The sequence below is a fragment of the Vibrio sp. TRT 17S01 genome, assembly GCF_050113695.1.
Classification (GTDB): Bacteria; Pseudomonadota; Gammaproteobacteria; order Enterobacterales; family Vibrionaceae; genus Vibrio.
Genome location: NZ_JBNJOG010000003.1, coordinates 230,686 through 461,371, shown reverse-complemented (window position 1 = coordinate 461,371; position 230,686 = coordinate 230,686). Strand labels below are relative to the sequence as shown.

Annotated in this window: 204 protein-coding genes, 1 tRNA gene and 4 pseudogenes (2 of these 209 running past the window's edge); 107 read left to right on the top strand and 102 right to left on the bottom strand. The window is 41.8% G+C overall.

The genetic code is table 11. From position 1 onward, the window contains the following. The 3 genes in view from ACQEXS_RS07650 to ACQEXS_RS07640 are tightly spaced (at most 11 nt apart) and all read right to left on the bottom strand, a layout consistent with a single transcriptional unit that may run on beyond the window. On the bottom strand, positions 1 to 737 hold the 5' end (the start) of the coding sequence (locus tag ACQEXS_RS07650) for an ATP-binding protein (RefSeq protein ID WP_427013377.1). It extends 769 nt beyond the left edge of the window; only the first 737 of its 1,506 coding nucleotides appear in the window; its start codon is at positions 735 to 737; its stop codon lies beyond the left edge, outside the window. A gap of 1 nt (position 738) precedes the next feature. After that, on the bottom strand, positions 739 to 2,439 hold the full coding sequence (locus tag ACQEXS_RS07645) for an ABC transporter substrate-binding protein (protein WP_427009503.1): 1,701 nt from the start codon (positions 2,437 to 2,439) through the stop codon (positions 739 to 741). Between the two features lie 11 nt (positions 2,440 to 2,450). Next, entirely contained in the window at positions 2,451 to 3,965 is a 1,515-nt protein-coding gene (locus ACQEXS_RS07640) for an HD domain-containing phosphohydrolase (protein WP_427013376.1), read from the bottom strand. Positions 3,966 to 4,220: 255 nt separating this feature from the next. Between ACQEXS_RS07640 and ACQEXS_RS07635 the strand changes: the two genes are divergently transcribed. After that, positions 4,221 to 4,838, top strand: coding sequence for a DNA-J related domain-containing protein (locus ACQEXS_RS07635; RefSeq protein ID WP_427013375.1), 618 nt, complete (start codon positions 4,221 to 4,223; stop codon positions 4,836 to 4,838). On the opposite strand, the gene ACQEXS_RS07630 is transcribed toward ACQEXS_RS07635, so the two are convergent. The 5 genes from ACQEXS_RS07630 to tesA form a co-directional block, all read right to left on the bottom strand. After that, positions 4,835 to 5,371, bottom strand: coding sequence for a GNAT family N-acetyltransferase (locus ACQEXS_RS07630; protein ID WP_427013374.1), 537 nt, complete (start codon positions 5,369 to 5,371; stop codon positions 4,835 to 4,837). The two genes, ACQEXS_RS07635 and ACQEXS_RS07630, sit on opposite strands and share 4 nt — an antisense overlap. A 52-nt stretch (positions 5,372 to 5,423) precedes the next feature. Beyond that, a complete protein-coding gene (locus ACQEXS_RS07625) occupies positions 5,424 to 7,079 on the bottom strand; it encodes a P-loop domain-containing protein (protein WP_427013373.1) in 1,656 nt (551 codons plus the stop codon). Between the two features lie 113 nt (positions 7,080 to 7,192). Further along, on the bottom strand, positions 7,193 to 9,106 hold the full coding sequence (locus ACQEXS_RS07620) for a sensor domain-containing phosphodiesterase (RefSeq protein ID WP_427013372.1): 1,914 nt from the start codon (positions 9,104 to 9,106) through the stop codon (positions 7,193 to 7,195). A 224-nt stretch (positions 9,107 to 9,330) separates the two neighbouring features. Then, entirely contained in the window at positions 9,331 to 10,530 is a 1,200-nt protein-coding gene (gene fabV, locus ACQEXS_RS07615) for an enoyl-ACP reductase FabV (RefSeq protein ID WP_427013371.1), read from the bottom strand. Between the two features lie 72 nt (positions 10,531 to 10,602). After that, positions 10,603 to 11,202 carry a multifunctional acyl-CoA thioesterase I/protease I/lysophospholipase L1 gene (gene tesA / locus ACQEXS_RS07610; protein ID WP_367989945.1) on the bottom strand — a complete coding sequence of 200 codons (600 nt, stop codon included), beginning with the start codon at positions 11,200 to 11,202 and terminating at the stop codon, positions 10,603 to 10,605. On the opposite strand from tesA, the gene ACQEXS_RS07605 reads away from it, so the two are divergent. The 3 genes from ACQEXS_RS07605 (at position 11,201) to ACQEXS_RS07595 (ending at position 16,050) form a co-directional block, all read left to right on the top strand. Next, positions 11,201 to 11,875 carry an ABC transporter ATP-binding protein gene (locus ACQEXS_RS07605; RefSeq protein WP_427013370.1) on the top strand — a complete coding sequence of 225 codons (675 nt, stop codon included), beginning with the start codon at positions 11,201 to 11,203 and terminating at the stop codon, positions 11,873 to 11,875. The two genes, tesA and ACQEXS_RS07605, sit on opposite strands and share 2 nt — an antisense overlap. Continuing rightward, positions 11,875 to 14,316, top strand: coding sequence for an ABC transporter permease (locus ACQEXS_RS07600; protein WP_427013369.1), 2,442 nt, complete (start codon positions 11,875 to 11,877; stop codon positions 14,314 to 14,316). Before ACQEXS_RS07605 ends, ACQEXS_RS07600 begins: the two co-directional genes overlap by 1 nt. Before the next feature lie 294 nt (positions 14,317 to 14,610). Then, on the top strand, positions 14,611 to 16,050 hold the full coding sequence (locus tag ACQEXS_RS07595; protein ID WP_427013368.1) for an FAD-dependent oxidoreductase: 1,440 nt from the start codon (positions 14,611 to 14,613) through the stop codon (positions 16,048 to 16,050). Between the two features lie 66 nt (positions 16,051 to 16,116). Here the strand turns inward: ACQEXS_RS07595 and ACQEXS_RS07590 are convergent, their stop codons facing one another. The 4 genes from ACQEXS_RS07590 to ACQEXS_RS07575 all read right to left on the bottom strand — a co-directional run bounded on the left by ACQEXS_RS07590 (position 16,117) and on the right by ACQEXS_RS07575 (position 21,721). Beyond that, on the bottom strand, positions 16,117 to 16,836 hold the full coding sequence (locus ACQEXS_RS07590; RefSeq protein WP_427013367.1) for a 3'-5' exonuclease: 720 nt from the start codon (positions 16,834 to 16,836) through the stop codon (positions 16,117 to 16,119). 7 nt (positions 16,837 to 16,843) lie between these two features. Next, positions 16,844 to 18,733 carry a putative nucleotidyltransferase substrate binding domain-containing protein gene (locus ACQEXS_RS07585; RefSeq protein WP_427013366.1) on the bottom strand — a complete coding sequence of 630 codons (1,890 nt, stop codon included), beginning with the start codon at positions 18,731 to 18,733 and terminating at the stop codon, positions 16,844 to 16,846. 173 nt (positions 18,734 to 18,906) lie between these two features. After that, positions 18,907 to 20,334: a methyl-accepting chemotaxis protein gene (locus tag ACQEXS_RS07580; protein ID WP_427013365.1), complete on the bottom strand. Its 1,428-nt coding sequence runs from the start codon at positions 20,332 to 20,334 to the stop codon at positions 18,907 to 18,909. A 181-nt stretch (positions 20,335 to 20,515) separates the two neighbouring features. Then, complete coding sequence (locus tag ACQEXS_RS07575) at positions 20,516 to 21,721, bottom strand: aromatic amino acid transport family protein (RefSeq protein ID WP_427013364.1); 1,206 nt, start codon at positions 21,719 to 21,721, stop codon at positions 20,516 to 20,518. A 564-nt stretch (positions 21,722 to 22,285) separates the two neighbouring features. Here ACQEXS_RS07575 and ACQEXS_RS07570 point away from each other — a divergent pair. After that, on the top strand, positions 22,286 to 22,867 hold the full coding sequence (locus ACQEXS_RS07570) for an ACP phosphodiesterase (RefSeq protein ID WP_427013363.1): 582 nt from the start codon (positions 22,286 to 22,288) through the stop codon (positions 22,865 to 22,867). A 46-nt stretch (positions 22,868 to 22,913) separates the two neighbouring features. After that, positions 22,914 to 24,173, top strand: coding sequence for a DEAD/DEAH box helicase (locus ACQEXS_RS07565; protein ID WP_427013362.1), 1,260 nt, complete (start codon positions 22,914 to 22,916; stop codon positions 24,171 to 24,173). A gap of 68 nt (positions 24,174 to 24,241) precedes the next feature. Here the strand turns inward: ACQEXS_RS07565 and dcuC are convergent, their stop codons facing one another. From dcuC to ACQEXS_RS07550, 3 genes are all read right to left on the bottom strand, one after another. Further along, on the bottom strand, positions 24,242 to 25,609 hold the full coding sequence (gene dcuC / locus ACQEXS_RS07560; protein WP_427009520.1) for an anaerobic C4-dicarboxylate transporter DcuC: 1,368 nt from the start codon (positions 25,607 to 25,609) through the stop codon (positions 24,242 to 24,244). Between the two features lie 350 nt (positions 25,610 to 25,959). Then, positions 25,960 to 26,229 carry a YgjV family protein gene (locus ACQEXS_RS07555; RefSeq protein ID WP_367990745.1) on the bottom strand — a complete coding sequence of 90 codons (270 nt, stop codon included), beginning with the start codon at positions 26,227 to 26,229 and terminating at the stop codon, positions 25,960 to 25,962. A gap of 277 nt (positions 26,230 to 26,506) precedes the next feature. Further along, a complete protein-coding gene (locus ACQEXS_RS07550; RefSeq protein WP_367989934.1) occupies positions 26,507 to 26,824 on the bottom strand; it encodes a DUF496 family protein in 318 nt (105 codons plus the stop codon). Positions 26,825 to 27,011: 187 nt separating this feature from the next. On the opposite strand from ACQEXS_RS07550, the gene ACQEXS_RS07545 reads away from it, so the two are divergent. The 6 genes from ACQEXS_RS07545 (at position 27,012) to luxQ (ending at position 33,242) form a co-directional block, all read left to right on the top strand. Further along, positions 27,012 to 27,206 (top strand): hypothetical protein, encoded by a 195-nt coding sequence (locus ACQEXS_RS07545; RefSeq protein WP_367989933.1) that lies wholly within the window; start codon positions 27,012 to 27,014, stop codon positions 27,204 to 27,206. Positions 27,207 to 27,222: 16 nt separating this feature from the next. After that, positions 27,223 to 27,876 carry a YceH family protein gene (locus ACQEXS_RS07540; RefSeq protein ID WP_427013361.1) on the top strand — a complete coding sequence of 218 codons (654 nt, stop codon included), beginning with the start codon at positions 27,223 to 27,225 and terminating at the stop codon, positions 27,874 to 27,876. After that, positions 27,876 to 28,181: a GIY-YIG nuclease family protein gene (locus ACQEXS_RS07535; RefSeq protein WP_367989931.1), complete on the top strand. Its 306-nt coding sequence runs from the start codon at positions 27,876 to 27,878 to the stop codon at positions 28,179 to 28,181. Before ACQEXS_RS07540 ends, ACQEXS_RS07535 begins: the two co-directional genes overlap by 1 nt. Before the next feature lie 76 nt (positions 28,182 to 28,257). Then, positions 28,258 to 29,412, top strand: coding sequence for a conjugal transfer protein TraF (locus tag ACQEXS_RS07530; protein ID WP_427013360.1), 1,155 nt, complete (start codon positions 28,258 to 28,260; stop codon positions 29,410 to 29,412). A gap of 168 nt (positions 29,413 to 29,580) precedes the next feature. Beyond that, the gene (locus ACQEXS_RS07525) at positions 29,581 to 30,678 is read left to right on the top strand and encodes an autoinducer 2-binding periplasmic protein LuxP (protein ID WP_427009522.1); all 1,098 of its coding nucleotides are present in this window, start codon (positions 29,581 to 29,583) and stop codon (positions 30,676 to 30,678) included. Beyond that, a complete protein-coding gene (gene luxQ / locus ACQEXS_RS07520; RefSeq protein WP_367989928.1) occupies positions 30,675 to 33,242 on the top strand; it encodes a quorum-sensing autoinducer 2 sensor kinase/phosphatase LuxQ in 2,568 nt (855 codons plus the stop codon). Before ACQEXS_RS07525 ends, luxQ begins: the two co-directional genes overlap by 4 nt. Here luxQ and ACQEXS_RS07515 read toward each other — a convergent pair. The 5 genes from ACQEXS_RS07515 to yccS all read right to left on the bottom strand — a co-directional run bounded on the left by ACQEXS_RS07515 (position 33,232) and on the right by yccS (position 38,185). Further along, the gene (locus ACQEXS_RS07515; RefSeq protein WP_427013359.1) at positions 33,232 to 33,843 is read right to left on the bottom strand and encodes a PilZ domain-containing protein; all 612 of its coding nucleotides are present in this window, start codon (positions 33,841 to 33,843) and stop codon (positions 33,232 to 33,234) included. The two genes, luxQ and ACQEXS_RS07515, sit on opposite strands and share 11 nt — an antisense overlap. Before the next feature lie 154 nt (positions 33,844 to 33,997). Continuing rightward, positions 33,998 to 35,257 carry a hydroxymethylglutaryl-CoA reductase gene (locus ACQEXS_RS07510; RefSeq protein ID WP_427013358.1) on the bottom strand — a complete coding sequence of 420 codons (1,260 nt, stop codon included), beginning with the start codon at positions 35,255 to 35,257 and terminating at the stop codon, positions 33,998 to 34,000. 83 nt (positions 35,258 to 35,340) lie between these two features. Next, positions 35,341 to 35,622: a hypothetical protein gene (locus ACQEXS_RS07505; protein ID WP_427013357.1), complete on the bottom strand. Its 282-nt coding sequence runs from the start codon at positions 35,620 to 35,622 to the stop codon at positions 35,341 to 35,343. Between the two features lie 56 nt (positions 35,623 to 35,678). After that, the gene (locus tag ACQEXS_RS07500; protein WP_427009526.1) at positions 35,679 to 35,840 is read right to left on the bottom strand and encodes a hypothetical protein; all 162 of its coding nucleotides are present in this window, start codon (positions 35,838 to 35,840) and stop codon (positions 35,679 to 35,681) included. 191 nt (positions 35,841 to 36,031) lie between these two features. Further along, positions 36,032 to 38,185 (bottom strand): YccS family putative transporter, encoded by a 2,154-nt coding sequence (gene yccS / locus ACQEXS_RS07495; protein ID WP_427013403.1) that lies wholly within the window; start codon positions 38,183 to 38,185, stop codon positions 36,032 to 36,034. Positions 38,186 to 38,376: 191 nt separating this feature from the next. On the opposite strand from yccS, the gene helD reads away from it, so the two are divergent. Beyond that, entirely contained in the window at positions 38,377 to 40,443 is a 2,067-nt protein-coding gene (gene helD / locus ACQEXS_RS07490) for a DNA helicase IV (RefSeq protein ID WP_427013356.1), read from the top strand. A gap of 37 nt (positions 40,444 to 40,480) precedes the next feature. On the opposite strand, the gene ACQEXS_RS07485 is transcribed toward helD, so the two are convergent. Then, positions 40,481 to 40,936 carry a methylglyoxal synthase gene (locus ACQEXS_RS07485; protein WP_367989921.1) on the bottom strand — a complete coding sequence of 152 codons (456 nt, stop codon included), beginning with the start codon at positions 40,934 to 40,936 and terminating at the stop codon, positions 40,481 to 40,483. 36 nt (positions 40,937 to 40,972) lie between these two features. After that, positions 40,973 to 41,980, bottom strand: coding sequence for a TMAO reductase system periplasmic protein TorT (gene torT / locus ACQEXS_RS07480; protein ID WP_427013355.1), 1,008 nt, complete (start codon positions 41,978 to 41,980; stop codon positions 40,973 to 40,975). Between the two features lie 80 nt (positions 41,981 to 42,060). Here torT and torS point away from each other — a divergent pair, with 80 nt between their 5' ends. Together torS and ACQEXS_RS07470 are read left to right on the top strand one after the other, a co-directional pair. Beyond that, positions 42,061 to 44,958 (top strand): TMAO reductase system sensor histidine kinase/response regulator TorS, encoded by a 2,898-nt coding sequence (gene torS, locus ACQEXS_RS07475; RefSeq protein ID WP_427013354.1) that lies wholly within the window; start codon positions 42,061 to 42,063, stop codon positions 44,956 to 44,958. A 19-nt stretch (positions 44,959 to 44,977) separates the two neighbouring features. Then, positions 44,978 to 45,499, top strand: coding sequence for a GNAT family N-acetyltransferase (locus ACQEXS_RS07470; RefSeq protein WP_427013353.1), 522 nt, complete (start codon positions 44,978 to 44,980; stop codon positions 45,497 to 45,499). On the opposite strand, the gene ACQEXS_RS07465 is transcribed toward ACQEXS_RS07470, so the two are convergent. Further along, positions 45,487 to 46,152 (bottom strand): lysoplasmalogenase, encoded by a 666-nt coding sequence (locus tag ACQEXS_RS07465; RefSeq protein ID WP_367989917.1) that lies wholly within the window; start codon positions 46,150 to 46,152, stop codon positions 45,487 to 45,489. The genes ACQEXS_RS07470 and ACQEXS_RS07465 overlap by 13 nt on opposite strands. Positions 46,153 to 46,637: 485 nt before the next feature. Between ACQEXS_RS07465 and ACQEXS_RS07460 the strand changes: the two genes are divergently transcribed. Continuing rightward, positions 46,638 to 49,778, top strand: coding sequence for a chitinase C-terminal domain-containing protein (locus ACQEXS_RS07460; RefSeq protein WP_427013352.1), 3,141 nt, complete (start codon positions 46,638 to 46,640; stop codon positions 49,776 to 49,778). Between the two features lie 53 nt (positions 49,779 to 49,831). Here ACQEXS_RS07460 and glgC read toward each other — a convergent pair whose 3' ends face one another. From glgC to fruB, 5 genes are all read right to left on the bottom strand, one after another. After that, complete coding sequence (gene glgC / locus ACQEXS_RS07455; protein WP_427013402.1) at positions 49,832 to 51,082, bottom strand: glucose-1-phosphate adenylyltransferase; 1,251 nt, start codon at positions 51,080 to 51,082, stop codon at positions 49,832 to 49,834. A gap of 121 nt (positions 51,083 to 51,203) precedes the next feature. Continuing rightward, positions 51,204 to 53,186, bottom strand: a complete 1,983-nt coding sequence (locus ACQEXS_RS07450; RefSeq protein ID WP_427013401.1) for a sensor domain-containing diguanylate cyclase — start codon at positions 53,184 to 53,186, stop codon at positions 51,204 to 51,206. 39 nt (positions 53,187 to 53,225) lie between these two features. After that, a complete protein-coding gene (gene fruA, locus ACQEXS_RS07445; RefSeq protein ID WP_427013351.1) occupies positions 53,226 to 54,956 on the bottom strand; it encodes a PTS fructose transporter subunit IIBC in 1,731 nt (576 codons plus the stop codon). 31 nt (positions 54,957 to 54,987) lie between these two features. Next, positions 54,988 to 55,926, bottom strand: a complete 939-nt coding sequence (pfkB, locus tag ACQEXS_RS07440; RefSeq protein ID WP_427013350.1) for a 1-phosphofructokinase — start codon at positions 55,924 to 55,926, stop codon at positions 54,988 to 54,990. A 10-nt stretch (positions 55,927 to 55,936) separates the two neighbouring features. Then, positions 55,937 to 57,088: a fused PTS fructose transporter subunit IIA/HPr protein gene (fruB, locus tag ACQEXS_RS07435; protein WP_427013349.1), complete on the bottom strand. Its 1,152-nt coding sequence runs from the start codon at positions 57,086 to 57,088 to the stop codon at positions 55,937 to 55,939. Positions 57,089 to 57,337: 249 nt separating this feature from the next. Between fruB and cra the strand changes: the two genes are divergently transcribed. Further along, the gene (gene cra / locus ACQEXS_RS07430; RefSeq protein ID WP_367989911.1) at positions 57,338 to 58,330 is read left to right on the top strand and encodes a catabolite repressor/activator; all 993 of its coding nucleotides are present in this window, start codon (positions 57,338 to 57,340) and stop codon (positions 58,328 to 58,330) included. 12 nt (positions 58,331 to 58,342) lie between these two features. Here cra and ACQEXS_RS07425 read toward each other — a convergent pair whose 3' ends face one another. Together ACQEXS_RS07425 and ACQEXS_RS07420 are read right to left on the bottom strand one after the other, a co-directional pair. Further along, positions 58,343 to 58,885: a hypothetical protein gene (locus ACQEXS_RS07425; protein WP_367989910.1), complete on the bottom strand. Its 543-nt coding sequence runs from the start codon at positions 58,883 to 58,885 to the stop codon at positions 58,343 to 58,345. A gap of 72 nt (positions 58,886 to 58,957) precedes the next feature. Further along, positions 58,958 to 59,326 (bottom strand): YgiW/YdeI family stress tolerance OB fold protein, encoded by a 369-nt coding sequence (locus ACQEXS_RS07420; RefSeq protein ID WP_427013348.1) that lies wholly within the window; start codon positions 59,324 to 59,326, stop codon positions 58,958 to 58,960. A gap of 161 nt (positions 59,327 to 59,487) precedes the next feature. On the opposite strand from ACQEXS_RS07420, the gene ACQEXS_RS07415 reads away from it, so the two are divergent. Genes ACQEXS_RS07415 through modC form a run of 4 tightly spaced genes read left to right on the top strand, consistent with a single transcriptional unit; the run spans position 59,488 to position 63,503 of the window. Then, the gene (locus ACQEXS_RS07415; RefSeq protein ID WP_427013347.1) at positions 59,488 to 60,957 is read left to right on the top strand and encodes a cobyric acid synthase; all 1,470 of its coding nucleotides are present in this window, start codon (positions 59,488 to 59,490) and stop codon (positions 60,955 to 60,957) included. Continuing rightward, a complete protein-coding gene (modA, locus tag ACQEXS_RS07410) occupies positions 60,947 to 61,696 on the top strand; it encodes a molybdate ABC transporter substrate-binding protein (RefSeq protein ID WP_427013346.1) in 750 nt (249 codons plus the stop codon). The genes ACQEXS_RS07415 and modA overlap by 11 nt, the downstream gene beginning before the upstream one ends. An 8-nt stretch (positions 61,697 to 61,704) precedes the next feature. Continuing rightward, a complete protein-coding gene (gene modB, locus ACQEXS_RS07405) occupies positions 61,705 to 62,394 on the top strand; it encodes a molybdate ABC transporter permease subunit (protein ID WP_427013400.1) in 690 nt (229 codons plus the stop codon). Between the two features lie 2 nt (positions 62,395 to 62,396). After that, positions 62,397 to 63,503: a molybdenum ABC transporter ATP-binding protein ModC gene (gene modC, locus ACQEXS_RS07400; protein WP_427013345.1), complete on the top strand. Its 1,107-nt coding sequence runs from the start codon at positions 62,397 to 62,399 to the stop codon at positions 63,501 to 63,503. A 27-nt stretch (positions 63,504 to 63,530) separates the two neighbouring features. Here the strand turns inward: modC and ACQEXS_RS07395 are convergent, their stop codons facing one another. Continuing rightward, entirely contained in the window at positions 63,531 to 63,968 is a 438-nt protein-coding gene (locus ACQEXS_RS07395) for a DUF3069 domain-containing protein (RefSeq protein ID WP_367989905.1), read from the bottom strand. Positions 63,969 to 64,123: 155 nt separating this feature from the next. Between ACQEXS_RS07395 and ACQEXS_RS07390 the strand changes: the two genes are divergently transcribed. Beyond that, complete coding sequence (locus ACQEXS_RS07390; protein WP_427013344.1) at positions 64,124 to 65,095, top strand: GGDEF domain-containing response regulator; 972 nt, start codon at positions 64,124 to 64,126, stop codon at positions 65,093 to 65,095. Positions 65,096 to 65,180: 85 nt separating this feature from the next. Continuing rightward, positions 65,181 to 66,164, top strand: coding sequence for a Solitary outer membrane autotransporter beta-barrel domain (locus ACQEXS_RS07385; protein ID WP_427013343.1), 984 nt, complete (start codon positions 65,181 to 65,183; stop codon positions 66,162 to 66,164). Here the strand turns inward: ACQEXS_RS07385 and ACQEXS_RS07380 are convergent. After that, positions 66,144 to 67,418, bottom strand: coding sequence for a GGDEF domain-containing protein (locus tag ACQEXS_RS07380; protein WP_427009542.1), 1,275 nt, complete (start codon positions 67,416 to 67,418; stop codon positions 66,144 to 66,146). The genes ACQEXS_RS07385 and ACQEXS_RS07380 overlap by 21 nt on opposite strands. Positions 67,419 to 67,643: 225 nt before the next feature. Between ACQEXS_RS07380 and ACQEXS_RS07375 the strand changes: the two genes are divergently transcribed. The 9 genes from ACQEXS_RS07375 to ACQEXS_RS07335 all read left to right on the top strand — a co-directional run bounded on the left by ACQEXS_RS07375 (position 67,644) and on the right by ACQEXS_RS07335 (position 76,155). Further along, positions 67,644 to 68,021: a late competence development ComFB family protein gene (locus ACQEXS_RS07375; protein ID WP_367989901.1), complete on the top strand. Its 378-nt coding sequence runs from the start codon at positions 67,644 to 67,646 to the stop codon at positions 68,019 to 68,021. Positions 68,022 to 68,024: 3 nt separating this feature from the next. After that, positions 68,025 to 68,303, top strand: coding sequence for an HlyU family transcriptional regulator (locus ACQEXS_RS07370; protein WP_427009543.1), 279 nt, complete (start codon positions 68,025 to 68,027; stop codon positions 68,301 to 68,303). Positions 68,304 to 68,597: 294 nt separating this feature from the next. Then, a complete protein-coding gene (pntA, locus tag ACQEXS_RS07365) occupies positions 68,598 to 70,148 on the top strand; it encodes a Re/Si-specific NAD(P)(+) transhydrogenase subunit alpha (RefSeq protein WP_427013342.1) in 1,551 nt (516 codons plus the stop codon). Between the two features lie 13 nt (positions 70,149 to 70,161). Then, on the top strand, positions 70,162 to 71,556 hold the full coding sequence (gene pntB, locus ACQEXS_RS07360; RefSeq protein ID WP_427009545.1) for a Re/Si-specific NAD(P)(+) transhydrogenase subunit beta: 1,395 nt from the start codon (positions 70,162 to 70,164) through the stop codon (positions 71,554 to 71,556). Between the two features lie 141 nt (positions 71,557 to 71,697). Beyond that, complete coding sequence (vxrA, locus tag ACQEXS_RS07355; protein ID WP_374144858.1) at positions 71,698 to 73,161, top strand: sensor histidine kinase VxrA; 1,464 nt, start codon at positions 71,698 to 71,700, stop codon at positions 73,159 to 73,161. After that, positions 73,136 to 73,795 carry a response regulator transcription factor VxrB gene (vxrB, locus tag ACQEXS_RS07350; protein WP_367989896.1) on the top strand — a complete coding sequence of 220 codons (660 nt, stop codon included), beginning with the start codon at positions 73,136 to 73,138 and terminating at the stop codon, positions 73,793 to 73,795. The genes vxrA and vxrB overlap by 26 nt, the downstream gene beginning before the upstream one ends. Continuing rightward, positions 73,795 to 74,667: a DUF2861 family protein gene (locus ACQEXS_RS07345; protein WP_367989895.1), complete on the top strand. Its 873-nt coding sequence runs from the start codon at positions 73,795 to 73,797 to the stop codon at positions 74,665 to 74,667. The genes vxrB and ACQEXS_RS07345 overlap by 1 nt, the downstream gene beginning before the upstream one ends. Before the next feature lie 60 nt (positions 74,668 to 74,727). Continuing rightward, positions 74,728 to 75,927, top strand: a complete 1,200-nt coding sequence (locus ACQEXS_RS07340; RefSeq protein WP_427009546.1) for a conjugal transfer protein TraF — start codon at positions 74,728 to 74,730, stop codon at positions 75,925 to 75,927. A gap of 72 nt (positions 75,928 to 75,999) precedes the next feature. Next, positions 76,000 to 76,155 (top strand): YoaH family protein, encoded by a 156-nt coding sequence (locus ACQEXS_RS07335; RefSeq protein WP_367989893.1) that lies wholly within the window; start codon positions 76,000 to 76,002, stop codon positions 76,153 to 76,155. Between the two features lie 467 nt (positions 76,156 to 76,622). Here ACQEXS_RS07335 and ACQEXS_RS07330 read toward each other — a convergent pair whose 3' ends face one another. Together ACQEXS_RS07330 and ACQEXS_RS07325 are read right to left on the bottom strand one after the other, a co-directional pair. Continuing rightward, positions 76,623 to 77,420 carry an EAL domain-containing protein gene (locus ACQEXS_RS07330; RefSeq protein ID WP_427013341.1) on the bottom strand — a complete coding sequence of 266 codons (798 nt, stop codon included), beginning with the start codon at positions 77,418 to 77,420 and terminating at the stop codon, positions 76,623 to 76,625. A gap of 506 nt (positions 77,421 to 77,926) precedes the next feature. After that, positions 77,927 to 78,562 carry a hypothetical protein gene (locus tag ACQEXS_RS07325; protein ID WP_427009548.1) on the bottom strand — a complete coding sequence of 212 codons (636 nt, stop codon included), beginning with the start codon at positions 78,560 to 78,562 and terminating at the stop codon, positions 77,927 to 77,929. A gap of 275 nt (positions 78,563 to 78,837) precedes the next feature. On the opposite strand from ACQEXS_RS07325, the gene ACQEXS_RS07320 reads away from it, so the two are divergent. The 3 genes from ACQEXS_RS07320 (at position 78,838) to ACQEXS_RS07310 (ending at position 80,353) form a co-directional block, all read left to right on the top strand. Then, complete coding sequence (locus ACQEXS_RS07320) at positions 78,838 to 79,086, top strand: DUF2164 domain-containing protein (protein ID WP_367989890.1); 249 nt, start codon at positions 78,838 to 78,840, stop codon at positions 79,084 to 79,086. Positions 79,087 to 79,247: 161 nt separating this feature from the next. Continuing rightward, entirely contained in the window at positions 79,248 to 79,787 is a 540-nt protein-coding gene (locus tag ACQEXS_RS07315) for a cytochrome b (RefSeq protein WP_427009550.1), read from the top strand. Further along, a complete protein-coding gene (locus tag ACQEXS_RS07310) occupies positions 79,784 to 80,353 on the top strand; it encodes a YceI family protein (RefSeq protein ID WP_367989888.1) in 570 nt (189 codons plus the stop codon). Before ACQEXS_RS07315 ends, ACQEXS_RS07310 begins: the two co-directional genes overlap by 4 nt. Before the next feature lie 79 nt (positions 80,354 to 80,432). Here the strand turns inward: ACQEXS_RS07310 and focA are convergent, their stop codons facing one another. After that, complete coding sequence (focA, locus tag ACQEXS_RS07305; protein WP_427013340.1) at positions 80,433 to 81,878, bottom strand: formate transporter FocA; 1,446 nt, start codon at positions 81,876 to 81,878, stop codon at positions 80,433 to 80,435. Positions 81,879 to 82,125: 247 nt separating this feature from the next. Between focA and ACQEXS_RS07300 the strand changes: the two genes are divergently transcribed. After that, entirely contained in the window at positions 82,126 to 83,031 is a 906-nt protein-coding gene (locus ACQEXS_RS07300) for a LysR substrate-binding domain-containing protein (RefSeq protein ID WP_367989886.1), read from the top strand. A 171-nt stretch (positions 83,032 to 83,202) separates the two neighbouring features. Beyond that, positions 83,203 to 83,694 carry a DUF1097 domain-containing protein gene (locus ACQEXS_RS07295; protein ID WP_367989885.1) on the top strand — a complete coding sequence of 164 codons (492 nt, stop codon included), beginning with the start codon at positions 83,203 to 83,205 and terminating at the stop codon, positions 83,692 to 83,694. Between the two features lie 110 nt (positions 83,695 to 83,804). Here ACQEXS_RS07295 and ACQEXS_RS07290 read toward each other — a convergent pair whose 3' ends face one another. Continuing rightward, on the bottom strand, positions 83,805 to 85,436 hold the full coding sequence (locus tag ACQEXS_RS07290; RefSeq protein WP_367989884.1) for a DUF2813 domain-containing protein: 1,632 nt from the start codon (positions 85,434 to 85,436) through the stop codon (positions 83,805 to 83,807). 305 nt (positions 85,437 to 85,741) lie between these two features. Between ACQEXS_RS07290 and ACQEXS_RS07285 the strand changes: the two genes are divergently transcribed. The 3 genes from ACQEXS_RS07285 to ACQEXS_RS07275 all read left to right on the top strand — a co-directional run bounded on the left by ACQEXS_RS07285 (position 85,742) and on the right by ACQEXS_RS07275 (position 89,411). After that, positions 85,742 to 87,478 (top strand): bifunctional metallophosphatase/5'-nucleotidase, encoded by a 1,737-nt coding sequence (locus ACQEXS_RS07285; protein ID WP_427013339.1) that lies wholly within the window; start codon positions 85,742 to 85,744, stop codon positions 87,476 to 87,478. A gap of 494 nt (positions 87,479 to 87,972) precedes the next feature. Further along, a complete protein-coding gene (locus ACQEXS_RS07280) occupies positions 87,973 to 88,932 on the top strand; it encodes a TerC/Alx family metal homeostasis membrane protein (RefSeq protein WP_427013338.1) in 960 nt (319 codons plus the stop codon). A gap of 287 nt (positions 88,933 to 89,219) precedes the next feature. Continuing rightward, positions 89,220 to 89,411, top strand: coding sequence for a hypothetical protein (locus ACQEXS_RS07275; protein WP_367989881.1), 192 nt, complete (start codon positions 89,220 to 89,222; stop codon positions 89,409 to 89,411). A 305-nt stretch (positions 89,412 to 89,716) separates the two neighbouring features. Here the strand turns inward: ACQEXS_RS07275 and ACQEXS_RS07270 are convergent, their stop codons facing one another. After that, the gene (locus ACQEXS_RS07270; RefSeq protein WP_367989880.1) at positions 89,717 to 90,274 is read right to left on the bottom strand and encodes a PhnA domain-containing protein; all 558 of its coding nucleotides are present in this window, start codon (positions 90,272 to 90,274) and stop codon (positions 89,717 to 89,719) included. 253 nt (positions 90,275 to 90,527) lie between these two features. Here ACQEXS_RS07270 and ACQEXS_RS07265 point away from each other — a divergent pair, with 253 nt between their 5' ends. The 4 genes from ACQEXS_RS07265 (at position 90,528) to sodC (ending at position 93,544) form a co-directional block, all read left to right on the top strand. Continuing rightward, on the top strand, positions 90,528 to 91,610 hold the full coding sequence (locus ACQEXS_RS07265) for a site-2 protease family protein (RefSeq protein ID WP_427013337.1): 1,083 nt from the start codon (positions 90,528 to 90,530) through the stop codon (positions 91,608 to 91,610). 189 nt (positions 91,611 to 91,799) lie between these two features. Beyond that, entirely contained in the window at positions 91,800 to 92,492 is a 693-nt protein-coding gene (locus ACQEXS_RS07260) for an aspartate/glutamate racemase family protein (RefSeq protein WP_367989876.1), read from the top strand. Further along, the gene (locus ACQEXS_RS07255; RefSeq protein WP_427013336.1) at positions 92,489 to 92,902 is read left to right on the top strand and encodes a GNAT family N-acetyltransferase; all 414 of its coding nucleotides are present in this window, start codon (positions 92,489 to 92,491) and stop codon (positions 92,900 to 92,902) included. The genes ACQEXS_RS07260 and ACQEXS_RS07255 overlap by 4 nt, the downstream gene beginning before the upstream one ends. 129 nt (positions 92,903 to 93,031) lie before the next feature. Continuing rightward, entirely contained in the window at positions 93,032 to 93,544 is a 513-nt protein-coding gene (gene sodC / locus ACQEXS_RS07250) for a superoxide dismutase [Cu-Zn] SodC (protein ID WP_427013335.1), read from the top strand. 58 nt (positions 93,545 to 93,602) lie between these two features. On the opposite strand, the gene ACQEXS_RS07245 is transcribed toward sodC, so the two are convergent. Both ACQEXS_RS07245 and ACQEXS_RS07240 read right to left on the bottom strand, forming a co-directional pair. Beyond that, positions 93,603 to 95,306: an FAD-dependent oxidoreductase gene (locus ACQEXS_RS07245; protein ID WP_427013334.1), complete on the bottom strand. Its 1,704-nt coding sequence runs from the start codon at positions 95,304 to 95,306 to the stop codon at positions 93,603 to 93,605. 12 nt (positions 95,307 to 95,318) lie between these two features. After that, a complete protein-coding gene (locus ACQEXS_RS07240; RefSeq protein ID WP_427009559.1) occupies positions 95,319 to 95,504 on the bottom strand; it encodes a YgaP family membrane protein in 186 nt (61 codons plus the stop codon). Between the two features lie 174 nt (positions 95,505 to 95,678). Between ACQEXS_RS07240 and ACQEXS_RS07235 the strand changes: the two genes are divergently transcribed. The 5 genes from ACQEXS_RS07235 to ACQEXS_RS07215 are packed head-to-tail and all read left to right on the top strand — an operon-like array spanning position 95,679 to position 101,282. Beyond that, positions 95,679 to 95,981, top strand: coding sequence for a metalloregulator ArsR/SmtB family transcription factor (locus tag ACQEXS_RS07235; RefSeq protein ID WP_427009560.1), 303 nt, complete (start codon positions 95,679 to 95,681; stop codon positions 95,979 to 95,981). Positions 95,982 to 95,997: 16 nt separating this feature from the next. After that, entirely contained in the window at positions 95,998 to 96,426 is a 429-nt protein-coding gene (locus ACQEXS_RS07230; protein ID WP_427013333.1) for a YeeE/YedE family protein, read from the top strand. Between the two features lie 17 nt (positions 96,427 to 96,443). Beyond that, positions 96,444 to 96,893, top strand: a complete 450-nt coding sequence (locus ACQEXS_RS07225) for a DUF6691 family protein (RefSeq protein ID WP_427009562.1) — start codon at positions 96,444 to 96,446, stop codon at positions 96,891 to 96,893. Between the two features lie 43 nt (positions 96,894 to 96,936). Continuing rightward, positions 96,937 to 100,239 (top strand): efflux RND transporter permease subunit, encoded by a 3,303-nt coding sequence (locus tag ACQEXS_RS07220; protein ID WP_427013332.1) that lies wholly within the window; start codon positions 96,937 to 96,939, stop codon positions 100,237 to 100,239. Then, positions 100,236 to 101,282, top strand: coding sequence for an efflux RND transporter periplasmic adaptor subunit (locus ACQEXS_RS07215; protein WP_427013331.1), 1,047 nt, complete (start codon positions 100,236 to 100,238; stop codon positions 101,280 to 101,282). The genes ACQEXS_RS07220 and ACQEXS_RS07215 overlap by 4 nt, the downstream gene beginning before the upstream one ends. 2 nt (positions 101,283 to 101,284) lie before the next feature. On the opposite strand, the gene ACQEXS_RS07210 is transcribed toward ACQEXS_RS07215, so the two are convergent. Continuing rightward, positions 101,285 to 102,175, bottom strand: a complete 891-nt coding sequence (locus ACQEXS_RS07210) for an endonuclease/exonuclease/phosphatase family protein (RefSeq protein WP_427013330.1) — start codon at positions 102,173 to 102,175, stop codon at positions 101,285 to 101,287. A gap of 292 nt (positions 102,176 to 102,467) precedes the next feature. Between ACQEXS_RS07210 and nrdD the strand changes: the two genes are divergently transcribed. The 4 genes from nrdD to ACQEXS_RS07190 all read left to right on the top strand — a co-directional run bounded on the left by nrdD (position 102,468) and on the right by ACQEXS_RS07190 (position 107,180). Next, positions 102,468 to 104,588, top strand: a complete 2,121-nt coding sequence (gene nrdD, locus ACQEXS_RS07205) for an anaerobic ribonucleoside-triphosphate reductase (RefSeq protein ID WP_427013329.1) — start codon at positions 102,468 to 102,470, stop codon at positions 104,586 to 104,588. Between the two features lie 73 nt (positions 104,589 to 104,661). Beyond that, positions 104,662 to 105,132, top strand: coding sequence for an anaerobic ribonucleoside-triphosphate reductase-activating protein (gene nrdG / locus ACQEXS_RS07200; RefSeq protein ID WP_427013328.1), 471 nt, complete (start codon positions 104,662 to 104,664; stop codon positions 105,130 to 105,132). Between the two features lie 174 nt (positions 105,133 to 105,306). Continuing rightward, the gene (locus tag ACQEXS_RS07195; RefSeq protein ID WP_427013327.1) at positions 105,307 to 106,488 is read left to right on the top strand and encodes an aromatic amino acid transaminase; all 1,182 of its coding nucleotides are present in this window, start codon (positions 105,307 to 105,309) and stop codon (positions 106,486 to 106,488) included. Positions 106,489 to 106,562: 74 nt separating this feature from the next. Continuing rightward, on the top strand, positions 106,563 to 107,180 hold the full coding sequence (locus tag ACQEXS_RS07190) for an ATP-dependent zinc protease family protein (RefSeq protein ID WP_427013326.1): 618 nt from the start codon (positions 106,563 to 106,565) through the stop codon (positions 107,178 to 107,180). A gap of 37 nt (positions 107,181 to 107,217) precedes the next feature. Here the strand turns inward: ACQEXS_RS07190 and ACQEXS_RS07185 are convergent, their stop codons facing one another. Together ACQEXS_RS07185 and ACQEXS_RS07180 are read right to left on the bottom strand one after the other, a co-directional pair. Then, positions 107,218 to 107,691: an FKBP-type peptidyl-prolyl cis-trans isomerase gene (locus ACQEXS_RS07185; protein ID WP_367989860.1), complete on the bottom strand. Its 474-nt coding sequence runs from the start codon at positions 107,689 to 107,691 to the stop codon at positions 107,218 to 107,220. Positions 107,692 to 107,708: 17 nt separating this feature from the next. Continuing rightward, positions 107,709 to 108,332, bottom strand: a complete 624-nt coding sequence (locus ACQEXS_RS07180; RefSeq protein ID WP_427013325.1) for a thiol:disulfide interchange protein DsbA/DsbL — start codon at positions 108,330 to 108,332, stop codon at positions 107,709 to 107,711. A gap of 236 nt (positions 108,333 to 108,568) precedes the next feature. Here ACQEXS_RS07180 and ACQEXS_RS07175 point away from each other — a divergent pair, with 236 nt between their 5' ends. The 4 genes from ACQEXS_RS07175 (at position 108,569) to ACQEXS_RS07160 (ending at position 110,883) form a co-directional block, all read left to right on the top strand. Then, positions 108,569 to 109,186, top strand: a complete 618-nt coding sequence (locus tag ACQEXS_RS07175; RefSeq protein ID WP_427013324.1) for an OmpA family protein — start codon at positions 108,569 to 108,571, stop codon at positions 109,184 to 109,186. Between the two features lie 353 nt (positions 109,187 to 109,539). After that, positions 109,540 to 109,992 (top strand): hypothetical protein, encoded by a 453-nt coding sequence (locus ACQEXS_RS07170; protein ID WP_427013323.1) that lies wholly within the window; start codon positions 109,540 to 109,542, stop codon positions 109,990 to 109,992. Between the two features lie 3 nt (positions 109,993 to 109,995). Beyond that, a complete protein-coding gene (locus ACQEXS_RS07165; RefSeq protein WP_427013322.1) occupies positions 109,996 to 110,436 on the top strand; it encodes a hypothetical protein in 441 nt (146 codons plus the stop codon). A 3-nt stretch (positions 110,437 to 110,439) separates the two neighbouring features. After that, positions 110,440 to 110,883, top strand: coding sequence for a hypothetical protein (locus tag ACQEXS_RS07160; protein ID WP_427013321.1), 444 nt, complete (start codon positions 110,440 to 110,442; stop codon positions 110,881 to 110,883). A 485-nt stretch (positions 110,884 to 111,368) separates the two neighbouring features. Here the strand turns inward: ACQEXS_RS07160 and ACQEXS_RS07155 are convergent, their stop codons facing one another. Beyond that, positions 111,369 to 111,686, bottom strand: a complete 318-nt coding sequence (locus ACQEXS_RS07155; RefSeq protein WP_427013399.1) for a DUF3289 family protein — start codon at positions 111,684 to 111,686, stop codon at positions 111,369 to 111,371. Between the two features lie 171 nt (positions 111,687 to 111,857). Here ACQEXS_RS07155 and ACQEXS_RS07150 point away from each other — a divergent pair. From ACQEXS_RS07150 to ACQEXS_RS07140, 3 genes and pseudogenes are all read left to right on the top strand, one after another. Further along, a pseudogene (locus ACQEXS_RS07150) lies at positions 111,858 to 112,028 on the top strand (DUF3693 domain-containing protein); the annotation flags it as partial. 744 nt (positions 112,029 to 112,772) lie between these two features. Next, positions 112,773 to 113,201, top strand: coding sequence for a helix-turn-helix domain-containing protein (locus tag ACQEXS_RS07145; protein WP_427013320.1), 429 nt, complete (start codon positions 112,773 to 112,775; stop codon positions 113,199 to 113,201). Between the two features lie 84 nt (positions 113,202 to 113,285). After that, on the top strand, positions 113,286 to 113,603 hold the full coding sequence (locus tag ACQEXS_RS07140) for a hypothetical protein (RefSeq protein ID WP_427013319.1): 318 nt from the start codon (positions 113,286 to 113,288) through the stop codon (positions 113,601 to 113,603). Between the two features lie 482 nt (positions 113,604 to 114,085). Here the strand turns inward: ACQEXS_RS07140 and ACQEXS_RS07135 are convergent. From ACQEXS_RS07135 to ACQEXS_RS07120, 4 genes are all read right to left on the bottom strand, one after another. Continuing rightward, positions 114,086 to 114,160: transfer RNA gene (locus ACQEXS_RS07135), tRNA-Gly, on the bottom strand. An 89-nt stretch (positions 114,161 to 114,249) separates the two neighbouring features. After that, positions 114,250 to 115,653, bottom strand: coding sequence for a transporter substrate-binding domain-containing diguanylate cyclase (locus tag ACQEXS_RS07130; protein WP_427013318.1), 1,404 nt, complete (start codon positions 115,651 to 115,653; stop codon positions 114,250 to 114,252). Between the two features lie 155 nt (positions 115,654 to 115,808). Continuing rightward, a complete protein-coding gene (locus ACQEXS_RS07125) occupies positions 115,809 to 117,809 on the bottom strand; it encodes a HAMP domain-containing methyl-accepting chemotaxis protein (RefSeq protein ID WP_427013317.1) in 2,001 nt (666 codons plus the stop codon). Between the two features lie 175 nt (positions 117,810 to 117,984). Next, positions 117,985 to 118,524 carry a DUF3332 domain-containing protein gene (locus ACQEXS_RS07120; RefSeq protein WP_427013316.1) on the bottom strand — a complete coding sequence of 180 codons (540 nt, stop codon included), beginning with the start codon at positions 118,522 to 118,524 and terminating at the stop codon, positions 117,985 to 117,987. Positions 118,525 to 118,920: 396 nt separating this feature from the next. Here ACQEXS_RS07120 and ACQEXS_RS07115 point away from each other — a divergent pair, with 396 nt between their 5' ends. After that, positions 118,921 to 120,159 carry an L-lactate MFS transporter gene (locus ACQEXS_RS07115; protein ID WP_427013315.1) on the top strand — a complete coding sequence of 413 codons (1,239 nt, stop codon included), beginning with the start codon at positions 118,921 to 118,923 and terminating at the stop codon, positions 120,157 to 120,159. A 226-nt stretch (positions 120,160 to 120,385) separates the two neighbouring features. On the opposite strand, the gene ACQEXS_RS07110 is transcribed toward ACQEXS_RS07115, so the two are convergent. Next, on the bottom strand, positions 120,386 to 121,207 hold the full coding sequence (locus ACQEXS_RS07110; protein WP_427013314.1) for a 5'-nucleotidase, lipoprotein e(P4) family: 822 nt from the start codon (positions 121,205 to 121,207) through the stop codon (positions 120,386 to 120,388). A gap of 301 nt (positions 121,208 to 121,508) precedes the next feature. Here ACQEXS_RS07110 and ACQEXS_RS07105 point away from each other — a divergent pair, with 301 nt between their 5' ends. Both ACQEXS_RS07105 and ACQEXS_RS07100 read left to right on the top strand, forming a co-directional pair. Then, positions 121,509 to 123,860, top strand: coding sequence for a fatty acid cis/trans isomerase (locus ACQEXS_RS07105; protein ID WP_427013313.1), 2,352 nt, complete (start codon positions 121,509 to 121,511; stop codon positions 123,858 to 123,860). A 39-nt stretch (positions 123,861 to 123,899) separates the two neighbouring features. Further along, positions 123,900 to 124,088: a hypothetical protein gene (locus tag ACQEXS_RS07100; RefSeq protein ID WP_427009579.1), complete on the top strand. Its 189-nt coding sequence runs from the start codon at positions 123,900 to 123,902 to the stop codon at positions 124,086 to 124,088. Positions 124,089 to 124,142: 54 nt separating this feature from the next. Here ACQEXS_RS07100 and ACQEXS_RS07095 read toward each other — a convergent pair whose 3' ends face one another. The 3 genes from ACQEXS_RS07095 to ACQEXS_RS07085 are packed head-to-tail and all read right to left on the bottom strand — an operon-like array spanning position 124,143 to position 129,008. Further along, positions 124,143 to 125,411: a sigma-54-dependent transcriptional regulator gene (locus tag ACQEXS_RS07095; RefSeq protein ID WP_427013312.1), complete on the bottom strand. Its 1,269-nt coding sequence runs from the start codon at positions 125,409 to 125,411 to the stop codon at positions 124,143 to 124,145. After that, positions 125,398 to 127,761: an ATP-binding protein gene (locus ACQEXS_RS07090; RefSeq protein WP_427013311.1), complete on the bottom strand. Its 2,364-nt coding sequence runs from the start codon at positions 127,759 to 127,761 to the stop codon at positions 125,398 to 125,400. The genes ACQEXS_RS07095 and ACQEXS_RS07090 overlap by 14 nt, the downstream gene beginning before the upstream one ends. After that, entirely contained in the window at positions 127,758 to 129,008 is a 1,251-nt protein-coding gene (locus ACQEXS_RS07085) for an extracellular solute-binding protein (RefSeq protein WP_427013310.1), read from the bottom strand. Before ACQEXS_RS07085 ends, ACQEXS_RS07090 begins: the two co-directional genes overlap by 4 nt. 343 nt (positions 129,009 to 129,351) lie before the next feature. On the opposite strand from ACQEXS_RS07085, the gene ACQEXS_RS07080 reads away from it, so the two are divergent. From ACQEXS_RS07080 to msrB, 4 genes and pseudogenes are all read left to right on the top strand, one after another. Next, complete coding sequence (locus ACQEXS_RS07080) at positions 129,352 to 130,731, top strand: MFS transporter (protein ID WP_427013309.1); 1,380 nt, start codon at positions 129,352 to 129,354, stop codon at positions 130,729 to 130,731. Positions 130,732 to 130,817: 86 nt separating this feature from the next. After that, positions 130,818 to 132,194 (top strand): annotated as a pseudogene (pyk, locus tag ACQEXS_RS07075) (pyruvate kinase); the annotation flags it as partial. Positions 132,195 to 132,518: 324 nt separating this feature from the next. Then, positions 132,519 to 134,267, top strand: a complete 1,749-nt coding sequence (locus tag ACQEXS_RS07070) for a formate--tetrahydrofolate ligase (protein ID WP_427013308.1) — start codon at positions 132,519 to 132,521, stop codon at positions 134,265 to 134,267. A gap of 132 nt (positions 134,268 to 134,399) precedes the next feature. After that, positions 134,400 to 135,539: a peptide-methionine (R)-S-oxide reductase MsrB gene (gene msrB / locus ACQEXS_RS07065; RefSeq protein WP_427013307.1), complete on the top strand. Its 1,140-nt coding sequence runs from the start codon at positions 134,400 to 134,402 to the stop codon at positions 135,537 to 135,539. A gap of 62 nt (positions 135,540 to 135,601) precedes the next feature. Here msrB and dbpA read toward each other — a convergent pair whose 3' ends face one another. Both dbpA and folE read right to left on the bottom strand, forming a co-directional pair. Beyond that, positions 135,602 to 136,978, bottom strand: coding sequence for an ATP-dependent RNA helicase DbpA (gene dbpA, locus ACQEXS_RS07060; protein ID WP_427013306.1), 1,377 nt, complete (start codon positions 136,976 to 136,978; stop codon positions 135,602 to 135,604). A 103-nt stretch (positions 136,979 to 137,081) separates the two neighbouring features. Then, positions 137,082 to 137,735 (bottom strand): GTP cyclohydrolase I FolE, encoded by a 654-nt coding sequence (folE, locus tag ACQEXS_RS07055; RefSeq protein WP_367989806.1) that lies wholly within the window; start codon positions 137,733 to 137,735, stop codon positions 137,082 to 137,084. A gap of 150 nt (positions 137,736 to 137,885) precedes the next feature. Here folE and moeA point away from each other — a divergent pair, with 150 nt between their 5' ends. From moeA to ACQEXS_RS07025, 6 genes are all read left to right on the top strand, one after another. After that, the gene (gene moeA / locus ACQEXS_RS07050; protein WP_427013305.1) at positions 137,886 to 139,121 is read left to right on the top strand and encodes a molybdopterin molybdotransferase MoeA; all 1,236 of its coding nucleotides are present in this window, start codon (positions 137,886 to 137,888) and stop codon (positions 139,119 to 139,121) included. 8 nt (positions 139,122 to 139,129) lie between these two features. Then, the gene (gene moeB, locus ACQEXS_RS07045; protein WP_427013304.1) at positions 139,130 to 139,879 is read left to right on the top strand and encodes a molybdopterin-synthase adenylyltransferase MoeB; all 750 of its coding nucleotides are present in this window, start codon (positions 139,130 to 139,132) and stop codon (positions 139,877 to 139,879) included. 182 nt (positions 139,880 to 140,061) lie between these two features. Then, on the top strand, positions 140,062 to 142,179 hold the full coding sequence (locus ACQEXS_RS07040) for an LruC domain-containing protein (protein WP_427013303.1): 2,118 nt from the start codon (positions 140,062 to 140,064) through the stop codon (positions 142,177 to 142,179). Beyond that, positions 142,180 to 142,671, top strand: a complete 492-nt coding sequence (locus ACQEXS_RS07035; RefSeq protein WP_427013302.1) for a hypothetical protein — start codon at positions 142,180 to 142,182, stop codon at positions 142,669 to 142,671. A gap of 60 nt (positions 142,672 to 142,731) precedes the next feature. Continuing rightward, a complete protein-coding gene (locus ACQEXS_RS07030) occupies positions 142,732 to 143,037 on the top strand; it encodes a hypothetical protein (RefSeq protein WP_427009591.1) in 306 nt (101 codons plus the stop codon). 69 nt (positions 143,038 to 143,106) lie between these two features. Continuing rightward, on the top strand, positions 143,107 to 143,934 hold the full coding sequence (locus tag ACQEXS_RS07025; protein WP_427013301.1) for a sulfurtransferase: 828 nt from the start codon (positions 143,107 to 143,109) through the stop codon (positions 143,932 to 143,934). A 62-nt stretch (positions 143,935 to 143,996) separates the two neighbouring features. Here the strand turns inward: ACQEXS_RS07025 and ACQEXS_RS07020 are convergent, their stop codons facing one another. Genes ACQEXS_RS07020 through ACQEXS_RS06975 form a run of 10 tightly spaced genes read right to left on the bottom strand, consistent with a single transcriptional unit; the run spans position 143,997 to position 152,804 of the window. Then, on the bottom strand, positions 143,997 to 144,563 hold the full coding sequence (locus ACQEXS_RS07020; protein ID WP_427013300.1) for an OmpA family protein: 567 nt from the start codon (positions 144,561 to 144,563) through the stop codon (positions 143,997 to 143,999). Position 144,564: 1 nt separating this feature from the next. After that, on the bottom strand, positions 144,565 to 145,890 hold the full coding sequence (locus ACQEXS_RS07015) for a TadE/TadG family type IV pilus assembly protein (RefSeq protein ID WP_427013299.1): 1,326 nt from the start codon (positions 145,888 to 145,890) through the stop codon (positions 144,565 to 144,567). 1 nt (position 145,891) lies between these two features. After that, the gene (gene tadF / locus ACQEXS_RS07010; protein ID WP_374144857.1) at positions 145,892 to 146,434 is read right to left on the bottom strand and encodes a tight adherence pilus pseudopilin TadF; all 543 of its coding nucleotides are present in this window, start codon (positions 146,432 to 146,434) and stop codon (positions 145,892 to 145,894) included. Between the two features lie 31 nt (positions 146,435 to 146,465). Beyond that, entirely contained in the window at positions 146,466 to 146,990 is a 525-nt protein-coding gene (locus ACQEXS_RS07005; protein WP_367989798.1) for a TadE/TadG family type IV pilus assembly protein, read from the bottom strand. Continuing rightward, positions 146,987 to 148,117, bottom strand: a complete 1,131-nt coding sequence (locus tag ACQEXS_RS07000) for a tetratricopeptide repeat protein (protein WP_427013298.1) — start codon at positions 148,115 to 148,117, stop codon at positions 146,987 to 146,989. Before ACQEXS_RS07000 ends, ACQEXS_RS07005 begins: the two co-directional genes overlap by 4 nt. Further along, a complete protein-coding gene (locus ACQEXS_RS06995) occupies positions 148,117 to 148,983 on the bottom strand; it encodes a type II secretion system F family protein (protein ID WP_427013297.1) in 867 nt (288 codons plus the stop codon). The genes ACQEXS_RS07000 and ACQEXS_RS06995 overlap by 1 nt, the downstream gene beginning before the upstream one ends. Beyond that, positions 148,983 to 149,897 carry a type II secretion system F family protein gene (locus ACQEXS_RS06990; RefSeq protein ID WP_367989796.1) on the bottom strand — a complete coding sequence of 305 codons (915 nt, stop codon included), beginning with the start codon at positions 149,895 to 149,897 and terminating at the stop codon, positions 148,983 to 148,985. Before ACQEXS_RS06990 ends, ACQEXS_RS06995 begins: the two co-directional genes overlap by 1 nt. Then, entirely contained in the window at positions 149,894 to 151,159 is a 1,266-nt protein-coding gene (locus tag ACQEXS_RS06985) for a CpaF family protein (protein ID WP_427013296.1), read from the bottom strand. Before ACQEXS_RS06985 ends, ACQEXS_RS06990 begins: the two co-directional genes overlap by 4 nt. Next, positions 151,156 to 152,349 carry an AAA family ATPase gene (locus ACQEXS_RS06980; RefSeq protein ID WP_427013295.1) on the bottom strand — a complete coding sequence of 398 codons (1,194 nt, stop codon included), beginning with the start codon at positions 152,347 to 152,349 and terminating at the stop codon, positions 151,156 to 151,158. Before ACQEXS_RS06980 ends, ACQEXS_RS06985 begins: the two co-directional genes overlap by 4 nt. A gap of 2 nt (positions 152,350 to 152,351) precedes the next feature. After that, a complete protein-coding gene (locus tag ACQEXS_RS06975; RefSeq protein WP_427013294.1) occupies positions 152,352 to 152,804 on the bottom strand; it encodes an ATPase in 453 nt (150 codons plus the stop codon). Here ACQEXS_RS06975 and ACQEXS_RS06970 point away from each other — a divergent pair. Beyond that, positions 152,797 to 153,186 (top strand): prepilin peptidase, encoded by a 390-nt coding sequence (locus ACQEXS_RS06970; RefSeq protein WP_427013398.1) that lies wholly within the window; start codon positions 152,797 to 152,799, stop codon positions 153,184 to 153,186. The genes ACQEXS_RS06975 and ACQEXS_RS06970 overlap by 8 nt on opposite strands. A gap of 32 nt (positions 153,187 to 153,218) precedes the next feature. Here the strand turns inward: ACQEXS_RS06970 and ACQEXS_RS06965 are convergent, their stop codons facing one another. After that, entirely contained in the window at positions 153,219 to 154,079 is an 861-nt protein-coding gene (locus tag ACQEXS_RS06965; RefSeq protein WP_427009605.1) for a LysR family transcriptional regulator, read from the bottom strand. Positions 154,080 to 155,038: 959 nt separating this feature from the next. Beyond that, positions 155,039 to 156,055: a sugar-binding transcriptional regulator gene (locus ACQEXS_RS06960; RefSeq protein WP_427013293.1), complete on the bottom strand. Its 1,017-nt coding sequence runs from the start codon at positions 156,053 to 156,055 to the stop codon at positions 155,039 to 155,041. 464 nt (positions 156,056 to 156,519) lie between these two features. On the opposite strand from ACQEXS_RS06960, the gene tal reads away from it, so the two are divergent. Together tal and tkt are read left to right on the top strand one after the other, a co-directional pair. Further along, positions 156,520 to 157,470: a transaldolase gene (gene tal / locus ACQEXS_RS06955; protein ID WP_427009607.1), complete on the top strand. Its 951-nt coding sequence runs from the start codon at positions 156,520 to 156,522 to the stop codon at positions 157,468 to 157,470. 82 nt (positions 157,471 to 157,552) lie between these two features. Next, complete coding sequence (gene tkt / locus ACQEXS_RS06950) at positions 157,553 to 159,544, top strand: transketolase (RefSeq protein ID WP_427013292.1); 1,992 nt, start codon at positions 157,553 to 157,555, stop codon at positions 159,542 to 159,544. A 109-nt stretch (positions 159,545 to 159,653) separates the two neighbouring features. On the opposite strand, the gene yciH is transcribed toward tkt, so the two are convergent. Together yciH and ACQEXS_RS06940 are read right to left on the bottom strand one after the other, a co-directional pair. Beyond that, on the bottom strand, positions 159,654 to 159,965 hold the full coding sequence (gene yciH / locus ACQEXS_RS06945; protein WP_427013291.1) for a stress response translation initiation inhibitor YciH: 312 nt from the start codon (positions 159,963 to 159,965) through the stop codon (positions 159,654 to 159,656). Positions 159,966 to 159,970: 5 nt separating this feature from the next. Further along, positions 159,971 to 160,348 carry a DUF3319 domain-containing protein gene (locus tag ACQEXS_RS06940; protein ID WP_367990727.1) on the bottom strand — a complete coding sequence of 126 codons (378 nt, stop codon included), beginning with the start codon at positions 160,346 to 160,348 and terminating at the stop codon, positions 159,971 to 159,973. A gap of 101 nt (positions 160,349 to 160,449) precedes the next feature. Here ACQEXS_RS06940 and ACQEXS_RS06935 point away from each other — a divergent pair, with 101 nt between their 5' ends. Beyond that, the gene (locus ACQEXS_RS06935) at positions 160,450 to 161,406 is read left to right on the top strand and encodes a tyrosine-type recombinase/integrase (RefSeq protein ID WP_427013290.1); all 957 of its coding nucleotides are present in this window, start codon (positions 160,450 to 160,452) and stop codon (positions 161,404 to 161,406) included. Here ACQEXS_RS06935 and ACQEXS_RS06930 read toward each other — a convergent pair. Continuing rightward, positions 161,403 to 162,395 (bottom strand): D-alanine--D-alanine ligase, encoded by a 993-nt coding sequence (locus tag ACQEXS_RS06930; protein WP_427013289.1) that lies wholly within the window; start codon positions 162,393 to 162,395, stop codon positions 161,403 to 161,405. The genes ACQEXS_RS06935 and ACQEXS_RS06930 overlap by 4 nt on opposite strands. Before the next feature lie 156 nt (positions 162,396 to 162,551). Beyond that, positions 162,552 to 163,127 carry an SPOR domain-containing protein gene (locus ACQEXS_RS06925; protein WP_367989781.1) on the bottom strand — a complete coding sequence of 192 codons (576 nt, stop codon included), beginning with the start codon at positions 163,125 to 163,127 and terminating at the stop codon, positions 162,552 to 162,554. Positions 163,128 to 163,344: 217 nt separating this feature from the next. On the opposite strand from ACQEXS_RS06925, the gene ACQEXS_RS06920 reads away from it, so the two are divergent. Then, positions 163,345 to 166,029: a GNAT family N-acetyltransferase gene (locus ACQEXS_RS06920; RefSeq protein WP_427013288.1), complete on the top strand. Its 2,685-nt coding sequence runs from the start codon at positions 163,345 to 163,347 to the stop codon at positions 166,027 to 166,029. Between the two features lie 45 nt (positions 166,030 to 166,074). Here the strand turns inward: ACQEXS_RS06920 and ACQEXS_RS06915 are convergent, their stop codons facing one another. From ACQEXS_RS06915 to ACQEXS_RS06890, 6 genes are all read right to left on the bottom strand, one after another. Continuing rightward, positions 166,075 to 166,962: a LysR substrate-binding domain-containing protein gene (locus ACQEXS_RS06915; protein ID WP_427013287.1), complete on the bottom strand. Its 888-nt coding sequence runs from the start codon at positions 166,960 to 166,962 to the stop codon at positions 166,075 to 166,077. A gap of 108 nt (positions 166,963 to 167,070) precedes the next feature. After that, positions 167,071 to 169,029 (bottom strand): methyl-accepting chemotaxis protein, encoded by a 1,959-nt coding sequence (locus ACQEXS_RS06910; RefSeq protein ID WP_427013286.1) that lies wholly within the window; start codon positions 169,027 to 169,029, stop codon positions 167,071 to 167,073. A 500-nt stretch (positions 169,030 to 169,529) separates the two neighbouring features. After that, positions 169,530 to 169,781, bottom strand: coding sequence for a hypothetical protein (locus ACQEXS_RS06905; protein ID WP_427013285.1), 252 nt, complete (start codon positions 169,779 to 169,781; stop codon positions 169,530 to 169,532). Then, on the bottom strand, positions 169,774 to 171,480 hold the full coding sequence (locus ACQEXS_RS06900; RefSeq protein ID WP_427013284.1) for an SgrR family transcriptional regulator: 1,707 nt from the start codon (positions 171,478 to 171,480) through the stop codon (positions 169,774 to 169,776). Before ACQEXS_RS06900 ends, ACQEXS_RS06905 begins: the two co-directional genes overlap by 8 nt. Before the next feature lie 69 nt (positions 171,481 to 171,549). Continuing rightward, the gene (locus tag ACQEXS_RS06895; protein WP_427009616.1) at positions 171,550 to 171,786 is read right to left on the bottom strand and encodes a DUF3389 domain-containing protein; all 237 of its coding nucleotides are present in this window, start codon (positions 171,784 to 171,786) and stop codon (positions 171,550 to 171,552) included. A 12-nt stretch (positions 171,787 to 171,798) separates the two neighbouring features. Then, positions 171,799 to 172,242, bottom strand: coding sequence for a hotdog fold thioesterase (locus ACQEXS_RS06890; RefSeq protein ID WP_427013283.1), 444 nt, complete (start codon positions 172,240 to 172,242; stop codon positions 171,799 to 171,801). A 74-nt stretch (positions 172,243 to 172,316) separates the two neighbouring features. On the opposite strand from ACQEXS_RS06890, the gene ACQEXS_RS06885 reads away from it, so the two are divergent. Continuing rightward, the gene (locus ACQEXS_RS06885) at positions 172,317 to 173,105 is read left to right on the top strand and encodes a M48 family metallopeptidase (protein WP_427013282.1); all 789 of its coding nucleotides are present in this window, start codon (positions 172,317 to 172,319) and stop codon (positions 173,103 to 173,105) included. 115 nt (positions 173,106 to 173,220) lie between these two features. Here ACQEXS_RS06885 and phaC read toward each other — a convergent pair whose 3' ends face one another. The 6 genes from phaC to narQ all read right to left on the bottom strand — a co-directional run bounded on the left by phaC (position 173,221) and on the right by narQ (position 180,526). Beyond that, positions 173,221 to 175,020, bottom strand: a complete 1,800-nt coding sequence (gene phaC, locus ACQEXS_RS06880; RefSeq protein ID WP_427013281.1) for a class I poly(R)-hydroxyalkanoic acid synthase — start codon at positions 175,018 to 175,020, stop codon at positions 173,221 to 173,223. A gap of 58 nt (positions 175,021 to 175,078) precedes the next feature. Further along, a complete protein-coding gene (locus tag ACQEXS_RS06875) occupies positions 175,079 to 175,426 on the bottom strand; it encodes a phasin family protein (protein WP_367989768.1) in 348 nt (115 codons plus the stop codon). Between the two features lie 34 nt (positions 175,427 to 175,460). Beyond that, on the bottom strand, positions 175,461 to 176,669 hold the full coding sequence (locus ACQEXS_RS06870) for an acetyl-CoA C-acetyltransferase (protein WP_427013280.1): 1,209 nt from the start codon (positions 176,667 to 176,669) through the stop codon (positions 175,461 to 175,463). Between the two features lie 14 nt (positions 176,670 to 176,683). Then, on the bottom strand, positions 176,684 to 177,424 hold the full coding sequence (locus ACQEXS_RS06865; RefSeq protein ID WP_367989766.1) for an SDR family oxidoreductase: 741 nt from the start codon (positions 177,422 to 177,424) through the stop codon (positions 176,684 to 176,686). Positions 177,425 to 178,181: 757 nt separating this feature from the next. After that, positions 178,182 to 178,814, bottom strand: a complete 633-nt coding sequence (locus tag ACQEXS_RS06860; RefSeq protein ID WP_367989765.1) for a response regulator — start codon at positions 178,812 to 178,814, stop codon at positions 178,182 to 178,184. A gap of 11 nt (positions 178,815 to 178,825) precedes the next feature. Beyond that, positions 178,826 to 180,526 carry a nitrate/nitrite two-component system sensor histidine kinase NarQ gene (gene narQ, locus ACQEXS_RS06855; RefSeq protein ID WP_367989764.1) on the bottom strand — a complete coding sequence of 567 codons (1,701 nt, stop codon included), beginning with the start codon at positions 180,524 to 180,526 and terminating at the stop codon, positions 178,826 to 178,828. Positions 180,527 to 180,771: 245 nt separating this feature from the next. On the opposite strand from narQ, the gene napF reads away from it, so the two are divergent. The 6 genes from napF (at position 180,772) to ACQEXS_RS06825 (ending at position 185,345) form a co-directional block, all read left to right on the top strand. Continuing rightward, positions 180,772 to 181,257, top strand: a complete 486-nt coding sequence (gene napF, locus ACQEXS_RS06850) for a ferredoxin-type protein NapF (RefSeq protein ID WP_427013279.1) — start codon at positions 180,772 to 180,774, stop codon at positions 181,255 to 181,257. An 11-nt stretch (positions 181,258 to 181,268) separates the two neighbouring features. Further along, positions 181,269 to 181,574, top strand: a complete 306-nt coding sequence (locus ACQEXS_RS06845; protein ID WP_427009624.1) for a chaperone NapD — start codon at positions 181,269 to 181,271, stop codon at positions 181,572 to 181,574. Next, a complete protein-coding gene (napA, locus tag ACQEXS_RS06840; RefSeq protein ID WP_427013278.1) occupies positions 181,571 to 184,060 on the top strand; it encodes a periplasmic nitrate reductase subunit alpha in 2,490 nt (829 codons plus the stop codon). Before ACQEXS_RS06845 ends, napA begins: the two co-directional genes overlap by 4 nt. Positions 184,061 to 184,130: 70 nt before the next feature. Continuing rightward, positions 184,131 to 184,589: a nitrate reductase cytochrome c-type subunit gene (locus tag ACQEXS_RS06835; protein ID WP_427013277.1), complete on the top strand. Its 459-nt coding sequence runs from the start codon at positions 184,131 to 184,133 to the stop codon at positions 184,587 to 184,589. A gap of 30 nt (positions 184,590 to 184,619) precedes the next feature. Continuing rightward, a complete protein-coding gene (locus ACQEXS_RS06830) occupies positions 184,620 to 185,198 on the top strand; it encodes a NapC/NirT family cytochrome c (protein WP_427009627.1) in 579 nt (192 codons plus the stop codon). Between the two features lie 12 nt (positions 185,199 to 185,210). Continuing rightward, positions 185,211 to 185,345: a TIGR02808 family protein gene (locus ACQEXS_RS06825; protein WP_367989758.1), complete on the top strand. Its 135-nt coding sequence runs from the start codon at positions 185,211 to 185,213 to the stop codon at positions 185,343 to 185,345. Between the two features lie 142 nt (positions 185,346 to 185,487). Here the strand turns inward: ACQEXS_RS06825 and galE are convergent, their stop codons facing one another. The 4 genes from galE to ACQEXS_RS06805 all read right to left on the bottom strand — a co-directional run bounded on the left by galE (position 185,488) and on the right by ACQEXS_RS06805 (position 191,051). Next, positions 185,488 to 186,504, bottom strand: coding sequence for a UDP-glucose 4-epimerase GalE (gene galE, locus ACQEXS_RS06820; protein ID WP_427013276.1), 1,017 nt, complete (start codon positions 186,502 to 186,504; stop codon positions 185,488 to 185,490). Positions 186,505 to 186,588: 84 nt separating this feature from the next. Next, on the bottom strand, positions 186,589 to 188,553 hold the full coding sequence (locus tag ACQEXS_RS06815) for a diguanylate cyclase domain-containing protein (RefSeq protein ID WP_427013275.1): 1,965 nt from the start codon (positions 188,551 to 188,553) through the stop codon (positions 186,589 to 186,591). Further along, positions 188,540 to 189,043, bottom strand: coding sequence for a YfiR family protein (locus ACQEXS_RS06810; protein WP_427009630.1), 504 nt, complete (start codon positions 189,041 to 189,043; stop codon positions 188,540 to 188,542). The genes ACQEXS_RS06815 and ACQEXS_RS06810 overlap by 14 nt, the downstream gene beginning before the upstream one ends. Continuing rightward, positions 189,033 to 191,051 (bottom strand): TonB-dependent receptor plug domain-containing protein, encoded by a 2,019-nt coding sequence (locus ACQEXS_RS06805; RefSeq protein WP_427013274.1) that lies wholly within the window; start codon positions 191,049 to 191,051, stop codon positions 189,033 to 189,035. Before ACQEXS_RS06805 ends, ACQEXS_RS06810 begins: the two co-directional genes overlap by 11 nt. Positions 191,052 to 191,218: 167 nt before the next feature. Between ACQEXS_RS06805 and ACQEXS_RS06800 the strand changes: the two genes are divergently transcribed. From ACQEXS_RS06800 to ACQEXS_RS06790, 3 genes are read left to right on the top strand one after another with little or no spacing between them, the layout of a single operon-like run. After that, positions 191,219 to 191,959: a 5-oxoprolinase subunit PxpA gene (locus ACQEXS_RS06800; RefSeq protein ID WP_427013273.1), complete on the top strand. Its 741-nt coding sequence runs from the start codon at positions 191,219 to 191,221 to the stop codon at positions 191,957 to 191,959. After that, complete coding sequence (locus tag ACQEXS_RS06795; RefSeq protein ID WP_427013272.1) at positions 191,960 to 192,673, top strand: 5-oxoprolinase subunit B family protein; 714 nt, start codon at positions 191,960 to 191,962, stop codon at positions 192,671 to 192,673. It begins immediately after the preceding gene. After that, positions 192,666 to 193,595, top strand: a complete 930-nt coding sequence (locus tag ACQEXS_RS06790; protein ID WP_427013271.1) for a biotin-dependent carboxyltransferase family protein — start codon at positions 192,666 to 192,668, stop codon at positions 193,593 to 193,595. Before ACQEXS_RS06795 ends, ACQEXS_RS06790 begins: the two co-directional genes overlap by 8 nt. Positions 193,596 to 193,717: 122 nt before the next feature. Here ACQEXS_RS06790 and ACQEXS_RS06785 read toward each other — a convergent pair whose 3' ends face one another. Continuing rightward, positions 193,718 to 195,295 carry a BCCT family transporter gene (locus ACQEXS_RS06785; protein WP_367989749.1) on the bottom strand — a complete coding sequence of 526 codons (1,578 nt, stop codon included), beginning with the start codon at positions 195,293 to 195,295 and terminating at the stop codon, positions 193,718 to 193,720. Between the two features lie 459 nt (positions 195,296 to 195,754). Between ACQEXS_RS06785 and ACQEXS_RS06780 the strand changes: the two genes are divergently transcribed. From ACQEXS_RS06780 to ACQEXS_RS06770, 3 genes are all read left to right on the top strand, one after another. Further along, positions 195,755 to 196,231: a MarR family winged helix-turn-helix transcriptional regulator gene (locus ACQEXS_RS06780; RefSeq protein ID WP_427013270.1), complete on the top strand. Its 477-nt coding sequence runs from the start codon at positions 195,755 to 195,757 to the stop codon at positions 196,229 to 196,231. 411 nt (positions 196,232 to 196,642) lie between these two features. Further along, complete coding sequence (locus tag ACQEXS_RS06775) at positions 196,643 to 197,902, top strand: SGNH/GDSL hydrolase family protein (protein WP_427009635.1); 1,260 nt, start codon at positions 196,643 to 196,645, stop codon at positions 197,900 to 197,902. Positions 197,903 to 198,031: 129 nt separating this feature from the next. Beyond that, entirely contained in the window at positions 198,032 to 199,087 is a 1,056-nt protein-coding gene (locus tag ACQEXS_RS06770) for a GGDEF domain-containing protein (protein WP_427013269.1), read from the top strand. Here the strand turns inward: ACQEXS_RS06770 and ACQEXS_RS06765 are convergent. After that, a complete protein-coding gene (locus tag ACQEXS_RS06765) occupies positions 199,080 to 199,535 on the bottom strand; it encodes an Lrp/AsnC family transcriptional regulator (protein WP_427013268.1) in 456 nt (151 codons plus the stop codon). The genes ACQEXS_RS06770 and ACQEXS_RS06765 overlap by 8 nt on opposite strands. 136 nt (positions 199,536 to 199,671) lie before the next feature. Here ACQEXS_RS06765 and ACQEXS_RS06760 point away from each other — a divergent pair, with 136 nt between their 5' ends. From ACQEXS_RS06760 to emrD, 3 genes are all read left to right on the top strand, one after another. Beyond that, entirely contained in the window at positions 199,672 to 200,595 is a 924-nt protein-coding gene (locus ACQEXS_RS06760) for a DMT family transporter (protein ID WP_427013267.1), read from the top strand. Positions 200,596 to 201,030: 435 nt separating this feature from the next. Beyond that, positions 201,031 to 201,339, top strand: coding sequence for a cysteine-rich CWC family protein (locus tag ACQEXS_RS06755; protein WP_427013266.1), 309 nt, complete (start codon positions 201,031 to 201,033; stop codon positions 201,337 to 201,339). A 191-nt stretch (positions 201,340 to 201,530) separates the two neighbouring features. Beyond that, the gene (emrD, locus tag ACQEXS_RS06750) at positions 201,531 to 202,736 is read left to right on the top strand and encodes a multidrug efflux MFS transporter EmrD (RefSeq protein WP_427009638.1); all 1,206 of its coding nucleotides are present in this window, start codon (positions 201,531 to 201,533) and stop codon (positions 202,734 to 202,736) included. 30 nt (positions 202,737 to 202,766) lie between these two features. Here emrD and ACQEXS_RS06745 read toward each other — a convergent pair whose 3' ends face one another. Then, positions 202,767 to 203,111, bottom strand: coding sequence for a HopJ type III effector protein (locus ACQEXS_RS06745; RefSeq protein WP_427013265.1), 345 nt, complete (start codon positions 203,109 to 203,111; stop codon positions 202,767 to 202,769). 127 nt (positions 203,112 to 203,238) lie between these two features. Here ACQEXS_RS06745 and ACQEXS_RS06740 point away from each other — a divergent pair, with 127 nt between their 5' ends. Next, positions 203,239 to 204,153 carry a GGDEF domain-containing protein gene (locus tag ACQEXS_RS06740; RefSeq protein WP_427013264.1) on the top strand — a complete coding sequence of 305 codons (915 nt, stop codon included), beginning with the start codon at positions 203,239 to 203,241 and terminating at the stop codon, positions 204,151 to 204,153. Positions 204,154 to 204,166: 13 nt separating this feature from the next. On the opposite strand, the gene ACQEXS_RS06735 is transcribed toward ACQEXS_RS06740, so the two are convergent. After that, complete coding sequence (locus tag ACQEXS_RS06735) at positions 204,167 to 205,138, bottom strand: ABC transporter substrate-binding protein (protein ID WP_427013263.1); 972 nt, start codon at positions 205,136 to 205,138, stop codon at positions 204,167 to 204,169. A gap of 99 nt (positions 205,139 to 205,237) precedes the next feature. Between ACQEXS_RS06735 and ACQEXS_RS06730 the strand changes: the two genes are divergently transcribed. Then, entirely contained in the window at positions 205,238 to 207,184 is a 1,947-nt protein-coding gene (locus tag ACQEXS_RS06730; protein ID WP_427013262.1) for an ATP-binding protein, read from the top strand. Between the two features lie 12 nt (positions 207,185 to 207,196). Here the strand turns inward: ACQEXS_RS06730 and ACQEXS_RS06725 are convergent, their stop codons facing one another. Beyond that, a complete protein-coding gene (locus ACQEXS_RS06725; protein WP_427013261.1) occupies positions 207,197 to 208,747 on the bottom strand; it encodes a DUF3369 domain-containing protein in 1,551 nt (516 codons plus the stop codon). A gap of 190 nt (positions 208,748 to 208,937) precedes the next feature. On the opposite strand from ACQEXS_RS06725, the gene ACQEXS_RS06720 reads away from it, so the two are divergent. Then, positions 208,938 to 210,935, top strand: a complete 1,998-nt coding sequence (locus tag ACQEXS_RS06720; RefSeq protein ID WP_427013260.1) for a methyl-accepting chemotaxis protein — start codon at positions 208,938 to 208,940, stop codon at positions 210,933 to 210,935. A gap of 53 nt (positions 210,936 to 210,988) precedes the next feature. Here ACQEXS_RS06720 and viaA read toward each other — a convergent pair whose 3' ends face one another. Both viaA and ACQEXS_RS06710 read right to left on the bottom strand, forming a co-directional pair. Next, entirely contained in the window at positions 210,989 to 212,434 is a 1,446-nt protein-coding gene (gene viaA / locus ACQEXS_RS06715; protein ID WP_427013259.1) for an ATPase RavA stimulator ViaA, read from the bottom strand. A 10-nt stretch (positions 212,435 to 212,444) separates the two neighbouring features. Further along, positions 212,445 to 214,100, bottom strand: coding sequence for an ATPase RavA domain-containing protein (locus ACQEXS_RS06710; RefSeq protein WP_427013258.1), 1,656 nt, complete (start codon positions 214,098 to 214,100; stop codon positions 212,445 to 212,447). A gap of 268 nt (positions 214,101 to 214,368) precedes the next feature. Here ACQEXS_RS06710 and ACQEXS_RS06705 point away from each other — a divergent pair, with 268 nt between their 5' ends. The 4 genes from ACQEXS_RS06705 (at position 214,369) to ACQEXS_RS06690 (ending at position 216,952) form a co-directional block, all read left to right on the top strand. Beyond that, on the top strand, positions 214,369 to 214,899 hold the full coding sequence (locus ACQEXS_RS06705) for an NUDIX hydrolase (RefSeq protein WP_367989731.1): 531 nt from the start codon (positions 214,369 to 214,371) through the stop codon (positions 214,897 to 214,899). Between the two features lie 9 nt (positions 214,900 to 214,908). Then, positions 214,909 to 215,913, top strand: coding sequence for a low-specificity L-threonine aldolase (ltaE, locus tag ACQEXS_RS06700; protein WP_427013257.1), 1,005 nt, complete (start codon positions 214,909 to 214,911; stop codon positions 215,911 to 215,913). Between the two features lie 88 nt (positions 215,914 to 216,001). Then, positions 216,002 to 216,319 carry a c-type cytochrome gene (locus tag ACQEXS_RS06695; RefSeq protein ID WP_427013256.1) on the top strand — a complete coding sequence of 106 codons (318 nt, stop codon included), beginning with the start codon at positions 216,002 to 216,004 and terminating at the stop codon, positions 216,317 to 216,319. 402 nt (positions 216,320 to 216,721) lie between these two features. Continuing rightward, on the top strand, positions 216,722 to 216,952 hold the full coding sequence (locus tag ACQEXS_RS06690) for a hypothetical protein (protein ID WP_427013255.1): 231 nt from the start codon (positions 216,722 to 216,724) through the stop codon (positions 216,950 to 216,952). Positions 216,953 to 217,005: 53 nt separating this feature from the next. Here the strand turns inward: ACQEXS_RS06690 and ACQEXS_RS06685 are convergent, their stop codons facing one another. After that, entirely contained in the window at positions 217,006 to 219,195 is a 2,190-nt protein-coding gene (locus ACQEXS_RS06685) for a hypothetical protein (RefSeq protein WP_427013254.1), read from the bottom strand. After that, positions 219,182 to 219,331: a hypothetical protein gene (locus ACQEXS_RS06680; RefSeq protein WP_427013253.1), complete on the bottom strand. Its 150-nt coding sequence runs from the start codon at positions 219,329 to 219,331 to the stop codon at positions 219,182 to 219,184. The genes ACQEXS_RS06685 and ACQEXS_RS06680 overlap by 14 nt, the downstream gene beginning before the upstream one ends. Positions 219,332 to 219,735: 404 nt before the next feature. Between ACQEXS_RS06680 and ACQEXS_RS06675 the strand changes: the two are divergent. Beyond that, positions 219,736 to 220,217 (top strand): annotated as a pseudogene (locus ACQEXS_RS06675) (phage portal protein); the annotation flags it as partial. Between the two features lie 175 nt (positions 220,218 to 220,392). Beyond that, a complete protein-coding gene (locus ACQEXS_RS06670; protein ID WP_427013252.1) occupies positions 220,393 to 220,935 on the top strand; it encodes a hypothetical protein in 543 nt (180 codons plus the stop codon). A gap of 27 nt (positions 220,936 to 220,962) precedes the next feature. Here the strand turns inward: ACQEXS_RS06670 and ACQEXS_RS06665 are convergent, their stop codons facing one another. Then, positions 220,963 to 221,325: a hypothetical protein gene (locus ACQEXS_RS06665; RefSeq protein ID WP_427013251.1), complete on the bottom strand. Its 363-nt coding sequence runs from the start codon at positions 221,323 to 221,325 to the stop codon at positions 220,963 to 220,965. A 1-nt stretch (position 221,326) separates the two neighbouring features. Beyond that, a complete protein-coding gene (locus tag ACQEXS_RS06660) occupies positions 221,327 to 221,713 on the bottom strand; it encodes a hypothetical protein (protein WP_427013250.1) in 387 nt (128 codons plus the stop codon). Between the two features lie 192 nt (positions 221,714 to 221,905). Between ACQEXS_RS06660 and ACQEXS_RS06655 the strand changes: the two are divergent. Beyond that, positions 221,906 to 222,242, top strand: a pseudogene (locus ACQEXS_RS06655) (site-specific integrase); the annotation flags it as partial. A gap of 84 nt (positions 222,243 to 222,326) precedes the next feature. Here ACQEXS_RS06655 and ACQEXS_RS06650 read toward each other — a convergent pair. From ACQEXS_RS06650 to ACQEXS_RS06630, 5 genes are all read right to left on the bottom strand, one after another. Further along, positions 222,327 to 223,370 (bottom strand): GMP reductase, encoded by a 1,044-nt coding sequence (locus ACQEXS_RS06650; RefSeq protein ID WP_427013249.1) that lies wholly within the window; start codon positions 223,368 to 223,370, stop codon positions 222,327 to 222,329. Between the two features lie 337 nt (positions 223,371 to 223,707). Then, a complete protein-coding gene (locus ACQEXS_RS06645; RefSeq protein WP_427013248.1) occupies positions 223,708 to 225,195 on the bottom strand; it encodes an NAD(P)H-hydrate dehydratase in 1,488 nt (495 codons plus the stop codon). Positions 225,196 to 225,267: 72 nt separating this feature from the next. After that, positions 225,268 to 225,708: a PAS domain-containing protein gene (locus tag ACQEXS_RS06640; RefSeq protein WP_367989721.1), complete on the bottom strand. Its 441-nt coding sequence runs from the start codon at positions 225,706 to 225,708 to the stop codon at positions 225,268 to 225,270. Then, positions 225,708 to 226,712 (bottom strand): response regulator, encoded by a 1,005-nt coding sequence (locus ACQEXS_RS06635; protein ID WP_367989720.1) that lies wholly within the window; start codon positions 226,710 to 226,712, stop codon positions 225,708 to 225,710. Before ACQEXS_RS06635 ends, ACQEXS_RS06640 begins: the two co-directional genes overlap by 1 nt. 176 nt (positions 226,713 to 226,888) lie before the next feature. After that, complete coding sequence (locus tag ACQEXS_RS06630; protein WP_367990721.1) at positions 226,889 to 227,350, bottom strand: TetR/AcrR family transcriptional regulator; 462 nt, start codon at positions 227,348 to 227,350, stop codon at positions 226,889 to 226,891. Between the two features lie 520 nt (positions 227,351 to 227,870). Here ACQEXS_RS06630 and ACQEXS_RS06625 point away from each other — a divergent pair. Next, positions 227,871 to 228,170, top strand: coding sequence for a YfcZ/YiiS family protein (locus tag ACQEXS_RS06625; protein WP_367989719.1), 300 nt, complete (start codon positions 227,871 to 227,873; stop codon positions 228,168 to 228,170). Between the two features lie 140 nt (positions 228,171 to 228,310). Beyond that, positions 228,311 to 228,910 carry a hypothetical protein gene (locus tag ACQEXS_RS06620; RefSeq protein ID WP_427013247.1) on the top strand — a complete coding sequence of 200 codons (600 nt, stop codon included), beginning with the start codon at positions 228,311 to 228,313 and terminating at the stop codon, positions 228,908 to 228,910. A gap of 52 nt (positions 228,911 to 228,962) precedes the next feature. On the opposite strand, the gene ACQEXS_RS06615 is transcribed toward ACQEXS_RS06620, so the two are convergent. Then, a complete protein-coding gene (locus ACQEXS_RS06615; protein ID WP_427013246.1) occupies positions 228,963 to 230,063 on the bottom strand; it encodes a 1-acyl-sn-glycerol-3-phosphate acyltransferase in 1,101 nt (366 codons plus the stop codon). 303 nt (positions 230,064 to 230,366) lie between these two features. Here ACQEXS_RS06615 and ACQEXS_RS06610 point away from each other — a divergent pair, with 303 nt between their 5' ends. Continuing rightward, a protein-coding gene (locus ACQEXS_RS06610) for an AraC family transcriptional regulator (RefSeq protein WP_427013245.1) crosses the window boundary here: on the top strand, positions 230,367 to 230,686 show its 5' portion. It continues 277 nt past the right edge of the window; the window shows 320 of its 597 coding nt (coding positions 1-320); its start codon is at positions 230,367 to 230,369; its stop codon lies off the right edge, out of view.

Sequence of the window (230,686 nt, the reverse complement as noted above, 5' to 3'; positions counted from 1 at the left end):
GTTTGCAATTGATGAATATTGTTTTCCAATTGACTGTTTTTCTCCATCAGCTCCATCGAGTAAGCTTTGCGCTCATCAAGGCGTTTCTTAACGATGCTTAAGACGTAAAATAAGATGAGTTTAAGGATGAGGGCCTCTGTTACGGTGGTGATGATCACCGCCCAAAATGCTACTTTTGAACTTGACTCTGCATGTGCGTAAATCAAATTACTGCGCTCAACGAGATGTTGGTTGAAATGAGCAATCTCTTCCAGCATTTCTTCATAAGACTCTTTCGCATCGGTTGCAACATGCATAAATTCGGCAATACGGATGTTTTTCTCGGAGTAATAAATGGTTTTCAAAACGGTTTCATAATAACTTTCCCACGCATTTTCAATGTTTCTTGCTAGCGTGTTTGCTTTTGTATCCGTGCCTGCTTGAGTCCGGTAGTTTGATAACGTGCGTTCAATTTTTTCAATGTCTATTTGAATGTCTTTTTTGATCGTCTCTTTTGTGTCGGCATCCGGAGCCATCACCAAAAACATCGTGAGTTGCCTAAGCTCTGACACAGGGCCTGTCAACTCAATATTATTCTCATTGACCTGTTCGACAGAATCGTAAACTTTTTTTATTGAATCGTTCACATCGCCAAGGCTGTAAATGTTGTATATACCCTGAAGAATCAAAACGCTGGTCGTAATGATAAAAAGGGTTAAGATTTTTTTTGAGAGACTGTCTTCTGCGAATCGCGACATATTATTGTCCTTGTGATTCAAGAATCTTAATAGGAAGTTTGAGTTGCTCTGGGTAAGGTTGCTCTCCTCTCACTGACCAATGGTAGTCACTGACCTGGATTTCCCATAAAGGATAAATGGCGGAAGTTCGTGGCGTAAAAACTATCTCTTTGTTCAACGCGATAATGTTGTATGGACTGGGTAAGAAGAGTTGGTAGTTTGAGTTATATAAATGCTGTATCAGACGAGTTAATACTTTTTGATAACTGGTTGCTGAATAAGGCGTAGCAATGAAGTTGTTCACAAGAGCATCTAATTCGGCATTAGGAGGCGTCGTGGTCCATGAAGAGGCCGTATCATAAATAAAGAACGATACCCAAGGATTTCTAAACCAGTCGAAATTAGGCCAAAGGACGACATCGAAATCTGTCGTATTTTGATTTACATGTGCGGCAATGGCATTAATGAACATTTCCGACTCTGATTTAGCAATGATGATTTCCACATCAAAATCGTACTTTTCAAGAAAGAACTTAATGTCATTCAGCATATAACGCATACTTTCTTGTGCGTATAGGCGTAGCGTGATTTTTTCTTCTGCTTTGTATCCGTAATTTTGCTTATGGGTCGCAAGAAGAGATTCAATTTGCGCTTTATTAGGCGGTTCTTGGCTTTGCGCGTGTTCGGGAAGAGAGCGGATGGCTTTGTCTACGCCAAGCAATTGTTCAGGGACAGAAATAAAAGTACTTCTTCCTTCGCCATTCATAGATAGTGATACTAAAGCATTTTGATCAATCGCGAGATTGACGGCCTTTCTAATATCTGCCTCTTTATATATTGGGTGGCCATTAAACAGGTTAAAACGAGCGATATAGGTGTTCGTTGATTGAAGCCGACTGAGCTTAGAATAGGGGGCGTATATTGTCTCTAGTTCATCTGAGAATATGAGTGGTGCAATGTCCAGCTTTCCTTCTTCATATAGCGTAAGGTTTTTAGCTTCTTCTTGACTGAGACTCATATAGAGGGTGATTTTTTCGACCTTCGGTGAGTTCTTATCCCAGTAATATGGGTTTGCTTCTAATACGGCTTTATCACTTCTCCGATCACCTTCTATGTAACCTTCTTTTAAAATGTAGGGTCCTAGGCCATATGGACCCGCTTCAGCGAGATTTGGGCAAAAAGGCTTACCGTTCCAACCAAATTTATCTAGATAGGGTTTGGTATAAAAATGAAGCCAGATTGCGTCATACAACAATAACCCATAGTCTTCGGTTAAATGGAAGCGAATGACGTATGGCGATATTTTTTCTACTCGATCCAAAACCTTATATAACTTGGTAAAGGTATAGGGCTCCTTCATAAAGTATTCAATATTCATAAGGACAGAATCAGCATTGAAAGGGGTGCCATCTTGAAATCTAACCCCTTTTCTTAAGGTAAACTCATACAGTCTGGGCGAGATGATTTTGTGGCTTGTTGCAAGGTCATACTCCCAGCCTTGCGTATTATTGGCGGGTCTTAACAATCCGGCATTAATTGAGTGAGAGCTTGCAATGTATGGCAAGTTGGGTAAATAGACTTTTACATGGGAGCCGGAACGAAATTTATCGGTGACGCTATCAGAACTCGAATCCGCCCTAAAAGTTTGTTTAGCAGAAGAAAGGTTAGGGGATAGCAATAAAATAAATGAGGCGAGTAACCATGTGATTTTTAATGAAGACATATCAATTCCCGTTAATCTGGATAGGCATCTCTTAACTCAATGCACTCGTCGAAAATACTCAAAAAGACATCGCACAACTTAGGATCGAAGTGTTGGCCTTTTTGCTCTAAGAAATGCTGCTTGATATCGTCGATTGCCCAAGGCTCTTTGTAGCAACGCTTAGAAGCCAGCGCATCGAAAACATCAATAATTGCTGTAATGCGACCTTCGATGGGTATGTCTTCACCTGTTAGGCCTGAGGGATAGCCGCTTCCATCCCATTTTTCATGGTGGCTTGAAGCAATGATGGCGGCTATCCGCAAGATCTCGAGGTTTGAACCGGCTAATATTTCAGCGCCAACTGCGGCATGAGTTTTCATTATTTCCCACTCTTCAGCGGATAGCTTTCCGGGTTTGTGAAGAATATTGTCTGGGATCGCAATCTTTCCTATATCGTGCAAAGGAGAGGCGAGTTTTATTTTTTCGGCGTAGTCATCACTTAATCCGGCATTTTTGGCTAATAAATGGGATAGCAGAGATAAGCGCTTAACATGGCTACCAGATTCTTTCGACCGGGTTTCTACTACTTCACCTAACCGATAGGCGATCTCTTTTTGTGTTTCAACCACTTCATTAATCAGAAACATTTTGTCGTAGGCAATGGTGGCACTTTTGATAAAAAGCTCAATCAACTCTCTGTGTTGTTCTAAAGTTTCTTCATTGCTTTTCACAACGATGATGCCGTTTGAGTCATGAACAGAGATAGGAAGGACGAAGGTGTTGTTATCTACATGGTGTAGTCGAGGCCGGAAAAAATCGAACTGAGCAGGAGCAACGTCACAATATGAAGAGAGCTCATCACCTAAAGGACATTTATCACCATTTGTTGTAGCAACAATCCGCCATTGCCCGTCCACAGGAGAGGCGCCGTAATGTATGGCATGGAGATCGTCGAGTTTTAACAGAGCGACGATTTGACGCAATATGCCTTGAAGCCAAGTTGCGCTTGTGTTTTCCACTAATATATCTGAGGTGGAATTGATGATAGTTTTTAGCCCTGCGCGGGTTTGCTCAATGGTAATGATGTCGCTGTAAGAACGGATTGCAGCAAACGTTGTGGTAATCAAGCGCGTAGAAGTTAGCTCGGTTTTATTCTTATAGTCATTAATATCGTAAGTAAGAATAACTTGCTCTTCTGGAGCGTCGCCAGGTTGTCCGGTACGTAAGATGATTCTGCTACTTTTGTTATTTTTAGTGTCTCGAATCCACTTTACTAAATCGAGACCAGCTTGGCGGGTTTCCATCACTACATCTAAAAGGATAACGGCGAAATCGTGAGGAGCGTTTTCGATTTGCTCTCTAGCTTCTTTGGCTGAATAAGCGTGTGTGAAATGTAGCTTTCTACCAAGAAACTCACAGTCGCCCAATACAATGTTAGTGACGTCGTGTACGTCTTGCTCATCGTCGACAACTAGGATTTCCCAGAACTTTTCCGTGATTGGTTCTAACGTCGAGCTCTCTTCTGCAAAGCAATAGCTTTCTTCCATATCTTTGTCTCTGGATATAACCGAATTCTTGTTTGACGAGTGAAATACATGTCACTTCGATCTATTAAATGGACTACAACTAAGGTTTAGGAGAAAAATAGGCTTTTTTCAATTTTATCAGTTGCTAGTCATACCCAATGAAGCCATATTGCGATGGATGAGAATCTCATTTTTGAGCCGCTAAGACTTCAATAACTCGACAAATAACGCTGTGTGATTTTCAATTAATAATTATGTACTAGAGATCCACCATATATGACCACCTCAAATGAACTGACAGCTTGCTTTCAAAGCTATATGGAAAATCCGCTACTATGGCCAATTCTTGAAGTATTGAAGAAGACACCATCTGGATGGAAAGTTCATACACTAGCTTCGCATTTAGGAGAGCTAGGGTTTATACCTGCTCTTGATGCTTCGCCTGAAAAGGATCTGTTTAAGCGTAATTTTCTTATCATGAACGCGTTGTATCAGCTTCAGGAAACGCTGTACCCGGATAATTGGCTCCAAGTTGAGGCAATGAACATTGTTTTGATGCCCGCACATCAGGTTGCAGGACACGAAGTGGATCATCATGATCCCCTGCGGGATTACTATATCCAATGGCAGAACTATGAGGCTGAAGAGGGCGAGGTTAAGCGTTTGTTGAATGAATTCTGGACGCGATATCGTGAATTTGTCGGAAGCACAAACGGCAAAGACATGGACAGAGCCAAAGCGTTGAGTTTGTTTAAACTGCCACAAGATGCAACGCCGACGGACATCAGAAAAACATGGCGAAAACTTGCTTTAAAATGGCACCCTGATCGTGACAATGGTGATAGTGAACAATTTAAAGTGCTATGCGAAGCGTGGCATGTTTTACGTCATTAACGGGGAAATTCACTCGAGAGAATGGCCAAAATAGTTGTATTCCACCATTGGTTTTTAAAATAGCGGTTCTGTATCAGCTCCGCTTCCTGCCTCATTCCGATACTCTTACAAAGCTTAACTGCTGCGATATTGTCCGAAATGGTTTCTGCATAGGCTCGGTGAATTTGTAATTGCTGAAAGCCAAATTCTAAAAGGGCTTTCATCGCTTCGTGAGCGACATGTTTATGTTGCTTATTTCGGACTAAACCACACCCCACGGATGCTTGGTTTTCGTTTTCAAGCCTGAGGCCTGCGATGCCTAGGTATTCCCCGGTAACACGATCCGTTATCGCTAAATGGTAAGCGTTTCTCTGTGAAATCTTAGCTTGTGCAATAAACATTTTAACAAGTTCATCGCACTTCTCTATTGAACAATCTTCGTCACTGTAAAAGCGTTGATATTTCTTGTCTTGGCATTGAGCAGTGTAATGCGCAATATCGCTCAATTCGAAATCACGGAGAACGAATCTGGGTGTATGGATTTGAAATGACATAAAAAAAGCGCCTTTTAAAAAGACGCTTTATAACGATTTTGGTGTTTGGCTGCTACTTCGAAGTGCGGAATTGTGATTTACGCATACGGTTTAATGCCGCCATGGTGTCGAGGACGCGTGGTTTAGCTAAATCCCCTTGATTTGGCATGTGTTGATGCCATTCACCTTTGAGCATGTCATTGAACTCTTTAGCTGGGTTATTAGACCAGCCCGGTAATTGCGCCAACTGGAACCAAAGCCATCCAATTGCATTGATTTCAGCACTGGATTCCAATTGCTCAAGTGCTGCTAGGTCGATAAACTCCTTACCAAAGCGTAATGAGTCAATGCCTTTTGCAGATACTCGGAACTTTCCGTCTGCAAGCACGACTTGCAATGCAGCTCGGTTGACTGAACGTGGTCTGAACGTCTCTAACGCTTTTTCACTTTCGTTTTCTCGTTGGGTAGGGTGCTGTTGAATAACCTGACGCGCTTTTTCTGTCACATCAAGTGCTTGATAGTCGTGCATTTGAATGACGGTATCGGCAACATCTAGGTAGTCACCAGAGCCTCCCATTACAACAATGGTAGAAATCTCCAACTCATCACGTAGCTGCCCAATTCGGTCAACCAGTGGTGTGATTGGCTCTTCACCTTTTGCTACCAATGCCTGCATGCGTTCGTCACGGATCATAAAGTTCGTGGCTGACGTATCCTCATCGATCAACATGCATTGTGCACCCGCTTCAATTGATTCTTGTAACCAAGCAGCCTGTGATGTGGAACCTGAAGCATCTTGTGTCGAAAAGTCGCCAGTATCTTTACCCATAGGTAAATGGTTAATGTAGTTGGATAAATTTAGGTTATGAACGCAACGACCATCTTCAGCACGAATCTTCATCGCTTCTTCATTTGTGACAACGAGCTCTCGTCCATCACCCGGTAGATGGTTATAGATAGAGCGCTCAATCGCATTGAGTAAGGTAGATTTACCATGGAAACCACCACCAACAATTACGGTGATACCTTGTGGAATCCCCATGCCCTTCACTGGACCTTGGTTTGGCGTGTTTAACTCCACTGTTAGATTTTCAGGGGACTGGAAAGCAACGGCTTGTTTCATTGGAAGGTCGCAATTACCCGCAATGCGAGGGAGAATGGAACCATTGCCAACAAAGGCGATAAGGCCCTTTTCTTTGAGCTGCTCGCGCATTGCGACTTGGTCTTCAATCGATTCACAGTGATGCTTTAGTGCGGTGAGATCTAATTCTCGTTCGAGTGTTGCTCGGCGTACAAACTTTGGTAGATGGAATGTTAGTGCATTGATAGCGCGCTTCCCTAATACTGAACGACCCTCAGCAGGTAGATCTACTCTGAATCGAATTTCGATGCCTTGTTCAGTAAATAGAACGGCTGTACTGTCCATCACTGTTTGGCCTGTTAAGGCGATGCTGACGGAATTTTCTTGTTTAGCAAATGCCGCAAAGCTGCGAGCGATAAAATCTCTTGCGGCGATTTGGTAAGACGGTGATTTTTCTCTTAACCATTGTAAACCAGTCGGTGCCCACGGGCGAATAACGCGAAAACGTGATGCCGATGCGTAAGGGTCGCCTTGGATATAGTCCGCATATAGTGTGAAATCACCAAAATCATACTGACCTTTAATTTGTTGGTATGCACGATAATTTTGTTTTTCTATTTTTTTAAAAAGGGCAATGAGTTGATCCATGGGAGTCACTTAACTTAGGTAAGAGAAAGGCGGGGATTATAGAAATCCCACGCTTTGGAGTAAAGGTAAAACTTGCTTAGCTTAAAGGCGTTTCGTTTGGAGAGCATGTAGCGTTATTTCGGTAAGCTACTGAAATTTGCTTCACTGGTGTAATTTTGATTAAAGAAAGAGTATTCAAACTCATCACAGGGCATGGGTTTACCATAGTAGTAGCCTTGGCCATATTCACACCCTTCTTCAATAATAAACGCCTCATGCTGCTCTGACTCGATGCCTTCTACTGTGATAGACAGGTTAAGCTTTTTAGCAACATGAATGATGGAACGCACAATTTCTTTGTCTTCATCACACTGATCAATTTGATGGATGAAACTTTTGTCGATTTTAATCGCGTGGAAAGGAAACTTCTTCAGGTAATTAAATGATGCATACCCAGTCCCAAAATCATCCAGAGATAACATGATTCCAAGCTTATTCAGCCCATCAAGGGTCTGGTGCGCAACCACTTCATCGGCGATGAGGCTACTTTCGGTGATCTCAAGCTCTAAAAACTGAGGGGGTAAATTATAGGCATGTAAAAGGTCATGAACTTGGTCCACAAATTGAGGATTTTGTAATTGAATTGCTGAAACGTTAACTGCAATTCGAAACTTCTCAACGTGTTGCATCCATTCAGAGGCTTTTTTAATAGCTGAGCGAAGGACAAAGTTGCCGACTTCGAATATAAGCCCATTTTGTTCGGCTAAGTGGATTAACGTTTGGTTTGATACATCGCCAAGAATAGGGTGGCGCCAACGCAACAAAGCTTCAGCACCTGTCCAACGATGAGACGCAGGGGATACTTTAGGTTGGAAATACAGCAACAAATCATCATTTCTGACGGCTTGAAGAAGGTAGCTTTCTAATTGGCTAATGTGCTTTTGTAAGTCAGCAGTTGCCTGTGAATAAAAGCTAAACTTGTGGCCAGAATCTTTGCAAGATTGCATCGCTTCTGAGGCTTGCTTATACAGGTGCGTCACTTCAGCAGGGTTTTGTGTTGAACTGATGCCAATATAGGTGTGAAGATGAAGCCTTTCATGATTCACCAGAAACTCAGAGTGTCCGATATCTACCAATTGGTTACATAGGGTATTTAAATCTTCTTCAATGTGTCCGGTACGCAAACAAAGCACCAAATCGGTTGCACTGGGTCTTGCAGTAAATGCACTAAAACGTGCTAAATCACCAAGTCGTTTTCGATACTGAACGAGGGTTTTTTCCCACGTATGAAATCCATACTTTGACTGAATACTTGCCCCGTTGGCGAATCCGATATGGATAACGGATATGTAGTCGTTGCCATCAAGCTCAGAGGAATATTGTCGTAGCTGTTTTTGTAAACCCAACTGATTAAGGAACTGAGTTCCACTATCGTGAAACTTCTGATGGTGAAGTTTTTTCTCTACCGCTCTACGTTTATCGATTTCTTGATTTAGAGAGTAGTTAAGGTGCACGAGATCTTGCGTTCGAGTGTCAACTTTCGACTTTAACTCATCATTTAGCAAGCGCAGTTCTTCATTTTGAATAATGGTTGTAAGCTGCGCTTCAATAGAGTCACGAAAACTACATAACAACTGTTTGTATGTTAGGGAAAACTCGTTTTTTTTGTTGTCTAGTACACAAATGGTGCCGAAGGGTTCACCTGATGGCCAGTTGATTGGAACACCCATATAAGCACGCATGCCAAATTTCATATCAGGGTTATTTTTCCATTCAGGATCTTCAGTTGCATCGGGAACAATCAAGGCCGTCTGGTTATTAATGACATATTCGCAATAGAGGCCTTGTCCAAGCCGTTCACAGTCACCAATGGCATATGGATGCTTATTGTTATTATTGCTGGAGAAGACCTCAATGTAATCCTGATGGATGCGCATGACTAATGCTGAAGGAACATTGACAATGTCAGCCAGTAAATTAACGATGGCTTGCCAGCCGTTACATATATCTTCTGGAATGGTGATGGTATTAAGATTAATTTTTGACATACAACATTGCTTTTCAGGCTTGAGATCCTATTTAAGGGCGCGACATACCCATTTGGTTACGTTGTCACCAAGTGGTGTTCGACGTTTTGATTTCGTATCTGTAAACAGAATGCCAAATAGTTAGTTTCAAAAATAAGACTAGTTCGTGACTAAAGTAAAGAAAAGCCCCTAACTAATGTAGGGGCTGTTTTATTGATGAGGTTCTTAATTATAAGAAAAAGAAATCAGTCTGTTGATTGAATGAAGTGGTCGAGATCAATATTTTCAAGATAGTCAACGGTATCTAAGCCAAAGCCATTGAGTTTTAGAAAATCTGCTTTGAAGGCTTGGTAATCACCAAGCTGTTTAAAGTTGTCTGGCCCTAGCTGTGCCATAAGCTGAGCAACTTTTTCTTGGGTATCTGGGTTTAACTCCCAATCATCCATTCTAATGAGGCGCTCCGCATCGAGGGGGATGGTTGTGTTTCCGTATAACTTGTCACTAAACAATCGCTGCATTTGTTCAATACAGCCTTCATGCGTCCCTTTCTCTTTCATCACTTTATAGAGTGCAAGAATATAGGGGCTTAAGCCCGGGATAAATACGCTTGCCTTCGTTACGAGCGCCTTGCAGACAGTAGCGTAGGCGCCGCCATCAAAGTTAGATAGTTTTAAATTGAGCGCATGGCTGGTTTGGTGAAGATCGACCTTTGCTCGTCCAAGTGTGCCATCGAGATAAATAGGGTGGGTCACTTCAGGTCCAATGTAAGAAAATGCGATGGTCTTACAACCTTCCGAAACGGATTCTGAGTTAATGAGCGTATCGATCCAGCTTTCCCAGTCTTCACCGCCCATTACTTTGAGCGTTTCTTCAGTTTCACGCTCACTCGCAGAGGTTAGCGTTGTTTCTATCCAGCTATCGTTCTCTAATATAATGCTAGCGCCAGTGACATCTTGGTCGATGGGCTTTATCGCTGAGCGCCATAGCTCACCAGTGTCAGGGTTCGGTCTGACACCACTGGCGACACTATAGATGATAAGGTCCACTTCACCTTCAAAGTACGTTTCAATCGCTTCTACAACTTCTTGTTTAATCTCTTTTGAAAAGGCATCACCTTGGATATTGACGGCAATACGACCTTCTTGCTCTGCATATTCTTGAAAAAAGTAGTTGTTGTACCAGCCAGCAGAACCGCCACCAAGATTAGATGGCCCACGTTCGAAAGATACGCCAATAGTATCTGCATCGCTGCCGCCAAAAGTAAGCGCAATTCGAGCAGCAAGTCCAAAGCCAGATGAAGCCCCAATAATAAGGACACGTTTTGGTCCATGTTTTATAGGCTTGGCTGATTTTGCATAGTTAATTTGTTCAAGGACAGCTTGCTCACAGCCAAAAGGGTGAGCACTTCTGGCAACCACGCCATCGATAATTGGTTCAATAATCATTTTTGTTTTTCCGGCAACCAAGGTAGCAACAGAATAACCCAATTAATGGTGCGGGTTTTTGAGCTAGCCCAATTAAAGAAAATTAATTAACTCTTGAGCAACAAATTCCGCAATCCAAGGCTGGGCATCTTTCGTTGGATGGAGGCCATCTTTCATCATCCACTCTGGCTTGGCAATAACTCCTTCGAGGAAGAAAGGTAAAAGTGGCACATCGGTTTGCTGTGAGACTTTTGGATAAATGTTAGAAAATGCCTTTGTATAACGCTTTCCGTAATTGGGTAATACGTGGATCTGCATCAATAACGGTTTTGCTTGATGGTCGATTGAAAGTTTTATCAGTGACATCAGGTTATTTTCAATGAGTTTAGGAGGAAAGCCTCGTAAACCATCATTCGCTCCGAGCTCGATTAATACATAATCTGGTGAGTGTTGTTTGAGTAATGCAGGCAAACGGGCAAGGCCATTTCCGGTGGTATCACCTGAAATACTTCCGTTGATAACATCGACAGATTTTCCTTTGGTGGACAATACATTTGGCAATAAATTTGGCCATGCTTTTTCCACTGGCATTTGATAGCCTGCACTTAAGCTGTCACCAAGTATTAACAAAGTGGTACTACTGGCTGGAGCTACGTATAAAACAATAAATAAAAAGGGAAGTAGTCGAAACATGCAATCATCCGTCATTAAAGCGCAATCATTATCGAAAATAGTCTCTACTAAACAAGAACATTTGACAATCCTTCAAGACGTCGATTTGTGTATAGAAAGTGGTGAAAGTGTTGCAATTGTCGGCACGTCCGGGGCTGGAAAATCGACATTGATGACACTGCTTGCCGGTTTAGATGTCCCCACCAGTGGCAGTGTAGAATTACTTGGTAAATCACTGGCGTCATTAACGGATGAGCAACGTGCGGAGATACGTAGCCACTCGGTGGGCTTTGTGTTTCAAAGCTTTCTTTTGATACCAAGTTTGACTGCTTTGGAAAATGTGACTCTACCGTGCTTATTAAAAGGAGAACCCGAAAATATTGAGCGTGCCAAGTCATTATTGACAATGGTTGGTCTTGAACATCGTATGGGTCATAGTCCTGCTCAGTTATCGGGCGGTGAGCAGCAACGGGTCGCGTTAGCGCGCGCATTTATGATTGAGCCTCAAGTACTGTTTGCTGATGAGCCTACGGGTAATCTTGACCAAGCGACAGCTGAAAAAGTCATAGACTTGTTATTTGAATTAAATCGCGAGCACGGCACCACGCTGGTTTTAGTTACGCATGATTCTACGTTAGCCAAGAAATGTGATCGCACGATTCGAATGCAGGCAGGCAGAGTGGAGGAAGTGTAATGGCATCAACACAGACTCTATTAGATACACGATTATTAAGCTGGAGCTGGAAGGAAATACGCCATGGTCAGCTTTGGCCTGTTTCTATTGCATTAACGCTCATCATTGCCAGTATTTTTGCGTTGACCGCGTTGGCGACTCGTATGGAGCAGGTGATCGTTAAGCAAGGTAAAGAAGCATTAACGGCGGACAGTGTTTTTGTTTCTTCAAACCCTTTACCTGAAAAACTAGTGGGCTTGGCTGAGCAACAGAATCTTCAAGTTTCTAAACGCGTTCGGTTTGGCACGATGGCGTTTAGTGATAACGAAATGAAGTTGGTTACGGTAAAAGCTGTCGATACGGCCTTCCCATTGCAAGGGGAGTTTCGGCTTAACCAAAATGGCACCATTTCTAATCATATTCTCCCCTCACAATTATGGTTAGATGAAAGATTATTCGCTCAATTGGACGTAGTGGTTGGTGACACCATTACGTTAGGTGATGCGGATTTTGTTGTTACTGGGAAAGTAGAAGAGGAGCCGGGGTTAAGCTTTAACCCATTTCAGCAAATGCCCTCGGTCTATATTCATATCTCTGATGTACCTAAGACGGGGGCTGTTCAGTTAGGTAGTCGAGTGAGGTATAACCTCTACGTCAATGGCAATGATGACCAAATCAGCCAATTAAAAGATGCAGTTGTATTAACGCCTAGCGATGAATGGCGAGATCAAAATACAGCCAGTCGAACCAATGAAGTATTTAAACGTACAACGCAATACTTGTCGCTATCTGTTGCCATTGTCATCATTATGGCCGCGACAACGCTGGTGTTGACATGCCAACATTACGTTTCCACACGGCAAAGAACCATTGCCATGCTTAAAAGTTTAGGTGGTAGTAAGCGCTGGGTGGTGCGATGGTTGTCAACGCAAGTGCTGTTGCTGTTAGCTATTGCTGCGGTAATAGGTGTGGTAAGCGGTATTGGCTTGGAATTTTTATTGCGTATTCCACTTGCAGAATTGTTACCAAACCCACTTCCTAGCTACGGGATTGAGCCCTACATTCTGGCGCTTAGTACGGCATTATTAATTGCTATTCCTGCTTTAGGGATCCCACTACTGAATCTAGTCAACACAAGTGCAATGAATGTGATGCAGTCACAATGGACAGCAAATCAAGCGAAAACTTATCTATGGTTGATTTTAGTCCCTGTTATTCCAATGTTGTTTGCTTATTACGACAACTTACTTGTTTGGATTGTTCTAGTGGGTGTAGCGGTTCTCTTTTTAGTGTTGGCCGGCTTTAGCCTAATTGTGACGAAAAATGTCGCGAAAATGCCGCTTTCTCCATCTTATAAACTTGCACTCAGTCGGATCAATCGTTCTCCTATTTCGACTGGCATTCAATTCGGAGCTTTGGCTCTGTCTTTAATGCTGCTTGCCGTTATTTGGTTAGTAAGAAGTGATTTACTGACAGATTGGCAGCGAACATTGCCTGCTGATGCGCATAATGCTTTTGCGTTGAATATTGCGCCTTTTGAGCTTGAAAACTACCTACAAGCGCTCGATGAGCAAGCACTAGAACGCTCACCAGCTTATCCAATTATTCGAGGGCGACTTACTGGTGTTAATGGTCAAGAACCAACCGTGGTTGATACCGAAGGGGAAGGTGCCGATGCGTTACGTCGTGAGCTGAACTTTACATGGTCAGATGGTATTCCTTCACACAATGTATTGCTTGATGGGGAGTGGACAAGCACTGGGGGCGTTTCCATTGAAGCCGATATTGCTAATGATTTAGGGCTTAACATTGGTGATACATTGAGCTTTGTCATTAATAGTGTTGAGGTTCAAGCGGTTGTAAACAGCATCAGGCAAGTGGAATGGCGAGATATGAAGCCGAATTTCTACTTCATTTTCTCTCCTGATGTTTTAGAGTCCTTGCCAAGCACATATTTAGTGAGTTTTAGGATCACGAGCGATCAAAATAACCTCATCAACCAATTGTCACGCAGCTATCCTACCGTGAGCCTTATGGATATCCGTGGAATGGCAGCAAAAATTCAACAACTACTAAGTCAGATCATCTGGGCGGTCACGATATTGGCGGGTATTGGCGTGATTGCGGGGATCTTGTTGGTCTTTACCTTATTGCGTTTGAGCTTGTCACAACGTCAGCAGGAGATTCAACTTTATCGTACATTGGGTGCGAGCAATAAAAGGGTGATAAGAACCATTTTCGCTGAATACGGCATTATGGCGGTTGTCGCTGGAACGATTGCGACGGTAGGGGCTGAATTAGTTGTTGCAGGGTTAATGCATTTTGGTTTTGAACTTACGCCAACGTTGCATTTCTCATTATGGATAGCACTGCCTGTGGTGACTTTTTGCACACTAATTTTAGTTGTCGGGAGTTTATTAAAACGTTTGCTAGTCCCTATAAATAAAGACTTTAGCCAGTGAGTAACCGATCAGTTTATTCACTTATCCACAAAAACAGTGGATAAAGTTTGGGATAACTTTGCCTGTAGATAACTTTAATATTCCCTTAGCCCAATAGGGACAATGATTGGGCTAAGTTTGTTATTCACAAATCTGATTTTTTGTATTCTCAACAGAAGCGCGTCAAGTATTTTTTTGTTTTTTTTATTGCGAAAAAAAGGTGTTGTTTTTCATATTATCAATACTTTTTTTGTGATTTTCTTAACAGCAAAATCTGAGTAAAATGCTTTGGAATTTAACGAAATAAAAGAACGAATGGACAATCATCCTTCAACACAATCAGATATTCAGGTCGCAGTGATTGGTGGCGGTGTCGCTGGTGCAACGACCGCATTGCATTTAGCAGAGCTTGGTGTGTCAGTGGCACTTATCGAGAAGAAAGACAGTTTGGTGAGCGGACCACCAATATGCCACCTCCATGCGGGGGGAAATCTTTATCGCGAAATTTCTCTTCAGCAGTGTCAAGAGCTTCTTCAACAGTCCATTGATACGGTAAGACTTTATCCTCATACGCTAAATCGGCGTCCAACCGTTATTGTTGTTCCTAAAACCGATAAAGGTCAGCCTGAAGACTTGTTGCCTCGGCTTGAATCGATTCGTTCCTCTTATAAAGAGTTGGTAAAAAAAGACCCTTCAAATCAGTTGCTAGGGCAACCAGATGACTACTACAAGCTCTATTCACGTGAAGATCTTGAAGTTCTATCCACATGTGAACAACCTGCGTCTCCGGCGTCGGCTGACGATTGGGTTATTCCATTTGCAAAAAACACCGACCTATCAACGTTAAAGTTCCCAGTTGTTGTTGTTCAAGAATTCGGATGGAGTGTTTTCCGTTTGGCGGCGACAGCGACATTGGCATTAGAGAACATTGAAAATGCAGAGTTGTGTTTGAACAGCACGTTAAAGGAATTATCCTTCAATGGTCATCAATGGCTTCTAGCGTACGAAGATGCGAATGGACTGCGTCATGACTTAACCGCTGATTATGTTGTTAATGCTTGTGGCTTTGAGACGGGTAGGGTTGATGATCTTGTACGTAAGCCTCGCCAGCGTCTTGTGGAGTTTAAAGCGGCGTATGTCACCAAATGGGATAGCAATCTTTCGCTTTGGCCTGAAGTAATCTTCCATGGACCTAGAGGCACCGATGAAGGCATGGGACAACTGACCCCTTACGCTGATGGCGTATTCCAGCTTCATGGTATGACAAATAATATTACCTTATTTAATGATGGTTTAGCGAAGTCTGGCGACCACTCAGCTCAGCCTGTTCTTCCACAGAAGTTTTTGAAAAAAATTGCGACTGGTTGGGATGTGAAAGATATTGAAAGTAGAACAGGAAACTCAATACAACACATGAGCCAATGGATTCCAGAGTTTTCAAACGCCAAAGCCTTTGGAAAGCCTCTATTTGGTGCTCAACAAATTCCAGGTGAAGATGAAACACTGCGTTCAGCCGATGTTAGTTTTGAGGAAGAACACTATGCCCGTTTGGAAGTGGTGAAGGGTTCTTCTGCACTTGAAGCCGCAAGCAAAATAGCCAGTACATGGGGTTTCGAACCTAAGATAGGAAAAACAATCGAAGAAACACACCCTGTAACAATGGCGCTAACATATCAAGCGATAGAAGATAAAGCCGTTGAGCTTGCTAAAACAAGGCAATACCCAGAAGCTTTAGCACTAAATTACGGGGAGTAATGAGCACTTCAACTTGATGAGGTGAAAGTTGAAGTGCTGTAAGTTGCTACTACCTATGAATTAGGTTTATAACCATATCGCATTGAGTGGAGTGTCAGGAGTGTAATGGTGTGCGATCTGAGCCTGTAAAAGCTCCGCAGTTGCAATAGCATCAGTAAGAGCATGATGAGGTGTATAGGGCGGTAAACCATAACGTGAACGACTTGCCCCAAGTCTTACTGATTTAGGTTTCTTTCCTTTGAGCATGTTCCAGAGTCCACCTGCTAATTTGTTTTGCACTAAAGACTCATTGAACATGGTGTCCACGACAGGAAACTCAATACCTTCATTAATCCTAGAGCGTAGGGCGCTATCAAAAAACTCTCTTTCGATTCGGTGATAATGAACGACGGTAATGTGCCCGGCCATCTGTCCTATTACATCTTCGTAGATCTCACTTAAGTCAGGTGCATCAAGAATATCATTGTGTGTGATCCCGTGGATGATAATGGATTCTTCAGCAAGCTTCTTTCTTGGTCTCACTGTCCAATGCCTCGCCTTATTTAAGAAAACACGATTTAATGTAAAAGGCACGGTTCCAATCGTGATAATGTCATCTTGTTTCGCATCCAATCCAGTTGTTTCAAAGTCCATCGCAAGGAACACAACATCCGAAATTGGAGTATCACCGCTTGGGATCGGTGTTGAATAAAAAGCCTCTAACGCACTATTTTTTACGCTATTCTTTTTTTGGTCAAACTTATGTAGCCAATCTATAGCTGGTGGGCGAATTGTTTTATTGAACATTGCCTTCTCACTTAAAGTTATTGCTGGCTTGATAACGGAACTTCAAGAAGTTCTGCGCATTACTTAACACTTGGAAGGCGTCTTTCAAGTTTCTGCGTTCAAAGTCAGACAGGTTTTCTGGTTCAATATTGTTATCAGGGTCTGTTCCGTTTTCGACATCCATCGCTTGGTGTCGGATCCTTACCATCGAAATGAACTCTAACGCATCTTTGATATCGCGTGCTTTGCCTTTTGGCAGGATCCCTGCGTCGTGGATATCATCAAGTCTTTCAAAGGAGTTTTGGGAGCGAGAGCCAACAGCGAGTGCATGAACACGGATTAAGTCTGCCAGTGGCGCCGTGCCTCTACGTTTCAAGTTGATCGAGTTATTGTGCTGCCCATCTTTTTCCATCACAAAGTCTTTAAAGAAGCCAAGTGGTGGGGTCCGGTTTAGTGCATTACGAGCAAGGCATGCAAGGAATCGATTGTTCTTCCTTGCTCTGCGAACAATAAAGCCATTGAGCTGTTCTGCCCATTTTAAACGGCCATATACACCATCGAGGTCGAAGAAAATGGATGCGTTTAGCAATGCTTTCGGGTTTGGATCATCAATCCAATCGGTAAAGCATTCTTCCCATTCTTCGCGAGTCATACGCCACATCGGGTTGGTTGACATAATGTCACCTGTACAATATGTGTAACCGCATTTGTTTAAGCCATCGCAGACACGTTTTGCAAGTTGCGCAAAGTATTCATCGTGCTGCTCTTTGACAAAACTGTTGTCGAGAATGATGGCGTTGTCTTGATCGGTCACCAATAATTGTTCATCTCGTCCCATTGATCCAAGCGCTAGGAAGCAATATGGCACCGGAGGAGGGCCGAGTTCCTCTTCTGCAAGTTCGATAATACGTTGCTTAAAGCTGCGGCCAATCACTGACATTGCGGTGCCAACCATATGAGAGTTGGCGTCTTCGTTTACCAGTCGCACAAAACTGTCTTTAACTTGCTCGGAAATGATCACAAGTTCTTCAATCGATTGTTGTTGGAATATGCTACTTACCAGCAATAGTGAGTTCTGAGATTCATATCGGACAATATCTGTCGCTTCTAGAACACCAATTGGATTTTTGTCTTTGAGTACAGGTAGATGGTGAACGTTGTAGCGCAGCATCGTGAGCATAGCTTCATAAACATAAGCATTATGATCGAGCGAAATAACTTCGTTAGTCATGACACTGGCGACTTCATCATCAGGGTCAAGCCCTTGAGCAAGTACTCGTGTACACAAATCACGGTCGGTAATGATACCTACGAGTGGCGTTGTGTCAGTTTCATCGTCTTCTAAAATGTCTGGATCAATGATAAGCAAAGATGAAATGTTTTCTTCGGCCATTTTAATGGCAACGTTCTGAATGCTTTCAGTTTTGTCGACAAAAACTGCATCGCGTGACAACAACGTACGCACTTTAGAAGTGGTTAAATCGTTTTGATCTTTTGTACTTGATACGGCTTGACGAAGGCGAGCATTATCTTCCACTTCGACAAAGTCAGCAAATGAGTCATGGTTTTCGTACAGTTCTTGGAATACCGCTTCAGGAATGCAATAAATCAAACTGTCTTCGATGGCTTTTACAGGGAATCGAACCTTGTTGTTCGTCAATAAACCCATCTGACCAAATAACGCACCTTGATCGAGCCGGTTATAGAGCTCACCTTTTCGGCGATATACTTCAACAACGCCACTTCTCACCATATAGAGATCATGAATAGAGTCTCCAAAGTGGATAATTGGCGTGTCCTGACGAAAGTAACTGATCTCCACGTTTCTTGTTACATAGTCCAATACGTCTTCTTCTAATTCGTCAAAAGGTGGGTATTGTGTCAGGAAGTTCTTGATTTCTAATAATTCGGCTTCCATGAAAATCCTTGATTTGGTCAGCAAGTGTATTTAACTCATGGTACATGATAAAGGCGCTACATGCATGCCAAGCTCTGTTGGTGAGTTGAGAAAGGTAACCAGATTGAGCAGAAAAAAACCGACAGCTTTCGCTATCGGTTTTATGTGTGGGGATAATTTGGGGTACGATGAACTTAAGTTCGATAGCGTTCAAGCACTAATCCAAGATTCTCAGTTGCACTAGAAAGTTGGCCAACACCTTTTGATGATTGCTCTGCGACATTTTTTATAATGTTAGATTGCGAGCGAATACTTGCAAGTTCAGAGGCAATGTCATTGGCAACAGCACTTTGCTCACTGGCTGATGTTGAGATCTGTAAACTCATGTTGTTAATCGCAGAAGCGGAATGAGCTATGGTGCTGATATCGTTACCAATATCTGAAATAAGAGCACTACTTGTTTGTGCTTGAGATACTGTTTGTTGGGTAATATGGGCAATGCTTTGGCTCTCTGATTGTAACTTTTCAATCATTGTTTGGATTTCTACCGTTGCTTCTTGAGTCCGGCTTGCAAGTGTTCTTACCTCGTCGGCCACAACAGCAAAACCGCGCCCTTGCTCACCAGCTCGTGCCGCTTCAATTGCTGCATTTAGGGCTAACAAGTTTGTCTGCTCTGATATTCCATTAATCGTGGTAATAACTTCACTGATCTGGCTGGTATTGTCATTTAACAACGACGCAGATTGGGAAGCTTGGCTGATTAGTGAAGTTAGCGCTTCAATTTCAGTAATCGCACTTTGAACCAATTCTGAGCTTTCAGCTACTTGACGTGTATCTGATTCTGTTTGCTCAGTTGCTTGGTTCGCAACCGATGATACTTCTTGCGCGGACGCCGTCATTTGCTCCATTGCGGTCGCGACAGAATCAAGAGAAGCATATTGATTTGTGATCTCCCGTTCGCTTTGCTTCATATCCTGTTCGAAAGAGGAAGAGGTTTCATTTAAAGTGGAAGCGTTGGTTTTGACAGTGACGACCAGTTCGCTCAATGTGTCCATGGCGTTATCTAGAGCGCAGCCAATAGTACCAAATTCATCTCGTCCGGGATGGAAACCTAAGCGAGAGGTTAAGTCACCCTCAGCAATTTTTTGTGTTGTGGTGTACAGAACCCAGAGCGCTCCCCCAATAAAAGTCGCGACCCAGTAAAGAAAAATCGCAAAGGGGATCGCCCAAAGATAATTCAACGCAAAACTTGTCAGTAGCTTACGCTCAGAGGTGACTATGGTTTGTTCAACATTTTCCTTATATTGGTAGGCCTTACCATTTGAGCCTAGCTGTGTTGCGGTAACGACACCATTGGTAATAACAGAATCTGAAACACTAGATATTTGCTCTAGACCATCAATCTCCAAGCTTTGATAGTCGGAAGTTGTAAGTATTCCGGCAAGCTTATACTCAACTTGATTGATTAAGCTCTGTTCTAATTGCTGTTGTTGTACTCGGTAATGAGAACCAGAAATAAAGGTAATAGCCGTTAAAAATATAATGAAAACAACCCACATTTTGTCGTTTATCGACATCTTAATAAAAAGCTTGTCTATCGTTCTGAAATCAACTTCCTTCATGGCAGATCCATCTGATGGTTAAAGTTGCTTAAAATTTTATAAAAACAAGAAAAATATAAAAATGTGTTATGTCTCATTTGAATGAAATTGGAATGAGATATATTTCAATAAATGAGACATTGATCTTTGGAAGGGCATAAAAAAGGTGGGGATAGGCCCCACCTGTAGTCAATACGTTCGATTAGCCTAAGGCTGGAAGTACACCTGTCGTTACTAATAATTGAGCAGAAACAATCATCAAACCAATTACAGCGGTAGCAAATAGGGTCATGTTTCCACCCATGACTTGATAGTCTGAGGTGTAGTCGCTGCTTTTGCGCAATTTCATCACCATTAATGTAGGTAAAAAGATTGCGAGTATGGCCAGTGCAATAGCGGCATATCCAAGCGCCATAATAAAACCTTGGGGGTAAAACAATGCGAATACCATCGGTGGCGTGAACGTGATTGCTGCGATGAACACACGATCTTTATTAGTGCTTTTCTTTTTAAGACTATCTCCTAAGAACTCAAATAGCCCAAGACTTACACCTAAGAACGAAGTCAGTAATGCGAGATCTGCAAATACGCCAATCACAGTACTTAAGCCGCGTTCATGGACTGTGTGAGACAAGGTGTTGATTAATCCTGTTAGCCCGGCATTTTGCATAATTTCATTTTGACTCACCACGCCAAGAGTGACGGTTTGCCAAAATACATAAATGATCAATGGTATTGCGGAGCCAATGATCACAGCAATTCGAAGAGCACGGGTATTACCATCAAGGTAGTTTACGATTGCTGGAATACTTCCGTGAAACCCAAATGAGGTAAAAATAACAGGGATTGAAGCAATAACGAGCCCTTGCTTTATCGGCATGCTGAGGAGGTAAGACTCTGTCACGTTTGGTGCTAGGAAAAAAAGTACCATTGCCATCGCAATAAGTTTAGTCAAAAACAACACGCGATTAACTTTGTCTACCATAGCCGTACCAATGGCGACGACGGCAGCAACAACCACCGTAAATAGGATTGTTGCTGTAGTGGGTTCAAGTCGGATGTCTAAAAGTTGGTGAACGCGTTCAGAGAACTGAGAGCCGCCCCCAGCAATATATGCCGCGCACAGCGCGTAAAAAAGAAACAACATAGCAAAACTTGCTAACCATTTGCCTCGCTTTCCAAGAAATTGTTTGGCTAATGTATGCAACGTTGCGCCCGCTGGAGCATGTTGATGGAGTTCAATCATTAATAGTGCGGTATAAGCCATCAGAGCCCAAAGGCCAAACATAATGAGTAGTGATGTGGCGAAGCCTATGCCCGCAGAGGCAAGGGGCAGGGCTAACATACCAGCACCAATTGTTGTGCCGGCAATAATGAGGGTACTACCGAAGACTTTAGAATTAGACATCTGTATACAATATTTTACGATTATTAGTTGTTGTAGGCTTTAGCACCAAAAAAGACAAGTTAATCTAGTTTGATGCCCTAGTTTTACGCACATTCTGTAAAATATAAGATGGTAAATCAAGCAAAATGTTCACTGTGGATTCCAGTGGTGTAATTAATTGTTTACAGTGCATTGTGTCGCAGCGGCAGTTCGTCGAACTATTCTTGGTCTATATTGATGAAATTATTGAATTTAACGGTCCTTTTTCACAAAACTGTCATATAAAGGGTTTAAAAAGAGAGGTAAAACGCGATATAACTTGTTTTTAGAAGAAGAAAAGGAGGTCTGTATGTGTGACCAAATTTTGAATGATGAAAGCCTAGAGTTGCTAGATGCAATGGAGATTGGCTTTAACTTGTCTGAATATGACAAATCTGCGGAAGAAAAGGCAGAATAAAACAGTAGATTAAATGTCTACATTCCATGTTGGCCAGTGCATTTGCGCTGGCTTTGTGTTTTTAAGCACAGCATTTTTTCCTTTTGCTTATCTGGCTTACCTTTTAATCACTGGTACAACTATCGCTTATGAACTTTTTAGCCCATTTACACATTGCTGAACATTGTGACTCAAGCTTAATTGGTAACCTGTTGGGTGATTTTGTTAAAGGTGATCCATCGAGACAATTCTCACCGGATATTGTTGCGGGCATTCGATTGCATCGCTTTGTCGATAGTTACACAGATAGCCATTCAATTATGTCTTGTGCAAAAGACTATTTTACGTTGGATACGCGACGGTTTGCAGGTATTGCATTGGATGTGTTTTGGGACCACTGCCTTGCTCGCAACTGGGAAGGCTATCATAAAAACTCGTTGCAACAATTTTGTGCTGATGCACGCACTACCATAGAACAAGAACCAACATTAGGGCTTCCAAAACGTTACCTAGATGTTTCGCAACACATGTGGAAAGACCGTTGGCTTGAGTCTTACATAGCAATGGACAATATTGAATACGCATTACAAAGAATGTCGATGCGTTCCCCTCGAATGGGACGGTTGGCAGATTGTTATCAATCATTAGACGAGCATTATGTTGAGTTGAGCCAGTTATTTTCGGAATTCTATCCACAAATATTATCTGCGGCAAAAAGTCAGTCGTTCTGATAGAATCCGCAACCTTATCAAAAGTTGTCATTAATGGTCCTTACGTATGTCCCAACAATTCGCTCAACTAGGTCTTGCCGATTCTCTGCTTAGTACGTTATCAGAGCTTGGTTTTCAACAGCCAACGGAAATACAGCAACAAGCAATTCCTTTTGTACTTGATGGGAAAGATATCTTAGCTGGAGCTCAAACAGGAACAGGGAAAACGGCAGCGTTTGGCTTGCCGATTCTTCAAAAACTATCGGCATCAAAAAGTGTTCGGGATGAACAAAGTGCAGACGTTCGTGCATTGGTTTTAGTACCAACACGCGAGCTGGCACAGCAGGTGTTTGATAACCTGACAAGCTATGCCAAAGCCACAGAGATTAAAATTGTGACTGCTTACGGTGGCACCAGTATGAATGTGCAAACCAAAAACTTGCGAGGTGGGGCGGATATTCTTATTGCGACTCCAGGTCGTCTTTTAGATCATCTATTCTGTAAGAACATCTTTTTATCTAAAACTGAATTTTTAGTATTTGATGAAGCCGACCGTATGCTCGATATGGGCTTTATGCCAGATATCCAAAGAATTCTTAAGCGAATGGGCGAGAGCTACCAAACGCTGTTTTTCTCCGCAACCTTTGATAAACGTATAAAAAGTATTGCTTATAAACTGTTAAATGAACCAGTTGAAGTTCAGGTGACGCCATCGAATAGTACAGCTGAAACTGTTAAGCAAATTATCTATCCAGTGGATAAAAAACGAAAAGCTGAACTACTCGCGTATCTGATAGGTTCTCGCAACTGGCAGCAGGTATTGGTATTTACCAAAACCAAACAAGGCAGTGATGCGTTGGCTAAAGAGTTGAAGCTAGACGGAATTAAGGCTGCTTCAATTAACGGTGATAAAAGCCAAGGTGCACGCCAGAAAGCATTAGATGATTTTAAAGCAGGAAAAATTCGCGCATTAATCGCAACTGATGTTGCCGCAAGAGGGCTAGATATCCATCAGCTTGAACAAGTCGTGAACTTTGACATGCCATTTAAAGCCGAAGATTACGTACACCGGATTGGGCGTACGGGGCGGGCTGGAAAAGAGGGCATGGCTGTTTCTTTGATGAGCCATGATGAAGAGTATCTATTAGAGGCGATTGAGCGCTTGTTAGATAACCGACTGCCTCAAGAGTGGTTACAAGGGTTCGAACCAAGTTTGATTGAAGACATTGAACCGGATAAAGCTCCGCGAAGAAAAGGCCGCTCATCGGACAAAAGGAAGATGAAAGCGAAGTTGAAAATTCATGCCGGACGTGGAAAGAAAAAATAAAAAAAGCCAGCTCTTGATAGCTGGCTTTTTGTTTTGAACATGACTTAAAGTCGTGAACTCACATTTTCCTATGCGTACATTGGAACAAGCACCAAGGTACCGAAAATAACAGTGGCCAAGCCACAAATAACAGGTACAGAAGTCCGTTTTACTACTTCAAATGGACTGATTTTTGCCATACCTGACGTTGCCACAACAACCCCTGATACTGGTGAAATAGTTCGACCTAAGTTAGATGCTTGCAACATTGGAATGATTAGGAATGCTGGGTTAAGTCCCATTTTAGCTGCCAGTGACGGAGCCAGCTCGACGAAGGCATAGAAAGGCGCATTGCCTGAACCTGTTGCAATTGCCGCTGCAACAGTCAATGCGGTTAGGATTAGCATTAATGCGATGCCACCAGCACCTGCTGTTTCGGCTAGGTGGAGTAAGTTGTCGATAGCGCCGATAGACATCAAACCTTGTGCGAATACGCCAGCGGCAACTAACAGCATAACGACCCCTTTAAATGCGTCTGCCATGCCTTGGTAACAAGATTCCAAGTCCTCGAGTGTTTTCTTACCGTTAAAGCGCTTTGTGATGAAATCAACAACGGCACCGATGAATATCGCTAGTACAACGATGGTATAGATATCGAGCTTTAACCCTTCGATGGTTTCGCCGTTAAATACAAAAACCCCGATAATTGGCAGGAACGGAAGTACGGCATAATAAGCTGGTGATTTAACTTCGATTGCAGAAACATCCACGCGTTCCATCGGTGAGTTATCTTTCTTATCTAGATACATGTTCCAAAAGAAAGCCGCGATTGCCATAACAATAATTGCGCATATGGATACTGGTAGAACGGTTTCCACCGCAAACACGTGAAGAGGCAATCCCGCTTTCTCAGCGGCAATCACCACATCGCCAGACGTTGGAGAAAGAATGATCGCAGCAGGTGAGGCACAAACCGCTACAGCAGCAGGGCGAGAAATACCCATAGCCGTCATCATTGGGAAGAGCGTTGCCATCAAGAGAACACCAAGCCCAGTCGCTGAGCTCACAGCCAAAGACATCAAACAAGCAACGATGTATGCAGCAACCAATAAGATGTAAGGGGATTTTATGACAGAGAGAGGCTTAGAGAACTGTTTTACTACGACGTTGTTTGCGCCGATGTGAGTCATGTATGATGCGAAACCACATAACAGCATGATTTGCATACCAAGACCGCCACCACGATATTGCAGCATGTACTTCACGTATTCGAGTGCATCGGTAAATAGGTTACCTGTAGAAGCAACCTTAGAAGGCAAAACAGTATGGCCAATAATACCCGTTAAAATTAACAATAAGACACCGGCGGTTAGAAGTACCCCAGCAGGCTTATATCCTTTTACAATAAAGTAGCCTACCGCAATAGTGACAACTAATCCGATAAAGAGCTCCAGCATAGAAATCTCCCTGAGAACGTTTCAAAATATAAGAATCTGTTTTAATTTGTGACAAATAACTTACAGAATTCTGATTTAAGGCACGAGCGCAAGATTCACTTCTTATGATCTGAAACAATAAATCAATCAGGCTGCTAATTGTAGGTGAATATATGATGTTGAAAGTGTTTCAATAGTGTTTAATTTTGTTGTTGGGGTATATTGAAGTTAATTTACATGATGTGTTTTTTGGATAGATTATCCGACTTGGATACTTTATCAATCTTGATACCAACTGAGTGGCTTAAAGATAATGATACCGTACATACAAAAATAGCCCCAGACGGGGCTATTTATCTTACATGCTGTTGTTAAGCGGTAGTTTCTACTTTATCGCTTTTTTTTTCCTGTTGCATTTTAGCAAGGAAATAAACGTTAACACATGCAATAAAACCGTTTGTGACAACGACCGGCCACGCATCAATCATCAGACCATATGCTGTAAAAAGTGCACATCCAATAAAGTTAAGTACGCGAAGTTTTACAATGTCTTTCATTGTAAGAGAAATAGCCACCATAATAGATGCCGCGTAACCCAAAATTTCAACCACATTCATATCCATAAATTGATCCTCTAAAATTTTTGCCGATCGCGTCAGCGTCGGTACCAATCTTCTCTTCTTGAGAAAAACGAGGAAGCTCCGTGCCTCGAATGGTCTAAATGATTAACTGTGAAGAAATATAGCAGGGGGATTAGTGTGACGGAAGCCCCAAATTTGGCTATGGTGAAGGTTAGCGATTACGCAAACGTTTAATGCTATTAGTAAAAATATTATTACTAAATATGTTGAAGGTTAAACTATGGTTTCTAAAAATAAAAAAAGCCCGTTAAAACGGGCTTCAAAGCACTAATTCAGCTTACTTCTTTTTACCAAGAGTTTGCTTGTCTTCTTCAGTCAGCTCGCGAATACGACGGCTGATTTCACGACGCTCTTTTGAAATCTCTGCACTTTTGATGATGTGATCATCAACGCGGTCTTCATAGTCCGCTTTCATATTTTTGATAATGCCTACAATTTCATCGGTGTTCATATCTGGCTTGATGTAATCCATCAGGTTTTCAAGCAGATCGACACGTTTACGGTTATCACGTACTTTCTTCTCGTTATCAAGAAGCTCACGTTTTAGTTTGTTTTTACGACGTGCCTGAACGACGATTTCAAATACACCACTCATAGGTCCCTTTCCTGTTTTAACGTTAACTGTCAATGATTAAAACATAACTCCCCTTGTGATTACAGTCTTAAGATCAATCATCACGACATCTTGACGCTTTTGTGTTCAACTCGTCCGAGAAGCAATTGAGCTATGGAATTTAGCGAGCTATGATGCAGGCATTATCAAGTACAATTTTGTGAATATTATGCGAAACTCTCAGATTCTGGTCAGAAAAACAGAGGAAAAGAGTGACGATGTACGTTGCATAAAGTTACGAGATGCATATCGTACAGAACGTACCATTCAAGAAGTGACAGAAGTTGAACTCAACAGAGCTAAAATCGTCATGATTGACGAAGATGGCAATATAAAACGAGTTCCAATTCTAGCAGAACATTAATTCAAGGGAGTCCATCATGAATATCGAATTATCTCATGTTGAAGCGCGCATCATTGGTTGTTTGATCGAAAAGGAAGTCACAACACCAGACTATTATCCACTGACTCTCAATAGCCTGACTACTGCATGTAATCAAAAAAGCAATCGTGAGCCTGTTATGTCGCTTTCCGAGGCCGAAGTTCAAGATGCAGTCGACTCGCTCATTTCTCGTCGTCTAGTGAGTGATGAAAGTGGGTTTAATAGCCGAGCAAACAAGTTTCAACATCGTTTTTGCAATACGGAGTTTGGTGATCTAAAACTTACTTCGCAAGAGAAAGCGATCACTTGCTGTTTATTGTTGCGAGGTGCTCAGACGCCTGGAGAATTGAGAACACGAACAAACCGGTTAGCAAACTTTGCTGATACTAAAGAAGTTGAGATGGTTCTTGAACAAATGGCTGAGCATGACTGTGGGACCTTAGTTATAAAGCTGCCACGCGAGGCAGGTAAACGTGAGTCTCGTTACCAGCATCTTTTTAGTGGTGAGATTGATCTGGCTGCTTACGAGACGCAAGCACACTCAGTGCCAGCTTCTGGTAATTCAACGCGTATTGAGGTGTTAGAGAGTGAAGTCGCTGAGCTAAAGGCAGAGCTTGCTGAATTAAGAACGCTGGTTGAACAGCTCGTCTAATGTCGGATGGTAATAGCCTTCCATCAACGGATTGGCACGTTTATCTGGTAAGAAATAACAAAGGTGCGCTCTACTGTGGGATCACGACAGATGTAGAGCGCCGTTTTGAACAGCATGTAAAAGGAATAGGGGCTAAGGCTTTGAAGGGCAAAGGCCCTTTAAGTTTGGTATGGCATTCACATGCTGGTAGTACAAGAAGTGTTGCTAGCAAGATAGAGTACCGAATAAAGCGCCTTTCTAAAACTCAGAAAGAACAACTGGTTAGTGGCAGGCATAAGCTCAACGACTTAATTATTATAAACTAATTTCTTAGAAATTCAGGCAAGTTACCAAATCTGTATTAATCTTTGAATGTAACAAACAAAAAAGGTTGGTATGGATATGATACTAAAAAGAAAATTATCAATTGCAGTGGTTGCAGCGATAGTTTCAACGTCAACACTTGGTGCGACAACCGTTGCTGATGGGCGAGGGAACGGTATGGGAAATACTGGCGTCACCACGGCAGACTATGTGCTTGCTCCCTTCTATAACCCAGCATTAACCGCTATTTATCGTGAAAAAGACACGGTTGGTATCTTGTTTCCTGCAATAGGTGCGCGAGCCAGAGATACCGATGAATCCCTTGATACAATCGATAGCCTTCAAGATACCATCTCTTCTTTTGAAAATGGCAACACGGATCCTGCGACAATTGCGACACTCAATGGTTATTTGGATCAGTTAGCAGATGACGCCCCGTTAGGGATAAGCGCAGGTGCAGGGTTTGCGGTTGCATTACCAATCCAAAACTTATCAATTAACCTTTACGGACGCGGGTACGCTGAAATTGTGGCGAGTACTGAAATTGCGGCGAATGGTGGTAATACGCCTTTGGCTGTGCAGGCTCGATACGAGAATTCTGAAGTCGATATGATCGCTTTTGGTTATACGGAGTACGGTGTAGCAATGGCTAAACGCCTGACGCTAATGGGGCAGGATGTCTCTTTGGGTGTGACTCCTAAATACCAACAATTGCGTACCTACAAACAAGCACTGTCTGTCGAAGATTTTGACCTAAGTGATTATGACCAAAGTGAGACTAAGAAAAATGCGTTTAACTTGGATCTCGGTGCGATTTGGTTCTATGAACAATTTAGAGCAGGGGTTGCCATCAAAGATCTTTTCTCTAAAACACTCGATACCCAGAATTTTGGCGGGGTTAGCCAATATAAGCTCAACACGCAAGTAACGGCATCCGGTGCTTATGTCACGGAGTTGCTTACCGCAACAGTAGATATGGACTTAACCAAACAAAGCCGTTTTACTGATCTCGATGATGATACACAGTTTTTGAGATTTGGTGTTGAAGCCAATGCATGGGGTTGGGCTCAAGTTCGCGCTGGCTATGAAGTTGACCTTAAGAGTACGTTAGATAACTCATTGACTGCTGGTGTAGGCATTAGCCCTGGAGATCTGGTTAGTTTGGATCTAGCGGGTAGCTATGCGGGTGACAATCAATTTGGTTTGTCAGGCAATTTGGCTTTCACTTTTTAGAGTAATTAACTAATTTTTTTGTCACCTTGAGCATAAAGCAACTGTATGAATAATTACTGGTTGATTTATGCTCAACTTATTAAAATTTAAAAGAATTATCTTTCATCAATAAGGAAGAAAAGACATACTAACTATCCGTCAGTAAGGAACCTCTCCAAGGGAGTTTAAATGAGAAAAATAAAACTCTTGTCTCTGCTAGCACTTATATCGTCTCACGCATTTGGTCATGGTGCGCAAGTCCTAAATGGTTACTGGTCGTACGATGAGTTTTTAAACGCTCATCCAGTGCAACGTCAGCTAACTTCTGCGCTCAACGAGTCAGTTCGCTCAGCCCCCAAGGCGATGCTGAAAAACCAGAAAAAACCAATAACTATTTCTGTTGTTTATCCGGGACAGCAAGTCTCTGACTATTGGGTTAGGAACATCAAAGCATTTGAAACACGGCTAGAGAAACTTGGCATTAGCTATAATATTAATCAGGTTTTCACGCGTCCAAATGTTGATGTCAGACAACAAAGCTTATCGTTATTAGAAGCTCTTCAGAATAAAACGGACTACCTTATTTTTACGCTTGATACGACTCGTCACCGTAAGTTTATTGAGCATGTTTTAAGCTCTACTGATACGAAATTGATCCTTCAAAACATCACAACACCAGTAAGAGCATGGGATAAGCATCAGCCTTTTATGTACGTTGGTTTTGATCATATGGAAGGCGCTGGGGTTCTTGAAGACTACTACAAGTCTGTGACAACGACGGGCAGTGAGTATTCTGTTTTATATTTCTCCGAAGGTTATGTTAGTGATGCCCGAGGAGACACTTTCATTGATGAAATGACCAATCACAGTGGTTACAAACTGTCTTCGTCTTTTTATACCAAGGCAACGAGAGAGTCAGGCTACGAAACGACGCTTCAGTTGGTTAAGAATTCTCCGGATATTTCATTTATCTATGCTTGTTCGACAGATGTAGCTCTGGGTGCGGCCGATGCTTTAAAAAAACTTAATCGGGAAGACATTTTGTTAAATGGATGGGGCGGTGGCACAGCTGAGCTTGAAGCCATTAGACAAGGAAAGCTTGATGTGACTGTAATGAGAATGAATGATGATACTGGTATTGCCATGGCGGATGCCATTAAATGGGATATCGAGGGTAAACAGGTCCCCAAAGTATTTTCTGGTGACTTTGAGTTAGTGACTTCAAATGACTCTCCAGAGCGTATTGAACTCTTAAAGCAAAGAGCGTTTAGGTACTCAGATCTTTGAAAATTAAATTTGGACAGCGTGGCAAACCAAGAAGACTGGCCACGCTAATAGCACGTTCGGTGTTCCTGACGATCGGTATGTTAATGTTAGTTGTCTTGTTACAAAACTATCAAATTAACAAGAAGGTTGTTGAACAAGAGGTTGCTCGCTCAAAGCAGCAGACTTCTAGTCTCGTGCAGCAAATTTTTAATTTCCGTTTACAATCTATTGAAATTACTCAAAATAGTTACAGTCGTAACGAATCCTTAATTGACGCTCTTCGTTCCAACAATGAGCAAGAGCTGAATCATTTCTTTCGCAGCTTAGATCAAATTAACCCTTCTCTAGCACCAGATTTTCGGTTTATTTCCTATGGAGACCATGTGGGGTGGTCTGACTCAAATCATGAGTTCTATGGAATTGAAGTAGAAGAATTGCAGCATATCGTGGACAACATGTCGTTCGTTAGCAGCTGGCACCTAACCCAAGCACCGTCCGTACTAGGTATGCGTTATTTGATGGTTCGTAGGGCACCTATCGTGCAAAATAACAGCGGTGAAGTGATAGGCTTTCTTTATGTTGGTATTGTGCTCAACAATAACTTTGCTTTACTTGATTCCCTTCTAAAAGGAAGCAATGCTGACGAAATATTTTTATCGGTTGGTTCAGAAGTTATCGCTTCTACTAACAGAGAGAATCTGCAAAATCATATTGATTGGCTTGAACAATATTCATCTGTGTTTAGCGCTAAAGAATACATGGTCTCAAAGACGGATTTAGAGATTAATGGTGTTGCTACCTTCTTAAATGTCTATTCGGTTCAAGATAATACGCACATTGCAGAATTAATGAAGAGCCATTATTTATGGGCTGCAGTTGCGTTAGCGATCGTTTTTATCATTGCAATAGCCAGTCGCTACTGGTTAGGTCATCGTGTTTCTGAAGAACTATTCAGTTTGACCCGTTATACAAAACTTGCTTTTGAAACACAGAATATAGACCGTTTTCCGGGTTCAGAAATCGATGAATTTAATCAGATAGGCTTATCGTTTGAAAAATCGTTTAAGCGATTGAATGAGCAAGAAAAACAATTTGCCGATCTGTTTAATTTTTCACTCTCGCCGATAACATTATGGGACACCGAGGGTAATTTAATTCGTGTTAACCCAGCAGCAGAAAGAAGTTTTCAATTATCATCCACAGACAAAAGTGTCTACAACTTGCTTGCATGCAAATTAGTTCCTCAAATTACCATGTGCGCAAAAGGTGCGACATTAACAGGAGTGAATGTCGAGATTGAAGACAAAACATATCGATGGAATCTTTCTCCGATTTTCATCGATAACAAAATCAAGCATGTGATGGTGCAAGGCCAAGATGTAACCAGTTTTGTACGTGCTGAACAACAGAGTGCAGCTGCAAAAGAAGAAGCAGAAGAGTCAGCGAGAGTTCGTGCAGACTTTTTAGCAAGAATGAGTCATGAGTTAAGAACACCCCTGAACGGGATCCTGGGTGTTTCACAGCTATTGAAAGGGAAAATGACGGATAAGGAAGACTTAGAAAATATTCAAGTGCTTTGTAATAGTGGAGAACACTTACTCGCAGTACTTAACGATATTTTAGACTTTTCCAAAATTGAACAAGGCAAGTTTTTAATACAACGTTCTGATTTTAAATTGATGGAATTGGTCAACGCAGTTGAACGCATTTTCAGGCCGTTATGTGTAGAGAAAAAAGTCAATTTTGCGGTAAATACAAACATTGATCAGAATACGATCGTGAATAGTGACCAAGTCCGGCTAAATCAAATAATTTTTAACTTGGTGAGTAATGCGGTGAAGTTCACTCATCAAGGGCAAGTTAACATAAATATTCGTTCAAAAGAGACTAATGATAGCTCCCGGCTATTCATAACGGTAGAGGACTCTGGTATTGGAATTGATGCCCAGCGAATAGAGCATATCTTTGATCCGTTTGTTCAAGCTGAAGCGACTACCACCAGAGAATATGGGGGGAGTGGGCTTGGGTTGGCTATTGTAAGAAGCTTGATTGATCTACTCGATGGTGAGTTTGAATTGCAAAGCGAAGTAGGGAAAGGAACGCGTTTTACCGTCAGTTTGCCTGTCGAGATTAAAACAGAATGCGCGGTTGCAAAAGCGCCCGTTGAGCCAATCAACCCCTCGACATTATTTAAACGTTCTTTAAAAGTGCTCTTGGTTGAAGACAATCATACCAATGCCTTCATCGCCAAAGCGTTTTGTGAAAAGTACGCCATGACAGTTATTTGGGTGCAAGATGGCCATCAAGCGATTTCGTATTTAAGTGAACATTCTGATGTCGATTTAGTATTAATGGATAATCAATTACCAAATTTAGGTGGTATTGAAACAACTAAAATCATTCGAGAGGACCTAGGCTCCAAAGTGCCGATTTACGCATGTACAGCGGATGGAATGCAAGACACCAAGCGTTCATTTTTGTCTGTTGGAGCTGACTATGTTCTAGTCAAGCCTTTAAAGGAGCAACTGCTGAATCAAGCCTTTGTACACTTTAAAGATACTTTTATGCGAGAAGTTACTGACTGATCTGGCGGTATGAGTTTTCGAGCAAGGAGATTCTCAACTCTTCCGATACTTTGATTCTCTCACTGTACCTAACACCATACTTGTAACCGTGTCGGAGTTTTTGAGTACTGACAATCTCAAAGGTAAGTGACTCAGGGAGATGATCATTCAGTTCACTGTCGATTTCTATCAATTGACCCTTTTCCAGCGCTTGTTCACTTTTAATGATAAGTGCAAGCCCTGAAACCGATATGTCTTTAATCTTGGCTTTGCAAGTGAGCGTCTCTGATTGGACCATAGCTGGTAAGTTAACCTGAAAACGCTCGTCGCTTCGAATGGGCTTTTTAGAATAGTAGTGAGGCAATTTCACAAACAGTAAGCCACTTGGGCGAGTTGTCTGAGATATAACTGTTGTTTTGAATGCGATGATATCGCCCAAGCGAGTTTTGGTCAGTGCTCGGATAATGATCGCGCGATGAGCAATCTTCTTTAATATCAAAGTTTCTTGAGCTTTTTGAGGTAGATCGAGAATAAGGAACTGGCTAGGCTTCGCACCAACAAATTGAGTGGTGAAGTCAAAGCGCTCATCCAGCCCAAACTCAAGTGAGGCTGATAGCTTCATTCCGGGCTCCAGCACCTTGAGCAAATCTGAAATTGAGTTGTTTACTGCTGACATCGTATTATTATTGTTTGCTTTCAGTTAGCAGCAATATAACGTTTTCAACACGATAATAACCAAACAGAATTCACAGAGTTCAAGGTGCTGACATATTTCTCTATCTGGCTAGTTTATGGTGTGCCCGGGAGAAATGCCCGGCACAAAAGGCTCCAACAATGGAAAGTTCACCGGCGAGACAAACAGTGGCAACAACTTCTGCAAGCGCCTTAGCTTTGCCAGTACCATAAAGATCGAGGATATCCAAGCACGCTTTTTGGCTTGGTAGCGCGGTCCCTCCACCTACAGTGCCCACCATTAAGTTAGGTAACGTGACGCTGGCATATAAACCACCTTGCTGGTTTACTTCCATGCGCGTAATACCAACTGCTGACTCTGCGACGCAAGCGGCGTCCTGACCACATGCAATATAAATGGCCGCCAGTGCATTTGCGTAGTGTGCGTTGACCCCAATACTGCCACTCAATGCCGCACCAGTTGTTGTCATATTGCCAAACTCCACCATTTTTTGTGGTGTCGTGTGTAGATATTTTGCAATGAGCTCATGAGGGATGTTGATATCAACGGAGACTTTTTTACCCCTTACAGCGCGTAGGGTATGGCTATTCGGTTTCTTATCACCAGATAAATTTCCATCAAGAAAAGCTTGAGTAGGTTCAATTGGCGAGTTAGCTACGATGTATTCAAATACTGCGTTAGTGGCAATCGTGACCATATTCTGACCAGATGCATCACCAGTGTGAAATTCAAAAACCAAGTAAACGCGATTGCCTTCAATGGTGACATTGATATCGTGGAGCTTACCGTGCGCAGTTGTAGATTCCGCTAAATGTTTGAAAACGTCGTATTGTGTTGTCACCCATGAAACAAACTGTCCGGCTTCGGATAAGCTATGAAAGGCAAAAGCAGGTGTTCGAGTGACCCCCTCATTTAACAGCATGGCACTTGCGCCACCTGCTGCTGTGATTAACTGAGAGCCACGATTATAAGACGCTACCAGTGCTGCTTCTGTGGTTGCCAGTGGAATAAGGTAGTCACCTTGTGCGTGTAATCCGTTAACACGTAACGGGCCTGCGATACCTACAGGTACTTTTACTGTTCCAATAAAATGTTCAATGTTTTTATTATAAGCGTCGCTTAAAGCTGCTGTTTGGTCATCCAAGAGCAATGATTTATTGGTTAAAGGAGAAAGCTTAGCCCAGCGTTTGGATAAATTTTTATCACTAATATAAGGGCTGGGTGTCATTCTTAATTCGGGTCTTTCAAAGCGGGATTTGAGGGATTGCTCTAACTGCTCGGTGTTTTCGTGACTGGTGTTGAGAAAGTGCGAGTCACGGCGAGTCAGGTGTAATTTTGGCATAGCGAAATAGTTATATAAGTTTGTCAGGGCATTCTACTGAGTAGGCGGCGTAACACAATGCTTGTTTTACGGTTTGGTACAAATTAAACATGTATATCGAGTAAAGTACCAATCATGTCTTGCTCGCGTTGCAAAACATTTGTTCCGATACGCGAGTACTGAGAAGCTTGGGTAAGCTTGGTCAATGCTTCAGTGTAGTCTTCATTGGTTTTTGGCGGTTTGAATTCAACCTTATTGAATTCATAGCTATTGTTCTTAGCGGACTCTAAAGGTGGGTGGGTGTTTATTTCGAGCGCAGCTTCTTCAGCCATCTTGGATGATTGCTCGATAATTGGGTAAGCGGTTTGAACAGCTGATACTGACATAACTCTTCTCCTGCTAACTTAAGCTTAAGTTGAGTTTGTAATTTCAGCAAGTTGTGCTAGCTGAATAGTTCAGAGAGTGCTGCTAACTCTTCTTCGGTAAGTAGATTACTCGCTTTGTGGTCGAGCTTGTTACTTATTTCACCCTGAAGGGCTCTTAGTTGTTGTGGAGTCATTAATTGAAGTTGCTCTTTTAAGTCTTCAAATTGTTTCTTACTCATATCGGAGCTTCCATATACCATTATTCTAGTATTGAGTTCCGGGTGATAGCTGCCTCCTTTCATAACTATTTCCCCAATGACTCATGTAAGGGATAGACTACAAAGCGAAAGCGCAGAAAATGTCCGAAATGTGCAAATTTAGAATCAGAACTCCGTGAATAAATGCCACGAAGTTCTGAATAAAGTAAGCCTTAGTTTACTCGGACGGCAAACTTGTTCGCTAAGGAATGGAGCTCAGGTAGCATGCGATAAATCAAGTGCAATTGTTGTAAAACCATACGTGCGGAGTGTTCATCTTCGTCGCGCCACTCTGATAGGCGGTTTTCAATCTCTGGGCTTTCAAACTCACTGATATTACATTCATCAGTGTGTGTGTTGAGTTGTTGATATAAAACTTCAAGATGACGATGGATGGCTCTATGAGCGTCTAACACAAGCTGGTGCGTGTGCTCATCTGCAATTCGAGTCCTGTGTGCACCGAGTGCGGAAATGTAACTCAATAGGGCATGGCTTAATGTCAGAAAACGAAAACTCTCGTCAGTCGCTGTTCGGTATTTACCAGGCTCAGATAACATTGTGCTGATCGCATTGGCTAAATTGGCATCCTGGTTGTGCGCACTACGGCGCGCAATTCGATAGCTCAAAGAGTCTTTCTTACCTATCCGGTATTGACCAATAATTTGGGCAAGATACGTTTTATTTGCATCGACAGCGTCTGCCATCACCTTATGAAGTCGTTTCGATTGCCAGTCAGGAAGAATCAGCGCAACAGCAGCAACGGCCAAGGCGCAACCGATTAGCGTATCTGCAAGCCTTGGTAATACAACCGCATAGCCTTCACCTAACTGATTAAAACAGAATAGAACCAATACAGTTATAAAGCCTGTCGCGTAGCCATAGTTTGCAAGTCTAAAAGCAAAAAATGCCACGCCTGATAGAACGATGAAGACAAGCTGACTTTCAAGGGAAGGGAAAAATGTTAGTAACGGGACGCCAATCAATAGCCCCGCTAACGTGCCTATGATACGAGCAACAATCTTTTGTCGTGTTGCACTGTAGTTGGGTTGGCATACGAACAAGGTGGTTAACAGTATCCAGTAACCTCGCTCAATGTTTAGCAATTGAATAATCCCGTAACCTGCTGTCAGAGCAATCGACATCCTGACTGCGTGGCGAAATAACATGGAATCTTTATTGAGATTAGAACGGATGCGTTGCCACATCGTCCTTAGTGAATGGGCTTCAGTATCATCCAATATATCTTCTTCAAGCTTTGCAGCATCGGGGTTGTTGACATTGCTGAGCTGCTTTTCAACGGTCGTAAGGTTATTAAACAAATAGCCTAGTTGCGCCAGTAACAAACGCCATTTGGGGTTTTGCTGCTGGTTTAGATAGGCCAGAGAAGATTGAAGTTCATCTAAAGCTAAAACGGATGTTCCCGCATGCGTGTACTCTTTACCGAGTTGGATTGAGCGAGCAATATCTCGGCATGCTTGGGCCTGCGTTTCTAATAGGTACTTGAATCGGAATAAAACGTCTGAACGTTCAAATTGCTCCGCAAGTTCTTGATAGCGGTAATGACTTGAACTGACACGTTCATGGATGTCTTGCGCTAAGAAATAAATGTTCAAGAAACGGTCACTCGCACCATCAACATGGCCCCGTTTTGAGCGTGTCAGCAATGTTGCTTTACATTGGTTTAATGCCGTCACTGTAGCGGCATTTAGGTTAGCATCTCTAATGCGGTGGGGTTGAGGAACTAAGTTCGTTACGGGTTGAAATACTTGGCTTTTGGAGTCCAGATAATTGGAAAGCTGAAGGAAGACATTTGCAAGGCTCTGCTGTACGGGTTGCATTGGCCAAATTGCATGCCAAAGCACGGAGATGAAGTAGTACCAACCAGCACCAATTAACAACATCAAAGGTTGAAACCATAGATTAACGCTTTGGTGCGCACCAAGCATGGTGTAAATCGCTATCAATAAGGAGCCAAAAGCGATGCTCGCATAGCGGTGACCAATTGCACCAAGCATGATAAAGCCAAAGGTAGAGATAAACAGACCGAGTGCGAATAGCAGTGGTTTATCAAACAAAATTTCAATGGAGAATGCGGCAATTGCAAAACAGATTAACGTGAGCGTTATCGACTTCAAACGACCAGTAAAGTTGTCGTCACTCTCAGCCAGTGCTGCCGCAATAATCCCAAGAATTAAAGGAATAATGTTCGAACCTAGTTGGAGATACCAAGCTGGCAATGCAACACCTAACAGCGTAATGAGAATGAGGACGCTGTAGTTAAATGTTTTGTTCGTCCACAAGAGACGGAATTGGGCAAAGCTGTACACTGAATTCAATACTAATGTCAGATGAAGTTAGAGCGTATTGTAGCAAAAACTCACAATAACATTTTGATAGAAATGAATAAAAAATGCCAAGTGCATGAGATTTGTTCGGTGGCAATCTTGACATTAATTTTTCATATTCAGTAATGGTTAATATATGATGTAGCCAAGGGAAGTCACTGGTTAAAGTAAGAATGCAGCTATCAGCAACTAAGACTGCACAGTTTTTAATTCAAAACGAATATTACAACGTTAAACTTGAGTCTGATTACATCGTATTAAGCTCTGATTTTAGTGAAGAGCGTATCCCATTTCATGCCTGGAACGGAAAGGTTAAGGTAAGAAGAGGGGTCTTTTGGGGCGGATTGCAGTTTTTCGCTCATACAGAAAACAATAAACAGCGCTCTTGGTTAGTTCAGGGATTACCGTGGTTAGATTGCCGCGACTTTGCCCGTACTGCCGTTGGATACTATCAACAGTGGCATAATAAACAGTGTGAACAACTGAGTACCTATTTGCCTCAGTGGGAATCTGACTTAAAAGGGTTTAAACGTTTACCTTCTTTCTTGTCACACTCAAGAGTTTCGCATTGGTTAGAGCAACTGGACTCAGATTTTAAAACGATGGACATGTCGTTGGAAGAAGCCGAGCAACGTGCGCCGATAAAGATGGCAGAATTGATGCCATGGATTATTGATACTGATGAGAAAATTCTCGAGCGCAATAATGAATGGTTAGAGACCGAACGTCAGAACTGGGAAGTGCTTTTTAATCAAATGGAGTCTTCTCCGCTCAACCTCAGTCAGCAATATGCGGTGTTACTCAATGATGACCACAATTTGGTTCTTGCTGGAGCCGGCTCCGGTAAGACAAGTGTTTTGACTGCCAGAGTAGCTTATTTGCTTCAAAGTCATCTCGCTCAGGCTGACGAAATTCTCATGGTTGCTTTTGGTCGCGATGCTGCCGATGAAATGAAACAAAGGCTAAAAGACAAAGTCGGCATGGCTGCTGATCACGTTAAAGTTTGTACATTCCATCAGCTAGGCTTACAAATCTTAAACCAAGTCGAGACAGAAAAGGTGGTCATTTCACCTTTGGCTACCGACGACAACTTAAAACAAGCTTGGTGTATTGATTGGCTAAAGAAACATTGGATGACGCCAACCAACTTTAAGCGTTGGCAAAAGCACTTATCAAAATGGCCAATTGCGTACTTAGCTGGTGATGACGAGCTTGGTAGCCATGTGGAAAACCCTAAATTGATCGCTTGGTTGGAAAAGCAGCTTTCTCAACTTAGCGCTATGGGGGTGACAAAAACTGCGATCCAGAAAAAATTGGTTGATCACCCTGACTACACACGGTTGAACAGTGAACTCAATTTAGTTTGGCCGTGTTACCAAGCGTGGCAACAGGCGTTAAAAGAGCAAGGCGAAATTGATTTCAATCTGATGATCACGCGTGCAACCAACTATATCGACAAGGGTAAATTTAAGTCAGGTTGGAAATACATCATGATCGACGAATATCAAGATATTTCTCCTGAGAGACTGAACCTTATTGAGTCACTATGCCGTAGTGACGCAAACAAAGAATGCGTATTGTTTGCCGTAGGAGATGATTGGCAGTCCATTTACGCTTTTGCTGGCTCGGATGTCGATTTGACGACTGGCTTTGGTGAGAGGTTCCCACATTCAACCGTGCACTATCTTGATACAACCTATCGGTTCAATAATCGTATCGGTGAGGTGGCTAATCTATTTATTCAACAAAACCCTGCTCAGCTTCCTAAGACATTGAATAGTCATAAAGAAAGAAAGAGCAAAGCCGTAACATTAACAGCAACCGCTAATGTCGAGAAAATATTAGACCAACTGAATCGACAGGCAAAAAAGACCAAGTCAGTGTTGTTATTAGGCAGAAATCATTATCACAAACCCGAGCTGCTTGATGAGTGGAAGAAACAGTACGGCTTATTAAAGCTTGAGTTTATGACATGTCACGCAAGTAAAGGTAAGGAAGCGGACTATGTCATCATCTTATCAGTGGATGAAGGGCAGTTTCCCGCACGTGTGAAGGCGTTACATATCGATGCAGCGTTAACCCAAAACACCGATACGTTTGCTTATGCTGAAGAACGGCGTTTGTTCTATGTAGCACTAACTCGTGCTAAGGAGAAAGTATGGGTTACGTTTACTGGAGGCGGCTCAACTTTTGTAAAAGAGCTGCTTGAGAATGATTATCCGGTGATTCACCAAAAGTAAAAAAGCCCGCATTTGCGGGCTTTTTTAGGAAACTAGATTAGGTTCGGTCTGCAAGGTAAGCATCATAATCAGGAACTTCAATATCCACTTCTTGTTCCATTAACTCAGACTCAAATAGGAACTTGGCCGTAGCACGGTTGGTTGCGACGGGAATATTCCATACACTAGCAATACGCAAAAGTGCTTTTACATCAGGGTCGTGGGGGACGGCATTAAGTGGATCCCAAAAGAAAACCAACACATCAATCTTTCCTTCAGAGATCAGAGCGCCAATTTGTTGATCCCCGCCCATAGGGCCGCTGATCATACTTTTAATTGCAAGCCCCGTTTCTTTACTCAGCATATTACCGGTTGTTCCAGTTGCATAAAGAAAGTGACGCTGTAGCTTTTCTTTGTTGTCAGTAACCCATCGTAATAGTTCTGGTTTGTAGTTGTCATGTGCTACCAGCGCAACATGCTTATGTGCGGGCATAGTACGGGTTGTCTTTTGCATTCGTTATTCCTAAGGTGCTACTACGTTCAGGTTGTTTTACTTAGCCTGGTTTATATAAAAAGTTGGCCTATATTCAGAAGGTGACAGCGAATCTGCAATCACTTTTTCGCTCAGTGTATCAGGAGTCAATGGTGATATCGAAGGTGACTGTGAGAATTTGTATGTCTTACCACGTAAATAATCAATAGCCTGATTTAATGACAAGCGACCTTGCTCAACCATTTTGTCCGTGGGTGCAAATTCAACTTTATGCCGCAGCAAACCACGATACACACCATGACTTAAATAAGTAGAAATTAGGCCAATTTCACTGGCTTTGTTTGAAGCACGCAACTCGCTAATCCCGGCTTCTATCGCAACGGCACTGCCAATAATGTAGCGAATACCATCTGTGTCTATGGCTTGTTGAATTAGGTTACGCTGTAACTCCTTGTCATTGTCAGCCCAAAGTGTTTTGGCAATGACGACATCGCTGTTTTTCAATGCATCATACAACCCTTTAACGACAGGTTTTGTACCGCCACTTGAATTCGGGCCGGGGAGTAGTGCCGCTTTTATTTTTCCACTGCCTTTCGGGTGTTTCTCACTCAAGTACTTACCTGCAGCGTATCCCATCCAATACCAGTCTACACCCACTTCACCTTTCAATAATGGTTTGTTTTTATCGTCTACCAAAAGGCGATTAACAGTCGCAAATACAGGCGTAGACCCGACAATCGATTTGAGATCGCTTGTATATAAATCCGGAGCGACAGTCCCTAAAATGATTGCATCTGCGTCCCAGCGAGTACAAAGGTATAACTGTTCTTTCTGCTTGATGTGATTTGGGTAACCGCCCGATTCTAAAACCCTTAGGTCAACACCTTGCTGTTCTGCCTCATTCACCATGCCATAGTTGACGGAGAGCCAATATGAATCTTTCAGGTGCGGGTAAATGGAACATATTCTATATGGCTCATTATTTTGTCCTGCGTGTGCCAGATTGCTGCATGATGCAATGAGAAGGCTTTGTATGAAAAACTTGAACTTAATAGATTTAAACATTCGGCAATTTGTTGGTAATAATGGGACAAACACTGCAAAATATAGCGCATTCTACAGATGTTAAGAAGTGATGATTCTGAATGTTATTTGCTAAAGCCAGTATTGGCCGTAAGCTTTTGTTTGCTTTCACTGCGATGGCTTTGTTAGTCATATTGTCTTCATTAATCGGTGTGTTTGGCTTCTCATCTGTTGCTCGAACAGAAAGAAATGTCGTGAATTCTGCGATACCTTCTATGATAGAAGCACGACAAGTCTCAGAGTTGAGCTCTCGTATCATTACTTCAGTTCAATCGCTCTCCAATGCAAAGTCAGAAAAGCAACGAAAAGAATCAGGGCAATTACTTTTCTCGCAATTAGAAACGCTGTTATCACATATCAAACAACTTGGATCGGACTCGTTTGATTCTGAGTTACTGAATACGCTTGAAAGCGATGTCCAGCAAGTCATCGATACATTGGCGCAATTAGGCATACTTGTTGAGAAAAAGCTATTTCTTGCAAATGACTTGGATGTCAGAGTGAAGGAAATGCGTAAATTTGCTCAAGAGCTTGAACAGCTTACACGCACTCAGGTTTCTAATACCAGCACGATTGCTGTGGCTAACGTTACTCACATTTATGATCTATTGAAAAATGGAAAAAAAGAGTCAGCATACAATGCACTAGATACACTCGTTGAGGTTGATTTAGATCTTTCAGAGCGTTTACACGAATTGCATCTTCTCGCATTTAAAATGCTGAATCATATTGAAGAAATGTCCACCATTTCGAACCTCGACCGAATTAACCAAATTCGTAATGAGTACAGTCAGAATCTAACCATTATGAAACGTCGAGTTCAGTCGGTTGAGGACCCTACGCGTTCAATGCAAATGGCTGATTTATTAAATAAGCTGGCGAAGCGCGAAGTCGTCTTTCAAGTTTTGATAAATCGTTATCAAAATGAACAAGCCTCACAGCAACTCTTACAAAACACATTGACTCAGTTTACCAAGCTTAATACGACGGTTAACCGTCTGGTTGATGATTCAAATGCAGCGACTACAAATGCTGTATCGGAATTAAAAACGACACTGCAGTACGCTCAGTTATCACTGACAATTATCACTATTATTGGGTTAGTCATCGTTGTCCTCATTGTTTGGAAAGTGGTTTACAAGTCAGTTCTTAAACGGTTAGCCGAGTACTCATCCGCATTGAGCTCTATTGCGCAGGGGCAATTAAAAGTCGATGTCACCGTACAAGGTAAAGATGAACTGGCTCGTATGGGACAGGCCATTATTACCGCAAGAAATACAGCGCAAGCCTTAAAGGTAGTAGCAGAAAGCGAAGCCAAGGCGAAACGTGAACTTGAAGAGCATAAAGTCCACCTTGAAGAAGTTGTTACTGAGCGAACGTGTCAGCTGCAAGAGACCAATAATCGACTCAATCAAGAAGTGTTAAACCATGCCAAAGCGCGGCATCAAGCGGAGCAAGCGAGTAGAGCAAAATCGGCATTTTTAGCAACCATGAGTCATGAAATTCGTACCCCAATGAATGGTGTTCTCGGAACGACTCGATTGCTTAAAGAAAGTTCTCTTAACGAGACGCAAAAACACTATGTGGACGTCATTAACCGAAGTGGCAAGACATTACTTGCTATTTTGAATGATGTTCTCGATTACTCAAAGATTGAAGCCGGCCATCTAGAAATTCGAACAGTAGACTTTGATCTAAAGGCCATGGTGGATGATGTATACCAACTTTTGAAAGGACGAGCAGAAGAAAAGCAAATTGATTTTACTTGTTATGTTGACTCGGATTTAGATCGTTATTGGCAAGGTGATGTTACGCGCATAAGTCAAGTGCTGACCAACTTAGTGGGTAACGCGATTAAATTCACCGATCATGGTCATGTCGACATATATGTGAGTCCAGATCCTATCCATGAGAAAAATGTGCTGTTTGAAGTATCTGACTCAGGAGTCGGGATCTGCACTGAAGAGCAACAAACCCTTTTTGATGCTTTCACACAAGCTTCCGCTGGAATTAACAGTAAAGGTGGTACTGGTTTAGGCTTGGCAATAAGTAAGAGAATTGTCGATGCAATGAATGGAACACTGGCGGTGGAATCTGAATGTGGGGAAGGCAGTCGTTTCTGGTTTAGTGTACCACTGGAAAAGGGGAAAGAAGTCGCAACCCTCATGGAAACACAGCTACAGAGCAACAATAAAGCAACCGTTCTTTTAGTTGAAGACAACCCCGTAAATTGCATGGTGGCGGAAGGTTTTCTGGTGCATATGGGGCATCAGGTTGATACTGCCTTGAATGGAGAGCAAGCGAAGGAGTTATTCCATGCGAATCAATATGATATTGCACTGCTAGATATCAATTTGCCGGATTGCAATGGAATGGAATTAAGGGAGCAATTAAGAGAAATAGGGGAACAGTCTGGAAATTCCGATGTGCCCATGATTGCCGTGTCTGCTCATGTCTTTAATGAAGAGGTTGAAGGTTATCTAGCTTCTGGATTCGATGGTTATTTACCTAAACCATTGGATAAAGACGATCTAGCAGCGCTTATAAGTAGTCATGTTAAAGGGGTGAGCATGGATACAACGCCAAACAACCATCACGAACCAAAGGAGAGTGTTTCCATGCCTTTATCTAGCCTTATTAAGCCAGAAATTGTGATTAATGACACTGCGGTATTAGGCAAGGCTAAGATGCTTGAAATTATTGAACTGTTTAAGCAAGGTGCAGATGATATTCAAGAAAAGCTTGAGCTAGCCTTTCAAACTCAGGATGCTTCTGAGGTTAAGCAGTTAGCACATAAATTGAAAGGTTCCTCAGGTAGCCTTGGGCTCAACCGTTTATTTGAGATCTGTGAGAATATAGAGAAAAGCAGTCACCCAGTTGATAGCTACAAGCAGAGCGCCGAAGAGTTGGCTACATGTTGCACTGAGTCATACGAAGCGTTAGTCAACATCATCAATTAAAGGGGAAAGAGATCATAATATGATACGAATTGAAACATCGCGGCTTATCATGCAGCAAATCAGTGAAAACGAATGGCCTCTGTTTCAGAACCTTCATCAAGATGAGGATGTTATTCGCTATGCTTTTGACAAGCCAAGCGTTCAAGAAATTAGGGAGCGATTTGAATCAAGATTACCTGAGTGGAAATGGGGTTCAACACATTGGTTGTGTTTAGTAATTAAAGATAAAAAATCTAAAGAATGTATTGGTATAACGGGATTAGTTATATCGGAAAAGTCTGGCCATACTGTTGAGGTTGGCTACCTATTAAAAAAAGCATTCCATGGCCAAGGATATGGGACCGAGTCACTAGTTGGTTTAATTGAACATACGCAGGAAAACTATCCAGTATCTGAAATAAACGCCATTGTGACAGACGGTAACTTACCATCATGTAAGTTACTCGAAAAGGCAGGATTTGTTTTGGTTGAGCGTGAGTCCGATGCTTATCAGATAGGGAATAAATTATACGACGACCTAATTTATCGCTACGCGGTGTAAATAAAGTTTGTCGCCGATAACGTTAATAGGGCTTGCGCAGTATAGTAGGTGACCATCACAACATGTCTTGAAAAGCCAGAACTTGCACGAAACCTATCGATGGCAAGGACTAGATCTGACGTAATAAAAATCAGCGCTCCCGCTACAGCAAAACGAGCCGACAAATTGTTCGTTTGCAGCCAGTACTCAATCGCTGCCCAAGCCATGTTTAAAATCACGATGCAATAAATAGCCACTGGTAACTTCATTTCTCCTAAAGAAGGCAACAGTAGTAAATACACGATGACCCCAACACTGAAAGTTAAAATTGGAACCCAGTGATTTAGGATGCCACTTGTCTCATTCCAAAAACATGCGGTATACACCAAATGCGCAAATAGAAAACTGACCAACCCGGGAAGGAATTTGTCTTTGGGATGCATGAGAAATATGTCGCCAATTAAAGAAAATGCTAAAGCGACAAGTATGAATAGGCCATAGGTTGGTTTTAATGACTCTGCTTGAAAAGCGACAACCATCATCAAAACAATGGGGACAGTTTTGGTGATGTAAAACAACCATCGCGGGCCTTTATCGACGGATACGATGTGAAGTAACGCTGTAATCCCTATAGCTAACCACATACTTGCTCCGGATAATTCAAGGTTCATCATTCGAACGCCATTCTATATTTATTCAAATTAAATGCGAGTCCTAGTTTATGGACATGCTTGTATTCAAGCAAATTAAATGCATTTGATTTACAGCTTGAATTGAATGTTATGGATGGATAGCTCTTTTCTATAAAAGAGGAAAGCAATTTGTCGCGAATTACTGTTTTTTGCCAATATAATATTTTGCATACTGAGATCCCCTATAGAGATCTAGTCAATCTCTAAAAGGCCGTTTTTTCATTACGAAAAAACGGCCTTTTTTTTAACTTTCGAAATTAATCAAATTTTAGTTATTGGTGCAAATTAAGTGGCATTTCATTACATCTGACCAGCAAGAAATTGCGAGTGATTGTATAGATCTCACAAAATTCACGTGTGTATTCAACCAAGTGTCCTACAGTTGTTTTACGCAAGAACATAAGTATCGAAAGATATATAAAAACCAAATACATTCTTTTAAAACAATAAGTTAAATAGGGGCGACTATGCATCTTAATAAGGGAAAAGCTGGTAAAAGTGTGTTTACACTTAGCACTTTGACAGCATCTTGTTTGATGGCTTTCAACAGCTATGCTGCTGTTGATTGCAGCACACTACCTGTGTGGGATTCGACGACTGTATACAACGGTGGCGATCAAGTTCAGCACAACAATACCGCTTATAAAGCAAACTACTGGACTCAAGGAAATAATCCTGAGCAGAACACGGGAACTTGGGATGAATGGTTAGTTGTCGACGTATGTGCGACAGGTGGGGGCAACGAAGCACCAACTGCAAATCTAACTTCACCAAGTGCTACGGATGTAATTAAAGAAGCAGACGTTGTTGTTCTTGCTGCAACAGCTGCAGACACAGACGGTACTGTCGCAAAAGTTGAGTTCCTAGTTGACGGTGTCGTCGTTGGTGAATCAACGGCTGCGCCACATACAACTAACTGGACTGCGACCGCTGGTCAACATGAGTTTAGTGCGATTGCATATGATGACCAAAATGCAGCGAGCTTAGTAAGTTCAGTTTCTTTGACCGTTGAGTCAACTCAACCTGGTAATGAGCTACCAACAGTAAGTGTATCACTTTCAGCTGCAACGGTTGACGTTGGTAGCGTTGTCACCCTTTCTGCTGTTGCAGACGATACTGATGGTACTGTTGATAAAGTGGATTTCTATGTTGCAGGACAGCTTGTTGGAACTGCAGCGACAGCACCATATACGCTTGATTACACAACAACCCAAGCAGGTGATCTTGCCGTTTATGCAAAAGCAACTGATAACCTTGGTGGAACTGGAGATTCGGCGCTAGTTACGCTTAAAGTTAACGGTGTTGCACCTGTTGCTAACTGTCGTCCAGACGGTTTGTATCAAACTGAAGGTGTGAACGTTCCTTACTGTTCTATTTATGACGAAGAAGGTCGTGAGAAAATGGGTGCAGACCACCCTCGTCGTGTCATCGGTTACTTTACGAGCTGGCGAGCAGGTGATGATCCACAAGCTGCATACTTAGTAAAAGATATTCCTTGGGAACAGCTAACTCATATCAACTACGCGTTTGTTAGCATCGGCTCTGATGGTAAAGTCAATGTCGGTGATGTCACTGATCCAAACAACGCGGCAACGGGTAAAGAATGGCCTGGTGTAGATGTCGATCCAGCACTTGGATTTAAAGGTCACTTTGGTGCACTTGCTACTTACAAAGAGCGCTATGGTGTTAAAACTCTGATTTCGATTGGTGGTTGGGCTGAAACTGGTGGCCACTTCGGCGCTGATGGAAACCGCGTTGCTGACGGTGGTTTCTACACCATGACAACGAATGCAGATGGTTCGATTAACCATGCTGGTATCGAGAAGTTCGCAACGTCAGCTGTCGAAATGATGCGTAAGTATAAGTTCGATGGTTTAGATATTGACTACGAATACCCAACATCAATGGCAGGTGCTGGTAACCCTTACGACAAGGACTTTATGGAGCCTCGCCGCCCTTATCTATGGGCATCTTACCAAGAGCTAATGAAAGTGCTTCGTAACAAACTTGATGCGGCATCAGCTCAAGATGGCATTCACTATATGCTTACTATTGCGGCGCCATCATCTGGTTACTTGTTGCGCGGTATGGAAACATTTGATGTTACTAAGTACCTAGATTACGTCAACATCATGTCATACGACTTGCACGGTGCTTGGAATGATCACGTTGGCCATAACGCAGCGCTTTATGACACAGGTGAAGATTCTGAGTTGGCTCAATGGAACGTATATGGAACAGCAGCATACGGTGGTATCGGTTACCTAAATACAGACTGGGCATATCATTACTTCCGTGGTTCTATGCCAGCAGGCCGTATTAATATTGGTGTTCCTTACTATACTCGTGGCTGGCAAGGCGTAACTGGCGGTACAAATGGCCTTTGGGGTCGTGCTGCACTTCCTGATCAAACACAATGTGCTCCAGGTACTGGTGAAGGCGAGAAGAACAATTGTGGTTACGGTGCGACTGGCATTGATAACATGTGGCATGATTTGGACCCACAAGGTAAAGAAATGGGTGCTGGTTCAAACCCAATGTGGCACGCTAAGAACTTAGAAAACGGCGTCTTTGGTTCTTATGCTCAAGCTTACGGTCTTGACCCTGTTAATGACCCAAGTGACAAACTTGTAGGCACATATACTCGTAACTACGATTCAGTGGCTGTAGCGCCATGGTTGTGGAATGCTGAGAAGAGTGTGTTCATCTCTACCGAAGACAAAGCTTCAATCGGCGTTAAAGCAGACTACGTTATTGATAAAGAGATCGGCGGTATCATGTTCTGGGAACTAGCAGGTGACTATAACTGTTATGTTCTTGATGCGAACGGCAATCGTACAACGATCGACTTAACTGAACAGGCGTGTGCTTCCGGCAATGGTGAATTCCATATGGGTAACAGCATGACGCAAACTATTTACGATAAGTTTAAGTCAGCAACACCGTATGGTAATAAAGTTGCTACAGGTGCAATCCCAACTGAAGCGGTAGACATCACAGTGTCAATCGGTGGATTCAAAGTTGGTGATCAGAACTATCCAATCAATCCGAAGATCACATTCACAAACAACACTGGTCAGGCGATTCCTGGTGGTACTGAATTCCAGTTCGATATTCCAGTATCGGCTCCGGACAATGCGAAAGACCAGTCTGGTGGTGGTTTGAAGGTTATTGCTTCTGGTCATACACGTGCTAACAACATTGGCGGTCTAGACGGAACAATGCATCGCGTAGCGTTTACGCTTCCTGCATGGAAAGACTTACCTGCTGGTGGAACGTATGAGCTGGATATGGTTTATTATCTACCTATCTCTGGCCCAGCAAACTACACAGTGACAGTGAACAATGTTGACTATGCATTCAAGTTTGAGCAACCAGACCTACCACTCGCAGACCTTTCTGCTGGCAATGGTGGCAGCACAGGCGGTGATACTGGTGGAGACACAGGTACAGGAACGGTAATTCAATGGGAAGCAGGTGTAACACAGGTCAGTAACGGTGATACTGTTATGAATGATGGAAAGTGTTTTGTTGCGAAAAACAACCCTGGTACATGGGATACACCTACCACTTCAAACTGGTTCTGGGATGAAGTAACTTGTCCATAAACTAATTAGTAGTGATAAAAGGCCTTGGTTATCCAAGGCCTTTTTGTTTGTTGCTAAAACTGAAAGTTTTCAGGTACAACGACTATACCATTTTCTGAAATGTGGAACCGCTGTGCATCTTCAACTCGATTGAGACCAATCTGTGTATAGGGAGGGATCTGGACATGTTTATCAATAATGCAATTGACTAACTTGCATCCTTCACCGACTTCGACGTCATCGAACAAAATACTATCCACGATCGTTGCGCTGTCGTTGATTCTGACATTTGATGAGACGATAGAGTGTTGTACCGAACCACCTGAATTTATCACGCCATTTGAGATGATTGAATTAATAAAAATTCCTTCATTCCCTGTCGCTGAGGATACTGTTCTCGCAGGAGGGTACTGGGGTTCATAAGTCCTGACTCCCCATTCTGATTGATACAAGTTCATTGGAGGTACAGGTTCGAGTAAATCCATATTTGCTTTATAAAAGGAATCTATGGTTCCAACATCTCGCCAGTAGCAATCTTTATCGACGCGACCTTTATCTGAGCAAAAGTGATAGGCAAATACATTGTGAGTTTTTATGAGCTTAGGAATGATATCCTTACCAAAGTCATGAGTTGAATTTGCGTTTTGAGCATCATCGCTCAATGCCGATTGAAGTACTTCCATATCGAAAATGTAAATCCCCATTGAAGCTAAACTTGATTCGGGAGAGCCGGGCATTGAAGGTGGGTCAATTGGCTTTTCAATGAACGTTTCGATTTGTCGCTCTTCATTGGTCGATATAACACCAAACGACGATGCCTCATTACGAGGGACTGACATGCATGCAATTGTTAGGTTTGCATCGGTTTCTATATGTTGCTTTAACATTGGTTCATAATCCATTCGATAGATATGATCACCTGACAACACGACAACATATTTGGCTTCACTGCGTGAAAGTAGCCACAGATTATGATAAATGGCATCAGCAGTTCCTTCATACCATTTACCGCCTCCACGCATTTGAGGGGGAACGACAGAAATGAATTCTCCCAACTCTGGTCGAAAAAGTGACCAACCATCTCGGAGATGTTTTTGTAATGAGTGAGATTTGTATTGTGTTAGCACAAGTATTTGCCTGACTCCTGAATGCAGACAGTTACTTAATGTAAAATCAATAATTCGATACTTGCCCCCAAAGGGGACCGCGGGTTTCGCCCTATCATCAGTTAATGGACTGAGTCTCGAACCCATCCCACCAGCTAATATAACTGCTAATGTATCTTGCATGTCGTTCTCCCTGAAACAGCGCTTTCCTTGGTTCATTGATTCAGAGTAGTACAAGTTTTGAGCCACTTTGCAGTGTGTTGAAGTTACAAAGGTTGTGCGTTAGGTTAGCTGATCAATGTCACATTTTGGTGCGAGCACTATCAAAATTGCACCACAATTATGCAATGGAATCAGATTCAGTTGTTCGCATTAATTCGATACAGTTTCTGCCGTTATTTTTTGCTTCATACAACGCGACATCTGCACGCTTGTAACTGAGTTTTGGTGAACTACACAGCTCTGTTATACCAGCGCTTATAGATACTTTGTAATTACTCTCAAGATAAATGGAAGTACGTATGCGGTTAAGTACCAATTCAGCTTCATTGATGTTGGTGTGGGGCATGATAATCGCAAATTCTTCACCGCCTATACGAGACACAAAATCTGTTTCTCGAAATGATTTTTGCAGTGTATTCGCAACAAACTGAATCACTCGATCGCCTTCATCATGTCCTAATTCATCATTGATTCGCTTAAACAAATCAATATCAATTACGCTGAGGCACATTTGGACTTCTGAATGATAGCGTTTCACCTTAGCACAGTCGTTAACTAGCGTATTATCGAATTTTCTTCTGTTCCATAATGATGTTAGCGAGTCTTTCTCACTCAGTTCTTTTAGCCGTATTTCGAGTTCTTTTCGATGTGAAATATCAACAAAAGACGCAACATAAAACTGTATTGTCCCGAACGTGTCTTTAACCGTTTGTATACGTAAGATTTCGGTAATTAGGGAGCCGTCTTTACGTCGGTTGACAACTTCACCTTCCCATAACCCTTTTAGTTCAAGTTCTTTCCACAACTTAATGTAAAACTCTTGATGGTGTTTTCCTGATGAAAATATAGAGGGTTGCTTCCCAACAACTTCATCTTCTTTAAAGCCGCTCACTCGAATGAACTCTTCATTCACTCTGATTATTCTGTTGTTTCTATCTGTGATCACCATGGCAGACATACCATTCATTGCCGCCCGAGCGATTTGACTTTCTAAGCTATTTTTTTGGTGGTGATAATTCCAAGTTATAAAGCTAAACGTAATAAAAAGTGTGGTTAGATAGATGCTTCCCGCAAGCAAAAACAAGTCAGATAAACTGGCATAGTAAAGGCCAGTAATTTCGCTCTGATCAGCGCTGTTAATTAAAATTATTTCAAGAGAGTCATTCTCGGTTTGCAATAAGGCTTTAGTGAAAGAATACCAGACATCTTCTTCATGGATGGTTCCCTGATTTGAAGTATTGATTGATTGCCATAAGCTTGGAAGGTAATGCGACAAGGACACGTATTGATTTGCGGAAATATTGTTATTTTCTCGAGATAGAACAAGGTTACCTGAGCCTTCGAAAACATCAGGCCTTTCATTAAGGTCTCCGTTGTACGCTAACATCCGATAAAGGTAATCAAAGTTCAGATCAGCAACAAAATAGCCACGCCGTTTGCCAGCAATTTCAATGGGAAAAATAAATTGTAGTGAGGGTTTATTCTTGCCCAATAGTTTTTGTTTTTCGGTCTTTAAATGAATGCCGTTGAGGCTCAGTTGATTCGCAGTCTGAGCTTGTGCAAATCGAAAATAATCGTAAGCAGACTGATCTTGTAATCTGTCTTTAGCGACAATTTCGGTGATGTTGTCATTTTTGTTGATTCTGATGACTTCATTACCTTGCTCATCAATATAACGTAGTGTGGCGTAAAGCTTTTTTGTTCGAGCAACGAGCAGCCAGAACTCTTCGACAGTATCGATGTTTTCGGGTGTTGGAGAGAGAATCGTACGGTTTAATGCCCCGGCAGTGGCAAGCTCTCTCGCTGTTATTGCAGCCTGAGAGAAGAGAGTAGTAAGTTCAGTTTTTGCAAATTCAAGCTTTGTGCGTTCACTTTGTTCAACCTTTTGATAGGCATCTTGTTTGATTTTCTGTAATTCGTTAATGAAATAAAGGGTGGGAACAAAGCTTAGCCCAATAAAGACAAAAATAAACTGAGATAAAGTACGTGTAATTCGAAGTTGCATCACGACAAAAATTTGGAAACCAAGTAACAGTTTTACACAATTACGAGATAGATACCGTGAGCCGCATAGAATAACGTGCCATAAAAAAATGGGCATCACAAATTGTGATACCCATCAATCAAAAGTTTAGTCTTGCTATTGTGTGGCAACTGAAGTCTTTTGCCCATCACGTGCTTTGATAAATGCGTAACCAAACCCTGTTACGGCGGTACCGACTGCGATAGCGACTAGGTACATAAACACAGGCGTGATCGCGTTTGGAATAAGTAACACAAATAATCCACCATGAGGAGCCATGAGTTTAGCGCCAATAAGCATGGATAACGCACCGGTGATCGCACCACCTAGCATACAAGCGGGAATGACACGCATTGGATCTTTTGCCGCAAAAGGAATCGCACCTTCAGAGATAAAGCACAACCCAAGGACAAACGATGCTTTTCCAGCTTCACGCTCACCAGCATCAAATTTGCTCTTCGCTAAGAATGTAGCAAGCCCCATCCCTAATGCTGGAACCATACCCGCAGCCATAATTGCAGCCATTGGAGCATAGGTTTGTGATGCGAGTAAACCTACGCCAAATGTATAGGCGGCTTTATTCACTGGGCCACCTAAGTCGAAGCACATCATCGCGCCTAAGATAACACCGAGTAGTACTGCATTAGCGGAACCCATATTGTTCAAAAACTCAGTCATCGCACTCATGATGCTTGAAACTGGGCCACCAACAATATAAATCATCACCAAACCGGTAAACAAACTGGCAACAAATGGGATAATTAGGATTGGTTTTAATGCTTCCATTGATTGTGGCAAGCTGACCTTGTTCGCAATAAACTTAGCTGAGTAACCTGCAATAAAACCTGCAGCAATGCCGCCTAAGAAACCTGCGCCGGTAGAGCTTGCCAGCATACCACCAATCAAACCTGGTGCTAAACCGGGGCGGTCAGCGATAGAAAAGGCGATAAATCCTGCAAGGACAGGGATCATGAGTGCAAAGGCTGAACCGCCACCAATTGTCATCAGTGCTGCCGCTAATGTACCTTCTTCTTTAAACGCTTCAATGCCAAATACGAAAGACAGGGCAATGATCAAACCACCTGCAACAACCACTGGCAACATATGAGAAACACCAGTCATTAAGTGTTTATAAACGCCTTTCTTTTCTTCTACGGATGATTCAGTCGCGGAATTGTTGGATTGATAAACAGTCGCCATTTCGAAGGCTTTATCCATTTCCTCTGCCGTTTTCTTAAGAGCAGGACCGGTTTGAGTTCTATACAGTTTTTTACCTGAAAAACGCTCCAGTGGTACGTCAATATCTGCGGCTACAATGACGATATCGGCTTGCTCGATATCTTGTTCAGTCAACTGGTTTTTGGCACCGACAGAGCCACGTGTTTCTACTTTAATATTGTGGCCGCGACGTTGACCTTCTTCCAGCAACGCTTCTGCAGCCATAAATGTGTGAGCAACACCAGTCGGACAAGCGGTAATAGCGATGATATTTTTTTTATCATTCGTCAACTTGTTCGTTTCTGTTGCATGCACTTGTTCAAGTACTTCAGCTTTAGATACGGCGGTTTTAAGCAGTCCTTTAGGATCGTCAATGCATTGTTGTATTGTTGCACGATAGACTTGCTTACCAATAAAACGAGTCTCGTCAACATCTGTGCTAGCAACAATAAGCACAATATCCGATTGTTCTATCTGTTCATTCGTTAAGATCTGATTGTCAACGACACTTGACTGACATTCTATATGTGCTTGCCAGTTAAGCTCCTTTGCTGCTTTTTCCATTAACCCCGCAGTGATGATGCTATTCGCCACACCGCTAGGGCACGCTGTGATAATCGCAATATTCATATATCTCGACCTTTTGTCCATGTACTTGTGATTAAGAAAGCCTTCTGATGTTTATCTTATTTTGTAGGTTTTCTACTTGATTTATATTGTTTACTCCCACTCCAACTTGAGTTACGGCTAGGGCGGATAACGCCGTAGCAAAAGAGAGTAGGTTTGATTTTTCCATTGCTTGCATATGTCCCCAACACAGTCCGGCAACAAGGGTATCTCCTGCGCCAACAGTACTAACAACATCCATCTTTGGAGGCGTCGCTGCGTACCATTCGTTATCATGGAGCCACATAACACCTTTTGCTCCCATTGAAATTACAATGTTATCTATGTCCTTATCTGCGAGTTGCTTTGCCGCAGATTGACAGTCAGCCTCATTATTTACAGGAGTATTTAAGAGCTGAGATAGCTCTTCATCGTTTGGCTTGATCAACCAAGGAGAAGCGTCTAATCCCACTTTTAGAGCATCACGGCTGGAGTCAAAGAGCACCTTTTTGCCTTTAGCGTTTAGTGTTTTAATCCATTTTGCACAGCGCTCAGGGGAGAGGCCGTTGGGTAAGCTTCCCGCAAAGACAAAATAATCGTGGTTTTGGCTGAGTTCTTCTAACACTGATTCAAATAAAGCGATGTCTGATTCATTGACCGTAATACCAGGGAAATTGATGTCACTAACAGTGCCATTGGACTCAACCAATTTAACGTTAATTCGAGTGGCGCCTTTGACTTGAACAAAACGATCAGTCGCACCGATAGTACCGAAAAGATATTGGAACATTTCAGGGTTGTCAGCGCCTAAAAAGCCGGTCACTGTGACTTGTGCGCCCAAATCGGATAATACCTTTGCAACATTGACCCCTTTGCCAGCAGCGTGGAGGTTACTGCTGTTTACAAGACTGACCGAGCCTTGATTTAACACATCAAGTGAACCTGTCAAATCTAAGGCAGGGTTTAATGTGATGGTGACTACTTTATTTGTCATTGCATTCACCTCAACCTTCACCTAAGCCAGAATTGATGGCTTGCCCAATTGCGCTGATGGCTTGTTCGGCATCATTACCACTCGCGATGAACTCAAGTTCATGGCCTTGCTTAACGCCAAGTGCGATTACTTTCATTAGGCTCTTTGCGTTTACAAAATGATTACCATCTGATGTGATATTGCTAACGGTAATTGCAGAATCAAACTTTTTAGCTTCGGCCACGAGCATCGCGCCTGGGCGTGCATGTAATCCGTGTGCATTTTTGATTTTAAATGTGGCTTTAATTGTGTCTAACTCATTTATTTCTTGGGCATTGGACGGTGTCTCATTAGAACTCACAAAAGAGAGGACCTTTTCTTTATCTCCTAACATCAACTCTTCTTGACGGTTGCTTTGAACCAAGTCGGTAAGAGTGGAAAGTAGTTGGGTATGAGAATGGTCACAAGCTGCAATAGCAAGTAATCCAGTGACATGTTTACTATCAAAAGTACAAGGCTCGGAAGTGGTGACCAACGCACATTTTGTCTGAATCACACCTTCATTTGAGGTGACTAACCAAAGTCCTTTACCTAAGTGAGTAGGGCGTTTATCCATAATGTTGCTAATAAATGAATTTTCTACCGCGCCTTTGTTTTTCAGCAAACCACCAGCAGTTGCAACAATTTGAATCCACTGTGTAGCAGGGAAACCAAGTTGGATTAAGTCACCATCCATGATTTCACAAGTAGTTGATGAATCTCCGTTGAGCAAGTTGAGAATGGTTTGTTCATCTTTTGCATGTTTGAGAGTGTGCTCTACACCATCTGCCGATAACACTTTGGTTAATTGTTTTAAAATTTCTAAGTGTTCATCTGATTTTGCAGCAATACCAATTGCCAAATAAACCGTATTACCATCTCCCCAATCAATACCTTGAGGAAATTGCTGGATAGTTACTCCAGTTTGAATAACAAGATCTCGTGTTTGAGTTGTACCGTGAGGAATTGCAATGCCATTACCTAAATAGGTTGAATTTTGGCTTTCACGTTCTTGCATACCTTCGACATAACCTGATGCAACAAATCCACGACTCTGAAGTTGCTCGGCAAGGGCGTCGATGGCTTTAAACTTGTCGTTATAATTTAAGTTTAGAGTGATATCGTTTTGGGAAAGTTTGAGCATAAGTGCCTCTAAATCATTCGTTATCTATTGCATATTTTAATTTGCTTAATCGATTCAGCATTATGGTGTGTTGTTTGTTTTTACACCGAAGTGAAATGATAACTGATAAGTAAACTCTATCTATCTCACAAAATACATTTTGCTGAATCCTTTCAGCTTTTATGCTGAAACGTTTCAGCTTATAATGCAAATATTCACAAGATCCTTGTGATGGATTTTTGATCCGAAGCACAGTTCAAGGCAGGAAATATGACACTAGATGAAGTTGCGAAATTAGCCGGTGTATCTAAAACAACCGCTAGTTACGTAATCAATGGCAAAGCGCAAAAGTATCGTATTAGTGCTAAAACCCAAGCGAAAGTGATGGATGTGGTTAATGCTCACAATTATCGTCCGGATCTTGCAGCAAGCACATTAAGAGCAGGGAATAGCCGATCTTTTGGCCTAATTATTCCCGATTTAGAAAATACGAGTTATGCCAAGTTAGCAAAGTTGCTGGAGCATAGTTCTCGCGCGGCAGGTTATCAAATTTTAATCGGTTGTTCTGACGATAATCCAGAAATAGAAAAATCGGTTGTACAAGCATTAGTGAGCAGAAAAGTTGATGCATTGTTTGTCGCAAGCTGCATTGTTGAAGCAAGTGAATTTTACTTAAAATTGCAAGAGAGTGGCACTCCGGTGATCGCAATTGACCGACCTTTGGATGATGAACACTTTGCTTGCGTGATTAGTGAGGATTTTTCTGCTGCTCATGATCTCACGTGCTCAATTCTAAGTGACAATGTCACATCTATTGGTTTGATCGGTGCTTTACCTGAGCTTAATGTATCCAGAGAACGTGAGATGGGCTTTGTGTCTGCGGCTAAGGGGAGGCGCGTTGCTTATCAGTTGGCCTATGGAGAACATTTCAATAGAGAAGATGGGGCAAAGTTAATCAGAGAATGGGTTATAAATGAGAATCTTCCTGATGCAATAATCACCACGTCGTACACCTTATTAGAAGGGGTATTGGATGTTTTGCTTGAAAAACCAGAACTTATGCACCGTTTAAAACTCGCAACATTTGGTGATAACCGATTATTGGATTTCCTTCCTATACGCATCAATTCGTTACCACAGCAATTCGAAATTATTGCAGACAGTGCGTTAGAACTAGGGCTTAACGCATCGGCTAAGCGATATAAATCTGGGGTTGAGTTGGTACCAAGGCGGCTGGTAGTAAGAGAAAAAATGCCCGATTAAACCGGGCATTTGTTAATATTGAAAGCGAACGGACATGGTCGCTTGGGGACCATACAAACCGTTATTTCGGGTTTCAGCAGAGAGTGATAGTTGGTCTGTCGAGTGGAAGCGCACACCTGCGTGGAATACTGATGCATCATCATTTCGGCCAATACGACCTGTAGCTTCAATTTGCTCCGCAATCCAAACGCGCAGCCCAATATTAAATTCAGCTTGAGTATCTGAACCACCGCCAGATTCTTTCGTGTATTTCACATTGTGAATGAGAAGTTGACCATAGACGTCAGCAAATTGATTAATTGGGCCGTTAAAACCAATTCCGGCAGCCAAATCATAGTCTTTATCAAATTGGGTATCAAAGCGAGCGACTACATGGGAGTTTTCGGTCAGAAACATGCTTCCTTCAACGCCGCTCATTTGCGGGTTTACTGCAGTACGGACTTCAAAGTAGTTGTAATTAAAATTATTTGCTTGCGCATGACCAGCCATTGTACACGCAGCTAACAAGCTCAATAGATGACGTTTTTTCAAAACTAGTACTCCGACTAATAACATTATTTTGACTCTTCGTAATATAAAGCAATATTTAAGCCATAAATGTTAGTAGCCGGAATGTAAGTTTATGAATTATAAAACTTGTAGGCGATCTACTTCGATTTCGGGTGTGTTTCCACCTTCATATTCGCCATAAAGTCTAAGTTTTGTTGTGTTGTCGATGACTGTGTTTAAGCTGATATCGTCATCAATTTCAATTTGTACTTCACCTTTACCATCAGTAAAAATAAATTTATCCGCACTAATTTGACGAATTACGTGACCTTCGACAACCACGTTCTTCTCGGTAAACATGCCGGTGTCTTGAAGTAATTTGTCGATAGAGGTTACCTCAACAGGTCCATTGAATTGGATTCCTTGGTTGTTCTTATCATTGTGAGCAAATGCTGCAGTTGAAAGTGCAAGAGTTGTTGCTGCTAATGCGATTGTTGTCTTTTTCATTTTCTATCCTTTAATCATGTTTGTTTGTCTACGAAACGCATTAAACAACATCGCAATTGAACCAAGCCTGATTGGTGCATTCATATTCGATTCATTTGGTTGAGTCTAGGCCATTAATAACGATATCATTGGTCATTATTTAATAAGACAATCAATTAGCTATGCAGTCACCAACTCGCGCTTTAATGGTGCAAGGAACGACATCAGATGCCGGAAAAAGTGTTCTAGTGGCAGGTTTGTGCCGCGTATTAGCGCGTAAAGGCGTTCGCGTTGCTCCATTTAAGCCTCAGAACATGGCTCTAAATAGTGCTGTAACGCCTTCAGGCGGTGAAATTGGCCGCGCACAAGCTGTTCAAGCACAAGCAGCAAATATTCCCAGTACGGTTCATATGAATCCGGTATTACTCAAACCAAGTACGGATACTGGGTGTCAGGTTATCGTTCAGGGTCAAGCTATCGCAGATATGGCCGCGATAGGGTATCAACACTATAAAGAGCTGGTTTTGCCAAAGGTCGTTGAGTCATTTGAGCTGTTACAGAGCCAGTATGAGTGTGTAATGATTGAGGGAGCGGGTAGCCCCGCTGAAATTAACTTGAGGCAAAATGACATTGCCAACATGGGTTTTGCCGAAAAAACCGATGTGCCAGTCATTATCGTTGCTGATATTGATCGTGGCGGTGTCTTTGCGCATTTAGTAGGGACTCTTGAGCTTCTTTCTCCTTCCGAACAAGACCGAGTTATTGGCTTTGTGATTAATCGCTTTAGGGGCGATCTTTCTTTGCTTAAACCAGGGCTGGATTGGCTTGAGGATAAAACCAAGAAACCAGTTCTTGGTGTATTACCGTATTTGCATGGTTTTGATTTGGAAGCCGAAGATGCAATCAATGCGGAGCAAACAACCAGTAAAAATATAAAGCTGAACGTTGTTATTCCTGTTTTTCCTCGTATTAGCAATCATACCGACTTTGATGCACTAAGACGTAATCCTGATATTGATGTCCGTTACGTTGGTAAAGGTGAAAAGCTCGATAAGGCAGACTTAATCATTTTGCCGGGGACTAAATCTGTGCGAGCTGATTTACAATACCTTAAAGAGCAAGGGTGGCAGCGCGATATTTTGAAGCACTTGCGATTTGGGGGGAAAGTGCTTGGGATCTGTGGTGGTTATCAAATGTTGGGCAACATTATTGATGATCCTAAAGGTGTCGAAGGTGAGCAAGGGCAAAGCGCCGGGCTTGGTTTACTCGATGTCAGCACTATACTCACGCAGAAGAAAGCACTGACGAATGTAAGTGGACAAATGAACCTTTGTGATCAAGTTGTTCCAGTCAGAGGGTATGAAATTCATGTCGGGGAAACTCAAGTTTCCGAAACATCACCGATAACCCTAACTTGCGGTACCGATGAGGGGGCAATTAGTGATTGCAATCAAGTCATGGGTACTTATCTGCATGGTATCCTCGACTCTCCAGAAGCACTTGATTTAATTGCTCAATGGACAGTAGGTAAGACGATCACACACGTTGACCCATTGGAAAGGCAAGAGAATGCAATAAATCAAATTGCGGACGCGATAGAGTCACACATGAAGTTAAATAGATTATGGCCGGAGTTAGGGTTTGAACAATAAAGCAAAAGCCATTTTGGGCATGCTGTCATTATGTTTGGTATCGAATGTTGCGGCAAAAGAGCGGATCACGCTCTACGCTGCGTCGTCCTTAACCAACGTGATCAATGAATTAGTAGAACATTATGAAGAAAGTCATGATGTGGATATTGTTCCTGTTTATGCCGGTTCTTCAGCACTTGCTCGCCAAATTGAACACGGAGCGCCAGCCGATGTGTACATTTCAGCAAACCAAAAGTGGGCAGAGTATCTGATTAAAAAGATGGACATCTCTCAAGCCAATGTCGCGAATTTGGTTTCAAACTCACTTGTGATGATCGCGTCAAACGAACTTAAAATTGACATCAAAAAAGATAACTACACCGAGTGGTTAACGTTACTGGGAGATAATCGACTTGCCATCGGGCAGCCAGACTCAGTACCCGCAGGTATCTATGCGAAACAAGCTCTCCAGAGTATCGGAATGTGGGACGCATTATCGAATAAATTAGCACCCACAAATAATGTTCGAAGCACACTGACTTTAGTCGAACGAAATGAAACGCCGTTAGGTATTGTTTATAAAACCGATGCTAACGTTTCTGATAAAGTACAAATCCTATATGAGTTCCAAGATGGATCTCACGATCCTATCACTTATCCAATGCTGACGCTCAAGCCAACAAAGACGACAACGGAGTTTGCCAACTATTTACTTAGTGAAGAAGCGAAAGATATTTTTATTCAATATGGATTTAACTAGTCATGGATTTGCTAACGGATTATGAATACGAAGCTATCGTACTTAGCTTAAAAGTCGCTTTGTATGCGATTATTTGGCTTATTCCACTCGGAGTTGCATTCGCGTGGCTTCTGGCTAGAAAGAATTTTTTTGGAAAAAGCTTGCTAGATAGCGTTATTCATCTTCCCTTGGTTCTTCCACCAGTTGTTGTTGGGTATTTGCTGCTTATCTCGATGGGACGACAGGGTTATTTAGGGCAGTTGATAAACGATCTTTTTGGCATCAGTTTTAGTTTTAGTTGGAAAGGGGCTGTGCTCGCATGTGTGGTCGTTGCATTACCTTTAATGGTCCGTGCAATACGTCTGAGTTTGGAAAATGTTGACCCTAAACTTGAACAAGCGGCTGCGACATTGGGTGCGTCACCTTTAAAAATATTCTTTACCATTACATTACCACTCACAATTCCGGGAATCATTTCGGGTACGATGCTTTCTTTCGCTCGCAGCTTAGGCGAATTTGGGGCAACCATCAGCTTTGTTTCTAATATTCCAGGTGAGACACAAACCATACCACTAGCGATGTACAGTTTCATTGAAACTCCGGGAGCTGAAGAAGCGACGATGCGGTTATGCATCATTTCTATTTTGATCGCATTAGCATCATTGCTGATTTCCGATTTGCTAGCAAGACGAACCATGCAACGTTTGGGGACAAAGTAATTATGTCAAACATATTGGTCCAATTTACCCAAACATTAGGAGATACGGATTTTTCTGTTGATCTTACGCTTCCACCAACTGGCATTACCGCAATATTTGGTCGTTCAGGTGCAGGTAAAACATCGCTAATCAATGTGATTGCTGGCTTATCTACGCCAGCATCTGGCAAAGTGACTATTTCAGACAAAATCTTATTTTGCTCAACAGATGGTATCAATGTGCCTGTCCACAAAAGAAAAATTGGATACGTTTTTCAGGAATCTCGCCTGTTTCCTCATATGAAGGTAAAGAGCAACTTGCTTTATGGCGCAACAGGCAAAGATGATGTCCATTTTTCGCAAATTACAGCCTTACTTGCGCTTGATAAGTTATTAGATCGGTATCCGATTGAGTTGTCTGGTGGGGAAAAGCAGCGTGTTGCAATTGGTAGAGCGTTATTAACTAAGCCGGAAGTACTGCTGATGGATGAGCCATTAGCATCTTTGGACCTGCCAAGAAAAAGAGAAGTACTGCCTTTTCTTGAAGAGTTGGCGAATACCGTGAATGTTCCCATTTTATACGTCACTCACAGCATGAATGAGATTTTACGTTTGGCCAATCATCTTGTTGTTGTGGAAAAAGGCGAGGTAGTCCAGAGCGGACCAATAGAAAAAGTCTGGTCATCACACGCAATGAGACCGTGGCAATCTTTTTCAGATCAAAGCTCTTTATTTGAAGGCAAAGTGCTCAAACATAGTGAGCGTTATGGCTTATCACTGATTGAGTTAACGACCGATGCGGCTCTTTGGGTTCAAAGAATCAATAATGCGCCTGAAACTAAAGTTCGGCTGCAAGTCAAAGCCAGTGACGTGTCTATTACACTAGTCGAGCCTGAACAAACATCAATACGAAATGTTTTGAAATGTTCGATTCACAGTATCGAGATATTGAGCCATACAGGAAACAAACAAAGTGTCTCTATCGGGCTGGAGCTTGGGCCAAACTGCTATCTTGCTGCCACCATCACCACATGGGCGCTAGAAGAGCTGAGCTTGAAGAAAGGGCAACGTGTCTATGCTCAGGTTAAAGGGGTGAGTGTAACGCAGCGAGATATTGCGTTATCACATTAAAAAAGCCGCTGTGCGCGGCTTTTTTAATTATTTTTCGAAAACGTCAGTAAAGTCACGTTTTAAAATTGGGTCACGACGTGCTTTTTTAATTTGTTTGACCATGTCTTTCACACAATTGTGTAGAACCTGATCGAGCAATGTCGCACGGTATTCTTCTTTCTCTTCTTCTGTCATGCCTTCTGGTAAGTTAAGAGTAGGGAACTCTTCCATTACATTTAAGCCCGCAAATGCCTGACTGACAGAAACCAAGGCGTGGAATTGCTCAAAATTGTCTAGAATATTTTGAGCGCTCTTTGGTAACTCCTCCCAAGATTCTCGTACCGCTTCTTCAGATACTTGGTGAATAGAGGTCACCATTGGGTACATAGATTCATGAACACCATCAAATTCAATTACTTGACGAAGTTCTGGGGAAATGGCTTCTAAGTCCACTTTCTCTTGCTCAGTTTGATTAACGTCAGACATAGTCTCAATCTCATTACTTAAAAACGCTATGCTAAAAAAAATCTGATAAAAGTCAACCTTGCTGGATGATTGCCGAACTCTGGCGTATCCTTAAGATTAAGCAGCTGATTTATCTGATATTGTCAGCAAATATACAATGTTTATGAGGGGTGATCGTGGAGATAACAGGTTCTTCCATGCGGATATTGCTTGTTGATGACGTGCAAATGGAGCGCATGCAACTGGCAATACGCCTTAAACAATTAGGTCATAGCGTTGAAATGGCGGCCTCTGGGAGCGAAGCATTAAAGATATACCCAAACTTTCAACCCGAACTCGTTTTACTTGATATTTCGATGCCTGAAATGGATGGATTCCAAGTATCTAGGGAGATTAGATCACAATACCCAGATTGGGTACCCATTATATTTCTGAGTAGCCATGACGAGCCCACCATGATCGCGAAAGCGATAGAAGCCGGTGGCGACGACTATCTAACAAAACCAGTGGATAAACTCGTACTGAACTCTAAATTGATTGCGATGCAACGTATTGCGTTTATGAGAAGAGAGTTAGACGCAAAAACAGCTCAGTTGGCAAAGCTAAATCAAGAGCTTGAACTATTAGCCAGTGAAGATGGACTGACTAAAATTAAGAATCGAAGATTTATAGATAACAAGATCAGTGAATTGATTTCGATTCATGGACGTCATCAACTTCCAATGAGTCTCATATTGTTAGATGTCGATAACTTCAAGCTTTATAACGATAACTACGGTCATATTGAAGGTGATAAGTGTTTAATCGCGCTAGCGGACATGCTGCAAAAGCTATTTACTCGCAGTGATGAAACTGTTGGACGTTATGGTGGTGAGGAATTTGTTGTTTTGTTAGGCCATACCGATGCGGAGCAAGCGTTAATCGAAGCGAAACGGATACACAAAGCTTTGGATGCTTTAAAACTAAAACATGAATATAGTGCCGCTGCGCAGGTAGTGACGGTGTCACAGGGGGTGTTGAGTTTAACACCAAAAGGTTTCGAGTCTATTGATGAGCTTTATAAACTTGCTGATAACGCGTTGTATGAGGCGAAAAAACAGGGGAAAAACAATTATATGTTCATTGATGGCAATTCGCCTTTAAGATGATTTTTATTGATCAAACGGCGGTTTCCGAGTACTTTACCGCCACACCGAATGTGCGTTTATGCCGATGAATGCTTGTTTTTAGAAGATGTTAATTCAATCTACACGTCCTATATTGGTTACTTTAGTAGCCACTTTTCCTGCACTTTGCCTTGCTAAAGGCAATGACTCGATTCAAAGATATCTAGAGCAGTCTTTCTCAGCTGCGATTGTGATGACCGACAGTGAAGTTTTGACTTTCGGAGTGCATGACTTTGATCCAAACGATTGGTTTAATCTTTCAAACGATAAAATTGGTTCAGAGGAATCTATTCGGCTCAGGCAGCAAATTGCAGTATCAACTCTCCCTTTCACTTTTGAGCTAAGTGACAGTGAGGCTGTCAATAAGCACCGAGTTGTTACCCGACTCTCCGTTTTAGCATCTGCTCAAGATGTTGAAGTAAGACAAGGCGATGAGCAAGATTATCAAGAGCAATTTATCTTGGGTGCATTTAGTGCATATCGCTATCAATACAAACTTGATGAAAGCTGGACTGTGACTCCGGGGTTAGGTGTACATTTACAATACTTTAAGAATAACCACGATTATAAAAGCCAATACTCTCAAGCATTAAAACCTAAATTAGATGGGGTAGTGTTTAATACCGATGCTTGGGCTGTAGCAGCAGAACCTCATATCGAACTAAAATATGATTCTGCTGAAAAGTGGGGAAGTTGGAATGCAACGTCTGCTGCGCACTATTTCTACGGCTATGGCTGGGGTGAAGCAAACTACGGAGATGTTGGTAACCCAGAGGGATGGTATTTAGCTTCAGGTGTTGAAGCGTTTTACGATATCACTCATTGGAAAGAAAGCGTTCAGTCTGTTTATGCCAGTTTTCGCCGTATTGACGTAGGAGGGGACACTGAAACACCAATGGGAACTAATCATTATTACGAAACGTCATTTGGTTGGTTAATGACTCCTCCGTTTAAATCTGATTGGATTGATAATGTCGGAATAGGTTTAAATTTTAACTACGGTAGTGCCCTGATGGGTGGCAGTATCGTTTTATTTTTTAACCAAGAATGAGTCTAAATCTAGCTTGCGGCTGGTGACTACTTTATTTCGGCCTGCTTTTTTTGCCTTATATAATGCTTCATCTGCCGCTTTCATAACTTGCGAAACGTAGTGATGTTCGCTGTTATCCGAGACGCCAATACTGATGGTTACATTCACCACTTCATTCTCTTTTTCCGCAGCTCCCCGTTTCTGGCTTCCCTTTTTGTCACTTTTAGGTCGTGAGTCAGAATTACGTAACACCATATCGTAACTCTCTACGGATTCTCTTAATAACTCTAGGTGTTGTACCGTGTCGTCAACATGTTTTCCACGAAATAGGACCGTGAACTCCTCGCCGCCATAACGATAAACTTTCGCTTTACCACTAATGTCTCGCAATTTACTTGCTACTAGCCTTAACACATCGTCACCTGTGTCATGACCATAAGTATCGTTGAAAGACTTGAAGTGGTCGATATCTAACATAGCAATTGTGTATTTGCGACCAAGAAGTTTGAGATCAGATTCTAGGGCAAGCCGTCCAGGAATGCTGGTTAATCTATCGTTAAAGGCGAGCTCGTAACTGGCCGAAATGACATATACAAGGAGCAGTAGCCCAGCAATTGTGAACATGGTGCTTGAAATGTAGGGCACATGGAAAAAAATGAACGTCACACTAGCAAACATGATTGAGCTGTAAACTACAGCATCTGTAATTCGATTTTGACGCAAAACCAAAATGGCACAACACAAAACTAACCCCACTAAATAAAGAACCAAAATGAATGGTAAGCGCGATATTTCGGGGATAATAAAGAGAAAAGTGTCGTCTATATTTTCAAATCCACCATCATAATAGTGGGTCAAAATCAGATAACACCATGAAATAAATAAAGAGATGGTTACAGTGTAACCTAAATAAGTTTTACTTAAGACGCCCGAATCACTAAGTGGATACACAAGTAGGCAGGCGACAGGTAAAAGAAAAGCCAACAAAGACAACTCAAGCAGTGTTGTGCCGCTAGAAAGAGGGACTTGAAGCCAATTTATAATTATCCAGTACGCGGTAAGCATTGCTGTAGACACCATCGCAATACGGCTTTGTTTGAATGCGTGTCCTAACAAAATAACTGAAACGAACAATACAAATGGTAAGTTTGAAGCAAAATCGATATTTGCTTTCGTTACTGAAATGACGTTACTCATTCCTAAACTGATCAAAGTTAGTAATAATAATGGAAACGACAAACGAAACCAGTTCGACGTGACTAACGAAAAAGACATCTAGTGAGCCTAACCGAATGAGATAATGACAAATTACTTAGCATACTTCTATTTAATGATTTTCCAAGCTTTTTACTAAACTAAAAGTGGAAAATCGGCTTCAAGTATGAGCTACAATGAATAAATGAACAATAAGTATTTGAATTTTTGCTTTCTTGAACAAGTTTATTCATATACTAGATGCTTGATAGTGTGGATTTTGAATTAAAGGTAGGAGTTAGGTGTATGCAAATCAGTGTCGATGTACATAACTATATGGAAACTCTCGTTGGGCAAGTTCTCGCCAAGAAAGAATATGTTGATCAATTTAATAATGAACAGTTGGCAGACCTAGCGTGTTTGGCTCTCAACCAGTTAAGGCCTGTATACATACGTCACGATATTGACTTCTTATCTGCGTTGCCTGAAAAACGCTTGGTAACCTTAAAGCAGGCAGCAGTTGATGCAATAGAGTCTGCAAAGTCGATGGTTATTGATGATAGGCGCCTAAAGAGAAATGATGAAGTTCCCGTTGTGTTTTATCGTCCTGGGTATGATGACAATGCGGAATTGGAGTGGTTTGAGAAACCACTTATTCAAACCAAACACGGCAAGAAGGAGTGAGACGTGGGGCTGTTTTCTCGTCTATTTGGTGGTTCAAAACCACAAACAATAAAAGAAGTAGAACCTGTAGAATATAAAGGTTTTTTGATTTATGCCGAGGCAATGGCTGAAAATGGTCAGTTTCGTATTGCTGGTAGAATTACACAACAAATCAATGATGAAACAAAAACTCATCGATTTATACGGTCTGATGTGCTGTCGAACGAAAATGATGCCAATGAATTTATGCTAAAGAAAGCCCAAATGTTCATTGATCAAATGAACGGTAAAATTTTTGATTAGAAATGCACCAACTTGACGCGAGTCATAAATTTGAGAGTCATTAGCCGTTATGCTGATGACTCTTTTTTTAGGATTGATGATTAATCTTCAACTTTTACAAGTAATTACAAATACTGGTTTGACCTCTGTTCAGCTTCAAAGGTGTTGTTTGATTACCTTCATATAAAGCAAAATAGTCCATTACTTAACGTTATATGTAATGATTTTTTGTATTTTAATTACAAAACACTTGAAACTCGTACAGCCGTTAGATAAAAAAAGAATAATCATTGTGCCAATAGTCAAGGAATAGCTATGCAAATTGGTGTACCAAAAGAAATACTCGCTGGAGAAAGGCGAGTAGCGGCTTCGCCTAAATCGGTAGAGCAGCTAATAAAACTGGGGTTTGAAGTCTCAGTTGAGTCTCAAGCGGGTGAACTCGCAAGCTTCGATGACAATGCTTTCATAGCAGCAGGTGCTGCGATTGTAAGTAAAGATGAAGTTTGGAACTCAGACCTTATTCTCAAAGTAAATGCCCCTCTAGTCGACGAAGCCCATGACGAGATTGCCTTATTAAAAGAAGGCGCTACTCTGATCAGTTTTATCTGGCCAGCCCAAAATCCAGAGTTAATGGAAAAGCTTTCAAGCAAGAACATTAATGTATTAGCAATGGATTCTGTTCCTCGCATTTCACGAGCTCAGGCACTTGATGCACTTTCTTCGATGGCAAACATCGCAGGTTACCGTGCAGTTGTTGAAGCTGCTCATGAGTTCGGACGTTTCTTTACAGGACAAATCACAGCTGCAGGTAAAGTTCCACCAGCGAAAGTACTTGTAGCAGGTGCTGGCGTAGCAGGTCTGGCCGCGATCGGTGCGGCAGGTAGCCTTGGCGCTATTGTTAGAGCATTTGATGTTCGTCCTGAAGTAAAAGAGCAAGTGCAATCGATGGGCGCAGAGTTTCTTGAAGTAGACTTCAAAGAAGACTCAGGCTCAGGCGATGGTTACGCAAAAGAGATGTCTGAAGAGTTCAACAAAAAAGCTGAAGAGCTTTATGCTGAACAAGCAAAAGATGTCGACATTATTGTAACTACAGCTCTGATACCAGGCCGTCCTGCTCCTAAGCTAATCACCAAAGAAATGGTTGATAGCATGAAGCCGGGAAGCGTGATTGTCGACCTTGCGGCTGCAAATGGTGGTAACTGCGAATACACCGTTGCGGATCAAGTCATCACCACAGAAAATGGCGTAAAAATTGTTGGTTATACCGACATGGTTGGACGCCTACCGACACAATCTTCTCAATTGTACGCAACTAACCTTGTTAACTTGCTAAAACTTTTGTGCAAAGAGAAAGACGGCAACATCGACATCGATTTTGAAGACGTTGTACTTCGTGGTGTAACGGTTGTTAAAGAGGGTGAAGTAACGTGGCCTGCACCGCCAATTCAAGTTTCTGCACAACCTCAAGCAAAAGTAGAAGAGCCAGTGCAAGCTCAGGTTAAGGCTGAAGAACCTAAATCACCTGTTAAGAAGTTTGCTGCACTAGCAATTGGTGTAGGTGCGTTTGCATGGGTTGCATCTGTAGCACCTGCTGCATTTTTGTCTCACTTCACCGTATTCGTTTTGGCCTGTGTGGTGGGTTATTACGTTGTATGGAATGTGACACATGCTTTACACACGCCACTTATGTCGGTAACAAACGCAATTTCGGGCATCATCGTTGTCGGAGCGTTGTTACAGATTGGGCAGGGTAGCGGAGTGGTTACCTTCTTGTCGTTTATAGCCGTGCTCATTGCAAGCATTAACATCTTTGGTGGTTTTACTGTCACTAAACGTATGCTTGAAATGTTCCGTAAAGATCAATAGTAGGGAGTAACAAATGTCTGCAGGATTAGTACAAGCGGCATATATTGTTGCTGCGCTATTTTTTATTCTTAGTTTAGCAGGTTTATCTAAACAAGAGTCCGCTAGAAACGGCAACTACTATGGCATCGCTGGTATGACGATTGCGCTGCTAGCGACGATATTCAGCCCAGATGCTCAAGGCTTTGCGTGGGTGATTATTGCCATGGTTATTGGTGGTGGTATTGGTATCCACTACGCAAAGAAAGTTGAAATGACAGAAATGCCAGAGTTGGTAGCTATTTTACATAGCTTTGTTGGTATGGCTGCAGTTCTTGTTGGCTTTAACAGCTATATCGAGCCACCAGCACCTGTTTCAACTGACTTAGCTGGAATTCAAGCGGAGCATGTTATTCACCTTGTTGAAGTATTCTTAGGTGTCTTCATTGGTGCGGTGACATTTACTGGTTCAATTGTTGCGTTTGGCAAACTTCGTGGTGTTATTTCTTCATCGCCATTGAATCTTCCACACAAGCACAAAATGAACTTGGCAGCGATCGTTGTTTCTACTTTGTTGATGCTTTATTTCGTTAAAGCCGATGGCAGCATGTTTGCATTGATTGTGATGACGCTGATTGCTTTTGCATTTGGTTACCACTTGGTTGCGTCAATCGGTGGTGCAGATATGCCAGTTGTTGTGTCGATGCTGAACTCATACTCTGGTTGGGCAGCAGCAGCAGCAGGTTTCATGCTAGCAAATGATCTATTGATCGTAACTGGTGCACTAGTGGGTTCTTCTGGTGCAATTCTGTCTTACATCATGTGTAAAGCAATGAACCGTTCTTTCATCAGTGTAATCGCTGGTGGCTTTGGTCAGGAAGTTGTTATTTCAGGCGATGTTGACCACGGCGAGCACCGTGAAACAACGGCTGAAGAAGTTGCTGAAATGCTGAAAAACTCAAAGTCTGTTGTGATTACTCCAGGGTACGGCATGGCGGTTGCTCAAGCTCAGTACCCAGTGCATGAAATTACAGAAAAGCTTCGTTCACAAGGTGTAGAAGTCCGTTTTGGTATTCACCCTGTAGCGGGTCGCTTACCTGGTCACATGAATGTTCTGCTAGCGGAAGCTAAAGTACCTTATGACATCGTATTGGAGATGGATGAGATCAATGATGATCTATCTGACACTGATACTGTCCTAGTAATCGGTGCAAATGACACAGTAAACCCAGCAGCACTTGAAGATCCAAATAGCCCGATTGCAGGTATGCCAGTTCTAGAAGTATGGAATGCGCAAAATGTCATCGTATTCAAGCGTTCAATGAATACGGGTTATGCGGGTGTACAAAACCCACTGTTCTTTAAAGATAACACTCAAATGCTATTTGGTGATGCTAAAGAAAGTGTGGACGCGATTTCTAAAGCTTTGTAAGCTAAGGATACTTAAGAAAGAAGCCAGCAATTTGCTGGCTTCTTTGTTTTTTGTTAGAACATTATTGACACCAATATCACATTGTAAAATTATATTTTTGCGATAATATTTTACTTTAGACGTAACTTACTGATTTAACGAATTTTTGCATTGATTAAAACTACTTTAAAGTCTTTATCCTTATGCTTCTTATTAGCGTCAACACAAGCGTTTGCTGATTCCTTACCTGAGCGAATCGACAAGTTTGTTGACCTATTTGATCCGTCAGAAGCTACAGTTACGTACGACATTCGTGTATTACAAGCGGACTACCCAACACGTTTGTTGACACCTGAATCCATGCTGCCTCAAACATGGACATATCCACTTAAAGATATACAGCGTCTCTATCAATTAGCTCAAACTTGTACGGGTAAGCTTCCACTAAGCCCTTTAGTGACTGAGCCGTTAGTTTTTACTAGAGCGGTGTGTAAAGGAACCAAATTAAACACAAAATGGTTTGCAAGAAGTGCACTAATCCATCCTGGTGGTGGTACCTATGCTAACCGATACGCAACGTTACACCCTGACAAACAGGAAAAACTTCAACAATACATGCACATTAAAGAACGTCCGCTAGCAGAAAACGATACATTGCTTGGACGGCTGCAACGTATGAATGAAGAAACCATTCTCGCACTGATATCTGGTTCAAGTATGTTCCTTGAGCAAGACAACCTTTGGCTTCGACAAAACGACAATTACCTTATTTTCCCGCAAAACGTATGGAAGAAGAACATCGATATCGCGGGGCTTAGTTTTAAGTTGTCGAATGAAACAAGTACATGTTTCGTACAACGTGGTAACCTGTGTTGGGATGTAGAAGATCATTCTGATGTATTACGCATCAGTATGGTCGTTCTGGTGATTGCTAACATCTTGTTAGTATTAGGCTGGTCGGTTTATCGTTGGAATACTAAGCGACAAGAAATGAAGAGTCGTATGTTGATCCTTCAAATTCTAACGCATGAATTGAGAACACCGATAGCCAGCTTGTCGTTAACGGTTGAAGGTTTTAGACGAGAATTTGAAAAATTACCAGAGTCGGTGTATGACGAATTTAGACGTTTATGTGAAGATTCAAGACGACTTAGGCAGCTAGCGGAAGCAAGTAAAGATTATCTTCAATCAGATAACAAACCACTTGCTACGGAATGGGTACCTTCGGTTCAAGAGTGGCTTGAATATAAAGTAGAAGAAGAGTTTGTTGGAGATATTGAGTTTCGAATTAACAACGATGTTGCTGCCAAGTTAAACGTATATTGGCTTGGTACATGTATCGATAATTTAATACGCAATGCCGTCAAATATGGTGTTGCACCCGTAATGCTTGATGTGGAAACGTCGAGTTCAAAAATAGTAGTTAAGGTTATAGACCAAGGATCGCTAACACAAAAAGACTGGCGACAATTAAGAAAGCCATTTGTTAGCAAAAGTGGCCTTGGCCTCGGCCTTACCATTGTTGAATCTATGGTTGGGAGAATGGGAGGAAAGATGTCCCTCATTGGTCCACCTTCTACATTTATTCTGGAGATACCTTGTGAAACAGACACTGCTTCTCGTTGAAGATGATAAAAACCTAGCAGACGGCCTTTTAGTCAGTTTGGAACAAGCGGGATACGAGTGCTTCCATGCAGAGACTATTGCTGATGTAGAACAATACTGGGACAAAGCGGATCTAGTGATACTGGATCGCCAGTTACCGGATGGTGACTCAGTTGAGCACTTAGTCGATTGGAAGAAAATAAAAGACGTTCCCGTTATTCTTTTAACTGCTTTAGTTACTGTAAAAGACAAAGTAACTGGACTGGATGCAGGTGCAAATGATTACCTGACAAAACCATTTGCAGAAGCCGAATTATTTGCTCGTATTCGTGCACAGTTGCGTGCCCCTGATGCGGATGCGCTCGATGATACTAAAGTGAAAACTGAGCACTTGTTGATCGATAAGGCGACTCGTGAAGTCTTTTTCAAAGATGAATCGATCACTTTAACTCGAACTGAATTTGACTTGTTGCTTTTCCTTGCGAGCAATTTAGGCCGTGTATTTACACGTGATGAATTGCTTGATCATGTATGGGGTTATAATCATTTCCCAACAACACGAACGGTAGATACTCACGTTCTTCAGCTACGCCAAAAGTTGCCTGGTTTAGAGATCGAAACTTTGCGTGGCGTTGGTTATAAGATGAAAGCCTAATGCGGATTACAGCTTTTTTGATTGGCACGCTTATTAGCGTGCCTTTATATGCTGCGAATGTTGACTGGTTTGAAGACAATACGCCGTTAACACAAGCGCATAAACACTTGTTAAATGATGATCTACCATCGATGTTTTCATCTTTGGTTGAAGTTTGGCAACAAGAAAAAAAGCAGACTAACGCTCCCCACTTAAATGATCTTTTTCTCCAATCACTAGAAGTGGATTGTGGTAAGAGCCTAGATACAAAGTCATTACCGAATTGGCTAAAGTCTGTCACGGTTCAAAGAGCAGAAATTCAAAGCCCGGGTAGGGATGCGTATCGTGCTGAAGTTCGCGTTTCTACTTATAAAGAAATTGCCGACATCACATTGTCAAAGTGGGTACAGAAATCGTTATCAAACGATGACTCATTAACAGGTTTTGAGCCTGACGGAAACGGTGTCAAAAACTATATCAAACGTTATAACTTAAATAGTCGAGTGCCTATGGGGTTATATAGAATTGATATTACAGCGAAAGATCAAACATCTTGGAGCTCTTGGCTTGTCATCGGTGATCCAAGAGCAAAAATCAGCGTACGCTGGCAATCTAAAGATCAATGGTCGATCGAAAAAAATGCGCTTTTGAATCCTCATTGTCCGCTGCCTAAACAAAACGTGACCGTTTATGATTATGTGGATGGCACATATAATCAGGTATGGAAAGACGTTTCAGATTCTGATTACCCGACAAGCTTGGATTCTACGGGCATTCCTGCTGGACGGTATATCCTCGCAGTCTCGATGATACACCAGCGCTGGCAAGGTCCAATAATTGTAGAGCAATCACAAATAATTAGTAAAACTTATGATGTTTCCCAAGAGGAATAGCTAAAGTTTCATAACAGTGTGACGATATAAACGTAAGGGAATTAAAGAGTTTATATCGTTATGCAAAAACCAATAAAGCTTCTCACTCTTTCAATTGCTTGTGCAGCCGGTTCTGTACAAGCCGCAAGCTATGCCATCGAGGCTCGAGGTGATGCCATGGGTGGTGTCGGTGTTGTCTCAGCAAACTTTCTCACTGCACCTTTTTATAATCCAGCATTAACAGCAATATATCGTCGTAATGATGATGTTGGCATGATCACGCCAAGCTTTGGGTTAGCCTATAACGACGAATACATGATGGTCGATGAACTAGAGACGGCCGCTGGCATCATTGATAAAGCAGCAAATGGTGATTTCAGCCAAGTATCCGAATTACAAACTACACTCGATTCGTTACAGGGTGACAAAGCAAAACTAGAGCTGGGTGGGGTGGTGGCATTCGCTATTCCAAATCAGTATGTTGCTGCAAATGTGTTTGGTAAAGCGTATACCGAATCATTCGCCGAAACTGATATCTATGCTGGTTCAAATACTGGAATTTCAACCATTGACACTGCGGTGAATGCAGAGTTAAGTGCTGTCAACGCCGTTTCTATTGGGGTGACGGAAGTTGGTATCTCACTGGCGAAATATCAAACCTTCCTAGGACAACACATCGCATTTGGTATTACGCCAAAATTACAAAGAATTTATACCTATGTATATTCAGCAAACTTGAATAGCTACGATATTAAAGATGTACGTGACAATGGAACAGGGGAAACCATGTTCAACATGGATGCTGGATTCTTATGGTTTTATGGCCCGTTGAGAATCGGTTTTTCAGCGACTAACCTTGTTAGCAGAGATATTCAAACATTAACTCTGAACCAAACGGTCACTTCAAGCATTGACCCGAGCCAAAGTCGCGATCTCACACAAACATATGCTTATCAAATCAGGCCTCAATATACCGTTGGAGCAGGTATTGTCTCAGATTACTTTACATTAAGTGCTGATTACGAATTGAACGAAAATGAACGTTACACTAATTTCAACGACAATACTCAAATGGTTAGGGTAGGAGGGGAGTTGGATATATTACGCCAACTGAAATTGCGTGCGGGCTGGAACAAGAATATCGCCTATGATGATACTGACGATACCTTCACAGCAGGTATTGGACTTTCACCTTTGAATTTGTTCCAGCTTGATTTAGGTGCAAGTTATACTAATGAAAATTCGATGGGAGCTTACGTGAACTTTCTGACAAGTTACTAGTGAATGGAGTAATGCTGGCATCCAATCAAAAATCTGTTTACTATCGGCTCTTATTTATTGCTAGGAGTTTTTATGTTGGATGATCTTCCTCCTCTGAGCCACTCAGAACAACAAGTTGCCGTTGAGAAAATACAGCAACTCATGGCATCAGGGATCAGTACTGCACAAGCCATCAAAATAGTCGCTCAAGAAATTCGTGACCAAGCAGCAAAAGAAAAGGCAGAGTAATCTGCCTTTTCTTTTATCTTTAATTAAGCAGTAGCATATTCTTCTGTCAAAGTAACTTTCCTTGCAAATCTTTAATTTTCTCTTCGTGTTACTCCTTTGTTTAATTAAATCAATAGGTTAAAGTGGAATGATTGACTGCTGCTGATCTTGTTTGGTTTTATTGTGTAATTTAATTACATAAAAGATGTTAGGCTGTTTTTGTTCTAGCATAAAATGCTGCGAATAAACTTGCTTTACAGAAACAGTAATTACTCACCAACAAAATGTTTAAATTTGAGCTTTCTGATCAAATTCGAAAGGTCTTGATCAATATTGATCAAATTTAAAGTGGGTGTAATCGAAGGTTATAACGCTGAAGAATTTTTGATATGTATCAGGCTAGTCGTTCGGTAGTTTGGGAGCTGTAAAGTCAGTCGGCCTGCGCTAACGAACAATTGAAGAACTAGGCTTAGAACGTGAGGCTGCTTTTAGTTTAAGCAGGTTATGGACTCGTAAGGACTTAAGGCTTCTGGCATTGCGAGGTAGTAACCTTGAAACATGTCGATATCGAGTTGCTTCATGGTATCGTATTGATGTTTTGTTTCTATACCTTCAACAACAACCTTAGCACCGATCGATTTCGCAACACGTAACCCTTCGTATAATTTCTCTGGTTTAGCATCTAAAAAGTCTAACATGATAGAGCGATCAAGCTTTACGATAGCAGGTTGTATGAGTTCAACTCGTTCTTTTGTTGACGCCTTTGTTCCGTAGTCGTCGACAGCAACATGAAAGCCTTGATCGCTTAACTTCATCATTGTTTCACGCAGTGTATCATCGTCATGAAACTTTAATTCAACGAGCTCCATAACCAGTTGCGAGTGTTGGATGTTTAAGTCATTTAATCGTTTAATTAATAAGCTATTATCAAGACCGTTGTATGTAAGGTATTCAGTAGCAGAAGGGAGGACATTCAAAAACAATTTTAGATGTGCGTATTTAGAACGTGAAAAGTTACGAATATGTATTGCACGACTTAACCGTTCAACGTTGATCTTGTCTTCTAATTTTATTGCATTCGATTGAAAGTATGCATCCGGTCTAATTTGCATTCCTTGAGCCGTTTTTATTCTGACTAAAGCTTCAACGCCAATAATGCCATCTTGTCTATTGAAAATCGGTTGAAACACGCTCGAAAGGGTAAGTTCTTTATAGTTAGCAACAAACTGATACGCGCTGTTTAGTTCTATACACGCTTGGAATTGTTGCTGGAGGGAGAGAATCATGTTGTTACCAAGCTCACTATAAAGAATGAAATCTGTCGCATATTTTGTGAAAAATCATGAAACATCGCGTCACATTATTGATAATGTCATTAATATGTCAACGCATAAACAACGGTGCTTTATGGTTTATGTGATTGTTAATAGATAAAATAGTTAATTCGATTGACTTGATGTTTGTTGGTGCTGGTCTGGTCGTTTATCCTTGTCAATTGCACGTATTAGACATTAAGTTTGTTTTAGCCGCTAATAAAGCGATACCAGATATTATTCCCCAAATTCTAGATATATCTCTCAATATTCTATCTTATTGAAAAATGTTTCTTACGAACCTATCGCTATGTCTAATCGTTTGTTGTGGCTGACACCATCTCTGGGAAAGATTCTGATGCAGGGATCGGTATGTAATGGCGTTGAGGAAGGTGACCAATTGTTGAGGTTTGTATCTGTTATTCGTGTGGCTTGTAAACAAGACTAATACACGGTGGATTAAAGATGTTGCTAAAGCATCAACTTAATTGGATAACTGAATAGAGCTGAATATACTTTCTAACTAAACTTTGGTTCGTCGAGCGTTTTAATGGATGTGTAAATTTGACGTAATAGGGGCTAACATTAAAGTGTTTCTCAAGGTCATAAGCAAGCTGAGAGTCACTTTCGTATAGGCTGATGCCTTGAGCATTATATTCGTCAATTTCATCTGGGATCTGTCCTGTCCACCAGTGGAGTAGTTCTCGGCTTTGTTTACTTCGCGAAATCCAATGATCAGTTAAAAGGAGTAATAAATCATTTGGTTGGATAGCATACGCATACTCCTGTTGCCATTGCCCCACAGCTCGGAATAATTTTTTGCGACAAGTCGGTCCTGCACTGACTAAATGGGAGGTAATAACCCAGACGGTCCCTGCATCTGAGCTCACACGAAAGTGATGGGGATAATCTGTCGACTTCAAAGACTCCATTGGCGCAAAATCGCAAGTATGTCCGAACTCATTCAGCGTCCGAGCTAAGCGGCGAGCAAACGCAAGACCTAAATGGTGTTCGCTCATGCCCTGATTGTGAATCGTAGGATAGTGTTTTTCACATAGTTTCATGCAGTCCGTTTGAAACTCGTTAACACTTTGAATCAACACATCCAATAACAAATCATCTCTCCTAGAAAATGAGCACCAGAGCAAAAGTTCAGATTAACATAATTCGTTGCAGCGCTTGCTCAAAAATACTGACACCATGATCATGAACACGATTTTTTCTTTGAGATCATGGGCTTTTATTAAAACGTGGTCAAGCCATGCCAAGGTCATGTGGTTGGTGTGAATCACTTGATTTTTAACTTAAGCTAATACACTCCATATCCAGAACCCCAAAGTCATTAGGGTATAATCGTTAACGGTAAGAATACGAAAAGGTTTAAACAAATATGGCCAAGATTGAATTTACATCACAACAAAAGCACGATATGTCGGAAGCTTTGCAAAAGTACTTAATGGATGAGCTTCAAGTTGAAGTCGGGCAGTTTGATGCAGAGTTTATGTTTGATTTTATCGTAGAAACATTTGGGCCTGCTTTCTATAACAAAGGGATTGTCGATGCACAGACCGTTATTCACAGGAAGCTTCAAGACATTGATGATGAGCTGTATGAAATAGAACAGATAAGCAAGTATTAGCAAAAAACTCTTATTCAAAATTTTTGATGTAGTTGAACAGGTGTGCTCTATTTCACGAATGTAAAGAATGGTAAATACTATGTTGCGAAGAGTGAGGTGTATGTACTATGCCTGATAGGTATTCTCATTTACATTTAAAAGCAAGATAGAGAAAGTTAGTTATGAGTTCTGATGTACAAAGCTACAACCTGACAGCCCGTACCATTCATTGGTTATCTGCAATCATAGTAATAGGCATGTTTGGTGTTGGTTTGTGGATGGTAGATCTAAGCTATTACAGCGAATGGTATCAAACTGCGCCTCATTGGCATAAATCTATAGGTATCATTCTTGCGGCAGTCACGCTCTTTCGATTGATTTGGAAGTTTGTGACGGTGTCACCTAGTGTGGAAGGTCATGCCTATGAGATCTTAGGTGCCAAACTGGTTCATATCGCTATGTATGGTTTATTAGCAACTTTGTTTATATCGGGCTATCTCATTTCAACGGAAGACGGACGAGGTATCGATGTTTTCGGTTGGTTTACTGTTCCGGGATTAGGTGCACTTTTTGAAGGGCAATCCGACCTATCTGGAACCATTCACTTTTATGCAGCTTGGGCATTGATGATACTTGCTGGTTTTCACGCTATCGCTGCACTAAAACATCATGTGATTAATAAAGACAACACGCTACGCAAAATGATAGGAGCTTCAAAATGAAAAAAACGTTATTTGCTACAGGACTAGCTATGGCCATGGTACTGCCTTTTGGTGCCAGCGCAGCGGATTACGTTATCGATACAAAGGGTGCTCACGCATCTATTAACTTCAAAGTAAGCCATCTGGGTTACAGTTTCACGAAAGGTCGATTCAATAAATTTGATGGTGAATTCTCTTACGATCCAAAAAACATTGAAGCATCAAAAGTAACTGTAAATGTTGATACACGTAGCTTGGATTCTAATCATGCTGAACGTGACAAACACATCCGTAGCTCAGATTTTATCGATGCGGGTAAGTTTTCAACGGCGACATTTACTAGTACAAAAGTGGTCGACAAAGGTGATGGTAAGTTAGACGTGATTGGTGAACTGAATTTACATGGTGTCACGAAAACAATCACGATTGATGCCGAGTTTATTGGAGCTGGCCAAGACCCATGGGGTGGCGAGCGTGCTGGCTTTGAAGGTACGACACGACTTGAACTCGCAGATTTCAATATCGCGGTCATGGGCGCATCAAGCTATGTTGATATGGAACTATTTGTCGAAGGTATTAAGAAATAAATACCCTTGATTCAAAGAGAAAGCCCCCTAAAGGGGGCTTTTTTTGGTCTGTAGGCGACTTATTTCCTGACCAAAACTGTTATGCGGTTTCAAGCTCTTGTTGATTAACCACGGTTAAACGTTCTCCGTAAACATCTCGTAATGCTTTCAAAACATGTTCGCGGCAAAGAACACCAACGAGTTGTCCATTTTCTAGCACAGGTAACATGTGTGGTTTATTTACCTTCATGCTCTTTGCGCGCTCTTCTAGAGATAGTGACGTCATACGTGTTGCGATGCCCATTCCGCTTGTTGGGTATAGCTGCTCTTTGTCAATACACAGAAATTCAGTAACATCTACCAACTTATCTGCTGCATCTATTGCAATCACATCACGTGACATCAAATCCACTACTTTTTGTTCCATACTTGGAATGTAATCCTGACACCACAAATCAACCATGACATCGTGAGCAGAGAAAAAACCAACCAAACGACCTTCAACATCACACACCGGCGCGCCATCAAGGTGGTTAGCGAGTAGAGTGTCAATCGCGACTGCTGTTGGCATTTCTACAGAAAGGGTCAGTGGGCGAGTGTTCATAATTTCTTTAACGGTGATGTTGCTGTTCATAATGATGTCCTTAACTGTCGTAATTTGAGTTGTATTTGTAATGGTTGATACGTTCGCCGCTTTAAGTTGCGGACGACGGTAGATACACCAGTTGGCGAGCCCAACTAATACGGCGCCACCGACAATGTTGCCCAGTGTGACTGGGATTAGGTTGGCAGTAACAAATTGGTAAATATTAAGATCAGCGTATTGACTGGCACTGACGCCGGCTTCTAGCCAAAAACTATTTGGTGCAAAATTTTGAATGACGATGCCTAGTGGCACCATGAACATGTTGGCCACACAGTGCTCAAAGCCAGTAGAGACAAACATGGCGACAGGCATAATGGTCATCGCCGCTTTTGTCATGGCATTTGCGCTACTGAACGTTAGCCAAATTGCTAAGCACACGAGTAAGTTACACAACACACCAAGAGAAAATGCTTGAATTGGTGAATGGTGAAGCTTGTGCTGCGCAATATTTAGAGCGTTTAAGCCCCATTGGCCGTGATCCAATTGATACAGACCGGCGGCAGATACTAAAAGGAGCAAAAACATTGCGCCGATAAAGTTACCGATATACACCTTGCCCCAAATTGAGAGCATTTTTCCGAAGCTGATCTGTTTATTTGCCCAAGAAATGCTCGATAACACTGAGCTGGTAAACAGTTCTCCGCCGCATATTACAATCAGTATTAATCCCATACTGAATGCCAGACCGCCAGCGAGTCGGCTTAATCCCCATCCTGCATCAGCACTGCCTGTGGTCACTGTGATGTAGAAAAGAAAGGCTAATCCGATAAAAGCACCCGCCATAACTGACAAGCTTAAGATCATCCCGTCACTTTTCTTTGCTTTGCTCAAAGCGAACTTTTCGGCTTCTGCCATCATCTCTGCAGGAGAAAAGTATTGATGATTAGTTTCAGCTGACATTTCTGCTCCCTAATCTGTTGTTCATGTTGACCTCCGTAAAAAATTAAAGGTGTTTATAAGGCCTGTTGCCTGACTGCCAATTCAGATTAGAGAAGTAGGGTATAGAGGTAAAATTGATAATTTTTAAAATCTTTATCAAAAAGATTGATATGTACAAATGCACCAGTAAAATGAAACAGCTTGCCTATTCTGAGAGGTCAATGAACGGGCATGGATTACAAATTAAGGAATGAGATCAGGAGCTTCAGTGCGCTATTCATTAAAGCAACTTGCGGTATTTGATGCCGTCGCAGATTCAGGCAGCGTAAGCCTAGCGGCTGAAAAGCTTGCATTAACACAGTCAGCGACGAGTATGTCGCTCGCACAACTAGAGAAGATGCTAGGTCGTCCTTTGTTTGAAAGGCAAGGCAAGCAAATGGCATTAACCCATTGGGGTATGTGGTTAAGGCCAAAAGCAAAACGCTTACTGCAAGATGCGAAGCAAATACAAATGGGGTTCTATGAACAACATTTACTCAGCGGAGAATTAAGGCTCGGTGCGAGTCAAACACCAGCAGAACATTTGGTTCCGGATCTTATCAGCATTATTGATAATGACTTCCCTGAAATGCGCATATCACTGAAAGTGAAGAGTACCAACAGCGTAATTGAAGGGGTGCTGGATTATAAATATGACTTAGGCGTTATAGAAGGGCGTTGTGATGACAATCGGATTCACCAAGAAGTATGGTGTCGAGATCATTTAACAGTCGTTGCCGCTGCACACCATCCCTATGCGCGTTCTGAGCGTGTAAGTCTAGCGCAATTAGAACAAGCAAAGTGGGTTTTACGAGAGCATGGTTCTGGTACTCGAAAGATTTTTGATAGCTCCATTCACCATCTTATTGAAGATTTAGATGTTTGGCGTGAGTACGAACATGTGCCTGTATTAAGAAGTATGGTTGCTCACGGACAATATCTAACGTGCCTACCGTACCTCGATGTAGAAAAGTTTATTGAGAGCGGGCAATTAGTTGCACTTAATGTTCCTGAGTTGAACATGGAACGTACACTGTCTTTCATATGGCGAGCAGATATGGTTGAAAACCCTTTAGCAGAGTGCATCAAGCGTGAAGGGTTGCGAATGATGAAAGGAAAACCATCAGTTCTATAATCTATATTTTCCAATTCTGTTGATTTACCGTTTGCGTCACAATTAAAGGAAACTAACTGTTACATCGTTACTTGTAAATGTGATCAGCATCCTTAATTTCTATGCAATAGAACGTAGAATGTCCTCTTGATTCATGATGCTGTAGACAAGCTGCAGCGACAGCGAGGGCATATGAGCACTTTATTCGCCATTTCACTCACTACTGGTATCTTGTCCGGAGTATGGGGATGGGTGGCAGTGTCTTTGGGTTTGTTATCTTGGGCGGGCTTTTTAGGCTGTACCAGTTATTTTGCATCTCCAAAGAGTGGTGTTGTCGGTCTTTTACAAAGTTTGTTGACGAATATGGCAGGCGTTTTTTGGGCACTGGTTATTATCCATCTGTCCAATTTTGTTTCTCTTGAAATAATGGGTTATGTCATTACTGCTGTAGTAGCATTTTTCATGTGTATTCAAGCGAAGCAACAATGGCTGAGTTATATACCGGGCACCTTTATAGGCTCTTGTGCGACCTTTGCCGCTGATGGGAATTGGAGCTTAGTGGTTCCTTCTCTTATTTTAGGTGGCATATTTGGCTACTTAATGAAAGCAAGCGGTTTGTGGCTGCATCAGAAATCAAATCAACCTAAAACAAGTAATGACGCTAAGCTTTCTACACGAGCTTAAAGCTTACTTTTAGGTTACCCCCGATTGATTAGTATTACGAAGTTTTATCTTCCTTTTAATACAGGCACCTGGTTAGGTGCCTTTTTTATTTCTGCGTGTCTGTCTATCAGCTAGGTATTGCCATTCGCCATTGTGACACACCGTTTCAATGTCCACCTCAATAAGAGTGGGATACATTCCATTCCTTTATCTTCACAGTGTGACACGATAGCTAAAGCCAGATCGGGCTTAGCAAATTTCTTCAATACCCGGGTAACTACTTTTTTGGCAGGAATAGGGTGATCGTGAGGGATTTTGATCATGTCTTTGAAAAAGAACTCAAAGCCGTTGTTATACAAGAAATGCTCAATGTCTCTATCAGGTAATTCGGTTAATCTGTGCCGTTCTTGATCGTGCTCGAGCTGAGCGCGTACCGCGGTTGCATATTTTTTCCCAGCCGCGTCCCCATCTGTAACCACATGCCAATCGATACCAAATGCTTTGGCAATCTTAATCAAGGAGCGAAGCCCGGATTGGGCAAATTCGATGATCTGAACGCCTTCTGCAGCTAAGTTGTAACCACATTGATTAGCGAGTTCGTTAAATAACCATACTTCGGTTTCGCCTTCTACTAGGAGCCAACAGCGAGCAAATAAAGCGCCGGGCCGATGAAACCGGATATGAAAGCCAATCCGCCTTAAGTCATCTTTCCCCAAACTTTGTTGAGACAGATAGCGAGTCACTGTGCGGTCTGATTGACGCACGAGACGTCGGATACTGTGGATTGGCACTTGTGCGAGTAAATCACCACTGTTGGTGGTTAAGATCTTTTGCATGGGGAGCAGTTGCAACAAGCTCCAAGCTCTTGCTAGGTGTGTAGGGTGCAAGCGTCCTTCGGGATCTTCAATGATCAACAAAGGTCGAGCACAACGCCTTAACTCTGTTGGTCCTTTTGCTTGTAAATAAGCATTTAGTAAACCCATAAAAAGTAAGCGAGTTTGTTTATTCTTGGTTTCTTCGACAACTTGGGAGATGCTTTTTTCGTTAGTTGTTGCACTGTAGAACAAACCATCTCTTTGCTTTCTTGGATTCTTACGTGAACTACTTTTAAAGCTAAAGTAGTGCTCAACCAAGGTATTCATTGAATTTAAACTACTTTTCATTTCCCCTTTGTTGACATGGCCAGGTAGCGCCATTAATCGGCGACAAGTATTATTGATCCGTTTTTCGACGCGCGTGTTGAATCCATTGGATGCGTCAAAAGGTCGTTCGAATCGGCGTGAGTCTTTAAGGCGAATAACAGGGTGTAATGTCATCAATTCAGCCGCTAGTTTCTCGGAATGGTGAAGAGGCAGCGGGTTACCTTCGATGTCAAGAAATGCGTATTTGGTTTTTATGTCATATTGTTCACGAGTTGCGCTCAATCGATAAAAAATACGATACTTGCCTTGCTCATCTTGTACCCAGATGGGTTTAATACGCCGATAGCGGCCGGCATTGATTTCATTCTTATCATTAGATATCAGGCTAAGCACGATTTGCAGGTGCTGTGATTGAGGATGAGCAATGGAATAGTCGACATGAAAATCGGTCATTTCGAATTCGTAGGGGACGCCTTCCGGAGGCAGCGCAACGGATAAGGCATCAAGTAAAGATGACTTACCCCATGTGTTTTCCCCAATTAATGTCGTCAACTCATCGAATGCGAGCGACATTCTTTTAATACCTCGAAAGCCGGAAATCTCAATTCTTTCTAACTGCATAAGTTAACTCCCGTAAGCTGCCAACAACGTCATACCACACCGTTTTATACAATTGCTGTTTCTCTCTGATTTTTAACAGTATTTCTAGAGTATTGATGTTTAGGTATATGGCCAAGCATACTTTAAGCTTAATAGAAAAAACTAATATAAGCAGAATGTTAGCTCACATATTGTTAGGTCAATGCCGATAACTATATGACCGCACTAACGCTTTTATGATTTCTTTTCAAAGTTATTTCATAAAAGTCACGATTCTGTCATGATCATTGCGCTAGGATGGAGATGAAAAATAGAGAAGACAAAATATGCAAGATAAAAACAACAAGCCAGTCTCTCTAACGCTGGCACACATTAATGACACTCATTCTTACTTCGAACCCACATCGCTGCCTCTGCATATCAAAAACGGTGAACGTGAATTGACGCCTTTCGTCAGTGCAGGTGGTTTCGCTCGTATTGCAACTCGTGTGCATCAACTGCGTGATGATGCAACGCGGATGAAGCGAGGCTTCCTCTTCTTACACGCTGGTGATTGCTTTCAAGGCACCTTGTACTTTTCATTGTTTAAAGGCGTCGCAAACGCAGATATGTTGAATGCGTTAAATATTGATGCAATGGCACTTGGTAACCATGAACTGGATATGGGTAATGAACCTGTAGCGTGTTTTGCGCAGAGAATCGAGTTTCCCTTGCTCGCAGGAAACTGGGATTTATCAAACGAATGCCAAGAAAAGGCCGTAAAGCTTTCAGAAAACACCAAAGTACATAGTTACGATGTTGAAGGACAAAAAGCGAATTGGATCATCAAACAAATTGATGGAGAACCCGTTGCTGTGTTTGGGTTGTCGCTCGATAAGATGGACGACATTGCAAACCCAGACGCGGATACGCCGTTTGTAAACGCACTAGAAACAGCAAAGAATACCGTGATGGCACTGCATAGTCAGGGCATCAATAAAATTATTCTGTTGAGCCACCTCGGCTACGAAGCGGATCTGGAGTTAGCAGAAAGTGTTTCTGGGATTAGCTTAATTGTGGGTGGCCATAGCCATGTGTTACAAGGTGATTTTAGCGATATTGGAATGGCTAAGTCCGATCCTTATGGCGTAAAAGTGAATCAAACGTATGTTGTCCAAGCGGGGTATCACGCATTAAGTGTTGGTCATTGTGAGGTCGATTTTGCGGCCAATGGTGAAGTGATTCGTTTTAATGGCAGAAACGAATTGTTGCTTGGTCGCCGATTGTTTATTGATGCAAGTATGAATGAAGCGGCGACAGATCAACCTCATCAACAAGCGTGTGATTATCTAAACCAACACCCAAATGTGGTGGTTTGTAAAAAAGACCCGCAAGTACAGAGTATTTTGGTGGATAAGTACATTCCAGAAGTTCGAAAATTGCAAAAGCAGGTGATTGCTAATGCTTCGCAACCATTAAGGCATGTAAGGATCCCTGATGAGCAGGGGCCAAGCCAGGTTGCCCCTTTAGTGGCGGAATCTTTTTGTTATCAGATGAACATACTTGGTCACAATGTGGATTTCGCCATTCATAACGCTGGTGGTGTTAGAACATCGCTCAATGCTGGCAAAATAACCGTAGCTGATATTGCAGGTAAGCTGTTGCCATTTGCCGTTCCTATTGGTGTATATAAGGTTAAAGGGCAGGTGATTGCCGCTGCGCTAGAAGGGGCAATTAATAATGCAACAAATAACGGTGTTGAAGGCACAGGATCAGGTTCCTATCCATATACTCATAACTTACGTTTTCGATATTTAAAAGCATCGCCGAAAGGTCAACGGATCGCCAATCTTGAAATCTATTCATCTGAGTTAGGTTGGCAGAAAGTCATTGCGGATAAAGTCTACACAGGCGCTTCTTCGGCCTACACAATGAAGGGGAAAGAAGGGTATGAAGCACTGCTGCAATTAAGTGGAGAGTCTTATATCAGCAATGAGTCGATGGCAGATTGCTTTATTGCCTTGCTGTGCTCAGATCCAGAAAAACTGACGTTAGAAACGGGTACCGCATTACTCGGTAAATAATTGGTATAAACGTTGCTGGCTACACCTATAAGGTTTGTGAATAAATAAAGCAGACAATTTAGGGGGAACCATGTGGGGTAAAGACTGGGTTGATATTGCTGTCGTCATAAGTTGGATCGGTATATGGTCCGCACTTGTTTATTTTGTACCAATGGGTGGTGTTTAAATCATCATAGATAAAAAGGCACATTTGAATGTGCCTTTTTGCTACTTATAAGGTGCAATTTATCTGATTTTTCCTATAGATAAAATTGGAACCTCAGGAGTAGAATCGCGCTGTTTGGGGAGTAGTCGCCTCTGGTTTACTTATCGTCATCTCGTTAGGCTCAGACCTATCCGGTAAGTATAAGTGCTAATACTGTTGGAAACAGAGTTATCACTTCGACGAGACCAACGTAATCAAATCAACTTTCAGGGTTTTTCTGAAGGTTTTCGTTTGTTTGCGGTAGGGGTCGTCGATATAGAAAACCGATCCCTCCGCGTTTGGAGGAATCATGACCCCAATGACTTATCTGGCTTTTGGCCTATTAACGCTATCTTTAGTTGTTCTCGATATTTGGCAAACCCGTGGCGGAAAAATTACCGTTAAAAAAGCCGCGCTGTGGAGCGTATTTTGGTTTGTTTTAGCTTTCTTATTTGCAGCCAGTATCTATTTCTTCTGGGATGTCTATGCACCAGACAGTGTTTATACGCCAGAAAAAGCGACAATCTCTTTTCTAACGGGTTATTTGCTCGAGAAATCTCTTAGTGTCGACAACCTGTTTGTTTTCGCAATTATTTTCCATCAATACCTTGTCCCTGAACATTTGCGCCCAAGAGCCCTGCTGTGGGGGGTTATAGGTGCACTTGTCCTAAGAGGTATCATGATCGGTGTCGGAGCTCAATTACTGGCTCAGTATCACTGGCTACTGTATCTATTTGCACTGTTTTTGATTTGGACAGGGATCCAACTTGCTCGTGATAAAGGTGATGAAGAAATTAATCCGCTACCAGAGAAGATCATTCGCCGTTTTGCGAGTGTGACTGATGGGTATCGAGGTAACGCATTAGTAGTAAGGGAGAATGGAAAACGCATGGTGACTCCAATGATGGTTGTTATTGGTGTCATTGCATTTATGGATGTGATGTTTGCGCTTGACTCCATCCCAGCAATCTTTGCTGTAACGCGAGAGCCATTTTTAGTGCTAGCGGCAAACGTATTCGCATTGCTTGGACTACGTTCTCTTTACTTTGTATTGCAGGGGATGATGGATAAGTTTATTTATCTTAAACCAGCCTTGTCATTCATTATGGTGTTCATCGGTGTGAAAATGATGTTAGTGGGGTCAAAGTGGGAAATCCCAACGTTATGGTCACTTACTGTCTTGTTGTCTGTGATGACCATCGCTGTTGTTGCATCGATTATGAAGCAGCGTAAAGAGCGTGCATTAGCTATCGAAACTTTGGATAGATAATCTAATACTAATCAAGAAGAAAGCCGCATTTTTTTTATTTTAAAATGTAGTAACAATGTAAATGATAGGCGGCTTATTCTTTCTATATTGAATTAAAAGACAAATTAAACGGTTTTTAATGCACTTTCGTTGCGGTTTGGTGCATAAAGTGAAAAGGTAAATGTTAAGGTATTGTTCCATTAGAAAATCTAATTCTAAAATCTAATTTTTGTCATTTTTTGCTCAATGAATATTTGATTAATATTAGCACAACAAAACAAGTTACCGGATTATATAGAGAGGCAACCATGGCACAAGCAATGCACATTGATACTATCGCTGCTCCAACCTCTATGGATAAGAAAACCTACTCGGTTAACTTCAAAGGATTGATTGCACATTTATTAGATATTTTGTTTACAGACAACAGCTCTCCGCGTGCTCACTATGCGAATGATCTGTCGGTTCACATGCAAAAAGACATCGGCTTAAGTCGTTAAGTTCTGATAAATCGATTGAAAAACGCTGGCGCACATGCCGGCGTTTTTTTATGCCTTAAATAAAGGAATTAAGGAGTAACAAATAAATATTATGTGACAGTGTCATATTTTGTAAGCCAATTACTCAAACAAGGTAGGGAAATCCTTTAGATCTATAGTGGATAGGGAATAGAGTGAGTAAATTTGATAGAGATAAATAAAAAGCTCTCAATAATAAAAATATTGAGAGCTTTTAAAATGTCGCTTTTCGATAAGTAACGAGCCTGACACGCGATCATGCCGGGTTGCTACCTATGGAATTATAATTATTTCTTACGGCAGTATTCTGCGATAACGTACATAGATTGGCCGCCATTCGCTTTACCAGAAACAAGTTTAGGGTCGTCGCCGATGCTGATGCCACGGATAACTGTACCTTGTTTGATCACTTGGTTAGTGCCTTTCACTGGTAGATCCTTGATTACCGTTACGTCGTCACCTTTTTTAAGTTCAACGCCGTTGCAATCGAATGGTTTGTCGTCAGCAGACATTCCTTGCATTGCCCAGTTCATTTGCTCTTCTTCCATGTACATCATGTCTAGCGCATCTTGAGCCCAGCTTTCAGTATTTAGGCGAGTAAGTTGGCGCCAAGCAGTAACTTGTACTGCCGGTACTTGGCTCCACATGCTGTCGTTTAGACAACGCCAGTGGTTAATGTCTTTAGGTTCGTCGATTTCACCCAGACATTTGTCGCAGACCATGATGCCGTAATCTACTGTCACGTGGCTGTGCGGAGGAACAGCGTATGCCGTTAATGGCGCATCAGCAGCGCATAATTCACATTTCGATTGGCAGCGTTCTAGCATAGTAGATTCAGAAGACATAATGGACTCACATATATTAGGTGTTAATAACGCGGCTATTATGCACTTTATCCTCCTAAATGAAAGGGCTATTACCGAACGCAAGCGTTTAACCGAGTGGTTTTTACTTTAAATTGACTAAAGTTCAGCAGCTTGTAAACAGCTGCGTACCAAAAAGGTTAAACATGACACTGTCACATAACACAACTCACTTTACGCTCATTCTCATAGAGGTCATAATCCCATCCGATTCTAAATAGGTAAGGAACAAGATTTGGAACTGCTTTCAATTGATTTTTTGGGTAAGCCTCTTCGGTTAGAAGGTTCGATGGCTGGATGGCAACAGCTTTTTTGGAACAACCAGTTGGTTTCTCAGCTCGATGCAGATGCAGACAGAGGGGATGAGGATGTCCATGAATTTACGTTGTCAGATGGAGAACAACAGCTACATTGCCGGTTAGAGTCTACGGTTAGTTGGCAACCTTTTTCTTTTTCGTACCAAGTGTTGCTTAATGACCAAGTGGTAACTGAAGGAAATAGAGATACTCAAGATATTGAACGTCAGAAGCCTTACAATCCACCTAAGGCGGAAAGAAAGTTTAGCGTCATCGGTTTAGCGTCACTTGCCTTAAAGGCATTTAAAAGCGCTAAGCTAATTAAAGTCGCGCTGGCTTCTGCCAGCCTGGCCGCTTATTCGTGGCTGTTTTCATTCCAATTCGCGATATCGCTAATTGCCTGCTTGGTTATTCATGAATATGGTCACGTGAGAGCCATGAAGTATTTTGGCATGAAAACAAAAGGCATCTATTTAGTTCCTTTCCTCGGTGGCCTTGCTCTTAGTGATGAGAAGATAAACACTCGTTGGCAAGATGTGGTGATTTCAATAATGGGGCCGTGTTTTGGTTTCTTCTTATCGCTACTTTTACTGTGTATTTATCTCGTCACAGGAAACATGTTTTTTGCTGGGCTTGCTGCGTTCAATGCCTTTCTTAACCTATTTAATTTGCTTCCGATATTACCGCTAGACGGGGGACATATCCTCAAGAGCATCAGTTTCTCGATGAACAGTGTTACCGGCATTACATTATGTACATTAGCGGCGTTGGGTGGTGTTGTTCTTAGCTATTCGCTTGGGTTAACCCTGTTTGGTTTGTTGCTTGTGATGGGAACATTAGAGATCGTACTTGAATGGCGTTCGAGACATCAAAGTCATTTGCTGCCGCTTGATCGCTACGGACAAATTGTCGCTGCGCTTTGGTACGTTTCGTTAGTCGGTGGTTTGATTAGCATTATCTGGTTCTTTGCAGGAACAGGCGATACTTTATTACAGTTACCATTGCAAATACTAGGAACTTAACGTGTTTCTATGTTTGTCAGTGACAATACATAAATAAGGCCTATGCAATGCAAGGAGTAAGATTCAAATTGTGTGGAAGGTGTCTTAACTAAGAGTTTTGACGGCTTCCTAACGGTTGAGTGTTTGCACTTTGTTATTGGAACTGTTTAAGCTGGGACTCTCTTTCTTTACGCAAATATGGGAGTGCGAATGAAGTCAATAGGTTTACTTGGGGGAATGAGCTGGGAGTCCACCTTAACGTACTATAAGCTGCTCAATGAAGGGATAAATCAACAGCTAGGTGGCCTACATTCTGCAAAGATCCTGCTAAATAGTGTTGATTTTCATGAGATTGAAGCACTTCAGCATCAAGGCCATTGGGAAGAAACGGCCACGATTCTAACGAAGGCCGCTCAATCCGTAGAGCAAGCTGGCGCTGAGTTCTTAATGATTTGCACAAATACAATGCATAAAGTTGCCCCTCAAATCGAAGCATCTGTCTCTATCCCTTTACTTCACATTGCAGATGCAACGGGTGAAGCACTGGTGCGCCAAGGGATCACCAAAGTCGGATTACTCGGTACTGTATTCACGATGGAGCAGGATTTCTATAAGCAAAGGTTGGTTGATAAGTTTGGTATTGAAGTTTTGGTGCCAAATGGAGTGCAGCGTAAATTAGTTCACAACGTCATTTATAATGAACTTTGTCGTGGAACAGTTACTCGTCGTTCTAAGCATGATTTCCAAACGATCATCGACGATCTGTCCGCTGATGGCGCACAAGGGGTGATTTTAGGTTGTACTGAAATTGGAATGCTTATTTCAGATCAAGATGCATCTATCCCAGTTTTTGATACAACGAAAATTCATACTGATGCAGCGATTGCGTTGGCGCTGTCATGAAGAAATTATCGGTTGCAGAGATCCAAGCAGAGCAAACGTTAGCCATTCGTCAACAAGTCCTTTGGCCAAGTAAAGCATTATCAGAGCTGAAGGTAGCTGGTGATGATGCCGCTTGGCACCTCGGTGGTTTTTCTGATGGCCAATTGTCTTGTGTCGCATCATTTTATTTCTCTGATCATGAAGTTAGGTTACGAAAATTCGCGACCCTTGATACGTTTCGAGGACAAGGGCTTGGTAGTGTCGTTTTAGAGCATGCATTAGCACGATTTAAGCAGCGTGGAGTGACGTTGTTTTGGTGCGATGCTAGAGAAAATGCGATTGGCTTTTACCAGCGTTTTGGGTTAACGGTTGAAGGAGAGCGTTTTTACAAAGGCGAAGTTCCTTATTTTAAAATGATCCTTAAACTGTGAGGCTATTTTAATTTGAACGGATGTCGCTTTATGTTGGTCATTTTATCGCTTTCGCATTCATTGATCTTGGTAATCATTACGTGAGGTGCTATACCCTTCATTGTTGATTAAACCAACAAGGATATAACAATGAAAAAGAGAATCTTGCTCGCAGGACTGATGCTTCCTTCAGTTGCGGTTTCAGCGTCAGCACTCAACGTAGAAATGATAGACCTTGCCTCAGGTGCGCCAGTTGGCCATATTGTGGTTGAACAAACTGAATATGGCACAACGTTTACACCGTCGCTTAAGAATGTATCGACAGGTCTACATGGCTTTCATATACATCAAAACCCTTCCTGTGATAGTGCAGAAAAAAATGGCAAAACTGTGCTAGGTGGCGCAGCTGGTGGTCACTATGATCCTGAGAAAACCGGTAAACATGGTCACCCTTGGACTGACTCAAACCATTTAGGGGATTTACCGCCACTGTTTGCTGATGAAAAAGGTGACGTTAACCAACCAGTTTTAGCTCCAAGGGTTAAACTTGCCGATTTGAAAGGGCGCGCTTTAATGATTCACGCTGGTGGGGATAACCACTCCGATCATCCCAAACCTCTTGGTGGTGGTGGTGCTCGCCTTGTCTGTGGTGTAATCAAATAAAAAATGGGAGCCTGTATGGCTCCCAAACTTGTTGAGCAGTGGCGTACTCAGAATGAAATTATTCTTGTGCAAACTTGTAAGTTCGATATCCACCCAATAGATTCTTGGCTTTAAAGCCGTTGTTGACTAACTGGCGGTACGCAACGTTACCACGTAACCCAACTTGGCAATAAATCACAATTTCCTTGTCCTTCGGCAGCTCGTTCATGCGACGACGAAGCTGATCTACAGGAATATTGATGGCACCCTTTATAAAGCCGACATTTTCTAGTTCACTAGGATTGCGCACATCAAGCAAAACTTGGCTGTCATTTAAGGTATCAATTTCGTCAAAATGAATAGGGGTTGAATCACCCTTAATTATGTTACTCGCAACAAAGGCGGCTTGGTTAATTACGTCTTTTGCACTGCCATATGGGGGAGCGTAGGTTAATTCTAGGTGCTGTAACTGTTCTACCGTCATTCCTGCTCGCTGAGCAACGGCCATCACATCAATACGCTTATCCACACCGTCTTTACCTGTAGCCTGAGCACCTAAGATTTTGCCTGTTTTTGGGTCAAACAGCATTTTGAATGAGACAATTTCGGCACCTGGGTAATAGCTGGCGTGGCTCGCGGTATGGACATAGACTTTTTCGTAGTCGATACCTTCGGCCTTTAATTGCTTTTCATTTTTCCCTGTAGATGCGATGGCGAGATCGAAGATCTTACAAATCGCGGTGCCTTGTGTACCTTGGTAGGTTTCTTGTCTGCCGAGCATATTGTCAGCGGCGATACGGCCTTGACGATTAGCTGGTCCTGCAAGCGGAACAAGGGTTTGACGCTGGGTTACAAAGTCTTTGTCTTCAACAGCATCGCCCACAGCATAAATGGATGGGTCGCTTGTCTGCATTAACTCATTGGTATAAATACCACCAAGCGAACCGATTTGAAGGCAAGCTTCTTGAGCTAACTTAGTTTCTGGGCGCACGCCTATCGCCATAATGAGAATATCGGTGGTCAGAGTCTCGCCATTATTCAAAGTTAAATTGAGTTTGCCTTCTATGTGCTGGTGTTCTTCATTCTCACCAGAACCGATACTCGCGATATGTTTGTTAGGAAGGAACTCAACAGTCTCTAATGCGACTCCAAGGCGGAGTTGGATACCTTTTTCGCGTATTTCAGCGTGAGCAAAGCCTGCCATTTCACGATCAACCGGAGTCATAACTTGGTCAGCCATTTCAATCAGCGTTGTTTTGATGCCAAGTTGGTGGAATGCTTCCATCATTTCAAGTCCGATAAAACCACCCCCGACAACGGTCGCATGTTCGGGTTTATTCATCTGTATTGTGTGGAGGATACGATCCATATCCGGAATATTACGAAGTGAATGGGTGAGTGGGTTATTAATGCCAGCGATTGGCGGAATAACTGGGCCAGCGCCGGGGCTTAGCAGCAAGAAATCATAAGACTCTTGGTACTCTGTACCGTCCAATAAGTTTTTCACACGAACGGTTTTATTTTGGCGATCAATGCTAAGGACTTCGTTCATCACACGCACGTCGACATTAAAGCGAGATAAGAAGCTTTCTGGGGTTTGTAGAAGTAACTTACTACGATCCTGAATATCGCCACCAATGTGGTAAGGCAAACCACAGTTAGCAAATGAAACAAATTCGCCACGTTCAAACATGATGATTTGAGCATCTTCACTCAAGCGTCGAGCGCGTGCTGCCGCTGATGCACCACCGGCGACACCACCTACGATTACGATTTTAGTCATTGATAACTCCAATTATTTAAAGCCTAATTTCTTGAAGAAAAGAGCAGCAGGGCAAAAACCAGTAAAGGCGCTTTGTATCAGGTTAACGCCGATGAACACTGTGAACCAAATAAATCCACTATGCACGGTGAGTGTCAATAACACCGAGATCAAAACCATTAATCCTGCGAACACGCGTACGACATTTTCTAGTGACATGACTCTGCTCCTTACCATTCATTTCAAAATCTATAAGAACTATAATTTCTTAAATTAGAAAAGTCTAATGTTAAATTGTCTAATTTCACTCAAGCTAAATTAGTCTTGACTAAATAATGTTATTTAGTAAGCTCTAAATTAATAACTTTTAGAAATTTATAATGGTAAGAAGTCATGGATATAGCAGAAATGCAAAGTAACGCTACTGAAGCGGCCGATCTTCTAAGGATCATGGCACACCCTGATCGCCTTATGGTGTTGTGTCAGCTTACACAAGGTGAGGTTGGGGTCGGTGCATTGCAGTCTGGTTCCAATTTAAGCCAATCCGCGTTTTCGCAGCATTTAACGGTACTTCGTAAGCACAATTTGATCTGTGCGCGCAAAGAATCACAACAAGTCTTTTATTCACTTGCTGACCCAAGAGTTGAGGCCCTAATTCAAAGCCTACATTCAATTTTTTGTGGTCATGAAGTGTAATTAGTAGAGGTAGAAAATGGAATTAATCATTCCTTGGGAATCACTGCTGGGTGGAGTTTTACTGGGAATTTCAGCGTCAATTTTGTTACTCGTTAATGGAAAGATCGCCGGCATAAGCGGCATTGTGAACGGGTTATTTATCTCTAAAAAGGGGGATTACTCATGGCGGCTACTGTTTGTCGGTGGAATGATGGTTGGCGGTGTGTTTAGCGCGTTCTTGCTTGGAACGACAGTGCCGACATTGTCAGAAACCCCACTGCCTTTGATCATCATTGCAGGTATGTTAGTTGGCTTTGGAACCCGTATTGGTAATGGTTGTACAAGCGGTCATGGTATTTGTGGTATCGGCAGGTTGTCGAAGCGCTCCATTGTTTCAACATGCATTTTTATGTTGGTAGCTGGACTGACTGTTTACGTTCGTTTGCATCTACTTCCAGTGTTATGAAAAGAGAAGATTTTGAAATGAATAAGAATATTTTCCGTTTTTCTGCACTATTGTCAGGCGTATTGTTTGGCTCTGGAATGGTGGTATCAGGGATGATAGACCCTGAGAGGGTCATTGGTTTCCTTGATGTTATGGGCAGCTGGGACCCAAGTTTGGCATTTGTTATGGGCGGTGCATTAGCGGTGTTTCTACCATGTTATTTCATGGTAATTAAACCGAGAAAGCACAGTTTATTGGGCAATGAGTTGTGCATACCAACCAAGACAAACATTGACAATAAACTAATTTCAGGTGCAGCACTCTTTGGACTTGGGTGGGGACTTGTTGGTATTTGTCCGGGCCCAGCCGTGACCAGTTTAGCATTAGGCAACACGAATATTGTGTTGTTTGTTATTTCTATGGTTACAGGGTCACTGATGGCAAGGCTTATTTTCGGAAAAACGGACAAGAGATTCAATGTTGCATGAGTAAACCAACTTAGTACATTTGCCGATTCCTTATGGAGGTAACATGGAGTTACATCAACAGCAGGGACGTTTTATTCATAGCGTGATGGTGAGTTATTTTCCGCCGATACTTATTGTATTAATGGTCGTAATTGGTGTTGCAGCGCTTTGGTTAACACCAAAAGAAGAAGACCCACAAATTGTCGTACCCATGGCGGATGTTTTAGTTTCAGCTCCGGGATTAAGAGCGGCGCAAGTGGAAAAGCAAGTTACCGAGCCCCTAGAGAAATTATTGAGCCAGATTGATGGCGTTGAGTATGTGTATTCGTCTTCAATGGAAGGTGCCGCTCAGGTTATTGTGCGCTTTTATGTTGGTGAGCAGCGAGAACAGGCACTGGTCAAGCTGTATAACAAACTCTATTCAAATCAAGATAAAATCCCGCCGGCGGTGACAAATTGGTTGGTAAAACCCATCGAGATTGATGATGTTCCGATCGTTGTTGCCGCTTTATACAGCACAAACAGTGATCAAGTAGATCGTCATCAGTTAAAGCGAATTGCAGACCAAGCGACACTTGGCATTAAATCCCTTAAAGAAACCAATTCTGTTCAGGTTGTTGGAGGTGAAGCTCGCGTTATCAATGTCGAACTTGATCCCGTTGCGATGGCAAATTTCAATGTATCAATCGACGACTTAAAACATGCTCTTACCTTATCTCACGCCAAACAAAATGCAGGACATATTCAAGTCGAGGGTAGGCACTACCAGATCGAATCAGGCGGGTTGCTGTCTAATGTGACTCAAGTAAATAACCTCGTGGTGAGTGTAATTAATGGGAAGCCTGTCTATCTACGCGATGTTGCAACAGTGAATGATACGGCGAGAGAAGCGACGAGTGACACGTGGTTTCGCGAGGCTGAGAGTGGGCAGGAATATCCTGCGGTTTTTATCTCTGTTGCTAAGCAAAAGGGTTCCAATGCTGTTGATGTTGCTGACAATGTCCTTAAGCAACTGGCGCATCTAAAAAACACTCAATTTCCGGATGTGGTGGACATCGAAATTATTCGAAATTATGGGCAAACTGCTAACGACAAAGTATCGAACCTAATTTTGAGCCTTGGGATCTCAATACTCACAGTTGTGGTGTTCGTGGGGTTGTTCTTAAATTGGCGTAGTGCACTTGTTGTAGCGATTGCGATCCCGCTTAGCTACGGCGCTGCTCTAGGTATGGATTTGCTTTTTGGCTATTCAATAAACCGTGTCACATTGTTTGCTTTGATTCTGGCTTTGGGTTTGATCGTTGATGATCCCATCGCAAGCATCGACAACATTGAACGCTATCTAAAACGTAAAGATCTCTCTCGGACAAAAGCAATTGTCTATGCCATGGTCGAAATTCGTAGCGCACTGCTTATGTCGACTGTTGCGATTGTCATTGTGTTCTTACCCATGTTCTTCATAACCGGGATGATGGGACCGTATATGGGGCCACTAGCATTCAACGTGCCTGTGAGCGTCATATTCAGTACCTTGGTGGCATTCTTAATCACCCCCTGGCTTGCGAGCAAGATCTTGGTTGCTGCTAAAGCGCGTGGTGATCATCAAATTGAATCGACGCTTTTGTTTAAACTCTATCACAAGCTATTACTCCCATTATTACAAAGCCGAGCCAAAGCGTGGTCTTTTCTTGGCGTTGTTGCGCTGTTATTTGTTCTTGCTGCATCGCTTCCTGCGTTGCGCTTGGTGCCGTTAAAACTGTTGCCTTACGACAACAAAAATGAATTTCAGATCGTAGTCAATATGCCCGAATCCAGCAGTTTTGTTGATACCTCAAATGCACTTCGAGGCTTTTCTGACTATTTGGTTGATGTGCCGGAAGTTATTTCGGTATCGGGTTTCTCGGGCGTGGCATCCCCAATGGACTTTAACGGTATGGTTCGACATTACTTTATGCGTAACCAGCCACACCAAGGGGAACTTAGAGTCGTACTGGCTGAAAAGGTATATCGACAAATGCAATCACATGAGATTGTTACCCGCTTACGTAATGATTTAGAAACGATCGCTAAGCGCTATGATGCTGAAATTCAAATTGTCGAAGTGCCACCGGGACCGCCGGTGATTGCAACTATTACGGCTGAAGTCTATGGACCGCCATCGATGAGTTATGAAGTGCTACAACAGCAAGCGCATATTGTCGCAAATCGATTACAGAAAGAACCATTCGTGACCGAAGTAGATACCAGTTCTCCGGGAACATTGGAGCTATGGCAATTTGTTATTGACCAAGAAAAAGCGGCGCTTTCTGGTGTCTCAATACAGGACATCAACGCCACAATTAAGGCTGCGAATGATGGTGTGGTGCTGGGGTATTTACAAACGAAACGAGAAGTTGAGCCATTGCCAATTGAGGTTCGTTTACCTGCAGAGCAAAGAGACAAACTCGATGCATTGTTACAGCTGTATGTGCGTGGCCAAGCCGGTGTTGTAAAGCAGTTTAAAAATGGCGCTGTGATAGATGCGCCTCAGCCCTTGGTTCAACTCAGTGAAGTTGGCCAATTTATAAAGCGTTCGGTAGATAAGCCGATTTATCACAAAAACCTTAAGCCAGTTGTTTACGTGTATGCCGAATCAGTGGGGCGGGTCCCGGGAGAGATCGTCGCTGATGTATTGGCTGATCAAGGAGAAAGCAAATCATCAACACCTTGGGAAAGCCGTACCTATCTGAATAATGGCGGTGGGGATGAATGGCAGGTTGCTCCGGACGTAGAAGTGATATGGAGTGGTGAAGGGGAATGGAAAATTACCGTTGATGTATTCCGTGATTTAGGTATTGCTTACGCCGCAGCACTACTTGGTGTGTTTATTGTTATGTTAATTCAAACAGGCCTGCCTGCCGTGTCTGGCATCATCATGCTCGCAATACCTTTGACAGTGATTGGTATTATGCCCGGTTTTTGGTTGTTGAACGCAATAAGCAGCGATATCAACCAGTATCCTAATCCTGCACTTTTTACGGCTACAGCGATGATCGGGATGATCGCATTAGCTGGTATTGTGGTGCGTAACTCGCTGGTATTAATTGAGTTTATTCAACAATCTTTACGTGCAGGGCTACGCCTGCATGATGCACTTGTTCAATCTGGCGCAGTACGTATGAGACCAATTCTCTTGACTGCGGGAACCACTTTGCTAGGTAACATTGTCATTACGTTAGATCCGATCTTTAACGGGCTTGCATGGGCGATCATCTTTGGAATCGCAGCATCAACTGTTTTTACCTTACTCGTTGTACCTGTGGTGTATAACCTCGCGTACCAGAATCAGCTAGGGCACGGATTGCCTACCAAGGAGGAAGCATTATGAAACTGAATAATCGCTGGCTAGGCGTCGGGCTGTTTGCGGTGTTAGTGGTGCTGTTTTACTACATGGCGGATGGGTTTAGTGAAAAACTGCCGACGGAACGCCAAGTGACTCGTCATGATCACTCAAAATATGAAATCATTACCCTTAAAGAGCAGCTCATAAAACGAGAGCGAACATTTCCTGGCGTGGTGGTTGCCAATCAACAAGCCAATATTTCTGCGAGATTAACGGCGAATATAGCGGATGTGTTAGTTAATGTTGGTGACAACGTCACTAATGGTGATGTGCTACTTAGGCTTGATAGCGGTGATTTAGATGCACGCGTAGCCCAAACAGAACAAGCGCTTGCTTCAGTACAAGCACAGTTAAATAATGCTCGCAAAGAGTTTGTAAGGGTTAAAGAGTTGGTGGCGAAAAAGCTTGTTTCTCAATCTCAATTTGATCAAGCGATAAGCGTTCTACAAACCGCACAGGCGAATTTTAACCAAGCCCAAGCAGCGGTAACTGAAGCGGAAACCACTTTTGGTTACAGCATTATTACGGCACCATTTGACGGTGTCATCACGTATAAATCTGTTAATGAAGGTGATACCGCAACACCCGGCAGCAAATTACTCAGTCTTTATAATCCTCAATCACTTCAAGTTGAAGTAAATGTCTCGGAATCTGTTATGCCATATCTAGAATTGGGAATGAGGGTAATGATTGGTTTTCCCACGTATGAGTATAAAAAAGAAGGACAAGTGATTGAGATTACGCCTGCGGCCGATGCTGGTTCCCGAAGTTACATGGTCAAGTTATCGTTTAAGAGTGATGACGCGTTATATCCTGGAACCTATGCCCAAGTGAGTATTCCTTTAGATGAACAACGTGAACTCTACGTTCCACTCAACGCTGTTTATCAAGTTGGGCAGTTGGATTATGTGAAAGTGTTGAATGGCGAGAAGCTTGAGACTCGCTTAGTTCAACTAGGAGAAGAAGGACGAGTACGGAAAGGACTCATCGTAGGGGACAACGTGGTGTTGAACCCCCAACCTCAATAGACTTACTTTAACTTGGTGCTAACGGGGCAATGATCGCTAAGTTGGTAGTCTAAAACTTGCTGTGTTTTATAGGGTACTTGCTTAGCCTGAGCCGCATTTAGATCTGAACTCACAATGATATGGTCAATTACCGCACGAAATTGATGTGATTTGTGCGGGGATGACTTAGAACGAACTTTACAGCTTGCTTTCGTGTTGCGTGTGGTTAATTGAGCACTGTTATTCTGGGCGATACTTTCCCACAACCAATCTTTTTTGTACGCCATATTGTGGTTGAAATCACCAAGGATAATATATTGCTCGTTTGCTTTTTCTCTTTGTTTAATCCAATCATTGATCGCTGCGCCCTGAGCTTTTAATTTACGACAGCTCTTATTGTTGTTGTATGCGCCGCTGCAACCCGCTTTCAAATGAACCGATAAGGCATGAATCGGAGTCGGGGTGTTGTCAAAAAGAATAATATAGCTGCCAAAGCGCAGTTTACTATTTGCCGATGTTGCTAAACGTACGTCGCCAACATCTTTAACCGAGATATCTTTACGTACGGCAAAGCCCGTGTATTGGTTTATGTCCCTGAATTGGTTATTGCGGTAAGTTTTGTTTGCGCGATCAGATAGAAAAACCTGATAACCTTTACCAACAACTTCCTGTATTGCGTCTGCACTGTCGACTTCTTGAAAAGCAAGCACATCACTTTCAAGCTTGTTCCAATGTGAATTCAATACTTCAAAGTCTTTACTGGTTCTATGGGATTCTTCAATTTTGTTTGAAGGCGCTAGCGTCAACCACTCTAAATTCCATGAGGTAAAAGTCGTAGAGGGTGTTGCTGCATAAGTACTAGTGTGGATAAGGCAGGCACTAGCAAAAACAAGTCTAATTATCGTATTTTTCATAACAAGTAATCTAAAATTTTGTTCCAGCCTTTATCTTACAAGACCTCGAAAAAATGCAAGCAAAAAACATGTAATTTTTGCTGTTTGCAGATATTTCTTAGCAAGTGAGATCCGCTGCACTAAGATCGATTTGATCTTAATCTGGTACCGCGTTTTGTTGATCTAAATCAATACTTTTATATGGTGCTTCTCGTTAAATACGCCACAACATGTAGTGTCAGTAGAATAAAAAATAACCCTATATAGTGTGTTTGTGGATAACTCTGTGAGTATGCTGGGGTAAGGAGAAAAAGTGAAACCAATCGTAATCAAGCGTGACGGCTCTAGAGCTCCGTTTAACAGGGATCGTATTCAATCTGCAGTTGAAGCGGCAGCAGAGCATGTCGATAAGGAAATCGCGATTTACGCTTTAAATGTAGCGTTAGCTGTAGAACTAAAGCTTAAAGACTACGATGAAGTTCATATCCACGAAATTCAGGATTTGGTCGAAAACGAACTAATGCAAGGACCATACAAATCACTTGCACGTTCTTACATCGAATATCGCCATGATCGAGATATTGCCCGCGAAAAGCAAAGCGCACTTACTCGTGAAATCGAAGGCCTTATCGAAGAAAGCAATGTCGACCTTATCAACGAAAACGCAAACAAAGACGGTAAAGTGATTCCAACACAACGTGATTTGTTAGCGGGTATCGTTGCGAAACACTACGCGAAAACGCATATTTTGCCACGTGATGTCGTTCAGGCACACGATGTGGGTGACATTCACTACCACGATCTCGACTACGCACCGTTCTTCCCTATGTTTAACTGTATGCTTATCGATCTTAAAGGCATGCTTACGCACGGCTTTAAAATGGGTAACGCAGAAATTGATACACCGAAATCAATTTCTACAGCAACAGCAGTAACAGCACAGATCATTGCTCAAGTAGCAAGCCACATCTACGGCGGTACAACCATCAACCGTATTGATGAAGTACTAGAACCGTACGTGATGACAAGCTACGAGAAACACCTAGAGATCGCAAAAGAGTGGAACATTTCTGAACCAGAAGAGTTCGCAAAAGCGCGTACTGAGAAAGAGTGTTACGACGCGTTCCAATCGCTAGAATATGAAGTAAACACGCTGCACACGGCAAACGGTCAAACACCATTTGTAACGTTTGGCTTCGGTCTTGGTACAAGTTGGGCATCACGTCTTATTCAGAAATCGATTCTGAAGAACCGTATTGCTGGTCTAGGTAAAAACCGTAAAACAGCGGTATTCCCTAAGTTAGTATTCGGCATCAAAGATGGTTTGAACCACAAGTCTGAAGATCCAAACTACGACATCAAGAAACTGGCACTTGAGTGTGCGTCTAAGCGTATGTATCCGGACATTCTTAACTACGACAAAGTCGTAGAAGTAACGGGTTCATTCAAAACGCCAATGGGTTGTCGTAGCTTCCTTGGTACTTACGAAGAAAATGGTGAGCTAATCCACGAAGGCCGTAACAACCTAGGTGTTGTGAGCTTAAACCTTCCTCGTATCGCAATTCGTGCAAACGGCAGCGAAGAGAAATTCTACGAACTGCTTAATGAGCGCCTAAATCTTGCTCGCAAAGCGCTAGAAACGCGTATTTCTCGCTTGGAAAACGTAAAAGCTCGTGTTGCTCCAATTCTTTACATGGAAGGAGCATGTGGTGTTCGTCTGAAAGCAGACGATTCTATCGCAGAAATCTTCAAAAATGGTCGAGCTTCCATTTCTCTTGGCTACATCGGCGTACACGAAACAATCAACGCATTGTTTGGTACAGAAGCGCACGTATACGATGATGTTGTGCTACGTGAAAAAGCAGTAGCAATCATCAAGCACCTAAAAGAGACGGTGAACGGTTGGGCAGAAGAAACAGGTTACGGTTTCAGCCTATACGGCACACCAAGTGAAAATCTATGCAGCCGTTTCTGCCGCATCGATGCGAGAGAGTTCGGTGTGATTAAAGGTGTAACAGACAAAGGTTACTACACCAACAGTTTCCACCTTGATGTAGAGAAGAAAGTAAATCCATACGATAAGATCGATTTCGAAATGCCTTACCCAGAAATCTCTAGCGGTGGTTTCATTTGTTACGGAGAGTTCCCAAATATGCAGCGTAATGTCGAAGCGCTAGAAAATGTTTGGGACTATAGCTACTCACGTGTTCCGTACTATGGCACAAATACACCAATCGACGAGTGCTATGAATGTGGTTATATGGGCGAATTCGATTGTACGAGTAAAGGTTTTACCTGCCCAAGCTGTGGTAATCATGATTCGACAAAAGTTTCCGTAACACGTCGTGTATGCGGATATTTAGGAAGCCCAGATGCGCGTCCGTTTAACTTTGGTAAACAAGAAGAAGTTAAGCGCAGGGTGAAGCACCTGTAATCATTTGAGTGTTCAAGCCGCTTCGAAACTATCGTGGCGGCTTATTTTTGTTTTTACTTTATAGAAATTTACGATGAACTATCACCAGTATTACCCAGTTGATGTTGTTAATGGCCCGGGAACACGTTGTACCTTGTTTGTTTCTGGTTGCATTCATCAATGCAGAGGGTGCTACAACCAGTCTACTCAGAGGTTAGATTCTGGTACGCCGTTCACTAAGGAAGCTGAAGATAAAATCATTCAAGACCTTAATGACCCAAGAATCAAGCGCAAAGGTTTGTCGTTATCCGGGGGAGACCCACTGCATCCGGCTAATGTGGCTGATATTCTAAAGCTTGTTAAACGAGTGAGAGCAGAGTGCTCTCCAGAGAAAGACATTTGGGTATGGACAGGGTATACACTTGCTGAACTAAACGACGAACAGCGTGAGGTGTTGGATTACATTGATGTTCTTATCGATGGTAAGTTTGAACAAGAGAAAAAAGATTTAAACCTTGAATGGCGTGGTAGCGCGAATCAAATTATCCATCGGTTCAAACTGTAAGCGTCATTTATTCGTAGAATAATCTCCGGTTTTGCATGATATGGTTAAGTAATTGTTAAGGACAACGATTCTTTATTCTATTTTATTACTCACCAATAAAATTTTAATTCTCGATCTTTTCATTAGATGGTAAGTTGAGTCTCACTAACTGAATTTCAAAGGGTTGTGACTTTCATGTTTACTCACTTATCTACTCCAACATTGGATCCTATTCTCTCTTTATCCGTTGCATACCGTAACGATCCCCGTAGCGAAAAAGTAGACCTTGGCATTGGTGTTTACAAAAATAGCGACGGTGAAACACCGGTGATGCAAGCGATCAAACAAGCACAGGACATTGTTGTCGAGACGCAAAAAACCAAATCTTATGTCGGTCTTGCTGGTTGTGAAGAGTTTAATCAGTCCATGATCGATCTCCTACTTAGTGGAACTTCAGCGATGGATCGTGTCGCAGCGATTCAAACTCCGGGGGCAAGTGGTGCATTACGGATGCTTGGTGACCTAATGAAAGTCGCTCAACCAAACACCACCGTTTGGATTTCTAATCCGAGCTACGTTAACCACAAACCAGTGATGGAAGCGGCGGGGCTCAAGGTTAAGTTCTATTCCTATTTTAGTTACGAAACAAAGCAAGTGGACACGGCACGTATGCTTGAAGAGCTTGCAACGGCAGGGCCTGAAGATGTGGTTTTACTTCATGGCTGCTGTCATAACCCAACTGGTGCTGATATCGATTTCTCAGCATGGCAAGCCATTACTGAACTTGCGCAAAAGAATGGTTTTACTCCATTTGTCGATATTGCTTACCAAGGGTTGGGCCATAGCCTCGAAGAAGATGCAAAGGGCCTACGTTTTATGGCTGATAACGTAGAAGAAATGTTGATCACAACTTCGTGCTCAAAAAACTTTGGCTTGTACCGTGAGCGTACTGGCGCAGCGATTGTTGTGGGTAAAAAGCAACAAGATGTTGATAATGCAAAAGGCAAACTTCTAACCTTAGCGCGCGCGACTTACACCATGCCGCCCGATCATGGTGCAGCTTTGGTGAAAACAATCTTACAAAGTTCCCAGCTAACAACGGTTTGGAAGCAAGAGTTGTGTGAAATGCAGCAACGATTGTTAAACCTGCGTAAAACGTTGTGTAATGAATTGAGAATTACACACAATACTTCACAATTCGATTTTATTGAAAGCCACAAAGGCATGTTTACTATGCTAGGCTTTAGCCAAGATCAAATGGCCCAACTGCGTGAACAATATGGTATTTATGGCGTAGGAGATGGCCGAATTAATATCGCTGGTTTAACGGAAAAGGACATTCCATACGTTGCCAACGCGATAATCAACATAGCGTAAGCATTTGTGGTTACTCGGTGTAAACTGTTAGCGAGTAACGCTGATTTAAATGTTTTGTGTGATTAGGTGATTGAATGAAAAAGAATTGGAAAGCCCTTGTCCCATTATTTTTAACTACAGGTTTAGTGGCGTGTGCTACGACCGCACCAGAGACGACAAGTCCGGATCAACAGGAAACTCGTGTCGAACAACCTGTTAAACAGACTAAACCGGCACAAAAAGTTGTTACAGAACCAGTCGTTGAAGTGGAAGCAAAGAAAACGTCTGACGGTAAGCTTATCTTAGGTGAAAAAGAATGGGTGTTTGTACCTGGACTTGAAGAAAACTTTAGAGCTCGTGTTGATACTGGTGCAACAACGTCATCCATCTCAGCCGTTGATGTTGTTCCGTTTGAACGTGATGGACAAGATTGGGTCAAATTTAAAATTGAACATGATGGCATCAAGAGTAAAGAGATTGCACTGCCAGTGGAACGTTGGGTGAAGATCCGACAGTCTAGCGCCGATAAAACGCAGAGAAGGGCGGTTGTTATTGCTTGGATTCAAATTGGTGACTTAAAAGAAAAAACTGAATTTACATTAGCAGACAGAACCCACCTGACATTCCCACTATTGCTGGGAAGAAGCTTCTTTAAAGACGTTGCTGTAGTGGATGTGAGTCAGCAGTACATTCAAGACAAACATAAGAAATAAAAAGAAACCCGCTTAATGCGGGTTTCTTTTTATCTTGTTACTGAATTTCTAACAATTCAATATCGAAGATCAGCGTAGAAGCTGGTGGGATAGGGCCGGTACCATTTTTTCCATAACCCAGTGTACTAGGAACAAAAAGACGAATCTTCTGACCTTCAACCATGTATTGCACACCTTCTTGCCAACCTTTGATCACTTGATTCAAACCAAATGCGATAGGTTCGTTACGCTCTACAGAGCTGTCAAACACGGTGCCATCGATTAACGTACCGTGATAGTGAACTTTTACGCGGCTAGTTGCTGTAGGGTGAGCCGTTCCAGTACCTTCTTGTAACACTTGGTATTGCAAACCACTTTCTGTCGTGATCACACCTTCTTTCTTTGCATTTTCAGTAAGAAAAGCCTGACCTTCGGCAAAGTTTTGATCTGCGACTTTGTGGTTGTTCCATGTGCGGTAGATAAAGAAGGCCGCTAGAACAAAGATGACAATGGGAAAAATGATTTTAGACATAAATTCTATCCGTTGAATTATTGCTTAGTTAGGTAATTAATTGTGTTTGCGATGCTTTCGATATTTTTGTGTCCAGATGTCAAAAGCATGTATTTACCGTTAACGATGAACGTCGGTACCGCGTTGATCTCGCCTTTAACAGAAACTTCTTGAGCGACTTTCATCAACTTAAACAACTGCTTTTGTTGCTCTTCATTGAGCTCGTAAGGGCTAACCAAGTTGCGAGAGTGGAACGCTTCTTCTATCGCTTGACGACGTTCAGTTAAGGTAGAACCTTCACCCATTTGTATCGCTGCGAATAACTCATTCATCATCTCGTGATCTGGATTTTTGTTTAGCTGCATCACTGCGGTGTAAAAGATCATGGCACCGATTTGAGCACTTTCGTTGAAAGTAACATGGACCTTTCCAATCTCTTGGCTGGTAAGCTCTTCCAATTGTGGGATTACACCTTCCATCTTACGGCAATGGCCACAGTTAAGAGAAAATACTTCAGTAACTTGAGGAAGACGGTACGTTGATAGGTTTGCAGGAAGTTGCTGATATTGTTCGCCTTCTTTTGGTGTGGTTGTGTCTGAACAACCAACAAGAAGAGCTCCTGCAGCCAGCGTTGCAGTAAAAAGCGAAAGAACTTTTTTCATAATTTTCGTCTTATTTTAGGTAAGTTGCATTAAGTGCAATGTGTATTTTACCTTGTCAAATCCATACCGAAAAGCGAACGGTGCAAAAAATATGTAAATGTCTTGGCCTGATAAGTTTCGACTTCGACTATGCTCAGGCATAGATACATTTGGAAATCATATAGTGCGATATAATTAAAGAAATACTGAGATTGCCGATATAGAACTTGTAGTGTGATGAATTGAACGGTGAATCGATGAAATATGCGGCGCTTCCACTCTTATTACTTTTGACAGGTTGCGGAACATTACCGCCAGATATGGCGTTAATGGGCGATAGAATGCTCGACACAGCGCCAAAGGGCGATCTCGATGTGATGCACCCTGAGTGGGGTTATGCTCCTAAAACGACCGTTGCAGGAGTGCAAGGGCCTTTTGGACAACAAAGAACGAAGAGCTACAGTTCCTTACAAAACTTTCTATTGAGTAAAGGCGTCGATTACGAAGTATTGCCGGGCAATCACGTTATGGTAAAGCTTAAAGAAACCATCAAATTCCAAACTGGTTCTTCAATGGTCTCACCAGAGTCTTCGTACTGGCTTGATATCGTCGGTAGCTATTTATCAACCCAGCCGGGAATCGATATTGTGATTGATGGTCACGCAGATGCAACCGGAGCCCCAAGTTTTAACGACAACTTATCATTGAAGCGTGCCAAAGCAGTAAAAAGCCAACTAATTAGAAATAATGTAGCGATGAATTCGATTTACACGCGCGGCTATGGTGAATATGTACCGGCATGTAGCAATAGAACCAAAGCTGGAAAAGCATGTAACCGCCGTGTTGAAGTCTTTTTTGTTATGTCGAATAACTGATGTGATTGTGTAGAGCAGGGAAGATGGATAAAAGTCGCTCACTAAATGCTTTTTAGTGTGATTCAAAGAAGCATTCCTTTGCTGGAATAGGGCTTCTTCAAATCCAATCAGAGTTAGAGCTTAAAACTAGTACAAAGCTTTTAAAGTTTGCGAGAGTGATCGCAAAATTATTGATAATGAATCATTAGATAAGAAGGCTCCAGATGGAGCCTTTGTTTTTAATGCGTTTCATAAGTTTATTAAGTACGTCTTTTCTTTGGGCAAATTTTTGCCTCCGCCTTTTGCAAGGTATGATGTTTATATTAAGGGTGGCGACTTACTGCTTTTTCCATACATTAAAACGGTGAATGTGGATGAAACTATTCAAATTATTTTTTAAAAGCCTACTTATTTCATCCGGTGTGTTTTTATTGCTTTTGTTTGTCTTAGCTTTTTGGAGGCTCTCTGGCTTATTTGGTCAGAACCTCAATCAAGGCGGTGATGCATATTTTGATCTCGCTCCTGATGGACAATACATGACCATGCGTGTGTATTTTCAAAATGACGAAAGCCTTATCCACTTGGTTTTAAATAAAGAGAAAGAAGTTATCTACGTATCGACGTTTCGTGATGAAGAAGATGCCCCTCGTAAAAGCCCTTTATGGATGAGTTATGACGGTATACATGTTCAAACGTATGATTATGTGACGATGTCATATATGACAGAAGTTCCTCTTCCTGTTCCATTCTATGAACGTTGGTATGCGTGGCTGTTTATGACTGTCAGAAACGTTGATTTCGACAAACTTGAAATGATACCCGATTGATTGATGAAACAATTCAGATCTATTTTTAAATATTTAATGGGCATTTTATTTGTTCTACTTGTTCTTATTTTCTTTTTCTGGAATACGTCAGCACTAATTGGTAAAGATCTAAACCAAGGTGGTAAGGCGTACTATAGTTACGCTCCAGATGAACAATATATGGCAATAGAAGCATACTTTCAGGGTGAAAGGCCTTTGCACCTAGTCTTAGACCAAAAGAATAACGTTATATATGTGGCTAAAGTTGGAGATGAGGAAATCTCTCTTCTCACTATAATCTGGAGTGACTCTGGCGATAAGCTTGCCACGTCGTATAATAATGTAAGAATGTCCTATATGACAGAAATTCTTCTTCCTGTCCCGTTTTATGAACGTTGGTACGCATGGCTGTTTATGACTGTTAGGAACGTGGATTTAGATAAACTTGAAATGATCCCCGGTTGATCGATGAAACAATTCAGATCTCTTTTTAAATATTTATTATGTGCGCTATTTATTCTACTCGTTCTCACTTTCTTTTTTTGGAATACATCGGCGTTAGTTGGTAAAGACCTAAATCAAGGTGGTCAGGCATATTATGACTACGCACCAGACAAGCAATATAAGGCTATGGAAGTCTACTTTCATGATGAAAGACCTCTTCAATTAGTTTTGGATAAAGAGAGTCGTATCATTTATGTCAAAAAAATTTCGGACGAAATGGATGTATCTCGCTTGGGCCCGATATGGTTAGGTCAGAATCAAACTGATACAGAGTATACTGGTGTATCAATATCTTATATGACAGAGATTCCTCTTCCAGTCCCGTTCTATGAACGTTGGTATGCGTGGTTATTTATGACTATTAGGAATGTGGATTTGGATAAACTTAAAATGATTTCTGATTTCTGATTTCTGATTTCTGATTTCTGATTTCTGATTTCTGATTTCTGATTGATGGGATATGCGGCTGTATATAAATTACAGTACAGGTAGCCATCAAAGACCACTTTTACAGAAGTAAACTAACTTATTGATTTAAAAATATGCGTCTATACAAGCTAGGAAAAAATAACCAACAAGTGGTAATCCCCCCAAAACACTAAATGTTCCTAACCAATACCAAGATTTGCGCCTATAAGTAATTAATAGGCATATGATTAATAAAGGTATATTGATTAACCCTAGAATAGGTAAGAGCATTAATCCCGGATTCTCACCAAAAAACAAAGATACTAGATTAGGTAATTTTGCAAACCAAAACCATACAGAAGCAAACCACATAGCAATGAGTGAAAATGCAATAGTTCTAAAGTTCCCTCGCTGCATCAATATAAGTCCTTAATTTTAAAATTAATCTTCGTAATAAAAGGCTGAAACTCATAACCTTTATAGTGCTATAGTAAATACCATGATCTAAAGCCTGACAACAGCTCAAATTTGTTTGCTAAGCCTTTAATAAAACGTTTAAACAGGTTTCGATCTGTAGCAAGCAAATTAGGGTGGTTAATATCATTCGAATCTAAACCGAAATGGTCTTGTATTTCGTATTTGAACTCACCTCTGATTTTATTTCCTTTATATTCAAGCTTATTGTCATATACCCGCATAGCCCATATACAATGGACATTTAAAACAGTGCCGTCAAGGAGGTCATCAAATTGTGGTAAAGGGGCACCTTTATTTTTTTGTAGGCATGTATGCGCTTGATTTATCTAATATGTCATTTCCCAGTAAACCGTCATAGAACAGGCAACAAGCCATAAAGAATGCACGTAAGAACGTAAACACTGTATTGAGATGCGCAACAGCAAACACATCGAATGAACCGTAATTAGCAAAACCAAAAGAAACGGTCTAGGCCGCGAAGAGGCAACTCTAATCCAAAGATAAAAGCGGTATGGGGACAGATTGCAAAAAAGTTTAACGGACAAGGCTTACAAAGAGTTTCAGCGCTTTGCGGAGGCTTGGCTTTGTGGATTGGCAGCCCTAATGAAGCTATAGTTAAGTGCGCATTATGTGGTGTGAATTATGTTGAGTGGTTTGCTTTAGCCTAGAACGCGCAAAGGGTGGGCGAGTAAACTGCTCATTGTCGGTGCTTGCACCGTACATGCCGAGAGGGAGAATCGCTTTGAAGTGAATAGCCCGTAACATAATTCCCATAATGTCGCACTAAGCCGGTGACTCTAAGAATCTGAGTTTGTTATGCAATGACATACTTCTAGCTGAGGTATGTCATTTTTTGACGTACTAGCCCCGCAGGGAAATAATCCTTGCGCCCTTGGGCGAAACTGGGGGTCGGCCAGTTTGATTATTTGGGTGGGCAGCCCCGCAGGGAAAAGAGAGTGCGAAGCGCGAACGAGGCACCGAGCCACACTCATAGTTTATCCTTGGCACTAGTTCAGACTGGCGAGTGTTTCTAACTGCCAATGTCCAACCTTAGAAAAACACACCTCCTTCCTGCCAGAATCAGCCTCGCAGAGCCTATCCGCGTCAAAGGCTCTTTCTGCTACTGCAACCCTCTCACTTTCCGGTTTCTACCTTCGCTCTCCTCACAGCCTCGCTGACCGCAGTTTGCGCCGCTCCGCGAGCGCGGGCTGCGGGCGGTGAGGTTAGGCGAAGCCACATACTTTAATAGTGGCTTTTAGTCCCAATATGGGAGTTTTAGTCTCTCGGACCTTATATAGGAAGGGGGTTCTTGAATTTTATTTGGGAGATAGTTAAAAAAATTTTTACCACCTCAGGGTTGTAAAAATATTTTACCGCTATAAACTGAAGTTATTACATTTTCGGGAGGGAGTATGAATAGCGGTTTTTTCTTAAACAAGCTTTTAAAAATGGATTTGTCCCAATATAACCTTAAGTCCATTCATAAGCTTGTTCTTATCTATATGGTTAGTCGTTCAAATAACGGAAGGCGGGTTGATTTGACTATAGGTGACTTGATGTCTCTTTGTTCAGCTACTAAGCCAACCATTATTAATGCGATTAAGCATTTAGAGTCGGAAGGGGTTGTTTTGGTTGAGAAGAGTGCGGGACAAGCTAGCTCTTATCGAATCAATATTGATTTTACAGACTCTCTTTCTGAGCAGCTTCTTAGTTATTTGAATGGTGAGACAGATGTGCCACCAGAACTTGATTTAAAATCGCCATCTGAACACATGAGAAAACAGGATATTTCAAGTACTGATGTGGGTCGTCAAATTTTGGGGCTTGTATCAAAGGACTAATATTTACGCCGTAAAAGGCAAAAACGAAGGGGATGTTGCAGCATCCCCGACTAATCAGTAATAAACCAGCATAGGAACATTACCATGAATCAAACTATTACAGACAAATCATTGAACATCAATACAGACAACGTTGTTTCCATTCCTTTGGATAAGAAAAATTCATGCGAAAACTTTCCGTGGGATCTCTCTTTGGATAATTTGGAGTCTATGGCTAGTGACTTGGAAAGTTATGCGTTATTTGTTCAATCAGATGCTTGTTCTCAAAGCCCACAAATACAAGAGCAAGTTTTTGAAGCCATGCTTTCAAAGATTGATGCGTTGCAGACGACTCTGTCTTTTATTCGTATCTCCCAGACTGAACATTCATCGCAGAGTTTGGCTTTGGCTGTTCATCAGTAAGTGGGAGTTTTTGTGTATCTGACGCGCGGATTTGAAAATCGTGTTAGTAGTTGGCTTATTTTCCGCTTGTCTGGCTCTCTGAGCCTACGAAAGCAAGCTTTCTAGTGTCAGAGTCCCATATTTTTTTAAAGCGCTTAGTGCGCATTATGTATATTATGTTAAATGGTGTATTTAAATCCTGAAGGCTCTATCAAAGATAACTCCTCTCTCTTACTTGCTGTATGTGAATTGAACATAATGGATTTACCATAAAATACCTAATAATCAGTTTTATTATCTGACGATATAATCTGATTATTAGCCGAGTCACTTTTGTATTGGATGTAGTTGCTGTTCTTTTGAACCTTCCCATGATCACTGGTAACTTGTGGAGCTGTTTGTGTGGGCTGGTTTGGAAAAATGGTGGGTATGAGTTTGAAAATACTCGGTGTTATAAAGTGTGTAGGTTTGTTTTTGAACTGGGAAATTTTAAGAAAAGAAGTTGGAGCGTGCAGCGGGAATCGAACCCGCATCATCAGCTTGGAAGGCTGAGGTAATAGCCATTATACGATGCACGCTTCGCATCGGAACGAAAACCAATATGCCACATCTAGCTGAAAAGAAAAGTTATTTTTTACTGATTTCAGTCTGTTTGGTCAATCGGCAATCAAATTGCCTCAAACCTAGCCACATTTTGATCTCCTGCTTGTTTTATTACTTTTACTACAGCGCGATCTTTACCCAGCCGTTTAGCTGAGTACATCAGTTCATCAGCATCATTTAAGTCTATCGGCCCCAAATAATTCTCATAATAAGCGCACCCTAAACTCACAGACATTTGTAAGTTGGGTTGATTTTCGAACTCGATGCCTCTGATCGTATGACAAATTCGATGTGCAAACATTGTGGCTTGGTTAAGGTTAGATTGCGTTATTGCAACCGCAAACTCCTCGCCCCCTATCCTACCAAACAAATGTTCGCTTCTAGTGAGTGTTCTCACTGATTCGGCCACTCGTTGTATGACGACATCACCAACGCTATGACCGAACGTATCGTTAATAGACTTAAAATCATCAATATCAAATACGATTACTGTAATGCTTTGTTTGGTTGCGCATAAGTTTGCGAATTCGTTCATGAAGTGACGTCGATTACTTACCCCTGTGAGTGCATCTATCTCAGATAAATCACGTAGTTCTTTATTTGCATCTTCTAATTGTTTTGTTTTTGCTTTAACGGAAACTTTTAAGGTAAGGATGTACACAACTAGAAGCGTTACGACTAAGAAGATGGCTAATGGAACGAGAAATTCGGGATAAACGGTTTGAATATACATCCACCGGTTTAAAACTCGGTTGCGATCTTCTTCGGTTATTTTCCTCATTCCAACTCGCATTGCTTGCTGGAGATCCTGGTTACCTTGTTTAACCGCAGGTTTTAGCTTGCCTGAATACAAGTGGCGGACACCAATGAAGCGGTTCGGGTTATCCGAAATATAGAAATAGAAGTTGGCAACCTGAACGTCAGCGACAAAAGCTTGAACATCGCCGTCAAATGCTGCTTGCATCAATTTTTCGTTATTGGAGTAAGTAATCAGTTGAATATTAGGAAAATGCAGACTAATAAACTCCTGCTCATAACCTCCATTTACTACGCCAACGGAATACTTGTGATCTCCTTTTAGAAAGGTACCAACATCCATTCCAACAAGCTTATGGTTAAAATAGAGTTGCGTATCTACCGAAATAATCGGTAAACCATAATCAAGAATTGCTTCTCGGTTTTCAGACCACAGTAGACCTGCATGAATATGGGCTTTACCTGTCAGGATAGCCTCAATCGCTTGTTGCCAGTCATCAAGTAATAGGAACTCGATGGCTACATTATTTTTTTCGCCATATTCACGCCAATAGTCAACCAAGATTCCAGTGGGTTTTCCCTCTTCATCAAGATATGAAAAAGGTTTCCATGACTTTGAATTTGTTACGACAATTGTTTGTCTGTCTGCAAACGTAGCCGCCGAAAAGCAGATAACAACTACAGCAAATGCTGCATAAAACACTCTTAACACAGCCAACCTCATTACCCTTTGTGCATCTGTATGTGCGGGAGTTATTTAGGGTGAGAATATTATTAATTGATGTAATAAGTGTTTTATAGTTCATCAGGAATCAACTTATGCATCAAATTGATCATAGTTTGATTCTCGTCTCATTTAACTAGTCATTATTTAAGCTTAAAGCGAGCCATTTGTTCATTCATGTCCATCACTTGTGCTCCGGCAGTTTGCGACAAGTCTGAAGAATGGATCGCCATTTTGGCTACGTCCTGAACTGATAAGGTTACTTGCTCCATAATCGTGTTGATTGCTTGAGTTGCCGTCGATTGTTCATAGGCGGCACTGGCAAAATTCTGAATTTTGTTATCTAACACTTCGATTTGAGCTGAGGTCTCTTTCAATGTCGCATCTGTTTGTTGTGTTAAAGACATGCCTTCTGCTGCTAGTTCCTTGCTACTTTGAATGCTAGTCACTACTGCTGATGTTGAGTTTTGAATTGCGTTGACGATGTTGTTGATCTCTGTGGTGGATTCGGTGGTTCTTGTCGCGAGTAGACGAACTTCGTCTGCAACCACTGCAAAACCGCGGCCGTACTCACCTGCTCTCGCAGCTTCAATGGCTGCATTTAGTGCGAGCAAGTTAGTTTGTTCTGCTAGCCCTTCAATGACCTCGGTAACTTTACCTATGGCCTCACTTTCCTTACTTAAGGTATCAACTTGGTTGTTTGCAGACTCAATAGCACTGTGTAGCTGGTCTACCGCCGTTTTATTCTTTGCTAATGCTGACGTACCGTGTTGAATTTGGCTTTTGGTTGCATCTATTACTGTAACCGACTCTTGCGCTAAAGTGGCCGTTGCATCGGCAGAGTCAGCAACTTGGGCGAGTTCTTGACTCACTGAGTCAATCGAGTGTTGTTGTTTTTTGAGTTCACTTTGGGTTGTCGTATTTGATTGATTGAGCTGGATTAGCCCTTCATTTACCTGATGGGCCTTATCGGTAACACCTTGGATGATTTGTGACAGAGAAAGGTTCATACCATTAATTGAGTTGGTCAAACTCGACAGTTCATCAGTTCCTGTTACGGTCAGTGGTGGCTCTGAAATATCGCCGTTAGCAATCAGCTCAGCTCGTTTTGATAAACTCGTTACGCGGTGACCGATGTTACGTCCCATATATCTCGCAACGGTAAAGGCAACCGCAACAACAATGACAACAGAGGCTAAGAGTGATATTAAAACACGGCTTAGTGATTCGTTAATACCTTCTCCGCTTGCTTTAGCGTGTTCTTGTTGTTCATTGACAATATTCTCCAGACTTTGATCCAAAAGCTGAGCTGCGGGTACAAACTTTTCTGCCATCTCTTTATTGGATAAGTTCCAACTTGGAGATTGGCGAAGTTCAACTACTTGCTGGGCCAGAGGAAAATACAGTTGTTGCATTTCAACAAACAGTTCCCAAAGACTTTGACTACTGTCATTGAGTAAAGCGCGCTTACTTTCGATTTCGGATACGTATTTGTCATGATCCTTAAGCAGGTCTTGATATTTGCTCAAGTGCTCATCTTTACCGTACAAAAGGAAATCGCGCATTGCTGATAAGGCATTGGCTAAAGAAGTATAACTGTCTGCATAGAGTCTAAAGAGCCTCTTTCTTTCTTGGCCTTCTTTATTATCAGCCTCATCATTGATTAAGCCTTGTAGTTGGTCGAGTGCAACCTCTGCTATCGGCGCAGCTTCATTTATAAATAGAGTGTGAGCAGGAAGGTTTTCATCGGTATGGCTTAATGCTGTAATACGAGTAAGTGAGTCTTTTACCGCTGCCCACTGTGACACGATCATCTTGTATTGATTCTGTTGTACGAGTGCTTCAAGGGTGGGAAGTAACGTATCGGTCTTTTCTACAATGATTTGGATTTGTTGTTTTTGTTGTTCGCCAACATCAGGCTCAGCCCCAAGCAACATATAGCCACGTACTGAAGATAGACTGGCTTGAATGGATTGTTGGATCGAGCGAGCCGTATCGACAGTTGGCAAATCAGACTGGAGCAAGGATTCACTATGTCGGTTTACGTTTGAAATGCTCTGGAAAATAAACAATGCAGAAACGATAAAAAGTACTGCAAGTAACAGAAAACTAAACTGTAACTTCCCTGATATCGTGAGTTTCATCCTTTTAACTCCTACTTTTCTAAGACCAATCCACTATAACTCGAACTTCCTTTGTGTTAAATATATGTTGCGTATTTTTGTAAAGCTTTAGTTTATTTCTTACTTAAAGAACAAATAGAAAAAAGCCTCCACATTAAGCGGAGGCTTTCAAGTCAACAATAAATAACAATGATAGTTAAATGTTTGCTGCTTTCACGTAAGTTTCTAATTCAACGTTAGAAACCGTCGTGATGTATTGATCGTCAACGTAAAAAGCAACACTGTCTGCTGCTTTTTCGCCACGCAGCGTTTTCTTTGTACCATCAACGTAAGACACATCCATCTGCATGGTGTTTTCGTCGATTTGCTGCATTGTTGCTTGTTTGATGTCAGCGTTATTTGAAAGCGGTACAGACTTCAAAGAGCTGTCCAGTTGATCGTTTACCTTGATGTAGTTTTTTGTCGGTGTATCTACAACGGCAGGCGATTTACCTGTGATTGGGTTTTTACCCGTCCAAAACTCAACGGCATTGAAAATAAATAGGTCGGCTGTACCCGCGATACCGTAAACAGGTGATAGCAATAAGAACATGCCTTCACGAGCATAACGGTTATCAACGATTTCTAGGTTGAATTTAGACACCATTCCGGTTGTTGCCATTTGGCCCATACAACCAGTTAAAGATGTCAAGCCTAAGCCTGCTACCATTGCAATTTTCAAAACGTTATTTTTCATTTTAAACCACTCTAAATTAAGACGGCGCGCATCTTACATCTGAGAATGGCGTCCAGAAATACTCTTTAACGATATTTGACATAAATCTTACTGTGTCAGTTATTTATCAAAAATCATGCATATGAACTGGCTTGTGTGGCTTGATAGTAAGCAACTCGTTTATCCATCTGTGGAGATATTCAATCTTACGCACTGTAAAAAGATATGGTTGTTTGATTTTTCATCACTCCTATTAACAATTAGAAATAAATTTCGCTCGCTGCACAAAAAGAGATTCCAATCACACTTTATTTGGTTATAATTCGCGCCCATTGCGGTTTATGTTGATAAACGCAAACTTATTTTGAATAAATCCATTGTTAACTTCCCTCTTTATTGGGACAACAGAGAACGAAAATGAGCAAGATTGATAAAGCAATGCGCATCCTGTTAGCAGGTTTCTGTATCAACCTTTGTCTTGGCATTCTTTATGCCTGGAGTGTATTTAATAAAGCACTAGTCACTGATTTCGGCTGGAGTGCTGCTGATGCATCTTCTCCTTATGCTATCGCAACGATTACTTTCTCTGTTTGTCTTTTAGTTGCAGGGATCCTTCAAGACCGTATGGGGCCACGTAAAATCCTTATTCTTGGTACGACCTTGACTGGCTTAGGTATGATCGCCTCTGGTTTTGCATCATCGGTTTTAATGCTAAACATCACCTTTGGTGTCATTACAGGTGCAGGCATCGGTTTTGGCTATGCGTGTTTGTCTCCTTCTGCAATGAAATGGTTCCACGCATCGAAGAAAGGCATGGTAAATGGTCTGATCGCGGCGGGTTTTGGTTTAGCAGCAATTTATCTTGCTCCTTTGACGTCTATGCTCATTGGCCAAGTTGGCATTAATACAAGCTTTATGATCCTTGGTGTGGGTGTTCTTGCGATTGCTGTACCTTTGGCTTGTACCATTAATAACCCACCAGCGGGTTACACACCGGCAGAACCAAAAGTCAAACAAGGCCAAGCACCAAAAACGATTAAGCAAGCTATGGATTTTAGCTGGAAAGCGATGTTAAAAACGCCTCAATTCTATTCGCTTTGGATTATGTACGCATTTGCTGCATCAGTGGGTTTGATGATCATTGGTAACATCACGAATATTGCAAGCGTGCAAGCTAACCTACCAAATGCTGTTTACTTGGCTTCTATTCTTGCCGTATTCAACTCAGGTGGCCGTGTGGCAGCAGGGATCTTGTCAGATAAAATTGGTGGTGTACGTACCCTACTTCTTGCGTTTGTATTGCAAGGCTTCAACATGGTGATGTTTGCGACGTTTAATTCTGAGTTTACGTTAATCATTGGTACTGCTATTGCCGCGGTTGGCTACGGTACATTGCTAGCGGTATTCCCTTCTATTACCGCTGAATACTATGGTTTGAAGAACTACGGCACGAACTATGGTGTACTTTACACATCTTGGGGGATTGGTGGCGCGATTGGTGCCGCGGTTGTTGGTTATTCGATGACTCACGATGGTGGTTATGATCTAGCGTACACGATTTCAGCTGTGATGATGGCGGTGTGTATTGTGTTGGCACTAGTAACCAAGCCTGTACGTGAAGCGAAATCTAACGAAGCTAAAACAACAGTCGCATAATTAATTGCATAATTGAATTAAGGGCTTAACCTAGTGTTAAGCCCTTTTTGTATCTAAAGATTACCATGGATGTCTATTACTTTATGAACTTCTAAAGGCTTATCAAAGGTGCTTTCAAGCAAAGCTCATGGCTATAAACGGTAGTTAAATGTTGGAAAAGTAATTTTTAACTAAAATGAAGAGCACAATAATAGTGATTCATCTCTGAGTGTATCTCGCAGAAAACCTATTTATTTTCCCAAGCAGTTTTGGTGGCGGCATCAATAAGTAACTTGCGATTTTCTTGGCTTTCCGGTGGTTCAGATTCACCAAAAATAGCTGAAAGCCAGTGACCATCGGTAGGGTTTGGAAAAAGAATATATTGACTACCATAAAGATTTTTATCTTCTTCCATCTTCGCAATGCGCCCATCTATATCGCCTTTAACGTAGTATTTACGTCTAAAGTCATTTAGGTTATCTCCGAGGAACACAACCACATTGTAATCTTTTAAGATTTCATTTTGACGTGTTTCTTTATTCGAAGTATCCATTAATACCGTAAGGTGGGAATCGTCTTTTAAAGGAAAACCCATTGCCAAAATGTTTTGTTTGGCTAGCTCCCATGTAGGTTCACCTTGGTTGCGTGAGGTTACATAAAAAATCTCGATATTTTTGCTTTTAGCATACTCAAGGAAATCGTTTGACCCAGGACTAGGGACCATACCGTTAGTTGGGATCCAGTTGTCCCAAAGGGGATCTTCGAAGAAGTTTTTATTGTTTTCTATTAAGTTCCCCCAGTATTCAAGGGGGAGTACAAGAGTATCGTCAAGATCTGTCACAATAGCTAAAGGCTTATCTCCTTTCTTATGCTCTGAAAGAGCCTTATCAAGATGCATTCTTGCTACATTAAATCCTTGGTAATATAGCGCTCGATATTCTGCTGCTGTCTGCTTCCAGGCAACAGCATAGCCTAGTAAGTTACGTTCGCTAGTATTATCAGTCGCAGATGAAATACTCGGTAATAAAGTAACTATGGCAGACAAGCTTAAAATGATGATGTTTTTCATTATTAAATTCTATCCTCTATTAGGGCTAGTAGAAGCCCCTTTCGTTATCAAGGAATTTGAATCTAACAAGTACCTTTTATTTAAAAAGTGATTCTAATCACGTTGAATTTCTTTAATGTGCAAAATATAACCACATAAGCAATGTGGCTTTTGTTTTTCTTTTTAACTCATAATTGCTTGTTGAATTGTGTTTATTTACGCTTCTTAATCGGATCAACGTGTTTACTATTGTTAGGTGCCCTCTCACTTATTCTGAGTTTTCGTTATACTGTTTGGATTAATAAGAAAATACTGACAATTTATGAATTTACGCACTGTAGCCATCCTTTTTGCAGCAACGTTATTTGCTGGTTGTGCCACCTATGCCGGACTTAACTACGATCAACTATTCGGTTCTGAGCGAGTTCAAGTACGACAGGCCCCATTGAGCAGCCAGCAAGCACAGACTTTCCTTAATGATGTAAAACCCATTATTGATAATCGCTGCGTGGTTTGTCATGCCTGTTATGATGCGCCTTGTCAGTTAAAGATGAGTTCAGTGGAAGGTATTGATCGAGGAGCGAATAAGACGCTGGTCTATCAAGGAACTCGCCTTCGTGCTACGTCTCCTACCCGACTTTTTGAAGATGCTGATACCACTCAAGGGTGGCGTGATGCTGGATTCCATCCGGTTTTGAATGAACGAGACCAAACAACAACGGCCAACATGGAAGCGGGTCTCATGGCTCGGTTATTGTTACAAAAAGAGAAACATCCATTACCTCAACAAGCACAGTTAGAAGGCTTTGATTTCTCCGTCGACCGCGATCAAGTCTGTCCTACAATTGAAGAGCTGGATAGCTATCAAAGTGAACATCCAACATGGGGAATGCCTTATGGGATGCCTAATCTTGCCAAGGATGAGTACAACACATTGATGTACTGGCTTGAAAATGGTGCGGTAATGAATGCCCATATTCCACTGACACTTGAGCAACAAGCGCTTGTCAATGAATATGAAGCATTGCTCAATAAAGGCTCTCGTAAAAACCAATTGGCAGCAAGGTATATTTACGAGCATTTGTTTTTATCTCACCTGTATTTTTCTGACCTTTCACAACCTCGCTTTTTTTCGCTAGTACGTTCTGAAACGCCACCCGGCGAACCCGTTAAACGCATTGCAACGCGTCGCCCCTATGATGATCCTAAGGTTTATCGGGTGTACTACCGCCTTATTCCAGAGCAAGGGACGACTGTCGACAAAACGCACATGCCATACGCGTTGAATGATGCGCGTATGGAGAACTGGAAAGCTTGGTTTATCGATGCGGACTACACGGTTGCGACGCTACCAAGTTATGACACTGAAGTCGCAGCCAACCCGATGACTGCCTTTATCGATCTACCAGTTCAGTCACGTTTTAAGTTCATGTTAGATAATGCACAAAATACCATTATGGCGTTTATCAAAGGGCCGGTTTGCCGCGGCCAACTAGCGCTCAATGTCATTAACGACCGATTTTGGGTGTTCTTCTTAGACCCAGAGACGTCGAATATTCCTGAAGTTAATGAGTTCTACCGCAGCCAAGCAGACAATCTAAAACTGCCTGGTGAACTTGAAAGCAATACCCTGCCGATCACGCATTGGGTGCGTTATTCCCGTCAACAAGCTCGATACCTCCAAGCAAAGTCTGACTTCATCAATCAGTTTTTTGCCGATGGTACGCATCTGACGACGGACGTGCTTTGGAATGGCGACGGTGTGAACTCGAATGCTGCACTGACGGTATTCCGCCATTTTGATAGCGCTTCTGTTGTACAAGGTCTTGTGGGCAAGCCGCCGAAAACCGCTTGGGTATTAGATTATGCACTGTTAGAACGGATCCACTACTTATTGGTGGCTGGGTTTGATGTGTATGGCAATTTCGGGCATCAGCTTATCACTCGTATGTACATGGACTTCTTGCGCCTTGAAGGCGAAAGTAATTTCGTCGCTTTATTGCCAAAAGATATGCGCCATATTGAGCAGCAAAGTTGGTACCAAGATCAAAGCCCTCAACTGAGTGACTTTTTACAAAGGAATGTGAAGCCATTTAACCAACCTACTCACGTGCCGTATCAAACTGATGATCCGAAGTCTGAATTGTATGATGTGCTTAGAACGCAACTCGCGCCAGTTCTCAATCGCCGCTATGCAATTGAGCAAACGGGCTTGAGTGGCAAAAACGAAGCATTATTACGCCGCATTGATAATATTAAGGGTGAAGGACTGATCTACATTCCTCAAATTATGATGATCATGATCGAATCAAACTCCGGGCAAGACCAGCTGTTTACTCTATTGCATAACAACGCTCACACCAATATTTCCAGTTTGTTTGATGAAGCGAGCAACCGTGATATTCAAAATGACGATCTGACATTAGTAAGAGGTGTTTTGGGCAGCTATCCTGCCGCATATTTGTCTCTAAAAGAAGACGATGTAGCGGAACTGGTTGGGATGTTGGAATCAATAAAAACTGAACAAGATTACGTTAAGTTATTGGATAAATTCGCAATTCGTCGTAGCTCTGAAGCATTTTGGCCATTTAGCGACAGAGTCCACGCTTGGTATAAGAAAAATCAACCGATCGAATTTGGATTACTTGACTATAATCGATTTGAGAATAGGTAGAACCGTTTAATCGGCTGTAGTGGTAACAGGAGGTGGGTTATGAGTATTCGAGATAGCATTGAGGCGTTAGAGCAGCAGATCTATGTAGCCTGCTCTGAAGGCGATTACGATACTGTCAATATGCTTGAAAACCAGCTTGAAATGTTACGTGGCAAAGCTGAACATCCATTTGATGATGACCCCTATGCGCCAGAAGGTAAGTTTTACCCTGACGATGATTGGTATTAAGTTAAATTCGCCTAGTGACTGAAAAGCCCCGACAATACGGGGCTTTTTTATTGGTTAACGGCTTTTATAATCGTCTTTTTCAATGCCGTGTTTTTTCATCCTTAAATACAGCTTTTTCCGCGGTATTTGTAAGTAATTTGCTGCATCACTGACTCGTCCCGAATGAAGAAACAGTGCATCTTCAATAATTCGTTTTTCATAATCATCCACCAGCTCATCCAGCGGACTTTGCAGCTCAGTCTGGGTGTAAATACGCTCTTTCCCGGTCAATTTCACGATACCAATCGCATACAGCTCGGCCACGTTGCGTAATTCGCGGACGTTTCCCGGCCAATCATGTGCTCTTAGTAAACCCAAGTAATTTGAATCGACTGCTGGCAACAGTTTCCCCAGCTTGTTGCAGCTCTGTTTAAGGAAGTAGTGAAAAATCGATGCGATATCATCAGGCCGTTGGCGTAATGAAGGGACCTGAATGGCCCCTTGATTGAGTAAATAATAGAGCTCAGGCAAGAGTGAATTGCTTGCCATTAGGCTTTCTGGTTCTTCTGAGAAGATTGTAATAACTCGAACACGGTTTGTTCCACAACGTTCTTGGTTTAACAGCAATTGAATCAGGTCTCTTTGTAGCGGCTCACTCATTGCTATCAAGTTTTCAAGAATTAAAGTCCCGTCGATACAGGATTTGAAAGCGTGATCCAGCTCGTCACGAGACAAAGCTTCTGTTATGCGTAGCTCTTGGATATGGCGCTCGTGATTAATGTTTACCATGTGATGAATAATGTGCGCAATGCTTCGGCGTCCACTGCCCGACTCGCCCCAAATGACAATATGATTGTCGATCAACGCATACTGAGACACATGCTCTCGTATTTGTTTCATTTGAGCTGAGGTACCAATCAGAGCTTTATCGATCGCTTTGTCCACAGAACGTTTCTGCTCGACAAAAGCCCTTCGTACCTCCAAATGTTGTTTCACTAAGGTCAACAGTTCGACCGGATTAATCGGCTTCTCTAAAAACTCACAAGCGCCTTTCTTGACAGCGTCCACCGCCATTGGGATATCGCCATGTCCTGTGATAACAACGACGGGAATGCGCTCATCAATGTCTTTGATATGTGCTAATAGCTCCATACCATGCATTTGGGGCATGTACATATCGAGTAAAACTACCCCAGGCCAGTCCGGCTCTAAATAATCACACGCATTTGTTGGGTCATTGACTGCTTTTGCATTGATCCCTGAAATATCCATGAGGTGCGCGTATGAATCGAGCACATCTTGATCATCGTCGACAAGTAAAACTGAAAATTTATTGCTGTTCATAAGGTAGTTCCAAAATTACCAATGCCCCACGGTCAATATCTGAGGCTAAATAAATATGTCCTGAGTATCTTTCTACGATTGATTTACAGATGTTGAGCCCAAGTCCAAGCCCCACTTCTTTTGTGGTGGTAAATGGGGTAAATAGTTGCTGCACAATACCATCATCAAATCCATCGCCAGAGTCTGCAATCGCAACGACATGATGTTTGGGTGTTGAATGAAGGTGAACGATGTCGATCCATCCTTTGCTACTTTTCGACTCAGCAATGGCTTCACAGCCGTTTACTAACAAATTTATAAGCACCTGTTCAATCGCGACAGGATTTGCCCATACATTAAACTCTTCAGGAAGTTGATTCCGGATAACTACCTGTTGCCGCTTCGCTTTGGTATTTACGATCGTAATGGCATGTTCGGTGATTTCATGAAGGTTTTTAAGCTGTGTGTGTTTGTCTGGGTCGGATTTTTTAGCAAAATTTCTCAGACTATTGATGATTTTACCCATTCGCTCGGACAGACCTTCGATATGGCTAATCGAATGCTCAACCTTTTCTGGCTCACCTTGCTGGTTAAACATGCGCGCACTAAATAGGTAGGTCGACATTGCATTTAAAGGTTGATTTAACTCATGAGCCAAACTTGTCATGGTTTGGCCAACAACAGCCATTTTGGCTGCTTGGATGAGTTCCCCTTGCGTTTTTCGAAGGTGCTCTTCTGCCCGTTCGCGAACGATCACTTCTTGTGACAGTTTTAAGTTCTTTTCCAATAGATCTTGCGTTTTTTCTGCAACTCGTTTTTCAAGCTCTCGGTTAGTACTTTCCTGTTCGGTCACGTCAGTAATGGTGACGATGACTTTTTCAAGTTGGCCGTGAGAGAACAGACGAAAATCAAAGTGCAGATAACAATGTTCATTGACCTCGATAGATAATGTTCTTTCGTCGTACCCTTGTTCAAATAATTCTCCACTGCGTTGAAATACATTCGCCAGTGCGCGTTGGTTAACTTCGGTAAATGACTGCCAAATAGGTTGCTGCTGGATAAATTCTTCAATGCCAAGAAGCTTTCGTGCACTTAGGTTGGCGGATTCGATGTGCCCTTTAAGATCACAAGTAAGCAGACTCGCGGTGGTATTGTTAATTAAGCTGATGGCGTTGGTACGCTGAATTTCTTTTACTTTCTCACCATACTCGATCAACTTGTGGCTAAGCCGCCCTATTTCATCATTTCCATCGGCTCGAATCGGGTGGTTCAAGTCATTGTCTATAATCGCATCAATGCTTGAACTCAGTGCATTAAGACGGGCAACAATACGGCGATTGATAAAGTAAAAGGCTAAAAATAGACTGGTTAAAATCGATAAGCCAAAACAAATGAGTAAAACTTGGTTTCCAGATGTGACCAACGTTGCAGTGTCACTTTTTACTTTAACAAAATCATTATCAGCATTGGCCACTAACCCAGCGATCTCGTCATGGATCGATTTTAATTGTCTTTCAATGCTGAAGCTAATGGCTTGTAACCGCTTGGTGAGTGAAACCTGTTCCAGTAATTGTTGGTGAAATTGCCCCTCCGGACCGAGTAAGATGGTTAACTCATTCAACAACTGTTCGTAAGCAATGGATGATGGCAACTTGAGAATGGTTTGGCTGCTTTGCGCTAAATCATCAACACGATATTGAATGACTTTCAGTGCATTGTTAACTTGCGCAACCTGATTTGCATTCATTAACTCTGAAGTCATTTCATAAACGGAAGACTCAAGATCAAGGATCTGCTGAATACTACGCAGTTGTTCAAATGTGCTATAGCCATTATTGGTTTTGTTGTCCCGCTCAATCAGCCAATGAAATTCCTGCTGCATTGGCTTAAGTTCAGAGCGGATATCTTGGTGGATCCAATCCAATCTCTCCGTTAGCATTTGAATTTGCCGGACTTGGTCAACACGTGCATGTACAAGTTCGCCATATGTAACCAAAGAGGATTTCAATAAAACATAATGTTGTTTTAGTTGATGCAGCTCGTTATTCACGGGTTGTTGGTTCAATACATCTTGTTCGAGCGTCGTTGTAATGAGAGCAAACTGTTCGTTGAGAATTTGAATCTGGCTTTCTAGCTCCACTTTATTAGTGACTTTAGACAGTAATTGCACCCGGTGACGGATCTCACTACTTTTACTCTCCAATACATAGCTGGCGTTATATTTAGGCACACTGGTTTCAAGCAATTCACTCACCTGCCCATCCAGCCGATTCCATGTACCCCACGCAACGATACTTACTACGGTTAAAAGCAGCGTAGAACATGCAAAAGCGATAACAAGCTTGGTCCCTATCGTATTGTATTTCTTCACGGCATTAACTCTTGTTGAATTGCACGCAGATCTTGCTGAACCAGCTCAAGATTCTTGTCGAGCTTACTGTTTAGTCGATAGTTAAACTCGGCTATCATCGCCTCTTTTTTGCCACTCAATAGATTGGAGTCCTGTTCAAGCGCATTCAATTGTTGGCTTAATTGTTGTATCTCTTTCTCGCTGACAGGGAGCGTGAATAGTATTTTCGCTACTTGCTCTAATCGTTGTTGCTGTTTGGGAAAATCTTGGAATTGTTTTTGAAGCTTAATGATACTCGCCCAGCTATCTTGTAATCCTGGTAGCCTTTGGGTAATCGCGTTGTCGAAGATTTGGTTAACTAAGGTTTCCCTTTCCATTACAATCGCCAAATCAAGGCTTGGTATTTTCTGGTTGAACAATTCTGGATTGTTGAGCGCGTGTTTCGAGAAACTGATCGTCTGTAGGTTTTGTTGAACAGAATCCGAAATTAAGAACTCAATAAACTGACGCACCGCTTCGTCGCTATCGTTTTTACTAATTTGAGCCACATAAGTTGGCATTAATGTAAAGTCTTTATCGTACGCAAATCCAAGGTGGTTAAAGCGCCTACTTAAGATCATCGCGTAACTATCGATGGTTGGCCCAATGGCAAATTGTCCTTTAGCCACATAATCACTCACACCAAAGCTACGCGAAGAGATGGTACCTAAGTTCGCACCTATGTTGAGCACGATGCGCCAACCTTGTTCCCAACCATATCGGGTTAAAATGCTTTCAATCATCATTTGTGTCGTACCTGAACGACTCGGCGTACTCATCGTAATATGCCCGAAGTAAGTCGGTGCCGTTAAGTCGATAAACGATTTAGGTAAAGGTAAATGATAGGTTTTTAAGTAGTCCTGATTCCAAATCACGCCCGCGCCTGAATAACCAATGCTCACTACTTTATCTTTCGGCGGTAATACGAATTCAGAAAGCCACTCTGGTGTAATGGTTTTGACAGGTGTTTGTGCTAATTGTGCTCGCCTTTCCAACTGTTGCATTAAAAAAGGCGACGAGCTTAAAACCATGTCGATGTCTTGAATAAAACGCTTGTTTAGCATTTGAATAGCAGACTGTGTTCGACGATGAATCACTTTGACTTCCGTATCAGGATGTTTGATTTTAAATTCCGAAATCAATCCTTCTATCGGCTCGCTGGAAAACGTCGTCAAAATCACCAACTCATTGTTTTTGCCAAAGGCTGAAGGCGCAACTAATCCGCACAAAATTAAACCTAATGACCATATCCTTTGCTTGAAACACTTTATCGCCACTTCACAAAAACCTTATTTAATGTGCGTTCACTCAAAATATCGCACTCTCATACAAAATAACCAAAGCGCTGAAATGGGTCATTGATGACGCAATGCCACATTCAATAATGATAATTTTACCAACTATCCTTCGTTTGCCACGATAAAAAGTCCCATTTCTGACCCGCCTACTTAAACGTTTTGAGTCATTTCTGCCTCAAATTGGTACTTTTGATAGAAAAATAAGTGCGTTGCATGATGCTCCCGCCAAAACAAATTGAGTTTTGTAACTTTGAGAAACATGGAGAGCAGCACTATGCTTAATTTCTTTAAAACTCGCCCAGACCAACCATTATCGGACGGTTCGAAAGAGGCGATGCAAGCGCGTTTTAAACGCTACCAATGGCAAGTATTTCTTGGGTTAGTGTTTGGATACGCAGTATTTTATGTTGTGCGAATGAGCCTTGGTGTTGTTAAAAAACCAATGCTAGACGCTGGGATTGTAACGATTGAAGAACTTGGTCTCATGGGCTCGGCGTTCTTCTTTACGTATGCAATTGGTAAGTTCTCGAACGGCTTCCTTTCTGACTATGCCAATATCGGCCGCTTTATGTCGTTCTCCCTTGTCTTGTCGGGTATAACAGCGATCCTGATGGGCATGAACACCGCTGGCTTATTCTTTATCCTACTTTGGGGTTTGAATGGTTGGTTCCAGTCTGTGGGCTCTGCGCCATCGTGTGTGTCACTGTTCCAATGGTTCTCTCCAAAACAACGTGGCAGTCGTTATTCTGTATGGGGTGGCTCACGTAACATTGGTGAAGGTATCACTTGGATCCTAACTGCCACACTAGTGAGCTACTTGGGCTGGCGTGCAGGTTTCATCGGTGCAGGTATCGCTGCTATTGCTGCTGCGTTATGCATGTTCCTAGCACTGAAAGATCGTCCACAAACCTACGGTTTGCCAGATGCAGCTACAGCATTTGACGAAGAGCCGGAAATTAAGAAGAAAAATGATCCAAAAGAAACTCGTAAAGCACAGCTTTTCATTCTTAAACAACCAGCTGTATGGCTAATTGCAGCAGCATGTGCCGCTATGTATGTCTCTCGTTACGCGATGTCTTCTTGGGCTGTGTTGTACCTACAAGAGTCCAAAGGTTACTCGTTAATTGATGCCGGTTTTGCAATGTCAACGTATCCAATTGCGGGCCTAGCAGGTGCAATTTTATCAGGCATTATTTCTGACAAAGTGTTCAACGCAAACCGTCATATCCCTACTCTACTTTACGGAATCGCAAACATCGCGGGTATGTGCCTGATGTTCTTTGGTCCGGATAACCGCGTTGTTGACGCTGTAGCACTCGGACTAATTGGTTTTGCAATTGGTGGTCTTGTTGTCTTCCTTGCTGGTCTTACCGCTTGTGACTTGATGCCAAAAAATGCAGTGGGCGCAGTAAAAGGGTTTATCGGTCTGTTCTCATACATCGCGGCATCAGCACAGGAAGTTATCTCTGCATCATTGATTACGATTACTGAAGTTGATGGTGTTAAACACTATGACTTTACCCAAGCACAGTACTTCTGGCTCGCGGCAGGTGTGGTATCACTCTTCTTAGCCCTAACGGTATGGAATGCTAAGAAAGTTGTTGATATTGATGCACCAGAAGCATCAGAAGCTCAGGTAAAACCTGCTAACTAACGCACTATCGCAGGGACTTAAGGCTCAGGTCCCTGCTTCCACTTTTTAGTTCCCCTTTTATATAGTGTCGTTATAGGTAGAAATTTATGTGTAAAACTAAAATTGTTGCAACGCTTGGCCCTGCCAGTGAAAGTCCTGAAATTCTAAGTCAATTAATTCAAGCTGGTGTGAACGTCGTTCGTCTTAACTTTTCTCATGGCACCGCTGAAGAACATATTGCAAGAGCACATCAGGTACGAAAAATAGCTTCCGAACTTAATCAACATGTTGGCGTGTTAGTAGACTTACAAGGTCCGAAAATTCGTATTGCTTGCTTTGAACAAGGTGCAATCCAGTTGGCTAGAGGTGATGAGTTTATTCTCGATGGCACGTTGGATGCGCAATCTGGTAACCAACAACGAGTAGGTTTGGATTATCCGCAGCTACTGCAAGACATCAAGCAGGGTGACACTCTATTGCTCGATGATGGACGCATCCAGTTATTGGTCAAAGAAGTAAATGCCGATCAACAGTGGGCTAAAACTGAAGTTTTAAATAGCGGCAAGCTTTCAAACCGTAAAGGAATCAACTTACTTGGTGGTGGCCTTTCGGCTCCAGCACTGACTGAAAAAGACAAACAGGACATTATCACTGCAGGCAAGCTGCAAGCCGATTTCCTAGCTGTCTCCTTCCCACGTAGCGCAGAAGATTTAGATTATGCCCGAGAGCTTGCAGTGGCAGCGGGATGCAATGCGCATATAGTCGCTAAAGTTGAACGAGCTGAAGTTGTGGCTAACCAGCAAGCGATGGATGATGTGATTAATGCATCCGATGTCATTATGGTTGCACGTGGTGATTTGGGGGTGGAGATCGGTGACGCTCGTCTTCCCTCTGTACAAAAGACGCTGATCGCACGCTCAAAGTTTCTAGGAAAGCCTGTTATTACCGCCACCCAAATGATGGAATCGATGATTGAAAACCCATTACCGACCCGCGCTGAAGTGCTGGATGTTGCGAATGCAATTATCGATGGTACCGATGCGATCATGTTATCTGCTGAATCCGCAGCGGGTCAGTACCCTGTTCAAGCAGTCGAAGCGATGGTACGCATCGCCAAAGGTGCGGAGCAAGAAATTGAATGCTCACACAATTGCTGGGAACACTTACAACACCTTTGTAATGATGCTGGTAAGAGTTTTGCCTTGTCATCGATGATCTCTGCTTCGAAAGTACACAATGATCTTGGTGTGGCTATTTTAACCAAGCATGGAGAAACGCCACTGCTCATGTCACGCTGTCAAAGCAAAGCCGCGATATGGGCGTTGAGTGATGACATACAGTTGCTTGCTAAGCTGTCCATTTTACGCGGTGTCGAGCCTGTGTATTTCACGCCTGAAGGCAGCAGTGAACAACTACCTAACCAAATCATTGAATCCCTCGAAAGCCGAGCGAAAACGCACCGTATCAATTCGATATTGATGACGCAACTGGATTCAGTTGAAGGTGTTGGCAACATCAATGTGTGTCGACTACTCCACTTGAAGAATCTCGAAGCGATTGCCGCCTAAGATCATTTAGCTATCCATTAATCACCCCATACCCTTGCTCCACAAGGACCCCCGTAGGGATTTTGGCCTGTCGTAAGACAGGTCTTTTTTTATTGATGTGACTCGCATTGTTTCTGACACATAAAATTTGGGTTAGAATTTAGCCCTTGCTATCGATAACACTTTACAAAGAATATTTTGTCGATATTATGCACACGCAAACGTTTTCCTCACCAGTTTTAGATATAGTTCGAGGTTTTTATGCTGTCAGACATCGAAATTTGCCGCGCTGCTAATTTGCTGCCAATTCAACAGATCGCAACGGATTGTGGGCTCCGAAAGAAAGAGTTTTATAGTCAAGGTAAATACAAGGCGAAAGTGTCGCTGGATGTATTGAAGCGTGTCAGTGACCATCCTTCGGGTAAGTTAGTCTTGGTTACTGCAATCACTCCTACACCTCTGGGAGAAGGAAAAACCGTTACGACAATTGGCTTGTCACAAGGCATACAACAACTTGGTCATTCAGTCATAGCGTGTATTCGCCAGCCTTCAATGGGACCTGTGTTTGGCGTAAAAGGCGGCGCAGCAGGCGGTGGCTATTCTCAAGTTGCACCAATGGAAGAGCTTAATCTTCATCTTACCGGTGATATCCATGCCGTCACCGCAGCACATAATTTAGCTTCTGCGGCGATTGATGCCCGTATCTATCACGAGCAGCGCAATGGCTATGAAGATTTTGAATGCCGTACAGGGTTGCCAGCTTTACGAATCGACCCAACACGCGTGACATGGAAGCGCGTTGTGGACCATAACGATCGCGCTTTAAGAATGGTCACTGTTGGTCAAAATGAAGCAGGTAAAACCATTAATGGTTACGAGCGGCAAGATGGTTTTGATATCTCAGCCGCTTCCGAGCTGATGGCAATATTGGCTCTTGCTTCGGATTTGAAAGACTTACGAGCCCGCATTGGTCGTATTGTTGTGGCTTATTCTGAAAACAACACCCCTATTACAACTGAAGATCTTCAAGTTGCAGGTGCTATGGCTGTGAGCATGAAAGAGGCCATTCAACCTACATTGATGCAAACACTTGAAGGTGTACCAACACTGATTCATGCCGGTCCATTCGCAAATATCGCGCACGGAAACTCTTCTATCATTGCTGACAAGATCGCGACAAAACTGTCTGAATACACGGTGACTGAAGGTGGATTTGGTTCCGATATGGGTTTTGAAAAAGCGTGTAACATCAAGGCTCAGGCTTCTGGGCAAGCGCCGGATTGTGCTGTTATCGTTGCAACACTACGTGGATTAAAAGCCAACTCTGGTTTGTATGATTTAAAACCGGGTCAACCTATCCCATCAAGCTTATTCGAAAAAGATGATAAAGCATTAAAAGCTGGCTTTGATAACCTCAAATGGCACATTAATAATGTTAATAAGTACGGAATCCCGGCTGTGGTTGCAATTAACCGTTTCCCACAAGACAGCGAAGAAGAATTACAAGCATTAAAGCAAATGGTTGAAGGTCTTCCAAACGATGTTGAAGTGGAGATCAGCGAAGGATTTTCTTCTGGCGGTAAAGGCACACAAGAACTTGCACGTAAAGTGGTGCGTCAATGTGATAAAACGACCCAATTTAAGCCGCTTTATGCCCTTTCTCAATCCACAGAAGAAAAACTCATGGCCGTTGCTGAATGTGGTTACGGTGCGTCAGGCATCGTATTGAGTGAAACCGCGAAACAGCAACTTGCTCAGTTGAAAGCCCAAGGTTTTGACGACTTGGCTGTATGTATGGCAAAAACACCATTATCCATTACCACAGATGGCTCAATAAAAGGTGCCCCTGAGCATTTTGATGTTCCAGTTAGGGAGCTTAAGCTCTGCGCTGGCGCAGGGTTTATCTACGCACTGTGTGGCAATGTGATGACCATGCCGGGGCTGCCTGATAAACCAGCATTTATGAATTTAGACCTCGATGATGATGGTAATATCGTGGGATTAAGTTAGTAAATAAGCGGGGAATTTTCCCCGCTTTTTTTTGCTTCGTTGTTTGGTGAACAAATTAAATGGATCTCTGTGCAAGTTTTTTGCCTCAACCACGTTCTATTAAAGAGATAAACGTTCATTAGTGAGGTAACAATGAAAGTGAAGTCTCGTTTTCTACTTGCGATTTTTACGACGCTTGTAGTCGCCGTCTCTTTCCTCTCCCAAGCTGGCAGCGAAAATCAGCCAAAGTTGGCCAGCGCAAGTGCATTGGAAACTGCCACATTAGCTGGTGGTTGTTTTTGGTGTACAGAATCTGACTTGGAAAAGCTTGACGGTGTGGTCGATGTTGTCTCTGGTTATGCCGGAGGGACGTTAGATAATCCAACCTATAAACAAGTCTCATCGGGTAAAAGCGGACATATTGAAGTCATACAAGTGACTTATGACCCAAATGTTGTTACCTATGAGCAAGTTTTAGACCAATTGTTTAGGCATATTGACCCGACCGACGATAAAGGTTCATTTGTAGATCGTGGCCCTCAATATCGTCCTGCCATTTTTTACCACAATGAACAACAGAAACAGATCGCTACCGACTTTATGGCAGAAATTGAACAGCTCGGTATCTTTGGTAAACCGTTAAAAACGGAGCTCATCAAATACAGCTCATTTTGGCCTGCTGAAGCGTATCACCAAGATTACTATAAGCGAAATAAGGTCCGCTATAACTATTACCGTTATGGCTCAGGACGCGATCAATACCTAGATGAAATTTTCGGTGAAAATAGAGAAGAGAATCCAAAGACATTGCGTATGTTAATCGATGAAAACAAACATCTGCCAAAGGTTAAAGCGTACAGTAAGCCGTCTGATCGCAAAATTCGTGAGATGCTTAGTGATACGCAATATTACGTGACTCAAAAAGATGGCACCGAGCGTGCGTTCCAAAACGAATATTGGGATAACAAAGCTGAGGGCATTTACGTTGATATCGTAACGGGTGAACCGCTATTCTCTTCGACTGATAAGTACAAATCAGGGACGGGATGGCCAAGTTTTACTAAGCCAATTAATGAAGGTTACATTGTCACTGATACTGATTACAAATTGGTGTATCCAAGAACCGAAGTCAGAAGTCGTTTTGGCGACTCACACCTTGGGCATGTATTCAAAGATGGGCCAGCACCAACGGGTTTGCGCTACTGCATGAATTCAGCGGCAATGAGATTTATCGCCAAAGAAGACATGGCAAAAGAAGGTTATGAAGACTACCTTTACTTATTCGACAGCTAATCCATCCAAATGTCGAAATAAAACAGCCAGTGGAATACACTGGCTGTTTTTATTGTGTTGAGTTATTTCATTACTCGCGCTTTGAAGCTACGCCCTTTCATTTTCCCTGTCTGAAGCTGTTTCAATGCAGGTTTAACAACTTCGTGCTCAACGGCAACATACGAAACCATCGGTAGTATGCTGATTTTACCGATGCGCTTGCCATCGATGCCCGCTTGTTTTGTGAGTGCACCTAAAATATCCCCTGCTCTCACTTTTTGCTTCTTCCCACCTAAAATTTGGATAGTTTGCATTTTCGGGTAGAAAGGTCTTTCGATCGGTTTTTCAGGAAGTTTCGAAGGTTCTAATACGACATCCATATACTCTTCGATGCGTGCAACACGATAAGCTTCTTTCTCACCAAAGAAACTGAATGCTGCACCTTTTGACCCCGCACGGCCTGTTCGACCTATGCGATGGACATGAACTTCTGGATCACGCGATAACTCAAAGTTAAATACTGCATCTAGGTTATCAACATCTAAGCCACGCGCTGCGACATCAGTTGCGACCAGAATTGAAATGCTTTTATTTGCAAACATGGTCAATGCTTGTTCGCGCTCGCGCTGTTCCATGTCACCATGCAGCTCGACCACTGAGAATCCGCGATGTGATAATTCATCGGTCACATTCATTACTTCTTTTTTGGTGTTGCAAAATACGACGGAAGATTCAGGCTTATGAGTCAGCAATAAAGCTTCTAATGCATCATCACGTTGTTCAGTTGTATCTAGTTGATAAATATTCTGAGTAATGGTGGTGTGTTGATGAGTTGACTCAACTTGAATCATCTCAGGGTTTTGCATTACCTTCGTTGCAAGCGACTCGATATTTTTTGGAAAAGTTGCACTAAACAAAAGTGTTTGGCGATTGGCTGGTGCTTGAGCCAAAATCGCGTCAATTGCTTCCTCAAAACCCATTTCTAACATGCGATCGGCTTCGTCCAACACTAGTGTGTTGAGCTCATTAAGCTGAATACGACCTTTGGATAAGTGATCGAGGATGCGACCAGGCGTTCCAACGAGAATATGTGCGCCATGCTCAAGTGAACCAATTTGTGGTCCCATCGGCATACCGCCACACAAAGTCAGCACTTTAATATTGTGAATACCGCGTGCAAGTGTACGAACTTCTTTCGCAACTTGATCTGCGAGCTCACGTGTCGGACATAAAACAAGAGACTGTACTCGGAATCGTTTTACATTAAGGTTTGATAATAACCCCAATGAAAACGCTGCAGTTTTACCCGAACCCGTTTTCCCCTGACCAATAACATCCTTACCTTGTAAAATCACTGGTAGGCTTTGTTGTTGAATAGGCGTCATTTCGCTATAGCCCAATGACTTCAGGGTGTCTAATAGCTCAGGTTTTAGTGGCAGTGTATTAAAAGGAACAGTCACAATTTTTTCCTAATGTCTTTAATTTTGTGGGTTGCTAATGCAACTAAATTAAAAACCGCTTCGAATGGAAGCGGTTTTTATCAATCTCAATACGTCGTTCTAATTAACGTAAGCCATGTAAAAATTCATGGCGAGTGGCTGAGTTGGATTTAAATATTCCCCCCAGCGCAGTAGTTGTAGTTTCACTTGTTGCGTCCATCACACCACGAGATTTCACGCAGTAGTGAGTGGCATCAATGGTAACCGCTACATCATCTGATTCCAGCAAGGTTTGCAGCGCAACCAAAATTTGCTGCGTCATACGCTCTTGCACTTGTGGGCGCTGAGCAAAGAAACGAACAATGCGATTAATCTTCGAAAGACCAATGATTTTTCCACGTGGAATGTAAGCCACTGCGGCTTTTCCATCGATGGTAACAAGGTGGTGTTCGCAAGTACTGGTTACGGTAATGTCTTTCACACGAACCATCTCGCTGACATTCATCTTGTTTTCGATAACCGTAATTTTGGGGAAGTTATGATAGTCCAGACCAGAGAAAATCTCGTCAACGTACATCTTAGCAATACGCTGAGGGGTTTCTTCCAGACTGTCGTCAGACAGGTCTAATTCCAGTAGAGAAAGGATCTCACGCATGTGGTGCTCGATCTTTTCCTTTTTCTCTTCACGGTTAAACTGATTTGGAGACATTGGTGTCTCTAAACCTCGGCTTTCTAGCGCATCTTTTACTAACTTGGCTGATTCGCTAAGACCTGACATCGCACTTCCTCTTAAATACCCCTTTCGGATGGCTGACAAGGATACTCGGATTTTTGAATAATTACGACCATATTTTATTGGTGGTCATTCTTTCTAAACCCCTTTCTATGGTAGAGTTGGCCACAAATTACAATACAACAGGATATCTCCATGGGTTGCTGTGATGCTCCGGGCTTAATGCCGATTGAAGAAGCGATGGATAAAATGCTGTCGCAAATCAAACCAATTCAAACCACCTTGAAACTCCCCCTTGCAGATGCGTTAGGTTATGTATTAGCGGAAGACGTACTTTCGCCAATTTTCGTACCGCCTTTTGACAACTCGGCGATGGATGGTTATGCGGTTCGAATTGCCGACTTAAGCAAAAACAGTACCCTACCAATGGCAGGCAAGTCATTTGCTGGTCAGCCGTTTGAAGGCGACTGGCCGGAAGGCACCTGTATTCGCATTATGACTGGCGCAAAAATCCCGAATGGCTGTGATGCCGTCATCATGCAAGAAGAAACAGAAGTGACTGAGCAAGGCGTTTTATTTAAGCAAACGAACATTAAACCACAGAACAATATCCGACCAACGGGTGACGACATCAAGCAAGGCGATATGGTTCTGCCTAAAGGGGCGAAACTAACACCACGTGATATCCCGATGATCGCGTCACTCGGTATTAGCCATGTGACGGTTGTACGCAAACCCAAAGTCGCGTTCTTCTCAACCGGTGATGAACTGCGCTCACTTGGTGAATCTCTTGAAGATGGCCAGATTTACGACAGCAACCGTTATGGCATTAAACCGTTGATCGAAAACTTTGGCTGTGAAGCCATTGACCTTGGCATTATTCCTGATTGTCCAGCAACATTGAAAGCAACCTTCGAAAAAGCGCAATCCCTTGCAGATGTGGTCGTCACATCTGGTGGTGTGAGCGTTGGTGAAGCGGATTACACGAAAGACATTTTGGAGGAACTTGGTGAGATCGGCTTTTGGAAATTAGCGATTAAACCGGGCAAACCTTTTGCTTTTGGCAAGCTTAATACCGCCCTATTTTGCGGCCTTCCGGGTAACCCTGTCTCGGCAGTGTTAACAATGTATGTCTTGGTCCAACCTATGCTAGCAAAATTAGCTGGTCACACGGAATGGAAAGCACCTTTATCTATCCCTGCTGTTACCAAAACCGCATTTAAAAAAGCACCGGGGCGTACAGACTATCAACGTGGTATTTATACATTAAAAAATGGTCAGTTTGTGGTAGAGACAACCGGTAATCAAAGCTCTGGCGCATTTCGTTCGATGAGCCTGGCTAACTGCTTTGTTGTACTCGAGCGCGAGCGCGGCCGGGTTGACGTCGGCGAAACTGTCCAAATTCAACTGTTTAACGATACGTTATATTAGGAGTTCTTTTGGATATTCTGTCAGACAGTGAAATGCTCCGGTATAACCGGCAGATCATTCTTAAGCAATTCGATTTCGAAGGCCAAGAAGCGTTGAAACAAGCTTCGGTGTTAATCCTTGGGGCTGGCGGGCTTGGTTGTGCTTCTAGTCAATATTTGGCTACTGCAGGCGTTGGTAAGCTTACGTTGATTGATGATGATGTGGTCGAGTTGTCTAACTTACAACGGCAAGTACTTCACCACGATTGCGATATTGGTGTTAAAAAGGTGGATTCAGCCGCACAGACGTTGAGAGAACTTAATCCGCACATCACCGTAGAAACGGTTGATAAGCGCTTAACTGATGAAGATCTGATTCAACTTATTGAACAACATGACTTAGTTCTGGATGCTTCAGATAACGTTGATACACGTAATCAACTTAACAAGCTATGCTACCAAACCAAAACACCACTTGTTTCAGGCGCAGCAATTCGTATGGAAGGTCAAGTGAGTGTGTTTATGTATCAAGACAAAGATGAACCTTGTTACCAGTGTTTAAGCTCGCTGTTTGGCAGTAACGTACTATCGTGTGTGGAGGCTGGCGTGATGGCCCCTGTCGTTGGTATTGTCGGTGCGGTCCAAGCGATGGAAACAATTAAAGTATTAGCGAGCTACGGAACGCCAATGCAAGGTAAGATCCTTATGCTTGACGCGATGACCATGTCATGGCGCGAAATGAACTTGATGAAAATCCCCGCTTGCCCTGTCTGCTCATGATTCTCAATTTGGCAAAATGTTTTTATCGTTTTGCCAAATTTACTCTCTCATTATCGTTGTCAAAGTGAGAATGCGCCCATTCTTTATTTCGCAATTAGATTAAGTTTATATATATCAGTATCTTATAGCTTGGCATGTTACTTGTTTAGTATCTTCCAACGTCATTTGGAAGGAGACTGACAATGCCAAAATTACTGATTCTTGTTTTCTCTATATTCTATTCTGCGCTCGCCATAGCGACTCCATTCGATATTTGTCCAAGTAAAGCGTATTTATTTCAAGCAAATCCCGTTCAGGTTTACGGTGTCAACCTCGTTACAGGACAAACATCACTACTGGAAAGTGATACGGGCATTAATGCTAATATCAATGCGGTTGGTTTCGACTTTCAAGACCGTTATATATATGGATACGATACGTCGAATAAACGTCTCGTTAGATTAGGAAAAGACTTCCAAGCACAAATTTTAAATACATCGGGTTTACCCACTGACCATACATTTTTCGTCGGTGACGTTTATGAGCATGTTTTCTACCTTTATCGTAAAGGAAAAGGAATTTTCAAAGTTGATTTGAGTCCACTGGATAGCGATCCAAATGCGGTGCTTGAGGTTATAAAGATTAGCTCGATTGCAACGGTTTCTCTTACTGATTTTGCCTTCCACCCCGGAGATGGCAACCTTTATGGTGTCGATAATTCGACGGGGAATTTATACCGCTTCGATACAGATGTGGGTGGTGAAATATACATCGGAAATGTGGGTGTTACCGGAACATTTGGTGCTGGTTACTTTGACGTTAATGGCTATTACTACATATCACGCAATTCAGATGGGAACATCTATCGTATTGACCTGTCCAGCCAAGACAATATTGATAATGGCATTGTAACAGCAGTTAAATTTGCCGATGGTCCAAGCTCTAACCAGAATGATGGCGCGCGCTGTGCGAATGCGCCCGTGATTGACGAAGATTCGACCATTGATTTTGGTGACGCACCCGACTCTTACGTGACACTTCTAGCTTCAAATGGTCCTCGTCATGCTATTGATGGAATCACCTGGCTTGGAAACGTTTCGCCGGATGGCGAGCAAGATGGATTACTTGCACCGCTTAATGATAATAAAGCCGGATATGCAGATGAAGATGGTGTCGGATTTGTTACCGCAATTGAGGCAGGAACGGATGCAATTGTTGTTGTTCAAGCATCCACGACTGGCTATCTCTCTGCATGGTTTGACTGGAACCAAGATGGTGACTTTGACGATGCAGGAGAAAAAGTATTTAGTGATGTTTCGCTAACTGCAGGTAGCAATACTCTGTTTTACCCAGTCCCAAATAGTGCAGTCATGGGAGAAACGTGGACACGCTTTCGCTTTAGTCAACAGACCGGATTGGATTATTTCGGTGGTGCGCAGTCTGGCGAAGTGGAAGATCACCAAATTTTAATATCCGTCGATGGTGTTGCCATTCGCTATTACCCAAGCGCATCTGAATATGCGACGGTCGCTTTTGAAGATAACTGGCCATTTACTGTCGATTACGATATGAATGATGTCGTTATTCGTTACCGTGTAACTGAAACATTAACTGATGGTACAGTGACTCAATCAAAAATCGAAGGTTACCTTGCTGCTTACGGTGCAGGTTTTCACAATGGATTTGCTGTTCGTCTTGCTGGGCTGGCTCGTGCTGATATCGACGAAGCATTGACGCGTCAGCTGCATAATGGCGTGCAATTAGCGCATTCTGGACTTGAAGCCGACTCTTCTGAAGCCATATTTATCATTTCAAATAAGTTGTCTGACTATGTGAGCGTCAGCTGTGAATACTTCCGCACCTTATCGAACTGTCATGAGTCGTTAAACTTTTCTTTTACGATAAATATTACGTTAAAAGATGGTGCCGATACGTCTGAGTTAATGGCAATGCCTTATGACCCATTTATTTTTGCCACTCCCGGGTATTATCACGGTGAAGGGCTTCCTTTTCAGCCGGGTCGTTCATGGGAAGTCCATTTAGCCGACCACGCACCGACTGAAAAATTCGATTCAGATAATTTATTAGGTTTAGGGGAAGACTCAAGCAATTCCGTTACTGGTCGATACTTCAAAACCAATACTAATTTACCATTTGCGCTCATGGTTACTGACGAATGGAAATGGCCGCTAGAAAAGGTTGATTTAGTAAATGCTTATCCAGACTTTGCGGCTTACGCAGAATCTGGTGGTCAGCAAAAACAGAATTGGTACTTACTACAAAATGCAGTCACTAGCCGCATTTACCAAGAGGGAGAATAAATGATGAAATATGCATGTCCAATAATCACTCTTATCTTATTCATATTGGGTTGTGGCGGCGGCGGTGATGACACAAGGAGCACTGCTGACACCAATGATACAAGTAATTCAACCGTCACGGCTCCCGAAACATCGACTCAGCCGCCGATAACTGACGTTATGCCACTACGCTATATGAATGAATTAGTTGTGCCGGAGAATTTTGACTACAACCCAGTTGAGGGGCATGTTTTCAACATCGATATCAGCAGTTATTCAACTAACAGAGCTTATGTTTCCATCTATGGGCAATTTGAACAGAACGCAGATGGTAGCTATACCCCAGTCTATAATTCAAAGCTAACCGCTGGTTCATTGAACAATGGAGTCGCCAAGCTGGATTTCTGTATCAAAGAATCTCAGGCTAGTTTGTTAGCAGAAGTTTGGTTTTATGACGGTAGTTCCCCGTTACAAAAAACCTTAAACGGAAATCAAAGTTCTTGGATTTATTGAACTTGTTTTTCTACCTGACTCGCTATAGTAAGGTCAGTGTATCTATTATTTAGAGACGATATGAATAGTCCTAAGGTATATCTGGCCATGCTAATAGCAGCAGTAATCGTTTTAATGATACTGAGCTTTAGCTTGCAGCAAAAAAATGTACATGAATTTTCCGCAAAGGTAACGGCTAATACGCTCACTCAATCTTTAGATGGTCAAAGGCGATACTTAAATATAATAACGCAAACTAATGAGCCGCTATTAATTCACGTTGTGGCAAGCTTGTATTGCCCCGTGGGCTCTAATGTTCGCATACAAAAAGAAACCACATCTTTTGGAGATGAGGTCTACAAAGTTCTTCATTGCAATCCAGAATAAACTTAAAACTCACATTTCGTCGCTACAACTATGTTTAAATAGCAATATAAGAAAAGTTTTGAGGTGATCATGATGATACTAGTAACGGCTGAGTGGCTTTTTAACCGACTGGGAGAGGAGCGAGTTATTCCCCTTGATTGTAGTATTGATTTCAAGATCCCTTCTGAGAACGAGAAGGATACTGAAAACCTCATCCCTAACTCAATTCGCTTTGATTATGACAAAGAGTTTTGCGAACCATCCACCTCCCTTCCCCACATGATGCCGAGCGAAGCTCGCTTTAATCAGTTAATGCAAGATAAAGGCATCAATAACGATTCAATTCTTGTTGTTTATGACAACAGTGGGACATTTGCTTCCCCACGAGCATGGTGGATGCTCAAGGCTATGGGGCACGAATATGTTTATGTGCTAGATGGTGGGCTGACTGAGTGGAAAGCTCATGGTTACGAAACGACTCGATGTTATCGAAGTGTTGAATCCGATGGTGATTTTTCTGGAGTGTTATCTCCAGATTATTTTGTTGATGCCGCTACCGTTCTAAAGGCTATTGATAGACCGGATATTCAAACGGTTGATGCGCGTTCTCAAGCTCGTTTCGATGCTGAAGTACCAGAACCTCGTGAAGGAATACGTAGTGGGCATATTCCTCGTTCAGTGTGTCAGCCTTTTGCTGAATTAATGAACGGGCATAAGTTAAAAACAGTCCAAGCACTTGAACCAATAATTAAAGCTAAGCTTAAACAAGACAAAACGCAGTATATTTTTAGCTGTGGCTCTGGTGTGACCGCTTGTATCGTCCTTTTAGCAGCAAAGTTATGCGGTTATGAACAATTGTCGATATATGATGGTTCATGGACTGAATGGGGACAGAGATTGGATCTTCCTGTCGAATAAACAGAAGCCAGTGACAATCACTGGCTTTTTAATGTACGTTGAAATCTATTCAATGGTAAATGTTACTGCTTGACGGTTAATACGACACGACGATTACAACCAGTTGCTAGATTTTGTTCTACTTGGCATATTGGCGCGCTTTCGCCAAATGCTTTTTCTACGATTCGATTACCCTGTTTCAAGTTATGTTTTAAGTAGTTGGCAACTTCTTTGGCTCTGCGTGCCGATAGTCCTTTATTGTATTGTTTGGTACCTGTACTATCAGCATGCCCTTCAATAAATATTTGTGACTTATCATGAACCAATGGTAAATACTGAGCCAATACCTCTTTGTGCGTTGTTGTTAATTGATATTTGTCGTGCGCGTAGTTTAAGACAAGAGATTTAGTCTTTTGATCATAAAAACATGCCTCGTCTGATGGTGTTGTTTTTATCTTTTCGCTATTTAAGTTCAATTGCGTGTTTGGGTTGGTCGACTCAAGTTGTACTAATTTACCAGAGACTTGCGTTGTCACTTTATGGGAAGAGACCAACTGCTTCGATGTAACATATTCATTGACCCCACCAAGGCAGTTGGCATAACCCAGTGGAGATATGAGTAAAGCGGTAATAATGACTGGGTACTTCATGTTAATCCTTAAGTCTTCCTGTTTCTTCATTAATTAAGTTCAGAATGAATTTGTAAACATCGTCACCATCTTTCGCGTGGTAGATATTCTCTCTACCGAAGCAGTCACCGAAACCATCACTTGCAGATACTTGATAGTTAATCCCAATAACGCCCATGGTAACTTTGGTTTTTTCATTGTCATCTGGGGTGGATGAATCACTCTGATATCGATTTTTCTTCGAACTGATCTTGGAACGTAATTTAGTACATAACCCTGCATCAACAAGGGACTGAAGGTACCCGCCACCACCAGAATCTTTTCCGTCTGAGAGGACAATAAATACTTGCTCTGGGTTTAAGTCCTTAGCTTTGTTAGCTTCTTGAGCGGCTGCGATAATGCCATTCCAAGAACGTGTTCCCCAATTTGCTTTTAGCTTAGAATCGAGGAGTTTTTCTTTGAAATCAGCATAATCTTCAGTTAAAGGAATATCGTAAAACGGATATTTTTTGAAGAACTCGTCATTTTTATCAATTAATTCCTTTAGTGCGTTATACCCCATTGAATTCGTTGGGCTTTCCGTTCTTTGGTATACTCTTGGCGGAGTAAACATATTTTGGACCGTTAATCTTGCGGTATTTCGACGATAGTTATAAGCAATTCTCATAGGCCAACTATGTTTCAAACCATATTTATCGACAAGGACAACTTCGTTCGTTTGCTTTAAGTGATAGTAACTATATCCAAGTAACGCTACTCGGCTTTTATCTTCAGTTTTAAATTCTTTCAGATCGTCAATTACACGCACAATTGTGTCTTTAACGACTTCTAATTTTGATTTGCCATCTCTCCATGGGTCATTCATCGAACCACTAAAATCACCAATAAAGTAAACATCGACAGGTTGTGGCAAGTACTTCCTTGTGGTTGATTGCCCCTTCACTTGAAATTCAGGTTTTAAGTCAATGTCTTCATAGGAAATCCAAGACTGGTGTTTTGATGTAGCGCTCACAATGAAATCGGTAAACGGGGCAAGTTCACCGCTTTTTTGAACACAACCATTTTTATATTCACATTTGCGATTGACGACGTTGACCTCGATATCTTCGATATTATCTACGACATATCGATCAACGAGCTTTCTAGCATATTCAGCATTATCATCATCGTCTTTTTTTGGGCTCGCAATCAGTGCTAAACTGGCGACTTCAGCAGCTTCAAGAATCCTCGCGTGGGCCATCATTTGTTGTGACATTTGCATGGAGAACGCCATTATAAATACCATGACGGGCAATAGACCAACAAAGAGAATACCCGCAACGCCGCGATTTTTTTTAATTGATTTCACGTTAAATCCTCGCAAACGAATATGAGGTACTGATTATTTGATTCACCTCTCCACTAGTAATACCTAGAAGATTGAATGGAATCTCATAACACAGTGACACTTGATACATCGGCAACCGTCGATTACGTGACGTCACTGGCAACAGCTCGATGGCCTTTGCTTTTGTCATCTTTTCCATATCTGGGAAATTGCACCCAATAACATTCCCTTTCTCCAACTTTTTATGGTGACGAGTGTATACCGTCCCTCCATCAGGTAGATTGTGTTCTTCGAGACTTATTTCATCAATTCGCATTCCCAATTTAGTTTTGTCAAAATTCGGGATCATTCGTTTTAACGATGAAGATGCGATTGAAAAAGTGATATTTTTTGTTTTACTGCAATTCCCAGAACATACGTCCAAACTATCGCTGAATAACTGTTTTCGTTCAGAAAGGATTGTAGTCAATGAATAGGTTGCACGATCCAATTGGCCCTTTTTATTTATAGCCAGCATATGATTCACTACTACAAGGAAAATACCGGAAGCGAACACCAAAACCATTGCTAATTCAACGGTAAATGAACCATTTTGTTTATGCACAGCCAGCCCCCTGCCCAACTTTGAATGAGCAACGCTCGTATTCTTGGATGGTTATGACTTCGCGGCGAATCCGCATTTCAGGAAACCAAATAGAAACGATTGGGTCATAGGTGTATTCCAAACCATAGACAGCGATGGCCATATTTTCTGGTTGTTCTTCACGGTCTGGACATTCTTCCGCATTCTGATAATTGTCATTGCATTTAAATAAACTGTCATAGTTAGGGAAATAGTCGACTTTGATATCAACACTCCCTTCTTGAACTACATTTGTCCAAAGTGAGCCGCCGGCTTTTTCAAGCTCGTCTTGAATCCTTTTGTCATAATCGACGGTATTGTGACCACTTGAATCTCCTGCTTTTTTTACACGCATAACTGCAGTTGTTAATGCATGATCCGTCATACTCATTGAAAATGTCATGATACAAATTTCAACCCAAGCAAATACGACCGCAAGAAATATTGGGATTCCCATTGCTGCTTCAACGGTTAATGACCCCTTTTGTCTTCTCTTCATAGTCTTACGTACCTTTTCTTGGTGTAGTCGACTATGAAGGCGCCCTTAATGTCCAAGCTATCTAAAAATGACTTTGCTTGATCAAGGTCCGTAAAGTTACCAATGCAATAGCGCTTCCAGAGCCCGTGGGTATAGGAATAAACCGGTCCGAAATTCGACTTTAAGTAATTTAGGTAGTCGGAAGGGATGACCGAATACGTTGCAAGTACTTGGATACGATACGTAGAAGGCGTGTTCGGCTTCAGATTTCTCGGATCAAGTACAGAGCCATCTAGAGTGTGGCTACTTAACTGGAGAGTATTACGCTTGGTTAGTACATTGTCCTTCGGCGATGCATACTCTTTTTTATTTTTGGAATGGTTATTTAGGGTTTGCGGTGATGCCTTTTCTGTACTCGCTAGCCTCATTGTTTGCTCCCTTCCCTCGTTCTTTTTTACCGACTTCATCAAAGAGTTGAGCTGCTTTCGCGCTTGTTCGTCACTGTTATTATGTTTCAGTATTTCCAAGGCAATATCCGGTCTCCCAGCGTTAACTGAAGCGACAACTAAGTTAGAACTAACCTTTCTATCGTTTGGGTCGCCTAGATAAAGGTCATACAAAATGTCAGTAGCCCCTACATAATCGAATTGCATCATCTTCACAACGGAAATATTGTTGCGCGCCTCCCTATCTGAGGCACCAAGTTTACGGCTTTCCTCAAACTGCTTGATTGCCTCGTCAAAATGCTTTTGCCGCGCTAAGATTTTCCCTGTAAGCAAGGCGTATTCATATTCCTCCCCACCTTCATCGAGGTATTTTTCAAGTTCTTGTTTTGCTACATCAAATCGCTTTTTTTGATAATTGAGTCGCGCGATGGTCAAAATATATTCAGGTTCGTCAAGTTCATTGTCGCTGTATGTATTTTTGTATAACTCAGCAGACTTAACATCATTCATATCCAGATATAAGTTAACCAGTTTGACACGGTAATCTGGGTTGTTCTGCAGGTTTGACTTATAGAACTCAACTAGCTTTTGTTTATCACTAGAACCAAGCAATAGCTTTTCTTTTGTATCTAATTCAGGATTAACGCTCGTACAGCCAGAAAACAATCCAACACAGAGCAGTACGCCTAAGAACTTCTTCATCACATCAACATCCTCATTATGCCGGGCGCGACAATCAAAACGACTATAGGAACCATGATGAAAGCGATAAGTGGAATGGACATTTTTGCACCCATTTTTCCTATTTTTTCTTCTAGATCCATCATGTTAATTTCACGAATATCACTTGCCAAAGTCGCGAGTACAGGTCCGATAGATGAACCAAATTGCAGGCTTTGAACTAACGTCATCACAAAACTCTTTGATTCAGTTGTTGGAACAAGGTCGTAAAATTCTTCTAATGCCTTCTCAATACCAACTAACTTTGAACGTTCGACAGTAACACGTACGACATAAGCTAAATGCTTATCAACAGTAATCAGCTCTTTTGATAGATAATCCAAACTGGATTCAATTGTCATACCGGTATGAACACAAACATTCATTAAATCGAGCAAAAACGGTAACCTAGAGCTGATGTGCTTGATATTAGATTTCCCTCGGTTTGAAATATACGCATCCGGCACGATGACAAATGTAATAACTGCAACAAGTAAATATATCAGAGCCATAAAGAGGTTAAGTTCGTTGTCTAAATACTTATAGCCAATCACCAATAGACAGAGCGTAAAGGGTATGATTTTGAACAAATAGTAGGTGTCTACTAAAAAGTCACTATAGATTCCAGCTGTAATAAATTTTTGCTTCGTTTCTTCTTTGTTAAAACTCACCCGGCTGGCAATCGCATCTAATAACTTTGTTCGTTGGCTTTCTTCTCGTGTAGAACCGATAATTTTTCTGGTGGCAATATCAGCTTTAGTATTATCCCAAAGCAGCATAAATAAGATGGCCAGCCCTAACGAAACAAGGAAAACAGCTCCCCAGACTAAAACGGAATTTAACGCCATCAGTCCACTCCCTTTAAGATGAACCAGATGCAGGCGAAGCCGATAAACTCACTGACCAATACATAATAGAAAATCGGTCTGCCCCCTTCTTCAAACATGACGAAATTATAATTTTCGGGGCTAGTAAACTTCAAAATCAAAAGGAAAATAATTGGTAAACATGCAATGATTTTGGCTGATGCACGTGCTTCAGATGTTAGTGCATTTTTTTTCTTATCAATGGCTCTTGAGTCGAACATTAAGCGGTTTATCCGGTTAATCACATCTTTCAGTTGACCACCACGGTTTAGGTTGATCCGGATAGTTGATGCAAAGAAAAAGTACTCGAGATAAGGAAAATTGTTGCTGCTTCGTTCTAGTACATCATCTGGATCTTCGCCAATAAGCAAACGCTCTGCCATGAGTTTAAACTCGCGCCCAACTTCATTGTCGAGTTGATTTCCCACATATTCAAACGCATGAACAATACTTTGACCCGCAGACATTGCTCCACTCAAGATGTTTAACGCATCAGGAAAATTATTTTTGAATCGTTCGGCTTGTCGTTGTTTTAACTTAATATAGAAAATGACAAACAATATGGGTTCTGAAATTGCCAAACAAATCAGAAAATCCATTTTTAAAAAGAAGTCATTTATGCCATAGACAGCAACGGTACTTACAGCGAAAAAAACTAATAGTTTCAAAGCTATATTCGGTTGGAAAACTTTGATCATTCGTTTGTATTTTTGTTTGACGCGTGCTTTAAAACTTTCGTCAAACTGATGGGCATCAATAACAGAACGAACCCCTCTGATTCCTTCGAAATCCGCATGCATGTCAATCAGAGCAGTGAGTTTTTTATTCTGTTTTGACCTTACAATCAAAAGGTAAAGTAACAGCGCCATCCATGACAATATTAAAATCCATATCACGAGAAAATCTCCTTGACCGTTTTTTCTAAGCCAAAAAATTTTGCACGTTCATAAATAACAGAACGTGTGGACAAACCTGGTGTACGAAATTCACCTTTGATCCGGTCATTATCTAAATCAGGGTTAGTCTCAAAACGGAAAATATCTTCCATTACAACGTTATCGCCTTCCATTCCTAAGATTTCGGAAATATACATAACTTTACGGCTGCCATCGTGCAGACGTTTTACTTGTACAATGAGATCAACAGCACTGACGATGGTTCTCCGTATTGCAGATATCGGTAAGCTTGCCGTCGCCATCATCACCATGCTTTCCGTACGCGCAATGGCATCTCTTGGCGTATTGGCGTGGAGAGTAGACATAGACCCATCGTGTCCTGTATTCATCGCTTGAAGCATTTCAAAAGCCTCGCCACCTCGACACTCACCGACTATGATTCTGTCTGGGCGCATACGCAGTGCATTTATCACCAGATCTCTAGCGGTTACCTCACCCGTACCTTCAACACTCGCTTGCCTTGTTTCAAGTCGTACAATATGAGGTTTTTGTAGTTGCAGTTCTGCTGCATCTTCAATGGTGACGATACGCTCACCCTCTCCGATAAAACCAGATAATGCGTTAAGCAAAGTCGTTTTACCTGAACCAGTACCACCTGAAATTAGAATGTTGCACTTACAATGGTTTGCAATTGAAAGTAGTTTTGCCATTTCAACCGACATGGCACCAAACTCAACCAAATTCTCCAGTTTTATTTTCTGTTCTTTAAACTTACGAATTGAAATTGATGTTCCATCGATCGCTAGTGGAGGAATTACGATGTTTACACGACTTCCGTCAGCCAATCTGGCATCACACAAAGGTTTGGATTCATCGATACGACGACCAACATTAGAAGCAATACGTTTAGCTATCGTGCTGAGCTGTTTCTCATTAACGAATTGAATCGGGGACTTTTCTACTTTCCCCCCTATTTCAATGAAGATATCGGAAGGACCATTAATCATAATATCGGAGATATTATCGTTATCGACTAACGCTTGAAGAGGCCCTAACCCTTTGAGTTCATCTAATAGCGCCTTCACAAGTTCGACTCGTTTAATCGAACTCACTTGCAGCTGCCTGCGTTCAATAAGCAACCCTACTGACTCTTTTAGTTGTTCTTCGAGCTCATCATTGCTGATTTCAACTAGCGTTGCTGCATCTAAAGCATCGAAAATTTCGTCGCGAAGCTCGATATATATTTGTTTTAATTGATTCATTTTTTAAACAGAGAAAAGCGTGATTTGGTTTTGATTTTTTTTCCTGTCAGATTCATAACAACTTCCGCAACAGGGTTGGAGTATTTTGACTTCATGAGCCCTTTAACTCCTTCTTGTATCATTGTCTTTTCGAGATTTTGTTCATACATGATATCGAGTGTATCTTTGACTCGGATACGCTCCTTCGCGTTTGAAAGTGTGACCATATAGTCTTTGACTGGTCGGTTAAGGATAAACACCACTTGATGTTCGGATTTCCCCATTTTTTTCTTTAATAAGTTATAAGAGCGTAAAGAGGAAACCGAGGGTTCGCAGACAACAAACACACGGTGATATTTATCAGAGAATTCTCTGTCGTGGATTTCCTCATACGCACTAAAGGGAGCTGAGTCGATAATAAAATTGTATTGGTCAACGAGTTCAGAAGATAAATTAAATAAGGTAGATGCGTGATCGGCTAAGCACGCACTGTTTTTGTCCAACACTAAATAATCAAGCTTATCCTCAACTCTATGAACATAAGTTCTAGCAATGGCGCTATCAATATCAATTTGGTTTAGGTCAATACTGTTTTGTTTTGGTTTCAACCCTTTAACACCGAGAAAAATATCACTATTCGTAGCACCAGAATCATGATCAACTAAGAGGGTCTTCAAATTAGTTTGAGTTGCCAAAGCATTTGCAATCACTGAACTAAAACAAGAAACCCCTATTCCGCCCTTCGTACCCAAAATTAAAATTCGTTTAGCAATGCGTGTTTTCTTGGTCGATAAGTTATCAATCTTATGGGGTTGAAGTGACGCAAGTAACCCGTCAAGATCTGGGTCCCAAAGCACATAAATAGCGCCTATTGCATGGATCTGGTTTCGTAACTTAATGGAATCGATATCGCTTAAAACAAGCAAAGAAATACTCACATCAAGACGCGTCGATATTTCTGAAACTTCATCGACAATTTTACTTGAACCGCGCATGTCCAAAACGACATGCTTTAGTTTCACATCCGAACGATTCCATGATTTGTCTGATTCTAAATCTGGTACTTCTATTGGTGTTACAAAGCCTTCTATCGCGTATAGCTCTTTCACTGATTCAAGAAGTACATTGTCATCAGAAACGATAAGGTCAGTGTATTCGTCATGAGCTTTAACGCGCGTAGACGAGTTTTTAAAAAGGTTGTTTAAATCCATACTCATCGCACACTTTTAACCGGATTCACTAAGCTGATGTTACGGTTGTGCTCGAGAGAACAGCCAAAACGGTATTCATTTCGGTTTTTAAAGGCCATAACTCCACAATTACCATTGTCGACAACTAAATACGTCGCTCTAATAACTACAGATTTAACTTGGTTTTCTTCTCCTAAAATGATACGAACTCGGTTTTTTGTAATGCCTTCTGATTTGAATTTTGCATTGAGCTTGTCAATGAATTCGCTTGAGCTAGTTTTGTATAGCACTTCGAAACGTGCTTTTGGCTGCTCGCGATTTACCTGTCTTATAAAGCGAGTCGCCCGTTCGATTGACTCAGCAACGTTCACAACATCGAATTCTATCTTTTGCTCAAGTTGATCGATGATTTGTGTGTTAGCTACATTTGTTTGAGAGCATCCGAAGCTAACCAATGCAACGAATGAAATTAACAAGGGTACACAACGTAAAATATCAAATCGTATAAACAAAACAGTTTTGTTTACAAATGTAGTTGCGGCTCTTTGTTATGGATTTATATGGGACTCTATCCCTTTTGCTGTTGGTGGGTTTGTTATTTTATTATTACTCTGGCTTTTAGGAGTATTTGGTGCGGGCGACGTAAAATTATTGAGTGCATTTCTCGTAGGTATTAAACCCGACTTACTATTTCCAGCCTTAATTATGATCGGGCTTTTAGGTGGAGTACAACTTGTTGTTATGACGATATGGTATAAAAGCAAAAAGCTACCTATGTTTGAAAATGGCATCCCATACGGGATACCAATCTCATTAAGCTGTTTTGTTTTTGCTACTTTATCTGCACTATCGTCATGAACTTTGGTGTTAATAAATATGGAAAAGCAGCTTTAAGAATCTGTGACGTACGGACCGCACATTTGGTGGATTTTATTTTTAATGCCCAACTCATCGATCTCCTGAGAGATCTCATCACTACACCATACATACATGTTGACGCGTTGACGTAGCGAAAGCTTGGTACATTCCGAGCTACGCACGGACCAATCTGGACAGACTAGAATTGTACCTGGTGTATCTAACTCGCTTTTCATTAATCTTGAAGAGCTTGTAGTTACCCAACTTGATACGTAACTAAAATCTATATTTCGCTCAGTTAGAAGCTCTTGAACATAAGATTTTGTCAGCGTGTTGCAATAAACAATACGCGTTGGATAGCATTCATAAGGATCAACAAAATTGGAATGTGCTATCACGTAATTGGATGTATGCAATTGATATGATTTACCATGTTCTTCTGGCATTCTGTCCATACTAAAAATCAAATCAAATTGTTGAGCTTCTAAACATTGATTTGATCCAAAACTTGTAAAAGCTAAATCTGTGTTGTTTAACACTCTAAATTCATTAACTACCCTTTCCACAAGATCCGGACAAAAAGAATCTGCAATTGCTATATTGAACTGATCTCTTATTTCTACACGTTCGAGGTCTTCAAAAAGTTTTTCATACATTGACATTGTTCTATCAGCATATTCTAATAAAACTTGCCCATGTTTTGTTAATCCAAATCCTTCCTTTCGTTCAAAAATACTGGCCCCGATTAAAGATTCAATTTTTTTAATGTGCTGAGAAACAGCTGGCTGTGTCATAAATAAAGATTCTGCAGCAGCAGTAAAACTTTTATGCTTAGCAACTTGGGAAAAGGTCCTTAAATATTTTGCATCGATGACTCTATTCATTGTTTTCATGGCAGCGACTTACCTCGATGTTGCTCATTTTTGTTTATTTTTATTATTCATTAGTAATTTGGCATCAAAGTAACAATACGTCATAACAGTTACAAAAAAATATTCGTTATACACGCATAAGAATTACTTATAAGGCAACGTATTAATGCGTACAAATAGTTGCTTATGTTAGCCATATCCCCAAATACCATAAGGTTTCTTTGAGTGATTTAACTATATCTAACATTGCGTACGAATAACTGTGAGCATAAAACACCCATGGTCATTTTTGGAATGGATATCACACTATTGGTTAATATCAATGACATAGAGCATTACATAACTCTAATTTTTAAGATTTATTATCATAATTGCAATAATTGTGTGATTTGCAACCAAGGCAAATTTATAAAAAAAAGAATATTTACACACGACATGTACAAAAAGTGAGCAAAATAACAAGAATGGTTGGAAGCAAAGTCAACATTATGAAGTTTTATATTTACAAAGTAACTAAATGTTTCAAACGAGACCTGAGTTCAAATTTGATAATAATTTATTTACATCTTCTATATGTATTTAGAGTTATTAATGGGAATTTACATTTCCCTGTATTTTTCGGGTTCTTGTTTGAAGAATAGAAATGCAATTTTTAGAAGGAAAAGTTACCTACCAAATTCAAGTCTTAATCTCCGGTGATACTCCTTTTATATTGATATAGTCTGAGTGATATCTTTGGTTATAACAAAATGATATTTAGTTGAATCATTGGTCTAAGCTCTTTTTGAAAACTTAACTAAATAAATTATGTTTTTAACAGGTCGTTTAATGTCTTTAAATTAGCGTAATTACTCTAATTTAAGCCTTGGCTTTGTTTTAAACATGCGTTTAACAACGTCTCATGAAATCGAGTAGCCGTGTTAAGTATTTATCAACACAAAATCTATTTTGTATGAGTCATTTTGGGAAGTAGCATCGTTTTAAAGGAGTCTTCCTAGATTGATATCAATTTTTGCTTCTGCTATTTGTTCGTCTAGGTTTAAAACCGTTAATGCATTACTGACACTTGTTGCGATAACATCGATAGCTCCAGTACGCAACGCACCCAACAATGCTAGCGGTTTGCTGTTTTCTGCTGCGATAGCAATTACTTCAGATATTGGTCTGAACTCTTCGATACCCAATCCAATAACACGGTCACTCATTACGGTGTCAGCGGCATTCCCATAGATATCAAAGAAGTCGTAACCCGCGAAATCCCCCACTACCCCCTGTTGTAATCGTGATTGAACTACTTCATCTGCAGTGAACCAGCCTAAGTCGACCATATAACTATTTTCACTCATGTCACCAATGCCGATAAGTGCAACATCTGACTTTCTAGCCAAGTCTAAGGTTTGTTTAACGGTCGCATTTTGCATAAAGGCCAATTTTTGCGCTCTATTTTCTGCATATGCCGGCGCATACAAGGTTTCTGAATTACCACCATACTTTTTTGCGAATTGTCGACAAATATGGTCGGCATTAAACATCCCTCCACGTGGATGAATACCACCTATTCCGCATACAAACTTACAATCTCTGGGCGTGATTACACCGACATGATGAGCGACAGCTGATACGTTACGTCCCTGACCTACAGTCACAACCATCCCATTTTTTAACGATGAATCGAGATAACTTGATACAAGACCAGCCACTTGTTTTCTTTGTTGTTCTTCATTTGGCTGATCTAATGCAATCAATGCACGCCTCACACCAAACCGCTCAATGAGTCTTTGTTCTATCTTTGCACTAAAAACAGGGTGATATTTTACGGTGATCTCAACGATGCCTTCATCACGAGCTTGTTTTAACATGCGTCCGACTTTTGCACGAGAAATCGCAAATTTCTTTGATATCTCTTCTTGAGTGGCCCCATCTTGATAATACGCAACAGATATCTCAGTGAGTACATCTGTATTTTCCAAAGAAGTGTCTGAATGTGAGTTGCTCATAAAATAAATCTCTAGGCTTGCATTTCGGCTTTATTTTGGATGTTTGAGCATCCGCTCATTGCCTAAGCATATGCTACCCCCTAAGTGTAATGCAACATTTGCTCAAGGCCATTACACATTCTCAGTATTATATTTTCTCTTTGAAGCACTAGTCTGAAGCCTTGCAAAACAAGGAAAACGTTTACTTTTTCCAAATACCGTTTGTCGTATAAAAAAATGGTGATTTAGTTCACTTAACCTCACGATTTTGGATTGACTTTCATATTGGTTCAGATAAATATGGATACATCATTTACTCACCCATTGAACATATGTTCATGACATCTGTTCAATAGGACAGAGATTTTTGTTAGTTAATGTCAAGCTGCGCATATACTCGCAGTTGATTAACAGCTAACTCGCTTGCAAATGAGCTACTTTGTTTAATCAAACAAAGGACAAGCCCAAGAAATAGGATGATCGGAATGAGCAACAAATTAGAGCAACTTCGTAAACTAACGACTGTAGTAGCTGACACTGGTGAAATTGATGCAATCAAAAAGTACCAGCCAGAAGATGCAACAACTAACCCTTCTCTAATCCTTAAAGCAGCTCAAATCGAAGAGTATGCTCCTCTAATCGATGCTTCAATTGAATACGCTAAAGCGCAAAGTGACGACAAAGCACAACAAGTACAAGATACTTGCGACATGCTAGCGGTAAACATCGGTAAAGAAATCCTAAAAACTATCCCTGGCCGTATCTCTACTGAGGTAGATGCTCGTCTATCTTACGATATGGAAGGCAGCGTAGCGAAAGCACGTCAACTAGTAAAAATGTACAACGATGCGGGTATCACTAACGATCGCATCCTTATCAAACTGGCTTCCACTTGGGAAGGTATCCGCGCAGCTGAAATCCTAGAGAAGGAAGGCATCAACTGTAACCTTACTCTACTATTCTCTTTCGCTCAGGCTCGTGCTTGTGCTGAAGCTGGCGTATTCCTAATCTCACCATTCGTTGGTCGTATCATGGACTGGTACAAAGCGAAAGAAGGTCGTGACTTCGAAGCGCAAGAAGATCCAGGCGTACTATCTGTAACTAGCATCTACAACTACTACAAAGAGTACGGCTACAACACAGTAGTAATGGGCGCAAGCTTCCGTAACATCGGAGAGATCTTAGAGCTTGCTGGTTGTGACCGTCTAACTATCGCTCCTGCACTTCTTGCTGAACTAGAAGCAGCTGAAGGTGAAGTAGTTGAGAAGCTAGTTGACTCTAAAGGTGCTAAAGAGCGCCCTGCTGCAATGACTCACGCTGAGTTCCTATGGGACCACAACCAAGACGCTATGGCAGTTGAGAAGCTTGCAGAAGGTATCCGCAACTTCGCAGTTGACCAAGGCAAACTTGAAGCAATGATTGAAGCTAAGCTTTAATCAACAGAACTTCTAGAGGGGAACGTTTGCGTTCCCCTCTTAACATCCTTTCTAAGAAACAATCTAATAATCGGTATTTATTATGGATCGCAAACATCTAGCAAATGCAATTCGTGCTCTAAGCATGGACGGTGTTCAACAAGCTAACTCTGGTCACCCTGGTGCTCCTATGGGTATGGCTGACATCGCTGAAGTTCTTTGGCGCTCTCACCTAAACCACAACCCTTCAAACCCAGAGTGGGCTGACCGCGACCGTTTCGTGCTATCAAACGGCCACGGCTCTATGTTGATTTACTCTCTACTACACCTTGCTGGTTACGAGCTATCAATTGACGATCTTAAAAACTTCCGTCAACTACATTCTAAAACTCCTGGTCACCCAGAGTACGGTTACGCGCCGGGTATCGAGACAACAACTGGCCCACTAGGTCAAGGTATCACTAACGCTGTAGGTATGGCGCTGGCTGAGAAAACTCTAGCTGCACAATTCAACAAACCTGGTCACAACATCGTTGACCACTTCACTTATGCATTCATGGGTGACGGCTGTCTGATGGAAGGTATCTCTCACGAAGCATGTTCTCTAGCTGGTACGCTAGGTCTTGGTAAGCTAATCGCGTTTTGGGATGACAACGGTATCTCAATCGATGGTCACGTTGAAGGTTGGTTCTCTGACGATACACCTAAGCGTTTTGAAGCGTACGGTTGGCACGTAATTCCAGCGGTGGACGGTCACGATGCTGAAGCGATCAACGCAGCGATCGAAGCAGCTAAAGCCGACCCTCGCCCTACCCTGATCTGTACTAAAACTATCATCGGTTTTGGTTCACCAAACAAGTCTGGTTCACATGACTGTCACGGTGCACCACTAGGCGCTGAAGAAATTTCAGCAACACGTAAAGAACTTGGTTGGGAGCACGGTCCTTTTGAAATTCCGTCGGAAGTCTACGCAGAGTGGGATGCGAAAGAAGCAGGCGCAGCTAAGGAAGCAGCGTGGAACGAGAAACTTGCAGCTTATGAAGCAGCATATCCAGAGCTTGCAGCAGAATTCAAACGCCGCGTAAACGGTGACCTGCCTGCACAGTGGGAAGAGAAAGCAAACGCAATCATTGCTGATCTTCAAGCTAATCCGGCCAACATCGCATCACGTAAAGCATCGCAAAATGCGCTAGAAGCATTCGGTACTATGCTACCAGAATTCCTAGGCGGCTCTGCTGACCTAGCACCTTCTAACCTAACCATGTGGTCTGGCTCTAAGTCAGTCTCCGCTGAAGATGCATCAGGTAACTACATCCATTACGGTGTACGTGAATTTGGTATGACCGCTATCATGAACGGTATTGCACTACATGGTGGTTTCGTACCATACGGTGCCACTTTCCTCATGTTTATGGAATACGCACGTAACGCAATGCGTATGGCGGCGCTGATGAAAGTTCAGAACATCCAAGTTTACACGCACGACTCTATCGGTCTTGGCGAAGATGGCCCAACTCACCAACCAGTTGAGCAAATGGCATCTCTACGTCTGACTCCAAACATGAGCACATGGCGTCCATGTGACCAAGTGGAATCTGCAGTGGCTTGGAAACTGGCTATCGAGCGTAAAGATGGCCCTACATCTCTAATCTTCTCTCGCCAAAACCTTGCACAGCAAGAGCGTGACACAGAGCAGGTAGCTAACATCGCTAAGGGTGGTTACATCCTGAAAGATTGTGAAGGCAAGCCTGAGCTTATCCTTATCGCAACAGGTTCTGAAGTTGAGCTAGCAGTTAACGCTGCGGCTGAACTAACAGCTGAAGGTAAGAAAGTACGCGTAGTATCTATGCCTGCAACTGACGCGTTCGATAAGCAAGACGCAGAATACCGTGAATCTGTACTTCCATCTGACGTAACAGCACGTATCGCTGTAGAAGCTGGCATCGCTGACTTCTGGTACAAGTACGTTGGCTTCGGTGGCAAGATCATCGGTATGACAACGTTCGGTGAATCTGCACCAGCGGGCGAACTATTCAAGATGTTCGGTTTCACAACAGAAAACGTTGTGAACACAGCGAAAGAGCTTCTCGCTTAAATGCTGAAACATGCATAAAACAAAAAGCCACTTACTTAGTAAGTGGCTTTTTTATATTTCATTAAGCATATTTTCAGTAAACAACGAGATAAAACGACATTAATGTTAATTAACCGCCAGCGAGTTTAACTGTAAATCCTTTCTTCTCGAGCAACGCTTTAATTTTATCTCTGGCGTCACCCTGGATCTCGATAGTCCCTTCTTTGACAGAACCTCCGCAGCCACACACCTTTTTCAGTTCAGTTGCTAAAAGTTTCAGTGGTGCATCGTCCATATCTAAACCTGATATGATACATACCCCCTTGCCTTTACGTCCCTTAGTTTGGCGTTGAATTCTCACAACACCATCACCTTTAGGGCGTGAAACTTTTTCTTCTTCCGGTTTAATACGGCCAATTTCAGTTGAATATACGAGCGTCATGACAATTACTTCTTAGGTTGCTGGGCTGCTTTTTTCTGAGCCAGCAAGTATGCCTCGATATGTTTCTGAATTGCAAGTTTTCCGCCTTTAAGCAGACGACCATTAAAGAAGCAATACCAGGCGTTCGCCTCGCCAGTGTCATTCTTAAGGGTGAATCCAGCAAAGGATTCTTGAGCCGGTTGTCCACTTTGCTCACGCTTTGCTGCTAAAGAACTAAATTCTTTTGGGTCTATGATCGTTGCCGTATCACAAAACCAATCGATACTCTTCTTTACCGCAGCCATACTTCCTGTTAGCACGTGATTTTTTATTTGGACTTGCCAAGTGTCTGTGGTGTTACCAGCAGTTTTGAGGTTAAAACCTCTATAAGTTGCGACAGCCATAAAAATAATAATCAATGTAAGCAATTATTTCTTAATAATAATTGTATATCGGTCGTAATCAAGTAAATTAGTAGTATTACTTTCTGTTATAGTGCGTATAAATGACTAAAAGTGTTTCCGCAGTCACAGATCAAGAGACCCTAAAACAAGCGCTTACATATTTTCGCCTACCTGTCACTCGTGAACAATTCGTCCAACTAGTCGGTAATCACTACTCTGATAACTCTATTCTTGCATTAACAAAAGATTGGAATTTATTTCTTAACTTTTGTGCGATCAATATGGTCATGCCTCTACCCGCTTCAGCAACAGCGGTAAGACTTTTTATAGAGCGACAAAGTGAACAAAGAAAATATGCGACACTCAGGCGTTACAATGTAACTATTAGTATCGTTCATCGAGTATTCAACTTAGCTGATCCAACTGCAACAGCAACCGTGCAAAAATCACTCGCTCAACTACGTGTTAAGAAATCGGGTGATGCGCGACCAACAACGGCTTTTGAGCGGTCTCATTTGGTTAAGCTTCAGTCGTTGCTATCGACATCGAGTAAACTCACTGATATTCGTAATTTAGCATTATACTTTGTTATGTTTGAATGTGCTCTCAAGCGTTCAGAACTCAAAAATTTGAAAAGACAAAACGCAGTGCTCTTGAACGGTCGATATGTCATTCACGTAAAAGAACAACAGTATGCCCTTTCGAAGGACGCAAGTACTCATCTTGGTAAGTGGTTGTCTCGTCGTATAGCTAAAACTTCCCCTTTATTTTCTGCAATCGACAAGCACGGGAATATCAATAAACAACCGCTTAATGATTCTTCAATTTATCGAATCCTAAATTCAGCTAGCAAAAAGCTAAATTTGGATGTTTCCTTTTCAGGTCAGTCGCTAAGAGTTGGAGCGGTGAGAGAATTGTCTAAGCAAGGAAAGAAAGTGGCCGACATTCAAAAGCATGGTCGTTGGCTCAGCCCCGTTATGCCCTATCAATATTTAGGTGACAAAACACGATCAGAGGCTGAGATGGTCAAATACAAACGTTTTAAGGCATGGGATTAGAAAGCTTCCTTAACACAACTAGCTAAAAACTCACTAAACTTATGGCCATTATGCTCTAACATTTGTGGGAACATGGATATCGGTGTCATTCCAGGGAATGTATTTACTTCGTTTAAGTAAATATCACCATCCACTGTTAGAAAGAAATCTATACGAGATAAGTGTCGTAACTTCATTTGTTCAAACACTCTTCTAGAATAATTTTGGATTAAATCGATCTGCGTTTCTGTTAAGCCTTTTGCTTCAACATCAGTTTCTGAATGGCTGTCTGAGCTGTACTTCTCTTCGTACGTATAAAATTGGTCTTCAGGTGCAATCACTTCACCAGGTTTACTGATGTGGAGCTCACCGTTGATTTCATATGCCGCAACTTCTAACTCTCTTGGCTTTACCGCTTTCTCCACGAGCACTTGATCTGAATAGCCAAACGCAGCGTTAACAGCCTGTTCTAACTCGCTTTCGTCAGTTACTTTGTAACATCCAACCGAAGAACCTTGGCATGCTGCTTTAACAAAAACATGTCCCCATTTTCGCATCGCACTTTTAGTCAATTCATGTGCATCTGATGTGTTTTGGGATAGGAAAACGTAGGGTGTATTCGGAATACCAATTGCGTCGTACCATAGTTTTGACGTGATTTTGTTGAAGCTATTGGTACTCGCTTCTGCGCCACAACCTAAATAAGGAATTCCGGCTAACTCAAGCATTGATTGAATGTCACCAGTTTCACCTGGGAAACCATGGATACAAGGAACAACAAAGTCAATTTTTATACTGGAGTCATTCGTATTTAATGTTGCGGTATTTGTGTCTAAATAAACCAGTTCGTTGGACTCAGTAAACCAGCCATCTTTTTTCATTTCAACGCGAACAACATTAAAATCAGGCGTTAATTGCAGTTGAGATTGAATAAAGTTAGCCGAAACCAATGAAACCTCGTGTTCGGATGAACCTCCGCCACAAAGTAATAAAATTGTCTTGTTAGTCATTTAAGAAATCTTTCCGTGATAAACAGATAGAAACAGTTGAGGTATGATAATCAATTCAACAGAAAGTTACACGGTTTTACCCGCTTTAACGAAGAAAATCAGACTTAACTGATGATTTGTTGGACATAAAAAAAGGGGCTAGTGCCCCTTTTCAAATTAATTGAGTTTATTCAGAGTTGGATACTCCGAATTCTTGATGGAATCAATACTCTTCACAAAAGGTTTCAGGCCTCTAAACTCCGAAGGTAGTTGTGCGATTGCCTTCTTAGCTTCTGCTCGAGTTGCATAATCGCCATAAAGAACGGTATACCACTTAGTGCCGTTAACAAGTTTGTAGTTTTCCCAAATTGGTTGTCCGTCACGAGGAAGTTTTCGAGCAAACTGATCAACTTTGACCTGAGTACCAACCGCCACTACTTGGATAGTAAACCCAAAACGTGGGTTCATCGCTTTTTGCTTTGCGGTCGGTGGCGTAATAGCCACTGCAGGCTTAGCTTGTGGTTGGATCTTAACAACCTGCTTTTCGTGAGTTGGAGAAAGTTTAACTACATTGATATCTACATTATCTTCGGTGATACCGTTTGTCATTCCATCCTGAGAAACGACCGGCTCTTGAACCGTAGCAACTGTATATTCTTCCTTGTAACTTTCCGTAGTAACATCAGTGATGTATTCGTCAGAGACACAAGCCGATAGCAAAACTGATAAACCAACAATTGCAATTTTTTTCATGAATTATTCAAATGCCTTAAGTAGAAATTACTGTAAATCATGCCGTTAGAGTGACTTAGAATCAAGCCAACTACGTAATTATATACCATTACACTGTGACCTATTACACAAAGTAAGAGCCCGATGCAAATACGGCTGCAAAGCATACTGGTGAATCACAGCAATATTATATGAAGTTCATTAAACTATATGCTATCTGCATCATTGGAAAAGATAAATGAGCAACCTCAAGCATTTTTTAAAACCTAGTTCAGTCGCGGTAATTGGAGCATCCACACAAGCTTTCAGAGCTGGGCATATTGTAATGAAAAACTTATTACAAGGTGGTTTTGACGGAGCCATCATGCCTGTGTCGCCAAAGTATCCTTCTGTCTGTGGTGTACTTGCTTACCCGGATATCAAATCCCTCCCAGTCATTCCAGACATTGCCATATTATGTACTCACGCGTCGCGTAACGAGGAAATATTTAAAGAGCTGGCAGAAAAAAAAGTAAAATCCGCGATCGTTTTATCTGCTGATATGCACCTTGCGAATGATGAAGGAGAAAGCATACAACAAGCTTGCCTGTCTATTGCTAAGTCCGCAGGTATCCGCCTTCTTGGTCCGAATAGTTTAGGGTTAATCCTTCCTTGGCTTAATTTTAATGCTTCTTTTTCTCCGGTAACTGCTCAAAAAGGAAACATCGCATTCATTTCTCAATCAGCGGCTGTTTGCACCACGATTTTGGATTGGGCTAATGATAAAAATATCGGATTCTCCGCCTTCATATCACTTGGTAATGCACTTGATATTGATTTTGCAGACTTACTCGACTGCTTGAGTACAGATAGTCATACTGATGCCATACTTCTCTACGTCGATACCATCAAAGATGCCAGACGTTTTATGTCTGCTGCACGGGCTGCATCTCGAAATCGAAGAATTCTCGTCTTAAAAGGTGGCAGAACGGTTGCAGGTAGGAAAGCAGCGCAAGCACATACTGGCGGTGACGATACATTAGATATTATTTACGACTCAGCCATTCGACGAACCGGAATGTTGCGTGTAAATAACTCACACGAGCTGTTTGCCGCTGTTGAAACACTCACACACTCAGTTCCTTTACGTGGAGAAAGGCTTGCTGTGATCACCAACGGTGGAGGCCCTGCAATAATGGCGGTAGACACCTTATTAGAGCGTGGAGGAAAGCTTGCTGAGATCGATGATACATTATGCTCCACTTTAGATTCTATTCTTCCACCAAGTTGGAGCCGTAACAATCCTATTGATATGGTTGGTGATGCTGACCACGTTCGTTATATCAACACACTTAATGCACTAATGGATAGTGATTGTGCCGATGCGATACTGATCATGCACAGTCCTTCAGCCGTCGCAGAATCAGAAAAAACAGCCAAAGAGATTGTTGCCGCGATAAAGGCCCACCCAAGGCATAAGCGATTCAACATTCTAACCAATTGGTCTGGTGAACTCACGGCTAAGCCAGCAAGATTGATTTTCACACAAGCAGGCATTCCAACGTATCGAACCCCCGAAAGTGCTGTTGTTGCGTTCATGCACTTGGTGGAATACAGACGAAATCAAAAGCAATTGATGGAAACCCCTACTACCGCTGAGCCTATGCATGTTAACGAGTTGGAAACGGCAAAAAAATGGATTCAAGATAAACTGCTGGATAAAAACACAGTAACACTAGATACACACCAAATTGGTCACTTTTTAAAACACTTCAATTTCAACGTACTTCCCACATGGATCGCATCAGACTCTAGTGAAGCAGTACATGTCGCGGAACAAATTGGTTATCCAGTCGCAGTAAAGCTACGTTCACCCGACATCGCGCATAAGTCAGATGTTCAAGGTGTCATGTTGAACCTACGCAACAGCCATGAAGTCGCTAGTGCATCTCAAGCTATTTTAGATCGAGTTCAACTCTCCTATCCTTCAGCGAATGTTCATGGTTTGTTAGTGCAAGGTATGGCCAAACTTGCTGGCGGAGAAGAAATAAGAGTTAAAGTTAAAAACGATAAGACATTCGGGCCCGTCATTTTGCTCGGACAAGGAGGCTCTGAATGGGATGAAAGCATTGACGCGGCCTCAGCATTACCTCCTTTAAATATGGCTCTCGCCCGTTACTTAGTTGTGCGCGCCATTAAAAGTGGCAAGATCCGTCCACAAAAACTGCCAGAACCGATGGATATTTCGGGTTTGTCGGAATTCCTAGTCCGAGTGTCTCAAATGGTGGTTGATTGCCCTGAGGTTTATGAACTGGATATACATCCAGTATTATCAGGTGGCAAAGAATTTATCATTTTAGATGCAGACTTAACGTTAACAACATATCAAGGCGATGCCCAAGAGCGGCTTGCGATTCGGCCTTATCCAGTAGAACACGAACAACAAATTACTCTACGTGACAATACTTCTGTTTTACTTCGCCCCATTCTTCCTGAAGACGAACCTTTACACGCAGAGTTTATTCACAACGTTTCTAAGGAAGATTTATATAAGCGTTTTTTCACCGACGTCGGTGAATTTAATCATGAAGCATTGGCAAATTTGACACAAATTGATTATGACCGGGAAATGGCTTTTGTTGCCGTTTCCAACCAAGACGGTCACCCTGCCATTATTGGCGTTGCTCGCGCATTGATAAATCCAGAAAATACAGATGCAGAGTTCGCTATACTCATCCGTTCCGATCTAAAAGGGAATGGCCTTGGGCGAGTTCTAATGGAAAAAATCATTGATTACTGCAGGTCAAAAGGAACAGTGCAAATGTCTGGCATGACCATGCCTAATAACAGAGGCATGCTTACTTTGGCTCAAAAGATGGGGTTTCAGCTCGATATCCAATTTGAAGATGGCGTAGCAGATATGGTGCTACCACTTCAGATTTAAAAAGTGGCTCAAATGAGCCACTTTCTTAGGTTTTATAAATGGTGACTACTTGAGTTTCCAGTGTTTTTTAAGATACTGAATACACCAAGATTTAGCCTCACCAATTTTGTTTCGCTTCCACGCCAAAATAATCTCAACATGTTGAGGTTCTGTTCCTGCAATTAGACGAAGTTTTCCTTCTTGGATCAATGGGTCAGCAATCTGCTTAGGTAACGTTCCTATACCTAGCCCGCCAATTAAAGCCTCTAATTTAGCGTGAAAGTTAGTTACCGTTAGACGCGGCTGCTTCTGGAGGATATTGACGCTTAAAGCGGGTTGATCTCGCGCAGTGTCCGCAATCGCAATTACGCGGTATTTTTCTCTGGCTTCAGTATTAAATTCACCTTTGCGATTATGGATATAGTGATCTGTGGAAGCGACCCATACCATCGACATCTTCCCTATCACTTCTGTTTTTACATCAATTGGCAATGATTCAATTCGAGGACACACTAAAAGATCAGCTCGGCCATCCTCCAAAGCCTCCCAACACCCTGCTAATATTTCTTCCTGTAATCGGATACGAGTGGAGCTTACACTGCCCATTTCATTAACCAGAGGAAAGAAATTGGCTACAGGTATGATGCCATCAAAGGCGATGGTTAAATCCAACTCCCATCCATTGGCCAGTACACTCGCATCATTAACAAGTTTCTCTGTTGCACCGAGTATTACCCGCCCCCGCTCTAGGATCAGCTGACCAGCATCTGTTAATACGGCTTTGTGTCCAGAACGATCGAAAATCGTAATATCCAAGTCTTGTTCAAGCTTTTGGATTTGATAACTGAGTGAAGACGGTGCTCTATCCAGTTCAGCGGCTGCGGCTGCAAAGCTACCTCTCCTATCGATGGAGTCCAGAATATAAAGTGCCTCGAGCGTAATTGGGCTTTGCAAAACAGCATCCTTTTATTGTTATCTCTTGTTTCAGTAGTAATAACATAGATTTGTAGTTAGGAATACAAAAAGGCCAGACCAAGTCTGACCTTTTGTATGGAGCGTGATTTAAACTTTAAATTGCCCTAATAGCTGCCGGATCTGCATACCGATACTTGTCAAATGTTCCGCCGAAGCAGTCGTTTCTTCAGATTGAACCAAGGTTTTCTCTGAAATATCCGACATGTTGTTCACATTCACACTGACCTCGTCAGCCGCTGTTGCTTGTTGACTTGCTGCCGTTGAAATCAGGCCAATTGAGTCATTGATTTGCTCTACAAAGCCAGCAATAGATGTCAATGATTGCTCAGCTGAATGTACTTGTTCAGCCGTTGTCTCAGTATTGTTTCGACTCTTAACCATTGCTTGACTCGCCGATTCGGATCGCTGTTGCAAACTCACAATAATATTTTGAATTTCTTCAGTGGATTCTTGAGTCCTTGAGGCTAAAGAACGAACTTCATCGGCAACAACCGCGAAACCACGACCTTGTTCACCAGCTCGCGCTGCTTCAATAGCCGCATTCAATGCGAGTAAGTTAGTTTGTTCCGCGATACTTCGAATTACATCTAGCACTGTCCCAATTTGCTCACTGTCTGCTCGAACTTGTTCAACCGTTTCGCTTGCTTCATTGATTTGCTGAGTTAAGTTTTGCATTGACTGCGTGGCTTCTAAAACAACCTTTGTTCCTTGAGTCGCACTATCCGATGTTGAGCGAGAAAGCTCAGCCGCCTGTTGCGCACTACCACTAACCTCTTGCGCACTCGCTGACATTTGCGTCATAGCAGAAGCTGCAATATGAGCCTGAGATTGTTGTTCTCGCACTTCTGTTTGTGTATTGGTCGCTTTGGATGTGAGCTCTTGAGCAGAGTGAAGCATGCTCTCCGATGCTTGATTAAGCTTTTCAATCGTTTCTTGAAGCTTGTCAGCAAAAGTATTGTAGTTTTGAGCCAGCATCGCGAGTTCATCACTACCAGCAACAGGAATTCGGATCGTAAGGTCGCCTTCCCCTTCAGCAATATCTTTTAATACTGCATTAGTACTCGTGAGCTTACTAACAATCGCTTTTGTTACCACCATCGATAAAATAATGCCAAAGATGACCGCCGCTCCGGCAATCGTCATGAGCATAGAAGAGGCTTGCTCAGTATTTGCCTCTGCATGCTGAGCTGCTTCTTCCATAGAGGTTGAAATTGAAGCACGTAGATCAGCAATTAACTGCGCGGTTTCCGGACCGATTGTATCGAGAATCTTAATCCCTGCATTTCTGTCATAAATCATTTGAGAGACACTATTAGCGGCAAGCTCATACTGGTTTAGCAGTTGGCTCGATTCTTCTGTAAGCTTTCTACGGGTTGGGTTTTCTAATGTCGCCAGCAATTCTGAGATCTCTGCTTTTGAATCGTTAAACTCTTTATTAAATCGTTCAACTTGTGCTGGCTGATTTTCAACTAAGAACTTCGATACGTATAAACGTGCTAACAACATCGAACGCAAGGCTCTCCCTGCATGATATGCAGCAATAACGTCGCCATCTTTTTTGGCAGATTGCATTACCTGCGTTAAACGCTTTTCTATCTGTGGACCATTGATATTAAGCGTTCCGTTTACCAACTCGTTTCTTGTATTCATGTTCGCCACAACAACATTCATGAACGTATCCAAGTAGGTCGATTTTTTTGCGCTAATGGTTTCGAGTAATTTCACGCGTGACGGGTTTTGGATATTGTCGAATGCAGCGTTCATGTCCTTCGTCCAGTGATCGGATTGCGCCTGAAATTTATCTACAAACTTTGAATCACCCGTTTTGATAAAGTTCTTAACGGTCAATCTTAAACCGTAAACACTGTCAGTTAGCTCCGCCGCCAGTTCAGTATCTGGTGCTAAATCGAATGAAATTTTGTTCATGTCATCTGATAAGCTATAGAGTAACCGTGAGCTCAGTACTGTTATCACAATTAAGATAATGATCAACACGGCAGGAGATATCGACAGCTTCTTCGAAACAGAAATATTGTCCAGCTTCATAAACTAAGTCCCTATTAATGAGGATTTTATTACTCAACCTAATACTTAAGTTAGCAAACAAGTCTATAAATGAAAGAAAATATCGGTAAATTATGTAGAGGTGTGGACAGGAACAGATACAACAAAAAAGGCCAAACATGAAGTTTGACCTTTATCTCAGCATAGTTAGCTAATTTCAAATTATATTCATCAAAAATGTTTGTAAAAAGAACGAAATGAATATTATTTTGAGTTCGCCATCTCTTTTTTAACCATTACTGCTGCTGCAACAATAAAAGCGATGATGAGTGCTAGCTCCATCAAAGTACCCCTAACCAAAAAGTGACCATTTAATAACCGCTTGTGATTCTAACATCATTACAAAAAGTTGATAGCTTTTAACGGAATTTTTACGATTTTTATGGACTCAGATCAAAAACGCATTGCTGGTACCCATTTTCAACAATTAAAGTAAAATATCAAACGACGTAAGTTGTTAAAATTTTATGCGGTGCTTAACCTCATCTCATTGTCACTTTGCCACCGATAATTTTGTAGGCAGGTGTACCTCTTATCATTGTTTCACGTGCAAACTCCCCTTTACATTCGGGGCAAATACAAGGACTAGCTGTGTAGTTTTCAACAATTCTTTCGATAAAGCACTTAACCAATGCGCCTTTCCCAGCTTTTCGATATTTAAAAAGCTGAGTTCTACACTTAGCGCAATAGATATCAACCGTTTTCAAAGGGGCTTTTTTACGAGGTTTAGCCATTAGTATCAGCATCCATTATCGGCTTAACCCAAACTTTACTGAAATCAAACCAACCGAGAGCATTGCATTTCGCATTTTGAAGTGAGCCACACTGATCCTTGTTAACTCCAAGCCAACAATGAAACATTGGAATAAGTTGCATCTTATCAACCAGTGATTTACCCAACTCTTTTGCAGGAAATGCCATATTTTCTGTCGCTCGCCAATCTTCTACGACCTTGGTCCAATACTGAAAATCGTCATCCTGACTTAACCTTTCGATGTCGCTATAGTTCATCAACCACCCAGCAACAGCATCTTCTCGATTGTTTGCTATTCCCATAGGTTTTAACCAGATATCAATGTCACTAGGGTCTTCTATTCCAGACTCATATTGGATGAGATCAACATCTAAACCGTCGTTTTTAAGAAGTTTCTCAATTATTGCTGCAATCGTTGGAAACATAGGATGAAGGCGCTGAAATGCTACCCTTACTGTCCTATAAGCGGGTACGGAAGCCGTGTATCGTCCGGCTTTCTGATGATACCAACCCGGTTTTAGGCCATAGGCTGGTAATAGGCCAAAATCTACAATCTTCTGTTTTGGAATATAACTAGCCAAATCTAACGCATTGAGTTTATGGGTAAAATAACGAGCCCATTCATCAGAAGTGGCCAATCCTGTTTTGCGGTTAAGTAACAAGTATGTACAACCGGGATCGAGCTCAACATCGTCTCTGTACGCTAAGTTTTCAGGCTTGATTGGGTTTGACAAGCTTGGAAAAATAATTGAAGAGTGTGTTTCATCGATCACCCAAACTTCCACTTGATCGATTAGTGGTCTAAAACCAAAATATCCATCAAAAGCTTGCAATATCAGCTTTTGCTCGTCATTTTGAACAACCTTATAAGGCCCTGTTCCAACCGGGAACAGATCAAAGCTCTCTTCCATCTCAGAAGAAGGAGGAAGAATTTTTGCACTTGATTCAGTTAAAAATAAAGGAAGTTGATGGTCAGAGCGAGTCAGATAAATATCGACAACTAAAGAGCTGGGAGACACGACACGTTCGATATGTTGAAATAGTTTTTGTTCTTTCAGGCGCTCGATGTTTTCGACGATAATGTCCATCGTCAATAAATCACCATTATGAAAACGTACGCTAGGCCGAATATAAAAACGCCAGTGTGTTGTTGATATCATCTCCCACGTATGAGCAAGATCACCATCGACGCACTCATTTTCGTCAAGCTTGGTTAATCCACTGAAAATCTGCCTAAGAATGTGTTGTTCTGAACGACGTACAGGTTTTAAAGGGTTTAACATCGACAGTGGACGATAATATGGCAAACGTATCACTTGATGTCCAGACTGATTCTGTACCCCTAAGAAATTCTCTACAACTTGGGCCAGTTTCGCTACATCATTATCAAGGACTTTTAATGCTTGTCCAATCTTCCCTTCTTCAAGATATCGACGTGCTAGATTATCACTAACGTCAGTCCGACTTCTTTTGAAATTGAGTTGAGAGAGCTTTCCTCGACCAGGAGCTGGATGCCATTCGATCCACCCTTCTTCTTCCATTTTGTTCAACACGATTCGTGCGTTACGGCGCGTACAAAAAAGCAGCTCTGTTATTTCATCAAGCTGCACATCACTATCTTTTCCATTGTAATGTTCAAATAGTGTCTCGAATTGAACTCTAAGGCGGGGGCTGCTCATAAAGGAGGAAACTCAAAAAATCATAGTTAGATCTAAGTTTCCTTATTTAAGAGCGAAGTGCAAGTTATTTTAAGTAATGATTTCACACCCGAGCTCTTGTGCAATAACAGCTAATTGTTGTTCATTGTCTAGCTTTATCGACCACTTAGCATCAGAAGAGTTGACAGCAATGACATTAGCGCCTTTACCGATAAGCTGAACAAGCTCAGATTGGGCTTGCATTGTGATCATATGATCACCACTTAGTCTAATAACAATTTCATGAGCATTAACGATGATTTTTCCGCTTTTAAAATCTAAAACCATAACTTATCCAATTTAAATAGGAGAAACAGCTCGTTTTCTTGATTGTTTAACCGCTATCGTTAGCCTACTAGTGCAAACCAAGCGCTCTCGCTCATCTGTGACATTAATTTGCCAAACTTGAGTTGAAATACCAAGATGAATCGGCGTTGCTTTTCCGATAACTGTTCCTTCACGCATTGCACGCACATGGTTTGCGTTAATATCTAAACCAACACAATAGCAATCTGTATCAACACTGAAGTTGGCAGCGACTGAACCTAACGTTTCTGCCAATACAACAGAAGCGCCACCATGCAACATACCTAAAGGTTGGTGAGTAAAGTGACAAACAGGCATTGTCGCACAAATGTAACCATCGCCAACTTCGGTATAAACAATACCAAGGTGATCAATTAAAGTATTTTTGGACGTTTCATTTAGAATGTCTAGATTAATTGTGCGTTTCCAAATCGTCATCTATCGCTTCCACTATAAACTTGTTGTAACGTAATGTTATGATTACATAAATTGCACGAAAAACGGAGGTTTCTATGCGCAATCGCTTAACTCTGAGTGTTCTAACCGCATCATTTGTTCTTTCTGCATGCACTTCGTCCCCTACAGGTCGGAATCAACTGCTTTTATTCTCAGATCAAGATATGGGGCAACTTGGCGCACAATCTTTCGAACAAATGAAACAGTCACAGCCTATCAGCAAAGATGCGAAAACCAACGCTTATGTGCAATGTGTTGCGAATAACGTCACTAAACACCTGCCAAATCAATACAATCCAGCCAATTGGGAAGTTGTCGTTTTTGATAGTGCTCAAGTCAACGCTTTTGCATTACCTGGTGGTAAAATTGGTGTTTATACTGGCCTACTTAAAGTGGCAGAAAATCAGGATCAACTCGCTACAGTCATTGGCCATGAAATTGCACACGTGCTTGCTGACCATAGCAATGAAAGGCTATCTCAATCTCAACTCACAAATACTGGGTTACAAATTACAAGTATTGCGTTAGGTAGTTCAGAGTATGCAACTTATCATAACACTGCTATGGCAGCGCTAGGTTTAGGAGTTCAATATGGCATTCTTATGCCTTATGGACGCGAGCAAGAATCTGAAGCTGATGTTTTTGGCCTAGATTTGATGGCAAAAGCAGGTTTTGACCCTAAACAAAGTATCAACCTATGGCAAAACATGGCAAAAGCTTCTGGTGGACATCAACCTCCTGAGCTGTTATCAACTCACCCTTCACACCAAACGCGAATTCAGGATTTAACTGATACGATTAATTCTTTGCCAAATTATCAAACCGCAAGACCCAACTGCTCATAACCTATGTGAGAGCAACCAAATAAAAAGCCTAGTTGTATGACAACTAGGCTTTTGGTTAAGTAGAAATGGCTAGATTTCCGTTAGTTACACGTCATGCTGAAATGCTGACTAACCTTCACTCAACTGATTCAGGCTCAACTTCTTCTGTGCATACAGGTAAAACTTGTTTTACGTAGCTACCTGGAGCTGGCCCAAGAATTGGGAAATCTTCATTCCCTTGGGTAAATGGTTCTACTTGTTCATCAGGATTAAAGCTCATTAACCATCGGTGCCAATGTGGCCACCAAGAGCCTTCAACATGTTTTGCATTGTTAAACCATTCATCAGCAGTGTCGTCCAAATTATCATTTGTCCAGAAACCATATTTGTTTTTAGATGGATGATTTACGATGCCTGCGATGTGTCCTGATTCGCCAAGGACGAAGGTTTTATTACCACCAACCTTGAGAGCACCTCTATAAGTCCCTTGCCATAAAGCAATATGGTCTTCTTTCGTTGATACAAAATAACTTGGAATTTTTATCTTGTTCAGATCGATCCATACGCCTCCAATCTTGACTCCTTTATCCTGTATCAATTTGTTTTCTAAATACAGACTACGTAACAGGAAATTATGGCAAGCAGCAGAAACATTTGTACTATCGCTATTCCAATACAGCAGGTCGAAATCGACTGGACTGTTACCTTTTAAGTAATTATCAACGTAATAATTCCAGTAAAGGCTGTTTTCTCTCAGTAAACTAAAAGTCACACTAAGAGAACGACCATCCATATACCCTTTTGCATTATTTTGTAACTCTAACGCACTGATGATGGTGTCATTAATATAGGCACCAACTTCTCCAGGTTGCTCAAAATCCAATAATGTGGTGAAGAATGTCGCGCTCTTGATTCGCTTTTTCATGCGTTTCGCTGCGTAATACGCGACGGTAGCCGCTAACACTGTTCCACCGATACAATAACCAGCAGCATTGATTTGATCCTGGCCAGTTATGCTTTCGATCGCCCCAACAGCTTTTGCTACACCCTCAGTAACATAGTCGCCAAACTCGACATTAGATTGCTCTTTTCCTGGGTTTCTCCAAGACATCATGAATACTGAGTGCCCTTGATCGAGTAGCCATCTCACCATGGAGTTTTTCTGTCGTAAATCAAGGATATAGTATTTGTTAATAAATGGCGGAACGATTAAAAGTGGTACTGCGTTTACTTTTTTCTTCGTTGGATGGTATTGGATAAGTTCAAATAATTCGTTCTCGAATACAACGTCACCTTTCGTATTAGCGATATCTAAACCAACTCGAAACGCGTTATTATTCGTCATACGAATTTTCAGAATATCTGCACTTTCTTCTGCATCTTTTTTTAGTTGCTCTAGTCCAGCTAACAAGTTTTCACCATTTTTCTCGATGGTTAGCTTCATTAGTTCAGGATTAGTTGCAATAAAATTGCTAGGTGAAAGTGCATTGATGGCTTGACGAGAGAAAAAAGTAATTCGTTCCTTTGTTTTCTCGTCTAGTCCTTCGATACTATCAATTGTATCGAGATAAGTTTTACTAAATAGTAAATAAGACTGCTTAATGAAGTTATAGAAAGCTTCAGACTGCCAAGCTTCATCAGAAAAACGTTTATCGCCCTTTTCAGCACTGACTACACTGTCTTTACTGTTAGTAAGAGCAACGTTTTGCCAAATTTGTAGCTGTTGTTGCCACCACTCTGTCTGAATCTTTAACAACGAAGACGGCTGATTTGCTGCTTTTTCAAATAGTTTGGCCGTGTCTTCCAAGTTCACTTCTTGCATGGCCTTATTTAAAGGGGAATTTACGGATGCCCTGCCGAGTTCAAAGTCTTCCCACCATTGTTGATTGGTTTCTTGGAGCTTAACAAGGTAATCCGAAAAGAAGTGTTGAAACATTTTGCTACTCCTTTATTCGGAAAAAAAGCCGCCTTATAAGGCGGCATAATAGTCAGTGTTACGCAGGAGTCACTGTCTTAAGGTTTTCCGAAGTTAATTGTTCGACATCTTCTTTGAACTCTTTCGCAATTGATTGCAGTTTATTGCTGTCATCCATCATTTGCTGAGAAAGCTTTGTTAGAACATTGAGCTGTTGACTGTTAAAAGCAGTTAGTGAAGTAATATCTTTGATATCACCAGCAGCTTTCATTTGAGTAAGCCCCATTTCACTATAAGTGCGAATTGCATTCAGCTGAAGTTCCGTTAGAACTTCCACGTTTTTAGTAACAAGCTTATTAAACTTTACGTAAGGTTCCATGTTCTTTTCAGTTTGATCCGTGAATGTTTTAAAAAAGTCCGTGTACATAACAAGTTCTCCTAGTTGGGATTTTTAAATTTGATTAATTTAGTGACTTAATAACAACCGCTGTGCCCATACCACCACCAACACAAAGTGATGCGACGCCATAACGACCTTTAGAGTGAATGAGTTCATGTATTAGACTAACGAGAATACGGTTTCCAGATGCACCTAAGGGATGCCCAAGTGCAATAGCTCCACCATTTACATTTGCTTTTGCTAATATCGAGGATGCTGATATTTTGTGTTCTTTCGCTAATGAATGAACTACCCCTAACGCCTGTGCTGCAAATGCTTCGTTTAACTCGAAGGTATCAACATCTTCTATCGCTAAGTTTGCTTTCTCCAGCGCTTTACCAACAGCTTCAACTGGTCCAAGCCCCATAACTTCGGGCTCAAGTCCTGTTTGAGCATAACTAGTAATTTCTGCAATAGGAGTTAGGCCGTAGCTATTCACAGCAGCTTCGCTTGCTACGATAACAACACTTGCGCCGTCATTAATGCCTGATGCATTACCTGCTGTTACGCTTCCTTCACGGTCGAAAGCTGCTCTTAGTTTTTGCAGTCCTTCAATAGTGGTATCTGCTTTCGGGTATTCGTCAGTATCGAATAAGAAAGTTTTACGGCGTTGCTTAACCTCTACCGGCACAATTTCATCAACAAACTTTCCAGCTTGAATTGCTGCGACAGCTTTTTGTTGGCTAGAAAGCGCGTATTCATCTTGTTGCTCGCGACTAATACCAACTTTTTTGGCGACGTTTTCAGCAGTAACGCCCATGTGATACTGATTGAAAACATCTGTTAAACCATCATTGATTAATAGATCAGTTAGCGTCATGTTGCCCATTTTCTGCCCATCACGAATATTCGAAGGCACGATAAAAGGTATTTGAGACATGACTTCTACACCAGCTGCAACGACTACTTGTGCGTCGCCTGCTTTTATGTGTGAAGCAGCATCCATAACGGTTTTCATTCCACTGCCACAGACCATATTTAAAGTGTAAGCCGGAACGGACTCAGGAATGCCTGCAAGTAAAGCTGCTTGACGACCAATATTCATTCCCTGACCAGCAGAGACAACATTGCCAACAATGACTTCATCTATAAATTGAGGTTTCAGGTTTGCCTTAGACAAGGTCGACTTAATAACTTCAGCAGCAAGTTTCCCTGCTGAAATATCTTTTAAGCTCCCACCAAATGCACCCACAGGGCTACGCTGCGCTGCAACAATAAATACTTTTTCCATGTCCAACATCCTTGTTAGTGCATGTGTAAGCCGCCGTTAACCGACAGCGTTTCACCAGTAATGTAAGATCCCGATTCACTTACTAAAAAGCTTACTGCTTTCGCAATTTCTTCAGGTAACGCAAGGCGACCAAGGGGGATTTGGGATTTAATACTTTCAAGAACTTCTGGCTTCATCTCTTCAACCATTGGCGTAGCAGTGTAGCCTGGTGCGATTACATTAACGGTAACACCGCTACGGGCACCTTCTGAAGCAAGCGCTTTTGAAAAGCCAATCATTCCAGCTTTAGCTGCTGAGTAATTGGTTTGTCCAAACTGCCCTTTAATACCGTTTACTGATGATATATTGACAACTCTTCCACCACCTTTTTCACACATTGCCGAAAAAAGTGGCTGAGTAACATTGAACAGGCTGTTTAAGTTCGTTTCGATAACGTCTTTCCAAGCCTGAGGTGACATTTTTTTAAACATGCCATCACGAGTAATGCCTGCATTATTCACGATAACATCGATGGTTCCTTCTTCCTCTAAGAGTTTACTAAGCCGTTCAGCACATTCATCTGTGTTGGTTACATCTAACTCAAACAAACGCACTTGTTCTGTATTAAACCCTTTTTCGTTGAACCACTTTTGGGCACACTCATGCTTACCCGTAAAATATGTGGCAATGACACGATAACCATCATTAACAAGTTGAGAGGAAATAGCGGAACCAATTCCGCCTTTTGATCCAGTGATCAAAGCGACCTTATTCATTAAGAGACTCCATTTCTTAACAGCAAATAAATAAAATTACTAACTGGCATTTTTTGAAATACCGAAAAACTAAAATTATTGGCTTTTATCTCATTAATTCTTATGAGTGCCTTTCTAATAATTAAAGCTAATCTCTAAATATTACATTTCAAATAAAAATTTAATTTAAACGCATAAAGTTGAGCCGTATCTCATAAGGTATGAAATGTTGCTTACATGTTAATTGATTCTATCTATATGTTTTAGAATGGATTTATTTTACTTTGGGGATTTATCAGTAGACGTTAAGTATATAATTAGAAAGGTTTTTTGATGAAACTTGTGCTTTTTACACAAATTTCATAGATAAATAAGAATTGTTATTATTTGATAATAAAGAAAATAGAATTAATATGTTTGATATTGAATATCTACTTAATAACTAGATTAGACACGACAAAAACTTTGATTTTAAGAAATTGCTTATAATTCATGCCTTAAAGATAAAATCATTATTAATACTTTAGTCTAATATAGTAAATTTGGCATATTTATAAAATACAATAAATTATATAATAAGTGCCTTTCTAATATTTAGCCAAAAATGTAATTTTCTTTTATTTGAATGTTCTAAGTTGGCTTTTAATTCTTCTATTTGTTTGCTGGAAATAGTTAAATAGGCATCGCTGATGCACTTACTCGATATACAGATGAACACGTTCTAGTTAGAACCACCAGCTTAGATGATGGAACAAACTAGTACGCATCTATTTTTTTGTTATTTTGCTTCTCCATAGCGCTCTAAGTACAACACTGTAGCAGCCGTTCTAGACGGTACTTTTAGCTTCTTAAGCAAACTTTTCATGTGTACCTTTACGGTAGATTCAGAGATAAAAAGCTTATCTGCTATTTGTTTATTGCGGTAACCTTTAGCAACTTCTTGTAAAATCTGCGTTTCTCGCTCAGTTAATTGTTCAAAAATATCGACTTCATTCCCTCGCTGCTCTAGATAGTCAGCGACTACAGAACTGTATATTTTGTCTCCCGAAGCACCTTCTTTTAGCAGTTCGATAAGCTCATCGGGTTCCGTGTCTTTCAACATGTAGCCATCAGCACCAGCTTTAACAAGTGCATCAATATCAGATCGACTGTCAGAAACAGTTAGAATTACGATTCTCGCCTCACAATCATCTGCTCTTAATGCTTTTAGAGTATCAAGGCCGGACATACCTTTCATATTCAAGTCCAATAAAATCAGATCAACTTCGGTATCATGGGCTAGCGCAACAGCATCCGTCCCATTGCTCGCCTCTGCGACAACCTCAAACTCATCCTCAAAGGTAAGAAGCTGATTGATTCCTCTACGCATTAACGGATGATCATCTACTAACATAACTTTACATATGGTCAAAATGCGGTTCCTTAACTGGTTTGAAAAGTGAGTTCAACTTTACAGCCTTTACTCGGTTTCGATGTTAATTTTAGGGTGGCATTTAGCCTAGCAGCTCTCTCTTGCATAATACTCATGCCATAATGGTTCAGTTTGTCTTCGTGTTGCTCAAAACCAACACCATTATCCTCGATTGAAACGTGGATTTCTTGTGTATCTTCGAAACAATTAATTGCGATATTGGTCGCTTCAGAGTGCTTAATTGCATTAATCGTCGCTTCTCTGATCAGCTGTAATAAATGCACTTGATGGTGAGCATCAAGCTCGATAGAAGACAGCTCGTTGGATAATGAAATTTCTGCATCTGTTTGAGTTGCCAGCTGATTTACCATTTCGTGAAGAGCTTGGCCAAAACTGCCTTCTTTGATCGTTAACCTAAATGTTGTCAATAATTCTCTTAGCTGCGTATAAGCGGCTGATAATCCCGTATCCAATTCACTAATTACAGTATTAGTTTTATCCATCGGACAGTCATTAGGCAGCTTTTTGATAGTACGCTTAAGAAGAGAAACTTGTATTTTCAAATAAGATAAAGATTGAGCCAAAGAGTCATGTAACTCTCTCGCAATTGTCGCTCGCTCTTCCATTAATAGAAGTTGCTCTGACTGCCTTTGGGTATGATTGTAATACACTGCTCGGGACAAAATTTGTGCGAAATTATCGATAAGAGCTTGGTCTGGACATGGTAGGCCTGCTTGCCAGTACAAATTTCCTAAGTTATTACCATCAAGTTCAAGGGGTAAATTGCTTAAACGCTCTTCGTCGATATCGCCTTGTTCAAAAATCAGGCTTTTCTCTCCAACTTCTTTCATTTCTAGACGTGCAGAGACAATACCTTCAATACTTACAATATGTTTTAAGATTGATTGAAAGTTCTCGGGACTGATGCGTGAAGCCGTAAGCTCTTGAGAAGAGTGATACAAGACTTGTAAAGATTGGTTCGCATTTTGTAGCTTATGAGTTTTTTCGTTTACTGCTTGCTCCAGCCCTCTATAAAGCTTGCCAAGTTCTCGGGCCATATTATTAAAACCGCGAGTGAGGATACCTAACTCATTATCACTAATCACATTCAATTCGACGTCAAATGACCGTGATTGCATTTGTTCACTCGCCAAAACGAGCGCACTCAATGGGCTAACGACCTCTCTACGAACAAAATGCACAACAAAAATACTTACAAGTAAAATACCACCGAGACCAAGTCCACCTACCCACGCAAGCTTTATCAATTTTTGTTCTGAAAAGTTTTGAAGTTTGAAAACGAAAGCGTCTATTTGATCGACAAACCCAGCAACCAAGACAAGGTAACGCTCTCTATCATGACTTTCTAAAACCGTCTTTAATTCATGCCACCGAATGATCAAACGGTAGTAATCATGTGTGATGTCATCTGGCACAGTCCAATTTTGAAGCGCCTTCATAGAAGGAGAGTATATGGAGCGCTCAAACATATAAATATGATCGGAGTAATCCACTGACTGGCTCTGAATGTCGTGAGCGAGACGGTAGCTCTGCATTCGCATGGAACCAGATACGTTTACTGCTTCGGCATCGTTAAGGCTGGAAGCTAATGTAATTATCGCAAAGCTCGTGGTTGCGACAGACAAAAGCAAAATAAGCACCATAGCCGTAGCTATCGTACTTACAACTGATTTTTTTGCTCTCTTAAACACCCTCTCTCCTAGCTTTTATTCTCTAATATTACGAATCATGAATGAGCATTCGTTGAGAATGCTATCAATATGTGATCAATCTTGACGGAATTAATTGATCTAAAACAAGAACCTAAACCAATTACCCCCTAAGAGGTATTTATACGAATATGTCAAAAACTACAATTTCTGTATTGATAAATGACAGTTTATTAATAGGGATTGTGAGCTAAGCTTATACATATTCCTATTTTGTGGATATCGCAGTGGTAGATCTCTTAAAACGACGCTTGTTTTCCAGAAATGTTAAAGAGGACAACTCTGTTCGTCTTCCTTGGCTGGCAAATGGAGCCCTGTTCACAGAGCAGTGTACCCGATGCGAAAAATGCGTGGATAGTTGTGAAACGAAAATCATCAGACAAGGTGATGGCGGTTTTCCAACTGTCGATTTTTCCGTTGACGAGTGCACGTTTTGCTACAAGTGCGCAGAGGCATGTCCGGAACCGTTATTTCTAGGCAAAACTGAGCAACCATGGGAAGCGAAAGCTGAAATAACCTCAAATTGCTTAGCTAAGCAAAATGTGGAATGCAGAAGTTGTGGTGATATGTGCGAGACCATGGCAATTCGGTTCAAACCACAACTTGGTAAAGTAGCACAACCAATTTTAAGTCTTGATGAATGTTCAGGTTGCGGCGCATGTGTATCGGTGTGCCCTACTTCATCCATCAATGTGAGCAACGTAAAACAATAACGAGAGAATTGATGTCACTAAATGAAGTGCATATTTCAAGCTTAGTGGTACATGTTCCGCCTGAGCAGCTTGAAACCATCAAAGCGGAAATCGAACGTTTCGATAACGCTGAAGTGTTTGGTGAAAGCCCAGAAGGAAAGATCGTGGTGGTACTTGAAACAGAAAATCAAGGCTTTATCACCGATACCATTGATGCAATTAATAATTTACCGAATGTATTGAGCACTGTTTTGGTTTACCACCAAATCGAATCGACGCTCGATGACACGGACGAAGACACTGGAACTCAACATTCCCAAACTGAGGGTGAAGTATGAAAATGACAAGACGCGCGTTTGTGAAAGCAAACGCAGCAGCATCAGCGGCAGCCGTAGCAGGAGTCACACTCCCAGCTTCAGCAACCAACCTGATTGCCAGCTCAGACCAAACAGCGATTAAATGGGACAAAGCACCTTGTCGTTTTTGCGGTACTGGCTGTTCTGTATTGGTAGGTACTCAAAACGGTAAAGTCGTTGCGACACAAGGTGACCCAGAAGCACCAGTAAACAAGGGACTTAACTGTATCAAAGGTTATTTCCTGTCAAAGATCATGTATGGTCAGGACCGACTCACTCAACCACTACTTCGCATGAAGGACGGCAAGTTCCACAAAGATGGTGACTTCACACCAGTATCTTGGGATGTTGCGTTTGATACGATGGCAGAAAAGTGGAAAGAAGCGCTTAAGAAACAAGGCCCATCTGGCGTTGGCATGTTTGGATCAGGTCAATGGACCGTTATGGAAGGCTACGCTGCAGCAAAAATGATGAAAGCGGGCTTCCGTTCTAACAATATCGACCCTAATGCTCGTCACTGTATGGCTTCCGCTGTAGGCGCTTTCATGCGCACATTTGGTATTGATGAGCCAATGGGATGTTACGATGACTTCGAAGCAGCTGACTCGTTTGTGCTTTGGGGTTCAAACATGGCTGAAATGCACCCTGTACTTTGGACTCGCATTACTGACCGACGCCTAAGCCATCCGCACGTTAAGGTAAATGTACTTTCTACATATTTCCATCGTTCATTTGAACTTGCTGATAAAGGCTACATTTTCAAACCTCAAACAGACCTTGTGATTGCAAACTACATTGCAAACTACATCATCCAAAATGATGCTGTGAACTGGGATTTTGTTAATAAACACACCAACTTTAAACAAACTGCGACTGACATTGGTTACGGTCTTCGAGATGATGACCCGCTGCAAAAAGCAGCAGCGAATCCAAACTCTGGTAAGTTAACTTCTATCTCATTCGAAGAGTATAAGAAGTCTGTTGCGCCATACACACTTGAGAAGTCAGCCGAGATGTCTGGAGTCTCTGAAGAGCAATTGGTCGAACTAGCTAAGCAGTATGCAGATCCAAATACCAAAGTTATGTCACTTTGGACTATGGGTACAAACCAGCATACACGTGGTGTTTGGGTAAACAGTCTAATTTATAACCTTCACCTGCTTACTGGTAAAATTGCAACACCGGGTAACAGCCCATTCTCATTGACTGGTCAACCTTCTGCTTGTGGTACAGCACGTGAAGTGGGTACGTTTGCTCACCGTCTTCCTGCTGATATGGTGGTAGCGAATCCGAAACACCGTAAGGTCGCTGAGAAGATCTGGAATATTCCTGATGGTGTCATTCCTCCAAAACCTGGATACCACGCCGTACTTCAAGATCGCATGTTGCGTGATGGAAAGCTAAATGCTTATTGGGTTATGTGTAATAACAACATGCAGGCTGGCCCAAACATTAATGGCGAACGTCTACCTGGTTACCGTAACCCTGAAAACTTTATCGTTTGTTCAGACCCATACCCTACTGCTACTGCACAAGCTGCCGACCTAATCTTGCCAACAGCAATGTGGGTAGAAAAAGAAGGCGCATATGGTAACGCTGAACGTCGTACTCAAGCTTGGTATCAACAAGTAGAAACCATTGGCGAGTCTAAGTCAGATCTATGGCAAGTCATGGAGTTTTCTAAGCGCTTCAAAATGGAAGAAGTCTGGACGGAAGAGCAACTAGCAAAAGCACCACAATACCGTGGTAAGACAATGTATGACATGCTATTCAAAAATGGCGTCGTTGATAGGTTCTCTGTCGAAGAAGCAAAAGAACTCAATGATGACGCTCACCACTTTGGATACTACGTTCAGAAAGGTCTGTTTGAAGAGTATGCAATATTTGGCCGCGGCAAAGCTCACGACCTTGCTCCATATGACGTTTACCACCAAACACGCGGACTTCGTTGGCCAGTTGTTGATGGCAAAGAAACACTTTGGCGCTATAAAGAAGGTTCAGATCCATATGCTAAAAAAGGCTCTGGATGGGACTTCTACGGCAAACCAGATGGCAAAGCATTCATAATCTCCGCACCATACGAAGCACCACCTGAATCTCCAGATGCTGAATTTGATATGTGGCTATGTACTGGACGTGTACTAGAGCATTGGCACACTGGCACTATGACACGTCGTGTTCCAGAGCTGTATAAAGCGGTTCCGGATGCAGTTTGTTATATGCACCCAGCAGATGCGAAAGCGAAAGGTGTTCGTCGTGGTGACGAAGTTCTTATCTCTAACAAACGTGGCGAAGTTCGCGTTCGCGTCGAAACTCGCGGTCGTAACCGTCCACCTGAAGGTTTGGTCTTTGTACCATTCTTTGATGCACGCATTTTGATTAACAAGTTAATTCTTGATGCTACAGACCCACTTTCTAAACAAACTGACTTTAAAAAGTGTCCTGTAAAAATCACTAAAATCGCATAACTAGCAATGAATGCATGGCTGCCAACTTGTTTGGCAGCCCAAAGAATTAGCCTAAGGCGGAGAATTTATCATGAGAAAATTTGTCATTGCACTGTTATCTGTTGGTGCATTGGTTGCGGGTGTTGCTCAAGCTGAAATTGACAACCCAGGTGGTATCGGTGGACTTGAGTCTTTACGTGGAGCTTCAAATCTTGAAGACACGCGCCCAGCCGATGAGTTCAAGAAATACCCTAAAGAACAGGTACTTGATACAGATTTTGTGTATCAGCCACCACTTATCCCCCATAATATTCGTGGATATGAAGTTTCACTTAACGCAAATAAGTGTTTAGCCTGCCATAGTTGGAAAAATGCAAAGGAAATGGGTGCAACGAAAATCAGTGTGACTCACTATATGAACCGCGAAGACGCGGTGCTCGCTGATGTTTCACCTCGTCGTTACTTCTGCTTGCAATGTCACGTTCCACAAGCCAATGCTAAGCCGTTAGTTAATAACGAATTCCAGCGCGTTGATTCGTTACGCAAGTAATAGCCAACCAATACGAAAAAGAGGCTATCTATGAAAATACTTAAAGCGTTTTGGAAGAGACTAACAAGCCCAAGTAAAGCTGCCGTTGGCGTTGTTTTAGCGATGGGGTTTGCTGGTGGTCTTCTATTCTGGGGCGCATTTAACACGGGTATGGAAGCGACTAACAGCGAGGAATTCTGTTCAGGGTGTCACGCTCCTATCGTTGCTGAGATACAAGAGACTATCCACTACTCTAACCGTTCAGGTGTGCGAGCTATTTGTTCAGACTGTCATGTACCTCATGAATGGACAGATAAGATCGTTCGTAAGGTGCAAGCATCGAAAGAGCTCTTTGCGCATTATGTTTTGAAAACAATCGACACTCCTGAGAAATTCGAACAACGTCGTGCACACCTCGCAGAGCGTGAGTGGGCTCGTTTGAAAAATAACGATTCACTTGAATGTCGAAATTGTCACGAGTTTGAGTTTATGGATTTTTCTGAACAAGGCTCAAGAAGTGCAAAACAACACTCAACTGCTTTAGCATCTGGTGAGAAAACCTGTGTAGACTGCCATAAAGGCATCGCGCACAAACTGCCAAACATGCATGGCGTTGAAGGCTGGCAATAAGGGGACAAACCAATGAGTACATTAGAATCAGCAATTTGGCATATCTTAGGTTACAGCGCTATGCCAGTTATCATTCTATCGGGCTTTGTTGCTGTTGCTGCAGTTTCCGTTTGGCTCTTGTCTATGGGCAAAGATAAGCAATCATAATCAACATTTGCCTATTTATGTTGATACGTTAAAAGCCACCTTTTGGTGGCTTTTATTTTATCTACAAGTCAATGTGGCGACAAAACTGTTGGCTATAAAAAAGCCTTCGTTAATAAACGAAGGCTTTCATCACGCAGTAAATTTACGCTTCAGGGTACCCTTCTGGGTTATTCGATTGCCAACGCCAGCCATCTGCTGTCATATCATCAAGTGTACGAGTCGCTTTCCAATCGAGTTCATTCATTGCTTTCGCTGGATCTGCCCAACACTCGGCGATATCACCAGGACGACGGTCAACAAGTTTATATGGAACTTCACGGCCGGAAGCTTTTTCGAATGCTTGAACCATTTCCAACACACTGTATCCATTGCCCGTACCTAAGTTGTATACGTGCAAGCCATCTTTCTTGCCCACTTTTTCTAAAGCAGCAACGTGACCATCAGATAAGTCCATCACATGGATGTAATCGCGAACACCAGTGCCATCTTTCGTCGGGTAGTCGTTACCAAATACCGATAGGAACTCACGACGCCCTACTGCGACTTGAGACACAAACGGCATTAAGTTATTTGGAATGCCTTGCGGGTCTTCACCCAATAAGCCAGTTGGATGTGAGCCGACTGGATTAAAGTAACGCAGTAACGTGATACTCCAATCTGGGTTTGCTTTGTGGAAATCTCCGAGACACTCTTCCACCATTAGCTTGCTGCGACCATATGGGTTTGTTGCACTCGTAGGGAAATCTTCCGTAATAGGCACAGAAGCCGGATCGCCATAAACTGTTGCTGATGAACTGAACACAAGAGTTTTAACACCCACTTCGCGCATTGCATCAACTAGAACAAGCGTGCCATGTACGTTGTTATCGTAATACTCTAATGGCTTCTCAACAGACTCTCCCACAGCTTTTAAGCCTGCAAAGTGGATTACTGCTTCAATGCTGTGCTCTTTAAGCACAGAAACCAGTAGCGATTTATCGCGAATGTCGCCTTCAATAAATGCTGGCATTTCCCCAGCAACAGTTTCAATGCGCTCTAATACTGTTTTTTTGCTGTTGTATAGGTTATCGAGAATGACAGGTGTCATTCCTGCTTCGATCATCTGAATACAAGTATGGCTTCCTATATAACCCATACCGCCGGTTACTAGTACTTTCATGTAACTAACCTTTTGATTTGTTTTCGTCAGATACTAACGAGTAACTTTAAAAAAATATAGTCAACAAAGTGAGACTCAGCAGGCTTACGACGCCTTTGCCATCACAAAACAGCCTTTGCCTTTACTTTTCGCATTGTACATCGCCGTATCGGCTGCTTTCATAATGTCGTCTAGAGATTTATTTCGGTCCGTTATTACATTAGCGCCAATACTTGCACCAACATTAACAGAACGCCCTTTATAAATGATGTCTTGACCGATTAACGTAATTAGTCTTTCTGCTAAAACTTGGACACTGTCCGGGTCTGTTGGGTTGATCAATACAACAAACTCATCCCCTGAGAGTCTCGCAACCAGATCTTGAGAACGAACTTGAGATAGTAACCTTTCAGAGACTTGTTTTAGGACTTCATCACCCGCATCATGCCCATAGGTGTCATTCACTGCCTTAAAACCATCTAAGTCAATGTATAACAAGGCAAACGCTGTTTTACTCGTTTGGTCCCGTAAGGTTTCATCTAATGAACGGTATAGCTGAGCACGATTTGCAAGGCCTGTTAGAGAATCATGGTGAGCAAGATATTCAAGCCGCTCCATCTCTTTTATATTCGATAGATCAGAGAGTATAAAAACGAAGTCATAAAGCTGATCATCATCGTGATTAACGATTCTACTGACTTTCACAAACATTGGTACAAGGTGACCAAAAATGTGTTTTTCCCAAATTTCACCCTGCCATTGGCCGTAGTTTACCACCGACTCTTCGATAGTTTGCATCAGGGACATAAACTGTTGCCACTCTAAAACATCACTTGGTTTTCGGTCAATCATGGTTTCTTGAGCATATCCCAACAAGTTTGTTACCGCTGGGTTTACCATGGTAATTACCCCATCTTGATTCACCACCATCAAACCATCTTGGCTATTTTCAAATACGCCCGCAGCCAACCTTTGACGACTTAGTGCTGCCTCAACATCCGTTACATCCTGTATAGCAAACAACATTTGCCCAACTTTAGATAACTTAGTACAACTAACTTGTAGTAGCTGGTTATGACCAAATACATCTGTTACCCATAACTGGCGTTCACTAAACTCAATTCCATTATTGATCGCTTGGCTAATTAACTTATTCGAAGTATCAATTAGTGAGCTTAGGTGCACTCCCTTCAAATAAGCGCTTGTACAACGAAATACCTCACACGTTGCTGCATTAAAGTGTATAACCTCACCCTTTTGATTTACTACAACAAGCGCATGCTGAACTGTCTCAACCACTTCATTTGCAAATGACTTTTCTTCTTCAAGCTTATCCAACGTAAAAGCAACTTGTTTTTCTCTTTGCTCTAACCTATCGATCATTGTGTTAAATGCAGCAACCAAATGCCCGATTTCATCATTTGATTTAGTCGTAATTTTTCCTGTATGGCGCTTGCGCTCAATAAAGGTCCGCATCCCTTGATTCAACGAGTATACAGGTTCAATGATGACTTTCTGAACCATCAGATAGAGCATGGTTGCAGACATAATCAAAAATATTAGGAACAAGGCAGCGTTGTTGAGTGCGCTACGATATAGATCGTTGTACGAGTCTTTTGAGATAACAACACGTAAACTTGCGATAGTCTCGTGTTCAACAACAACGGGGACAACCAAATAAATGTGTTTATCTCCAATTGACTGCTGTTTACGTGATAGTTCACTTTGCTGGGCATCATTTGGCACCGGCGCAGTTACGTTGTCACGCTCATACATGGAGAAAAGACGATTATCTTGCGTATAGAGTTTTACTCTCAGCACCTCATCATCCGCAGAGAACGCAGAAAGTACTTCTGTTGCCGTCAGTTCATCATTAAATAAAATTGCTGCTTGTAAGTTGTATGCCACTCCCTTTGCAAGCACGGTTACTCGTTCAATGACATTTTCTTTTTCACTTTCAAACGCCAAACTCAATGTATACATCTGAGATACAAAGAAAATAACACTTGTGAATAAGACAATTGGTAGCATTAATTTGCTTTTGAGTGAGAAGTGATTAAGGACGCTCATTTTCGCCCCCTTCTACTGTAGCCACACGTAGGAAATTTGAAGAGATGGAATAGTCACCAATATTATCCAAGTTTACCCTTGGCTTTATCTTACCGTTGACATTTTCAAGCCCAATTGCGCCACCATTAGCGGTAAAGCTAGTTATGTCTCCAACAGTAACTGTGTGTTTATCTGAACCTTGCACTAATGCTAAGTTAGACTTGTCTGATACAAACAAAATATCGCAAGAATTTTCCGTGACGGTAATAGGTAACTCACGTATCAACTTCCCAGCGGTGATTGAAATCAAAAGCTCTTTAATTCGCTTATTGTCGGGGACACAGTACCTGACTTCGACCATATTATTTTCATCCACCCAATGGATGAAACTCGCAATACGAAAAAGGTAAACGGCTTTCACTTGTTCTGGTGTGTATTTCGCCACTACAAAGGAAGAATAACTAAAAGAGAAAGAAGCTATAGCCAAAATGAGCAGCGACTTAAAATTCATAAGAAGCCCTCAAATAAACGAGCTGTTCTTGACCATAGCTGAACCAGTATGATTCACCGTCCATGTAATAACCTGTCTGTTCTCCGAGGTTTTTTACCATGAACTCGAACAAAGGGGCACTTTGATCATATTGCCAAGCAAGCCGTACATCTAATGCCAAATAATTAGGGATCTGAATTAAACTTTCTGGGTAACGAATACTTTGGCCGCGAGCAACAAAATCAAGCTGCCACTGCTTAGAGATATCCCATAAACCTTGAAGTGAAACTAAATGGTGGTCATCTATTTTATATAAATCGACCGCACTACCATCAGAATCACTTCCACCATCCCATTGACTTTGAGACTTAAAGTAGCTGTATGATAGAAACGTTCGAAACTGTTTTGAGAGCTGCCATTGAGCTCCTACCTCAGCACCGTATGTTCTTAGTGAATAAGCATCGGTGATTTGAGTTTCAAAAACATGCAGATAATCAGGAGACCAGCCGACGTCTTCTACACCTCTAACATCCTCATGCTCACTATAAAATAACGTAATGTCTAACTCATATTGCTGAGCAATTCGTCTGTAACCAAGCTCAGTTGTAACAACAGACTCTGTTCCCATGTCAGGATTTGGCTTAGAATCTTCCACCAATAAGAAATTGCCTAGTGTGAATGCCGGGTAATAGTGTGCGGCATTGTCAATATAAGACGGAGAAGTCACTGCACGTCCGATGCCAGCCCAAAGAGTATTTTTCTTATCAAGCTGATACAGTGCGCGGAGTTGAGGGGAAAGTTCGAATGCGTTGGTATATTCAAAGTATTCTGCTTTCGCTCCGGCAACGGTTTTGAAAGAGTCATTCCATTCAAACTCAGATTGAATGTACGCGTTTAGGGTGCTGTCTTTTGCACCAGATAACTCGTAAGACCGAGAAAAAACGTCGATATTGTAGATATCTAACTCATCCACTGTTCGATTAAAGTGTGCATTGATAAACCGATAACCACCGCCGTAAGTCAAAACATGTTGATCACTGGCTTTGTTTCTAAAATTAACTTCGGCATCAAATAAAGTGTAGCTTCCGGGCCCATCAATCGCGTCTTCGTCGCTATAGGAGAGGCCAACCCGATAGTTACTTATTAACGTCTCGGATAGAGTATTACTAACACCAAGTTGTGCGTATAGCTTTTGATTAAGGCCTTCAACACGTGAGACTACTCCACCCTCGTAGCTCACTGGTGTAAAATGTAATCGCAAACTATCATAGAGCCATGTATTTTTTTGAGCACCCAAGTCTAGGTTCCAATCTAAGTTGGCACCTTTACCCTCAAACGACATCCCCGCAAGGTGCTGTTCCATTGAGTAAGCCGGGTAATCAAAATTCACTTTCTGATCGCGATACTTGTAAAAGGCTTTTGCTGAGGTGTTTTCATTAAATGCAAGTCCAGTTCTCACACTAATGCTTTTACCACCTTTTTCATCGAGAGTTGTTGTGGCAAGCGTATTCTGAGTTTCAGAAATCGGTTTCGTAATAATGTTAATAACACCATTGACCGCATTCCCACCCCAAATTGAACCACCGGGACCTCTAAGAACTTCGATTCTATCGATATCCGGTAATATGTAATCCACATCTCGCCAATGGACCCCACCATATACCGGGCTATACAAACTACGGCCGTCAATTAAGACTAACATCTTATTATAAAAGCCATCATGAAAGCCGCGGCTTGACACTATAGGCGTTGTTTCCGAAGCTTTTGTGACATTTAAGCCTGGAACAAGCGCGAGAGCCTCTGCAATGCTACGTACACCACTTCTTTGTATACGTTCATGGTCCAGAACATATACCGAAGCAGGGATCTCTGAGAGTTTTTGTGAAAATTTTGAAGAAATTTGCATCTCAGTTTCTAACATTGAAAGTTCTTCTAAACTCAATGACATGAGATGCTCTAGCGAGTCGTCACTATAAACAGGAACACTAACCAACAATAATATTAATGGACTTAACTTCGTATTAGGCATCTATGAATCCAGCTACATAAGCAAATTTTATTATTCCACTTACTGATATAAATGTATATTGAGAAAGACAGTCATCCATAAGCATTCGCTAAAACGATGATATCGCTCACTATTTAATGACTATTTTAGCAAATGAGACACATATTGTGATATGGAGTCAAAAATAAATGAAAACTAAAGCAACAACTCTTAACTGTGATATGGGTGAAAGCTTCGGAATTTGGTCGCTTAACCAAGATTCAATGGCTATGCGCTGGATTGATATGGCTAACATCGCTTGCGGCTTTCATGCTTCTGACCCACAAGTTATGTACGATACCATTGCATTAGCAATTCAAAATGATGTAAAAATTGGCGCCCATCCCGGATATCCAGACCTTCAAGGTTTTGGACGTCGTACGATTCCTATGGAACCCGAGGAGATAACCAATATGTTGGTCTACCAAATTGGGGCTATTAAGGGTCTGTGCGAATACCAAAACACAACGTTACAATATGTGAAACCTCATGGCGCATTATATAACGATATGATGCGGGACTTAGGCATCTTTGAAGCCGTCTGTTTGGCTGTATCAAGCTTTGGAGTTCCCCTGATGATGTTAGCTATACAAGATAACGAACGTTTTCTTGATATTGCCGATAAGTATGAACTTCCACTGTTGTTTGAAGCGTTTGCTGACCGAGCCTATCTCGCGAATGGAACATTAGCTTCGCGAAAGATACAAGGATCTTTATTACAATCAGAAGACGATATTCTCAATCAAGTAAAACAAATCGTGAATTATGGCAAAGTGCATACATTAGATGGTTATTTTATTCCCATAGAAGCCGATACGATATGTGTTCATAGTGATAACGAATCTTCAGTGCAATTAATATCTAAAATCAAAACCATTTTGGAGGATTAGATGTTTTCAGACTTTGCTATCGACCCTGTCTCCGAAAGCAGCTTATTGATTCGCTTCAACAGCCCGCCATCTGTTAATCTTTCACGCTACATAGGTCATATAAACGACCAACTCAGAGAGCAACTATCCCCTTGGATAATGAACATAACTCCAGCTTTTAACACTCTATTGGTTGATTATCTTCCCTACCGAATTCATACACCAGACATTGTAGCTCTAATAAATAAGCTATTGATTCAAGCTACAAACGATACCATCACTGCTATTTCGCAAACTAAAATAGAGTTACCAGTTTATTACGACTTAACTGTAGGGCCTGATTTAACCAAATATCACCAACAGGGTTATCGGACTGAAGATGTAATCCAACTTCATAGTAACGTTACCTATACCGTTAGTGCTATCGGCTTTAGTGCTGGTTTCGCTTTTCTATCTGGCTTAAACCCTCAAATTTCGTTACCGCGTCACAATAGGCCTAGACTTAAAGTTGCGAAAGGAAGTGTCGCTATTGCCGAAGATCAGACTGCGGTTTATCCGTCAGAATCTCCTGGTGGCTGGAACATTATCGGGAACTGCCCGATTGAATTATATCAACCAGCTAATCGCCCTATGATTCCATTCGAAATTGGTACTCAAGTGACTTTCCGACCAATCGGTAAACAAGAATTCCTTAGTTTAGGTGGCGTATTGCCGCAGGAAGTCGTCAATGAGTAATAACACGATCACTGTGGTTAAGCCCGGCCCACTTACACTGCTACAAGATTTCGGTAGATTTGGCGTTGCACACATGGGACTAGCTCAAGGAGGTCCCGTCGATGATTATGCTTATAGCTGGGCAAATCACTTATTAGGAAACTCAGTTAACAGCCCCGTGCTTGAAATTACCTTAGGGCAAGCAGCATTTAGAATTAATTCAGACTGCCAACTTTCAATCACTGGTGGAGATCTAAATGCAAAACTCGATGGTGAACCACTAGTTAACTGGGCCACATTTTCTGCATATAAGGGACAGATATTGTCTTTTTCATTGCCAAAGAATGGTTTGAGAAGCTATTTAGCGGTAAAAGGCGGCTTTAAAGTACCAATGCAAGTAGGTAGCTGCGCAACGGTTACAAAAGATAAACTTGGTGGCTTAAAAAACGGATGTTCAATAGCCGAAGGAGATACCATAGCTTTTACTTCACATCATATTGATCACAAGTCCGTTCAACTAACATTTCGATATAAACCCGACTATAACTTGTCTTTAAAACTCCGCGTAATCGAAAGCTATCAGCACCATATGTTCAGTCAAGAAAGTTTAAATCAATTCTACAATTGTAAATTCCGTATCAGTCAGCATTCAAACAGAATGGGCTATAGACTCGAAGGAGCCGCCATAACTGCACCGGAAAAAGCGATTTTGAGTGAAGGGATAGCTTTGGGTGCGATACAGGTCCCCCCGAATGGAGAGCCAATCATTTTATTAAATGACAGACAAACGATTGGGGGTTACCCCAAAATTGGCTGTGTCGCACGAATAGACTTACCTAGGCTCGCCCAAGCAAAGCCGGGACAACAAGTAACTTTTGTTAAGGGAGATTTAGCTGGTTTACAAGATGTCTGGTGTCAATGGGCTAACTTCTTTGGTTACTAACAACATGACCTAATCACTAACCGCTTCTTTAACTAAATGAACGTCGTGGCATCTACGAAAAAAGCCAGTAACTGGACGTTACTGGCTTTATTAAATTATCTACATTTTCAGAGTGTCGTGAATTAACGCTCGAATTTTTCTGTCCGCATACCTAGCAACAAGCTAACACACATTAACAGCAATACAATTGTAAATGGTAACGCTGTTGAAATGGCTCCGGCTTGAAGCGCTTGGATTGCTTCTGTACCGCCAATCCATAGTAAAGCAACAGCAATTGCGCCTTCCATAAAGGCCCAAAACACGCGCTGAAGCACTGGCGCATCCACTTTACCACCAGCAGTGATGCTATCGATCACCAATGAGCCAGAGTCTGAAGACGTAATAAAGAAGACTAAAACCAAAACGACAGCAATGATTGAAAGCAAAGTGCCATAAGGCAGAACATCAAACATCTGGAACATTGCAAGAGAGACATCAGTCAAACCTTTCGCGCCTAGTTCACCAACATTGTTCATCACTTGATCAATGGCAATACCACCAAACACTGACATCCAAATCAACGTAACTGCTGTTGGAACTAATAGAACCGCTGTCATGAACTCACGAACAGTACGACCTTTAGATACGCGAGCGATGAACATGCCAACAAATGGTGACCATGAGATCCACCAAGCCCAGTAGAATACAGTCCAGCCCTGGAACCAAGCTTCATCAGTACGGCCATGAGGGTTACTTAATGGAATAATGTTTTCTACATATGCCATGAACGTTGTTGGAATATTTCCAAATGCCACCGCATAACAGATAAGTGATACTAGGATAAGTAATAGGAAGGCAACGATCATGTTGATGTTACTTACAACCTTTACCCCACCATCGATTCCGCGGATAACAGAAACTACAGCAAGTAATGTAACAACGGTGATCACGGTAATTTGAAGACCAAGACCAGCATCGACACCAAACACATGATGGATACCACTCGCCGCTTGTTGAGCACCTAACCCCAAAGATGTTGCTAGACCAAATAGCGTTGCAACTACGGCTAAAATGTCAACGATGTGACCAGCCCATCCCCAAGCTCTATCACCTAATAGAGGATAAAAAATCGAACGAATAGATAGCGGTAATCCTTTGTTGTAAGCAAAAAAGGCAAGAGACAATGCGACAACACCGTAGATAGCCCAAGGATGAAGTCCCCAGTGGAACATCGTTGCGCCCATTGCGAGCTTCGCCGCTTCTGCTGTATTCGCTTCTACACCAAGTGGTGTTTCATACCAGCCAGTAAAATAGGCAACAGGCTCTGCCACACTCCAAAACATTAGGCCGATACCCATACCGGCAGCAAAGAGCATCGACAACCAAGAAATAAACGAATAGTCCGCAGACGCGTCTTGGCCACCAAGGCGAATTTTACCTAATGGTGAAACGATCAGTGCCAAGCAAAAGATCACAAAAATGTTCCCTGACCAGATAAATAGCCAATCAAATGAGCCAATGATTTGCCACTTAAGCCCATCTAATGCACTTTTTGCCGTATCAGCATCCACAACAAGCGTTGCGATCAAAAACAAGGCAATAAAACCTGCACTTGTACCAAACACCGGGTTATGTACATCAAAACCCCATTTTTGTACGTTATCTTGACCGATTGTGTAATCGGTACTATCGATACTGTACTTATCAATACCTTTTGTCATTCTTCCTCTCTCGATATCTGAACCAACAAAAAGCCTCATATCCCCCACAACAATTCGTGTTGTAATGAATATCGCTCTTACTCAGATACCATCAGCTGTTTTCAGGTGACAAATATTGTACGCTTCGTCACAACAAGATCCAGCAAATGTATGGTTTTTAGTCAAAAAATCCTCTTTTTCCCTTTCATTCGATAAAAAAACAACCAACCCTCTAATTTAGAAACACTACAAAAATCGTTTGTACACTAAGCTTTCATGCTGAGCCTGCATAAAAGCGGCTAATCAAAATAAGTCGACAATGTTTATTCCAAGCGACGTGTTACCTCTTACACAATCAGATTATGTTAATGACTGAGTTAAAGCTTTTTACTCTCTTACTTTTAATCAATTTCCTTTTGCGGTATCGTCCGTCGCATACACTCTCTTTGATCACCCTTGTAATTATTTCTGGATAGAAGATTGGAAAAGCACGAAGAAGTTTTAGTATCAATTCGCCAAATTATTCGCGCAATTGACCTACATTCAAAAAAATTAAGTAAAGAGTCTGGGCTTACTGGTCCGCAGTTGATTCTTATGCGTTCTATTAAAGAATTAGGTGAAGTGACCATTAAACAGCTCTCGAGCCATACGAATATGAGCCAAGCTACAGCAACCACTATTCTCGATCGGCTTGAGCGAAATGGGATGGTTAAGCGAGTAAGAAATGTTCAAGACAAGCGCAAAGTACACGCTTTATTGACACCTGAAGGTGAAAAAATATTGCTGGAAGCTCCCCTGCCATTGCAACAAAGCTTTATTATTAAGTTCCAGAAGTTAGAAGAGTGGGAACAAACATTATTGCTCTCCTCTGTTCAACGAATTTCATCAATGATGAACGCAGAAGACATTGATGTTGCGCCTGTTTTAGAATTAGGTAGCATAACCAAACCAGAATAACGTATCTAGTATTGGCAAACTCACCCTACTCCTAGCGTCAGGTTTACATACCAATAGCCTCACTGAGCTTTAAGTTTACTGTGAGTGAGGCTCAGCCTCTAACTTCGCTCTTTTTTTCTCAGACGAAATTCCATCACGAAAAGTATCTCGATGGAGCTATTTCCAGCCTTATTCTCTAGTGAACTTCTCCCTAACTTCAAACCGGTAGCCCATTGTATTGGGATACTCCCAGCCGCAAACGTTTTCTGTGTCATAGAGTCACAGAATTAGAATTAAAACTCTATTTCTATTTGAAACGCAATATCTCCATTGGTAGCTTCCATGACTAGCAGTCATACCATTCAGGCTGCTTATTTCACAATAAAACAAGTTGTTTCACAAACAACGTCTATAGAATGCTAGAGAAAAACTATGAATAAGAAAGCTTTATTATTATGTTCGCTGCTTCCTATATCTTCTGCAATGGCTAACACATTTAGCTTCTCAGAAGACTTAATCCCTTCAAGCCGATTTGGCTGGAGTGACATACTCAGTGTAATCCAGCCAACCACATCTACTTATGTACGTTGTTGGTATCGTACGGGAGCGAGTCACGATGAGGCAGGTAGTGATTGGGTATGGGCAAAAGATACAAACGGGAAAGACTACAAAATAAATGGATACTGGTGGTCGCCGTTTACAGCCAAGAATATGTTCTACACAGAAACGCCTCAGCAGGAAATCAAGCAACGCTGTGAACAGACGATAGGAACAAACAATCCGAATGCTGACATTCTTTATTATGCGTCAGATTACGGTGTTTCATTGAATCATACCATTTGGACCAACGATCAGGTTGTACGTAAAGGTATAAACCGTATCGTCGCTTTTGGTGATAGTCTTTCCGATACTGGTAATATGTTTAATGCAACGCAATGGCGTTTTCCTGATCCTAGCAGCTGGTATGCCGGACATTTCTCCAATGGCTTAGTCTGGACAGAGTATCTGGGTAACAACCAACAACTACCCGTTTACAATTGGGCAGTTGGTGGAGCTGCGGGTTCGAACCAGTATGCTCTTTTGACAGGCGTAAAAGATCAAATTAAGTCATACCTCACTTATATGGAGAGTGCCAAACATCACGATCCAGATAATACACTATATACTTTTATTTTCGGTTTGAATGATTTCATGAACTACAACCGCTCTGTAGAAGATGTGAAATCAGACTTCTCAGACGCGCTGAATAATCTAACCCAGTCCGGCGCCAAGAACTTACTGTTGCTAACACTACCTGACGCGACTTATGCCCCACAATTTAAGTACTCATCAGATGATGAAATAGAAAAAGTTCGCGCAAAAATCATCGCGTTTAATCAGTACATTCGTGAGCAGGTTAAACAACGCCAAACAAGCGGTATCAATATTCAGCTTTACGACGCTTATACACTGTTTAACTCGATGATTAACTCACCTCAGCAACATGGATTCGTTAATGCAAAAGATGCCTGTCTCGATATTAACCGTAGTTCAGCGTTCGACTATCTAAAAAGTCATAACCTTACGAATGACTGTGCCCAATATGGCTCTGATAAATACGTGTTCTGGGGCGTTACTCACCCTACAACCGCAGCACACAGTTATATATCAGACCAAATCATGATGGAGATGTTAGGTTACTATCCTTTCTAAAACTATCCCGGGACAGTAACACCCTGTCCCGGGTTCCTGCCTCACATTGCAATTATCAAACTTTAGACTTACTTTTTAACTATACATATCGTACTATCTCCGCCGTTTTCCTAACCTATGAGGGGAGTTATGGATAGAAAGTCTCTCTTCCTTGATTCAGCATCCGATAGCATTCTCAGCACTGCTCAACAAAAAAAAGTACTTAAAGTCGTTGCGACTATTACGATCTTGATTTTTATCCCCTTGGGTATCAAAAACCTGATTATTGGCGAAATAATGCTAGGAGCGGTACTGCTTAGCTTTGAATTAAGTTTATTGGCGGAGATCGCAGCGATCATATACAGCCGAAGAAGTATTATTGGCCATATTATACCGCTCTGTTTACTTATTACTTCTCTACTTTTGTCTGTCCATATATTTGGAACTCTAGCAACTTATTGGGTCTATCCTGTGGTGATTTCTGTCATTTTTCTTCTACCAGAGAACCGTTATTTACCAGCCAATATCATCATTATTGCTGGTAGCTCCATTGTTGCGCTTCCTCATCAAGATCCTGCGGAAACTTTACGATTTTTTATTTCCTTAATAACGTGTCTGATCATTGGTCACTATGTGGTTAAGTCCATCATGAATTTGCATAATGAATTGCATTATTTATCGACTAGAGATGCGATGACAGGAGCATTAAACCGTCGCCAACTGGATAGTTTTTTGCAACGGAGTTTGCGGCAGTCAAGTTCTTCTACCGTTGCTATGATTGATATCGATAGATTTAAAACCGTTAACGATTTATATGGACATGACGTCGGCGATGACGTCATTAACAAAGTAGTGACGACCATCAAAAGCAGTACTCGTACTCAAGACGCCTTGTTTCGCTTAGGGGGGGATGAATTTCTACTCTTACTCAACGATACCGATCAAAATTCAGCACACATTGCGATGCGTAAAGTATTTTCACAAATCAAAGACATTACATTCCCTAACGATATTAACATCACGTTAAGTGTTGGCATTGCAGAATCGCTGTATGGGGATGATATTGAAAAATGGTTAAAACGAGCAGATCTTTCCCTTTATCAAGCCAAGAGAAGCGGACGTAACCAAATATCCCTTTATGCCCCACCATTACAATTAGAGAATGAGGTTGGTCCTATTGAGGAAGCACAGAAAATATCTAATTGAAGACGGGTAATTCACGTGTCTTTTTTACTTGTCGAATGGATAGGTGCGTATGGATATCTTTAACCGTATCCATGCATTGCAATTGACGTATAAAAGACTCATATCCTTCTAAGTCCTTACTCACTACTTCTAATAAATAATCGTATGCGCCTGATACCACATGACAGCTGATCACTTGGCTCATCTCTGTAATCGCCCCTTCAAAAACATCAATAGAATCCACTTGATGATTACTCAAACTGACCTCAACAAATACCACCATCCCTACACCAACTTTAGCTTTGCACAAATTGGCATGGTATCCATCAATGATGCCTTCTTCCTCTAATCGTTTTACACGACGAGCGCATGGAGATGCTGATAGGCCAACTTTTTCTGCAAGGTCAGCAGTAGATTGGCGTGCATCTCTCTGAAGTAACTCCAAAATATGTCTATCAATTCTATCCATAATCGTTTCCATCAATAAAAGAGCATTCTACGCTATTAATCACTAATTTAGTCATCATTTTTGCCTAACTTTGCCACACAAAGGCAATAGTTAAAACTCATAATAACAACCATTATTTACATTTGAGTAACATATAATGCTGACTGGATATCTTGCAATGACCATAACGTTATTATTATGGTCTGGATTTTTTCTTTCATTACGAGGGGGGGCTTTGTCACTGCTCACCCCAGCAGATATCGCATTGACTCGATTTGCCCTGCCTGCACTAATACTATTCCCATGGGTGTGGAAACACAGGTCAACCTTGATAGCTGTCCCAAAACAATACTTGCTCGGGATGTTCATTGGCTGCGGTATTCCCTATTTGCTTGTGGCTAGCTTTGGGATGGAAAATGCACCCGTCGCAGACGGTAGCGCACTCATACCCGGAACGCTGCCCCTATTTGTCTCAGCAATTGCAGTCCTGTTTTTTAAGCAACCTTTAAGTACTCATCGCATCATTGGCCTGATCATTCTGTCATTAGGTATTACAGGCTTTTTGTTTAATAGCTTTAATCAGTACCAACCGACATTATTTCATGGACATTTGTTCTTTCTTCTGGGGAGTATCATGTGGGCAACTTTTACGATCTGTGCCAGAGTCGCTAACTTGAACGCTTTAGTCAGCGCTGGTTTCATTTCAATCTGCTCTACAGTAACTTTAATTTTACTCATCGGATTAGACGTACTACCCAGTTACCTCTTCTCACAACCACTTTCTAACTGGCCGTACTCCGAACTTGCCGTACATACGCTAGTGCAAGGCTTTGGTGCGGGCATAATCGCTGCATATACATATTTAAAAGCGGTGACAATTTTAGGAGCTGAGCGCTCTGCCGCATTTGGTTCAGCAACACCAGCATTGGCAACCTTGATGGCAATGTTTATATTTGATGAGCACCCTTCTGCAGGAATTCTGCTTAGCTTAGGGCTAGTCTGTATTGGCAGCTTAATCGCAAGTAACATCTTTATGAAAAATGATGATTCCCTATTATATCAACCGCCAAAGCATAATTAGGAAAGGCTAAAGTAATACAAATTAAATAAGTTAGCGCCAATAATGCAAAACCAATATACGCATCGACTCAAGAATGACTCTCGAAAACGAACCAAAAACGGCGCTATAACGAATAGTGTAATAAGGATGTATACTGCACTTTGAGGTCTGACATGTGACGTTGTCACCGATATTAACACACTTAAACAAATCTCAGATACAGATAACCTTAGCTTAGAACCTAAGCCCAAAATAAAAACAACAGTAGCAAACAGAGAAATCATATCGTCACGATGATATTAATTATCATTTACCTTTAGATTAACGCTTATGACTACTTGGTCAAGCTAAAATCTCAATTTCCCTTCAATCATCTAGGACTTAGACCACATTACAATTTCGCAATTGAGAACGAATGAATTATAGTTGCCAGTGTTAAAATATTAGGGATCTCATATGAAAACACCGTGTATCGCCGCTTGTAAAAATAATGGTGGCATTTGCTCAGGTTGTAAACGCACGATGTTAGAAATCAACCAATGGCAAAGCTATACCGACCATAAGCGTGATGAAATCCTATCAACTTTGTCTAGGCACACTTCTAACCATCTGTGCCCTTCTTGTAACCAACCAGCTACCTGTGACATTCAAGCAGGAAAAAGTCATTGTTGGTGTTTTGAGCTGGAGCCGCGAGACTGTTTTAAAACTAAACAAGACCAGCATTGTTTATGCCGAGATTGTTTAGAAAGGCAACCTATATCATGAACCGCACACTAAAATTATTAATTAGATTTTCTAATGGGTAACATAGAAATATATCTTACTCAAGATCACACTTTTTGATTGCCCATTCTTCTAACCCCCTATAACATCTCGCGCCTGAACTTTCTAACTTAATTCAATTCGCAATTTAATCCATAGCTACTGCTAATGGTTTTTCTTTCAGGTGTAAAGTAATGTCTGCTTCTTCCAATGTCATTAAACTTACTTTTCTAATTGCCATTTTGACGGCTGTTGGTCAAATGACTCAAACCATGTACGTACCGTCAATCGGTCACATGGCTAAAGAGTTCCTAGTGTCACCAGCAGCGCTACAAGCTGTCATGGCCTGCTATCTAATTCCATACGGCTTATCTCAATTTATCTATGGCCCTTTGTCTGATCGCCTTGGTCGCAAACCCATTATTATCTCAGGGCTTGTTATTTATATTCTGGGTACATTGCTTGCGTTATTTGCCCACCAATATGAATGGTTTTTAGCTGGTAGCTTTATTCAAGGCGTTGGAATTGGCTGTGGAGGCGCGATGTCTCGGACACTAACTCGTGACTGTTTTTCAGGAAACGAATTACACCGAGTAAATAGCCTAATTAGTATGTGTGTTATTTTTTCACCTTTGTTAGCACCTGTACTTGGCGGATACTTGACCGAAGTTTTCGGATGGCGTTCTAGCTATCTGTTTCTAGCTCTGTTTGGGATTGCAGTGGTAATCACGATGGCAACGAGCTTTAACGAAACCTTGCCGATTGAAAAAAGAAAATATGAACGCGTTACCGATAGCTACCGTTTTGTTCTATCGAGCAAGCGCTTTCAAGGTTACTTGCTGTGCTTGGTTGCGACGTTCGCAGGCGTCGCTGTTTTTGAAGCGGCAGCAGGTGTATTACTTGCTGGTGTTTTAAAGCTTCCGGCAACGATTGTGAGCATCTTGTTTGTTTTACCTATTCCTGGTTACCTGATTGGCGCAGGCCTATCCAGTTACATCGCAAGGAAACGTTCTGAAAAAGCATCACTTATCGTAGGTCTTGTTGCCATCATGGTTGGCTCGCTGATTGTACTTATCCCTGGAATGCTGGGGATGACAACCGCCTTAACGCTTGTTGGGGGAGCAACGGTTTATTTCTTAGGCGCCGGGATCCTATTCCCTGCGGCAACGACAGGTGCACTTTCACCCTACCCGTATCATGCTGGTACTGGCGGCGCAATATTGGGTGGTATGCAAAACTTAGGGGCAGGTATTGCAACACTAATTGCGTCAGCAATCCCTGCGACTGACCAGATGCCTGTTGGCGCAATTATGGCAGTAATGTCCATCATTGCCCTACTTGGACTAATTCGAGTTGCAAAAACTCACGACTCATCAAGTCAGATGCCATTGGCAATATAATTAAAGGGAGGCGTTGCCTCCCTTTTTTATTCACTTTAGACTTAAAGCCTCACCAAAAAACGTGATTCCTTCCCAACCTGTTTTCATAAAGTTACGAATATTCTGGTGATCAGTTCCATCTGGGTTTTCTAGAACATCTTCCCTATAATAGCGACCAAAACAGGCGAGAGCCTGCTCTTTAGTTAGACCATTTAGTTTAGCAAAGGCAAAAATTTTACATGAGCCGTTATTTTGGCCTTGTTCGTTCTTTGTCTCACCATTGGTAAAGGTTGTTGGACTAAAATTATATACGTCGTCAATAACGGCTATAATTTCATCAAACTCTACAGTTTGTGGTGCATCTTTTAGCTTTTGGATCAATGTGTTCACGTCCATATGTCACTCTTTTTAATAAAATCAAACTATATTATGACAATGTGTAACGCTTTCATAGCTAAACTAATTGACCACATCATAAAACCACTTGCTTTAGCAGGTCAGAAAAATAACAAGGTTTTGCATTATGATTAATACTCAGCAGTGTCTATCGCACCATAGTAATAGTTTGATTGACCTTTCACATTGGCAGGATGCCGTTGAGCTAGTAGCTGAACTCTTTCCCAACACGCAATGTCATATAGTACAGCAGTGCGAAAAACATTTCAGTGTTGTGTCGAGTAGCCAAAAGGATGTTAATTCATTTACCCTACCTTCAACGGAGCTCAGTGATCTGTACGTGGCATTTCTCAATCAACTTCCCAACGTTGAAATAGAAAGCCAGCCAAATACCATTCACCTTATTCAACACTCCGCTATCGCTTTACCCATTTATTGGTCAAATAAAGAGTTATTCGGTTCTATAGTGGTGCAACTCTCATCGCCAGTAACAGTAAGTTTTGAGAAGTTAATTAAACAAATAGCCCACATACTTCATGGTGACCTATTAAGTTTGTGGAATAAACACGCGAATGAAGCGTTGATACTGACAGATGAATTGACTGGGTTGCTCAACAGCAACGGCTTTAATTTAATGGGCGAGCAAAAGCTTAAAGATGCTCCCCGTTACGAGCAATCCATTGGGCTGCTTGTTTTAGACGTCGATAAACTCGAGAAGGTAAGCCATGCTTATGGTGTGGAAGCGGCAGACCAGTGCGTTGTAACCGCCGCTGATGTACTTAAAAACGTTTGCCGTGAAACAGATATCATTGCACGTATCGATGAAAAAACCTTTGTCGTCCTATCATTATTGAATACGCGACGTGAACTTAACCAACTTTCTAACCGGATTTTTGAAGATTACAATCAGCTGACTAAAGAGACAGAAAACCTAAGTCTTAGCCGAATTTCTCTAAAACAAACCATTTCAGATTGTTTTAGCAAACCAACGCTCCAAAGTCTTATCGGTAATGCTAGTCAACACACGCCTAGTGAGCACTAAAAGCTGAATAGATTTAATCAACCGCTTCCCATTGCGGGGGAGCGGCTAAATTCCATCGTTCAAACTCAGTTGGGCTATAGATTGCCCTTCCTTTCACTCCAACTTGGATTGGAATATCACTAGCGCGTTTCTTTTCATTTAAAATACTCTTTGCCATATCACCAATCATTAACCCTTGCGCCTCACCGAATAAAACAACCCCACCAGCCGTTTTTCCTATGCCTACAGAAAAATCCCAAAAACCAAATAAAGGAACTGTTGAGTTTTGGTTTGTCCAAGCCAAGATGTCATCAGCATTCACGCTACGTCCTTCCGAGTCTACAATGGTGTGGTATAACCCGACTATAATTGCCCCAACGCCTTGAGAGGCTGCTCCTTTTATTGCCGCTTTCCAGTCGGATAAGGCGCCAATATTTAGGATATCAACCTCGATTCCCAATTTACTTTGAATCAAGTTGTATTGAAGGTGCATATAATCACTTGCAATTTTTGACGTTATACCAGAATCGAACAACACAATTATCTTCTTTTTGTCGCTAGGCAGCATGGCGCCAACTTCTCCAATATTTTTTACAAATAATGGTTGCTCAAGAATGCCCGATATTTCGGCCTGCCCTTTGTATTTATTCATGAGCTTTCTAGGGTTTGAGTTCACACCTAAAAACAGAATCGAAATAGGTTCGTTATATAGCTGAGGTAGTAAATAGTTAAATGCGTTGTCGTCTCCCAATATCACAATACGTGGTTTCAACTCTTGATAACGTTTATAGGCCTTATTTGCCATCATTTGATACTTTTCTTTAGGTAGACGCTTGGTGTTCATCTCAAATCGTTCAATTTGATATTCATCGCCCAACCCTGTTTTTATACCAACGACATAACTGGCATCCCATGCATATTCCTTGTGATAACTTTCGATGATTAATACATCAGCCGATAAAGCCAAACAGGGGAAAAACAAAAACAGCGATACAACTAGATGCATAATTTACCTCACCTCAGTTACGATATATTAAGTTTAGAACTTAACGATGATTTTTTAGACCTATACTCAAACTAATAAGCTAAATGGGAAAGAATAAAGATGAGTAGAGCCCAGAGGTTTGAGCAAGGTATTACAAACCCATTTTCGAGTAGGCTTGGCAGACGGATTATATTGATCCTAATTTTGTTAAGCGGGGTCATCACGTTACTGACCACTCTGCTTCAACTATATTGGGACTATAAAGATCAGTTTAATGTTGTCGAACAGCGACATATTGAAGTTCAAACCGTACATGCTGATCTACTCGCGACGTCTATTTGGAATTTCGACCTCGTTGTTTTACAAGAGCGATTAGAAGGTTTGGTCAATCTACCTAAAATCGATTATCTGGAAATTACTTCAGGTACGTACTCTTTTAATGCTGGCCAAAAAACTGTAGGTGACATCGTAGCGGATACTTATCCATTGAACTATCACAACAAGCAATTGGGTACAGTTGAATCCATTGGACACATTTACGTTGAGTCAAATGCACAAGAGATCTACAACTACCTTATCAAGCAATTCATTGTGACGCTGTTACTTAACGCCATCAAAACCCTGTTAGTTTGCACTGTAATACTCTTAGTTTTTCATCAAAGTATTAATCGTCGTCTATTCAAAATCAGTCATTATCTTAGGGAGTACAGTCCTAGGCATCCGCCAGAGCAATTAAAATTAATGCGTGGTGGCTGGATGAAAGAGAATGTCGATGAGCTTGATTGGTTGGGTGAAGAAACAAACCGGCTAACCAGCAACCTAACAACCCTCTATCGAAACATTAAACAGGAAAAGGAACGATTACAGGATTTTGCTCATGTTTCTTCTGATTGGCTTTGGGAAACCAATGAATATGGCAACCTCATTTACTGTTCAGACTCCATGTACGAAGCGCTTGGACTTAGTGCTTTAGACAAACCTTTATTCAGTGATATCCCTCAACTCGCACACGCCACGAATTTGGTAAAAGCGGTCGCTCGAAGAAATGATTTTAATACAATTGAAACGTCGATTACTCTCCACGAGGTGACGCAATATCTCATGTTTCAAGCCCAAGCTCGGTATGTTGATGATAAATTTGTGGGTTTTCGCGGTTCAGCGATAAATATTACCGATTTAAAACTGACGCAACTTGATCTTCAAGCACTTAATCAAAATCTTGAACACACTGTAGCGGAAAGAACGATTGATCTAAGAAACAACATGAAGGAGCTAGAAAGTACCCAAGAAAAGCTGATTGAATCGGAAAAGCTTGCTGCACTTGGCGGGCTTGTTGCTGGTGTAGCTCATGAAGTGAATACTCCGTTGGGAATTTCTGTTACCGCAGCTTCTGTCATCCAAGATACAACAAAAACACTCAATGGCGCATTTGAATCTCAATCCCTGACGACGGATCAGTTTGCCTCGCTCATGCAACAAATCACTGCAAGTTCATCTATGTTGGAACAAAACTTAAATCGTGCATCACGACTAATCCGAGATTTTAAACAAACAGCCGTTGATCAAGTATCCGAAAGCCGAAGCCAATTTCTGGTAAAACAAGTACTTGAAGCCTTAATCGCCAGTTTACATCCTGAGACTAGAAAAGTGCCTGTAATCCCCCAAATTGAAGGAGATGAAAGCATAATGATGAATAGCCTACCCGGTGTGTTAACTCAGGTTGTATCCAACTTAGTTATGAACAGTGTTAACCATGCTTTCGAGCAAACAGCGACACCAGAGATCCTTATCAAGTTTCATTTAAACGATAACTCCAGTATCAATTTGGAATATCATGATAACGGTGTCGGCGTAGCCAAAGAGCTCCACCACAAGATATTTGAACCGTTTTTCACGAGTAAACGTGGTAAAGGGGGATCGGGGCTTGGGTTGAATTTGGTGTTCAATTTAGTGAATCAGAAATTAAAGGGGACACTTAGTTTCCATTCAGAACCAGATAGAGGGGTCCACTACACTATTACCCTACCCGTTGTTTTGCCTTCAGAGCTCAATAGCAAAGTGAGTTAACGTACCTGTTCATTAATCAGGTAAACTGTCACGTATGCGGATAAAGTCATCCCAGTAATCCACCATGAGATCAACCAAATCCGGATCAAAATGCTTGCCCTTTTGCGCTACAAGTTCTTGCATGATTTCATCATCCGGCCAGGGTTCCTTATAGGAGCGTTTGGCCCCTAAAGCATCAAATACGTCGGCTACAGCGGCAATACGTCCACTGATCGGAATCGCTTCACCTTTCAAACCTGCTGGATAGCCAGAGCCATCCCATTTTTCATGATGGGTTGCTGCAATTTCTTTTGCATAATCGATAAGCTTGCGCTTGGATTTACTGAGAATATCGACACCATACTCGACATGTTTCTTCATGATCTCCCACTCATCCGCATCAAGTTTGCCGGGTTTGTGAAGAATGCTATCGGGAATTGCGACTTTCCCGACATCATGGAGAGGAGCTGCATTTTTAATATGGTTAACCTGAGTATCATTGAGGCCATATAACTCAGCAAGACGTTCCGAGATAAGTGAAACACGTTGAACGTGAGCACCCGTTTCCCTACTTCGTGCTTCAACGGCATTTGCCAAGTTATAAACAAGTTCTTTCGAGGTTTCCCTTAGATCTAACATCAGATTTAGGTTTTCAAATGTTAGGCCAATATTTTGCATATAGATTTCCAATAGCTTTCTGTCTAATTCACTTAACTCTCGCTTGAGATTCACGTAAAGCAAATTATCGATATCGTGTTCATCACTTAATAGCAGAACAAATGCATCACCAAAGTGTTGAGACTTCTTAGAGTCAAGTACTTGCTTGCACCGATTTGCTACCACTTCAGGCAATAAATCAAAGTCGCACTTATTTGAAAAATCAACATAACCACCTGTTGCAGCTAATGTTAATGCCCTGCACTGCTCACCATCGGGTGATGGTTGAGCTAAGCAATAAAATGCTGATGCATCTAAATTGAGGAGAGAGGTTAGCTGACTGAGGACTGATGAAGCATAAGTTTTTAAGGTGGTGGTATTTTGAACATTTGCAGATGCTTTAATAACGCGAGAAAGACCTTCTTTTTGTTCTTCAATTAAACAGAGGTCACGGTAGGAACGGAGCATTGAATATAAGAGCGTTTTTAACTTTTGGGTCGTAAGCTCAGTTTTCTCTTTGTAATCATCAATATCATACTCTTGTATGACGAGATCTTCTGGCGCTTGGCCGGCTTGTCCGGTTCTCAAAACGAGTCGAATCTTGTGATCTTTCGTCTGCTCCCTGACATATTTTACTAAGTCTAGGCCAGCATGTTCTGTTTCCATCACAACATCAACCAGTGCCAACGCAATACCATGTTCCTTATCAAGGATGGATTTTGCTTCTGATGCAGACAACGCAGAGATCAATTCTAGGCCACGCCCCTGGAACTTAAATCCGCTTAACGCTAGTCGAGTTACCTGATGCATTTGTTCATCATCATCCACCAACAATACGCGCCAAGGTGTAGTTAATTCCTCTGGCTTACTCGAACTCTCATCCAGCCTAACATTATTAGGTTGTCGTTTATCAGCGAAAAGCTCCATGCTCTGACACTCCTTAGCATCCACAACTTAGGTTTAGCACAAAATCGACTTAAATGGTTAATTACGATACGAAAATGAGAGTGAATTTTCTTTGTGAGTGCAATCATATAACACGAATTGCTTAACCATTAATTTCATAAAATTAACTATTCTAATACTGCCATATAACAATAATGCTTTAGGTGACCCGATGAAAAAGGTATTACAATATTTCCCACTCTATGTAGTGGTCTCTGTGTTAGCTGGAATTCCAATTCTTATTTCAATCTCGATGGCTATTGAGCTAGTTTCGAATCAAAAGAACGCAGTAGTCCATGCGGAAAAAGATAAAGAAAGCGTTCATCTTATCTTGCTGTATGACAATCTCGCACACAACTTGGCGGTCGAGCGTGGATTAACAGCGGGAGTGCTTGGAAGTAAAGGGAATAGTAAGCAAGTCGAAAAATTGCAGAACCATCGTTCTACGGTTAATACGCATGTAAATGCATTCCTTGATTTCCAACCAGTCTATCTTGAAAATCAATTTGTCCATGCTTTACGAAAGGACGTAACCGCACAACTAAACCAGCTCAATAAAGTCCGAAATGAGGTCGATACGCTTAGGCCTAACCTCTCTCCTTTCGCGTATTATTCCAATTTAAATCAACTGGCCATAGATAATGCCACTACCTTAAGTTCTTTGCTCAATAACCCACAAGTTTCTTCACTCGGTAGTGGACTCGTTTCAGTTATCACGATGAAAGAACGTGCCGGTCAGGTACGCGGTGCATTGAACGGTGCATTCGCGCGTCAAAGTTCAACTCTAGGCCAATATACCTCAGTAGAAGGATACATAAAATCTGGTGAATATGGTCAAAGAATGGCATTCATTACCCTGCCCAACCAATATGCAGTGGTGTTAAATCGTGCGATTAAAAGTGATACATGGCAGAAAGTGGTTGAGATACAAAGTTCCTACCTCTCTCAAAAAGCAACATTATCCTCCCTTGTTGGCCCCGAATCTTCTCAGTGGTTTGGTATGGCAACAGAGCGAATTAAATCCTTAAATAATGTTCGGAATGAAATACAGAAAGAGATGACAGCTCTTGCTTCTAACCAAGCGAATAACGCTATTTTCATGCAAACTATGTTATTCACAACAACCACATTACTTGCCCTTATCTTAGTTGGTTCTCTTTATGTATGTGTTAAGAACCTTAAACTGCGCGTTGGGCTACTAACCGAGAACCTCGCGACTATGTCGAACCAACGAGATCTCAGTATTTCTCTTGAGAACCATGGCAAAGATGAAGTTTCTCTAATTTCAAAAAGCGTCAACGGTCTAACTCAAAATCTGAAAAAATTACTGTCCGACATAACACGCGCCAATGACCACAGCTCTGACAGACTGGAGCAGATCGTTCAAAATGCGACGAATTTAGGCGAAAGCAGCCAGTCCACCACAGCCAAGTGCGATAACATCGCGACTGCAATGACCGAGCTTGCACAGTCGAGTCATGATATAGCAACATCATCCGAACGGTCGCTTGAAGAAACCAAACAAATGACTGAAAAAGTTCTGGCCTGCCAAGCACAAAGCAAAGAGTCTTTCCATGTAGTTGAAGCGCTAGTTGATCAGATCGAACAAACTCAAAGTTGCATGCAGCAGCTAGAGGAAGATGCGAGTAGCGTAAGCAAGATCGTAGATACGATAAATGGCATCTCTGAGCAGACAAACTTGCTCGCTCTCAATGCCGCCATTGAGGCTGCCCGAGCCGGTGAACATGGGCGTGGTTTTGCAGTCGTCTCTTCAGAAGTAAGAGATTTAGCCCAACGAAGTAAAGAAGCGACAGAGTCCATTGGTCAACTTTTGCAAAACATGACCAGCAATACTCAAACCGCAGTAGAAAATATGAATAAAAGCCGCACCGCAACCGATTCAACTCACTCGTCGGTCTCACAGGTAGCTGAGAGTGTCGGTGAGTTAGAATCCATAATTGAGCTTGTTAACGCGCACATAACCAGCATTGCTAATGCAACAATTGAACAATCTAAAGCTAGTGAAGCCGTGGATAAAGATATTGATGTCTTAGCTGAAATTGCTCAGAACACAGGGGAACTTGCCAACAACTTGAATAATGTCGTCCATAACTACCGCACAGAAGCTAAGCATGTGCAGAACCAACTTCAAACCTTTAAATTGGCATAAAAACTAGGCTAACATGACGTATTGAGGCATACCAAAGCGATGCCTCAATACGGTCACCATTTTTTCATTAAACGACCAACAAGATTTGGATGATATGCCCAACAATGATCGAACATACTCATCAATTCAGGATTTCCGTATTTAGATAAGCTGATAGCGTGAAAGCGATTCTTTTTCTCTTTTAATGCCATCACCCGCGCGTGTAACTCTTCAGATTGTTTTGGCGCAATAAAATCAGAAATTACCACCATATCTGCGTTTTTATATTTATCACCCAACATCAAGTCAACGCATTTGCCCAAAACGGGTTCTAAATCAGTGCCACCGTGAAAACTGTATGACAGGAAGTCACTGGCTTCTCGTAAACCATCTTGCCTAGTTAATTCATACGTAATTTGCTCAGTTGAAAATAGAATAACAAAACATTCTCTATCTTCTGCTAGCGCGATTTGCATCAAGGCGTAGGCCATTGCTTTGGCGCACTGTTCTGGGAATCCACTCATAGAGCCTGACGCATCAACACAAACGATAAATGGCCCTTTTTCGACGTCAACTTGCTTGTTGTCAGGTTTCTGTGCTTTGACTTTACGCAAAGTGCGAGACTTACCCTGCATTCGATAGTTCATTAACCGCTTGTCAGCGAGGTTTTTGTAGAAAACAACTTCTAGTTCCGGATAAGCAAGAAACATGGTTTCATTTGGAAGAAGTTTGTTTAAATCGTCACTTTGATGAATACCCACGATGTCGTCAGTAGCTTCGTCCGATTTCTCTTCGACCATCTGTAATTCTTCTACCGGCGCTTTGTTTAGCTCGGGATCATCAACCTGTCCGGCCATTCGTCCTAGTTTTTCAGCGATATCTTGCAGGCCTTTATTCTTTTTCAAAAACTCGGCATGGCGCTTCATAACGGTTAAATCCGTTTTACTCAGCTTAGCGGAAGCCATATCCCACAAGCGCCCCACACTACCGATATCCCCTTCTTCCGCGACCTTGTCCATGTTCTTCATGGTTTCCATTCGTTGATAAAGGTCTTTAAGTACTTTCTCCTTGTTTGTCTCTAGCTCAGAAACCTGTGCTTGTAATATTGCATCAGAAAGACTCTTGTACCATTCATCACAAAAGTAATGCGGGAACATCGGGTTATGTACCCCTTTGTTTTTCTCTATTAAGCGACGAGCTTGAAGATAGAACGCAGAATGCCACTCCAGTTTTTTGATGACTTCATGAATATCATTGAAAAAACGTTCTTCATCCCAGTGAATGACTTCTTGATACAGTGCAAGCTCTTGTTGGAAGCGCTCAGTTTCGCAGACTTTAGTGATTCTCTTTTTTACGCTACCACGCCACTTCAGTAGATGGTTTTTAACCGAGCTTTTTACCCCTTTATTTTCAGCCATAACCATGACTTGAGAACGAGCCATTAAGTCGTTAACTGCGGAGTCAATAATGCCTGAATCCGCGATCATCAAAGCAAGGTTTAAACCATCTGCACCGAGCATGCCCGCCTCCTTAAGAGAAAAATTGATTTAGGTTTTTAAAACGAAAAACCGTACGTTCACACTCGGTTTTAGTAGATTCGATTAATTGAGAAAGGTTTTGTAGGCTTGCTTCCATCGTCCGTGGGATATCTTGGTCGACGAATGCATGAGGCAGTGCACCATGGAAGTCAGATCGCGCTTTTCTTAAAGCATGCTCTGCTTGTTCAAGTTGCTCTAATGCAGATTGAGATTTGTCTACCCAGCTTTGGTATAAAGCGTCATCTAGCCCTTTATTTGTCACCAACGCGACAAGTACAGCTCGGTTCGCAATATCCTTAATGACTAGATTATTGGCAGCATCAACATCGAAGCGTAACCGGCACATGTTGGTGTTTTGGTTAACGTAACCATAAACATCACCATGTCCATCTTTTATCACACGTTCAAGTTCATTCTTAGGAACGTAAACCCAACGGCTATCGCCTTTTTCTGATTCAGATACCGACATATTGCTTTGCAACAACACCAGTTTAACCAAATCAAATGCACTGCCCACTTTGTAGCTTTTCGCCCCAGAAATATCGTAGTGGTTAACCTGCTTTTTCAATAGGCCGGTCGTTGATTCACTGGATAACTCAATGCCAAACTGCGACTCTAGAGCTTGCTGAACATCTTCCAGCTCCTCGCGGCAATAGTTCACTTGCTGTTCAACATCTTGTTGGTTGAATGCATGGTTGAGCGCAAAATTATGAATAACACTGCGCACAACGTCACGTGATTCAGGGCTGTTCCATAAGCAGTCCTGTAGTAGCAGCAAGTCCAAAGGATTGATCGCGTCTCGGCCATTAAAATACGCACTCGCCTTAAGTAGTTTGACCGCTTTCTTCCAGCGTCTGTCCGAAATGTATAGATCGCCGTCTGATAGCGTATTTGTCTCTGCGGCTTGCTCTAACATATTTTTTAACTCGTAGAGCTTTTCAAACACATCATCAGAAAGTTCTAATTGTTCAAGTTCACTTTGCCACTGATGGTACTCTGCATCAGTAATAGCTAGGCCTTCAGGAACTTTCGCCTCTTGAGAAGTGCCAACCGTTAACATGGATTTGAAGTTCTGTTTATTTTGGATACGGTTTACGAATACTCGGACTAACATCCGGTCATACAATGCTTCTAAGCCACTGTCTTCGTCAGGCAATTCATTTGAAGCTGAAACCAACAAACGCATAGGCACACGCTCAATTTCATTACCATTTTTGAAGGTCTTTTCGTTCACGACAGTCAGTAGCGTATTCAGAATGGCGGGACCAGCTTTCCAAATCTCATCAAGAAATACGACTTGAGCAGTTGGAAGGTACCCCTCTGTTAGCCGTACGTAACGGCCGTTATCTTTCAATTCTTGAATACTTAACGGACCAAACACTTCTTCAGGTGTGGAGAATCGTGTCATCAGATATTCGAAATAAGAAGAGCTATCAAAGGCTTGAATCAGCCGTTTAGCTATTAGGCTTTTCGCGATTCCCGGAGGACCAAGTAAAAAGACACTTTCACCCGCAAGTGCAGCAAGCAAACACATCTTTATGGTATCTTCACGTTCGTAAACACCATCAGACAAAGCTTGAGCGAGCTTGTTGATCCGCTCAGATAGCAAAGCTTTTTGAGAATGTGATGCTCTAGTAGGGCTGATCATGCTTCGTTCCTTTCACCTTAGCCGTATGCTATGTATATATAAATTTATACATTTGTTATCACTTTGTTACAAGTGGATTTTTTATCAGACGGATATTTATAGCAGAACGAATTTCTGTGACTTATGATGTAATCATTGTTTGCATTAATGATAATTAAATCACTGTTCTAAGAAGAATATACAAGTTGATACTCAAAGATGAGCCTGCCAATTCTTCTCGTTAGTGGTAATGTAAAGCAAGCTTAGAAGTGTCGCTTATAGAAGACAGATGAATCATAAAAAACACAACACAACCATACATCGCTGGAAACGTATTTCGCTCGTTGAAGAGACCGTTACGCTACCTACAAATCAAACTATTCAACATACAACAATCATTCATCCAGGTGCGACGGTGATTCTTCCAATCACTAAAGACAACCAAATTGTTCTTATTAATCAATTTCGCCCTTCTTTAAAAAAGTGGTTGTTGGAGTTGCCTGCTGGAACCATCGAAGCAAAAGAAGACACACTTACTTGCGCAAAACGTGAACTTGAAGAAGAAACAGGATACAGTGCTGAAACATTTATCCCTATGGGACAAGTAACACCTATGGCTGGTTTCTGTGATGAGATCCAATACCTTTATGTGGCAAAAAATCTATCCAAAACCAATCGTTACGAATGTGATGAAGACGAAATTATTGAAGTAATTACCCTTTCTTTACCTGAGTTGGAACATAAGATCATTCAGGGAGAAATTACCGACGCCAAGACCATCGCTTGCTTGAGTAAAGCAAAGCTTTGTGGATTTATTTAGGAGTGTGGCATGGATTTTAGATCAGATACGGTAACTCGACCAACGGCAGCAATGCGCGAAGCAATGGCCAATGCCATTGTCGGAGATGATGTTTATGGCGATGACCCAACGGTCAATGAACTGGAACATTGGGCTGCTGAACGACATGGCTTTGAAGCTGCACTTTTTACAACATCAGGAACCCAAGCCAACCTTCTTGGTTTGATGGCGCATTGTGAACGTGGCGACGAATACATCTGTGGTCAGCAAGCTCACAATTATCGTTATGAAGCAGGTGGCGCCGCAGTGTTAGGTTCGATTCAACCTCAACCAATTGAGAACAATCCAGATGGTACGTTGGACCTCAGCAAAGTGGCTGCTGCGATTAAACCCAATGACAGCCATTTTGCACGTACGAAGCTTTTAAGCTTGGAAAACACCATTAACGGCAAAGTACTTCCGATCTCATACCTTGCACAAGCCCGAGAGTTTGTAGATAAACACAAGCTATCATTACACCTTGACGGCGCTCGCGTATACAACGCTGCAGTCGCGCTTGATATCGATGTCAAAGAAATCGCCCAATACTTCGATTCGATGACAATATGCCTTTCGAAAGGGTTATGCGCGCCTGTAGGCTCTTTATTACTCGGTTCAGAGGAATACATCGCCAAAGCACGCCGACTACGTAAAATGGTTGGGGGTGGTATGCGTCAGGCAGGAATCCTTGCCGCTGCTGGCAAACTAGCATTAACAGAGCAAGTGCCACAACTAAAAATCGACCATGCGAACGCAAAGCGTCTCGCCAACGGTCTCGAAAAACTCGATGCATTCGAAGTGAAATCCGACTTTGTTCAAACAAATATCGTTTTCGCTAAACTAGTGGAGTCTGTTGATGTTAATACGCTTGTCGAACAACTTGCGCAAGAAGGCATCACAGTGTCTGCCGGAAATCCCATCCGCTTTGTAACGCATCACGACATCACTGAAACGGATGTCGATTTCCTACTCAAAAAACTTAAGCAATACACATAAGTACTATTTTGTTGATCTCACCACATTGAGCTTCCCCTTAGGGGAAGCTTTATTTTACCTAAATACAATAGGTTATTGAGATCCTGATATGAAATATACCCCCCTATCATTTGTCTTTCTAATTGCTTCATTTTCTACATCAGCAGCACAGCAATTTGGTGATCCGATAATTGGAGAGCGTAAAGCCCCGAGTTGTATTTATTGTCATACAAAAGACGGCTCACCAGAAAACAGCGGTTATCCCCACCTTAATGGTCAAAATGCCGAATACTTATATCAATCAATGAAGTCTTATCAAACGGGGCAACGCAAAGGACCTCTCGCTGAAATGATGAAAGCTCAACTTCAAAAGCTCAACGATCTAGATTTAAAAGATGTTGCCGCGTTTTATGCTGAGCTTCCTTGACTCGTAAGCAAAATGACAACCTAAGGCCTTTTGAACTTAGGTTGTAATCTTAACGATGACTCAGATCTGAGCCTGTAAATAACATGTTATAAATATTCAGAATATACCTACAACCAATAGGCCTTGAGGTGTTTTTGCTTGTCTGCCGCGGTCAATTCATATCCACAAAACAAAGACAAGCAAATGCACCACCAATAAATCATACAGAAGACAAATAATAACCTTGCATTCAAACAACAATTGGCAGCTAACGCCTTCCTGACATTTCATCAGTTCTGATCATTACGATACGCATCGCCTTCAAAATATATAAATAGAGCGATGAATAAACATATAATTATTATAACCAGTTGGTTAGCAATGACTCTCCTAGGATGCGCGAGCAATGAGACTGTTCGACAAATGACTAATAAAGCCGATAGCCTTACAGATTACGAAGTTTGCTATCAAAATTCGTACTTAATGTACGATAAAACTCAGGCCAGCTACCGCAACACGTTAAAACGTGAAAGGATCAACCGAGGTATTTCAAAAGAAGAAGCTTGTATGAAAGGCTTATTTGAAGGGAATAAATTAGGTTATGAACACTTCGTTACACGTAAAGTAGAAACCGATAAAGAACAGCAATCCTAAGCGACTGAAATGTATCGCCTGCTATAGCATATGGCAGGCGATACTCTAAAACATTATTGCGTAACACCTGCGATTACTGCGGGCTCATCGGAGACCGTCGGCATCGTACCGATGTTAGCATCTCCAGTGACTCCAGTAGGCACAGGCGCAGCAGGATCACTTAATACTAGACTGTCACATTCTCCCGGTGCGGTTTGCATAGTTTGCTCAATCTCTAACGCTTTTATCACGTATTGATTGCTTGACCCCATGACTACACCATCAGCAATGGAAAACGCAGGTTGATAACGGCCATCACCATCCGTTGCACTGGGAACACCCCAAAAGCTGCCATTACCACCATAATTCAACAAAAACGTTTGCTGAGCATAGACACCTGCATTTCCGCTACGATCGTTTGCTGAAGTATGTTGATACGTGAACTGTATTGGCCTATCGAAACTTAAGTAGTTACCCGAGCTATCTTTCATTGTAGCCATTTGATTCCATGTCTGTAATCCAGTTTCCCATACATAAAACTCAGTTGTAATTGCAGGGTCATAAATATCCCACGGGTTACTAACACTTCCAATGATCATCGGCCCACTACGAACTCCCCAACTATGTGGAGACGACGATATATCGTTTTCCGTAAGAGAAGAAGCAAATCTGACTGGCTCTGAACTTGTACTACTCACAAGCGTTAATGCGTTACCACCTGTGTTACTAAAGGTGAAAGAAAAAGGTCCCGTCGTTGTTTCATAGGGACTTCCAGTACCCGAATAGTTAACCAAATCAGTAGACTGGAAGGTGCCAATTGGGCAATTGTCATAGCACGTAAAGGTGACCGAACCAGAATTAAGTAACTCACCAGAACCTGTTTCACTACCATTGATAAAGGTTTGTTCGTAATACGTCAGGCTTGTTTTTCCTTCAAGGTATTTAACTTCTCCTCCAAGCTGATCGGAATACATGTATAACGAGTCGTTGGTCGATAATGGAATCAGTGTCGGGGTGATTTCAGCCACTTCAGGTCCACTCTCCCCCCATTTGAGCTTACCCGTTTTATAGAAACCGTCCTGCCCCACACTATCGGCAGTAACTGTGAGGTAGTTTACAACCCATTGGTCATAGTTTGGGTCGCTAAAAATTGCACTATCCCAATATGAGAATAGAATGCTTCGTGCTTGGCTAAGTGCTAACGTTTTCACGCTGTTTTTAATCAATCTGCCAGGGGCGACAACTGCCGTATAATTGCTAGAGCCGCCAGCAGTTTCTCTCACAACGGTATCTCCCGTTACGATACCGCCATTTTGCTCAGTCCAAAGCCCCCAATACCCGATAAAACCGTAGCTTTCAAAACTACCGTTATTATCACCATCATACTTAATTGAAAAACCACTATTGACGCTGACACGGCTTCCCGTTGAAGCACTAAATAAGTCATAACGATGAACCACGTCATTAAACTCAGTACGACTATAGCAAGTGCCAGTATTGTTTCCTGATTTATAAGGTAGATCTGAAAAATCCCCATTAACACTTTGCATCAGAACATGGGTGCTATTGAAAGTAAGTGCGTAAGACTCTTCGCCATAAGCACCACGGTCAAACCCTGTTAATGCCGTCCCAGAAGTTCTATCACTACTCATAACGACACTAGCTCTTTGAACATTTGTTTGTCCGTCTGCGTTGTATTGTTCGTAAATAGTAAAGCCTATTGACCCGGGAACATCATCAACCGTCACGACCTCGCCCGTTCCACGCTGATTGTTCGTGTCGAATGACTCAAATAAATCGAAATTAAAGGTAAAGCTACCAAATGGGTTGGCGTCGGTTGCACCTTGAGAGACTTCTGCCTTAAATTTTATCGCTTGGGTTTCATTGCCATCCCCCATTTCCGGCATCCATGCATTGACGATGAGTGGGGAAAAATCATTGCTCCGCGTCACTGAAGATATAACCTTCATATAAGTCGTGGCATTTGCCCCTGAAGACTGCCCATCCACTCCTCCTTCTTCATCAAAACACGCAGCCTCGTCAGCCAAAATAAGGTAAGCGCCGGTATTAACGAACTCCAAGCTATTAAATTGAGACGTAAAACAAAGAATACTGTTCACAAGTTCTATTGGCTCTAACGCTTCATTCCAAACATAGCTTTTTTGCTCAACGTTTGAGTAGTCTGTATTCGCATCATTAAATGCAGCAAAACTACTGCTTACACTTAAAATACTCAGCACCAAGATCATGTTATTCACTTTCATTTGTCACTACCTCCAACTGTTCGGGTAGCTCTAGTGACGAGGTTGAGACAGCAGAAGCACTAGAACTGTCCCCACACCCACTCACCATCCAACAAAGCGCGAATGTCGCAGCCATCTTAATAACCCACATTTTCATACCCCCTCCTTGTATGAAGTCATACTAAACAGCTCAATAAAAAACCGAATACTACTGAGAATATTAGTACTAAAGCATGAGAGTCATGCATGTTAAGTCACTTCATTTAAATGGACGTGAATATCATTGTGAAATATAAGGACATTTAATTTGAAGAAAGTTAAACACTGAATGCGTTGGCTTACATTAATGAAGAGTAAATCATGAATGGTGCAAGACAAACCTATTGAAGAATAAAAAAAGAGCCGCTATGTGCGACTCTTAAAATTTATTCTTTTCCAAAGAATTGTAGACTTATTCTTTGCCGAATACGTTGTTTTCTTGCTCTTGTACGCGGATGAAAGTCGTACGCTTAGTTAGCTCTTTAAGCTTTGCTGCGCCTACATATGTACAAGTTGAACATTTCTATCTGGTTGAATGACGACGCTACCTTATTTCGCCGTCAATATTATCGCAAAAGCCAACTCGTGGGTTACTTACTTCATGTAAATAAGCCTTGCATGGCCAAAGAACAAGAAGTAGAAGTCAAAGCGAAACTGCAAGCCAAAGAAGGTATGGCATTTAAAAATATGTTTGTAAATGCCCGAGGTAAAGATACCAAAGCGCCAGAACTCAAGCCTATTGTTAAATTGAAGCTAAAGATTCATTCAAAGAGGTAAAAAACCAAACAATGAACGATGTATTAGCACGACACCGAGTACCAATCGAGTTAATGAGCGTTTGTCTAGAAAGCATTACATCATTAGATCTAAACAAACTTGATTGGTTGTTTCACAAGAATGGGTTACTGCTGCTGATTGACATGATGCAAGAATTAAATGACTTTTTAGGTTACGAAGTGTTCAAAATAAACAGATACGAAAAACAAGATCTAGCGCAGCAATAGAGATGACACCCATTTACAAAAACTTGCTCATAAATTAATTATTCGAGCAACAAGTTGCCCGCTAGAGACCTGTATCCCGTTTCCCTTTTAATTGTATTGATATCAACTTACAAGTTACGTAAACAACATACAAAATACTTGAGGAGACTTGGTATGAGTAAAGCAGTCAAAGTGGGTGATTCACTATAGGGACGGTTCTAAAACTGGCGATGGTAGTTCTTACCAAGACCCTAGTTACTTTCCAAGTCGCTACCCCGATGGCCGCTGTCAAAGCAAAAAAGGTAATGCTGTGGGAATTAAAAGACTAACACCTATATTCGCTGTTTCTATTCTTCTAACGTTTGGTTGTAAAGCGAGCAACACGTCAGTTGATGATTACATAATTGAAGCTCGAAAAGACCTTAAAAACTACGCATTAGTAAAGTGCTTACGTGAAATAGATCCAGAGAGCGCCTTAGGTAAAGACTTGAGTTATGCTCAAAGGGCTTTTTTATTCATGGGAGGTGGTCGGTACTCAGTTATTCAAGATGAAGAGACATTAGAGGTTAAACACGACCCGTATCAAACGGTAAGCGATTACATGAAGAACGAAGCAAAAAAATCAATAAGTCATATGAAGGGAGGCTCTAGCTCTCAGAGTATGAGTTGCTTACAAGTATTTAACTCCGCAAGCTTTGATAACTTAGTTTCTCAACAAGATGCTTATATATTCAAATAGCCATTTTTCCGCCATAAATTAAAGCCTTTATTTCTCTCCTTTAGATTCTAGCTTCTCACCATTCATTAAATCGATATCATCACCAAAATAGGATGAAATGTCATTCAACGTGACTGTTTTCAATTTTCTTCCTGTATATATAAACCTTCCTTCATGACAAACATTATCAGGAGTGTTACAAGTAACTCTAATTATGTAATCTGGATGCTTAGCTTCTATGATTCTGAAACCTATCCCCCCGTCAGGTGCAGAAATCCAGAGCATCTCACCAAGTAGTTTATGATCAGAAGAAGGGGATGATTCAAACTTAAAAACTGTGAGACTAAGAATTATCAAGGCCACAAAGGTAGCTATCAAAAATAATAATATTGTTTTGAAGAGTTTTTTCATGTTATTCCGATACCGTTAAAGTGTCAGTGACAAAATCATAGTCTAAATCGACTTCTGACAGTTGAAATTGCTCAATATATGCATTTGGGATGACAACTGGCGGTTTCCAAGTTGGTTCTAGGTTCAAGTAATCAGCTAAATCTATAACAAAAGTCACACAATTGTGATTGTCTAAATCATAAGGCTGTTTATCCGTACTATTGTTTCCATCTAGTTTTTCTTTTAACCAAGCATCACCATCATCAAAAAAATGTCCTCGTAATACTACCGCTGATATTTTGCCACTCTGTCCAGAAGAATTGGATATATATTTTAGCGTTTTCTTTAATGAGGTTTCTGTTATTAATCCATTTTTTAATCTAACATCAGGTACACTAACTTTTCTCACATTTCCCGGTATGTCAGAGCTTCTGTTTGGGTATCTACCATATTCATAATATCGCGTTAGTCCAGAGTATCACCATTGATTAAAATGACTCCTGCATGCCCAAGATATGGTGCTTTAACTTTAGGGGTGGACATCTTATAGCCAAAATTTTCGAAAGATTGTTCTTCCACAACTAGAATTTCGTAACCTGGAAATACAATAGGTATTAAAAAGTCTTCGCTTCCTGAGAGAAAGAGTTCATATGCTGTTTTATCATTTCATGAGATCTATAAGCCAATCTCAGGTAAGTTGTTCGAGGAGTGCTACACGCCCTTTTGCTACATTCTGAATAACAAACTCGGGGTTGAACTGCCTTCTGGTCAAGCTTCGCATGTTTTTCGCCACGCTTTCGTTAGCCACTTTATGATGAATGGTGGCAACATTCTTGTACTGAGAGATAGCCGATATCAGCATGACGATGTGTTATGCACACGTCGCACCTGATCACCTTTCAGAAGCAATCACTCATAATCCAATCCCAAATCTGTAGTTTGTCGCCACTTGGAGTTTTTCAGACAAAAAGAGCCGCTAAATGCGACTCTTAAAATTTAATCTTTTCCAAAGAATTGTAGACTTATTCTTTGCCGAATACGTTGTTCTCTTGTTCTTGTACACGGATAAAAGTTGTACGCTTGGTTAGCTCTTTAAGCTTTGCTGCACCAACGTATGTACACGTTGAGCGCACGCCACCAAGGATGTCTTGAATGGTGTTATATACGCTACCACGGAATGGTAATAGTACGGTTTTTCCTTCAGCAGCTCGATAACCCGCTACACCACCAGAGTGCTTATCCATCGCGCTCTTAGAAGACATGCCGTAGAACTTCATGAATGATTCGCCGTCTTTTTCAATGATTTCACCACCAGACTCTTCATGACCTGCAAGCATACCACCAAGCATGACAAAATCTGCACCACCACCGAAAGCTTTAGCTACATCACCCGCACATGAACAGCCGCCATCACCAATGATCACGCCACCAAGGCCATGGGCGGCATCACCACATTCAATGATGGCCGAAAGCTGAGGGTAACCGACACCAGTTTTAACTCGCGTCGTGCATACTGAGCCAGGTCCAATACCAACTTTAACGATATCTGCACCCGCTAAAATAAGCTCTTCACACATGTCACCTGTAACCACGTTACCTGCAGAGATCACTTTATCTGGGAATGCTGCACGTACTTTTTCAATATATTCGACTAGATGTTCTGAATAGCCATTTGCAATATCTATGCAAATGAAAATGAGCTCGTCGCTTAATGCCATAATGTCTTTTGTCTTCTGGAAATCAGCTTCCGAAGTCCCTGTTGATACCATGACATTATTCAAAACAGAACTATCAGCACTCTTCACAAAGTCAGCCCAATCATCAACGGTGTAATGCTTATGAACCGCCGTCATCACGCCATGCTCAGACAACGCTTTTGCCATAGCAAAACTACCGACAGAGTCCATATTAGCTGCAATAACTGGCACACCGGACCATTGACGGCCACTATGCTTGAATGTAAAATCGCGGGTTAAATTTACTTGAGAACGGCTTTTTAGGGTAGAACGTTTCGGGCGAAACAGGACATCTTTAAAACCTAACTTAAGTTCTTGTTCGATACGCATTGTGTAATTCCTTGATTCATCATGTATGTGTCATCGCAGAGTGCGTAGTAAGGCGTTGGCAGACGCCATTACTGTTCTTCGGACACAAAAAAACCGGAGCGTTGGCAGACGCTCCGGTTTTCAGCATTATAGGCTGTGATTTATTTCCTACAAGTCTGATATTTGCATTTTTTTTGTGGTACTATTTCGAAATCTGCAAATCTGCGGGTACCACACCAACAACGTCACTTCACTTAATCTTTAACTAACAAAGACTTAGTCAAACAAAAGACTCAAAAAATCATATAGCAAACGTTTCCAGCAAACGATAGTTTCGTCATATTTTTACAAAATGCACTCAATATTCCACGTTTCTATTGTTCACCAATGTACGGATATGTGGCAATAAATCACTCGCTAACAACCCAATTTCTCCGTTCTTTTTGGCTTCTATATCTGCAGCGACGCTGTGAAGTAATACGCCTAATTTAGCAGATTCGCTTAACGAATATCGCTGAGCTAACAAACTAACCAATATTCCGGTCAATAAGTCCCCCATCCCTCCACTTGCCATTCCCGGATTACCAGCAGCACAAACATCGACTTGGCCACCATCACATACCAGTGTGCCCGCCCCTTTTAAAATGACGATTCCCCCGTATTTACGCTGAAGTGTTTTAATGGCTTGATAGCGGTCAGATTCAATTTCTTTAACCGTAACATCAAGTAGCTTTGCAGCTTCTCCCGGATGCGGTGTAATAATGCGGTTGTCATCTTTGAAGGTATGGTTAGCAAGGAGTGTTAACGCATCTGCGTCAACTACTTTGGATTTTGAGCTCTGACTTAACGTAAGGAACCTTTGTTCAGATTCTTCATCCAACCCAAACCCGGGACCAAAGGCCAAAACATCCGCCCAACTTAACCTCTTTTCAAATAACTCATTGTTCCCCCAATCCCCCGACATGACTTCCGGGGTATGAACTAAAGCGGCGTGCAAATTAGCACGATGGGTCAGCATGGCAGTTAACCCACAACCAGTCCTAACACAAGCTGAACCAGTGATAAGAATCGCACCTCCCATACCTTCATTCCCGCCAACGAGTAAAGCTTTACCGTGACTTCCCTTATGAGCGGACTGAGTACGTTGCATAAATGCACACTCTAAATCGATCGACTGCAAAATCTCAGCTGAACACACGTTGCCTTTATCAAAATGCTTATCAACATTTAATCCTGCGAAATGGAGCTTACCCACAAAATCTCTTGCGCTTCCAGTCATTAGCCCTTGCTTTAAGCCAATAAAGCTCACTGTGTGGGCTGCAATGATGGTTTCACCAAGGTTAGTCCCTGTATCACTGCATAATCCTGAAGGTATATCAATTGCGATTACGGGAGAGTTGGTCGAATTTACATCGTGTATTAGTGTCGCGGTGGACTGCCTTACTTCACCCTTTAATCCAGTGCCCAGTAGCGCATCAATAATAACGGTGGATAGTGAAGCGAACGTACCTATCTCTTCAGATACAAGACCACCAGCCTTTATATATTCATCTCTTGCTGTCGCTGCATCCCCAGAAAGCTTATTCGCGTTACCATGTTGAACTAGCCGAACATTAAAACCTTCGATAAGTGCGAGCCTCGCCACAACATATCCATCACCACCATTATTACCGCCACCACATACCACACAGATCGTCTTACATTCAGGATATTCCAGGCGCAACACATCAAACACAGCCTGACCTGCGCGCGTCATCAATGTATACATCTCAATTCCTGCAACTTTTGCCGCAAGGACTTCCCCTGTTTTTACTTGGTCGGCTGTATATAGGCGAGTTGGTAACATAGGTATGCTCGGTAAGGAAAATACTTAACACCATAAATTAAAAAGCCGAGGAAATCCTCGGCTTTACTAGCATTATTTGTTATTCAATGACACCAATGCTTCTGCTGTCGCATCTTGTATTGAAAGAAACAGTGAACGAATCTCACCGGTTGGGGTTCGCATTGGGTTAAGAGTAATGTTTTGATACATGAACTCAGCTTGCTGAGTCACAGGTCGCACATTTCGGCACTTAAACAAATAAGGGCGTTGTTGCCATGTGATAAAACTACGACACCCTAAATCATACACGGGTTTCGTTTTTAACCTGAACCAATCGGGCGGAATTTCAGGAAACAGTTCGAATAGCGACTTGCCAATAGCATCATGTGACTGCACTCCACTGTGGTGTGTCATGAAACCGTTCCAAACCTGAACATTATGATCTCGGTCGATAACGACTAGACCCAAATCTACATTTTGTACCATATCCACCATCCAGTGGAACTGCTCAAACTCAGCAGGAAGATTCAACATCAGAAGTCCTCCATCAGATAAGAAAGTTTATTATCCAATAACGGCAGTGATTCATCGACAAACATAAAGAGTAGATCGCACCGAATTGAAGTGCCATCAATATTGTAACTGACCTCAAATGTCATCGTTTTACTGAACGAGCCAGTTGTCGAATTAATGATAGAATCAATCGAAATGTGTTGCCCAAGTAGCACAGGCGAACTTTGGAAAAAACGCACTTCAGATTGCTCACCTAACCCATTAAGGAATGAGCCCACAAGAATGTTGGAGATATCCATTAGTAACTCGAGCTCTTCCAGCTCTTCACTATCTGCCGGTACCTTCATCAGTTTTTTCAAGTCTGAAACGCTAGAGTCACTCAGTAATACTAACGCCTCACCAGCGATGCCTTCTCCACTAAAACCTTGGCATACACCAGAAACTTGATCATTCTCTGCTAAATCACGAAGTGCCATGTGCAATTCACTGACTTCGAAAATATTGACGTTAGGCAAAGGAAGGTGGACAAAAACATCAAAGTGTCGTGCCAATGCATCTGCCGCACGACCAATCGAAACGTTGGCCACCTCCATATAGATATCTCGACGTCGAAGAATCGGCAGTTCAACTGATGTTGGCGTATACATCCTTGGTTGACTTGGCTGCTCAACCAAGTTTTTTAAAACTTCGTTTAACGCATCTTTATTGATTGGTTTTTGAATAAACGCTTTTGCCCCAAGGGCCATGACACGTTCTTTGGCTTTCGGTTGAATGTCTCCCGAAACCACTACAACGGAAATATCAATGTTCCGTTTCTGTATCTCTTCTAATGTTCCAAACCCATCTAGTTCAGGCATTGTCAAATCGAGGAAAAGCAATTTAAAGTTGTTATTCTCTAGTTGTTCGAGTGCATCCAATCCGTGGACAGCAAAAGTAATATCGGCATTTAGCGACGCAGGAAGAGAGCGTGCCATTTGCTTTCTTGCTAAGGCGGAGTCATCACAGATAAGTACTGGAAAGGACATACGAAAGGCTCACTGCTATCAATTAACTCATAAGTTAAATTGTAACAGATAGTTATGGGAGCTGTGACGATAAACCAAAGATAATTATTAATGAGTGAGAATAAATAAGCGTAAGGTGGGTAGCTGACGAATAAAAAAGCCTTCCGGAGGAAGGCTTTTGTGAATTTTTTGCTAAATTACTTCGTCATACGAATAAGTGACTTACCAATCAACCACTCAAGCTCTTTTTCGCTGCCTTCGCCAAATTGGGTAGATACAGTTTTGTACAGACGGTCGATGCCGTTTGCTGCGAATTCATGAGCGCGTTCAGACGTTACAATATGATGGAATAGCAATCTAAGTATTGCTAAAAACTCACTGTCATCCAACGCTTTTAACCAGCTAGCAGAAAAAGAGTCTAAACCGTTATCAAAATCAAGGTGCTCGATAAACATCTTGAAGATACGGCCGTCTAATGCAGCGGTAAAATCGGTTTTTTTAGGAAAATGGTGGCTAATCCCCGTTCTTGATACACCAGTTTGTTGACTCAACGTCGTATAAGACATCTTGTCGTAGCCAAGTCGGAGGAGTTGGTCGACGACCGCATCCATTATTTTCTGAATAGTAATTTCAGTATCTTCTTTACTACGCTTAGGCATGTGTTCTTCTCTTTGTAAATCCATCTAAGACTCAAACAATGAGCCACAATATTGTTATGCGTCAGCATATAAAAGCTGCTAAATGACCTTCTCCGAATACCTTGAAAAAAGTCGATTCGGCTACTATGTAACACTTGGGTCCTTACTTAAACCCTTATTGATACTTTTATAAGCATATTCCCAATATCTAACCAATTTGGACTAAATATGGGAGCGCATATTCTTATTTATAAAATGTATAGTAAGACGGTGATAATCTTATAAATTGAATTATCTCGCAACGAGCAGGATAAAATTCTGATTACAATGTAAGCTATGTTCTCGTCAATATTTGAACAACATCACATTCCATTACATTTTATGATGAAATATTTCGAAACATTTCGTCAAAACTTGGTGGATCACAATAAAAATACAAAACATCATTCTGTTAGTAAAGTTAAGTATCATTATTTTGTTTTATTGGATAAACACCTAGTTCCTCGGTAAAATGCCCACAAACTTTGTAAGAGGATCCGAAATGAGCATCAATACAGAAGAAAAACAAGTATGTGAAGCTTGTGGTTGTGCTGGCGAAATGGGCTTTATCATCAAAGAAGGTGATGATGTCGCTGAAGTAACAATTTATGCGCAAAATAAAGAGCAACTTGAAAGTGAGCTAGCTAAGTATGTCGAGCTAGCGAAAGAAGTTTGTGCAAACGTTGAACATGAAGCATCAGCGTTGGTAGAAGGTTCAAATGAGCTAACGGCTCGCTTTAAGTTCGAAGTCAGCGCCGAGAAGTTGATATTTGAATTAAAAACACGCTCACTAGCGCGTTAATCTTTAGAAAGCGAGCTTAGGCTCGCTTTTTTGATCTCCCACCATAAATTCCTTTCAATTTTTATCTTTCCATATAAGTTGCGTTGACGGCAGTATGTACGTGACAGATACTGACATCAAACGTTTATTCGACTTTGACTATGCTTCGCTTTTTTCTCTCGCTTACAATTCTACTCACTGCTTTGCCTATTAAGGCTACGATGTTAGAGCACTACCATATGCTCAATCATCTCGATAACTACGGGAATTTAGATCTACGCAATAAACCTTACACTGAACTTCCCAATGGACTGATAGTGAAAGGCAACTTAAATATTGCGAAAACGGCAATTACGCGTATTCCTGAAGGCACCGATATTCAAGGTAGCTTAGACGCAACAAACAGTCAGCTAAAACGTATTGCAGGTGGCGTAACTATTCGTGGTTATGCCAACTTACTTGGTACAAAAATTACTAACTGGCCACGTGGTATTAGAGTCGGTGGTTACCTTAACCTCACTGATACACCATTAACTCGCCTGCCCCCTCGCCTTAAAGTCAAAGGAGACTTAAGTGTCGTTCGAACACCTTTGGAGAAACTCCCAGAAGGGTTAACTATCGAAGGGAATCTATATATTGGCGGTTCAAAAATCACTGAGTTTCCAGACACCCTAACGGTCAAAGGGCATATCTTTCTTGGTGGCAACCGAATCACCAAATGGCCAAGCAGTTTAACTCTCGGTGGTGCAGTCGCACCATAGCTCCGACTCATAATGTTTGAGATAAAAAAAGACGCCTTAATGGCGTCTTTTTTTAAGCTTGGTTCTTAACCGGATTAGCATAGCTATCAATCAAGTATTGATGAGCGCCTTGGGGCAGCTCAGCCAGTTTGGCATTAAACTGCGAAACGACATCTTGTTCGACACTGTCTTCACCCGCGGCTAAGTGGTTGATTGGGAAAAGCTTATAGTTTAAATGAATTTGGCGGTCGATCTCTTCTGCAAGCGCTTCTGGTGTTTCATAAGCGTTATCGATGACATCACCGAATGCCACATGCACTCGTCCTTTCTCACCCACTATTCCTTGAATAATACTTTCGATATCTTCAAACTCACCTTTTTCATAGCTACCGTTTGTCGCTTTCTCATAAAGCTCAATTGCTTTCGCTGTGTCACAAGGATCATTTTCATAAGAAATCGCAACAGGTACGATTCTTAGTGATTTCACATACTCAGGAAAATCCACTTTTTGTTTGCGACCTTCAACATGGAACATCTTCAAAATTGCTGGATCTGTGTAGTCATTTCCGTCTTTGGCTCGCCCTTCTTTCTGTGCAATCCAAATCGAATTTCCAGTATCAAGAGAGTGTTTTATGTATCCCGATAAGGTACCCAGCGCCTTCATCATTTCACGAGGACCTTTTGCAGAGCGCTTAACAATGAAGCTCTTGTTTAGCTTCATCAACTCTGTCGCACAAGGTTTCTTCAGTAAGTTATCGCCAATCGCAATACGTACTGTTTTGTGGTTGTGCTTGAACAAACCATAGTTTACCAAGGCAGGATCCATTGCAATATCACGGTGATTCGAGACAAACAGATAAGCAGTGTTTTGATCTAACTTATCTAAACCAGAATAGGTAACCCCTTTCGTTGTCGTCGTAAGAGTTTTATCCAAGTATTTCTTCACTTCTCGCTGAATCGCATCGACGGAATTTAACTTAGCCCATTTAAATTTGAGATACATCTTAACGAAGGGAGATAGCAAAGCTTGTAACCATGAAGGTTGATGCTCAAAGCGGTGTTGCAAGATCGCACTAATAAATTCTTCATCATTAATCAGTCGCTCGATCGCAGCAGGGATCTCTTCGTCATTATAAGGACGAATCTCTACATAAGGGTCGTTTTTAGAAGTCATTTTTCACTACATCAAATAAAAAGCTGGCCTATTCTACGCATTGTTAACAATCTTCGCAGCTATGCTGTGCAAACATATAGTAAGGTCAGACCAGAACATTTACTAGCGGATATGATGTAATGTCGTGCAAAGATCACGCGAGGCGCACTCATCGCAATGCAGCCGACATGGCAAACGCTTTGAAAAGTGTTCAAAACGATGCGAAAACCTCGCAACATATCAAGCGTTGTATAGTATGCGAGTTGGTTTTTTATATAATAAAGGCTACCCTTAGCGCCCTGTTTACGAAGAGATTCCCATTCCATGCATTACGCAATTCAACACCAGAGCCAATCCTTTCCTTATCTGCACACAACATCACGTAAAAAATCGTTGAAAAACATTTTACTGCGCGTTGATAACGGGCTGGTGCTTCTGCGAATGGGAAAAATGGAATATGCCGTCGAGCCGGGTCAATTCGCCTGGGTTCCTTTCGATTGTTTAACTGCAATGAGTTATTTTCCAAATACTTTGGTGCAATCAGTTGAAATTTCTTCGCGTGTATCATTACCCATGCCCAAACAAGGTGGGTTTGTTGAGCCGAATGAATTAACCAGTGCCATTATCAACCGATTGGCTCAAAC

Bases quoted from the DNA above. Each gene is read 5' to 3' on its own strand.
- ACQEXS_RS07645 (WP_427009503.1), bottom strand. From the start codon at position 2,439: ATGTCTTCATTAAAAATCACATGGTTACTCGCCTCATTTATTTTATTG.
- ACQEXS_RS07640 (WP_427013376.1), bottom strand. From the start codon at position 3,965: ATGGAAGAAAGCTATTGCTTTGCAGAAGAGAGCTCGACGTTAGAACCA.
- ACQEXS_RS07635 (WP_427013375.1), top strand. From the start codon at position 4,221: ATGACCACCTCAAATGAACTGACAGCTTGCTTTCAAAGCTATATGGAA.
- ACQEXS_RS07630 (WP_427013374.1), bottom strand. From the start codon at position 5,371: ATGTCATTTCAAATCCATACACCCAGATTCGTTCTCCGTGATTTCGAA.
- ACQEXS_RS07625 (WP_427013373.1), bottom strand. From the start codon at position 7,079: ATGGATCAACTCATTGCCCTTTTTAAAAAAATAGAAAAACAAAATTAT.
- ACQEXS_RS07620 (WP_427013372.1), bottom strand. From the start codon at position 9,106: ATGTCAAAAATTAATCTTAATACCATCACCATTCCAGAAGATATATGT.
- fabV (WP_427013371.1), bottom strand. From the start codon at position 10,530: ATGATTATTGAACCAATTATCGATGGCGTGGTTGCCAGAAGTGCTCAC.
- ACQEXS_RS07605 (WP_427013370.1), top strand. From the start codon at position 11,201: ATGCAATCATCCGTCATTAAAGCGCAATCATTATCGAAAATAGTCTCT.
- tesA (WP_367989945.1), bottom strand. From the start codon at position 11,202: ATGTTTCGACTACTTCCCTTTTTATTTATTGTTTTATACGTAGCTCCA.
- ACQEXS_RS07600 (WP_427013369.1), top strand. From the start codon at position 11,875: ATGGCATCAACACAGACTCTATTAGATACACGATTATTAAGCTGGAGC.
- ACQEXS_RS07595 (WP_427013368.1), top strand. From the start codon at position 14,611: ATGGACAATCATCCTTCAACACAATCAGATATTCAGGTCGCAGTGATT.
- ACQEXS_RS07590 (WP_427013367.1), bottom strand. From the start codon at position 16,836: ATGTTCAATAAAACAATTCGCCCACCAGCTATAGATTGGCTACATAAG.
- ACQEXS_RS07585 (WP_427013366.1), bottom strand. From the start codon at position 18,733: ATGGAAGCCGAATTATTAGAAATCAAGAACTTCCTGACACAATACCCA.
- ACQEXS_RS07580 (WP_427013365.1), bottom strand. From the start codon at position 20,334: ATGAAGGAAGTTGATTTCAGAACGATAGACAAGCTTTTTATTAAGATG.
- ACQEXS_RS07575 (WP_427013364.1), bottom strand. From the start codon at position 21,721: ATGTCTAATTCTAAAGTCTTCGGTAGTACCCTCATTATTGCCGGCACA.
- ACQEXS_RS07570 (WP_427013363.1), top strand. From the start codon at position 22,286: ATGAACTTTTTAGCCCATTTACACATTGCTGAACATTGTGACTCAAGC.
- ACQEXS_RS07565 (WP_427013362.1), top strand. From the start codon at position 22,914: ATGTCCCAACAATTCGCTCAACTAGGTCTTGCCGATTCTCTGCTTAGT.
- dcuC (WP_427009520.1), bottom strand. From the start codon at position 25,609: ATGCTGGAGCTCTTTATCGGATTAGTTGTCACTATTGCGGTAGGCTAC.
- ACQEXS_RS07550 (WP_367989934.1), bottom strand. From the start codon at position 26,824: ATGAGTGGTGTATTTGAAATCGTCGTTCAGGCACGTCGTAAAAACAAA.
- ACQEXS_RS07545 (WP_367989933.1), top strand. From the start codon at position 27,012: ATGCGAAACTCTCAGATTCTGGTCAGAAAAACAGAGGAAAAGAGTGAC.
- ACQEXS_RS07540 (WP_427013361.1), top strand. From the start codon at position 27,223: ATGAATATCGAATTATCTCATGTTGAAGCGCGCATCATTGGTTGTTTG.
- ACQEXS_RS07535 (WP_367989931.1), top strand. From the start codon at position 27,876: ATGTCGGATGGTAATAGCCTTCCATCAACGGATTGGCACGTTTATCTG.
- ACQEXS_RS07530 (WP_427013360.1), top strand. From the start codon at position 28,258: ATGATACTAAAAAGAAAATTATCAATTGCAGTGGTTGCAGCGATAGTT.
- ACQEXS_RS07525 (WP_427009522.1), top strand. From the start codon at position 29,581: ATGAGAAAAATAAAACTCTTGTCTCTGCTAGCACTTATATCGTCTCAC.
- ACQEXS_RS07515 (WP_427013359.1), bottom strand. From the start codon at position 33,843: ATGAAGCTATCAGCCTCACTTGAGTTTGGGCTGGATGAGCGCTTTGAC.
- ACQEXS_RS07510 (WP_427013358.1), bottom strand. From the start codon at position 35,257: ATGCCAAAATTACACCTGACTCGCCGTGACTCGCACTTTCTCAACACC.
- ACQEXS_RS07505 (WP_427013357.1), bottom strand. From the start codon at position 35,622: ATGTCAGTATCAGCTGTTCAAACCGCTTACCCAATTATCGAGCAATCA.
- ACQEXS_RS07500 (WP_427009526.1), bottom strand. From the start codon at position 35,840: ATGAGTAAGAAACAATTTGAAGACTTAAAAGAGCAACTTCAATTAATG.
- helD (WP_427013356.1), top strand. From the start codon at position 38,377: ATGCAGCTATCAGCAACTAAGACTGCACAGTTTTTAATTCAAAACGAA.
- ACQEXS_RS07485 (WP_367989921.1), bottom strand. From the start codon at position 40,936: ATGCAAAAGACAACCCGTACTATGCCCGCACATAAGCATGTTGCGCTG.
- torT (WP_427013355.1), bottom strand. From the start codon at position 41,980: ATGTTTAAATCTATTAAGTTCAAGTTTTTCATACAAAGCCTTCTCATT.
- torS (WP_427013354.1), top strand. From the start codon at position 42,061: ATGTTATTTGCTAAAGCCAGTATTGGCCGTAAGCTTTTGTTTGCTTTC.
- ACQEXS_RS07470 (WP_427013353.1), top strand. From the start codon at position 44,978: ATGATACGAATTGAAACATCGCGGCTTATCATGCAGCAAATCAGTGAA.
- ACQEXS_RS07465 (WP_367989917.1), bottom strand. From the start codon at position 46,152: ATGATGAACCTTGAATTATCCGGAGCAAGTATGTGGTTAGCTATAGGG.
- ACQEXS_RS07460 (WP_427013352.1), top strand. From the start codon at position 46,638: ATGCATCTTAATAAGGGAAAAGCTGGTAAAAGTGTGTTTACACTTAGC.
- glgC (WP_427013402.1), bottom strand. From the start codon at position 51,082: ATGAACCAAGGAAAGCGCTGTTTCAGGGAGAACGACATGCAAGATACA.
- ACQEXS_RS07450 (WP_427013401.1), bottom strand. From the start codon at position 53,186: ATGCCCATTTTTTTATGGCACGTTATTCTATGCGGCTCACGGTATCTA.
- fruA (WP_427013351.1), bottom strand. From the start codon at position 54,956: ATGAATATTGCGATTATCACAGCGTGCCCTAGCGGTGTGGCGAATAGC.
- pfkB (WP_427013350.1), bottom strand. From the start codon at position 55,926: ATGACAAATAAAGTAGTCACCATCACATTAAACCCTGCCTTAGATTTG.
- fruB (WP_427013349.1), bottom strand. From the start codon at position 57,088: ATGCTCAAACTTTCCCAAAACGATATCACTCTAAACTTAAATTATAAC.
- cra (WP_367989911.1), top strand. From the start codon at position 57,338: ATGACACTAGATGAAGTTGCGAAATTAGCCGGTGTATCTAAAACAACC.
- ACQEXS_RS07425 (WP_367989910.1), bottom strand. From the start codon at position 58,885: ATGTTATTAGTCGGAGTACTAGTTTTGAAAAAACGTCATCTATTGAGC.
- ACQEXS_RS07420 (WP_427013348.1), bottom strand. From the start codon at position 59,326: ATGAAAAAGACAACAATCGCATTAGCAGCAACAACTCTTGCACTTTCA.
- ACQEXS_RS07415 (WP_427013347.1), top strand. From the start codon at position 59,488: ATGCAGTCACCAACTCGCGCTTTAATGGTGCAAGGAACGACATCAGAT.
- modC (WP_427013345.1), top strand. From the start codon at position 62,397: ATGTCAAACATATTGGTCCAATTTACCCAAACATTAGGAGATACGGAT.
- ACQEXS_RS07395 (WP_367989905.1), bottom strand. From the start codon at position 63,968: ATGTCTGACGTTAATCAAACTGAGCAAGAGAAAGTGGACTTAGAAGCC.
- ACQEXS_RS07385 (WP_427013343.1), top strand. From the start codon at position 65,181: ATGTTAATTCAATCTACACGTCCTATATTGGTTACTTTAGTAGCCACT.
- ACQEXS_RS07380 (WP_427009542.1), bottom strand. From the start codon at position 67,418: ATGTCTTTTTCGTTAGTCACGTCGAACTGGTTTCGTTTGTCGTTTCCA.
- ACQEXS_RS07375 (WP_367989901.1), top strand. From the start codon at position 67,644: ATGCAAATCAGTGTCGATGTACATAACTATATGGAAACTCTCGTTGGG.
- pntA (WP_427013342.1), top strand. From the start codon at position 68,598: ATGCAAATTGGTGTACCAAAAGAAATACTCGCTGGAGAAAGGCGAGTA.
- pntB (WP_427009545.1), top strand. From the start codon at position 70,162: ATGTCTGCAGGATTAGTACAAGCGGCATATATTGTTGCTGCGCTATTT.
- ACQEXS_RS07345 (WP_367989895.1), top strand. From the start codon at position 73,795: ATGCGGATTACAGCTTTTTTGATTGGCACGCTTATTAGCGTGCCTTTA.
- ACQEXS_RS07340 (WP_427009546.1), top strand. From the start codon at position 74,728: ATGCAAAAACCAATAAAGCTTCTCACTCTTTCAATTGCTTGTGCAGCC.
- ACQEXS_RS07335 (WP_367989893.1), top strand. From the start codon at position 76,000: ATGTTGGATGATCTTCCTCCTCTGAGCCACTCAGAACAACAAGTTGCC.
- ACQEXS_RS07330 (WP_427013341.1), bottom strand. From the start codon at position 77,420: ATGATTCTCTCCCTCCAGCAACAATTCCAAGCGTGTATAGAACTAAAC.
- ACQEXS_RS07320 (WP_367989890.1), top strand. From the start codon at position 78,838: ATGGCCAAGATTGAATTTACATCACAACAAAAGCACGATATGTCGGAA.
- ACQEXS_RS07315 (WP_427009550.1), top strand. From the start codon at position 79,248: ATGAGTTCTGATGTACAAAGCTACAACCTGACAGCCCGTACCATTCAT.
- ACQEXS_RS07310 (WP_367989888.1), top strand. From the start codon at position 79,784: ATGAAAAAAACGTTATTTGCTACAGGACTAGCTATGGCCATGGTACTG.
- focA (WP_427013340.1), bottom strand. From the start codon at position 81,878: ATGTCAGCTGAAACTAATCATCAATACTTTTCTCCTGCAGAGATGATG.
- ACQEXS_RS07295 (WP_367989885.1), top strand. From the start codon at position 83,203: ATGAGCACTTTATTCGCCATTTCACTCACTACTGGTATCTTGTCCGGA.
- ACQEXS_RS07290 (WP_367989884.1), bottom strand. From the start codon at position 85,436: ATGCAGTTAGAAAGAATTGAGATTTCCGGCTTTCGAGGTATTAAAAGA.
- ACQEXS_RS07285 (WP_427013339.1), top strand. From the start codon at position 85,742: ATGCAAGATAAAAACAACAAGCCAGTCTCTCTAACGCTGGCACACATT.
- ACQEXS_RS07280 (WP_427013338.1), top strand. From the start codon at position 87,973: ATGACCCCAATGACTTATCTGGCTTTTGGCCTATTAACGCTATCTTTA.
- ACQEXS_RS07275 (WP_367989881.1), top strand. From the start codon at position 89,220: ATGGCACAAGCAATGCACATTGATACTATCGCTGCTCCAACCTCTATG.
- ACQEXS_RS07270 (WP_367989880.1), bottom strand. From the start codon at position 90,274: ATGTCTTCTGAATCTACTATGCTAGAACGCTGCCAATCGAAATGTGAA.
- ACQEXS_RS07260 (WP_367989876.1), top strand. From the start codon at position 91,800: ATGAAGTCAATAGGTTTACTTGGGGGAATGAGCTGGGAGTCCACCTTA.
- ACQEXS_RS07255 (WP_427013336.1), top strand. From the start codon at position 92,489: ATGAAGAAATTATCGGTTGCAGAGATCCAAGCAGAGCAAACGTTAGCC.
- sodC (WP_427013335.1), top strand. From the start codon at position 93,032: ATGAAAAAGAGAATCTTGCTCGCAGGACTGATGCTTCCTTCAGTTGCG.
- ACQEXS_RS07245 (WP_427013334.1), bottom strand. From the start codon at position 95,306: ATGACTAAAATCGTAATCGTAGGTGGTGTCGCCGGTGGTGCATCAGCG.
- ACQEXS_RS07240 (WP_427009559.1), bottom strand. From the start codon at position 95,504: ATGTCACTAGAAAATGTCGTACGCGTGTTCGCAGGATTAATGGTTTTG.
- ACQEXS_RS07235 (WP_427009560.1), top strand. From the start codon at position 95,679: ATGGATATAGCAGAAATGCAAAGTAACGCTACTGAAGCGGCCGATCTT.
- ACQEXS_RS07230 (WP_427013333.1), top strand. From the start codon at position 95,998: ATGGAATTAATCATTCCTTGGGAATCACTGCTGGGTGGAGTTTTACTG.
- ACQEXS_RS07225 (WP_427009562.1), top strand. From the start codon at position 96,444: ATGAATAAGAATATTTTCCGTTTTTCTGCACTATTGTCAGGCGTATTG.
- ACQEXS_RS07220 (WP_427013332.1), top strand. From the start codon at position 96,937: ATGGAGTTACATCAACAGCAGGGACGTTTTATTCATAGCGTGATGGTG.
- ACQEXS_RS07215 (WP_427013331.1), top strand. From the start codon at position 100,236: ATGAAACTGAATAATCGCTGGCTAGGCGTCGGGCTGTTTGCGGTGTTA.
- ACQEXS_RS07210 (WP_427013330.1), bottom strand. From the start codon at position 102,175: ATGAAAAATACGATAATTAGACTTGTTTTTGCTAGTGCCTGCCTTATC.
- nrdG (WP_427013328.1), top strand. From the start codon at position 104,662: ATGAACTATCACCAGTATTACCCAGTTGATGTTGTTAATGGCCCGGGA.
- ACQEXS_RS07195 (WP_427013327.1), top strand. From the start codon at position 105,307: ATGTTTACTCACTTATCTACTCCAACATTGGATCCTATTCTCTCTTTA.
- ACQEXS_RS07190 (WP_427013326.1), top strand. From the start codon at position 106,563: ATGAAAAAGAATTGGAAAGCCCTTGTCCCATTATTTTTAACTACAGGT.
- ACQEXS_RS07185 (WP_367989860.1), bottom strand. From the start codon at position 107,691: ATGTCTAAAATCATTTTTCCCATTGTCATCTTTGTTCTAGCGGCCTTC.
- ACQEXS_RS07180 (WP_427013325.1), bottom strand. From the start codon at position 108,332: ATGAAAAAAGTTCTTTCGCTTTTTACTGCAACGCTGGCTGCAGGAGCT.
- ACQEXS_RS07175 (WP_427013324.1), top strand. From the start codon at position 108,569: ATGAAATATGCGGCGCTTCCACTCTTATTACTTTTGACAGGTTGCGGA.
- ACQEXS_RS07170 (WP_427013323.1), top strand. From the start codon at position 109,540: ATGAAACTATTCAAATTATTTTTTAAAAGCCTACTTATTTCATCCGGT.
- ACQEXS_RS07165 (WP_427013322.1), top strand. From the start codon at position 109,996: ATGAAACAATTCAGATCTATTTTTAAATATTTAATGGGCATTTTATTT.
- ACQEXS_RS07160 (WP_427013321.1), top strand. From the start codon at position 110,440: ATGAAACAATTCAGATCTCTTTTTAAATATTTATTATGTGCGCTATTT.
- ACQEXS_RS07145 (WP_427013320.1), top strand. From the start codon at position 112,773: ATGAATAGCGGTTTTTTCTTAAACAAGCTTTTAAAAATGGATTTGTCC.
- ACQEXS_RS07140 (WP_427013319.1), top strand. From the start codon at position 113,286: ATGAATCAAACTATTACAGACAAATCATTGAACATCAATACAGACAAC.
- ACQEXS_RS07125 (WP_427013317.1), bottom strand. From the start codon at position 117,809: ATGAAACTCACGATATCAGGGAAGTTACAGTTTAGTTTTCTGTTACTT.
- ACQEXS_RS07120 (WP_427013316.1), bottom strand. From the start codon at position 118,524: ATGAAAAATAACGTTTTGAAAATTGCAATGGTAGCAGGCTTAGGCTTG.
- ACQEXS_RS07115 (WP_427013315.1), top strand. From the start codon at position 118,921: ATGAGCAAGATTGATAAAGCAATGCGCATCCTGTTAGCAGGTTTCTGT.
- ACQEXS_RS07110 (WP_427013314.1), bottom strand. From the start codon at position 121,207: ATGAAAAACATCATCATTTTAAGCTTGTCTGCCATAGTTACTTTATTA.
- ACQEXS_RS07105 (WP_427013313.1), top strand. From the start codon at position 121,509: ATGAATTTACGCACTGTAGCCATCCTTTTTGCAGCAACGTTATTTGCT.
- ACQEXS_RS07100 (WP_427009579.1), top strand. From the start codon at position 123,900: ATGAGTATTCGAGATAGCATTGAGGCGTTAGAGCAGCAGATCTATGTA.
- ACQEXS_RS07095 (WP_427013312.1), bottom strand. From the start codon at position 125,411: ATGAACAGCAATAAATTTTCAGTTTTACTTGTCGACGATGATCAAGAT.
- ACQEXS_RS07080 (WP_427013309.1), top strand. From the start codon at position 129,352: ATGCTTAATTTCTTTAAAACTCGCCCAGACCAACCATTATCGGACGGT.
- ACQEXS_RS07070 (WP_427013308.1), top strand. From the start codon at position 132,519: ATGCTGTCAGACATCGAAATTTGCCGCGCTGCTAATTTGCTGCCAATT.
- msrB (WP_427013307.1), top strand. From the start codon at position 134,400: ATGAAAGTGAAGTCTCGTTTTCTACTTGCGATTTTTACGACGCTTGTA.
- folE (WP_367989806.1), bottom strand. From the start codon at position 137,735: ATGTCAGGTCTTAGCGAATCAGCCAAGTTAGTAAAAGATGCGCTAGAA.
- moeA (WP_427013305.1), top strand. From the start codon at position 137,886: ATGGGTTGCTGTGATGCTCCGGGCTTAATGCCGATTGAAGAAGCGATG.
- ACQEXS_RS07040 (WP_427013303.1), top strand. From the start codon at position 140,062: ATGCCAAAATTACTGATTCTTGTTTTCTCTATATTCTATTCTGCGCTC.
- ACQEXS_RS07035 (WP_427013302.1), top strand. From the start codon at position 142,180: ATGATGAAATATGCATGTCCAATAATCACTCTTATCTTATTCATATTG.
- ACQEXS_RS07030 (WP_427009591.1), top strand. From the start codon at position 142,732: ATGAATAGTCCTAAGGTATATCTGGCCATGCTAATAGCAGCAGTAATC.
- ACQEXS_RS07025 (WP_427013301.1), top strand. From the start codon at position 143,107: ATGATGATACTAGTAACGGCTGAGTGGCTTTTTAACCGACTGGGAGAG.
- ACQEXS_RS07020 (WP_427013300.1), bottom strand. From the start codon at position 144,563: ATGAAGTACCCAGTCATTATTACCGCTTTACTCATATCTCCACTGGGT.
- tadF (WP_374144857.1), bottom strand. From the start codon at position 146,434: ATGGTTTTGGTGTTCGCTTCCGGTATTTTCCTTGTAGTAGTGAATCAT.
- ACQEXS_RS07005 (WP_367989798.1), bottom strand. From the start codon at position 146,990: ATGAAGAGAAGACAAAAGGGGTCATTAACCGTTGAAGCAGCAATGGGA.
- ACQEXS_RS07000 (WP_427013298.1), bottom strand. From the start codon at position 148,117: ATGAAGAAGTTCTTAGGCGTACTGCTCTGTGTTGGATTGTTTTCTGGC.
- ACQEXS_RS06995 (WP_427013297.1), bottom strand. From the start codon at position 148,983: ATGGCGTTAAATTCCGTTTTAGTCTGGGGAGCTGTTTTCCTTGTTTCG.
- ACQEXS_RS06985 (WP_427013296.1), bottom strand. From the start codon at position 151,159: ATGAATCAATTAAAACAAATATATATCGAGCTTCGCGACGAAATTTTC.
- ACQEXS_RS06980 (WP_427013295.1), bottom strand. From the start codon at position 152,349: ATGGATTTAAACAACCTTTTTAAAAACTCGTCTACGCGCGTTAAAGCT.
- ACQEXS_RS06965 (WP_427009605.1), bottom strand. From the start codon at position 154,079: ATGAAAACAATGAATAGAGTCATCGATGCAAAATATTTAAGGACCTTT.
- ACQEXS_RS06960 (WP_427013293.1), bottom strand. From the start codon at position 156,055: ATGAGCAACTCACATTCAGACACTTCTTTGGAAAATACAGATGTACTC.
- tal (WP_427009607.1), top strand. From the start codon at position 156,520: ATGAGCAACAAATTAGAGCAACTTCGTAAACTAACGACTGTAGTAGCT.
- tkt (WP_427013292.1), top strand. From the start codon at position 157,553: ATGGATCGCAAACATCTAGCAAATGCAATTCGTGCTCTAAGCATGGAC.
- yciH (WP_427013291.1), bottom strand. From the start codon at position 159,965: ATGACGCTCGTATATTCAACTGAAATTGGCCGTATTAAACCGGAAGAA.
- ACQEXS_RS06940 (WP_367990727.1), bottom strand. From the start codon at position 160,348: ATGGCTGTCGCAACTTATAGAGGTTTTAACCTCAAAACTGCTGGTAAC.
- ACQEXS_RS06935 (WP_427013290.1), top strand. From the start codon at position 160,450: ATGACTAAAAGTGTTTCCGCAGTCACAGATCAAGAGACCCTAAAACAA.
- ACQEXS_RS06930 (WP_427013289.1), bottom strand. From the start codon at position 162,395: ATGACTAACAAGACAATTTTATTACTTTGTGGCGGAGGTTCATCCGAA.
- ACQEXS_RS06925 (WP_367989781.1), bottom strand. From the start codon at position 163,127: ATGAAAAAAATTGCAATTGTTGGTTTATCAGTTTTGCTATCGGCTTGT.
- ACQEXS_RS06920 (WP_427013288.1), top strand. From the start codon at position 163,345: ATGAGCAACCTCAAGCATTTTTTAAAACCTAGTTCAGTCGCGGTAATT.
- ACQEXS_RS06910 (WP_427013286.1), bottom strand. From the start codon at position 169,029: ATGAAGCTGGACAATATTTCTGTTTCGAAGAAGCTGTCGATATCTCCT.
- ACQEXS_RS06905 (WP_427013285.1), bottom strand. From the start codon at position 169,781: ATGGCTAAACCTCGTAAAAAAGCCCCTTTGAAAACGGTTGATATCTAT.
- ACQEXS_RS06900 (WP_427013284.1), bottom strand. From the start codon at position 171,480: ATGAGCAGCCCCCGCCTTAGAGTTCAATTCGAGACACTATTTGAACAT.
- ACQEXS_RS06895 (WP_427009616.1), bottom strand. From the start codon at position 171,786: ATGGTTTTAGATTTTAAAAGCGGAAAAATCATCGTTAATGCTCATGAA.
- ACQEXS_RS06890 (WP_427013283.1), bottom strand. From the start codon at position 172,242: ATGACGATTTGGAAACGCACAATTAATCTAGACATTCTAAATGAAACG.
- ACQEXS_RS06885 (WP_427013282.1), top strand. From the start codon at position 172,317: ATGCGCAATCGCTTAACTCTGAGTGTTCTAACCGCATCATTTGTTCTT.
- phaC (WP_427013281.1), bottom strand. From the start codon at position 175,020: ATGTTTCAACACTTCTTTTCGGATTACCTTGTTAAGCTCCAAGAAACC.
- ACQEXS_RS06875 (WP_367989768.1), bottom strand. From the start codon at position 175,426: ATGTACACGGACTTTTTTAAAACATTCACGGATCAAACTGAAAAGAAC.
- ACQEXS_RS06870 (WP_427013280.1), bottom strand. From the start codon at position 176,669: ATGGAAAAAGTATTTATTGTTGCAGCGCAGCGTAGCCCTGTGGGTGCA.
- ACQEXS_RS06865 (WP_367989766.1), bottom strand. From the start codon at position 177,424: ATGAATAAGGTCGCTTTGATCACTGGATCAAAAGGCGGAATTGGTTCC.
- ACQEXS_RS06845 (WP_427009624.1), top strand. From the start codon at position 181,269: ATGTCACTAAATGAAGTGCATATTTCAAGCTTAGTGGTACATGTTCCG.
- napA (WP_427013278.1), top strand. From the start codon at position 181,571: ATGAAAATGACAAGACGCGCGTTTGTGAAAGCAAACGCAGCAGCATCA.
- ACQEXS_RS06835 (WP_427013277.1), top strand. From the start codon at position 184,131: ATGAGAAAATTTGTCATTGCACTGTTATCTGTTGGTGCATTGGTTGCG.
- ACQEXS_RS06830 (WP_427009627.1), top strand. From the start codon at position 184,620: ATGAAAATACTTAAAGCGTTTTGGAAGAGACTAACAAGCCCAAGTAAA.
- ACQEXS_RS06825 (WP_367989758.1), top strand. From the start codon at position 185,211: ATGAGTACATTAGAATCAGCAATTTGGCATATCTTAGGTTACAGCGCT.
- galE (WP_427013276.1), bottom strand. From the start codon at position 186,504: ATGAAAGTACTAGTAACCGGCGGTATGGGTTATATAGGAAGCCATACT.
- ACQEXS_RS06815 (WP_427013275.1), bottom strand. From the start codon at position 188,553: ATGAGCGTCCTTAATCACTTCTCACTCAAAAGCAAATTAATGCTACCA.
- ACQEXS_RS06810 (WP_427009630.1), bottom strand. From the start codon at position 189,043: ATGAATTTTAAGTCGCTGCTCATTTTGGCTATAGCTTCTTTCTCTTTT.
- ACQEXS_RS06805 (WP_427013274.1), bottom strand. From the start codon at position 191,051: ATGCCTAATACGAAGTTAAGTCCATTAATATTATTGTTGGTTAGTGTT.
- ACQEXS_RS06800 (WP_427013273.1), top strand. From the start codon at position 191,219: ATGAAAACTAAAGCAACAACTCTTAACTGTGATATGGGTGAAAGCTTC.
- ACQEXS_RS06795 (WP_427013272.1), top strand. From the start codon at position 191,960: ATGTTTTCAGACTTTGCTATCGACCCTGTCTCCGAAAGCAGCTTATTG.
- ACQEXS_RS06790 (WP_427013271.1), top strand. From the start codon at position 192,666: ATGAGTAATAACACGATCACTGTGGTTAAGCCCGGCCCACTTACACTG.
- ACQEXS_RS06785 (WP_367989749.1), bottom strand. From the start codon at position 195,295: ATGACAAAAGGTATTGATAAGTACAGTATCGATAGTACCGATTACACA.
- ACQEXS_RS06775 (WP_427009635.1), top strand. From the start codon at position 196,643: ATGAATAAGAAAGCTTTATTATTATGTTCGCTGCTTCCTATATCTTCT.
- ACQEXS_RS06770 (WP_427013269.1), top strand. From the start codon at position 198,032: ATGGATAGAAAGTCTCTCTTCCTTGATTCAGCATCCGATAGCATTCTC.
- ACQEXS_RS06765 (WP_427013268.1), bottom strand. From the start codon at position 199,535: ATGGATAGAATTGATAGACATATTTTGGAGTTACTTCAGAGAGATGCA.
- ACQEXS_RS06760 (WP_427013267.1), top strand. From the start codon at position 199,672: ATGCTGACTGGATATCTTGCAATGACCATAACGTTATTATTATGGTCT.
- ACQEXS_RS06755 (WP_427013266.1), top strand. From the start codon at position 201,031: ATGAAAACACCGTGTATCGCCGCTTGTAAAAATAATGGTGGCATTTGC.
- emrD (WP_427009638.1), top strand. From the start codon at position 201,531: ATGTCTGCTTCTTCCAATGTCATTAAACTTACTTTTCTAATTGCCATT.
- ACQEXS_RS06745 (WP_427013265.1), bottom strand. From the start codon at position 203,111: ATGGACGTGAACACATTGATCCAAAAGCTAAAAGATGCACCACAAACT.
- ACQEXS_RS06740 (WP_427013264.1), top strand. From the start codon at position 203,239: ATGATTAATACTCAGCAGTGTCTATCGCACCATAGTAATAGTTTGATT.
- ACQEXS_RS06735 (WP_427013263.1), bottom strand. From the start codon at position 205,138: ATGCATCTAGTTGTATCGCTGTTTTTGTTTTTCCCCTGTTTGGCTTTA.
- ACQEXS_RS06730 (WP_427013262.1), top strand. From the start codon at position 205,238: ATGAGTAGAGCCCAGAGGTTTGAGCAAGGTATTACAAACCCATTTTCG.
- ACQEXS_RS06725 (WP_427013261.1), bottom strand. From the start codon at position 208,747: ATGGAGCTTTTCGCTGATAAACGACAACCTAATAATGTTAGGCTGGAT.
- ACQEXS_RS06720 (WP_427013260.1), top strand. From the start codon at position 208,938: ATGAAAAAGGTATTACAATATTTCCCACTCTATGTAGTGGTCTCTGTG.
- viaA (WP_427013259.1), bottom strand. From the start codon at position 212,434: ATGCTCGGTGCAGATGGTTTAAACCTTGCTTTGATGATCGCGGATTCA.
- ACQEXS_RS06710 (WP_427013258.1), bottom strand. From the start codon at position 214,100: ATGATCAGCCCTACTAGAGCATCACATTCTCAAAAAGCTTTGCTATCT.
- ACQEXS_RS06705 (WP_367989731.1), top strand. From the start codon at position 214,369: ATGAATCATAAAAAACACAACACAACCATACATCGCTGGAAACGTATT.
- ltaE (WP_427013257.1), top strand. From the start codon at position 214,909: ATGGATTTTAGATCAGATACGGTAACTCGACCAACGGCAGCAATGCGC.
- ACQEXS_RS06695 (WP_427013256.1), top strand. From the start codon at position 216,002: ATGAAATATACCCCCCTATCATTTGTCTTTCTAATTGCTTCATTTTCT.
- ACQEXS_RS06690 (WP_427013255.1), top strand. From the start codon at position 216,722: ATGACTAATAAAGCCGATAGCCTTACAGATTACGAAGTTTGCTATCAA.
- ACQEXS_RS06685 (WP_427013254.1), bottom strand. From the start codon at position 219,195: ATGAAAGTGAATAACATGATCTTGGTGCTGAGTATTTTAAGTGTAAGC.
- ACQEXS_RS06680 (WP_427013253.1), bottom strand. From the start codon at position 219,331: ATGAAAATGTGGGTTATTAAGATGGCTGCGACATTCGCGCTTTGTTGG.
- ACQEXS_RS06665 (WP_427013251.1), bottom strand. From the start codon at position 221,325: ATGAAAAAACTCTTCAAAACAATATTATTATTTTTGATAGCTACCTTT.
- ACQEXS_RS06650 (WP_427013249.1), bottom strand. From the start codon at position 223,370: ATGCGTATCGAACAAGAACTTAAGTTAGGTTTTAAAGATGTCCTGTTT.
- ACQEXS_RS06645 (WP_427013248.1), bottom strand. From the start codon at position 225,195: ATGTTACCAACTCGCCTATATACAGCCGACCAAGTAAAAACAGGGGAA.
- ACQEXS_RS06640 (WP_367989721.1), bottom strand. From the start codon at position 225,708: ATGTTGAATCTTCCTGCTGAGTTTGAGCAGTTCCACTGGATGGTGGAT.
- ACQEXS_RS06635 (WP_367989720.1), bottom strand. From the start codon at position 226,712: ATGTCCTTTCCAGTACTTATCTGTGATGACTCCGCCTTAGCAAGAAAG.
- ACQEXS_RS06630 (WP_367990721.1), bottom strand. From the start codon at position 227,350: ATGCCTAAGCGTAGTAAAGAAGATACTGAAATTACTATTCAGAAAATA.
- ACQEXS_RS06625 (WP_367989719.1), top strand. From the start codon at position 227,871: ATGAGCATCAATACAGAAGAAAAACAAGTATGTGAAGCTTGTGGTTGT.
- ACQEXS_RS06620 (WP_427013247.1), top strand. From the start codon at position 228,311: ATGCTTCGCTTTTTTCTCTCGCTTACAATTCTACTCACTGCTTTGCCT.
- ACQEXS_RS06615 (WP_427013246.1), bottom strand. From the start codon at position 230,063: ATGACTTCTAAAAACGACCCTTATGTAGAGATTCGTCCTTATAATGAC.